The organism is uncultured Winogradskyella sp. (genome assembly GCF_947496485.1).
In the GTDB taxonomy this organism is placed as follows: domain Bacteria; phylum Bacteroidota; class Bacteroidia; order Flavobacteriales; family Flavobacteriaceae; genus Winogradskyella.
Map to the genome: position 1 here is coordinate 1 of NZ_CANMCZ010000003.1, position 230,686 is coordinate 230,686.

At 32.4% G+C, this 230,686-nt stretch carries 225 protein-coding genes, 3 tRNA genes and 1 riboswitch (1 of these 229 cut by a window edge); of the genes, 109 read left to right on the plus strand and 119 right to left on the minus strand.

Annotated features, from left to right (window positions below; all coding sequences use genetic code 11):
- Positions 1-408: 408 nt before the first annotated feature.
- From thrS to rplT, 4 genes are all read left to right on the plus strand, one after another.
- Complete coding sequence (gene thrS, locus Q0822_RS10255) at positions 409-2,349, plus strand: threonine--tRNA ligase (RefSeq protein WP_299123192.1); 1,941 nt, start codon at positions 409-411, stop codon at positions 2,347-2,349.
- A gap of 33 nt (positions 2,350-2,382) precedes the next feature.
- The gene (infC, locus tag Q0822_RS10260; RefSeq protein ID WP_299124165.1) at positions 2,383-2,931 is read left to right on the plus strand and encodes a translation initiation factor IF-3; all 549 of its coding nucleotides are present in this window, start codon (positions 2,383-2,385) and stop codon (positions 2,929-2,931) included.
- A gap of 59 nt (positions 2,932-2,990) precedes the next feature.
- Positions 2,991-3,188, plus strand: coding sequence for a 50S ribosomal protein L35 (rpmI, locus tag Q0822_RS10265; protein WP_299123194.1), 198 nt, complete (start codon positions 2,991-2,993; stop codon positions 3,186-3,188).
- Between the two features lie 102 nt (positions 3,189-3,290).
- Positions 3,291-3,635, plus strand: a complete 345-nt coding sequence (gene rplT, locus Q0822_RS10270; protein ID WP_299123196.1) for a 50S ribosomal protein L20 — start codon at positions 3,291-3,293, stop codon at positions 3,633-3,635.
- Positions 3,636-3,705: 70 nt separating this feature from the next.
- On the opposite strand, the gene Q0822_RS10275 is transcribed toward rplT, so the two are convergent.
- The 11 genes from Q0822_RS10275 to tgt form a co-directional block, all read right to left on the minus strand.
- Positions 3,706-4,128, minus strand: coding sequence for a secondary thiamine-phosphate synthase enzyme YjbQ (locus Q0822_RS10275; protein WP_299123200.1), 423 nt, complete (start codon positions 4,126-4,128; stop codon positions 3,706-3,708).
- 18 nt (positions 4,129-4,146) lie between these two features.
- Complete coding sequence (locus Q0822_RS10280; protein ID WP_299123205.1) at positions 4,147-4,425, minus strand: EF-hand domain-containing protein; 279 nt, start codon at positions 4,423-4,425, stop codon at positions 4,147-4,149.
- 54 nt (positions 4,426-4,479) lie between these two features.
- Complete coding sequence (locus Q0822_RS10285) at positions 4,480-5,745, minus strand: asparagine synthetase B (RefSeq protein ID WP_299123208.1); 1,266 nt, start codon at positions 5,743-5,745, stop codon at positions 4,480-4,482.
- A gap of 64 nt (positions 5,746-5,809) precedes the next feature.
- Positions 5,810-6,526, minus strand: a complete 717-nt coding sequence (locus Q0822_RS10290; protein ID WP_299123213.1) for a sulfotransferase family protein — start codon at positions 6,524-6,526, stop codon at positions 5,810-5,812.
- Position 6,527: 1 nt separating this feature from the next.
- Positions 6,528-7,445 (minus strand): aminotransferase class IV, encoded by a 918-nt coding sequence (locus Q0822_RS10295; protein ID WP_299123216.1) that lies wholly within the window; start codon positions 7,443-7,445, stop codon positions 6,528-6,530.
- 61 nt (positions 7,446-7,506) lie between these two features.
- Entirely contained in the window at positions 7,507-8,541 is a 1,035-nt protein-coding gene (locus Q0822_RS10300; RefSeq protein ID WP_299123218.1) for an AI-2E family transporter, read from the minus strand.
- A gap of 68 nt (positions 8,542-8,609) precedes the next feature.
- Positions 8,610-10,142 carry a replicative DNA helicase gene (gene dnaB / locus Q0822_RS10305; RefSeq protein ID WP_299123221.1) on the minus strand — a complete coding sequence of 511 codons (1,533 nt, stop codon included), beginning with the start codon at positions 10,140-10,142 and terminating at the stop codon, positions 8,610-8,612.
- A gap of 169 nt (positions 10,143-10,311) precedes the next feature.
- Positions 10,312-11,265 carry an acetyl-CoA carboxylase carboxyltransferase subunit alpha gene (locus tag Q0822_RS10310; protein WP_299123224.1) on the minus strand — a complete coding sequence of 318 codons (954 nt, stop codon included), beginning with the start codon at positions 11,263-11,265 and terminating at the stop codon, positions 10,312-10,314.
- Positions 11,266-11,317: 52 nt separating this feature from the next.
- Positions 11,318-12,226, minus strand: a complete 909-nt coding sequence (locus tag Q0822_RS10315) for a DMT family transporter (protein WP_299123227.1) — start codon at positions 12,224-12,226, stop codon at positions 11,318-11,320.
- On the minus strand, positions 12,213-13,289 hold the full coding sequence (locus Q0822_RS10320; RefSeq protein ID WP_299123230.1) for an LptF/LptG family permease: 1,077 nt from the start codon (positions 13,287-13,289) through the stop codon (positions 12,213-12,215). Before Q0822_RS10320 ends, Q0822_RS10315 begins: the two co-directional genes overlap by 14 nt.
- A 3-nt stretch (positions 13,290-13,292) precedes the next feature.
- Positions 13,293-14,423, minus strand: coding sequence for a tRNA guanosine(34) transglycosylase Tgt (tgt, locus tag Q0822_RS10325; RefSeq protein WP_299123233.1), 1,131 nt, complete (start codon positions 14,421-14,423; stop codon positions 13,293-13,295).
- A gap of 166 nt (positions 14,424-14,589) precedes the next feature.
- Between tgt and Q0822_RS10330 the strand changes: the two genes are divergently transcribed.
- The 4 genes from Q0822_RS10330 to Q0822_RS10345 are packed head-to-tail and all read left to right on the plus strand — an operon-like array spanning position 14,590 to position 17,736.
- Positions 14,590-15,435 (plus strand): transketolase, encoded by an 846-nt coding sequence (locus Q0822_RS10330; RefSeq protein WP_299123236.1) that lies wholly within the window; start codon positions 14,590-14,592, stop codon positions 15,433-15,435.
- 37 nt (positions 15,436-15,472) lie between these two features.
- Complete coding sequence (locus Q0822_RS10335; RefSeq protein ID WP_299123239.1) at positions 15,473-16,132, plus strand: hypothetical protein; 660 nt, start codon at positions 15,473-15,475, stop codon at positions 16,130-16,132.
- On the plus strand, positions 16,129-17,082 hold the full coding sequence (locus Q0822_RS10340; protein ID WP_299123248.1) for a transketolase C-terminal domain-containing protein: 954 nt from the start codon (positions 16,129-16,131) through the stop codon (positions 17,080-17,082). Before Q0822_RS10335 ends, Q0822_RS10340 begins: the two co-directional genes overlap by 4 nt.
- Positions 17,083-17,136: 54 nt before the next feature.
- Entirely contained in the window at positions 17,137-17,736 is a 600-nt protein-coding gene (locus Q0822_RS10345) for an outer membrane beta-barrel protein (RefSeq protein WP_299123249.1), read from the plus strand.
- Positions 17,737-17,812: 76 nt separating this feature from the next.
- On the opposite strand, the gene Q0822_RS10350 is transcribed toward Q0822_RS10345, so the two are convergent.
- Positions 17,813-18,853: a hypothetical protein gene (locus tag Q0822_RS10350; protein WP_299123252.1), complete on the minus strand. Its 1,041-nt coding sequence runs from the start codon at positions 18,851-18,853 to the stop codon at positions 17,813-17,815.
- Between the two features lie 132 nt (positions 18,854-18,985).
- Between Q0822_RS10350 and Q0822_RS10355 the strand changes: the two genes are divergently transcribed.
- The 3 genes from Q0822_RS10355 (at position 18,986) to Q0822_RS10365 (ending at position 20,527) form a co-directional block, all read left to right on the plus strand.
- Positions 18,986-19,354, plus strand: coding sequence for a S4 domain-containing protein (locus Q0822_RS10355; protein WP_299123255.1), 369 nt, complete (start codon positions 18,986-18,988; stop codon positions 19,352-19,354).
- A complete protein-coding gene (locus Q0822_RS10360; protein WP_299123259.1) occupies positions 19,341-19,931 on the plus strand; it encodes a methyltransferase domain-containing protein in 591 nt (196 codons plus the stop codon). The genes Q0822_RS10355 and Q0822_RS10360 overlap by 14 nt, the downstream gene beginning before the upstream one ends.
- Before the next feature lie 92 nt (positions 19,932-20,023).
- Positions 20,024-20,527, plus strand: coding sequence for a phosphoribosyltransferase family protein (locus Q0822_RS10365; protein ID WP_299123262.1), 504 nt, complete (start codon positions 20,024-20,026; stop codon positions 20,525-20,527).
- Here the strand turns inward: Q0822_RS10365 and Q0822_RS10370 are convergent.
- Complete coding sequence (locus Q0822_RS10370; RefSeq protein ID WP_299123265.1) at positions 20,519-21,040, minus strand: shikimate kinase; 522 nt, start codon at positions 21,038-21,040, stop codon at positions 20,519-20,521. The two genes, Q0822_RS10365 and Q0822_RS10370, sit on opposite strands and share 9 nt — an antisense overlap.
- Before the next feature lie 129 nt (positions 21,041-21,169).
- Between Q0822_RS10370 and Q0822_RS10375 the strand changes: the two genes are divergently transcribed.
- From Q0822_RS10375 to Q0822_RS10400, 6 genes are all read left to right on the plus strand, one after another.
- Positions 21,170-21,242, plus strand: a tRNA-Lys gene (locus Q0822_RS10375).
- A gap of 54 nt (positions 21,243-21,296) precedes the next feature.
- Positions 21,297-21,380: transfer RNA gene (locus Q0822_RS10380), tRNA-Leu, on the plus strand.
- Between the two features lie 224 nt (positions 21,381-21,604).
- Positions 21,605-22,507, plus strand: a complete 903-nt coding sequence (locus Q0822_RS10385; protein WP_299123268.1) for a MerR family transcriptional regulator — start codon at positions 21,605-21,607, stop codon at positions 22,505-22,507.
- 7 nt (positions 22,508-22,514) lie between these two features.
- A complete protein-coding gene (gene crtI, locus Q0822_RS10390) occupies positions 22,515-23,975 on the plus strand; it encodes a phytoene desaturase family protein (protein WP_299123271.1) in 1,461 nt (486 codons plus the stop codon).
- A 25-nt stretch (positions 23,976-24,000) separates the two neighbouring features.
- Positions 24,001-24,840: a phytoene/squalene synthase family protein gene (locus Q0822_RS10395; RefSeq protein WP_299123281.1), complete on the plus strand. Its 840-nt coding sequence runs from the start codon at positions 24,001-24,003 to the stop codon at positions 24,838-24,840.
- 15 nt (positions 24,841-24,855) lie between these two features.
- Entirely contained in the window at positions 24,856-25,302 is a 447-nt protein-coding gene (locus Q0822_RS10400; protein WP_299123283.1) for a sterol desaturase family protein, read from the plus strand.
- A 1-nt stretch (position 25,303) separates the two neighbouring features.
- Here Q0822_RS10400 and Q0822_RS10405 read toward each other — a convergent pair whose 3' ends face one another.
- From Q0822_RS10405 to Q0822_RS10440, 8 genes are all read right to left on the minus strand, one after another.
- Positions 25,304-25,870 (minus strand): TlpA disulfide reductase family protein, encoded by a 567-nt coding sequence (locus Q0822_RS10405; protein WP_299123286.1) that lies wholly within the window; start codon positions 25,868-25,870, stop codon positions 25,304-25,306.
- A 101-nt stretch (positions 25,871-25,971) separates the two neighbouring features.
- The gene (locus tag Q0822_RS10410) at positions 25,972-27,372 is read right to left on the minus strand and encodes a hypothetical protein (RefSeq protein WP_299123287.1); all 1,401 of its coding nucleotides are present in this window, start codon (positions 27,370-27,372) and stop codon (positions 25,972-25,974) included.
- A 72-nt stretch (positions 27,373-27,444) separates the two neighbouring features.
- A complete protein-coding gene (locus Q0822_RS10415) occupies positions 27,445-28,116 on the minus strand; it encodes a Crp/Fnr family transcriptional regulator (RefSeq protein WP_299123289.1) in 672 nt (223 codons plus the stop codon).
- Between the two features lie 107 nt (positions 28,117-28,223).
- A complete protein-coding gene (locus tag Q0822_RS10420; RefSeq protein WP_299123292.1) occupies positions 28,224-30,494 on the minus strand; it encodes an aconitate hydratase in 2,271 nt (756 codons plus the stop codon).
- 289 nt (positions 30,495-30,783) lie between these two features.
- The gene (locus Q0822_RS10425) at positions 30,784-31,737 is read right to left on the minus strand and encodes a MoxR family ATPase (RefSeq protein WP_299123295.1); all 954 of its coding nucleotides are present in this window, start codon (positions 31,735-31,737) and stop codon (positions 30,784-30,786) included.
- Between the two features lie 3 nt (positions 31,738-31,740).
- Complete coding sequence (locus tag Q0822_RS10430; protein ID WP_366125104.1) at positions 31,741-33,123, minus strand: peptidylprolyl isomerase; 1,383 nt, start codon at positions 33,121-33,123, stop codon at positions 31,741-31,743.
- A 22-nt stretch (positions 33,124-33,145) separates the two neighbouring features.
- Positions 33,146-33,997 (minus strand): peptidyl-prolyl cis-trans isomerase, encoded by an 852-nt coding sequence (locus tag Q0822_RS10435; protein WP_366125105.1) that lies wholly within the window; start codon positions 33,995-33,997, stop codon positions 33,146-33,148.
- A gap of 8 nt (positions 33,998-34,005) precedes the next feature.
- Positions 34,006-36,042, minus strand: a complete 2,037-nt coding sequence (locus tag Q0822_RS10440; protein ID WP_299123301.1) for a peptidylprolyl isomerase — start codon at positions 36,040-36,042, stop codon at positions 34,006-34,008.
- A gap of 144 nt (positions 36,043-36,186) precedes the next feature.
- Here Q0822_RS10440 and Q0822_RS10445 point away from each other — a divergent pair, with 144 nt between their 5' ends.
- Together Q0822_RS10445 and Q0822_RS10450 are read left to right on the plus strand one after the other, a co-directional pair.
- Positions 36,187-36,642, plus strand: a complete 456-nt coding sequence (locus Q0822_RS10445; RefSeq protein WP_299123303.1) for an SRPBCC family protein — start codon at positions 36,187-36,189, stop codon at positions 36,640-36,642.
- Positions 36,635-36,874: a hypothetical protein gene (locus Q0822_RS10450; protein WP_299123321.1), complete on the plus strand. Its 240-nt coding sequence runs from the start codon at positions 36,635-36,637 to the stop codon at positions 36,872-36,874. Before Q0822_RS10445 ends, Q0822_RS10450 begins: the two co-directional genes overlap by 8 nt.
- On the opposite strand, the gene Q0822_RS10455 is transcribed toward Q0822_RS10450, so the two are convergent.
- The 3 genes from Q0822_RS10455 to Q0822_RS10465 all read right to left on the minus strand — a co-directional run bounded on the left by Q0822_RS10455 (position 36,871) and on the right by Q0822_RS10465 (position 41,418).
- Positions 36,871-38,043, minus strand: coding sequence for a lycopene cyclase family protein (locus tag Q0822_RS10455; protein WP_299123323.1), 1,173 nt, complete (start codon positions 38,041-38,043; stop codon positions 36,871-36,873). The genes Q0822_RS10450 and Q0822_RS10455 overlap by 4 nt on opposite strands.
- A gap of 359 nt (positions 38,044-38,402) precedes the next feature.
- Positions 38,403-39,128 (minus strand): energy transducer TonB, encoded by a 726-nt coding sequence (locus Q0822_RS10460; protein ID WP_299123326.1) that lies wholly within the window; start codon positions 39,126-39,128, stop codon positions 38,403-38,405.
- A 91-nt stretch (positions 39,129-39,219) separates the two neighbouring features.
- Positions 39,220-41,418: a TonB-dependent receptor gene (locus tag Q0822_RS10465; protein WP_299123328.1), complete on the minus strand. Its 2,199-nt coding sequence runs from the start codon at positions 41,416-41,418 to the stop codon at positions 39,220-39,222.
- 285 nt (positions 41,419-41,703) lie between these two features.
- On the opposite strand from Q0822_RS10465, the gene Q0822_RS10470 reads away from it, so the two are divergent.
- The 4 genes from Q0822_RS10470 to Q0822_RS10485 are packed head-to-tail and all read left to right on the plus strand — an operon-like array spanning position 41,704 to position 44,614.
- Positions 41,704-42,390: a lysoplasmalogenase gene (locus Q0822_RS10470; protein WP_299123330.1), complete on the plus strand. Its 687-nt coding sequence runs from the start codon at positions 41,704-41,706 to the stop codon at positions 42,388-42,390.
- A 31-nt stretch (positions 42,391-42,421) separates the two neighbouring features.
- Positions 42,422-42,916: an RNA polymerase sigma factor gene (locus Q0822_RS10475; protein WP_299123331.1), complete on the plus strand. Its 495-nt coding sequence runs from the start codon at positions 42,422-42,424 to the stop codon at positions 42,914-42,916.
- A 4-nt stretch (positions 42,917-42,920) separates the two neighbouring features.
- Entirely contained in the window at positions 42,921-43,553 is a 633-nt protein-coding gene (locus Q0822_RS10480; RefSeq protein WP_299123333.1) for a hypothetical protein, read from the plus strand.
- Between the two features lie 35 nt (positions 43,554-43,588).
- Positions 43,589-44,614, plus strand: coding sequence for a hypothetical protein (locus Q0822_RS10485; protein ID WP_299123338.1), 1,026 nt, complete (start codon positions 43,589-43,591; stop codon positions 44,612-44,614).
- Positions 44,615-44,621: 7 nt separating this feature from the next.
- Here the strand turns inward: Q0822_RS10485 and Q0822_RS10490 are convergent, their stop codons facing one another.
- On the minus strand, positions 44,622-45,422 hold the full coding sequence (locus Q0822_RS10490; protein ID WP_299123340.1) for a lysophospholipid acyltransferase family protein: 801 nt from the start codon (positions 45,420-45,422) through the stop codon (positions 44,622-44,624).
- Positions 45,423-45,472: 50 nt separating this feature from the next.
- Positions 45,473-46,114 carry a CoA pyrophosphatase gene (locus Q0822_RS10495; protein ID WP_299123342.1) on the minus strand — a complete coding sequence of 214 codons (642 nt, stop codon included), beginning with the start codon at positions 46,112-46,114 and terminating at the stop codon, positions 45,473-45,475.
- Positions 46,115-46,116: 2 nt separating this feature from the next.
- Between Q0822_RS10495 and Q0822_RS10500 the strand changes: the two genes are divergently transcribed.
- From Q0822_RS10500 to Q0822_RS10520, 5 genes are all read left to right on the plus strand, one after another.
- Positions 46,117-46,815, plus strand: coding sequence for a peptidylprolyl isomerase (locus Q0822_RS10500; protein ID WP_299123344.1), 699 nt, complete (start codon positions 46,117-46,119; stop codon positions 46,813-46,815).
- A gap of 62 nt (positions 46,816-46,877) precedes the next feature.
- Positions 46,878-49,022, plus strand: a complete 2,145-nt coding sequence (locus tag Q0822_RS10505; RefSeq protein WP_299123347.1) for a M3 family metallopeptidase — start codon at positions 46,878-46,880, stop codon at positions 49,020-49,022.
- 29 nt (positions 49,023-49,051) lie between these two features.
- Positions 49,052-49,624: an SRPBCC family protein gene (locus Q0822_RS10510; protein WP_299123349.1), complete on the plus strand. Its 573-nt coding sequence runs from the start codon at positions 49,052-49,054 to the stop codon at positions 49,622-49,624.
- Positions 49,617-50,249 (plus strand): intradiol ring-cleavage dioxygenase, encoded by a 633-nt coding sequence (locus Q0822_RS10515; RefSeq protein ID WP_299123351.1) that lies wholly within the window; start codon positions 49,617-49,619, stop codon positions 50,247-50,249. Before Q0822_RS10510 ends, Q0822_RS10515 begins: the two co-directional genes overlap by 8 nt.
- A complete protein-coding gene (locus tag Q0822_RS10520; RefSeq protein ID WP_299123353.1) occupies positions 50,242-51,735 on the plus strand; it encodes a glycosyltransferase family 39 protein in 1,494 nt (497 codons plus the stop codon). The genes Q0822_RS10515 and Q0822_RS10520 overlap by 8 nt, the downstream gene beginning before the upstream one ends.
- A 45-nt stretch (positions 51,736-51,780) precedes the next feature.
- Here Q0822_RS10520 and Q0822_RS10525 read toward each other — a convergent pair whose 3' ends face one another.
- Positions 51,781-52,395, minus strand: a complete 615-nt coding sequence (locus Q0822_RS10525; protein WP_299123355.1) for a trimeric intracellular cation channel family protein — start codon at positions 52,393-52,395, stop codon at positions 51,781-51,783.
- 105 nt (positions 52,396-52,500) lie between these two features.
- A complete protein-coding gene (locus tag Q0822_RS10530) occupies positions 52,501-53,226 on the minus strand; it encodes an RDD family protein (RefSeq protein WP_299123357.1) in 726 nt (241 codons plus the stop codon).
- A gap of 35 nt (positions 53,227-53,261) precedes the next feature.
- On the opposite strand from Q0822_RS10530, the gene Q0822_RS10535 reads away from it, so the two are divergent.
- From Q0822_RS10535 to Q0822_RS10565, 7 genes are all read left to right on the plus strand, one after another.
- Positions 53,262-54,269, plus strand: a complete 1,008-nt coding sequence (locus tag Q0822_RS10535; RefSeq protein ID WP_299123359.1) for a stage II sporulation protein M — start codon at positions 53,262-53,264, stop codon at positions 54,267-54,269.
- Positions 54,266-55,186 (plus strand): hypothetical protein, encoded by a 921-nt coding sequence (locus Q0822_RS10540; protein WP_299123360.1) that lies wholly within the window; start codon positions 54,266-54,268, stop codon positions 55,184-55,186. The genes Q0822_RS10535 and Q0822_RS10540 overlap by 4 nt, the downstream gene beginning before the upstream one ends.
- Positions 55,179-55,907, plus strand: coding sequence for a hypothetical protein (locus tag Q0822_RS10545; RefSeq protein WP_299123362.1), 729 nt, complete (start codon positions 55,179-55,181; stop codon positions 55,905-55,907). The genes Q0822_RS10540 and Q0822_RS10545 overlap by 8 nt, the downstream gene beginning before the upstream one ends.
- On the plus strand, positions 55,900-57,105 hold the full coding sequence (locus Q0822_RS10550) for a DUF4350 domain-containing protein (RefSeq protein WP_299123364.1): 1,206 nt from the start codon (positions 55,900-55,902) through the stop codon (positions 57,103-57,105). The genes Q0822_RS10545 and Q0822_RS10550 overlap by 8 nt, the downstream gene beginning before the upstream one ends.
- Positions 57,105-58,166: a MoxR family ATPase gene (locus tag Q0822_RS10555; RefSeq protein ID WP_299123366.1), complete on the plus strand. Its 1,062-nt coding sequence runs from the start codon at positions 57,105-57,107 to the stop codon at positions 58,164-58,166. Before Q0822_RS10550 ends, Q0822_RS10555 begins: the two co-directional genes overlap by 1 nt.
- A 53-nt stretch (positions 58,167-58,219) precedes the next feature.
- Positions 58,220-59,497, plus strand: coding sequence for a DUF58 domain-containing protein (locus Q0822_RS10560; protein WP_299124169.1), 1,278 nt, complete (start codon positions 58,220-58,222; stop codon positions 59,495-59,497).
- A 127-nt stretch (positions 59,498-59,624) separates the two neighbouring features.
- Positions 59,625-60,092, plus strand: coding sequence for a DUF2141 domain-containing protein (locus tag Q0822_RS10565; RefSeq protein WP_299123368.1), 468 nt, complete (start codon positions 59,625-59,627; stop codon positions 60,090-60,092).
- Positions 60,093-60,160: 68 nt separating this feature from the next.
- Here the strand turns inward: Q0822_RS10565 and Q0822_RS10570 are convergent, their stop codons facing one another.
- On the minus strand, positions 60,161-60,640 hold the full coding sequence (locus Q0822_RS10570) for a Dps family protein (RefSeq protein WP_299124171.1): 480 nt from the start codon (positions 60,638-60,640) through the stop codon (positions 60,161-60,163).
- Positions 60,641-60,743: 103 nt separating this feature from the next.
- On the opposite strand from Q0822_RS10570, the gene Q0822_RS10575 reads away from it, so the two are divergent.
- A complete protein-coding gene (locus Q0822_RS10575) occupies positions 60,744-61,682 on the plus strand; it encodes a LysR substrate-binding domain-containing protein (RefSeq protein WP_299123370.1) in 939 nt (312 codons plus the stop codon).
- A 27-nt stretch (positions 61,683-61,709) separates the two neighbouring features.
- On the opposite strand, the gene Q0822_RS10580 is transcribed toward Q0822_RS10575, so the two are convergent.
- The 3 genes from Q0822_RS10580 to Q0822_RS10590 all read right to left on the minus strand — a co-directional run bounded on the left by Q0822_RS10580 (position 61,710) and on the right by Q0822_RS10590 (position 63,541).
- Positions 61,710-61,907: a hypothetical protein gene (locus Q0822_RS10580; RefSeq protein WP_299123372.1), complete on the minus strand. Its 198-nt coding sequence runs from the start codon at positions 61,905-61,907 to the stop codon at positions 61,710-61,712.
- 228 nt (positions 61,908-62,135) lie between these two features.
- The gene (locus Q0822_RS10585; protein WP_299123374.1) at positions 62,136-62,960 is read right to left on the minus strand and encodes a TIGR00266 family protein; all 825 of its coding nucleotides are present in this window, start codon (positions 62,958-62,960) and stop codon (positions 62,136-62,138) included.
- A gap of 128 nt (positions 62,961-63,088) precedes the next feature.
- Complete coding sequence (locus Q0822_RS10590; RefSeq protein ID WP_299124173.1) at positions 63,089-63,541, minus strand: DUF4442 domain-containing protein; 453 nt, start codon at positions 63,539-63,541, stop codon at positions 63,089-63,091.
- A gap of 167 nt (positions 63,542-63,708) precedes the next feature.
- Between Q0822_RS10590 and Q0822_RS10595 the strand changes: the two genes are divergently transcribed.
- The 6 genes from Q0822_RS10595 to Q0822_RS10620 all read left to right on the plus strand — a co-directional run bounded on the left by Q0822_RS10595 (position 63,709) and on the right by Q0822_RS10620 (position 68,754).
- Complete coding sequence (locus Q0822_RS10595; protein ID WP_299123377.1) at positions 63,709-64,155, plus strand: DUF4870 domain-containing protein; 447 nt, start codon at positions 63,709-63,711, stop codon at positions 64,153-64,155.
- A gap of 66 nt (positions 64,156-64,221) precedes the next feature.
- Positions 64,222-64,563: a PadR family transcriptional regulator gene (locus Q0822_RS10600; RefSeq protein WP_299123380.1), complete on the plus strand. Its 342-nt coding sequence runs from the start codon at positions 64,222-64,224 to the stop codon at positions 64,561-64,563.
- Positions 64,560-66,365 carry a PspC domain-containing protein gene (locus tag Q0822_RS10605; protein WP_299123383.1) on the plus strand — a complete coding sequence of 602 codons (1,806 nt, stop codon included), beginning with the start codon at positions 64,560-64,562 and terminating at the stop codon, positions 66,363-66,365. Before Q0822_RS10600 ends, Q0822_RS10605 begins: the two co-directional genes overlap by 4 nt.
- A gap of 84 nt (positions 66,366-66,449) precedes the next feature.
- Positions 66,450-66,977, plus strand: a complete 528-nt coding sequence (locus tag Q0822_RS10610; RefSeq protein ID WP_299123384.1) for a DUF4440 domain-containing protein — start codon at positions 66,450-66,452, stop codon at positions 66,975-66,977.
- Between the two features lie 34 nt (positions 66,978-67,011).
- Complete coding sequence (locus Q0822_RS10615) at positions 67,012-67,740, plus strand: head GIN domain-containing protein (protein WP_299123385.1); 729 nt, start codon at positions 67,012-67,014, stop codon at positions 67,738-67,740.
- A 183-nt stretch (positions 67,741-67,923) separates the two neighbouring features.
- A complete protein-coding gene (locus Q0822_RS10620; RefSeq protein ID WP_299123387.1) occupies positions 67,924-68,754 on the plus strand; it encodes a DUF2807 domain-containing protein in 831 nt (276 codons plus the stop codon).
- A 69-nt stretch (positions 68,755-68,823) separates the two neighbouring features.
- Here Q0822_RS10620 and trxB read toward each other — a convergent pair whose 3' ends face one another.
- Complete coding sequence (trxB, locus tag Q0822_RS10625; RefSeq protein ID WP_299123389.1) at positions 68,824-69,807, minus strand: thioredoxin-disulfide reductase; 984 nt, start codon at positions 69,805-69,807, stop codon at positions 68,824-68,826.
- Between the two features lie 215 nt (positions 69,808-70,022).
- Between trxB and Q0822_RS10630 the strand changes: the two genes are divergently transcribed.
- Complete coding sequence (locus tag Q0822_RS10630) at positions 70,023-70,502, plus strand: hypothetical protein (protein WP_299123390.1); 480 nt, start codon at positions 70,023-70,025, stop codon at positions 70,500-70,502.
- A 116-nt stretch (positions 70,503-70,618) separates the two neighbouring features.
- Here Q0822_RS10630 and Q0822_RS10635 read toward each other — a convergent pair whose 3' ends face one another.
- The 6 genes from Q0822_RS10635 to Q0822_RS10660 all read right to left on the minus strand — a co-directional run bounded on the left by Q0822_RS10635 (position 70,619) and on the right by Q0822_RS10660 (position 74,607).
- Positions 70,619-71,230 carry an SIMPL domain-containing protein gene (locus Q0822_RS10635; protein WP_299123392.1) on the minus strand — a complete coding sequence of 204 codons (612 nt, stop codon included), beginning with the start codon at positions 71,228-71,230 and terminating at the stop codon, positions 70,619-70,621.
- Between the two features lie 34 nt (positions 71,231-71,264).
- Positions 71,265-71,690, minus strand: coding sequence for a hypothetical protein (locus tag Q0822_RS10640; RefSeq protein ID WP_299123395.1), 426 nt, complete (start codon positions 71,688-71,690; stop codon positions 71,265-71,267).
- A gap of 109 nt (positions 71,691-71,799) precedes the next feature.
- Positions 71,800-72,447, minus strand: a complete 648-nt coding sequence (locus tag Q0822_RS10645; protein WP_299123396.1) for a response regulator transcription factor — start codon at positions 72,445-72,447, stop codon at positions 71,800-71,802.
- Positions 72,448-72,450: 3 nt separating this feature from the next.
- Positions 72,451-73,446, minus strand: coding sequence for a sensor histidine kinase (locus tag Q0822_RS10650; RefSeq protein ID WP_299123397.1), 996 nt, complete (start codon positions 73,444-73,446; stop codon positions 72,451-72,453).
- A 26-nt stretch (positions 73,447-73,472) separates the two neighbouring features.
- Positions 73,473-74,351 (minus strand): hypothetical protein, encoded by an 879-nt coding sequence (locus Q0822_RS10655; protein ID WP_299123398.1) that lies wholly within the window; start codon positions 74,349-74,351, stop codon positions 73,473-73,475.
- A gap of 181 nt (positions 74,352-74,532) precedes the next feature.
- Positions 74,533-74,607: transfer RNA gene (locus Q0822_RS10660), tRNA-Pro, on the minus strand.
- A 103-nt stretch (positions 74,608-74,710) separates the two neighbouring features.
- Here Q0822_RS10660 and Q0822_RS10665 point away from each other — a divergent pair.
- The 16 genes from Q0822_RS10665 to Q0822_RS10740 all read left to right on the plus strand — a co-directional run bounded on the left by Q0822_RS10665 (position 74,711) and on the right by Q0822_RS10740 (position 88,632).
- Positions 74,711-75,811, plus strand: coding sequence for a PQQ-dependent sugar dehydrogenase (locus Q0822_RS10665; protein ID WP_299123405.1), 1,101 nt, complete (start codon positions 74,711-74,713; stop codon positions 75,809-75,811).
- A complete protein-coding gene (locus Q0822_RS10670) occupies positions 75,808-76,263 on the plus strand; it encodes a cytochrome c (RefSeq protein ID WP_299123407.1) in 456 nt (151 codons plus the stop codon). The genes Q0822_RS10665 and Q0822_RS10670 overlap by 4 nt, the downstream gene beginning before the upstream one ends.
- A gap of 45 nt (positions 76,264-76,308) precedes the next feature.
- The gene (gene udk / locus Q0822_RS10675; RefSeq protein ID WP_299123409.1) at positions 76,309-76,914 is read left to right on the plus strand and encodes a uridine kinase; all 606 of its coding nucleotides are present in this window, start codon (positions 76,309-76,311) and stop codon (positions 76,912-76,914) included.
- A complete protein-coding gene (locus tag Q0822_RS10680) occupies positions 76,914-77,240 on the plus strand; it encodes a septum formation initiator family protein (protein WP_299123411.1) in 327 nt (108 codons plus the stop codon). Before udk ends, Q0822_RS10680 begins: the two co-directional genes overlap by 1 nt.
- Positions 77,233-78,615, plus strand: coding sequence for a methylmalonyl-CoA mutase subunit beta (locus Q0822_RS10685; protein ID WP_299123413.1), 1,383 nt, complete (start codon positions 77,233-77,235; stop codon positions 78,613-78,615). The genes Q0822_RS10680 and Q0822_RS10685 overlap by 8 nt, the downstream gene beginning before the upstream one ends.
- 3 nt (positions 78,616-78,618) lie before the next feature.
- The gene (locus Q0822_RS10690; RefSeq protein ID WP_299123416.1) at positions 78,619-79,263 is read left to right on the plus strand and encodes a hypothetical protein; all 645 of its coding nucleotides are present in this window, start codon (positions 78,619-78,621) and stop codon (positions 79,261-79,263) included.
- A complete protein-coding gene (gene scpA / locus Q0822_RS10695) occupies positions 79,263-81,386 on the plus strand; it encodes a methylmalonyl-CoA mutase (protein WP_299123422.1) in 2,124 nt (707 codons plus the stop codon). The genes Q0822_RS10690 and scpA overlap by 1 nt, the downstream gene beginning before the upstream one ends.
- A gap of 2 nt (positions 81,387-81,388) precedes the next feature.
- Positions 81,389-81,943: a hypothetical protein gene (locus Q0822_RS10700; RefSeq protein ID WP_299123430.1), complete on the plus strand. Its 555-nt coding sequence runs from the start codon at positions 81,389-81,391 to the stop codon at positions 81,941-81,943.
- A gap of 39 nt (positions 81,944-81,982) precedes the next feature.
- Complete coding sequence (locus tag Q0822_RS10705; RefSeq protein WP_299123434.1) at positions 81,983-82,912, plus strand: alpha/beta fold hydrolase; 930 nt, start codon at positions 81,983-81,985, stop codon at positions 82,910-82,912.
- A gap of 139 nt (positions 82,913-83,051) precedes the next feature.
- Positions 83,052-83,819 (plus strand): AAA family ATPase, encoded by a 768-nt coding sequence (locus tag Q0822_RS10710; RefSeq protein WP_299123437.1) that lies wholly within the window; start codon positions 83,052-83,054, stop codon positions 83,817-83,819.
- Positions 83,819-84,721, plus strand: a complete 903-nt coding sequence (locus Q0822_RS10715) for a ParB/RepB/Spo0J family partition protein (protein ID WP_299123440.1) — start codon at positions 83,819-83,821, stop codon at positions 84,719-84,721. Before Q0822_RS10710 ends, Q0822_RS10715 begins: the two co-directional genes overlap by 1 nt.
- Positions 84,711-85,301 carry a DUF5683 domain-containing protein gene (locus tag Q0822_RS10720; RefSeq protein ID WP_299123441.1) on the plus strand — a complete coding sequence of 197 codons (591 nt, stop codon included), beginning with the start codon at positions 84,711-84,713 and terminating at the stop codon, positions 85,299-85,301. Before Q0822_RS10715 ends, Q0822_RS10720 begins: the two co-directional genes overlap by 11 nt.
- A 1-nt stretch (position 85,302) precedes the next feature.
- Positions 85,303-86,004: a 4-hydroxy-tetrahydrodipicolinate reductase gene (dapB, locus tag Q0822_RS10725; protein ID WP_299123443.1), complete on the plus strand. Its 702-nt coding sequence runs from the start codon at positions 85,303-85,305 to the stop codon at positions 86,002-86,004.
- Positions 86,005-86,067: 63 nt separating this feature from the next.
- Positions 86,068-87,684, plus strand: a complete 1,617-nt coding sequence (gene lepB / locus Q0822_RS10730; protein WP_299123444.1) for a signal peptidase I — start codon at positions 86,068-86,070, stop codon at positions 87,682-87,684.
- Positions 87,685-87,707: 23 nt separating this feature from the next.
- The gene (locus Q0822_RS10735) at positions 87,708-88,319 is read left to right on the plus strand and encodes a WbqC family protein (RefSeq protein WP_299123446.1); all 612 of its coding nucleotides are present in this window, start codon (positions 87,708-87,710) and stop codon (positions 88,317-88,319) included.
- Between the two features lie 4 nt (positions 88,320-88,323).
- Positions 88,324-88,632, plus strand: coding sequence for a DUF6122 family protein (locus Q0822_RS10740; protein ID WP_299123447.1), 309 nt, complete (start codon positions 88,324-88,326; stop codon positions 88,630-88,632).
- Here Q0822_RS10740 and Q0822_RS10745 read toward each other — a convergent pair.
- The 7 genes from Q0822_RS10745 to Q0822_RS10775 form a co-directional block, all read right to left on the minus strand.
- Positions 88,624-89,649, minus strand: a complete 1,026-nt coding sequence (locus Q0822_RS10745; protein ID WP_299123449.1) for an endonuclease/exonuclease/phosphatase family protein — start codon at positions 89,647-89,649, stop codon at positions 88,624-88,626. The genes Q0822_RS10740 and Q0822_RS10745 overlap by 9 nt on opposite strands.
- A 41-nt stretch (positions 89,650-89,690) precedes the next feature.
- Positions 89,691-90,557 carry a rhomboid family intramembrane serine protease gene (locus Q0822_RS10750; RefSeq protein WP_299123450.1) on the minus strand — a complete coding sequence of 289 codons (867 nt, stop codon included), beginning with the start codon at positions 90,555-90,557 and terminating at the stop codon, positions 89,691-89,693.
- 2 nt (positions 90,558-90,559) lie between these two features.
- Positions 90,560-91,312, minus strand: a complete 753-nt coding sequence (locus tag Q0822_RS10755) for a rhomboid family intramembrane serine protease (protein ID WP_299123452.1) — start codon at positions 91,310-91,312, stop codon at positions 90,560-90,562.
- Between the two features lie 3 nt (positions 91,313-91,315).
- Positions 91,316-93,175 carry a DNA mismatch repair endonuclease MutL gene (gene mutL, locus Q0822_RS10760; RefSeq protein WP_299123453.1) on the minus strand — a complete coding sequence of 620 codons (1,860 nt, stop codon included), beginning with the start codon at positions 93,173-93,175 and terminating at the stop codon, positions 91,316-91,318.
- Positions 93,175-93,480, minus strand: a complete 306-nt coding sequence (locus Q0822_RS10765; RefSeq protein WP_299123455.1) for a hypothetical protein — start codon at positions 93,478-93,480, stop codon at positions 93,175-93,177. Before Q0822_RS10765 ends, mutL begins: the two co-directional genes overlap by 1 nt.
- A 373-nt stretch (positions 93,481-93,853) precedes the next feature.
- Positions 93,854-94,360, minus strand: a complete 507-nt coding sequence (gene ribH / locus Q0822_RS10770; RefSeq protein WP_299123456.1) for a 6,7-dimethyl-8-ribityllumazine synthase — start codon at positions 94,358-94,360, stop codon at positions 93,854-93,856.
- A 3-nt stretch (positions 94,361-94,363) separates the two neighbouring features.
- Positions 94,364-95,128: a tetratricopeptide repeat protein gene (locus Q0822_RS10775; protein WP_299123458.1), complete on the minus strand. Its 765-nt coding sequence runs from the start codon at positions 95,126-95,128 to the stop codon at positions 94,364-94,366.
- A gap of 139 nt (positions 95,129-95,267) precedes the next feature.
- On the opposite strand from Q0822_RS10775, the gene recF reads away from it, so the two are divergent.
- From recF to Q0822_RS10805, 6 genes are all read left to right on the plus strand, one after another.
- On the plus strand, positions 95,268-96,347 hold the full coding sequence (recF, locus tag Q0822_RS10780; protein ID WP_299123460.1) for a DNA replication and repair protein RecF: 1,080 nt from the start codon (positions 95,268-95,270) through the stop codon (positions 96,345-96,347).
- Positions 96,344-96,763: a lipocalin family protein gene (locus tag Q0822_RS10785; RefSeq protein ID WP_299123462.1), complete on the plus strand. Its 420-nt coding sequence runs from the start codon at positions 96,344-96,346 to the stop codon at positions 96,761-96,763. The genes recF and Q0822_RS10785 overlap by 4 nt, the downstream gene beginning before the upstream one ends.
- Before the next feature lie 32 nt (positions 96,764-96,795).
- The gene (locus Q0822_RS10790; protein ID WP_299123464.1) at positions 96,796-97,092 is read left to right on the plus strand and encodes a DUF721 domain-containing protein; all 297 of its coding nucleotides are present in this window, start codon (positions 96,796-96,798) and stop codon (positions 97,090-97,092) included.
- A 112-nt stretch (positions 97,093-97,204) separates the two neighbouring features.
- The gene (locus Q0822_RS10795) at positions 97,205-97,687 is read left to right on the plus strand and encodes a CIA30 family protein (RefSeq protein ID WP_299123466.1); all 483 of its coding nucleotides are present in this window, start codon (positions 97,205-97,207) and stop codon (positions 97,685-97,687) included.
- Positions 97,688-97,725: 38 nt separating this feature from the next.
- Positions 97,726-100,137: a penicillin acylase family protein gene (locus tag Q0822_RS10800; protein WP_299123468.1), complete on the plus strand. Its 2,412-nt coding sequence runs from the start codon at positions 97,726-97,728 to the stop codon at positions 100,135-100,137.
- On the plus strand, positions 100,137-100,493 hold the full coding sequence (locus Q0822_RS10805) for a hypothetical protein (protein ID WP_299123471.1): 357 nt from the start codon (positions 100,137-100,139) through the stop codon (positions 100,491-100,493). Before Q0822_RS10800 ends, Q0822_RS10805 begins: the two co-directional genes overlap by 1 nt.
- A gap of 1 nt (position 100,494) precedes the next feature.
- Here Q0822_RS10805 and Q0822_RS10810 read toward each other — a convergent pair whose 3' ends face one another.
- The 3 genes from Q0822_RS10810 to Q0822_RS10820 form a co-directional block, all read right to left on the minus strand.
- Positions 100,495-100,932, minus strand: a complete 438-nt coding sequence (locus tag Q0822_RS10810) for a hypothetical protein (RefSeq protein ID WP_299123472.1) — start codon at positions 100,930-100,932, stop codon at positions 100,495-100,497.
- 65 nt (positions 100,933-100,997) lie between these two features.
- Positions 100,998-101,699: a tetratricopeptide repeat protein gene (locus Q0822_RS10815; protein ID WP_299123474.1), complete on the minus strand. Its 702-nt coding sequence runs from the start codon at positions 101,697-101,699 to the stop codon at positions 100,998-101,000.
- Between the two features lie 94 nt (positions 101,700-101,793).
- Entirely contained in the window at positions 101,794-102,729 is a 936-nt protein-coding gene (locus Q0822_RS10820) for a peptidylprolyl isomerase (RefSeq protein WP_299123476.1), read from the minus strand.
- Positions 102,730-103,163: 434 nt separating this feature from the next.
- Here Q0822_RS10820 and Q0822_RS10825 point away from each other — a divergent pair, with 434 nt between their 5' ends.
- The gene (locus Q0822_RS10825) at positions 103,164-111,452 is read left to right on the plus strand and encodes a T9SS type B sorting domain-containing protein (RefSeq protein ID WP_299123478.1); all 8,289 of its coding nucleotides are present in this window, start codon (positions 103,164-103,166) and stop codon (positions 111,450-111,452) included.
- Positions 111,453-111,550: 98 nt separating this feature from the next.
- Entirely contained in the window at positions 111,551-112,000 is a 450-nt protein-coding gene (locus Q0822_RS10830) for a hypothetical protein (RefSeq protein WP_299123480.1), read from the plus strand.
- 12 nt (positions 112,001-112,012) lie between these two features.
- Here Q0822_RS10830 and Q0822_RS10835 read toward each other — a convergent pair whose 3' ends face one another.
- Both Q0822_RS10835 and recQ read right to left on the minus strand, forming a co-directional pair.
- The gene (locus Q0822_RS10835; protein WP_299123484.1) at positions 112,013-112,549 is read right to left on the minus strand and encodes a hypothetical protein; all 537 of its coding nucleotides are present in this window, start codon (positions 112,547-112,549) and stop codon (positions 112,013-112,015) included.
- A gap of 54 nt (positions 112,550-112,603) precedes the next feature.
- Positions 112,604-114,805, minus strand: a complete 2,202-nt coding sequence (gene recQ / locus Q0822_RS10840; RefSeq protein WP_299123487.1) for a DNA helicase RecQ — start codon at positions 114,803-114,805, stop codon at positions 112,604-112,606.
- Between the two features lie 88 nt (positions 114,806-114,893).
- On the opposite strand from recQ, the gene Q0822_RS10845 reads away from it, so the two are divergent.
- The 4 genes from Q0822_RS10845 to lptB all read left to right on the plus strand — a co-directional run bounded on the left by Q0822_RS10845 (position 114,894) and on the right by lptB (position 117,881).
- Entirely contained in the window at positions 114,894-115,859 is a 966-nt protein-coding gene (locus Q0822_RS10845; RefSeq protein ID WP_299123490.1) for a KpsF/GutQ family sugar-phosphate isomerase, read from the plus strand.
- Positions 115,859-116,686, plus strand: coding sequence for a twin-arginine translocase subunit TatC (gene tatC / locus Q0822_RS10850; RefSeq protein WP_299123493.1), 828 nt, complete (start codon positions 115,859-115,861; stop codon positions 116,684-116,686). Before Q0822_RS10845 ends, tatC begins: the two co-directional genes overlap by 1 nt.
- Before the next feature lie 18 nt (positions 116,687-116,704).
- Complete coding sequence (locus Q0822_RS10855) at positions 116,705-117,067, plus strand: carboxymuconolactone decarboxylase family protein (protein ID WP_299123496.1); 363 nt, start codon at positions 116,705-116,707, stop codon at positions 117,065-117,067.
- 73 nt (positions 117,068-117,140) lie between these two features.
- Positions 117,141-117,881 carry an LPS export ABC transporter ATP-binding protein gene (lptB, locus tag Q0822_RS10860; RefSeq protein WP_299123498.1) on the plus strand — a complete coding sequence of 247 codons (741 nt, stop codon included), beginning with the start codon at positions 117,141-117,143 and terminating at the stop codon, positions 117,879-117,881.
- Here the strand turns inward: lptB and Q0822_RS10865 are convergent.
- From Q0822_RS10865 to Q0822_RS10875, 3 genes are read right to left on the minus strand one after another with little or no spacing between them, the layout of a single operon-like run.
- The gene (locus Q0822_RS10865) at positions 117,878-118,474 is read right to left on the minus strand and encodes a hypothetical protein (RefSeq protein WP_299123501.1); all 597 of its coding nucleotides are present in this window, start codon (positions 118,472-118,474) and stop codon (positions 117,878-117,880) included. The genes lptB and Q0822_RS10865 overlap by 4 nt on opposite strands.
- Positions 118,475-118,478: 4 nt before the next feature.
- Entirely contained in the window at positions 118,479-119,291 is an 813-nt protein-coding gene (locus Q0822_RS10870) for a tellurium resistance protein TerC (RefSeq protein WP_299123502.1), read from the minus strand.
- 28 nt (positions 119,292-119,319) lie between these two features.
- Positions 119,320-120,078, minus strand: coding sequence for a CDP-alcohol phosphatidyltransferase family protein (locus tag Q0822_RS10875; RefSeq protein ID WP_299123503.1), 759 nt, complete (start codon positions 120,076-120,078; stop codon positions 119,320-119,322).
- A gap of 143 nt (positions 120,079-120,221) precedes the next feature.
- On the opposite strand from Q0822_RS10875, the gene Q0822_RS10880 reads away from it, so the two are divergent.
- Both Q0822_RS10880 and Q0822_RS10885 read left to right on the plus strand, forming a co-directional pair.
- A complete protein-coding gene (locus tag Q0822_RS10880; RefSeq protein WP_299123505.1) occupies positions 120,222-121,292 on the plus strand; it encodes a PorV/PorQ family protein in 1,071 nt (356 codons plus the stop codon).
- Between the two features lie 8 nt (positions 121,293-121,300).
- Positions 121,301-122,470, plus strand: a complete 1,170-nt coding sequence (locus tag Q0822_RS10885; protein ID WP_299123507.1) for a DUF4105 domain-containing protein — start codon at positions 121,301-121,303, stop codon at positions 122,468-122,470.
- A 1-nt stretch (position 122,471) separates the two neighbouring features.
- Here Q0822_RS10885 and Q0822_RS10890 read toward each other — a convergent pair whose 3' ends face one another.
- The 33 genes from Q0822_RS10890 to Q0822_RS11050 form a co-directional block, all read right to left on the minus strand.
- The gene (locus tag Q0822_RS10890; RefSeq protein ID WP_299123509.1) at positions 122,472-123,866 is read right to left on the minus strand and encodes a sugar transferase; all 1,395 of its coding nucleotides are present in this window, start codon (positions 123,864-123,866) and stop codon (positions 122,472-122,474) included.
- Positions 123,867-123,902: 36 nt separating this feature from the next.
- A complete protein-coding gene (locus Q0822_RS10895) occupies positions 123,903-124,913 on the minus strand; it encodes a glycosyltransferase family 4 protein (protein ID WP_299123511.1) in 1,011 nt (336 codons plus the stop codon).
- Positions 124,876-126,228 carry an O-antigen ligase family protein gene (locus tag Q0822_RS10900; protein ID WP_299123513.1) on the minus strand — a complete coding sequence of 451 codons (1,353 nt, stop codon included), beginning with the start codon at positions 126,226-126,228 and terminating at the stop codon, positions 124,876-124,878. Before Q0822_RS10900 ends, Q0822_RS10895 begins: the two co-directional genes overlap by 38 nt.
- A gap of 59 nt (positions 126,229-126,287) precedes the next feature.
- Positions 126,288-127,100 (minus strand): transglutaminase-like domain-containing protein, encoded by an 813-nt coding sequence (locus Q0822_RS10905; RefSeq protein WP_299123515.1) that lies wholly within the window; start codon positions 127,098-127,100, stop codon positions 126,288-126,290.
- A gap of 143 nt (positions 127,101-127,243) precedes the next feature.
- Positions 127,244-128,371, minus strand: a complete 1,128-nt coding sequence (locus tag Q0822_RS10910; protein WP_299123517.1) for a glycosyltransferase — start codon at positions 128,369-128,371, stop codon at positions 127,244-127,246.
- Positions 128,368-129,471 (minus strand): glycosyltransferase family 4 protein, encoded by a 1,104-nt coding sequence (locus Q0822_RS10915; RefSeq protein WP_299123519.1) that lies wholly within the window; start codon positions 129,469-129,471, stop codon positions 128,368-128,370. Before Q0822_RS10915 ends, Q0822_RS10910 begins: the two co-directional genes overlap by 4 nt.
- Complete coding sequence (locus Q0822_RS10920) at positions 129,471-130,796, minus strand: glycosyltransferase family A protein (protein WP_299123521.1); 1,326 nt, start codon at positions 130,794-130,796, stop codon at positions 129,471-129,473. The genes Q0822_RS10915 and Q0822_RS10920 overlap by 1 nt, the downstream gene beginning before the upstream one ends.
- The gene (locus tag Q0822_RS10925; protein ID WP_299123523.1) at positions 130,796-131,629 is read right to left on the minus strand and encodes an FkbM family methyltransferase; all 834 of its coding nucleotides are present in this window, start codon (positions 131,627-131,629) and stop codon (positions 130,796-130,798) included. Before Q0822_RS10925 ends, Q0822_RS10920 begins: the two co-directional genes overlap by 1 nt.
- A 57-nt stretch (positions 131,630-131,686) precedes the next feature.
- Positions 131,687-132,382, minus strand: a complete 696-nt coding sequence (locus Q0822_RS10930) for a methyltransferase domain-containing protein (RefSeq protein ID WP_299123525.1) — start codon at positions 132,380-132,382, stop codon at positions 131,687-131,689.
- A 138-nt stretch (positions 132,383-132,520) separates the two neighbouring features.
- A complete protein-coding gene (locus Q0822_RS10935; protein ID WP_299123527.1) occupies positions 132,521-133,717 on the minus strand; it encodes a glycosyltransferase family 4 protein in 1,197 nt (398 codons plus the stop codon).
- Positions 133,718-134,881: a glycosyltransferase family 4 protein gene (locus tag Q0822_RS10940; RefSeq protein ID WP_299123529.1), complete on the minus strand. Its 1,164-nt coding sequence runs from the start codon at positions 134,879-134,881 to the stop codon at positions 133,718-133,720.
- 16 nt (positions 134,882-134,897) lie between these two features.
- Positions 134,898-135,791 carry a hypothetical protein gene (locus Q0822_RS10945; RefSeq protein WP_299123530.1) on the minus strand — a complete coding sequence of 298 codons (894 nt, stop codon included), beginning with the start codon at positions 135,789-135,791 and terminating at the stop codon, positions 134,898-134,900.
- 1 nt (position 135,792) lies between these two features.
- Positions 135,793-137,136 (minus strand): MBOAT family O-acyltransferase, encoded by a 1,344-nt coding sequence (locus tag Q0822_RS10950; protein ID WP_366125106.1) that lies wholly within the window; start codon positions 137,134-137,136, stop codon positions 135,793-135,795.
- Between the two features lie 91 nt (positions 137,137-137,227).
- Entirely contained in the window at positions 137,228-138,223 is a 996-nt protein-coding gene (locus Q0822_RS10955; RefSeq protein WP_299123532.1) for a sulfotransferase, read from the minus strand.
- A gap of 5 nt (positions 138,224-138,228) precedes the next feature.
- Positions 138,229-139,332 (minus strand): glycosyltransferase, encoded by a 1,104-nt coding sequence (locus Q0822_RS10960; RefSeq protein ID WP_299123534.1) that lies wholly within the window; start codon positions 139,330-139,332, stop codon positions 138,229-138,231.
- A 13-nt stretch (positions 139,333-139,345) separates the two neighbouring features.
- The gene (locus Q0822_RS10965) at positions 139,346-139,921 is read right to left on the minus strand and encodes a serine acetyltransferase (protein WP_299123537.1); all 576 of its coding nucleotides are present in this window, start codon (positions 139,919-139,921) and stop codon (positions 139,346-139,348) included.
- A 12-nt stretch (positions 139,922-139,933) separates the two neighbouring features.
- Positions 139,934-140,926, minus strand: a complete 993-nt coding sequence (locus Q0822_RS10970; RefSeq protein ID WP_299123538.1) for a glycosyltransferase family 2 protein — start codon at positions 140,924-140,926, stop codon at positions 139,934-139,936.
- A 3-nt stretch (positions 140,927-140,929) separates the two neighbouring features.
- Positions 140,930-142,318, minus strand: coding sequence for an asparagine synthase-related protein (locus tag Q0822_RS10975; protein WP_299123540.1), 1,389 nt, complete (start codon positions 142,316-142,318; stop codon positions 140,930-140,932).
- 132 nt (positions 142,319-142,450) lie between these two features.
- Positions 142,451-143,161 carry a class I SAM-dependent methyltransferase gene (locus tag Q0822_RS10980; protein ID WP_299123542.1) on the minus strand — a complete coding sequence of 237 codons (711 nt, stop codon included), beginning with the start codon at positions 143,159-143,161 and terminating at the stop codon, positions 142,451-142,453.
- Between the two features lie 120 nt (positions 143,162-143,281).
- Positions 143,282-144,289, minus strand: coding sequence for a glycosyltransferase family 2 protein (locus tag Q0822_RS10985; RefSeq protein WP_299123544.1), 1,008 nt, complete (start codon positions 144,287-144,289; stop codon positions 143,282-143,284).
- Positions 144,290-144,319: 30 nt separating this feature from the next.
- Complete coding sequence (locus tag Q0822_RS10990; protein WP_299123546.1) at positions 144,320-145,459, minus strand: glycosyltransferase; 1,140 nt, start codon at positions 145,457-145,459, stop codon at positions 144,320-144,322.
- The gene (locus Q0822_RS10995) at positions 145,456-146,481 is read right to left on the minus strand and encodes a glycosyltransferase family 2 protein (protein WP_299123548.1); all 1,026 of its coding nucleotides are present in this window, start codon (positions 146,479-146,481) and stop codon (positions 145,456-145,458) included. Before Q0822_RS10995 ends, Q0822_RS10990 begins: the two co-directional genes overlap by 4 nt.
- A gap of 49 nt (positions 146,482-146,530) precedes the next feature.
- Entirely contained in the window at positions 146,531-147,235 is a 705-nt protein-coding gene (locus Q0822_RS11000; RefSeq protein WP_299123551.1) for a DUF1796 family putative cysteine peptidase, read from the minus strand.
- 49 nt (positions 147,236-147,284) lie between these two features.
- The gene (locus Q0822_RS11005; RefSeq protein WP_299123552.1) at positions 147,285-148,388 is read right to left on the minus strand and encodes a glycosyltransferase; all 1,104 of its coding nucleotides are present in this window, start codon (positions 148,386-148,388) and stop codon (positions 147,285-147,287) included.
- Positions 148,389-148,391: 3 nt separating this feature from the next.
- A complete protein-coding gene (locus Q0822_RS11010; RefSeq protein ID WP_299123554.1) occupies positions 148,392-149,093 on the minus strand; it encodes a class I SAM-dependent methyltransferase in 702 nt (233 codons plus the stop codon).
- The gene (locus Q0822_RS11015) at positions 149,094-149,840 is read right to left on the minus strand and encodes a TylF/MycF/NovP-related O-methyltransferase (RefSeq protein WP_299123557.1); all 747 of its coding nucleotides are present in this window, start codon (positions 149,838-149,840) and stop codon (positions 149,094-149,096) included. It lies immediately after the preceding gene.
- A 4-nt stretch (positions 149,841-149,844) separates the two neighbouring features.
- Positions 149,845-151,116, minus strand: a complete 1,272-nt coding sequence (locus Q0822_RS11020; RefSeq protein WP_299123559.1) for a polysaccharide ABC transporter ATP-binding protein — start codon at positions 151,114-151,116, stop codon at positions 149,845-149,847.
- 2 nt (positions 151,117-151,118) lie between these two features.
- The gene (locus tag Q0822_RS11025; protein ID WP_299123561.1) at positions 151,119-151,985 is read right to left on the minus strand and encodes an ABC transporter permease; all 867 of its coding nucleotides are present in this window, start codon (positions 151,983-151,985) and stop codon (positions 151,119-151,121) included.
- A 70-nt stretch (positions 151,986-152,055) separates the two neighbouring features.
- A complete protein-coding gene (locus Q0822_RS11030) occupies positions 152,056-153,033 on the minus strand; it encodes an SDR family oxidoreductase (protein WP_299123563.1) in 978 nt (325 codons plus the stop codon).
- Positions 153,033-154,328 carry a nucleotide sugar dehydrogenase gene (locus Q0822_RS11035; RefSeq protein ID WP_299123566.1) on the minus strand — a complete coding sequence of 432 codons (1,296 nt, stop codon included), beginning with the start codon at positions 154,326-154,328 and terminating at the stop codon, positions 153,033-153,035. Before Q0822_RS11035 ends, Q0822_RS11030 begins: the two co-directional genes overlap by 1 nt.
- Entirely contained in the window at positions 154,325-154,915 is a 591-nt protein-coding gene (locus Q0822_RS11040) for a sugar transferase (RefSeq protein ID WP_299123568.1), read from the minus strand. The genes Q0822_RS11035 and Q0822_RS11040 overlap by 4 nt, the downstream gene beginning before the upstream one ends.
- A 19-nt stretch (positions 154,916-154,934) precedes the next feature.
- Complete coding sequence (locus tag Q0822_RS11045) at positions 154,935-157,421, minus strand: tyrosine-protein kinase (protein WP_299123569.1); 2,487 nt, start codon at positions 157,419-157,421, stop codon at positions 154,935-154,937.
- A complete protein-coding gene (locus Q0822_RS11050) occupies positions 157,418-158,212 on the minus strand; it encodes a polysaccharide biosynthesis/export family protein (protein WP_299123571.1) in 795 nt (264 codons plus the stop codon). Before Q0822_RS11050 ends, Q0822_RS11045 begins: the two co-directional genes overlap by 4 nt.
- A gap of 102 nt (positions 158,213-158,314) precedes the next feature.
- Here Q0822_RS11050 and Q0822_RS11055 point away from each other — a divergent pair, with 102 nt between their 5' ends.
- The 10 genes from Q0822_RS11055 to Q0822_RS11100 all read left to right on the plus strand — a co-directional run bounded on the left by Q0822_RS11055 (position 158,315) and on the right by Q0822_RS11100 (position 169,666).
- Positions 158,315-160,177: an ABC-F family ATP-binding cassette domain-containing protein gene (locus tag Q0822_RS11055; protein ID WP_299123573.1), complete on the plus strand. Its 1,863-nt coding sequence runs from the start codon at positions 158,315-158,317 to the stop codon at positions 160,175-160,177.
- 1 nt (position 160,178) lies between these two features.
- Positions 160,179-160,949 carry a class I SAM-dependent methyltransferase gene (locus tag Q0822_RS11060; RefSeq protein ID WP_299123575.1) on the plus strand — a complete coding sequence of 257 codons (771 nt, stop codon included), beginning with the start codon at positions 160,179-160,181 and terminating at the stop codon, positions 160,947-160,949.
- A gap of 90 nt (positions 160,950-161,039) precedes the next feature.
- Positions 161,040-161,729 (plus strand): ABC transporter ATP-binding protein, encoded by a 690-nt coding sequence (locus tag Q0822_RS11065; RefSeq protein WP_299123578.1) that lies wholly within the window; start codon positions 161,040-161,042, stop codon positions 161,727-161,729.
- A gap of 62 nt (positions 161,730-161,791) precedes the next feature.
- Complete coding sequence (locus tag Q0822_RS11070; RefSeq protein WP_299123580.1) at positions 161,792-162,148, plus strand: hypothetical protein; 357 nt, start codon at positions 161,792-161,794, stop codon at positions 162,146-162,148.
- Positions 162,149-162,210: 62 nt separating this feature from the next.
- On the plus strand, positions 162,211-162,786 hold the full coding sequence (locus tag Q0822_RS11075) for a cob(I)yrinic acid a,c-diamide adenosyltransferase (RefSeq protein ID WP_299123582.1): 576 nt from the start codon (positions 162,211-162,213) through the stop codon (positions 162,784-162,786).
- 162 nt (positions 162,787-162,948) lie between these two features.
- Complete coding sequence (locus tag Q0822_RS11080) at positions 162,949-163,170, plus strand: DUF2795 domain-containing protein (RefSeq protein WP_008272287.1); 222 nt, start codon at positions 162,949-162,951, stop codon at positions 163,168-163,170.
- Between the two features lie 182 nt (positions 163,171-163,352).
- On the plus strand, positions 163,353-166,709 hold the full coding sequence (gene secA / locus Q0822_RS11085; protein WP_299123585.1) for a preprotein translocase subunit SecA: 3,357 nt from the start codon (positions 163,353-163,355) through the stop codon (positions 166,707-166,709).
- 199 nt (positions 166,710-166,908) lie between these two features.
- Entirely contained in the window at positions 166,909-167,589 is a 681-nt protein-coding gene (locus Q0822_RS11090; RefSeq protein WP_299123587.1) for a hypothetical protein, read from the plus strand.
- Positions 167,590-167,978: 389 nt separating this feature from the next.
- Complete coding sequence (locus Q0822_RS11095; protein WP_299123589.1) at positions 167,979-168,362, plus strand: T9SS type A sorting domain-containing protein; 384 nt, start codon at positions 167,979-167,981, stop codon at positions 168,360-168,362.
- A gap of 170 nt (positions 168,363-168,532) precedes the next feature.
- A complete protein-coding gene (locus Q0822_RS11100) occupies positions 168,533-169,666 on the plus strand; it encodes a DUF6624 domain-containing protein (protein ID WP_299123591.1) in 1,134 nt (377 codons plus the stop codon).
- Positions 169,667-169,682: 16 nt separating this feature from the next.
- Here Q0822_RS11100 and Q0822_RS11105 read toward each other — a convergent pair whose 3' ends face one another.
- The gene (locus Q0822_RS11105; RefSeq protein WP_299123593.1) at positions 169,683-170,339 is read right to left on the minus strand and encodes a hypothetical protein; all 657 of its coding nucleotides are present in this window, start codon (positions 170,337-170,339) and stop codon (positions 169,683-169,685) included.
- A 153-nt stretch (positions 170,340-170,492) separates the two neighbouring features.
- Between Q0822_RS11105 and Q0822_RS11110 the strand changes: the two genes are divergently transcribed.
- From Q0822_RS11110 to Q0822_RS11130, 5 genes are all read left to right on the plus strand, one after another.
- Positions 170,493-170,990 (plus strand): hypothetical protein, encoded by a 498-nt coding sequence (locus Q0822_RS11110; protein WP_299123595.1) that lies wholly within the window; start codon positions 170,493-170,495, stop codon positions 170,988-170,990.
- A gap of 47 nt (positions 170,991-171,037) precedes the next feature.
- Complete coding sequence (locus Q0822_RS11115) at positions 171,038-171,445, plus strand: hypothetical protein (protein WP_299123597.1); 408 nt, start codon at positions 171,038-171,040, stop codon at positions 171,443-171,445.
- A gap of 159 nt (positions 171,446-171,604) precedes the next feature.
- Positions 171,605-172,150 carry a hypothetical protein gene (locus Q0822_RS11120; RefSeq protein WP_299123600.1) on the plus strand — a complete coding sequence of 182 codons (546 nt, stop codon included), beginning with the start codon at positions 171,605-171,607 and terminating at the stop codon, positions 172,148-172,150.
- Between the two features lie 57 nt (positions 172,151-172,207).
- Positions 172,208-172,615, plus strand: a complete 408-nt coding sequence (locus Q0822_RS11125; protein WP_299123602.1) for a hypothetical protein — start codon at positions 172,208-172,210, stop codon at positions 172,613-172,615.
- 9 nt (positions 172,616-172,624) lie between these two features.
- On the plus strand, positions 172,625-173,149 hold the full coding sequence (locus Q0822_RS11130) for a nuclear transport factor 2 family protein (RefSeq protein ID WP_299123604.1): 525 nt from the start codon (positions 172,625-172,627) through the stop codon (positions 173,147-173,149).
- On the opposite strand, the gene Q0822_RS11135 is transcribed toward Q0822_RS11130, so the two are convergent.
- From Q0822_RS11135 to Q0822_RS11150, 4 genes are all read right to left on the minus strand, one after another.
- Positions 173,146-173,829, minus strand: a complete 684-nt coding sequence (locus tag Q0822_RS11135; RefSeq protein WP_299123606.1) for a peptidoglycan DD-metalloendopeptidase family protein — start codon at positions 173,827-173,829, stop codon at positions 173,146-173,148. The genes Q0822_RS11130 and Q0822_RS11135 overlap by 4 nt on opposite strands.
- A gap of 96 nt (positions 173,830-173,925) precedes the next feature.
- Complete coding sequence (locus Q0822_RS11140; protein ID WP_299123608.1) at positions 173,926-175,515, minus strand: hypothetical protein; 1,590 nt, start codon at positions 175,513-175,515, stop codon at positions 173,926-173,928.
- 45 nt (positions 175,516-175,560) lie between these two features.
- A complete protein-coding gene (locus Q0822_RS11145; protein ID WP_299123610.1) occupies positions 175,561-176,127 on the minus strand; it encodes a hypothetical protein in 567 nt (188 codons plus the stop codon).
- The gene (locus Q0822_RS11150) at positions 176,111-176,668 is read right to left on the minus strand and encodes an RNA polymerase sigma factor (RefSeq protein WP_299124175.1); all 558 of its coding nucleotides are present in this window, start codon (positions 176,666-176,668) and stop codon (positions 176,111-176,113) included. The genes Q0822_RS11145 and Q0822_RS11150 overlap by 17 nt, the downstream gene beginning before the upstream one ends.
- A 210-nt stretch (positions 176,669-176,878) precedes the next feature.
- Here Q0822_RS11150 and Q0822_RS11155 point away from each other — a divergent pair, with 210 nt between their 5' ends.
- The 5 genes from Q0822_RS11155 to Q0822_RS11175 are packed head-to-tail and all read left to right on the plus strand — an operon-like array spanning position 176,879 to position 181,525.
- The gene (locus Q0822_RS11155) at positions 176,879-177,445 is read left to right on the plus strand and encodes a DUF2911 domain-containing protein (protein WP_299123612.1); all 567 of its coding nucleotides are present in this window, start codon (positions 176,879-176,881) and stop codon (positions 177,443-177,445) included.
- Positions 177,446-177,455: 10 nt separating this feature from the next.
- Complete coding sequence (meaB, locus tag Q0822_RS11160) at positions 177,456-178,535, plus strand: methylmalonyl Co-A mutase-associated GTPase MeaB (protein ID WP_299123613.1); 1,080 nt, start codon at positions 177,456-177,458, stop codon at positions 178,533-178,535.
- 41 nt (positions 178,536-178,576) lie between these two features.
- Positions 178,577-179,293 carry a glycosyltransferase gene (locus tag Q0822_RS11165; protein WP_299123614.1) on the plus strand — a complete coding sequence of 239 codons (717 nt, stop codon included), beginning with the start codon at positions 178,577-178,579 and terminating at the stop codon, positions 179,291-179,293.
- A complete protein-coding gene (locus tag Q0822_RS11170; RefSeq protein WP_299123616.1) occupies positions 179,290-179,913 on the plus strand; it encodes a lipid-A-disaccharide synthase N-terminal domain-containing protein in 624 nt (207 codons plus the stop codon). The genes Q0822_RS11165 and Q0822_RS11170 overlap by 4 nt, the downstream gene beginning before the upstream one ends.
- The gene (locus Q0822_RS11175; protein WP_299123617.1) at positions 179,906-181,525 is read left to right on the plus strand and encodes a glycosyltransferase; all 1,620 of its coding nucleotides are present in this window, start codon (positions 179,906-179,908) and stop codon (positions 181,523-181,525) included. Before Q0822_RS11170 ends, Q0822_RS11175 begins: the two co-directional genes overlap by 8 nt.
- Here Q0822_RS11175 and Q0822_RS11180 read toward each other — a convergent pair.
- The 11 genes from Q0822_RS11180 to Q0822_RS11230 form a co-directional block, all read right to left on the minus strand.
- Entirely contained in the window at positions 181,512-182,084 is a 573-nt protein-coding gene (locus tag Q0822_RS11180) for a phosphatase PAP2 family protein (RefSeq protein WP_299123618.1), read from the minus strand. The genes Q0822_RS11175 and Q0822_RS11180 overlap by 14 nt on opposite strands.
- Positions 182,084-182,311 (minus strand): hypothetical protein, encoded by a 228-nt coding sequence (locus tag Q0822_RS11185; protein ID WP_299123620.1) that lies wholly within the window; start codon positions 182,309-182,311, stop codon positions 182,084-182,086. Before Q0822_RS11185 ends, Q0822_RS11180 begins: the two co-directional genes overlap by 1 nt.
- A gap of 83 nt (positions 182,312-182,394) precedes the next feature.
- The gene (locus Q0822_RS11190) at positions 182,395-183,771 is read right to left on the minus strand and encodes an MATE family efflux transporter (protein ID WP_299123621.1); all 1,377 of its coding nucleotides are present in this window, start codon (positions 183,769-183,771) and stop codon (positions 182,395-182,397) included.
- 72 nt (positions 183,772-183,843) lie between these two features.
- A complete protein-coding gene (locus tag Q0822_RS11195) occupies positions 183,844-184,686 on the minus strand; it encodes a hypothetical protein (protein ID WP_299123622.1) in 843 nt (280 codons plus the stop codon).
- Positions 184,687-184,988: 302 nt separating this feature from the next.
- Positions 184,989-185,669, minus strand: coding sequence for a hypothetical protein (locus Q0822_RS11200; RefSeq protein ID WP_299123623.1), 681 nt, complete (start codon positions 185,667-185,669; stop codon positions 184,989-184,991).
- A gap of 485 nt (positions 185,670-186,154) precedes the next feature.
- Positions 186,155-186,979 (minus strand): FkbM family methyltransferase, encoded by an 825-nt coding sequence (locus Q0822_RS11205; protein WP_299123624.1) that lies wholly within the window; start codon positions 186,977-186,979, stop codon positions 186,155-186,157.
- A gap of 243 nt (positions 186,980-187,222) precedes the next feature.
- On the minus strand, positions 187,223-189,850 hold the full coding sequence (locus Q0822_RS11210; protein ID WP_299123626.1) for a T9SS type A sorting domain-containing protein: 2,628 nt from the start codon (positions 189,848-189,850) through the stop codon (positions 187,223-187,225).
- Between the two features lie 164 nt (positions 189,851-190,014).
- Positions 190,015-190,956: a nitronate monooxygenase gene (locus Q0822_RS11215; RefSeq protein WP_299123627.1), complete on the minus strand. Its 942-nt coding sequence runs from the start codon at positions 190,954-190,956 to the stop codon at positions 190,015-190,017.
- A complete protein-coding gene (locus Q0822_RS11220) occupies positions 190,957-192,573 on the minus strand; it encodes a S8 family serine peptidase (RefSeq protein WP_299123628.1) in 1,617 nt (538 codons plus the stop codon).
- Between the two features lie 17 nt (positions 192,574-192,590).
- Positions 192,591-193,778 carry a tRNA 2-thiouridine(34) synthase MnmA gene (mnmA, locus tag Q0822_RS11225; RefSeq protein WP_299123630.1) on the minus strand — a complete coding sequence of 396 codons (1,188 nt, stop codon included), beginning with the start codon at positions 193,776-193,778 and terminating at the stop codon, positions 192,591-192,593.
- Between the two features lie 114 nt (positions 193,779-193,892).
- Positions 193,893-194,603, minus strand: coding sequence for a toxin-antitoxin system YwqK family antitoxin (locus tag Q0822_RS11230; RefSeq protein WP_299123632.1), 711 nt, complete (start codon positions 194,601-194,603; stop codon positions 193,893-193,895).
- A gap of 66 nt (positions 194,604-194,669) precedes the next feature.
- On the opposite strand from Q0822_RS11230, the gene Q0822_RS11235 reads away from it, so the two are divergent.
- The gene (locus Q0822_RS11235; RefSeq protein ID WP_299123634.1) at positions 194,670-196,073 is read left to right on the plus strand and encodes a fasciclin domain-containing protein; all 1,404 of its coding nucleotides are present in this window, start codon (positions 194,670-194,672) and stop codon (positions 196,071-196,073) included.
- Positions 196,074-196,181: 108 nt separating this feature from the next.
- On the opposite strand, the gene yidC is transcribed toward Q0822_RS11235, so the two are convergent.
- Both yidC and Q0822_RS11245 read right to left on the minus strand, forming a co-directional pair.
- A complete protein-coding gene (yidC, locus tag Q0822_RS11240) occupies positions 196,182-198,080 on the minus strand; it encodes a membrane protein insertase YidC (RefSeq protein ID WP_299123635.1) in 1,899 nt (632 codons plus the stop codon).
- Between the two features lie 121 nt (positions 198,081-198,201).
- Positions 198,202-199,818 (minus strand): CTP synthase, encoded by a 1,617-nt coding sequence (locus Q0822_RS11245; RefSeq protein WP_299123636.1) that lies wholly within the window; start codon positions 199,816-199,818, stop codon positions 198,202-198,204.
- 374 nt (positions 199,819-200,192) lie between these two features.
- On the opposite strand from Q0822_RS11245, the gene Q0822_RS11250 reads away from it, so the two are divergent.
- Entirely contained in the window at positions 200,193-202,109 is a 1,917-nt protein-coding gene (locus Q0822_RS11250; protein ID WP_299123637.1) for a DEAD/DEAH box helicase, read from the plus strand.
- 31 nt (positions 202,110-202,140) lie between these two features.
- On the opposite strand, the gene Q0822_RS11255 is transcribed toward Q0822_RS11250, so the two are convergent.
- The gene (locus Q0822_RS11255; RefSeq protein WP_299123638.1) at positions 202,141-204,528 is read right to left on the minus strand and encodes a T9SS type B sorting domain-containing protein; all 2,388 of its coding nucleotides are present in this window, start codon (positions 204,526-204,528) and stop codon (positions 202,141-202,143) included.
- 307 nt (positions 204,529-204,835) lie between these two features.
- Between Q0822_RS11255 and Q0822_RS11260 the strand changes: the two genes are divergently transcribed.
- Positions 204,836-205,645 (plus strand): carboxypeptidase-like regulatory domain-containing protein, encoded by an 810-nt coding sequence (locus Q0822_RS11260; protein ID WP_299123640.1) that lies wholly within the window; start codon positions 204,836-204,838, stop codon positions 205,643-205,645.
- 6 nt (positions 205,646-205,651) lie between these two features.
- Here Q0822_RS11260 and Q0822_RS11265 read toward each other — a convergent pair whose 3' ends face one another.
- From Q0822_RS11265 to Q0822_RS11275, 3 genes are read right to left on the minus strand one after another with little or no spacing between them, the layout of a single operon-like run.
- Positions 205,652-206,014: a VOC family protein gene (locus Q0822_RS11265; protein ID WP_299123641.1), complete on the minus strand. Its 363-nt coding sequence runs from the start codon at positions 206,012-206,014 to the stop codon at positions 205,652-205,654.
- Between the two features lie 17 nt (positions 206,015-206,031).
- A complete protein-coding gene (locus Q0822_RS11270; RefSeq protein ID WP_299123643.1) occupies positions 206,032-206,451 on the minus strand; it encodes a VOC family protein in 420 nt (139 codons plus the stop codon).
- 38 nt (positions 206,452-206,489) lie between these two features.
- Complete coding sequence (locus tag Q0822_RS11275) at positions 206,490-207,146, minus strand: RNA methyltransferase (protein WP_299123645.1); 657 nt, start codon at positions 207,144-207,146, stop codon at positions 206,490-206,492.
- A 25-nt stretch (positions 207,147-207,171) separates the two neighbouring features.
- Here Q0822_RS11275 and Q0822_RS11280 point away from each other — a divergent pair, with 25 nt between their 5' ends.
- On the plus strand, positions 207,172-207,846 hold the full coding sequence (locus Q0822_RS11280; protein ID WP_299123646.1) for a Sir2 family NAD-dependent protein deacetylase: 675 nt from the start codon (positions 207,172-207,174) through the stop codon (positions 207,844-207,846).
- Between the two features lie 23 nt (positions 207,847-207,869).
- Here Q0822_RS11280 and Q0822_RS11285 read toward each other — a convergent pair whose 3' ends face one another.
- Both Q0822_RS11285 and Q0822_RS11290 read right to left on the minus strand, forming a co-directional pair.
- Positions 207,870-208,070 (minus strand): helix-turn-helix transcriptional regulator, encoded by a 201-nt coding sequence (locus tag Q0822_RS11285; protein WP_299123649.1) that lies wholly within the window; start codon positions 208,068-208,070, stop codon positions 207,870-207,872.
- On the minus strand, positions 208,070-208,516 hold the full coding sequence (locus Q0822_RS11290) for a hypothetical protein (RefSeq protein ID WP_299123650.1): 447 nt from the start codon (positions 208,514-208,516) through the stop codon (positions 208,070-208,072). The genes Q0822_RS11285 and Q0822_RS11290 overlap by 1 nt, the downstream gene beginning before the upstream one ends.
- Before the next feature lie 191 nt (positions 208,517-208,707).
- On the opposite strand from Q0822_RS11290, the gene Q0822_RS11295 reads away from it, so the two are divergent.
- The gene (locus Q0822_RS11295; RefSeq protein WP_299123651.1) at positions 208,708-209,403 is read left to right on the plus strand and encodes a hypothetical protein; all 696 of its coding nucleotides are present in this window, start codon (positions 208,708-208,710) and stop codon (positions 209,401-209,403) included.
- A gap of 150 nt (positions 209,404-209,553) precedes the next feature.
- Here the strand turns inward: Q0822_RS11295 and Q0822_RS11300 are convergent, their stop codons facing one another.
- From Q0822_RS11300 to Q0822_RS11310, 3 genes are read right to left on the minus strand one after another with little or no spacing between them, the layout of a single operon-like run.
- The gene (locus Q0822_RS11300) at positions 209,554-210,789 is read right to left on the minus strand and encodes a glycosyltransferase family 4 protein (RefSeq protein ID WP_299123652.1); all 1,236 of its coding nucleotides are present in this window, start codon (positions 210,787-210,789) and stop codon (positions 209,554-209,556) included.
- Between the two features lie 55 nt (positions 210,790-210,844).
- Entirely contained in the window at positions 210,845-211,537 is a 693-nt protein-coding gene (locus Q0822_RS11305; RefSeq protein ID WP_299123654.1) for a helix-hairpin-helix domain-containing protein, read from the minus strand.
- Entirely contained in the window at positions 211,534-211,965 is a 432-nt protein-coding gene (locus Q0822_RS11310; RefSeq protein WP_299123655.1) for a hypothetical protein, read from the minus strand. Before Q0822_RS11310 ends, Q0822_RS11305 begins: the two co-directional genes overlap by 4 nt.
- Positions 211,966-212,144: 179 nt before the next feature.
- Here Q0822_RS11310 and Q0822_RS11315 point away from each other — a divergent pair, with 179 nt between their 5' ends.
- The 3 genes from Q0822_RS11315 (at position 212,145) to Q0822_RS11325 (ending at position 214,372) form a co-directional block, all read left to right on the plus strand.
- Positions 212,145-212,711 carry an adenylosuccinate lyase gene (locus tag Q0822_RS11315; RefSeq protein ID WP_299123657.1) on the plus strand — a complete coding sequence of 189 codons (567 nt, stop codon included), beginning with the start codon at positions 212,145-212,147 and terminating at the stop codon, positions 212,709-212,711.
- 77 nt (positions 212,712-212,788) lie between these two features.
- Positions 212,789-214,132, plus strand: coding sequence for an adenylosuccinate lyase (gene purB, locus Q0822_RS11320; protein WP_299123659.1), 1,344 nt, complete (start codon positions 212,789-212,791; stop codon positions 214,130-214,132).
- Between the two features lie 12 nt (positions 214,133-214,144).
- Positions 214,145-214,372: a hypothetical protein gene (locus Q0822_RS11325; protein ID WP_299123661.1), complete on the plus strand. Its 228-nt coding sequence runs from the start codon at positions 214,145-214,147 to the stop codon at positions 214,370-214,372.
- 21 nt (positions 214,373-214,393) lie between these two features.
- On the opposite strand, the gene Q0822_RS11330 is transcribed toward Q0822_RS11325, so the two are convergent.
- The 4 genes from Q0822_RS11330 to Q0822_RS11345 are packed head-to-tail and all read right to left on the minus strand — an operon-like array spanning position 214,394 to position 216,528.
- Positions 214,394-214,939: a DUF4252 domain-containing protein gene (locus tag Q0822_RS11330; protein ID WP_299123663.1), complete on the minus strand. Its 546-nt coding sequence runs from the start codon at positions 214,937-214,939 to the stop codon at positions 214,394-214,396.
- A gap of 4 nt (positions 214,940-214,943) precedes the next feature.
- A complete protein-coding gene (locus tag Q0822_RS11335) occupies positions 214,944-215,516 on the minus strand; it encodes a DUF4252 domain-containing protein (RefSeq protein WP_299123664.1) in 573 nt (190 codons plus the stop codon).
- Positions 215,517-215,537: 21 nt separating this feature from the next.
- A complete protein-coding gene (locus Q0822_RS11340) occupies positions 215,538-216,032 on the minus strand; it encodes a hypothetical protein (RefSeq protein WP_299123666.1) in 495 nt (164 codons plus the stop codon).
- Positions 216,019-216,528, minus strand: coding sequence for an RNA polymerase sigma factor (locus Q0822_RS11345; protein ID WP_299123668.1), 510 nt, complete (start codon positions 216,526-216,528; stop codon positions 216,019-216,021). The genes Q0822_RS11340 and Q0822_RS11345 overlap by 14 nt, the downstream gene beginning before the upstream one ends.
- Before the next feature lie 160 nt (positions 216,529-216,688).
- Here Q0822_RS11345 and Q0822_RS11350 point away from each other — a divergent pair, with 160 nt between their 5' ends.
- The gene (locus Q0822_RS11350) at positions 216,689-218,113 is read left to right on the plus strand and encodes a S41 family peptidase (protein ID WP_299123670.1); all 1,425 of its coding nucleotides are present in this window, start codon (positions 216,689-216,691) and stop codon (positions 218,111-218,113) included.
- Positions 218,114-218,146: 33 nt separating this feature from the next.
- Here the strand turns inward: Q0822_RS11350 and Q0822_RS11355 are convergent, their stop codons facing one another.
- On the minus strand, positions 218,147-220,075 hold the full coding sequence (locus Q0822_RS11355) for a TonB-dependent receptor plug domain-containing protein (protein WP_299123672.1): 1,929 nt from the start codon (positions 220,073-220,075) through the stop codon (positions 218,147-218,149).
- A 63-nt stretch (positions 220,076-220,138) separates the two neighbouring features.
- A riboswitch (cobalamin riboswitch) is annotated at positions 220,139-220,330 on the minus strand.
- 57 nt (positions 220,331-220,387) lie between these two features.
- Between Q0822_RS11355 and Q0822_RS11360 the strand changes: the two genes are divergently transcribed.
- The 7 genes from Q0822_RS11360 to Q0822_RS11390 form a co-directional block, all read left to right on the plus strand.
- Entirely contained in the window at positions 220,388-221,548 is a 1,161-nt protein-coding gene (locus Q0822_RS11360; protein WP_299123674.1) for an ABC transporter substrate-binding protein, read from the plus strand.
- Positions 221,549-222,577: an iron ABC transporter permease gene (locus Q0822_RS11365; protein WP_299123676.1), complete on the plus strand. Its 1,029-nt coding sequence runs from the start codon at positions 221,549-221,551 to the stop codon at positions 222,575-222,577.
- A 1-nt stretch (position 222,578) separates the two neighbouring features.
- Positions 222,579-223,370 (plus strand): ABC transporter ATP-binding protein, encoded by a 792-nt coding sequence (locus Q0822_RS11370; RefSeq protein WP_299123678.1) that lies wholly within the window; start codon positions 222,579-222,581, stop codon positions 223,368-223,370.
- 122 nt (positions 223,371-223,492) lie between these two features.
- Positions 223,493-227,527 carry a hybrid sensor histidine kinase/response regulator transcription factor gene (locus Q0822_RS11375; protein ID WP_299123680.1) on the plus strand — a complete coding sequence of 1,345 codons (4,035 nt, stop codon included), beginning with the start codon at positions 223,493-223,495 and terminating at the stop codon, positions 227,525-227,527.
- 201 nt (positions 227,528-227,728) lie between these two features.
- Positions 227,729-228,433: a glycine-rich domain-containing protein gene (locus Q0822_RS11380; RefSeq protein ID WP_299123682.1), complete on the plus strand. Its 705-nt coding sequence runs from the start codon at positions 227,729-227,731 to the stop codon at positions 228,431-228,433.
- 96 nt (positions 228,434-228,529) lie between these two features.
- Positions 228,530-230,653, plus strand: a complete 2,124-nt coding sequence (locus Q0822_RS11385; protein ID WP_299123685.1) for a hypothetical protein — start codon at positions 228,530-228,532, stop codon at positions 230,651-230,653.
- A gap of 5 nt (positions 230,654-230,658) precedes the next feature.
- A protein-coding gene (locus Q0822_RS11390) for a hypothetical protein (RefSeq protein ID WP_299123686.1) crosses the window boundary here: on the plus strand, positions 230,659-230,686 show its start. Its footprint extends 1,634 nt past the window's final position; the window shows 28 of its 1,662 coding nt (coding positions 1-28); it begins with the start codon at positions 230,659-230,661; its stop codon lies off the right edge, out of view.

A 230,686-nucleotide genomic window follows, 5' to 3' on the forward strand; every position in this document is an offset into this window, starting at 1 on the left:
ACTACCCTCTTTGACTCTATATCGCCATTAAGAGGGCGCAAATATATAACTCCTTTTTAATCCTACAACAACTTTTTTTACTTTATTTCTAATACCTTTTTAATAAGCTTATTATGAAGGAATTATAACCAAATATTTATTGAAATCGAATCAAATAATATACTACTGTAATTCATTATTGTTTAAATACCTTTATTTCTTGAATACTTTATTTATCACAAGTCTTTAGGTTGGGCTTCGTAGCGCTAGCAGCAGTGTCCTTTCGCATAAAGCAAAAGATATTAGCGGATAGTCCGCAGTTTTGCTCTCTAAAAGCAAAAGTCAAATACCATTAATATTAAATAGAAACTTCACTTTGTCTATTATATATATAGGTATATCTTTGTAGGCTAAAATTTATACTATATAATGATAAAAATTACTCTACCTGACGGTTCGGTTAGATCTTTTAATAAAGATGTGACGCCTTATGAAGTGGCTGTTGATATCAGCGAGGGATTTGCTCGTAATGTTATTTCAGCAAAATTCAATGATAACGTTGTTGAAACTAACACTCTATTGACCACAGATGGGAGTCTTACTTTATATACATTTAGAGATGATGCTGGGAAGAAAGCATTTTGGCATTCTTCTGCTCACGTTTTAGCTCAGGCTCTAGAGGAATTGTATCCTGGTGTTAAGCTTTGGGTTGGTCCAGCAATTGAAAATGGTTTTTATTATGATGTTGATTTAGCTGATGGCACAATTTCTGAAAAAGATTTTAAGCAGATTGAAACTAAAATGATTGAGATTGCACGAGGCAAGCACGACTTTAAAATGCGTGATGTTTCTAAAGCAGAAGCTCTATCTTATTATAAAGGTAAAAACAATTATAAAGTCGATCTGATTGAAAACTTAGAAGATGGCACAATTTCTTTCTGTGACCATTCAACTTTCACAGATTTATGTCGTGGTGGGCATATTCCAAATACAGGTATTATAAAAGCTGTAAAAATAATAAGTGTTGCTGGTGCTTATTATAAAGGTGATGAAAACAATAAACAACTTACCAGAGTTTATGGTATTTCATTCCCTAAGCAAAAGGAACTTACAGAGTATCTTCATTTATTAGAAGAAGCAAAAAAACGTGATCATCGAAAGCTTGGTAAAGAATTAGAATTGTTTACGTTTTCTCAAAAAGTAGGTCAAGGTTTACCTCTTTGGTTACCAAAAGGTGCTGCTTTACGTGAGCGTTTGGAAAACTTTTTAAAATTAGCTCAAAAAAAGGCAGGTTATGAAATGGTAGTCACACCTCATATTGGTCAAAAAGAACTATATGTTACTTCTGGTCATTATGCCAAATATGGTGAAGATAGTTTTCAACCAATAACAACTCCTTCCGATGGTGAAGAATTCTTATTAAAACCTATGAATTGCCCTCACCATTGTGAGATATACAATAGCAAACCTTTTTCATATAAAGAATTACCTAAACGATTTGCTGAATTTGGCACTGTATATCGCTATGAACAGAGCGGGGAATTGCATGGACTGACTCGAGTGAGAGGGTTTACTCAAGATGATGCTCATATTTTCTGTACACCAGATCAGCTAGATTCAGAATTTAAAGAAGTTATTGATTTAGTATTATATGTTTTTGGTTCATTAGGATTCGAGAACTTTACAGCTCAAGTATCTTTAAGAGATCCCGAAAAACCAGAGAAGTACATTGGAAGTGATGAAAATTGGGAAAAAGCAGAGCAAGCTATATTGAATGCAGCTATTGACAAAGGGTTAAATTATGTTGTCGAAACTGGCGAAGCTGCTTTTTATGGCCCTAAATTAGATTTTATGGTTAAAGATGCTCTTGGTCGTCAATGGCAACTAGGAACTATACAGGTAGATTACAACTTACCTGAACGCTTCGATTTAACTTACAAGGGTAGTGATAACGAGATGCACAGACCTGTTATGATTCATCGTGCACCTTTTGGAAGTATGGAACGATTTGTAGCAATTTTATTAGAGCATACAGGTGGAAATTTTCCGTTATGGTTAATGCCAGAACAAGCTATTATTATATCAATTAGTGAGAAATATGAAAAATACGCGGAAAAAGTTTTAAATTTGCTAGAAAATGACGAAATTCGCGCCCTTGCAGACAACAGAAATGAAACTGTAGGTAAGAAAATTCGTGAAGCTGAAATACAGAAGCTTCCGTTTATGATTATTGTTGGTGAGCAAGAAGAAAAAGATAATACAATAACTGTACGTCAACATGGTGGTGAAGACCTTGGCACAATTACTGTAGAAGATTTTGTAAAAATTATAAAAGATAAAGTCAATAAAAGTTTAAAAACTTTTAAATAAATAATGTTTAATTAAAATACAGAAACCATAGCAATACGTAGAAACAGAAAGAATTACAACAGACGTGTAACCCAAGAGGATAAGCACCGTATAAATTCAAAAATTAGATCTGAAGAAGTAAGAATCGTTGGCGACAATGTAGAAGTGGGAGTTTACCCAATAAAAAAAGCATTATCCATTGCTGATGAACAAGGTTTAGATCTTGTAGAGATTTCGCCAAATGCGAACCCTCCTGTTTGTAAGGTAATGGATTATAAAAAGTTTCTTTACGAACAAAAGAAACGAGAAAAGGCGTTAAAGTCTAAAGCAACTAAAGTAGTTGTAAAAGAAATTCGTTTTGGTCCAAATACAGATGACCATGACTACGATTTTAAAAAGAAGCATGCCGAAAAGTTCTTAAAGGACGGTGCAAAACTAAAAGCTTTTGTATTCTTTAAAGGACGTTCAATAGTATTCAAAGAGCAAGGACAAATCTTATTATTAAGATTGGCTCAAGATTTAGAGGAATATGGTAAAGTAGAACAAATGCCTAAGCTTGAAGGTAAGCGTATGATTATGTTCATTGCACCAAAAAAGAAGTAAAAAAGCTGTTGATTCAGCAAAACGATAATAAGCGAAACGTAAATTAAATCTAGGAGAAAATGCCTAAAATGAAAACAAAATCGAGTGCTAAGAAACGTTTCAAACTAACTGGCACTGGTAAGATTAAGAGAAAGCACGCTTTTAAGAGTCATATATTGACGAAAAAATCTAAAAAGCGTAAGCTTAAGTTAACTCATGATACTTTAGTACACAAGAATGATGAGGATAACATTAAAACAATGTTACGGTTAAAGTAATGTTGTTTTAATCGGTTAAAACAATTTATAAACCCTGGAGTTAGGCAAAATTATTTAGCAAGTGTCATTTTTGACCGCCTACTACAAAAAACAATTAAAGAAATGCCAAGATCAGTAAATTCAGTTGCAAAAAGAGCCAGAAGAAAAAAGGTTCTTAAGCAAGCAAAAGGTTACTTCGGAAGACGTAAAAACGTTTGGACAGTAGCAAAGAATGCGGTTGACAAAGCGATGCAATATTCGTATAGAGACCGTAGAAATAAAAAGAGAACATTCCGTTCGTTATGGATTATGCGTATTAATGCAGGTGCAAGACAACATGGAATGAGCTATTCAAAATTTATGGGAGGATTAAAAGCTAATAATATTGACTTGAATCGTAAGGTTCTTGCAGATTTAGCAATGAATCACCCAGAAGCTTTTGAAGCTATAGTAAACAAAATTAAATAAGGCTTTTTGCCAAATTAATAACAACATTTCGCTTAAAAAAATCCGATTCTTATGAATCGGATTTTTTGTTTTAGTTTCCATATGCTGTTAGAACTAGCTGCCTACCATTTGCTCTATTTCTATGCTCGCAGATATATATACCTTGCCATATTCCTAAATTTAAGCGCCCATTTGTTATGGGAATTTGAATAGAATTACCCATCAACGATGCTTTAATATGTGCCGGCATATCGTCAGATCCTTCAAAAGTGTGCTTGTAGTAGTTTTGATTCTCTGGTACCATTTTATTGATATGACTTTCAAAATCTAGTCTTACCGTAGGATCTGCATTTTCATTTATGGTTAAACTAGCCGAAGTATGCTTTATAAATACTTGTAATTGACCTATTTTAATTTCAGAAATATCTGGAATAGCTTTCAATACTTCATTAGTAATTAAATGGAAACCTCTTGAAAATGCTTGTAACCTTATTTCTTTTTGGAAGAATTGCATACTAGTGAAGCTTTTTGATTATTTTGAGTCTTCAGAAATTTCATCAATGGCTAATTTGAATTCTTCCCAATTAATAAGACCATCACTATTTTTATCATAACCTTCAATAAGTTTTGAAGATACAATACCACGAATAAATCCATTAATTTCTGCTTCCTTTAACAATTTAACAATCTCTTTCTTGCTTAATTTGCCATCACCATTCTTATCGAAAAATGCAAAAGCTTCTTCAGGGGTACTATAATGATTTGTTATTAAGATTTGAATTTTATTGAGTATTGCTTCTTTTCTTCCCATGTTAAATTGAATTGATTAAGATTTAAAATACTAAAGAACGACTACAGATAAATATCAGGTTTTCTGCTTCTTCTTTTTGGCTGCAGGAAACAAAACATTATTCAAAATGAGACGATAACCAGGTGAAGTAGGATGCAAATCGAGTTCTGTTTTTGGGTCACCTACTCTATGCGTATAATCTTCGGGGTCATGACCACCATAAAAGGTAAAGAATCCTTTTCCTTTAATACCATGAATATATTTAGCCTCACCATTGGTTCTATTCTCACCCATCACCAAGACATTAGATTTAATTTGTTCTCTAGTGAATGAAGTCGTTTGCCCCATAAAACCTTTTACTAAAGCAGTATGGTTTTGAGTAAGCATTGTTGGAATTGGATCCCATTTAGCGGAATATTCCATCAACGAAAAATAGTCTGTTGTATAAGGTATTTGACGTTTCTGAGTCATATCAATGGATGAAAACTCATAAACATTAGGACTACGTTCTAAGATGTAATCTTTGAAAGCAAAGGTATTAGTAAAATCAATTTTGTTCTGATAACCTGCATCACTTCCATCACCATCAAACATCGGCTCGCAGATATCTACTCCTTCCGCCGAAAGTGCTATATCAAAACTGTCTGTAGCAGAACACATGGCAAACATAAATCCACCACCAACAACATAATCACGTATTTTAAGAGCAACTGCTAATTTAGCATCAGAAACTTTATCATAACCCAACCGTTTTGCTAATTCCTCTGCAGTTTTCTTTTCTTCTATGTACCATGCAGCTGAACGATAGGTTCTATAAAATTTCCCATATTGGCCAGTAAAATCTTCATGATGTAGATGTAACCAATCGTATAATAATAATTCGTCTTTTAATACTTCTTCGTCATAAATGGTTTCATATGGAATCTCGGCATAGGTTAACACCATAGTTACTGCATCATCCCAAGGCTGTTTTCCATAAGGTGTATAAACTGCGATTTTTGGTGCTTTTTCTAAAACTACAGCTTCTTGATTTACTGATGGGCTGGCAATATCTTCTAAGATTTGAGCAGCTTTTGTATCAGAAATCACTTCAAATGAAACACCTCTAATTTGGCATTCGCGTTGAATGATTTCGGCATCTGGCAACAAAAAAGATCCTCCTCTATAATTCAGTAACCATTTTACCTTTAACTCTCTTTCTAATGTCCAATACGTAATACCGTATGCCTTTAAATGGTTTTCTTGAGTTTCAGCATCCATAGGAATAAGTATATAAGACGCATATACATTAACACTTAAGAAAAGCGCAAATAATATGAAAACAATTTTTTTCAAGTTCATAGATTTAGAACGAAATATAACTATTTTTTAGTCTATAGTCATTATTTTATCATTCTTTTAAGACCTAAATAGAATATGAAATAAGTTTTTCGTAATACGGTTGAGACTCATTTAAAAGTGAATTCAAATGAGTTGGAAAAGGATTTTCCCTTGGCTCATATTTTTGAAAACCATTCGATTTATGCACATTATGATACCAATATTTTGCCCAAATACCATCTTCTTGTCTTTGCTTTGGCTGCCAAGCCAACATATTATGATCAAATGGTATATTAGCAAAATCGCATAATTTTTTAAGTGTTTCTTTTGGGTTTAATAATACTTTTTTAGAATCTAAAACAGTGAAAGGTATATTATGTTTTTCAAAATAGTCTAGCAATTCGATATGAAGTGCGTAACCAACATCATCAATAGTAGGATTATAAATCACTTTATCGAAAGAGGGTAACATATCCTTGGGATCTCTAGTAAGAATTACATTGACTGTTTTTTTCATAAAGTCACGATTTAAGTCTAATAAATGGTGCGTCATATGCTTAAAAAACAATACTGGCTTTTCATTGTTAGTAAGCATCAAATTCACAACTTTTTCACCACTATTCTCCATTGTCTTGAGAATATCGTCTGCTCCAGGATGATAAGAATGTGCTTCGGGATGATGTTTTAAATAATATGCATATAGTGGCTCATCAAAAACTTTGGTATCAAAGCGTTGCGCAAATGAATACATCAATGCCGTTGAAATATTTCGTGGTCCAGACCATAAGCAAATGCGTTTCACATTATCCATTTTTTACTGAGTTTTCAATTAAAGCTGTATATAAACTACTAAGTTTCTTCGTCACTTTTCCATAATTACCTTCACCGATTTGTCGTCCATCAATTTTAGTTACTGGTGTTAATCCTCCAAATGTTCCTGTTACAAAAGCTTCATCTGCTCCATAAACATCAAACAATGAAAAATCTTTTTCAAAACATGGGATATCATTTGATGTACAAACTTCAATGACTTTAGCTCTGGTAATTCCATTCATGCAGTATTTACTTGTAGAGGTCCAAACTTCATCATTTTTTATTATGAAAAAATTAGTTGCATTACATGTAGCCACAAAGCCATGAATATCGAGCATCAAGGCTTCATCTGCACCAGCTTGTATGGCTTGAATCAATGCCTGAACTTCATGAAGTTTACTGTGACAATTTAGCCTTGGGTCTAAATAATCTGGAGACCCTCTTCTGATTGTACTTGTAAACAATGTAATCCCCTTTTTCTTTGAGGCTTTTGAGGCTGTTTTATATTCTGGAATAATAACCACATTTGGACCAGAAATGGTTAATCTTGGATCCTGAGAAGGTGTTTTTTTGATACCACGAGTTACCATAATTCTCACATGCACTCCATCACTCATATCATTAGCCTTCAGTGTGTTCCAAACTTTTTTAGCAAGTTCTTCTTTAGTGAAAGGTAAATGCATACCTACTGTTGCAGCAGATTGCCATAAACGATTAAAGTGATCTTCCAAAAACACTAAAACTCCATTATGTAATCGTAAGGCTTCCCATATACCATCACCAACTAAATAACCACTATCAAAAACAGAGATTTTAGCCTCATTTCGAGTAAATAACTGGTCGTTTATAGAAATTAAAATATCATTATTTCTAGAATCTTCTAGAGCATTATGCGTACCATGAACCATAACTATAATTTTAAAGTAGAAAGATACTTAAAATTATAATTTGAAATATTAAAAATCGCCCTTAGTCTATAGTAGTTTCATTGCCAGAAAGTAAACTAGCAATGATTTTTGTATTGGGAAATTGGTCTAGTATAATTTTTATAAAAACAGTTATTGGTATTGCCATTATCAATCCAGGAATTCCCCAAAGGAAACCCCAAAACATGAGCATTACTAATACAGCTATTACATTTATCGAAAATGATTTTCCCATGAAAATAGGCTCTAAGATAGCACCGAAAGTCACTTGAACCATTGAGATTGAAAATACAAAAAAGAACAATGTACTTGTCGGATCTAACTCAACAAAAGCAAAAATAGATAGGCATATTACCGAAATAAATGAGCCTACCATTTGAACAAAATTAATTGCAAAAGCAAATAAACCCCAAAATATTGGAAAGCTTACATCAAAAAACACACACATTAAACCAGTAAACAAACCTGTCAGTGCACTTACCAATACTTTAACTTTTATAAATTTTATGAGATCTTTTTCAATCTTCATGAAGGTTTTAATGGAAGTATGCTTTTGCTTTAAAATAGTATTATTTAATAGTTTATGCACATTGATAGATTCGGCTAACCAAAGCACAACAAAGAAAACAGTCATTAACAAGCTAGTTAAAAAAGAATTTAGGAAGCCTAATGTTGATCCCAAGTTTTCTTTTTGAAATAATTGAGCTACAACATTTTTATCTTGTTGAAATTCAATACCATAATTCTCTAATAAATAACCCTTTAAATCTGCTATTTTTTCTTCTGCCTTTGGAAAAAAATCAGACTTAGTAGCTATAATTTCTTTGCTTGATAATTGAACTAATTCAATACCTAGTTTAAGACCTCCTGCGGCTAACAACAATACAATAATTATACTAATTACTTTAGGAACTTTTCTACGTCCAAGCCACCGCATTAATGGTAAGAACAGTAATGCTATAAACATTGAGAATATCAACGGAATGAAAATGAATGATAGTATTTTAAGAAGATAAAATACTAAGGGAACAACTATAATGAGTAATAAGATATTTGTAGTACGTCTTTGGTCTAGCATGAGGCAAATTCTTTAAATAGGCATGTAAATATAAGTCAAAATTCGTTTTTCGACTTCATAAAAGGCTTTTAAAAAGGAACACCGTCATCCTCAGGTCCATCAAAAGCATCAGATGCAGAAGGGAAATTATCTGGTTTAAAAGTATCGTCATTAGCTGCTGCATTCATTTTGGAATGAAACTCACCAAATGGAGTGTCAAAATCATCCAGGTTGTCAAACTTACCTAAGTGTCCGATAAACTTCAGTCGTATATTCTCTAAACCACCATTTCTATGCTTTGCAACTATAAATTCTCCTTGCCCTTCTGTTGGTGAACGTTCTTCATCATCCCATTCATCAATTTTATAATATTCAGGCCTGTAAATAAATGAAACAATGTCCGCATCCTGTTCTATTGCACCAGATTCACGTAAATCAGATAGCAAAGGACGTTTACTTCCACCACGAGTTTCTACAGCACGAGATAACTGTGATAATGCAATGACTGGAATACTTAATTCTTTGGCTAAAGCCTTTAGGTTACGAGAAATAGTAGATATCTCTTGTTCTCTGTTACCACCTTTTTGACTTCCACCTGCTGTCATCAACTGCAAATAATCAATCATTATCATCTTAATACCATATTGAGATGCTAGACGACGTGCTTTTGCTCTTAAATCGAAAATTGAAAGTGATGGAGTATCATCAATAAATAAAGGAGCTTTTTCTAAAGTTTTTACTTTAACATTGAGCTGTTCCCATTCGTGTTTTTCAAGTTTTCCTGTTCTTAATTTTTCTGAAGATAAGCCAGTTTCACTTGAAATTAAACGGGTTATTAATTGTACTGAGGACATTTCTAAAGAAAAGAACGCTACAGGAATATTACTGTTAACTGCTACATTACGAGCCATAGTTAACGTAAATGCTGTTTTTCCCATACCAGGACGTGCAGCTACAATCACTAAATCGGATGGTTGCCAACCAGAAGTCAACTTATCTAACTTATCAAAGCCCGAGGGAATTCCACTCATTCCCTCTTTATTAGAAATCTCTTCAATCTTCTTTTTGGCTTGGATTACCAAACTCTGAGCTGTCTCTGTTGACTTCTTAACATTACCTTGGGTAACTTCATAAAGTTTAGCTTCTGCATTGTCCAAAAGGTCAAAGACATCTTTAGTTTCGTCATAAGCTTCTTCAATAATTTCACTTGAAATTTTGATTAAACTACGTTGTATATATTTTTGAAGAATAATACGAGCATGAAACTCAATATGTGCTGAAGATGACACACGTTGTGTTAAAGAAATGAGGTAAAAATCGCCTCCAACCAAATCTAACTTTTCGTCTTTCTTTAGCTGACTAGAAACGGTTAATAAGTCAACTGGCTCGCTGTTTTCAAATAATTTAAAAATAGCTTCAAAGATATGTTTATGTGCATCCTTATAAAAAGCCTCTGCACTTAAAATGTCAATAACCTCATCAACACCTTTCTTATCTATCATCATCGCTCCGAGCACAACTTCTTCTAAATCAATAGCTTGAGGTGGAATTTTTCCTTTCTCTAAACTAATGATTGTGCTCTTATCAACTTTATATCCTTGTATTGGGTTGGGTTGTTTCATAAGTAACAAAAGTAGCAAAATTGTATCGACGAACTGCATTATGGACTTTTTACAATCTCAACACTTCGTTAACAATTTAACTGTTAATAACTCTAATATATTGTTAATAGGGATAAAAAAAACCAAAGTCTAAACTTCGGTTTTTTTTAGTTGCCTATGTTTAGTGGATTTAGTCTTTATAGACTCCCATTTCATCATATTTATCCATACGTTGTTTTACTAAATCTTTTGGTGATAAGTTTTTAAGCTCCTCATAAGATTTAACGATGGCATCTCTAACTGCTAAAAAAGCTTTTTCTCTATCTTTATGTGCACCACCAAGTGGTTCTTTAACTATCTGATCAACTAGCTTCATTCGCTTCATGTCCTTAGCTGTAAGTTTTAAAGCTTCTGCTGCTTGTTCTTTGTATTCCCAGCTTCTCCATAAAATTGATGAACACGATTCTGGAGAAATAACAGAATACCATGTATTTTCTAACATTAAAACACGATCTCCTACTCCAATACCTAACGCACCTCCAGAAGCACCTTCACCAATTATCACTGTTATAATTGGTACTTTAAGGCGGGTCATTTCTAAAATATTTCTAGCAATAGCTTCCCCTTGTCCGCGTTCTTCTGCTTCTAAACCTGGATAAGCACCCGGAGTATCAATTAAAGTTACTACTGGTATCCCAAACTTTTCAGCAGATTTCATTAAACGTAATGCTTTACGATAACCTTCAGGATTAGACATTCCGAAATTACGATACTGTCTTGTTTTAGTGTTAAAACCTTTTTGTTGACCAATAAACATATAAGATTGGTCTCCTATTTTTCCTAGGCCACCAATCATGGCCTTATCGTCTTTCACATTTCTATCACCATGCAACTCTAACCAAGAATCTCCGCAAAGTGCTTTTATATGATCTAAGGTATAAGGTCTATCTGGGTGACGTGATAATTGTACACGCTGCCAAGCCGTAAGATTTTTATATATTTCTTTTTTAGTTTCAGCTAATTTTTTTTCAATTTGCTTACAGGTTTCAGTAACATCAACATCACTTTCTTTTCCTATAATCTGGCATTTATCTAGCTGATCTTCTAATTCCTTTATTGGTAATTCAAACTCTAAGTATTCCATACAATTTGAAGTTAGTTTTTTTGTTTAGTTAGTTAATGCAAATATAAAAACTTTAATCGGTAATTTTATGTGTTTTACCTTTTCGTCTTTTATAGTTTTTGAATATGGCATCAAATAATACCGTTACAATTACAAGAATGGCACCTATGTAAAATTGTGGTGACATTTTTTCGCTCTCCGGAAATAAAACTAAAGCTAACGCTATGCCATAAATAGGTTCTAAATTATAACTCAAAATTACTGTAAAAGGACTTATATATCGCATTACTTCGACTGCACCAATAAAGGCATAGGCAGTACAAACTGAGGCTAAAATGAAAAGGTATATCCAGTCTGAATTTGAAAGTGTAAAGAATTCAGCATTAAAATGAGTTCCTGATAAAAGGATAAATACAGTTAAAAACAATACACCACTTATAAACTCATAAAATGAAATGATTGTTGCGTTATAACGCTCTATAAAGCGTCCATTAATAACAGCAAATAATGTTGAAAATAATGCAGATAATAACCCCAAAATAATCCCATTGAGGTAACCCATTTCACTACTAGTTATGAGAAAAACGCCAAATATTACGATAATGCCAAAAAGTATTTCGTAACCTAATATGCGTCGTTTAAAAAAAATAGGTTCTATAAAAGAGGCAAAAAACGCTCCCGAAGAAAACATGGCTAATGCAATAGAAACATTGGCCTGATTGATTGCTTCAAAAAAAGTAATCCAGTGTAAAGCTATAATGACACCTGCAACTGAAAATTTTAAAAATGCTTTTTTACTAATCTTAATATTAAGTTTTATAATCTTAATATATATGAACATTAAAATACCAGCTATCGCCATTCTATACCAAACTAACTCTAGAGATCCTATTGTAATAAGTTCGCCAAGGATTGCTGTAAAGCCTGCAATAAAGACTAAAAAGTGTAAGTGTAAATAATGCTTTAATTTAGCGTTTGGCATTTTGTAGAAGGTATATTGCTAAAATACCAAATATAAAATTAGGAAACCAAACAGCGATTATAGCAGGGAAATTGGACTGCTCAGCCATAACGCCAAAAACCTTATCAAAAAACACAAAGATCATTACAATAGCTATACCGAAAGCTAAATTTACGCCCATACCTCCTCGCCTCTTAACAGATGAAACTGCCACGCCAATTATGGTAAGAATAAATATAGAAACTGGCAAACTCCATTTCTTAAGTTTTACTACTTCGTATCGTCCAATATTTGGCGACCCTCTTCGCTTTTCTGCTTTAATGAATTCTAACAAATCACCATAAGATTTAGTTTCAGCAGCATATTCTACTGGAGTTAAGTCTTCTAATTCAAATGGTAGACTTAAGTTTTTTTTCTTTTCTTTTTCTACGGTTTCTATTCCATTTTCAAAACTACGTTTTACATATGTAGTTAATTGATAAGTTGAATCTTCTTCAACGTATCGAATACTATTCGCAAAAATCTTATACTTAAGCTCATTACCCTCAAAATGCTCGTAAGTGAAGTTCATTCCTACCTGTCTACTAGTGCTAAAGTTGCTTACAAAAATATAATCGTTATCGTTTATCTGTTGGTAAACGTCTCGCGTTTTTTGAACTTGTTTATTTTTCTTCAGATATTTAAACCTAAATTCATTAAAACCTTGACTTGCAATTGGAGCTAAATACATTCCTAGAACTAAAGCGAAAACGGCAACAATAGTTGCCCCAATAAGATAAGGTCTCAAAAATCTAGAAAAAGAAACCCCAGAACTCAGAAAAGCTACAATTTCTGTATTATTAGCTAACTTAGAAGTAAACCAAATTACAGATAAAAATAAAAATAAAGGAAAGAGTAGGTTTGCAAAATAGACTGTAAAATCTAGGTAATAAGCAGTAACATCTCCAAATGGAGCATTGTTTTCTAACATTTTTCCAACCTTCTCAGCTAAATCTACTGTAATTCCTATGGGAATAAACAATAGTAACATCATTAGAAATGTAAGCAAATACCTTTTTAATATGTACCAATCTAATATCTTCACTTACTACAATCTTTTATCCATTTGTTTAACCATTTTATCTTTCCAAGCTCTAAAATCACCTGCAATGATATGTTTCCTAGCTTCTCTTGTCAACCATAAATAGAAACCTAGATTATGTATAGTAGCAATTTGTTTTCCCAACAATTCATTAACAGTAAATAAATGTCTTAAGTAGGCTTTACTATATTCTGTATCTACAAATGTAATCGCCATTTCATCTATTGGAGAAAAATCATCTGCCCATTTTAAGTTCTTAATATTTATAGAACCATGTGCCGTAAACAACATACCATTCCTGGCATTTCGTGTGGGCATTACACAATCAAACATATCTACACCTAACGCGATATTTTCTAATATATTGATTGGTGTACCAACTCCCATTAAATATCTAGGTTTGTCCTCTGGTAATATACTACAAACTACATCTGTCATCGCATACATTTCTTCCGCTGGCTCACCAACTGAGAGTCCCCCAATAGCATTACCTTCCGCTCCAGCATTTGCAATATACTCTGCAGATTGTTGTCTTAAATCTTTATACGTACTTCCTTGAACAATAGGAAAAAACGTTTGCTCATAATCGTATTTAAAAGGAGTCTTTTTTAAATGTGTTAAACAACGCTCTAGCCAACGATGAGTCATATGCATTGAACGTTTTGCATAGTTATAATCGCATGGATAGGGAGTACATTCGTCAAAAGCCATGATAATATCTGCTCCTATACTTCGCTGCACTTCCATAACGTTTTCTGGTGTAAAAACATGGTAACTACCATCAATATGTGACTTAAATTTTACTCCTTCTTCTTTGATTTTTCTATTTGCAGATAAAGAATAAACTTGATACCCACCAGAGTCCGTTAAGATATTCCTGTCCCAATTCATAAACTTATGTAATCCACCAGCTTGTTCTAAAATTGGAGTTTGTGGTCTCAAATACAAATGATATGTATTTCCTAAAATTATATCTGGATTAATATCGTTCTTTAACTCTCTCTGATGCACACCTTTAACGGAACCGACAGTACCAACAGGCATGAAAATTGGAGTCTCAATAGTACCATGATCTGTAGTAATAACTCCTGCTCTGGCTTTAGTTTCCTTATCGTTTGCTAGTCTTTTAAAATTCATTAAATCTAAGTCTATCGGCAAATATAATTAACTCATTTACATTCGTTCTTAATTAAAAATAAAAATTGTTAGCAAATCACTAAAATCGTTAATAAGTGACATCAATCAATCTTTGAAAGGCTCTTGTAAAAACCTATTTTTGTGCCATTAATTTAAGCAACAAAGTATGCCAAATATTCAACAATTAGAAGATTTAACCACGCAAGTTCGTAGAGACATTTTGCGTATGGTACATAAAGTAAATTCTGGTCATCCAGGAGGCTCTTTAGGTTGTGCCGAATTTTTTGTTTCATTGTATAAAGAAATTATGGAACGAAACGAAGGTTTTGATATGGATGGAAAAGGAGAAGATTTATTCTTTCTTTCAAACGGACATATTTCGCCCGTGTTTTATAGTGTTTTAGCTAGGTCTGGTTACTTTCCAGTGAATGAATTAAATACGTTTAGATTAATAGATTCCCGTCTACAAGGACATCCAACAACTCATGAAGGTTTACCAGGTGTAAGAATCGCCTCTGGTTCACTAGGTCAAGGCATGTCGGTTGCCATTGGTGCTGCACAAGCTAAGAAACTAAATAATGATAGTCATATAGTATATAGTCTTCATGGTGATGGAGAATTACAAGAGGGACAAAATTGGGAGGCCATTATGTATGCTTCTGCAAAGAAAGTAGATAATCTTATTTCTACCATTGATTTAAACAAACAACAAATTGATGGCTCTACAGACGATGTTTTACCAATGGGAAGCATTAAAGCGAAGTTTGAAGCTTTTGGCTGGACTGTTTTAGATATTGAAAAAGGAAATAACATAGAAGCAATTCTTAATGGAATGGCTGAAGCTAAGTCTTTAACAGGAAAAGGAAAACCTGTTTGTGTGTTATTGCATACAGTAATGGGTAATGGTGTGGATTTTATGATGCACACACACGCTTGGCACGGAAAAGCGCCTAATGATGATCAACTTGCTGTCGGTTTAGCTCAAAATGCAGAAACCTTAGGAGACTATTAGTATGAAAAATGTTTTAATCATATGTTTTTGTTTACTAATGTGCCAGTCCTATGGTCAAGAAAAATCTATAGAAATAGATTATGTTGTAGATTACGAGATTCCTAGTAAACGTAATTCAACTGTTGACACTATTTCTATTGGTTTCAATAAAGATGGAAAGTATATTTGGACTAACCACAATGCATTAGCTTTAAGTTTGGCTAAATCATTAGTTAAAAATTCTTCACAAGATTATTCTAAAGCTGAAAGTGATTTAATTCTTGATACAGAAGAAGGGATTTTAACACTAATTTTTAAATTAGATAGAAACATTATTTTTTTTAGCTTAAGCCTTGAGACATTCTTGCCAAATTCTAATGAAGAAGATTTAGATTTAATTACAGAAGATTCAGGTGAAATTATAACTGTCCTAGAAAAGGAAATAGCCGTTTACAACATGTTTCCTAGCAATAAACCAGAGGATGTTATATCTATTGCTACTGACAAAGCATTTAATGTAAATAACAATTTGATTTTTAAAAAATTCTTTGAAATTGCATTTAAAAAATCAGGTTTTTCAGATAATAGCGCACCCACTATTCCTAGTGGTTTAATTATGAAAATAATGGAAGACGGCAATACCATGATAGAAGCCGTTAAAGTAGATAATACAAAAAAAACAATAAAAATTAATTACAGTTTCAAAATAACAGAATGAAAACATATACATACACAGAAAAGAAAGATACAAGAAGCGGTTTTGGAGCTGGCTTAGCAGAGTTAGGAAGAACAAATCCTAATGTGGTTGCCTTATGTGCTGATTTAATTGGATCTCTAAAAATGAACGAGTTCATCGACGAAAATCCTGAACGTTTCTTCCAAGTAGGAATTGCTGAAGCAAATATGATGGGAATAGCTGCAGGTTTAACTATAGGCGGAAAAATTCCTTTTACTGGGACTTTTGCTAATTTCTCTACTGGTAGAGTTTATGATCAAATTCGCCAATCTATCGCTTATTCTGGTAAAAATGTAAAAATATGTGCATCTCATGCAGGTTTAACCTTAGGTGAAGATGGTGCAACGCATCAAATATTAGAAGATATAGGTTTAATGAAAATGTTACCAGGTATGGTAGTTATAAATCCTTGCGATTATAACCAAACAAAAGCAGCAACTATTGCTATTGCAGAACACGATGGACCAGTATACTTAAGATTTGGTCGACCTTCAGTTCCGATTTTTACTCCTGCAGATCAGAAATTTGAAATTGGTAAAGCGATTAGATTTACCGAAGGTACAGATGTAACTATTGTAGCAACTGGTCATTTAGTGTGGGAAGCATTAGAAGCTTCAAAAGCTTTAAATGAAGAAGGAATCTCCGCCGAAGTTATTAATATTCACACTATAAAACCTTTAGATGATAAAGCTATTTTAGATTCAGTTTCTAAAACAGGTTGTATAGTAACAGCCGAAGAACATAACTATCTTGGTGGACTAGGAGAAAGTGTAGCAAGAGTTTTAGCACAGCACAGACCTACTCCTCAAGAGTTTGTAGCAACCAATGATACCTTTGGAGAATCAGGTACTCCTGCCCAACTTATGGATAAGTACGGATTAAATAGTGATGCCGTACAAAAAGCAGTAAAAAAAGTATTAAAAAGAAAATAAGTTCGTTTTGGCAACGTTTTTGATATTAGATACCTAATCTTAAAAACGAACATTATGAAAAATTTGAAAAAGTCAGCTTTCTTAGCTGCAATTTTAGCATTTATTAGTTTTAGTTTAAGTGCACAAGACGGAAGTTCCTTTGGTATTAAAGGTGGTCTAAACTACAGTGCCAATGGTGATTATTTTCAGTCTATTGGCGATAATGCCAAAAATCCGGATCGTAATATTGGCTATCATATCGGTGTCTTCGGAAAAATAGGTAAGAAGCTTTATTTTAGACCAGAGTTAGTTTATACAGCTACAAAAAGTGATTATGACAGCGATAACTTCAATGTCAAAAAAATTGATGCGCCTCTTTTAGTTGGAATAAAAGTTTTAGGTCCAATTAGTGTTTTTGGTGGACCATCACTACAATATATTTTGGATACTGAATTCGATGGTATTAGTATTGATAATGTAGAAGATGATTTCTCAGTAGGATTAAATTTTGGCATCGGCCTAAATCTTAATAAAATAGGAATTGACCTTAGGTACGAAAGAGGATTTAATAATAATGAAGCTACTTTTATTGACAATAATATAGGAACTGATGTCACTAGTAGAATTGATACTAGGCCAGATCAGCTGATTTTGAGTTTATCTATTGCATTATAAATATTCGAATTACGAATAGAAAAGCCGCTATATGAGCGGCTTTTTTATTTTTTTTCAATAAGAGATTTATTGCCTTTTAACTACTAGTCTCATTGTAATTAATAGTTACTTCATCATCTAAATAATCTAATACACCATTACCATCTGTATCTAAAGCTTTAACCGTAGTAATTGTGATGATACCAGCGTCAGTACTTCTACTGTATTCATATTCATTATCATCTAATGTAGGTTCAGATTCACCCATATTAGTATCTACTGTATAAATGGTTTGTTCTAACTCATTAAATGTAGAGACATCATCATCATCATCATCTAGATCAATAAAATTAGGAGCTTCATCTTCATCAGAATCATCATCAAATACTGATAAGTTAGCATCTAAATCTTCAGCATATGATGGTATTCCATCACCATCATCATCTACTGTTTCGTATTGTAGCATTTCAAACTTAAATATTAAGTTATCATAAGATGACCCAGTAGTTATTCCCGAAAAATAGGCCAATCCAGATGGAACAAACATTACACCTAAGCCAAAATTATTATAATTAACGACTCCATTATCAATACTAAAACCTGTAGAAGTATTAAATGACGGCATTACAAGTTGCCATGCCCTAATTGTACCAAAAGTATTAAAACCATTGCCTACTAATGTCAAATCCAATGGTGTAATTCTAGAATCAAATACCTCACCATCTTCTACCGAACTTCCCTCATACCTTACGCGCACTAAATCCGTAAATTTTGGAGCTTCACCTGCACCTTGATTTATTCTTAATATATAATATTCATAATCCACTTCTAAAAACTCTGTTGTGTGTGTTTCTACAGCATCCATTAATAAGGTGCTTCCTTCTGGAACATCCTCTCCCGCCTGTAACTCTGTGATAATGATATCTGTATATTTATGATCAGTCCCTGTTTCAAAAAAGCTAGAATTATAATAATGAGTAGATAGATAATCGATTATAGAATCGCTATCCTTCATCTGTTGCTCTGTTCTATCTTCCTCAACAAAAGTAATGGTTGGGAGATCGTCATCTTCGCATGAAATAAAGACCGTCAAAACAGTCAGTATAAAAAGTGAAAGCTTAAAAGTATTAATTTTCATAAATTTTGTATTTCTCATATTAATCTACCACAGATTTAATATGACGTTCATTATTGCTTAATTATAAGCCGCAAGATACAATAATATAATATTTTTGTACAATAAGATTAACGTAGTTTTTAGTTAAAAAATATGCGAATTGATAAATACTTATGGTGCGTACGCTATTACAAAACACGTAATATTGCTACGCAAGCCTGTAAAAAAAGACAAATAAAGGTAAATGGTGTTGTGGTAAAACCATCGCGAGAAGTCTACCCAACTGATAAAATTGAATTGAGAAAAAATCAAATTACCTACCAATTAACAGTTAATGACTTACCACCAAATAGAGTTGGTGCTAAATTAGTTGATATTTATAGAATAGATACTACACCAAAAGAAGCGTTTGAAGCTCAAGAACTTTTGAAGTACAGCAAAGATTATTATCGTAAAAAAGGTACAGGACGACCAACTAAAAAGGACAGAAGAGATATTGATGGTTTTTATGAAGAAGAATAATCTAGATAAAATATATTGGGAAGAACGCTACGCCAATGAAAATATTGGATGGAACATTGGTTATCCTTCTACTCCATTAAAATCGTATATCGATCAACTTAAAGACAAAACAATAAAAATCTTGATTCCTGGAGCAGGTAATGGTTATGAAGCTGAATACTTATGGAAAAAAGGTTTTAAAAATGTTTATATCGCTGATATTGCTAAACTTCCTTTAGAAAATTTCAAAAAACGTGTTAATGACTTTCCAGATACCAACTTATTACACATGGATTTTTTTGAATTAGATGACGATTTTAATTTAATATTAGAACAAACCTTCTTTTGTGCATTACATCCAAAACTAAGAACAACATATGTTGAGAAAATACATCAGCTATTAAAACCAAATGGAAAATTAGTTGGCTTACTATTCGATTTTGAACTAACAGCATCTGGCCCACCATTTGGTGGAAGCATTTCTGAATATAAATCTCTTTTCGAAGAAAAATTTAAAATTAAGATTCTAGAAAACTCAATTAATTCAATAAAAGAAAGACAAGGTAAAGAACTGTTTTTTATATTTGAAAGTCTATAATTTATATTTGGTAAACTTTGATTGTTGCCAATATAAATTAAAAAGCTGCAAAGAAGTAGCTTATTAGAGATTTTAATTTTGTAAAGCGTACTATGGCATTAACAAAAAACACAATTTTAAGTCATAAAGAAATTGAACATAAAATAAAGCGCATTGCTTACCAAATTTATGAGAGCAATGTTGACGAGACCGAACTTATTATTGCTGGTATTGAAAGTAATGGTTATCTCTTTGCAAAAAAAATAAAGAATAACCTTGATAAGATTTCTTCAATAAAATCTATATTGTGTAAAGTTACAATAGACAAAGAAGAGCCAACCAACCCTGTTCTTACTTCAATAAAAAAAGAAGATTACACTAATAAATCTATTGTTTTGATTGATGATGTTTTAAATTCTGGCAGTACACTTATTTATGGCATTAAACACTTTTTAGATGTACCATTAAAGCAATTTAAAACAGCTGTTCTTGTAAATAGAAATCATAAAAAATATCCTGTAAAAGCAGACTTTAAAGGTATATCACTTTCTACCTCGCTTTTTGAACATGTGCATGTTAACCTTTCTAAACAGCCATATGAAGCTTACTTAGATTAATTGCATTAAAACTTCCTCTAGTATATCTTGTTTAGATTTATTATCCGACGCGATAGTAAAATGGGCTTTATTATAATATTGAACACGTTCAAAAATATGCTTACCAATAAATTCTAGTAGATCTTCTTCCGATTTTAAATGACTAATCAACGGTCGTTTTGCACGTTCATTAAATAAACGTTTTGCTAGATTCGGAATTGAAAGTTTTAAATAAAACAATGTAACATTTTGATTGTTCGTTACTATATCCAAATTGTTACCATAACAAGGTGTGCCACCACCTAGCGCGAGTACAAGATTCTCGGAAGATTCTATAAGTTCTTTTAAATATTTAGACTCTTTTTTTCTGAAATAAATTTCTCCTTTAGTTTTAAAAACTTCAGAAATAGAAGCGTTTTCTTTATCAGAAATATAATCATCTAAATCTAAAAATCTAAAATTTAGTAAAGTAGCTAATTCCTTACCAATGGTCGATTTTCCCGATCCCATATAACCCATTAAAACGACTATCATAATGCTTATCTTTTGATTATTAAATCTCTACACTAATAGACAACAAAAAAACGAAAATTTAAATAAAAAAAGTGTTGTTTTATTAATTAAACATTTTATATTTGCACCCTCGTTAGAGAAAAACATTTTGACCAGTTAGCTCAGTTGGTAGAGCATCTCCCTTTTAAGGAGAGGGTCCTGGGTTCGAGCCCCAGACTGGTCACAAAAAGTTAAGCAAAAAAGCTTAACTTTTTTTTTACCTTTACTTCATTATTTTGCGCACGTGGCGGAATTGGTAGACGCGCCAGCTTGAGGGGTTGGTGGACATTAGTCCGTGGAAGTTCGAGTCTTCTCGTGCGCACTATATTTTTATATCTCAAATATCTAAGCGATTATTGACTTAATTATGCTAAAGAAGTTTTCTCAATGGTTTATGGCTTTTGAGAATACTTGTAATTAATAACAAGTATTTTTATTTTATTACTGCTTTAGAACTTCAACTATATATTTTTTACTTAAATAATGTTAATTCTACAGTCATTATAAATATAAAATGTATTTTTGTTTAACTATTTTTACAAAAAAATGAACAACATTAAAAGTCAATTCAGTATTAAAGACCTTGAAAATCTTACTGGCATTAAGGCACATACCATAAGAATCTGGGAAAAGAGATACAATCTTTTAGAACCTAAACGTACTGATACGAATATTAGATATTACGACTTAGCAAATTTTCAAAAATTACTAAATGTTAGTTATTTAAATAATAATGGCTATAAGATTTCAAAGATTACAACTATTGATGAAGATAAAATCCCACAATTAGTTAGAGAAATAGCTTCAAAAAACGATACGGACAATCATGCTGTCAATGCACTTAAATTGGCAATGCTAAATTTTGACCAAGCACTTTTCTACAATACGTACGAATCACTTTTAAAAGAAAAATCATTCAGGAGTATCTTCTATGATGTTTTTATACCAATGCTCACAGATATGGGAATGCTTTGGCAAACAGACACCATTACTCCAGCACATGAGCATTTTATAACAACACTAATAAGACAAAAAATATTAGTTAATACTGAGAAGATTCAATCTAAACACGTCAATAATTCTAAGAAGACCTTCGTTTTATATCTGCCAGATAACGAAATACACGAATTGGGTCTGATGTTTATAAACTATGAAATTGTCAGCAATGGTTATCATTCCATATTTTTAGGACCTAGCGTCCCTTTAAATAGTTTAACAGATATTCAAAATTATTATGATGATATCATATTTGTCTCTTATTTTACGGTTAAGCCAGAAAAAGAAAATTTATCAGACTATATTGACACTTTCAACAAAGTGATATTGAAGAAGTCTAGTAATACAAAATTTTGGGTTTTGGGTAGAATGCTATCGTACTTAAATTTAGAAGATTTGCCTAACAATATGAAAGCCTTTGGCAGCATAAAAGAATTAGTAGAAGAACTTTAATTTACAGATGCAAAAAACTATATCTATAATTGGCTCAGGCTTTTCGGCATTATCGGCATCTTGTTATTTAGCACAAGCCGGTTATAAAGTTTCAATTTTCGAAAAAAATGATACTGCAGGAGGAAGAGCAAGACAACTTATTAAAGACGGTTTCACTTTTGATATAGGTCCAAGTTGGTATTGGATGCCAGATATCTTTGAGAAATTTTTTAATGATTTTGGAAAAAGTACAAGCGATTATTATCAACTAGATAAGTTAAGTCCTGCTTATAAAATCTTCTTTTCGGATGAAATCATAACTATAGGTGATCATATGGATCAAATCTGTGAAGAGTTTGAACGTATTGAAGTCGGAAGCTCTAAACCACTTCGTAAATTTATAGCTAGAGCGCAAGAGCATTATGATATTGCTATAAATAAAGTAGTTTTAAAACCTGGTATCTCACCTTTTGAATTAGTAACCAAAGAAACTATAACACGAGTAGATCGATTTTTTAAAACGATTAGTTCTGAGGTTCGTAAAAATTTTAAGAATCCAAAATTAATTTCAACTTTAGAATTTCCTGTACTGTTCTTGGGAGCAAAACCAAATCAAACCCCTTCGTTTTATAGTTTTATGAATTTTGCTGATTTTGGACTAGGCACTTGGCATCCTAAAGGTGGTATGTACGAAATCATAAAGGCAATGAAAAATTTGGCTGAAAGCTTAGGAGTAAAAATTCACACCAATAGTAATGTTGAGAAAATTAATGTTGACAACGGAAATGCTGTAGGTATCTCAGTAAATGGAGAAGTGCTTCAATCTGATTTTGTATTGAGTGGTGCAGACTATCATCATTCTGAGACTTTATTAGATAAAGCTTACAGACAATACAGTGAATCTTATTGGGATAAACGAACATTTGCACCTTCTTCTCTACTCTTTTATGTAGGTTTTAATAAAAAGTTAAAAAATGTAGAACATCACAACTTATTCTTTGATACAAACTTCGAAACACACGCTGAAGAAATTTATGATGATCCTAAATGGCCAAAAAATCCATTATTTTATGTTAACTTTCCTTCCGTAACTGACAAAAGTATGGCACCTGATGGTTGTGAAACAGGTTTTTTCCTCATTCCCATTGCACCAGGATTAGAAGACACACCAGAATTACGTCAACAATATTTTGATATTATCATTAATAGATTCGAAAAAAGAATCAATCAAAGTGTTCGAGAGAATATTTTATTTAAAGAATCGTTTTGTGTTAATGACTTTATAAGTGAATATAATTCCTATAAAGGAAATGCGTATGGCATGGCTAATACATTAATGCAAACTGCATTTCTAAGACCAAAATTAAAAAGTAAAAAAGTAAATGGGCTTTATTTTACAGGTCAACTTACAGTCCCTGGACCTGGTGTACCACCATCCTTAATTTCAGGAAAGCTCGTTGCAGAACTGATTAAAAAAAATGAAGCTTAATTACTAAAAAATTGTAACTTTAAATATGAAATCCCTTTTTGATAATGTTTCTAAAGAATGTAGTAAACTTGTAACCAATGCTTACAGTACTTCATTTTCTATGGCAACAAAAATGTTGTCTGACGTTATCAGACAAGATATCTACAATATTTATGGATTTGTGAGATTCGCTGATGAAATAGTAGATACATTCCATGAATATGATAAAGAAAAACTTTTCAAAAATTTTGAAGCAGATTTAAGATTAGCTTTAGAAGATAAAATAAGTTTAAACCCTATTCTTAATGCCTTTCAGGAAACATATCATAAGTATAGTATCGATAAGCACTTAGTAGACGCATTTATGAATAGTATGCGCCTAGATCTTCATAAAAAGGATTATTTAACTGAAGAAGAATATAGAGCATATATCTATGGCTCTGCTGATGTTGTTGGCCTAATGTGCTTAAAAGTTTTTGTGAAAGGTGATAATGAAAAGTATGAAGATTTAAAAGAATCTGCTATGAGTCTTGGTTCTGCATTTCAGAAAGTGAATTTTTTACGTGACCTGAAAGCTGACTTTGAGGATTTAAGTAGAACGTATTTCCCAAATACTGATTTAAATCAACTTGATGAAGTGTCAAAACAAGCCATCATCGCAGATATTGAAGACGATTTTTCTAAAGGGCTGAATGGAATTAAACGTTTACCTATAGAAGCTAAATTTGGAGTTTTTATGGCGTATCGTTATTACAATAAACTACTTCAAAAATTAAAGAAAACACCAGCTATTGAAATAAAATCTACACGAATTAGAGTTCCTAATTACAGAAAAGTAGAATTATTGACCAGAAGCTATGTAAAATATCAATTAAATTTACTCTAAAATCGCAAAAGTATTATGCAAACTGTTTTTTGGATATTAATCTTTTTAGGCACATTTTTTATAATGGAATTTAATGCTTGGTTTACACACAAGTACATAATGCATGGTTTTTTATGGAGTTTACATAAAGACCATCATCATAAAGATCACGACAGCTGGTTTGAACGTAATGATGCGTTCTTCATTTTCTATGCTGTTGTTAGTATGACCTGCTTTTATTTATGGAATTATGAAGGCGTATGGTACACTCTACCAATTGGTTTAGGTATTTTGTTTTATGGAATGGCCTATTTTATTGTTCACGATATATTTATACACCAACGTTTTAAATGGCTACGCAATATTGATAATAAATACGCTAGAGGGGTTAGACGTGCTCATAAAATTCATCACAAGCATTTAGGAAAGGAAAAAGGTGAGAATTTTGGGATGCTAATAGTGCCTTTTAAATATTTCAAATAAGTTATTCTGAAAGTAAAACATCAAGCTGACTTCTAACTGTTTCACTATTCCAATCCAAAGCACCAGATTCATCAATTACTATTTTACCAGATTTATTGATGACAAAAGTTCTTGGAATTGAGCGCGTTTCTAGTTCTTTTGGAATTTCGTTCAAAGCTTGTGATACTTCAAAATTAAAATCGTTCTTCGTTTTAAATTTGTTTACTGTTTCAAAATCATCACTGGTTATAAATAGAAAAACTACTTTATCATTATAATCATCATATAAAGATTGGAGGCTAGGCATTTCAACAATGCATGGTGGACACCATGTTGCCCAAAAGTTTATAAATACTACTTGTCCCTTAGCATCATTAAAATCGTAGATATTCTGAGAATCTAACCTTAATTTCCAATCGTAATTATCTAGAGTAATACGCTCAGAGTCTTCTATAAGACTTGTAGAACTAAAATAACTCAATACTTTGTGCAAAGCTATTTGAATAGGCTGACGAGTTTGAGGAATGATCAACAAGGCTATTATTACTAAAAAAATAATATTAGCACGTTTCAATTTTTTGATTTTCATCTTATATAATGTAAAAGCGTAATCCCATAGTCGGAATTACGCTTCTAATCTAACAACAAAAACTCAAATTTTGATGTTCTTTATATATCTTATAAAAAATATTAATTTCTAGTAACTGTAATAGAGTTTGATAAATCAAAGCATCCTGACAAATCATTGGCATTGGCGCCCATTGTTGCACCTTGCAATCCATCTTCAAATCTTAAGTACCAGATTAAACACGTACCTGCTCCAGCACCATCAAAATCTACACCTTCCAATGCTGCTAGTGTTGGTGGCATACCTAATATAACACCAGTATCATCTGTAATAACAAATGTTGAATTTGTCCCTGTAGCGTTTGGGTCTGTAGTAATACCACTGACATTATCAATTGTTCCATCTACGGTAAATGTAAATGGACCACCAGAAAGCGTTCCTGCATTTGGTTCATTTCGAGTCACAGTAATAGAATTTGATAAACTAAAGAATCCTGATAAGCTATTCGCATTCATTCCTACTTCAGCTCCCATTAGACCATCCTCAAAACGTAAGTACCATATTAAACAAACTCCAGCTCCTGCACCATCAAAATCAACACCTTCTAAAGCTGCTATTGTTGGTGGTAGTCCTAAAATATTACCCATATCATCTGTAATTACAAATGTTGAATTTGTACCAACTGCATTTGAATCTGTCGTAATTCCACTAACATTATCTACTGTGCCATCTACACAAAATGTAAAAGGACTACCAGACAAGATACCAGCATCTGGTTCCGGATTTCTAGTAACAGTAATTGAGTTAGACAAATCAAAATCACCTTGAAGGTTATTTGCATTCATTCCCATTTCTGCTCCTGTTAATCCATCCTCATATCTTAAGTACCATATTAAACAAACTCCTGTTCCGGCACCATCAAAATCTACACCTTCTAAAGCTGTTAGCGTTGGTGGTAAACCTAAAATATTACCCATATCGTCAGTAATTACAAATATTGAATTTGTACCAGCTGCATTTGGGTCTGTAGTAATACCACTCACATTATCTACTGTACCATCAACCACAAAATTGAATGGCCCACCAGATAATACTCCCGCATTTGGCTCAGGATTTCTAAATACAGATATTGAATTTGATAGATCGAAACTTCCTTCTAAATCATTAGCATTTAGTCCCATTTCTGCTCCTACTAACCCATTCTCATATCTTAAATACCAAATTAAACATGTACCTACACCTGCACCATCAAAATCTACACCTTCTAAAGCTTCAATTGTTGGTGGCATGCCTAATATGACACCTGTGTTGTCTGTAATCACAAAAGTTCTATTAGTACCTACTGCATTTGGGTCTGTAGTAATACCGCTTACGTTGTCTGTTACCCCATCAACAAGAAATGTAAAAGGTCCGCCAGAAAGCACACCTGCATCTGGTATAATGATGGTGTTATCATCATCGTTGCTGCAAGAAGTGGCAAAAATCCCTAGTGCCAAAACTGCTAAAATCATTTTTTTAATCATTGCTTTTTAATTTTAAAATTTATATTTCAAAATTAAATGATAGCACATTCAAAAAATGTTAGCCAGCTAACATTAAGCTGATTTTTTTAAGATTCTAATCTCTTTTCTGTTAAATTCTAAGTAGTTCTCCTCTTTAAGTTCATTTAGGAGAATGTTTATTGTTGGTCTAGATGTACCAATTAGTGAAGCCATATCTTTTTGGGTATAAGGATGCTTAATAATATGATCTCCCGTTTTATCGCAATCATAGCCATAATCTGTACAAAGCTCTTCTAAGAATTCGACTAAACGTGTTTTTGTATCCTTAAATAACAACAGTTGTAATCTACGTTCTAACTTTTTGAACTTTAAACCAATAAATTTATATACTTTAAAACTAAAGGTTTGATTATTTCGCATCAAATCGTGCATGGTATCCACGCCTATAGGACAAATTGAAGTAGAATTATCAATAGATTGGGCGAACTCATCACGCATATCATCACCTAAAATAGCTTTTTCACCAAATAGTTCTCCTTTGGTTAAAATGGCTTTTATAATTTCATTTCCATCTTCATTGTAATAGCCAATTTTAACCTTACCCTTTTCTATTAGATATACCTTATTAGCAGAATCTGCTTCAAAATATATATAATCTTTCTTTTTATAAGCACAAAAATCATGCTCATTCTTATAAGCTTTAAACTTATGTGGACATAGTACCTTAAAAAGGTTAACATCGTCAAAGAACCACAATGACTGCATTTGAGAAGTTTATTTGTTAGATAAATATATGTCGTAATAAATTTGCAAACCTTACAAAGCAAAAAAGTCCATGATTTCTCATGGACTCTTACTATTCATATTTGTCTTTAAGCTGCATTCTCTTTTTTTATGAGATTTAATGCAGAACCTTCATTATACCAATCAATTTGCGCTTGATTGTATGTGTGATTTAAAGCAATGATATCTTTGCTTCCATCTGCATGTACCACTTCTAAGTGAAGCTGCTTATCTGGTGCAAATTCATTTAGATCAATAAAGTTGAAGGTATCATCTTCTTGAATTAAGTCATAGTCAGATTCATTAGCAAACGTTAAACCTAACATACCTTGCTTTTTAAGATTTGTTTCGTGAATTCGAGCAAAAGACTTCACAATGACAGCAGCAACACCTAAGTGTCTTGGCTGCATTGCAGCATGCTCTCTAGAAGATCCTTCACCATAATTATGATCTCCAACTACTATTGATTTTATACCAGCTTTCTTATATGCTCTCGCTGTATCTGGTACTCCACCAAACTCACCAGTTAATTGGTTTTTAACAAAGTTTGTTTTCTTACCAAAAGCATTCACAGCACCAATTAAAGTGTTATTTGCAATGTTATCTAAGTGACCTCTAAAACGAAGCCATGGTCCGGCCATAGAAATATGATCAGTTGTACATTTACCAAAAGCTTTTATTAATAGTTTTGCTCCCGAAATAGAATTACCAAGAGGTGTAAACGGTTCTAATAATTGTAAACGCTCTGATGTAGGATTCACAGTAACTTCTACTCCGCTTCCATCGGCCACAGGTTCTAGATAACCGTTGTCTTTTACATCAAAACCCTTTGGAGGTAATTCCCACCCTGTTGGCTCATCGAACATTACTTCTTCACCGTTTTCATTTATCAATTTATCTTTTAAAGGGTTGAAGTCTAAACGACCAGCAACAGCAATTGCTGCTGTTAATTCTGGTGATGCTACAAAAGCATGTGTATTAGGATTTCCATCTGCACGTTTAGCAAAGTTTCTATTAAAAGAATGTACAATACTATTCTTAGGTGCATTCTTAGGGTCACTGTATCTAGCCCATTGACCAATACAAGGTCCACAAGCATTGGTAAAAATCTTAGCATCAAGTTCTTCAAAGATTCCTAAAATGCCATCTCGTTCAGCTGTATAGCGCACTTGCTCAGAACCAGGGTTGATACCAAGTTCAGCTTTCATTTTTAAACCTTTATCTAATGCTTGTTGCGCAATAGATGAAGCTCTAGATAAATCTTCGTAAGAAGAATTGGTACAAGAACCAATTAATCCCCATTCTACCTGTATCGGCCAATCATTAGCTTTAGCTTTTTCTGTCATTGAACTGCCAACTTCAGTAGATAAATCTGGTGTGAAAGGGCCATTTAATAAAGGGCCTAGCTCAGACAAATTAATATCAATAACTTGATCAAAATATTGTTCTGGGTTTGCATAAACCTCATCATCTGCAGTTAAATATTCTCTTATTTTATTTGCTTCATCTGCAACATCTGCTCTATCCGTAGCTCGTAAATAACGCTCCATTGAATCATCGTAGCCAAATGTTGAAGTTGTTGCTCCAATCTCAGCTCCCATATTACAAATAGTACCTTTACCTGTACATGACATTGATGTTGCTCCAGGTCCAAAATATTCTACTATTGCACCTGTTCCCCCTTTTACAGTAAGAATTTCAGCTACTTTTAAGATGACATCTTTTGGTGCGGTCCAACCTGATAATTTTCCAGTTAATCTTACACCAATTAATTTAGGAAACTTAAGCTCCCAAGCCATTCCTGCCATAACATCTACAGCATCTGCACCACCTACTCCAATTGCTACCATTCCTAATCCTCCTGCATTTACCGTATGTGAATCTGTTCCAATCATCATTCCACCTGGAAATGCATAATTTTCTAATACAACTTGATGAATTATACCAGCACCAGGTTTCCAAAAACCGATACCATATTTATTAGAAACTGACTCTAAGAAATTAAATACCTCACTGCTTGTACTATTAGCATGTTTTAAATCTGTAGCAGCACCATCTTTGGCCTGTATTAAGTGATCGCAATGCACAGTTGTTGGTACAGCCACTTTTGGTTTACCTGCTTGCATAAATTGCAGTAAAGCCATCTGCGCAGTTGCATCTTGACAAGCCACACGATCAGGTGCAAAATCTACATAATCCTTACCTCTGGTAAAGGCCTTATTTGGTTTTCCATCCCAAAGATGAGAGTATAATATTTTTTCTGAAAGTGTTAATGGTTTACCAACTATTTCTCTAGCAGCATCAACGCGCTCTGTCATGTTAGCGTAAACCTTTTTAATCATATCAATGTCAAAAGCCATAAAGTATATTTAAAGGTTGATAATTCTTATTTTTAAGCGACACAAATTTACGAATTTTAAAGAGGATTTAAAAATATGTAACAGAATTGCTTATTCTTTGAAAATAAATCATAGTGCAAGCCATTCCTTGACAAGATTATGAATAATTAACAGTAAAATAACGATTTAGCTATTAATTTAACAAATTGTCTTATTTAGAATTAATATGAATTTAAATTTTGAAGGAATTCATTTTATTTTAAAACGATTACCACAATCTCAATTCCAATATTGATAAGATTGTATATCGTTAAAATAGACTTTGAATAATTTTCTCGTCCGTGATTCCTTCAGCTTCAGCTTTATAGTTCTTAATGATTCTGTGCCTCAGAATTCCAGTAGCTACAGCTTGTATGTTTTCAATGTCCGGTGAAAATTTTCCTGTAGTAGCGGCATGTGTTTTTGCTGCAAGAATTAAATTTTGTGAAGCTCTTGGTCCAGCTCCCCAATCTACAAATTCTTTTACGATATCTGCCGCTGTGGCTGCTTTTGGTCTTGTTTTACTTACCAATGAAACAGCGTATTCTACAACATTATCAGCTACAGGAATACGACGAATTACATTCTGAAAATCTATAATTTCCTGAGCGGTAAATAAAGAATTAACAGTCAATTGAATGTCTGTAGTGGTTGCTTTTACAACATCTACTTCTTCTTGAAATGAAGGGTATTCTAATTTAATAGCGAACATAAAACGATCTAACTGAGCTTCTGGCAATGGGTAAGTTCCTTCTTGCTCAATAGGGTTTTGTGTTGCTAATACAAAATATGGTAAGCTCAATTTATATTGGTGACCCGCTACTGTAACCGCCCGCTCTTGCATAGCTTCTAACAAAGCTGCTTGTGTTTTTGGTGGAGTCCTGTTAATCTCATCTGCCAAAATAATATTTGCAAATATTGGTCCTTTTATAAATTTAAAATGACGATTCTCATCCAAAATCTCACTACCTAAAATATCACTAGGCATTAAATCTGGTGTAAACTGAATACGTTTAAAATCTAAACCTAAAGCTTGTGCAATTGTATTAACCATTAAGGTTTTTGCTAGACCGGGAACTCCAATCAATAATGAGTGTCCTCCAGAAAAAATAGAAATCAATATCTGATTAACAACATCTTCTTGACCTATGATGACTTTAGCAATTTCTTGTTTTAGTGCATTATATTTTTTGACAAAATTTTCAATTATAGCAACATCAGACATATACTATTGATTTTTTAACCAGTTACTTTGAAAATCACAATCTCGATATTCTCCATTTATTTTTATATAGGTATCTACAATAGTCTTTTTTTGCCACTTCGCAATAGCTTCAACCTGTTTATCTTGTAATGCTAGCGCTTTAATTTTTAGATAGTCTTTTGCAAAGTCTGCCTCATGGTCATCAATTCTATCTGTAACCGTTAGAATTTTAAATTTTATACTGTTGATTCTATCCTCATCTTGAATTACCTTACTAATCTCACCATCCTTTAAATCTTGGATTTGCGTATAAAGCTCAGTATCCATTCTTGTTAATTCAAAATTAAAATCTTGGGTGGTTGGATTTGTCATTTGTCCACCTTCATACTTTGTTTCTTTCTCATCACTAAATTCTCTAGCAGCTTCAGCAAAAGTTAATGTTCCATCTACGATTTTGGCTCTAACTTCATCAATTTCATCTTTAGCTTTTTGGATTGCGTCTTGCGTTAATTCTGGTCGTAATAAAATGTGCCTTACATCGTACTCTTGTCCTCTAATTTTTTCTAATAATATAATATGATAACCAAAATCAGTTTCAAAAGGCTCAGAAATTTCACCTTCTTGCATGGAGAAAGCAACATCTCTAAACTCTTTCACCATTCTTGGTTGTTTTCTGTTTAATGTGTATTTCCCACCGTTTGCCTTAGAGGCTGAATCGTCAGTATAAAACAATACTTTGGTTGTAAAACTCGACCCATTTTCCTCAACGTCTCTTTTAAAGCCTTTTAACTTTTCTATTGTAGCTTTCTTAGATTCTTCAGTAACTTCAGGAATTATTACTATCTGAGCTAATTTTAATTCTGTACCAAATGTTGGTCTTTCATCTTCGGGAATACTATTAAAAAATTGTCTTACTTCCTCTGGAGTTACTTCAATTTCGGCAGTAACTTTATTTTGCATTTCACTAGCGAGATACCCATTTTTATTTATCTCGTACATCTGATCTCTAAGTGCTTGCTCTGAATCCTTTTTATAAAATTTGAGCAAACCCGCCATATCACCTTTAGTCTGAGCTAAAATACCTTGAATCTGTTGCTCTACAAGTCCTTGGATATATAGCTCATTAACCAAAATACTATCTTGGATAGCTTGGTGTGCATATAACTTACTTTCTAACAAGCTTCCGAAAAGCTCGCAACGCGTTACCCCCTCTAAATCGGCTCCTTGAGCTTTTAACTGTTCTATTTCTCTATCTAAGTCTGACTCTAATAAGATAAAATCACCAACAACTGCAGCTACACCATCAGCTTTAATACGTGTTTTGTTAACAACACTATCTTTTGGCTTTTCCACTTGTGGTTTTTCGTCATCAATTATTTCTTGAGCATTGCTAAAACTGAATGACATAAAGCAAATTAGAAGTATTGCTTTAATTATAAATTTGGAATTGATTGTTTTTAATGGCATCTTTTGTAATATCATTTTCGAGTTGCTTGATGAGCTCTAGTTTTCTCTTGTTTATAACAATTTGTTTGATAGATTTATTGACATAATCTAAAGGGGCATAGTCGTTTTGAAGACGTACATCAATAACTTGCATCAAATATAGGTTTAATGAATCTTTGAGTTGTATATAATTAGATTTTTTTAACAGTTGATTTTTATTTTCAACAGTTACTACTGGAATTTTTTCAGCAACTTCACTGAATTTTATCCAAATAGAATCATTTAATGAGTACGTTCTAAACTGTACCGAAATAGAATCTAGGTAACGTTTATCTTTAGCTTTAAAACGTTTAAATCTGGTTTTTATGGTATCTATATCTATGGGATTTAGTGGTAAGCTGATATATCTAAATTGTATTAAATCATCGTTAAGCTTAAAAGATTCTTTATTGGCCTCGTAAAAAACTTCTGCCTCTTCAGAATGCACAATGGTATCCATATTTTTTTTAACTAGCCTTTCTAAATAGGCTTTAGTATATAGGTCATTTTTATACTGATCTACAAGTCTAGAAAATTCATTTTGTTTTTCTTCCGAAAGGTTTACCAAAGCACCATCCATTAAAAGCAATTGTCTTGCCCAACGATTAATGTAAGAATTAACTAATAATGTGCTATCTTCCTTAGATGCACCCTCAGGAACTATACCTTCAATATCTTCCTTGTACAAATAAGCATCATCTACTCTAGCAATAGGTTCGCGATTATCTGTTGATTTAAAAAAATCGCAGCTAGTAATTAGAAAGCAAAAAATAAGTATGTATAATGTGTGTTTCAAAAGAATATTTAATTACCAATTTTTGCTTTAACCGTGTTTAGTACATCTTGGTTTATTTTAACCTTAAAACGCTTGTTTAAATCATCAATCCAGTTGTTTTCTATTACAGCTTGGTAATCGTTTATAACATTACCTTTTGCTTCTTCTAAAGTTTTTGTTCTGGCTGGTAAAACTTCTTTAACATCTATAACATGAAACGCTTCGTTGTGTTGGTATATTTTAGACACACCATCCTTAGTCTTAAAATTGGTAGGCAGTTTACTATCATTTGTATTGTAAGTTCCTTTTGTGAAAATTACATTTTGCTTATCGTTTGTATTTAAAACTTTCTTAATTTCTTCTTCTGTTTTTCCTTTTTTCATCAATTTACGAGCTGTATTTACCACAGATTCATCTGCTGATGACGCCATAACAACTTCTACTCTATTTTGCCACTGGTACTTAGATTTATTCTCTTTATAGAATACCTCTAAACCAACAGTATCCTTCGAAGCTTTATTCCAAATCTCTTTTTCCATCAATTCAAACAACAAAAGTCCGTCTCTATATTCTTTGAGAATATTAGCAAAATCTTTATTCTCATTTTCGAGATTATCTTCTCTGAATTGTAAAATAGACTTTTCAAAAAATGAATCATATTCTTTATCTACAATACCAGAAAACGGTGTTTTCTTACCAGCATAAATACGTTGTGCAGACATTAAATGGCGACCAAACTCATTGTAAGTAAAAGATCTGTTATTTATAGAAAATATTGTTTCATCTTTTGCAAAATCATCTGGCAATCTCCAAGAACGCTGAAAAAAATCAGAATTTAATATAGTTTCAAAATACGCTTTGGCTTTAGGATTTTTAGAAATTCTATATCGTTTCTTAAGCTCCTTTACCATTGCATCGTTTATGAGCTTAGATCTAGAATCTCTTTGCACCTTAGTTTCTAAAGATGATTTTAAGTCTTTTAAAGCATCTACAGGTTTTAAGTTGATACGTTTTATAATATGCCAACCGTATTCAGATTTAAATGGTTTACTAACATCACCATCAGCTTTTATTGCAAAGGCATTATCTTCAAAAATCTGAGAACTCAATTGCCCACTTTTAAAAGGTGATAACTTACCACCATTTGCTGCTGAACTTTTATCATCAGAAAATTGCTTAGCCAAAGCCTCAAAACTTTCACCTTGATTTAATTTTTTATAGATCTCATTAATTCGTTGCTCTGTATCTAAAAGCGAATCCTTTTGGTTAAGACCGACCATAATATGTGCGGCCGTCATTGTACCTCTTGATGCTCGCTTGTCTTTAACCCATACTACATGGTAACCAAACTGAGTTCTAAAAGGCATAGAAATTTCGCCTTTAGGTGTTTTATAAGCAGCAGTTTCAAAATCGTAAACCATCTTAAAGGCTGAAAAATAGCCTAAGTCCTCGAGAAAAATAGTATTACCATTGTGCATTTCGGATTTAACTTTATCAAACCCATCTTTTAGCACGCGTTCTCTCAATGCCAAAACGTCTTTGTAAGCTTTTAAGGTGTCTTTTTCAGTCTCAGCCAAACGAACTAAAATATGTGAGGCATTAATATCTATGTTGCTACGATCATAAGCTTCCTTCACCAAAGCTTCTGTAACCTTATTTTCTGATAAATAATTTTTGGTTAACTGCTTTTTATAATTCATAAATTCACGTAGATACTTCTTATCTTCATGAAGTTTTAAACGTTTTGCTTCTTTGAGTTTTAGCTGATATTCAGTAAATAATTTTAAATAACCCTCAACATCTTTTTGACTTTCATCCTTTACTAAATCTAAATTCTTATTATAAACTCTTAAAAATTCGGAAGCCATCACGGCATCACCATCAACTGTAAGTAACACTTCGTCTTTTTCTTGAGAAAACGAAAAGTTAATTACAAATAGCACTATAAATAAACTTTTTAATTTAATACTCATAATCTCTATCACTTTAATATTGCAATTATTCTTTTTTTGAAGTTCAGCAAAAATAACATAAATAGCTAATTTAACAAGATGAATACTTTTCATTATTTTAGAATAAATTAGTAAAAATCTCACCAAAATAAATACACAGAATATTAAATACTGATTTGAACAATTAAATACGTATTAACGTCGATAAGATTAAACTATTGCTATGACATTTTATACTTTTATGAAAATTCCCTCTCAATGCAGTACAAAACTGAAATTTTGATTAAAAAACCAATTGCTGAAGTCATAAAAAAGATGAATTCTACAGAGAACATGAAACATTGGCAAGAAGGATTAGTAAGTACTGAACATATTTCTGGAGTACCTGGTGAATTTGGTGCCAAAATGAAATTGAACTATAGTTTTGGAAAACGGAAAATGGAAATTTTAGAAACTATTACCAAACAAAATTTTCCTGATGAATTTCATGCTACCTATACAACTAAAGGTGTTCGTAATATTCAGGAAAATCACTTTGAAAGCACCAAGGACGGTTATACAAAATGGATTGCTAAAAATGAGTTTCAACCCACTACATTTGTAATGAGCACTATGCTGTTTTTGATGCCAAGAGCATTTAAAAAACAAACCAAAACTTATATGACAAATTTTAAAAATTTTGTTGAACAAGGAACTTCAGTATCTAATGCGTAAACTTAAATTAATCTGGGATTTTAGAGGACCTGTAAGCCAAAAAACTGCTGAACACCATTTAATTCATCTTAAAGAATACATACAACTTGAAGCTTTAGATATCACAATTACTGGAGTAGAAACTTTTAGCGATATGCATAGTATCGCATATTTAGTTGTAGAAGAAGCAATGATGAAACCTATAAGAGACGCTTTGAAACCTCATAGAGGACAGATTTATTCTAATACCTAAAACAATCGTTTAAAAAATGCTTGAATAAAATGCTTTGGTGGAACAGACAAAATAATCTTTAAGTCTTCGAGCAAACTAGACTCCTCATCGAGGAACTTAAGGATAGTTTTAATGTTAGCCTTTCTAAACATTGAAGAAAATAGAGCAGATCCTTTTTCATTATGATTAGCTAAAACATCTAAAAATATTAAATCATAAAATCTATACTTTGTCTTTTTACAAAACTTTGACAAATCATTTTCTCGCTTTAAAAAGGTTACTAATTCTTTGGTCTTTTTTGATGTATTTTTAAACGTATAGCCTGTACTTGCTTTGGTCCATCCACCAGCTGTACCGATATTTAGAATATGCTTAGAATTTAATTCTGAAAAATTAAACGAAGTCATAGGGATTGACCCCATTTCTTTTTCCACAATCTCATAGTCCGTAATGCCGTGCTGTTCTAAATATTTAACAATTGCCTCTTCGTAGTCTGACCGTTTTAATAAATTTTTAGAAAACAATGTGTATTCAAATAATGCCATTTTCTTATTGATTGGCAATACATACATAAAGCGTGTGTTTCCTTTTTGTGGCAAATCAAAATCCATAAAAGTTGCCGTAGTATCATCAAAAGTATCTTCTGAAGTTTTAATAAACCATCCGAGGAAATGCTGATGAATTAGTGGATACTTGTCATGAAAATTATAGGATTCGAAAGTGGATAAGCTGGTAAAGAGTTTAGACGCACGGAATATTTTTTTTGTTGAAGTAATTTCGTGTTCATTAATCCTTTCTAACGCAATAACCTCAACTCCATTTTCCAACTCTTTAAATGAAGAAACGTGCTCATTTTGAAAACTAAAATTAGGTTTAGAATTAATTGATTTCCAAAGCGATTCATAAAAGGCTTCACTTCTAATCATTTTGTAATTGAATGGTGAAATAGGAATCGTCTTAGAATACGTATCACTACCAAAATAAATGTGAGACCAGCTCTTAGTTAATAAGTGATCCCATTCTCCTACACCATCTTCCCAATAACACCAAGTTCTGTCATTTTTTTTATCATTTAATCGATCTATGATTAAAATGGATTTATCATCAAAAAAAGTATCTTGAGACATTCTATATGCTAAAGTTAATCCTGAAGCTCCTGCTCCTAATATGATGTAATCGTATGTGATCAAAGTGGTATTTTGTATATTTTAAATGTAAAACTAAGTCATTTTCTCTTGATTAGTTAGTAATAATTTTGACTTTCTTAGAGTTGTAGATAATACTATTCAACAAATAGAACATATCCAGTTCCTTTTAAGCATTCTTATGGTTATTATTACCCTAATTCATTGCTACCAGATGTATTAACAAGTCTTTGATTGTGGAACTCATGAAAATGCGAATTTATTCAAGAAGACACAAAAGTTGTATTGCAATTAACATTACTAATTGTCGCGAGATTGACAACTATTAAAAAAACAAAATCCCATTTCTGGGATTTTGCTGTCAATCAAATTAGTTTAAACTAAAATATATGTAATTAGTTAGCTTATTGCTGTCTTAATTTAAAATTTATTGGAATACTATAAGGTACGCCTACACTTTTATTACGCTGTTTGCCAGGAATCATTTTTGGTAACAAACTCATAATACGTTCTGCCTCTGTTTCTAAAAGTTGGTCTGGCCCCCTACTTTTTATCTTAGTTACGTTACCGTGTTTGTCTATTAAGAAGAACACAAATACTCGCCCTTGTATATTTAATTCAGCTGCAGCATCTGGATATCTAAAATTCTTTTGAAGATGCTCTTGCATTTTTGCCTGAAAACAAGCTCTCAACTCATCGTTATTTCCCTTACAACCTGGAAATTGAGGCACTCTTTCAATGACCGCAAAAGGCACCTGTATATCTTCTTCCACTTCTTCTACTTCTACATCCTCTACGCTAACAACCTGATCTTCAATAACATCGTCTTGTCCTATTTCTGTACTTTCAATTACAGTTTCTTCAACATCTACAACATCTTCTACTATTGTAATCGCTTGAGTAACAACTTGCTTAGGCGGAGGTGGTGGAGGAAGATTAATCGTTGTTATTGGTATATCCTCATCAAATTGCTCATCTAACATTAAGAGATCAATCTTAGTACCTTCTGTTTCGTAAGTCTTATGTTCTAATCCTATATATGTTAGGAGTAACATTACGTTTAAGCCAACAGCAAAATATAAACTGCTGTTTCGACCTACATTGGCTTTTGGGTTTTTTTTGAGTTCCATGACGTTTAATTTTATACTATAAAGTTAACTATCATTATTCTCAAAAATTATGACAAAAGTCATGTCTGACTTATTTTCTATATTTTAACATTTATAAGTTATCTAACTGATTATCTGTTCCATCTTCACTAATCGTCCAAAAGAATCCAACGAAAAAGAATTGATCTGCCGCAGGTGTTAGTGCTCTTCTATTGAATTGACCACTAAAATCTGGAGTGTTTGCATACTGATAACCATTAATGTTATTAAAACCTAAAACATTATTAACCGAAAAATATAGGATCTTTTGTGGACTCAATAAATAGGCCCAATTAACACTCAAACTATTAAATGATTTTGTGCGTTCTGATAAAAAGCCATCAGTGTTTGGATTTGTGTATGGTCGACCTGAAGAAAACCCATAACTTATACCTACTTGGCTTTTCCAATCATCTATCCAATATTTACCTACAATAGAAAGGTTATGATCCGTGGCGAAATTAGGTTGTGCTGATGTTTCAAAATTTCTATGATTACGTTCTGTATCTAGATATGAATAGCTTACCCAATAATCAACATTCTTTATACTTGTATTATCTCTCCAGAACAAATCCATACCCTGAGCATAACCATTTCCTGAAGAATTGAAATTAGTATCAAAGCTTTCAAATTCAGTATCAAACTTCACCAAATTTTTGTAATCCTTTCTATAAGCTTCGGCTCTAAATATCTTTCCATCATTAACATATTGATAGTTTAATATATAATGTGATGTTTTTTGCGCTTTTAAATTTTGTTCAAATTTTAAAACTGCACTATTTGGATTCTGAAAAAAGTTTCCATAAGCCAAAGAAAATTGTCCATTTTTTGAACTTTTATAAGCAATAGCAGCTCTTGGCGCAATATCAGTTGCTCCAAAAATAGAACTATAATCTGCCCTCAATCCTAATTTTAAAGCTAACTTTTTAGAGAATATTAAATCTGCCTCTGCAAAACCTGCTGTGATATTATTCTTAAAACCATAAGTTTCATCAATGGAACCGTCTTTAAAATTTTCATCGAAATCAGTGATAAACTGTTCTGCGCCAAGACTGAGCTTAAACCGACTATTGAAGCGCTTTCTTAGTTTCATCTTTGCATGTATCGAATTTTCAATATCTTTAATATCACTGGTTTGTATACCTAAATCTGTTTCTGCATAGGTATAGCTTAATCCTGTTTGAATACTCCAACCATTTCCCATACTTCCTCTATAAGAGGTATTAAGATAGAAGTTATCGTTATTTAGTTTAAAGTCTAAACCTTCTTCAAAGTTAATGTCCTCTTGAGTTAATTCGAATTTAGACGTATCAAACGCTGCATAGAATTTCAACATGCCATTATTAAGACGTTGTCTAAAAACGGTTTCACCTTGCGCTCCTTGGTATGGTGTCTTCCAATCATTTCTATCTTCAAAGACAGCTAAATATGGTGCTAAATTGATATAAGTAGCGTTAAAGCTTAATGAAGACTTCTCCCATTTCTGCGTATTTCCCAGAGCAGCACCAACAGTCATAATTCCGATATCCGTTTTTTCCTGATCTGGTTCATCAATTGTATTTAAAAGTAATACACTAGATAATGCCTGTCCAAATTCTGAGGAATAACCTCCTGTTGAAAACGTGATTCCGTCAAATAAAAAAGGCGAATAGCGTCCACGAGTTGGAATATTGTTTGTTGTTGGTGAGTAAGGTGTAAAAACTCTTATGCCATCAATGAATATTTGAGTTTCATCTGCACCTCCTCCTCTAACAAATAACCTTCCATCTTCTGCAACATTAGAGGTTCCTGGTAAGGTTTGTAAAGCACCCACAAAATCACCTAATGCACTTGCTGTAGTTACAACATCTAGCGGTTTTAAAACCGAAACTTTACTATTATCACTTGCCTCAAAAGTACCTGCACTTAAAATTACAGCATCCAGAGTCTCAACATCTTCGCGTAATTTAATTTGAAGATTTGATAATTTTGAAACATCATCAATAATACTTTTTGTTTCAAAAGACAGAAATGAAATGATTAATGTTTGAGTACCCTTTTCTTCAGTTGTAAAGGAAAACTTACCATCTTCTAAAGTAGTAGCTCCATCGTAAGTGCCATCTAAATAAACATTAGCTCCTATAATAGGCTGATTTTTATTGTCAACTACTTTTCCTGAAATTGTGGTTTGTCCATAGGTTATTGAAAGTACAAATAGTAGAACAATTGTGGTTAGATTTCTACGCGCAATATTTCTATTGTTCTTATTGAGTTTGTGAATCGTTGATTTCATTTTTAGTTGATTGATTAAAAGTTCGTTTCTTGATTGTGATACAAATTTGTAGCTTTAATTAGTCACCTCTAATTCTATTTTACCGAATTGTAATATTTCAATGATGAATTGAATATATTTGGTTTATGAACATTATTAAAAATTTAGCCTTTAGATTTATTATTAGTATTCTTGTTGCAGGTGCTATATCTCGTCAATTTGAAGTTTACGAAGACTATATATTAATATTTGGCACTCTATTAATGTATCTGTTACTAACATATATGTCTAAAAAATTTTAATATAATGTTTACTTATACTGAAAAAAAATTCACCATTCTATTCTTTATCATTGTTCTTTTTGAACTCTTAACAGGAAGTAGAGAATCACTTCAAACAGTTCATTATATAGCTAAGCCAGCAATAGTAATAAGTCTTATTTTTTTGTTTTTAAAAATCTCTGACTCACTTTCAAAACCAATAAAAAACCTAACAATTTCAGCCTTAGTGTTTTCTTTATTAGGTGATGTACTATTGATGTTTACAGAAACATCTGAGCATTTATTTACACTAGGTTTAATTGCGTTTTTAATAGCACATATAATGTATGTACTTATATTCCTTAAACATAAAAACACAAAAATATCTCCTGTTGGTTTTATAACATTACTACTTATATATGCAACTGGTTTGTTCTACCTCTTAAAAGATGGTTTGGGAGCGATGTTAATTCCTGTTGTAGTTTATATGCTTATAATTTTGAGTATGGCAACTTCAGCATTTTTAAGAAAAAATAATGTGAATACATTAAGTTATAATCTTGTTTTTGCAGGTGCAATATTCTTCATGCTTTCTGATAGTATATTAGCAATCAATAAGTTTCACCAACCTATCCCTTGGTCTAACATTAGCATTATGATAACCTATGCCCTAGCACAATATTTAATTATCTTAGGAATTTTAAAAATTAATGTAACAAACTCAAAAGTATAACTACTAACAGATAACTAACCAATTTCATCAATTGAACAAAGAACTAGAACATAGTTTTGTAGAACAGTTGCAAAAGCATCAAAACATTGTACATAAGGTGTGTCGTTTATACACCAACAATGCAGATGCGCATAACGACTTGTTTCAGGAAATAACAATCCAACTGTGGAGAGCTTATCCTAAATTTAGAGGAGACTCAAAATTTAGCACGTGGATGTATCGTGTTGGTTTAAATACTGCTATTACACTATATAGAAAATCGAAACGCAGAATCAATACGCAAGAGTTTGATACAGTTGAGTTTAAAATTAAAGCTGAAGAATATGATGATACTGAGGAACAACAGTTAAAATTACTATACCAAGCAGTACATCAGTTAAACGATATTGAAAAAGCCTTAGTTTTCTTGTATTTAGAAGACAAAGACTATAGAGAAATAAGCGCGACTTTGGGTATTAGCGAAGTCAATGCACGAGTGAAAATGAATCGTGTAAAAAAGAAATTAAAAACAATATTAAATCCGTAAGATTATGGATGAATTAGATTTATTAAAGAAGGATTGGAACAGCGGAAGCACAGAATTTAAAAGTTACTCAGATTCTGATATCTATCCTATGTTGCATAAGAAATCGTCTTCTATTGTAAAGACCTTGTTTTATATCAGTATTGCAGAATTAGTTTTTTGGCTTTTAGCTAGTATTCTTCCATACTTTTTATCTTCAAACTTCAGGGAAAAGTTAGAAACAAGTTACGAAAACCCATTGTTTTTAGGACTTAGTATCTTCAGCTATGTCGTCATATTGATATTTATATATCTCTTGTTCAGATCATACAAATCCATATCTACAACAGATAATGCAAAACGATTAATGGAAAGTATTTTAAAGACCCGAAAAGTTATTAAGTATTATGTAGCTTTTAACTTGTTTATGATTTTTATTTCTATACCACTATCGCTTTATTTTGAATACAATGAAAATCCAGAATTTCATCAGCAAATAGTTGAATTTAGCACCAATCAAATGTTAGTTCTATATGGGTTTGTTGTTGTCGTAGCTGGAGTATTTTTAGTACTACTTTGGCTTTTTTATAGACTGATTTATGGCGTGTTACTAAAACGTCTCAACAGAAACTATGATGAGTTAAAGAAGTTAGAAGTTTAATATAATCAACAATACGTTATATAAATAAATTAAGCATGAATAAAACCTTTAAAGTTCAAAAAAGCTTAATAATTTTTATGCTACCATTGCTGATAATTGCTTCAATGATACTACTAACGCGTTCGTCTCTATTCACAACACATACTCACAAACTAAGCTTAGCAATAACTATAGATTTATTGCTTATAACACCTTTTATCTACTTTTTACTTATAAGAAAAACGACAATAACAAAAACTACAATCGTTCCATTCATTATTCTTGGAGTTGTAGTATGTTCTATTATTATTCCAACAGAAAATCAATATTATCTAACTCTTTTTAAAACTTGGATACTTCCTGTAATAGAGCTTTTTATTTTCTCATTTGTGGTTTATAATATTTTAAAAGCACGAAGACTTTATAAATTAAACAAAGCTAAGAATACTAGAGATTTCTTTACAATCCTAAAGTCTACATGTAATGAGATTCTTCCTAAAGCTGCCGTGATTCCTTTTGTAACCGAAATCGCTGTATTCTATTATGGATTTATCAATTGGAAGAAAACGAAATTAAAACTCAATGAATTCTCATACCATAAGGACAGTGGTACAATCGGATTATTGATTGCTTTGATTTTCTTAATCGCTATCGAGACTGTAGCGTTACATTTGTTATTAGAAAGATGGAATACAACTGCCGCATGGATTTTTACAGGTATTAGTATTTACTCTGGTATACAGATTTTAGGGTTTTTAAAATCGATGACAAAACGACCATTCGTAATTGAAGATGAGCTTGTTTATCTTCGCTATGGTATTATGAATGAAACAACTATTAAGATTCAAGATATTGAATCAATTGAATTATCCACTAAAGACATTGAATTAAATAAAACAACGAGAAAGTTGTCTTTCTTAGGAAATTTAGAGTGTCATAATCTCCTAATTAAATTGAAAAATGAAAACAGCTTGGTTGGACTATATGGTATAAAACGACAATACACTAAACTTGCACTTTATGTAGATAAAAAACAAGATTTCAAAAATCTCATTGAACAATCACAAAAAGGTCATGATTAAAACCATACTACCAATCTCTAAGCTCCTTGTTTAAGCGCTCTTTTTCTTCTATTTCTTCTTGAGGAATCACTTTTAAGAAAGATGGATGTTGCTCAATGGCATATTCTATTTTTTCAACAATATCAGCAATAGATTCATTTTCATAATCTATTTGCAAAGGCTCTTTTACTTCAAAAGATTGATATATATTTTTCTTTTTAATTCGAAGTCCTTTTTTATCAAAAGAACGTCTAAAACCGTCAATTACAATAGGGACTACAAGTGGTTGATAGGTCTTAATAATATGTGCAGTACCTTTTCTTATAGGTTTAAATGGTGTTGTAGTTCCTTGTGGAAATGTAACTACCCAACCATCATCTAAAGCTTTTTTGATTGCAGTAATATCGCTCATTTTTACTTGACGATTTACATCTTTACCTTGTGATCTCCATGTACGTTCTATACTTATAGAACCTGTATAAGCAAATATCTTTGGTATTAAACCAGACTTCATAGTTTCTTTAGCAGCTACGTAATACATATTCAACTTAGGGTTCCACAGGTAGCCAACATTCTTAATATTGTCTAAACGACCACTTAGACTTGCATTAAACACATGAAACATAGCAATAACATCTGCAAAATAAGTCTGGTGGTTAGAAATAAACAATACATTAGTATCAGGAAGGTTTTTAATGATTTCAGAACCCTCAATCTGCAAATCATTGAAACCCCTAAAACGTCTATGCGTCAATAATCCAAGGATTCTAATGAGCCATTTTTTAACCCAAAGTATATGTCCAAAAGGATTTTTTTTGAATAATCCCATAGTTAATTTTTCAAAATTTAGTCAATTACAAAAGTAGTAACAATGATAAGTTATAAAACTTGTTTTAACAAGTCTTTTATTTCTCCAAGCATCATGGCGGTTGCTCCCCAAACTATATGCCCATTTAGTTTAAATGCCGGAACATCCACTTCTACATCAAAAGATGTTGGTACTCGCGCATTTATAGAATTAACTTCATCTAAAAAATCCAATAGCTTTACTTCTATAATAGCCTCCACCTCTTCATCTTGTTTTACAAAATTAGGAGTAGATTCAGAAACTCCTATATAAGGATGCACTATAAAATTACTTGGAGGTATGTATAGTGGAGACATCGTTTTAATAATAGTCATCATGGCTTCAGGTACACCAATCTCTTCTCTAGTTTCACGCATAGCAGTTATCATTAAGTCTTTATCTTCATCTTCATATCTACCGCCAGGGAATCCAACCTGCGCAGAATGCACTCCTTTGTAGGTTTTACGAAGAATCAATACCAAATAGGTTTCACCCTCATTATTAGGATAAAACAAAGCCATGACTCCAGCTTTTTTGGCAGTTTTAGCTTTCTCTTTCATTTTTTCAGCCAACTCTAATCGATAGGGAGGAGACATTTTTGCATGCGATGTTTCGCCCGAAAGACTGAGATGTTTTATTTTTACTACAGATTCTAAAAACGAATTAAAAAGCATTTATGAGATTTCTATTAAGTCTATGTGTTGTAATCTTTTTCTTGAATTGTGAAGATAAGCAAACTTCAAAACAAACTGAAAAGTCTATTGTAAAAGATTCAGTTGTAAAAGAAACCAACTCTACGCCAAAACCAAAAGTTTCAGAATATCCAAAGCTAACGGACAATAATGCCATGGAATTTTTTTTGGAATACGAAAAAGAGCATAAAGAAAACAAGGTCAGGATTACAACGGACTTTGGCAATATAGACATTCAGCTTTATGATAAAACCAAATTTCATCGCGCTAATTTCATTTACCTCACTAAACGCAACTATTTTGATGGTACTCAGTTTTACAGAGTCGTTAAAAACTTTGTGATACAAGGTGGAAGTAGTGATGATTACAACTTAGCTAAACGTCGTCGTAAAATAGGGAAATACCTATTACCTCCTGATACAAAACGTGGTTACACACACAAGCGTGGTGCAGTTTCAATGCCAAGTAGCGAAATTGAAAATGCTTATAAGCTAGCGTCTCCTTTTCAGTTTTTTATCATTCAACGACCAGGTGGTGCAGACTATCTCGATAAGGATTATACTGTTTTTGGTGAAGTTACCAGCGGAATGGATGTTGTAGATAAAATCAATAACGTTAAAACCGATGATGGTGATTGGCCTCTGCAAAACGTATATATCAGAAAGGTAGAAATTATAAAATAATTAAGAATCTTCATTTATAATTTCAGTAACTTGTTTTCATACATATCACAAACTAACAAATCATGAGTTCTAAATCAATTAAAGTTGCCGTTCTAGGCACTATGATTCTATTTGCAAGTTGCAAAGAAGAATCTAAAACAAACGACAAATTAATGAGTGACAATGCACTAATCCAAGAATGGACAGGCCCTTACGAAGGTGTACCTGCTTTTGATAAAATGAATGTTGAAGATGTAAAAGCAGCAATGGAAGAAGGTATGGCACTTAATCTAGCCGAAATTGAAACAATAGCCAATAATACCGAAGCGCCAACTTTTGAAAACACAATTGTTGCTATGGAAAGTGCTGGCAAGGCTTTAAATAGAGTATTTACTTATTATGGTATAATGAGTGCTAACACCTCATCTCCAGAGTTTAGAGCAGTGCAAACAGAATTGGCACCAAAGCTTTCAGAGTTTAGATCTAAAATTTCACAAAATGAAAAATTATTTCAGCGCATTAAAGTCGTTTATGATGCTTCGCAGAAAACACCTTTAGAACCACAAGCACAGCGTGTGGTAGATTTAACCTACAAAAGTTTTGAAATGAATGGTGCTAATCTCGATGCGGAAAAGAAAAAGCGCTATGCAGCTATCAACAAAGAATTGTCTACGCTTTACACCAAGTTTTCTAATAACGTCTTACACGATGAAGAAAACTATGTGACTTATTTGACTAAAGATCAACTTGGTGGTTTATCTGATGGGTTTATAAAGTCGGCTGCAAAAATAGCAACAGATAAAGGAGAAGCAGGTAAATATGCAATAACAAATACAAGATCTTCCATGGACCCTTTCCTTACCTACTCTACAAATCGCGAATTACGCAAACAAGTTTGGGAAAATTACTATTCAAGAGGAGATAACGGTGATGAATATGACAACAATATACTTATCGCTGAAATTTTAAAATTACGTAAAGAACGTGTAGGCTTAATGGATTATGATAATTATGCTGAATGGAGATTACAAGACCGTATGGCAAAAACTCCAGATAACGCAATGGAATTAATGCTTAAAGTTTGGCCTGCAGCAACGGCTAGAGTAAAAGAAGAAGTTGCCGATATGCAAACTGTAGCTAATGAGCTTGGAGATAATATAACCATTGAACCAAGGGATTATCGCTATTATGCTGAGAAAGTGCGTAAAAAGAAATATGATTTAGACAGTGACGAAGTAAAGCAATATCTACAGTTAGACAAACTGACTGATGCGATGTTCTTTACTGCTGGAGAATTGTTTAATTATAAATTCACTCCTGTTGAAGAACGCTCTGTTCCTGTATTTCATGCGGATGTAAAGGTTTGGGAAGTTACCGATAAGGATTCTGGTAAGCATATTGGTTTATGGTATTTAGATCCTTATGCTCGTGAAGGGAAACGTTCTGGAGCTTGGGCTACAACCTATAGAAGTTCGGATTCTTTTGAGGGTGAAAAAAATGTGCTAGCCTCTAACAATTCTAACTTTGTAAAACCAGCACCAGGAGAAGCTGTTTTAGTCTCTTGGGATGATGCCACAACATTTTTTCATGAATTTGGGCATGCTCTCCACTTCTTCTCTGCCGATGTAAAATATCCAACCTTAAATGGAGGAGTTAGAGATTATACAGAGTTTCAGTCACAACTATTGGAGCGTTGGTTATCTACTGACAAAGTCATTAATCAGTTTTTGGTACATTATAAAACAGGAGAACCGATACCTGCTTCTTTAGTTGAAAAAATTAAAAAAGCTTCAACATTCAATCAAGGGTTTGGAACTACTGAATACTTGGCTTCAGCTTTAATAGATATGAAATTGCATTTAGCTGACCCAACAAATATTGACATCGATAAATTTGAGCGTGAAACTTTGGACGAACTAGGAATGCCAAAAGAATTACCAATGCGTCATAGAACACCACATTTTGGCCATGTGTTTTCAGGGGAAGGTTATGCCACTGCTTACTATGGTTATATGTGGGCAGATGTGTTAACAAGTGATGCCTCAGAAGCGTTTAGAGAAGCTGAAGGTGGCTTCTATGATAAAGAAGTTGCTGATAAATTGGTAAAGTATTTATTTGCCCCACGTAATGCTATGGATCCTGCTGAAGCCTATAGAAAATTCAGAGGGCGTGATGCTAAAATTGAAGCGTTAATGCGAGATAGAGGTTTTCCAGTGCCTCAAGACTAATTAAACCTAACTAATAAACACACAGAACCATGAAAGTTTTAAAGTATATCGCCATTATTTTAGTCGTTTTAATCATTGGCTTTTTATTATTGGGCTTATTAAAACCAGAAGTATCCTACGACTGTGAAATTGCAGTAGATAAACCCTTAGCAGAAGTTTGGGCTGTGACTCAAGATGAAGCCAAAATGTCTGAATGGTTGCCAGGATTTCAAAAAGTTGAACATGTCAGCGGCACACCTGGCACAGTTGGAGCAGTATCAAATGTCTATTTTATTACAGATGGACAGGAGATGGTCATTCAAGAAACCATTACTAACATAGTACCAAATGAGTCAATAGAAATGACGTTTACCTCAGACTTTATGGATATGGATTATAAACTGAATATGACACCTGTAGATGGTAAAACAAAAATTACTTCGAGCACTATTGCAAAGGGAAATGGAATACTTTCTAAATCCATTATGGCATTTTCAGGAAGTGCCATCAAAGCACAAGAAGAAACTAATTTAGTAAATCTCAAAAAAACTATTGAGGAAAATACAAAAGATTATTTCCCTGTTGAAGAAAGTATAATTGAAGTTCCTGTAGAAAGTGAATAAGCTAATTAATATAATAATTGTACTAGCGACAATTTTTTCGTGTCAATCACAAATCAACGACAAAACCACTAAAATTGTTGGAGGACCTTGTGAAGATTGCGAAGCTCTTTTGGATTTTGAGAAGCTTAACTTAACGCCAAAATCAACTGACACTTTACCTGGTTTTAGAGAAAATGAACCTAAAATTGAAATAACAGGAACTGTATTTCAAAATGACGGAAAGACACCAGCAGAAAATGTTTTATTATATATCTATCACGTTGATAGAAACGGAATTTATCGACCTAGTGATGAACCCATTGGTTGGGAAAAACGACACGGGCAGTATAGAGGATGGCTAAAGACAGATAAAGATGGAAGTTTTTCGTTTTACACTTTTCGTCCTGTACCTTATCCAGAAGTTCAAGAACCAGCACATATACATATTTATGTAAAAGAACCAAAATCAATACCTTACTATATAGATAGCTATCTGTTTGAAGATGACCCAACTCTAACCGAAGAAATAAAGAGCTCTGAAAAAAATAGAGGTGGATCTGGAATAATCAAACTCGAAATGAAAAATGGAATTTTGACTGCAAACAGAAATTTAATTTTAGGTTTGAATATACCTAATTATGAATAAAAAAAATATTTCCATAATTATTATACTTTCCTCAATTAAATTTATAATTCAATGGCTTGGGAATAGAAACTACGGATTTCATCGCGATGAGTTATTACATTTATCTGTAAGTGAGCATCTAGACTGGGGATTTATGGAATTCCCTCCATTTATAGGTTTTATTGGAAAACTATCTTATTGGTTTTTTGATTATTCTTTACTTGGAGTGAGATTATTTCCCACACTCGCGGGTGTTGGAATCTTGATTTTATGTTGCCTTATTGCCAAAGAACTTGGCGGAAAAACAAAAGCTATTTTTCTAGCAGGAATTTGCATTCTAGCTTTTTTACCATTCTACAGAAATCATACCTTATTTCAACCTGTTGCATTTGACCAATTATTTTGGACTCTAGGATTTTACTTTCTTATAAAGTTTTTCAATTCTCAAAACAAAAAATTCTTGCTACTTTTAGGGCTAACCTTAGGTTTAGGGTTAATGAATAAATATACTATGTTAGTTTGGGCTTTTGGTATTTCTATTGGCTTAGTATTTTACCAGAAAGGAAAGTTATTCAAAAATAAATGGCTTTATATCTCAGCACTCTTAGCACTATTTATTTTTCTTCCAAATATAATTTGGCAAATTCAACAGCATTTCCCACTTCTAACACATCTACAAACTTTAAGCGAAAATCAATTAGAAGACATTAGTCCATTAGCTTTTCTACTAGATCAATTAGAAATGTTACCTACATTCATAATGTTTTTACTTGGCTTATCAGGATTGTTTTTAATGAAGAAGCTTAAAGCATTTAAAACCATTGGTATTGCTAGTATTATTATATTCTTTACCCTGTGGATTCTTAAAGCAAAAACATACTATGTGTTCGCCCTATATCCTTTAGTATTTGCAGCAGGAGCTGTAACGGTTGAAAAATTATTGAATAAAAAACCTAATTGGATATATGCAATTCCAATATCTGCCCTATTACTTATGGTCTATTTTATACCAGACCTTACACCTATCTTATCTATTGACAATTATGTGAAATACGCTAATCTCAAAGAGCAAAATGATGGTCGCATTGAACTAACCGGAGACTATGCAGATATGTTTGGTTGGGAAGAACAAGTAAGATTAGTTGATAGTGTGTACAGAAATCTTAGCACTACAGAACAAAAGAACTGTGTGATTTGGGGCGAAAATTATGGTGAAGCAGGAGCACTTAAAATCATTGGTAAAGAATATAATCTTCCGAATCCTATAAGCAGACATGGTAGCTTTTGGACTTGGGGTTTTGGTAATAAAAACGCAGAAGTTTGGATTAGTTTAGGAAATGAGAAACCTGCAGTTGATTATGCTTTTGATGATGTACAGCTTGTAAAAATAATTACACACAAATATGCTATTGGTGAAGAAAACGGCATTCCTTTATACATATGTAGGAATCCAAAAGTAGATATTGAAGCCTGGTGGCAAGCTTATGAGCCCTATATATTTGATTAAAAGAAAGGTTTTATTTCATATAAGTAATTATGATACTAATTCTATTTAATTATCTCCTTTTTTATACAAACTCGGTAAACTAATCTTAAACCTTACAGCAAGTAATCTAATAAGAATTACTACTAAACCTGCAATTACAAAAAGATAGTTACGATCTTCTAAAAACTCACGAAGTAGAAAGTATGTAAAGCCTCCTAAAATACAGGCCGTTGCATAAATTTCTTTTCTAAAAATAACTGGTATTTCATTACAAAGTATATCTCTTATAACACCACCAAAACAAGCTGTCATTGTTCCAAGAGCTATGCAGATTATTGGATGTAATCCTGCAATAAGTCCGGTTTCAATACCTACAACTGTGTATAAAGCAATTCCAATAGTATCAAATAAAAATAAAGAGCGTCTTAAATGTTTTAATTGATTTCTAAATACAACTGCAAAGATTGTAGAAGCAAAAATAACATATACGAAGGTCATGTTTTGCATCCAGGAAACTGGCTCTATACCAACCATAATATCACGTAACGTTCCACCACCAACTGCAGTAACAAATGCAATAATTAAAACACCGAACGGATCCATACGCTTGTTCATAGCGACCAATACGCCAGAAATGGCGAAAGCGATAGTTCCTAAGATGTCAACTATTTGGAAAAACATTTGTTATTTTCTTATTGGTCGTTCAGCAATCCTGTCTACCGACAGGTAGGTGATTCAGAATCTAATCTATATTAGATAAACACATCAGCCAACTCACTTTTCTGCTTACATATTTTGAGTATAAAAATTATAATCTTTCAAAATAGTATCTATAAACTGAATATCATATAGCTTCGTTTCAATGCCAAGCGTATCACAAATCTTTTTCTTCAGAAGTGTTAAGGTTCTAAAATCATTATTCTTTCTAGAGATAGTATAAGCTTCTTTTATGATCCTGACATCTTTATCCGTTAATTGAGTAACGTTACTAAAAACTGGTTTATAGTCATCGTTAATATCTTCTAGAATTGTACTTGTGATTTTATGCTTTTTCTTTACACTTATTACTACTGTACCAGCTGCTGAATCACCAATGCGTTGCTTTTTGTCTGACAACAAAATACTAAGGATTCCTATAGATGGTGAAAAAATCCATAAATCAACAATTCTAAGCATCCAACGTACAAAGAAATTGTACCATTCTGTAGGCGAACCATCTACGCTTACAACTTTAATCTTCATAATCATTTTCCCAACAGTTTGTCCACCAAAAATGATATGACAGAGTACTGAATAGAAAAATGCTGGTAAAAGAAATAAGCCTGTAAAACCACGTCTTGTCCACCCATCTGAATCAAAAATCTCAGAGAACGCTACAAGGTTCTCCATTATAGTCATATAGGTAAATAAAATAATACCATCAATCAAGAAAGCGACCATACGTTCACCTAAACCAATTAACTTATAATCTAGGTTGACATTTTGTGCTGTGTTAATTGCTAATTTGCTCATTGAAATGTATATTCGTTTTTAAATTGAAATGATTTATGCGCGAAGCGTCTTTCGTGAAGCAAAATAAGGAAAAATGGATTGGTTTTGAAAACGCATTAGATAATAATGTAAAAATAAATCCGGATGACTTAGCTTCTTACTATATTCAACTTACTAACGATTTGTCTTATGCTCAGACCTACTATCCTGGTAGTAAGACCTTGTTATACCTGAATTCTTTAGCGTCGCAAGCCCATCAAAAAATTTATATTACCAAAAAAGAATCAAAAAACAAGATTATTTCATTTTGGCGCGATGAGTTTCCATTGTTCTTTTATCACTATCACAAAACATTGCTTTATGCATTCTTAATTTTTGCATCTGCAGTTTGCATTGGTGTAGTCTCTACTTTAAATGACGATTCTTTCATTAGATTAATCCTTCCCGATCACTATGTAAACATGACCATAGAAAATATAGAAAAAGGGGAACCTATGGCTGTATACAAAAGCGGAAGTAATATAGGATCGTTTTTAGGGATTACTATTAACAATATTAGAGTTGCTATTATTGCTTTTGCTATGGGTGTAATCTTTAGTGTGGGTACCATTTGGGTACTTTTTAGTAATGGTATAATGCTTGGAGCATTTATTACCTTCTTTTATAACTATGGTATATTAGAAAAAACCTCAACAGTTTGGTTGCATGGTACTATTGAAATCTCTGTAATTGTTATTGCTGGTTGTGCAGGTCTAGTAATGGGTAATAGCATTTTGTTTCCAAAGACTTACTCTAGGCGTGTCTCATTTATGAAAGGTGCCAAAGATGGTTTAAAGATTGTGGTTAGTACCATTCCGTTTTTTATCATTGCTGGATTCATTGAAGGTTTCATTACACGTTATGGAGAACAAATGCCTTCGTTTTTAGCCTATGCAATTATATTAATTTCACTTTTTATCATTGTTTATTATTACATAATTTACCCTATAGCTTTACATAAAGCAAACAAAATTAAGCCTTTAGAAGAACATCTAGAATTAATACCCAAATCCCAACTCACGTGAACGAAAAGTATATTGAACTAAGAACAAGAAGTACGTTTGGAGATATTATAAACACTTATTTTTTATTTCTGAAGTATAATTTTAAAACATACACTAACTTATATCTAAGGTATAATGCCATTAGTATTATTCTAACGCTTATTTGCTCCTATTTGTTAGTTACTGGTTTTATGGGTTTGGTGAGCAGAGATTTTAGATTTGGGATGAGTAATAATGTATCAACAGATAGTTATTTAATCGCGGGCTCTATCATACTTCTTTTAATTGCGTTTTTAACCTTTTCGATTAATTACAGTTTTTCTAGTGCCTATATTGCAGACTATGCCAATAATGAAGGCAAGGTAGAATCTAAACGTATTTGGAAAAGCATCATAAGTAATATTGGAACCATCATTATTTTTATACTCATTGGTGGTTTACTATATATTGTTTATTTAGTTGCTGCAGGCATATTGTCATTAATTCCGTTTTTAGGATTTCTGATACAATATGGATTAAACTTTACCATGTCAGCCATTTTTGGATTGACCTTTATGTCTATTTTTTCAACAAAAAAAGGTTTTGGTGAGGCTATTTCTGAAGGTTTTGATTTTACATTTTCAAATTTTTGGCGTCTCATATTATTTGGTTTCGTAGTTGGTATCTTGAGTTTTGTTTTTATGCTTACACTATTTCAGATACCTTCATATCTAATGGGAATTTATGTCTATTTTTCAGTTGAAAGTGGCGTCGATATTACAACCAGTACTTTAGCTACATTATTTTTTACATTATGGTTTGCCATTATAATTATTTCTACAATTTATATTCAAGCACTATCGCAAGTCGCATACGGCATTTTATATTACAATCTATTTGAAGGGAAATACAACGAATTCCTTCAGAAGAAAATCGATCAAATTGGTGTTAATGAGTAGATGTAGACTCAAACATATTTGCACCGTTGTTATTTCGGCTTTTAGTTCCTCTTTATTGTGGTCTCAAGATGTTATTATAAATCAAGATTCCTCTAACCTTGATGTTACTTATTTTAAAGAGAACTTTAAGGACAGTTATTCTGGTGATGACTTTAATTATTCCATAAATGATACAGGAGGTGTTAACCTGATGCAACGTATTCTTCAAAAATTCTTTAATTGGTTAGCAGATGTTTTTGGTTTCGATGTTGACTTCATTGATTATCAAACCATGGAGTATATTGTTTACGGACTCTTAGGCGTTATTGTGCTGTATTTACTCATCAAATTCTTATTACAAAGTCCAATAAACTCTGTATTTAAAACAGAAGATAAAACTATAGATGGCTTTACTTATGTTGAAGAAAACATAGAGCAAATCGATTTTGATAAATTTATCAGTAAAGCTCTAAAAGACAATAACTATAGATTGGCAACACGTTATCTCTACCTAAAATCCTTAAAATCTTTAGCCAATAAAAAAGTAATTGAATGGCACTATGATAAAACGAATTCAGATTATCTTAATGAAATAACTGATAGTAAATTAAAAACATTGTTTAAACGTGTTTCTTATATATACGATTATGTTTGGTATGGTGAGTTTCCTATAGACGAAACTAGTTTTAACAAAAACAAAAGCGATTTTAATCAACTTATAAAAACATCAAAACATGGATAAGCGTTCTAAAATAGCGCTCTATATTATTGGTGCAGTGATTGTTTTTATGATGATTGCTGAAGTGACTAAACCAAAGGCTTTAAATTGGCGCGACTCTTACTCTGCTGCTGATAAAATTCCATTAGGTTGTTACATACTATATAATGAGTTGGAAACTTTTTCTAAAGGGGAGGTTTTGGTTTCAGAACAATCTATATATGAATATTTAAAAAAAGTAGATACTCTAACCTCTAAATCCTTAGTATTTATTAATAATTACATCAACCTAGATGGTGAAGAATCTAAAGCCCTAATGGATTTTGTTGAACGAGGGAATACAGTTTTTATAAGTGGTAACTTTTTTTATGGTAATGTTTTAGATTCTTTAAACATAAGTATAGAGCGTCAATACTCAAATCTTTATACAAAAAAGTCCGAAAGCAAATTTACAAGTCCAAGTCTCCAGAAAAATAATCGGATCTTTAAAGATGTTATTGAGAATAGTCATTTCGTGTCTGTTGATTCTTTAAAAACTACCATTTTAGGAACACTTACCACTAAAGATGAAGATGACAATGAAGAGACCAACACTAATTTTATAAAAGTAGCTGTTGGTGATAATAATGGTCAATTTATTTTACACACCAACCCATTTGCCTTTACTAATTATCATCTCATGGATGATAAAGAGGACTATGCCGCAACTGTTTTATCATACCTACCAAAGCAGCAAATTATTTGGGATAATCATTACAAAAGTGGACGAAAGGTTATTACTAGTCCATTGCGCTATATTTTAAAAAATACAGCTTTAAAATGGGCATTTTATATTAGTCTGTTTGGCTTAATTCTCTTCGTTTTGTTTAGAGGTAAACGTACTCAGCGAATTATTCCTGTTATTAATAAACTTGAAAATTCAACGGTGGATTTCACAAGAACTATTGGTGAGCTTTATTATCAGTATGGAGACTTTACGAATATTATTGATAAAAAGATTCAGTATTTTCTAGAATTTGTGAGAACGAACTATTACCTAGATACTAATCAACTTAATACAACTTTTATAGACAAATTGGCGATAAAATCTAGTAATACCATAGAAACCACGAAGGCGTTAGTAGATTACCTTGTCTTTTTAAAATCTAAAAACAATCATACTGAGCAAGAACTCATAGAACTGAACAAAAAAATAGAACACTTTACAAAATATAAGTTATAATGGAAGATCAAAACACATCATCATCAGAAAACCTTGATGAGACAAACCATAACGAAGAAAATACTACGAACAAAAGTATAGAAAACACTTCAGAAGATTTTATAAGTCGAATAGACCTAAAACCACTTCAAGATAGTGTTGAAGACATTAAGCGAGAGATAGCCAAATTCATAGTAGGGCAAAATGAAATGATTGAGCTTTTAATTATTTCAATCCTAACCAATGGACATTCACTTATTGAAGGAGTTCCTGGTGTCGCCAAAACAGTCACTGCTAAATTATTAGCTAAAACTATGGATGTAGATTTTAGTAGAATTCAATTTACACCAGATTTAATGCCAAGTGATATTTTAGGAACTTCAATTTTTAATGTAAAAACAAGTGAGTTTGAATATAAAAAAGGACCTATCTTTTCAAATATTGTATTAATTGATGAGATAAACAGAGCACCAGCTAAAACGCAAGCTGCTTTATTTGAGGTGATGGCAGAACGTCAAATTACTATGGATGGTACACGTTATGATATGGAATTACCGTTTTTAGTATTTGCTACGCAAAACCCAATTGAGCAAGAAGGAACATATCGTTTACCAGAAGCACAATTAGATCGTTTTCTCTTTAAGATTGAAGTAGATTATCCTTCTTTAGAAGATGAAGTTCAAATCTTAGTTGACAATCATAATAGACAAGATAATATGGACTTTAATGCCATTTCTTCTGTATTATCTGCTGATGCTATTAAAAAATATCAGAATTTAATTAAACAAATTGTAGTTGAAGATAATCTTCTAAACTACATCGCTTCTATTGTAAATAATACACGTAATAATGCTAATTTATATTTAGGAGCTTCACCAAGAGCTTCAATTGCTATTTTAAACGCTGCAAAAGCCAATGCTGCAATTAATGGAAGAGATTTTGTAACACCAGATGACATTAAACGTTGTACCAAAGCGGTTTTAAAACATAGACTGGTATTAACTCCTGAGCGCGAAATGGAAGCTTTTACTGTAGATAAAGTTGTAGATCAAATTCTTGAAACTATTGAGATTCCTAGATAGTGAAGCGTTTTTTTAAACATACCTATTTAACCTTTCGGTTTTTTCTAGTGATAATGGCATTTGTGGCATTATTCATTCTTGCCTACTTATTTCCAGGATTATTAAGTATTGTATCAGCCTTATTTCTTGTCGCGTTAGGTTTGGTGGTAATTGATCTCATCTTACTATTTAAACAAAAAGGGATTTCTGCTTCAAGAATTTTACCGAAAAAATTAAGTAATGGTGATGATAACCCAATCGAAATAAAACTTCAAAATAATTACAATTTCACAGCTGATTTACTGTTAATTGACGAGATGCCTTTTCAGTACCAAAAACGTGATTTTGAGATTTATACACAACTTAATAAACTTGACGAGAAAAAAATCACATACACCTTAAGACCACTAGAACGCGGTGAATATTACTTTGGAAACTTAAATGTCTATGCAAACTCACCTATTGGTCTGGTGACTAGGAGATTTCAATTTGCAAAAGATGCAATGGTACCAAACTATCCGTCATTTTTGCAATTACGTAAATATATGCTCTTAGCATTTTCTAATAAATTGTTTGAATACGGCTTAAAGAAAATAAGACGCATTGGTCATACCATGGAATTTGAGCAGATTAAAGACTATGTTAATGGCGATGATATACGTAACATCAACTGGAAAGCCACAGCAAAGCGCAATCAGTTGATGGTAAATCAATTTCAGGATGAGCGTTCACAGCCCATTTATAGCGTTATCGATAAAGGTAGGGCAATGAAAATGCCTTTTGAAGGGTTGAGCCTCTTGGATTATGCTATTAATGCAACTTTAGTCATTAGTAATGTGGCTTTAAAAAAACAAGATAAAGCAGGTATGTTTACCTTTTCTCGAAAGGTAGAAAACAAAGTCGTTGCAGAACGACGACCTTCTCAAATGAATAAAATTCTTGAAACGCTTTATAATGTCGATACCGATTTTTCAGAATCAGATTTCTCTCGACTTTATATTGATGTAAAGCGAAGTATCACCCAACGTGCTTTATTACTACTTTACACTAATTTTGAAACTTTAGATGCTCTTCATCGTCAGTTACCTTATCTACAAGCAATGGCGAAGAATCACTTATTAGTGGTTATCTTTTTCGAAAATACCGAATTACATAAGCTGACTAATGTTGAGGCACATAATACATTTGAAATATTTCAAAAAACTATTGCTGAAAAGTTTATATATGAAAAGAAGTTGATTGTTAATGAGCTTCAAAAACATGGTATTCAGTCTATCTTAACTGCACCAGAGCATTTAACTATTAATACTATTAATAAGTATTTAGAAATTAAAGCCAGAGGTTTAATATAGCTTTATATCACCTTTCAACAACTCATCCTCATAAAACTACAACTCGGTAATTACAATTATTTCTGCTCAACAGTTTGTTGGATATTTGAATCATCAAACAAAAACAAACCATTAAAACACAATCATCATGAAATCAAAGATTCAAGAACACAGAAAAAACAATAGAAATATTGTGATTAAAAATTTAATTTTAAGTATCACTTTAGTTTTAACCTCTTTATTTAGCTTTTCTCAAGAAGAAAAAGGCATAACTATCACAGTAACCATAGACAATGTAAAAAATGACACGGGAAAAGTATTAATGTCATTACACTCTTCTGAAACATTTATGAAAGGCTCAGGTCTGCTGGACGCAGAAACAGAAATAAAAGACGGTAAAGTAACCATCACTTTTGAAAACGTTCTACCAGGAGAATATGCAATTATGGCTCTACACGATGAAAATGAAAACAAACGTATGGACTTTCAAGAAAACGGAATGCCATTAGAATCATACGGAATGTCCAATAATGTTATGTCTTTTGGACCTCCACAATATGATGATGCAAAATTTACTGTATTAGATAAAGATTTAGAACTCAGTATTCGATTCTAAAAAAACAGGAATCATCAATCAATAAAAAAGCCAGCTAATTAGCTGGCTTTTGACGTATTGTAATAATATTAAACTGTTTCTCCTAGCCAAGCTTTCATCATCCAAACGGTTTTTTCTTGCTCAGTTATAAAATCACTCATCATAGAATTGGTGCCTTCGTCATTAGCTTCATCAGAAGCATTCAATATTTTACGCTCAATCTTTAGAAGTTCAGTCAAAGACTCTACGATTAACTCAACAGCCTTCTCATCCTTAGAAATATTCTTACCAACAGGAACTTTAGCTGCTTTTGTATAATCTTCAAACGTATGCAGTGGTGTTACACCTAATGTTAGAATACGCTCTGCAATTAAATCTACTTTTAGATTAGCGTCAGTATATAGTTCTTCGAACTTAACATGTAAATCGAAGAATGCTCTTCCTTTAATATTCCAATGGATTCCTCTTAAATTCTGGTAATACAATTGAAAATTAGCTAATAATTGATTTAAATCTTCTGCTAATCCTTTTGTTTTTATGGTATCTAAACCTATACTATTTAGTGTCATAATCATTTATTATTTGTTTACTCAAATTTATGCCACAATTAAATCTAATTTACTATAGTTTTTATGAATAGTTTTTATATATTTATAGCCTAAATCAATAGTTATGACAATTACACAATTAAAGTACGCTTTAGCAATAGCAGAACATAAAAATTTTACAAAAGCGGCAGAAAAGTGTTTTGTAACACAACCCACTTTGAGTACACAAATTCAAAAATTAGAAGATGAGTTAGACATTCTTATTTTCGATAGAGGTAAAAAGCCCATTGAGTTAACTGATGTTGGTCGCAAAATCGTTTATCAAGCAAGAAATATTGTTAATGAAGCAGATCGTATACAAGACATTGTTGATCAGCAAAAAGGATTTATAGGTGGTGAGTTTAGACTAGGTATTATTCCAACTGTAATGCCTACACTCTTGCCTATGTTTTTAAATAATTTTATTAAAAAATATCCAAAAGTAAAGCTGAAAATTGAAGAGCTTACTACTGAAGAAATTATAACACGGATAAGTGATGGTCATTTAGATGCTGCTATAGCTTCTACTCCATTAGAAAGCGATAACATAAAAGAACGAGTTTTATATTACGAACCATTTGTAGCGTATATACCAAATAATCATAGATTAAGAGATAAGAAAACTATTGAAGTTGCTGATTTAGACATTGAAGATATGTTACTCCTAGAGGATGGTCATTGTTTTAGAGACGGAGTCATTAATTTATGTAAGGCATTTAAGAATCAAACTGATGATCATTTTCAGTTAGAGAGTGGAAGCATAGAAACCTTAATAAAACTCTCTAACGAAGGTATGGGAATGACGCTTCTACCCTATTTACATACCTTAGATGTAAAGGAGAAATTAAATCCTAATCTTAGGCATTTTAATGAACCGTCACCTGCAAGAGAAGTCAGTATTATTTATCATAAAAGTGAATTGAAAATGCAAATTATAGATGCTATGCACGATTTGATTTCTAGTGTAATTAGAGGAGCAATTGCGTTTCAGAATGTAGAAATAATCAGTCCTTTAGCTAAATAAAAAAAGCGACTCGTAAGTCGCTTTTTTCTATGCTTTTAAATAAATTAGACATTGATTTAATTCTGGGTTTTGATTGATTAGGGACTGAATAAAAATTCTCAAATCTTCAAGTTCGTGAGGCAATAAACGTCTTACCGCTTTTTCCACTTCCTTACAAAATAATGTCGCATCAAAACTCACTTTGTTCAGTACAGTTTTGGTGTACTCATACATTGCTCTCGCCATAGGTAATTTTAAGTTTTAGGTTAAACAAAAATGTAATTTTTTCTATAGGCTATTGTTTCAATTCAATCTCTAAGGTAGAAAAAAAACGCGTGAAAATTAAAAATCATTTAAAGTTTAACAGCTTATTATGTTAAAAGTTAGAAATTACTCGATGAGCCTTATATAATCATAATGACATTTCTTACAATGTAATTGTTTGATCTACTTGCGTTTATGTAAAATTTAATTCTAGAAGCGATTATCTCCATCTAACAAATCACCTAAACCACCAAGTATACTTCCTTCGCCTTTAGACTTTCCTCCTCTAGGAACCGAAGCTAAAACACGATTTGCTAACCTACTAAATGGTAAAGATTGAATATAGACTTTTCCAGGTCCTTCTAACCTAGCAAAGAATAAGCCTTCACCACCAAATATGGAGTTTTTAATACCTCCTACAAACTCAATATCATAATCAATACCTTGAGTAAATCCAATAATACAACCTGTATCAACACGCAAAGTTTCACCGGCTTCTAATGTTTTCACGGCTGTAGTTCCGCCTGCATGAACAAATGCCATACCATCACCTTCTAGCTTTTGCATAATGAAGCCTTCACCACCAAAAAGTCCCCTTCCAAGTTTTTTAGAAAACTCAATACCAACACTAACACCTTTAGCTGCACATAAAAAAGCATCTTTTTGACAGATAAATTTTCCGCCATATTCCATTAAGTCAATCGGAATAATTTTTCCAGGATAAGGCGACGCGAAAGACACATTCCTTTTGCCTGTAAGATTGTTGTAAAACGCTGTCATAAATAAACTCTCACCAGTAAGGATACGTTTTCCTGCTCCCAGAATTTTTCCTAAAAAGCCTTTGTCTTTTTCTGAGCCATCACCAAAAATAGTATCCATTTTAATACCATCATCCATCATCATAAAACTTCCTGATTCTGCAATAACGCCTTCATCTGGATCTAATTCTATTTCTACATATTGCATTTCTTCACCATAAATACGGTAATCTATTTCATGGGCATTTCTCTCGCTAAAATCTGGTAATTTTTCCATAGCAAATTATTTAAATGTTTTTAATTGTTTCTTTTATATGTTGGATAAACCATCAATTTGTTACAACAGTACTTTTCAATTCTAAAAATAGCCATATTATGAGTTCCTCATTCCCAGCAATGACATTGCTATTTCACTTTGAGCGTCCATTCAAAATTAAAAGAGGACACTTGCACTCCATCTTTATTAATTCCATTAGAGTTTAACCAAACGGTTTGCCCTTCGCCTGTTTCAATAGCTTTATTAATGGCTTCATCAATTTTTAAACCTTCTTCGCACTTAAAAGTAATTCTTCCTGTTGCTTTTTTTGTAAACGATGCGTTATTATTAGCAACCAACATGGATATTTTTTCACCACTTTCTCTAATCTTTTTCATCACCAAAGCTCCAGTAGTAAGCTCAGCTGCCATACCTTGCACTGCCCAAAACATAGAATTAAACGGATTTTGATTTATCCAACGATGTTTAACGGTAACAATACAGGTTGTATCATTAAGTTGTTTTGTTCTTACACCTGTAAAGTATGCAGCAGGTAGCTTAAACATTAGAAATTTATTAAGTTTTGATGGAGATATATTCATTGAAATTTGTTTCATTCCCATGTATTTGGAAACTAGTTTACGCTAAAATAATTCAAATATTCAAGCTTAGCTAATGTTAAAAAAATGTTAATTTTTAGTACTATGCGTAACATAATACCTTTTTAAAGACATATATTTGTATAAGCAACTATTATATACTTTTAAAAATGGTAGACAATCATCAAAAAAATTTAGCAACATTTATTCACCTTTCGACCTTTTCGAGATTCATTATTCCATTTGGGAATTTCATTGGCCCAATAGTATTATGGGCAGCAAATAAAGAAAAGTCAGAATTTATAGACCAGCATGGTAAGCAAGCGATTAACTTTCAAATTAGTGTTTTACTATATGCTATTATTATAGGAACGATTACAGTACCGTTTTTCATTTTTAATTTATTCAATGGCATGGATGTTATCGATTTTCATGGGTTTCACGATTTTCATATCAATGTTGGTAAACCTTCTCCTCTATTATATATTGGTGGTGGACTAGGTGCATTAGCGATAATAGGATTTATAGTGGAACTAGCACTAATCGTTAGAGCTAGTTTATCTGCTAGAGATGGACATATTTATAATTATCCTTTGACCATCAATTTTTTAAAGTAAGACATTCATCAACAATCACATCAATCAAAAAATGAACAGTTTATTAAAATTAAATCGAATGACACTATGAAGATAGAAAACACAAAAGCACAAATGCGTAAAGGTGTGCTGGAATATTGCATCTTATCCATCTTAAAGGATGAGGATGCCTATGTTGCAGAAATTCTAGGCACATTAAAAGACGCAAAAATGCTTGTTGTAGAAGGAACAATATATCCACTATTAACAAGATTAAAGAACGCTGGATTACTCAGTTATCGCTGGGAAGAATCCACATCTGGACCACCAAGAAAATATTATGGTCTTACAGAAACAGGAAAACTGTTTCTAAAGGAATTAAACTCCACTTGGAGTGACTTACAAAATGCAGTTAACCTAGTAACAAGTACAAAAACAACAAAAAAATGAATAAAACAGTCAATATAAATTTAGCAGGTGTATTCTTCCACATAGATGAAGATGCATATCTTAAATTACAACGCTATCTTGAGGCTATAAAACGTTCATTTACAGACTCTCAAGGTCGTTCGGAAATAATTTCGGACATAGAAGCACGTATCGCAGAATTATTCTCTGAGCGCATACAAAACGAAAAGCAAGTTGTTGGCATTAAGCTAGTCGATGAGGTTATAACCATTATGGGACAACCCGAAGACTATTTAGTTGATGACGAAATCTTTGAAGACGAACCGCAACCTAGACAAAAACATAGCTCTAGGCCATCGAAAAAATTATATAGAGATACGGATAACTCATATATAGGTGGTGTTGCCGCAGGCTTAGGTCACTATTTAGGAATTGACTCTATTTGGGTGCGCCTAATTTGGTTATTGTTAGCTATAGGCTCTGGTGGAACTTTCATCTTTATCTATCTTATTTTCTGGGCTTTAGTACCAGAAGCTCAAACAACGGCGGAAAAACTTACTATGACTGGAGACGTCGTAAATATTAGTAACATCGAAAAAAAAATTAAAGACGGCATTGATACAGTTTCAGAAAACTTAAAAAATGTTGATTTTAAAAAGCAAGGTGATAAGCTAAAGGAGGGTTTCGATAATGTGTCAGATAATATTTCTGACACGGTAAAAAGCGTCGATTTTCAGAAGCAAGGTAATCGACTAAAATCGAGTTCGCAGACCTTTTTTGATTCTATTGGAAGCATCTTAATGTTCTTCTTAAAGGTATTAGCCAAGTTTATAGGCATTATTTTAATAATTACTGGTATTGCTGCTCTCATCACTTTAATAGTTGCTTTGTTTTCAGTCGGCATCACAGACGCTATTCATTTTCAAGGTATGGAATTTTTAGATGCATCTAATGCTGCGAATATTCCTATTTGGTTAATGTCAATGCTATTGTTCTTCGCAATAAGTATTCCGTTCTTTTTTGTGTTCTATTTAGGTTTAAAAATTTTAGTGAATAACCTTAAATCTATTGGAAATATTGCAAAATTCACACTATTAGGTTTATGGCTAATGGCAATTATTGGTATCGTAATAATTGGAGTAAGACAAGCTACTGAGCATGCCTATGACACTAACATTACACAAGTTGAGGAAACGATAAATATTGCTTCTGGTGATACATTGAAATTAAAAATGAACAGTCATGAAGTCTATAACAAATATATGAACAGGCGTTATCACAACTATAAAATAAGCCGAAACGATAGCGACGATAAAGTAATATCCACAACTGACATAAGGTTAATGGTGAAATCTACAACAGATTCATTGGCAAGTATTAAAATTCAAGGTTTTGCCAGAGGGAGTAGCTACGATTTAGCTAAAGAAAGAGCACAGAACATCAACTACAATTACACTGTTGTTGGGAATGAGCTAAAGCTAGATTCTTATTTAGTAACTGATGTCTCAAACAAATTTAGTGATCAACACATAGAAGTCATTTTATACTTGCCAGAAGGCACAATTTTTTATGCAGATGAGAACACCTACAATTTTCATAAAAACAATAGTTACACAAATGACATTCTAAAAAATGGTATGGAAGAACATTATCTAAAGGTCATTGAAGATGATGTAGAATGTTTAGACTGTATAGAGGAAATTAAGGAGAAAGAAGATTTTATTGAAGAAGAAAACGAAATTATTGAAACCATTATTAATGAAAAATCGTCTGGTGAAGAGAAGCCCGACGTCAGTGTTCAGATCAATGAAGATGGAGTTGATATTGAGGTTAATGACAATTGATACCATTAATTCTACAGTTCAGTAATATTAAATATTAATCAAATAAAAAACTACAGATATTTGTAGTGTAATCATCAATCGAAAATGGATCAATCAATCAAATCACTTTTGCTATGTGGTATCGGATTCCTTCTGGTTTCCGGTATTGCATCAGCACAAGTAAACAAAAACTCTGATCTCTTTAAAACCCTTAAGGCTAAAGACAGTATTCTTTTTAAAATAGGTTTTAACAAATGTGAAGTTGAAAAAAGTGCAGAATTAATGACCGAAGATTTAGAGTTTTATCACGACAAAGGAGGTGTTACAAATACTAAAGATGAATTTGTAAAGACTATGAAGGAAGGGCTCTGTAGACCTCATAATACTGAAAAAATCTATCGCTTCTTAGTCGAAGAAAGTCTAGAAGTTTTTCCAATGTATAACAATGGTGAGCTCTATGGAGCTTTACAAAATGGAAAACATTACTTCTCCCCTGGTGAATCAACCACCTATGAAGATAGTAACAACTATGCACTTTTCTCTCATCTATGGATTATTGATAAGTATGGGGAATGGAGATTAAAACGTGTTATAAGCTTTAATCACACTTCGAAAGAAGTTGGAAAACAATAAAATTAAATTATCAATCAGTAAAAATCAAAAAATCATGAACACATTAGCAAGAATTATCATCACAAGCATAGTAAGCATACTAATGCTATCCTGTAACTTTTCGATGAATTTAGGGCCAGGAGTAGACGGAAACGGAAATGTAGTAAGTGCAGAGCGAAACATTTCAAGTGAATTCAGCTCAATTAAAGTAAGCCAAGGCTTAGACCTTTACATTACACAATCCACAGATGTTGAATTAAGTATTGAAGCCGACGAAAATTTACATGATCTAATTATGACAGAAGTAGAAAATGATGTTTTAAGAATCTATTCTACTGAGAATATTCGAAGAGCAACTTCAAAAAAAGTGATGCTAAACATTACTGATATTTCTGCTATAAAAGCCACAAGTGGTAGTGATGTTTACGCAACAAACACCATTGAAGTAGACGAATTAGAATTAAATACAACAAGTGGAGCAGATATGGAACTCAGCGTAAAAACGCAAACTTTGAATTGTCATTCCACTAGCGGAAGTGATATTAAACTTAGCGGAACAACAGATATGTTAATTGCAGAAGCCACGAGTGGAAGCGATATAAAAGCGTCAGACTTAAAAGCTAAAAATTCCAAAGTAAAAGCAACAAGTGGGGCAGATATATCTGTAAACACATCAAAAGAAATTACTGCCAGAGCAACAAGTGGTGGAGATATTAAGTATTCTGGTAATCCAGAAAAAGTTAACAAATCTGATAGCTCTTCTGGAAGCGTTAGAAAGCAATAATAGTAATCAATCAAAAATTTGATAGTGAATTTCACTCACTATTCACCTTAAAACCAATCAGTTAAAAGCCATTTCAAATTCTTTATGGAGTTTGGGATGGTTTTTGTATATCTTTGTTTAACAGCTTTAAAAGTGACCAATTGAAGGAATTGTGTCTTATTTAAAGTATAACAGATATATTAAATGAAAAAAATATTACTCTTTTTGGTTTTAATGATGGCTGCAGCACCAGCAATTATAGCCCAAGAAAAAATTAAAGGTGATAGAAACGTTACTATTAGGCAAACTTATATAGATGATTTTGAAACTATAGTAGTTGATGGCGATTTTTCTATTGAAATAGTTTACAACAGCAAACCTTCTGTAAACGTTGAAGCAGATGACAATTTGCATGATGTTATTCAGTTCGATGTTGTGGATGGGGTTCTAACATTTGTACAAACGATACGTATTACCTCAAAAAAGAAACTTAATATTACCGTAAATTACGGTGACTTATTGAGAAACATAGAAACAAGAGGGGAAGGTGAAATAAGATCTTTAACGTCTATGGAATTAAGTGATGCCACATTAACTACAGTAGATAATTCTAGAGCGTATTTAAATATTAAGGCTACAAATTTCTTATATAAAAGCTCCGGGAAATCTAAAACAAGATTGAACCTAACTGCAGATTCAACAAAAATAGAACTTAGTGATAATAGTAAATTAGATGCTTTAATAAATAGTAAAATTGCTGATTTTGATTTATATCAACGTTCAGATTTGTCAATTGAAGGTTCTGCAAATAATTCAGTGATTAGGTTAATCAATTCTTCAAACTTTAATGGAGGTAAATTTGATGTTAAGACTACAGATGTAAGTTTAGAAGATAGCAGTGATCTTACGCTATCGGTAAGTGATAGCATAACAATAGCATCTTCTGGCGACAGCGAAATCTATCTTTACGGAAGTCCAGCAATTACGATAACAAAGTTTGATGACACCTCAAAACTTCAGAAGAAAAAACGATAAAATATATAGCAATACCTAAAAAGCCGAAGTGGATAACTTCGGCTTTATGTTTTCTATTCGAATAACAACTTAGTTATACGTAGGAGTAACCACCTCAAAATCTGCATCTTTAGCAGCCAAATAACGTTCGGCATCTAGAGCAGCCATACAACCAGTTCCTGCAGCAGTAATCGCTTGTCTGTAAACATGGTCTGCAGCATCTCCACTAACAAATACACCTTCTACATTGGTTTTACTAGTACCTGGCTGTGCATTGATAATATAGCCTGTTTCATCTAAATCCAAGTAATCCTTAAAAATATCGGTATTAGGTTTGTGGCCTATAGCTACAAAGAAACCAGTTGCAGCAATTTCATGCTTCTCATTGGTTTGGTTGTTAAACACTCTAACACCAGTTACGACCTGTCCATCACCTAAAACTTCATCTGTTTCAGTATTGTATAGTATTTCAATATTCTCAGTGTTCTTAACTCTATTTGCCATAATTTTAGATGCTCTAAATTCATCACGTCTCACCAACATGGTTACCTTTTTACAAAGTTTAGACAGGTAATGAGCTTCTTCACAAGCCGAGTCACCAGCACCTACAATCACAACTTCTTGATTTCTATAAAAGAAACCATCACAAACTGCACAAGCAGATACACCACCTCCAAGTTTTAAATATTTTTGTTCTGATGGTAGACCTAAATATTTTGCTGATGCACCAGTAGAAATAATTATAGTTGAAGCATGGATTTCCTTTTCATCGTTTACCCAAACCTTATGAATATCACCAGAAAAATCAACTTTAGTAATCCAGCCATGACGTACATCAGTTCCAAAACGCTCAGCTTGCTTTTGAAGTTGAATCATCATTTCTGGTCCTGTTATACCATCCGGATAACCTGGAAAATTTTCAACATCATTAGTCGTTGTTAATTGTCCACCTGGTTGTGCTCCTTGATATAACACAGGAAACATATTCGCTCTTGAGGCATAAATAGCAGCTGTATAACCAGCAGGTCCAGAACCTATTATTAAGCATTTTACTTTTTCTATTGTATCAGACATATTTTGAATTTTACGCTTTAAACCTTTATTAACTTTCTTTAATTTTTTTTTAAAGAATTCCGTTTAATATAAGATTTTACAAAAGTAGGATTTTTGCATAAATCCTTACATAGAAGTTATCAACACTAACTATGTAGTTATAAATATCATGAATAACTTCAAATTCTGCTTTTAATTTTGTAATTTATAAGTGTTAATAGTAAATCTAACAAATCATGAAATTTAAACTTTTAATTTTAAGCATGGCTGTTTTACTTGTATACTCCTGTAAAGATCAGCCAAATAGCGATGTTGAAACTTCAGAAGCCGAAACTGAATTGAAGAAAAATAACATTAGCCTTAAAGGCACATGGGAACTTAAAGGATTTTACAATTATAAAGATAATGTGGTTGTAGATTCATTTTCTAATAATACTATTTCTAGACAAATAAAAATGTATTCTGATAGTAAGGTGATGTGGTGCAAGTTGTTAAAATCAGATTCTATTGAATTTTTTGGATATGGTTCTTATAACTACAATGATGGTAAACTAACTGAAGTTTTAGACTTTGGCTCAGCCTTTATGAATCAGGTAATAGAAGAAAATAAAGAGTTTAATTTTCAACTTGAATTGTCTGAAGATCGCTTCGAACAAATTGAATTAGATGAAGATGGCAATAAAATTTATTCTGAAAACTATGTAAGAATAGAGTAAATTATTTAAATCATATAAAGTCTGCGAACACTATTGAAAATAATGTTACGCAGACTTTAACCCTAACTAATAAATCACTTTTCTACTATCATAAAAGTGATGTCTTTGATTAAAAATCAATCTTTTAACGCATAAATAACCGTTAATCTTAAGTAGGATGGTCCTGAGCTTGGCGATCTCCAATAAGAATTACCATCTAAATCATAACTGTTTATAGAATGTATTTTATCAATTTTTTCTCCTGAAACTTCTGCTAATAGTTCGGCATTCTTGCGTGCCTCCTCTATGGCCTCTTTAGCTAATTTCTTAACTTCATCTTTCGAAATAATATTTTTTACTTGCACATAAGATGGCATTACTTGAGCCATTTTTATTTGAACAACACTCAACATTTCCTCTTTGTCTTTAGTTTCAAAATGAAGTGTAGTTCCATCATTTCTATAGCCTGTTGCTGAATATGCCATATCATCTTGAACGAATTTTGTGATATCTACACCTCTATTTTTCACCTCTTTAAAGTATTTCTCCTTCAATTCTTCTAATGTTGTGCATGGATTCTCTGCATAGTAATTATTCTCTAATGATAAGGTAACGTCTGTTTTGTAGAGTAACTCGTTAGACTCTATAACTACAGACCCATAAGTCGTTATTGTTCTTTCTGTTGTTGCATTTTGCGAAATACCAAATGTTGAAATACAAAGCAATACAACTATAATAAAATGTTTCATAATAAATTTTCTTTTGATTGTTGTTTTTAATATTCTAAGCTACCGTATACATGAAAGAGGCAGCAATCATCCAACCACCTACTATGAGTCCTAAAACTCCAAGTTTACCTAGTTTTGGTGCTAGTTTCTCTCTCAATTTAGCTGCCTTTTCTTTTGCTGCATCATTTTTACTTAACAATAATTTGTTAATCATACCAAAGCCCAGCATAAAACCAAGTGTAGCTTCAACAAAACTACCAGCCAATAAAGTTGTCCACCAAATTGGTGCAGATGTTAACCAGCCCATATTTAAGAAAGCTGAAATAATTCCCCAAACACCAAAAACGCAAAAAACAATTCCAATCCAGCCTTGATAGGGCGCAACTTTGTCTAACAACTCCTGTGCGTTAGGCTTTTTAGATAAAATAAGTGAAGGCACTGCGATAATGCTCAAAAGAATCAATGAAATTCCGTAAATCATAAGTTCTATTTTTTTATAGATTAATATGATACAAATTTCAATAAATAAGCAGAGGTGAAATATACCGTAAGTAGTAAAAATGCTTACCCTGTTTTCAGGGATAATAAGATTATTCGAGCATACCTTTTTCTACTGCATATCGTGTAAGGCCAGCCAAATTGCGTACACCTAGCTTAGAGATTAGATTTTTTCGGTAGCTTTCTATAGTGTGCTTACTCAAAAACAATTTGTCAGCAATTTCTTGGGTTGTAAATTCTTGGGCTATTAATTTTAATACTTCTATTTCTCGTTTACTTAATGAAATTTCAGGTTTTGACTTTTTAGAAAACATGGCTTCCATAAGAACTTGTTTAATACGTGGTGAGAAATAATTTTCACCGTTTAATATAGATTTGATTGCTTTAAGTAATTCAGTCTTTTCAGCATTTTTAGAAATATAGCCATTAACGTTTGCTTCGGTCAGTGCTTTTATCTTTTTGGCATCTTCTAGCATGCTAACTACAAGGGTTTTTATTTGAGGAAACTCTGATTTTATAGCTGTATTTAGTTCTACACCATTCATCTCTGGCATATTAATGTCAGTGATAACTAAATCTATTTTTTCTTCTGTATTAATTCTCAAATATTTTAAAACCTGAGCTCCTGTTTTTGCAGTCAGACTAATATGTATTGTCTTTTCTTTAGATAAAATACTAGTTAAACCATCTAAAAACATGGCATGATCGTCTGCAATTATTATAGAAAATGATGTATTCATAAATTATGTTTGTGGTATGCTTATACTTATAACTGTTCCTCTATTTTTAGCTGTATTAATTGATATTGTACCATTAAACTCTGCGACCCTTGTTTCCATATTATTGAGCCCAATACCTTTATTTACTTTTTCTAAATCAAAGCCTATTCCATCATCTTCATAAATCAGTTCAATACCTTTTTCATTAGAAGGAGAGGTTAATTGAATGATTATTTCTTCAGCTTCAGAATGTTTCATAGCATTTGTTACTAATTCCTTAATTATATTCAATAAGCCGACTTGTAACTGAACGTTAATTGTATTTAGAAAATCTTTTGGATAAGCTTCAAAACGCAAATTCAGAGAAGAATCTTCACTAATAGTCTGAATATAATCGCCTAGTAAATCCGTAAATACAGTAGTTTCAAATTCTTCAGGAATTAGACTATGAGAAATCTCACGAACTTGGTTATAAGTCGTATCTAGTTGATTTAGAATTTGTCTAAACTCTGGTTTATTATCACCAAGACTATTCATTTTTAATTTAATACCTGCCAAATTTCCACCAATGCTATCGTGCAATTCTCTTGCAATACGACCTCGCTCTTTAGACTGTACCGAAATAGCATTTTTTGCTAATTCGAGTTCTTGGGTTTGAAGTAAATTTTTAACCTCTTGCTGGTTCATAGCTTCTTGTTGTGTATTAAGTAAACTTTGGGTCTGGAGTTTTTGATAGTATACAACAAGTAATAATATAATTGGGATAAGTAGTACTAAGAATCCAATTAAAAAGGCATATTTTATTGTTTTTTGTCGTTCTATTTCTGCTTCTTGTAGCAACTGATCTTCTTGTAGTTTATCAATCTCTTTTTCCTTTTCCAAGGTCTCATATTTAAGCTCCAAATCTTTTACTAAACGCTGATTCTGTTTATCCGCAATTTCTCTGCTAACAGCTTGATATTGGGTCATTAAATTATAGGCATTTTCGTAATCTCCCTTAGCATTATATAGTTTAACCAAGGCATTTATTACTTTTTTTTGTAACTCTAATCGATTCCATTGTATTGTATTGTATTAACATAAGCTGAACTTAGAGCCATTTCAGACACATCATAGTTTTTTAGCCTGGCATAAGCATAGCCTACTTGTAATGATGCTTCTATATACAGGTCATAAAAACTTTCATTCAAAGCATTGTTTTTAATACTATTAGAGCTTTTAATCAACTCGGAATAATTCTCTTGCCTTAACTGAATTTTAGATAAATTAAGCTCTAATTCTAGCTTTAATTTTGGATAATCTTTTACAAAATTTTCAGATAAAGCTTTGTTTATAATATTCTTTGCTAAATCATAATCATTGTTTTGAATTAAAAACAAGCTTTTTACAACACCATTTTTTAAATAAAAGTCCAGTTGCCTTTTTAGTTGTGGTAATTCTTCTAAAACAGCTTTCGCTTTTTCTAACTCTCCTTTATACAAATAAGTTTCAGCAAGCTGTAGTTTTAAATATTTATGAATAAAATCGTTAGAAGTGGAAGCTTCAATACCTTGTATATAAGATTGTATTGCTTCATCTAACAAACCCATTTTTTGAGCTGCTACACCTTGATAATAAAAAGCTTTTAAATTAAAATTTTCTGTATTTTCGCTATTTAAATCATCTGAGAGTGTTTCTTCTTTTAATAATTTACCATAATGCATTAGCGAATCTGCATGACCAGATCTTAAATAGATAAGTGAAATAGTATCTAAATACTGAAATCGAATTTCTTTGGTTTGAGCATTGTTTAATTTTAAAAAATAATCATTACTAACTACTTTAGGTAAATAACCAAAGGCTGTGAAGTCATAACGTTTCTCTTGAGCAAGACCCGTAAAGAAAAGTAATCCAATAACTATTAGTAATGTTTTTCTGATTTGCATTAAAGACTAAATTATAAAATACAAAAATAATGCTTTGTTATACTAATCTATGGGCTTGATAGAAAACAAAACACTTTAAGTGCATTAGCATGCAATGGTAATAAAATATGAATGGTTGAAACTCACGGTTTTCAGTGAAAACAAAAAAACTCAGCAAAATGCTGAGTTTTATATTAAAAAGTCGGGGTGGCAGGATTCGAACCTGCGGCCTCCACGTCCCAAACGTGGCGCGATAACCGGGCTACGCTACACCCCGAAAATATTGATTATCATTTTTAGGACTGCAAATATAGAGTTTTTCTTCATTATCCAATAACAATTTTCTAACTTTAGAAACTAAACGTTTTTAAATTACAAATATGAAATTTAGACTTCCAATTATTGGATTAATACTCATCAGTATTTTAACTTGTGCTCAAGATAAAAACCCTGTAAATAAAGAAAATAACCACGAGGTAATTGTTTCAGGTTTAAATATACCTTGGGGTTTTACATTTCTTCCTGATGCTTCAATACTTATAAATGAAAAATCAGGAAAGCTTATTCATTTTAAAAACGGCACAAAAACTGAGGTTACAGGGTTACCTGAAGTTTATGTCCGTGGACAAGGTGGTCTTATGGATATCATCTTACATCCTGATTATAAAGAAAATGGCTTAATTTATTTTTCTTATGCATCTTCAGAAGGTGAAGGTGATGGCGGTAATACGACTATAGCAAGAGCAAAACTAAAAGATAATACATTATTAAATTTAGAGATATTATACAAAGCTGAACCTAACTCAAAACGAGGTCAACATTTTGGATCGCGTTTAGTTTTTGATAATGATAGCTATTTATACTTCACTATTGGTGATCGTGGAAATAGAGATGTCAATCCTCAAGATATAACAAGAGATTGCGGTAAAGTTTATAGAATCAATGACGATGGTAGTATACCAAAAGACAACCCATTTATTAAAGAACCAAATGCTAAGAAAGCAATCTTCTCTTATGGACATAGAAATCCACAGGGAATGACATTACACCCAAAAACAGGCAAAATATGGACTCATGAGCATGGCCCAAAAGGTGGTGATGAAATCAATATTATAAATAAAGGTAAAAATTATGGCTGGCCTATTATAAGTTATGGTGTAAATTATAGTGGAACTAAATTCACCGAACTAACAGAGAAAGATGGCATGGAGCAGCCTTTACATTATTGGGACCCATCAATAGCGCCGAGTGGCATGGCTTTTATTAACAGTGATAAATATGGCGATTGGGATGGTAAGCTCTTAGTCGGTTCTTTAAAATTTCAGTACTTAGACATGTGTACTATAAAAAATAATAAAGTTATTAAGGAAGAAAGATTGTTAGATGGATTAGGCAGATTAAGATGTGTAGAACAAGGACCAGATGGTTATATTTACGTCGGAATTGAAAATTTAGGAATTGTAAAATTAATTAGAAAATGAAAAAAGTTTTATTCGCATTACTATTAGTATTTTGTTTATCGTCTTGTGGCTCAGACAAAAAGGAAGAGAAGGCCGTTAGATATCCTGAAAAGACATCACTTAAACAAACCGCCCCAGAATTAAAAGAAAGCATAAATCGCGGTGAATTAGTATATAACGATTTATGTATTACATGTCATATGGCCAATGGTAAAGGAGCACCTAAAGCATTTCCTCCACTTGCGGGTTCAGATTATTTAAAAGAAAATCAAGTTGCGAGTATAAAAGGCATAAAAAATGGAATGTCTGGTGAGATAATTGTCAATGGAGAAACTTATAATAGCGTTATGGCACCATCAGGACTTTCTGATGAGGAAATTGCAGATGTTATGAACTATATTAATAATAGTTGGGGAAATAATTATGGTAAAATGATTACTTCACAAGAAGTGACAAAAGTCATTAAAAAATAGCACGAATTGGCTAACTTTGCCTAATAGAAACTTAATTAAAACATAATGCTCATAATCGGAATTGCTGGTGGAACTGGATGTGGAAAAACAACCGTTGTCAATACCATTCTAAACGAACTACCAGAGGGTGAAGTTGGTGTAATTTCGCAAGACTCATACTACAAAGATACTTCGCACTTAAGTTATGATGAACGCGTAAAAATTAACTTTGACCATCCACGTTCTATTGATTTTGAACTATTAGAAACACATCTTAAAGAGCTCAAAAAAGGAAATTCGATCAGTCAACCTGTATATTCTTTTGTAAAACACAATCGTACAGGCGATACAATTACCACAAAACCAAGAAAGGTAATGATTGTTGAAGGGATTTTAATTCTGTCTCATGCTGAGATTAGAGATCTTTTCGATATCAAAATATTTGTACATGCCGATTCTGATGAGCGATTAATTCGTCGTCTAAAGCGAGATATAACAGAACGTGGTCGTGATATAAATGAAGTCTTAAATAGATATCAAACGACTTTAAAACCAATGCATCAACAATTTATTGAACCAATGAAAGAGTATGCAGATATTATAATTCCCAATAATAAATACAACACTGTTGCTGTAGATATCGTTAAAACAATAATTAACGAACGTTTGTAATGTCAATATTTGATAATAAATATTTAAAACCCTTTAAGAACATTTATCTACTTGTTCTTATCGTTTTTGTGGTTTGGATGTTATTTTTTGATGCACATTCGTGGTTATTTCATCATGAAATGAACACTAATAAAGACAAACTAAATCACCAAAAAGAGCATTACAAAAATGAAATGGCAAAAGACGATAAAGCCATTAAAGAATTAAGTACTGAAGAAGGTCTCGAGCGCACAGCACGCGAAACCTATTATATGAAAAAGCCCAATGAAGACATTTATATTATTGAGTATGAAGATAGTTTAGCTAAACAAAAACAAGATGAATAAGCCATTATTTGATGAGTTTGAAAGCGTATCCTCAAAAGCCTGGAAACAAAAGATACAAGTCGATTTAAAAGGTGCAGACTACAATGATGCATTAATCTGGAAAACCAATCAAGGTATTGATGTAAAGCCATTTTATCATGCAGATGAATTTAAGTCGCTACCAGATGTTTCAAATAGCAAAGCAACAGATTGGAAAATATGTCAATCAATAAATGTTATTGATACTAAAGCAGCTAATTTAAAGGCTATTGACGCTATTAATCGCGGTGCTGAAAGTATTTTATTCCTAATTAAAACTGAAGATATTTCTCTTGAAGATTTACTACAGAATATAGATTTAGAAAGAAATGCGATAGAAATTAAATGCAATTTTCTTTCTGAAGAATTTACTAAAAAACTAAACACCGAAGTTGAGAGTAAAGCCAAGCAATCTCAAGTTTACTTGCACTCAGATATCATAGGAAACTTAGCAAAAACAGGAAATTGGCATAACAATCTCAAAGAAGATCACAATAAGTTCGAATCTATTGTCAAAAAAACTAATCAGACAAGTGTCGATTTAAGTTTATACCAAAATGCAGGAGCAACCATAGTGCAGCAATTAGCTTATGGATTATCGCACGTAAATGAATATTTGAATCATCTAGACAGCGTTATTACAAAAGAATTGAAAGAAACTCTTCTAGTAACCTTTAATATCTCAGTTGGCTCAAACTACTTCTTTGAAATCGCCAAAACAAGAGCTTTACGTCAATTATGGTCAACTTTGGCGTCTGAGTATAGCATAAATACCGAATGTAGAATTACAGCCACACCTAGTAAGCGCAACAAAACCATTTACGACTATAATGTTAACTTACTGCGAACAACTACAGAGTGTATGAGTGCTATTCTTGGTGGAGCAAATACTGTTTGTAATTTACCTTACGATGCTTTGTATCATCAACCAAATGAATTCGGAGATAGAATTGCAAGAAATCAACTCTTAATTCTAAAGCATGAAAGCTATTTCAATAAAGTAAATAATCCAGCAGATGGAGCCTATTATATTGAGAGTTTAACAGAGCAACTTTCAGCAAAAGCGTTACTTCTTTTTAAAAATATTGAAGCAAATGGAGGCTTTTTAAGTCAGTTAAAAGAAGGAACTATTCAACGAAAAATTAAAGAAAGTGCGGTTAATGAACAAGCTGATTTTGAGACTGAAAAAATAGTACTCTTAGGCACAAATAAGCATCCAAATCCTAACGATAAAATGAAAAATGACTTGGAAGTTAGTCCTTTTTTAAAGTTCGAAAAGCGAAAAACTATTATTGAACCAATACTAGAGAAAAGATTATCTGAAAATTTGGAAATCAATAGATTAAATAAAGAATAAAATATGGTATTGAAAAAATCTATAGTACTGCTTTTCGGTGTTTTTTGCTTGCTTTTCTTTTCTTGCTTCGAAGTTGCAAAGGAAATTACAGATTGGACTCAATTAGAGGATATCGAAAACATTGAAGGGAAGACTCATTATCTCGATAAAGATGGTATAAAACTTTTTCTACCCAATACTTTTAAAAAATATTCCTCAGTAGAATATTTAGCTTTAATTGACTCCTTAGTTATTGACAATAAGGAACTAGAAATTGAACGTACAAGATTCAGAAATATCAGAAAAATGGAAGGCAACCATTATATCTTTTTTGATAATTCAATGAATGCCACTTACACTATAAATTCAGTTCCTTACACTCCTATTTCACGACAAGACGCTAAATTTATATTAGGGATTTTAAGACAAAGCCAGGAACAAGTAGCTAGCAATACGGATTTAGATTTTACTAAAATTACAGCAAAACACAATGACAATGGCAAAACACAAATTTTTAAAGCCATTTTTAAGCTCGAAAATCAAAAACTACAACAACAAGCGTTTCAACATGCTTATTTCATTTCTTCAAATAAAAAAACCGTTTTAATCAACCTAATGGCACCTTTTGAAATAAATTTTGATCCGTTTCTCGAAAAAATGATATTGTAATGAGCAGAAAGAATCTTAAACATATCACGTTAAAGCAAGAATTGGGCAGTAAAAAGTTTGAAAAGAATGATGACTTTTTAACAGCTGAAGATATTGTTGTAAAATCAACATATTCAAAAAACGATACAAAAAACCTAGAACACCTAAATTTTGTAGCAGGAATAGCACCAAACCTTCGAGGACCATACTCAACAATGTATGTTCGCAGACCATGGACAATCAGGCAATACGCAGGTTTTTCAACTGCAGAAGAAAGTAACGCCTTTTATAGACGAAATCTTGCTGCAGGACAAAAAGGATTATCTGTTGCATTCGATTTGGCGACGCACAGAGGTTATGATTCCGACCATGAACGTGTAGTTGGAGATGTTGGAAAAGCTGGAGTAGCAATTGATTCGGTAGAAGATATGAAAACCCTTTTCGACCAAATACCTCTCGATAAAATGTCGGTTTCCATGACAATGAATGGTGCAGTTTTACCTATTATGGCTTTTTACATTGTGGCAGCAGAAGAACAGGGAGTGCAACCAGAACAACTTGCGGGAACTATACAGAATGACATTCTCAAAGAGTTTATGGTGAGAAACACATACATTTACCCTCCTACTCCGTCAATGAAAATCATCTCGGATATTTTTGAATTTACAAGCAAGAATATGCCGAAATTTAACAGTATCAGTATTTCGGGTTATCATATGCAAGAAGCTGGCGCAACCTGTGATATCGAGCTCGCGTACACCTTAGCAGATGGCTTAGAATACATTAGAAAAGGACTCGAAGCAGGTATGGATATAGATACTTTTGCTCCTCGCCTATCTTTCTTTTGGGCTATAGGGATGAACCACTTTATGGAAATAGCCAAAATGCGTGCTGCAAGAATGCTTTGGGCCAAATTGGTAAAGCAATTCAATCCAAAAAATCAAAAATCTTTAGCATTAAGAACTCATTGTCAAACATCTGGTTGGAGTTTAACAGAACAAGACCCCTTTAACAATGTAGCACGAACCTGTATTGAAGCATCTGCCGCAGCTTTTGGCGGCACACAGAGCTTACACACCAATGCATTAGACGAAGCCATTGCATTACCAACAGATTTCTCTGCTCGTATTGCAAGAAATACACAAATTTATCTACAGGAAGAAACCCACATTACAAAAACTGTAGATCCATGGGCAGGAAGCTATTATGTTGAAAAACTAACCCACGATATTGCACAAAAAGCCTGGCAATTGATAGAAGAAGTCGAAGAATTAGGCGGAATGACAAAAGCCATTGAAGCTGGAATCCCTAAATTACGTATTGAAGAAGCTGCTGCTCGTAAACAAGCTCGTATAGATTCTAGTCAAGATATTATAGTCGGAGTAAATAAATATCGCTTAGAGCAAGAAGATCCAATCACAACACTTGAAGTTGACAACCAAACGGTTCGCAACCAACAAATACAGAGGCTCAAAAGCATAAAAGCAAATAGAAATAACAATCTCGTATCTGAAGCTTTATCAAAATTAACGCATGCTGCCAAAACAGGTGAAGAAAATTTATTAGCTTTAGCAATAGACGCAGCAAGAAAAAGAGCTACCTTAGGAGAAATAAGCGATGCGTTAGAAGCTGAATTTGGACGACACAAAGCCCAAATAAAATCATTTTCAGGAGTGTATAGCAAAGAAATAAAAGACGATAAAAGCTTTCAAAAAGCAAGAGAGCTGGCCGATAAATTTGCCGAACAAGATGGTAGAAGACCTCGTATTATGATTGCCAAAATGGGACAAGATGGTCATGACAGAGGCGCAAAAGTTGTAGCTACTGGTTATGCTGATGTCGGCTTCGATGTTGATATAGGACCTCTATTCCAAACCCCTCAAGAAGCTGCAAAGCAAGCAGTTGAAAATGATGTTCATATATTAGGTGTATCTTCTTTAGCTGCAGGACACAAAACACTAGTACCTCAAGTAATAGATGAACTAAAAAAATATGGTCGAGATGATATTATGGTTATTGTAGGAGGTGTAATTCCGAAGCAAGATTATCAATATTTATTCGATGCTGGAGCCGTTGCTGTTTTTGGACCTGGCACAAAAATAAGTGAAGCTGCAATTCAAATTTTAGAGATTTTAATTGATTAAATATGAAATATTATTGTCTTTACGTAATCTGTTTTTTATCACTTACATGTATTGCCCAAAAAGAAGGACAAAGTTTTTGTGGCGGCGATAATACTGAAGCCTATTTTCCGTTACTTGAATCCAAGAAAATCATAGTTTGGGGAAATACTTACTACACAGAAAAAAAAACAGGGATAAAGGAATTAAACGATAAAACCTATATTGAATACACTCAAACCTGGGAGAGTGGAGATATTGCCTATTTATATTTAAGAAAAGAAAATGGCATCATTTATCAATATGAAGAAAATACTGAAGATGAGACTATAAGACTTCCTCACAATTTTGATATTGGTGATTCATGGAAAACAGCATCTAAGGAAGGTTCTTATGAAATAATTTCAAAAGAAGGCAAACTTAAAACCCCAATATGTAATTATTCAAATTTATTGGTATTAAAGTCTATATTCAAAAATGGCAATTTTACTTTTTACTACCTAAAAGGCTATGGGTATGTAGCAGCCACTGTTAATGATAATCTTATTTCATTTGTCACACCAAAGCTTAACATAGATTAATCCATTAACTTTTAAAGGGTTTACTTATCACATACAAGAATGCTAAAAAAACGCAAAATCGAAATCATTAAGATCACTTTAGTAGCATTAACAATTATAGGATTTGTGATTATACATTTCATTCTTCCTCGTATTATTGTCCAAAAAAGAAACACTATTAAGATTTCGAGTACAGAAAGTTATCTTAAATATGATTCTATAATAAATGATAGTAGCCAATTCAAAAGAGAGAAACTATCATTTAAGTCATTTGATGGACTTAACCTATCTGCCTTGCTTACACGCGCAACTATAGATAGTATAAAGGGAACTCTTATTTTAGTACCTAATAGCAGTTCTAATAAATACACTTTACTAGATTTCAGTGAATTTTTAGCTAAAAGAGGTTACAATTCAGTCGCTGTAGACTTAAGAGGGTATGGTGAAAGCGAAGGCAAATTTTGCACTTACGGAGTTAAAGAAAAGAAAGATATTCAAAGCCTAATTGATAGACTACACCAATATGAGAATATAGAACCAATAGGGATTTGGGGAAATTCGCTAGGTGCCGCCGTTGCTATACAAGCTATGGGAATTGAAAAACGCATAAAATTTGGGATCGTAGAAAGCACTTTCACAGACTACAAAACAAGTATGGACACTTACTTTACTCGCCTAACAAAAGTAAAACTGAAACCATTGACCAATTACATTGTAGATAGGTCTGGTAGTATAGGAGATTTTGACGTAGATGATGCAAGTCCCATAAAATATGCCGAAAATGTAACACAGCCTATTATAATTGCCCATGGAGAAAAAGATAAAGTGTTTGAGGTTAAATATGGTAAAGAAAACTTTGATAAAATTAAAAGTATCAACAAAAAATTTATAGTCATAGACTCTGCACCACATACTTATCTTTGGGAAGTTGGTGGTGAAGAATATTTCGAAAAAGTGATGTTATTTTTAGATATGCAAGAAATCCAATAATGGGCTTTCTGAATAATTTCAATCATCAAAGACCTTATCGATTTCTGTTTAGGTTTTAATTATATCCATGTTAACAACTTCAATTTTCTATACTCATAAATAATCGTATTTTTAAACCCTCAAAAAACCAAATCATTTAATGGGTAAAATCATTGCTATTGCTAATCAAAAAGGAGGAGTTGGTAAAACCACAACCTCAGTCAATTTAGCCGCTTCTCTTGGCGTACTAGAGAAGAAAGTCCTACTTATAGATGCCGATCCTCAAGCCAATGCCAGTTCTGGTTTAGGTATAGATGTTGATGCTGTTGAAATAGGCTCATATCAGGTATTAGAACATACAATTGATGCAAAAGACGCTATTGTATCATCAAATGCTCCCAACGTTGACATTATACCGGCTCATATAGATCTTGTAGCCATCGAAATTGAACTTGTAGACAAAGATGAACGCGAGTATATGCTGAAGAAAGCAATCTCTGAGTTAAAATCACAATACGATTATATCTTAATTGATTGTGCACCATCTTTAGGATTGCTAACATTGAACGCCTTAACAGCTTCTGATTCAGTAATCATACCTATTCAATGTGAATATTTTGCACTCGAAGGCTTAGGCAAACTGTTAAATACTATTAAAAGTGTACAAAAGATACATAATGAAGCGTTAGATATTGAAGGCTTACTTTTAACTATGTTCGATTCGCGTTTACGCTTATCAAATCAAGTGGTGGAAGAAGTTCAAAAGCATTTTACCGATATGGTTTTTGACACTATCATACAGCGTAACGTGCGTTTAGGAGAAGCTCCAAGTTATGGTGAAAGTATTATTAACTATGATGTAAGCAGCAAAGGTGCAGCCAATTATTTGAGCTTAGCCAAAGAGCTAATTAAGAAAAATGAATTATAATGGCGAAGGCTACTAAAAAACAGGCATTAGGACGAGGACTTTCAGCTTTGTTGAAAGATCCTGAAAACGATATTAAATCTGCTGAAGATAAAAACGCAGATAAAGTAGTTGGTAATATTGTCGAACTCGATATTGAAAGTATTGAAGTCAATCCTTTTCAACCAAGGACCAATTTTAATGAGGAATCATTGAGAGAACTTGCGTCCTCAATTAGAGAACTTGGTGTTATTCAACCTATAACCGTTAGAAAATTAGCCTTTAACAAATATCAGCTAGTCTCAGGTGAGCGTCGTTTTAGAGCTTCTAAGTTAATTGGTTTAGAGGCTATTCCGGCATATATAAGGATCGCTAATGACCAAGAGTCTTTAGAAATGGCGTTGGTTGAAAATATTCAACGCCAAGATTTAGACCCTATAGAAATTGCACTATCCTATCAACGTTTAATCGATGAAATTAATTTAACGCAAGAGCAAATGAGTGAGCGCGTTGGTAAAAAACGTTCTACGATTGCCAATTATTTACGTTTATTAAAATTAGATCCAATTATTCAAACTGGAATGCGAGATGGCTTTATTAGCATGGGTCATGGAAGAGCAATGGTAAATATTGAAAGCCAAATTGACCAATTAGAAGTTTACGAAAAAATCATCAGCAATAAACTATCCGTTAGAGCCACTGAGCAATTGGTAAAAAATCTTAATTCTGATATACCTCCAGAAACAGAGAGTAGTTCTACTGAAATTCCGAAGTACATAAGAAAAGGTGTTAAAGAATTTTCGGAATACTTTGGGCACAAAATAGACGTTAAAGTAGCTAAGAATGGAAGTGGTAAAATTACAATCCCATTTCATTCTGAAGAAGATTTTAACCGAATTAAAAAATTAGTGCAAAGTGCTAAATAAACGTTTTTACAGTCTTTTGCTGTGCTTACTCTCAGTATTATTCTCGTTTTCTCAAGAGGGTAAAGACAGCACAAGTATTGCTGTAGACAAAGAACTTATTCTTGTAGATCAAAAAGCGCTTACTAAAAAAGAGATAGACCCACTTAGACCTTCTAAAGCCGCTTTTCTATCTGCTATTTTACCAGGATTAGGGCAAGCATACAATAAGAAATACTGGAAAATACCATTGGCTGTAGGAGGCGTTGGTGCAGGTATTTACTTCTATGTTAGAAACGATAAACAATTCGATAGATATAGAGGTGCCTACAAAAGACGCTTAGCTGGTTTCAAAGATGATGAGTTTTATAATATAGTATCAGATGATGGACTTATTAGAGCGCAAGAACAGTTTAGAAGAAATAAGGAAGTGTCGCTGTTGGTTACAATTGGTATTTACGCATTAAATATTATCGATGCCAATGTAGATGCACATTTACTTCAATTCAATGTTGATGAGAATTTAAGCTTGAGTCCACATTATCAATATAACGAAATGGAAAACTCTTCAGATTTAGGAGTAACTGTAAATTTTAAATTTTAATATGAATATAGCTTTACTCGGTTATGGTAGAATGGGAAAAAGTATTGAAGCGATAGCTATAAATCGTAATCATACTATTTCATTGAAAATATCGGACACAAAAGAAGATTACAACTTTTCAAATACTGATGTAGCCATAGATTTTAGTATACCGTCAGTTGCTGTTTTCAATATTAAAAAAGCTTTAGATGCTGGAGTTCCTATTATTTCCGGGACAACGGGCTGGTTAAGCCAATATGGCGAAGTTTTAGACTATTGCAAAGAAAAAAATGGCACTTTTTTATATGCTTCAAATTTTAGCTTAGGAGTCAATATTTTTTTTGAAATCAATGAGAGATTAAGTCAGTTAATGGCTGGTCTTCCAGAATATACGACTGAAATAGAAGAAATTCATCATACCCAAAAGCTAGATGCGCCAAGTGGTACAGCGATTACATTAGCAGAGCAAATTGTAGAGCATACTAAATACAATAATTGGACACTAGAAGAAACAAAGTCTGATGAAATTCATATTAAAGCTAAACGTATAGAGGGCGTTCCTGGCACTCATGAAATCACCTATAATTCTGATATCGATTCCATTAGTATTAAGCACACAGCGCATAGCAGACAAGGTTTTGCTATGGGAGCTGTAATTGCAGCTGAATGGATAAAAAATAAAAAAGGCGTATTTAGCATGAAAGATGTGTTAAACATTGGTTAATTTGCCAAAGTTTTGAAACAAATTAAAATAATTTTCAACCTACATTAGACAAAATATAAAGTTATGAACTGGACACAGTGGTTTATCTTTTTACTCATTTTACAGGTTATTCATGGTCTAGGAACATGGAAACTGTACGTTAAAGCTGGCAGAAAAGCTTGGGAAGCTTTTGTTCCTGTTTATAATGCTGTAGTATTAATGAAGATTATATCTCGTCCTTGGTGGTGGGTTATTTTAATGTTTCTTCCAATTGTAAACCTTATTATGATTCCTGCTGCTTGGGTAGAAACCGCAAGAGCTTTTGGTAAGGACTCCAAAATCGATGCACTTTTATGTATTATAACTCTAGGTTTTTACCTTTATTATTTGAATTATATCGCTGAAGTAAACTACGTTGAAAACAGAAAGTTAAAACCAAAAACATCTTCTGGCGAATGGATTACCTCTATATTATTCGCAATTGTTGCCGCAACAATTGTGCATACTTATTTCTTTCAACCGTTTGTAATTCCATCATCATCATTAGAAAAATCATTATTGGTAGGTGATTTTCTTATTGTGAGTAAATTACATTATGGTCCAAGAGCACCAATGACAACTGTTGGAGCACCAATGGTACATGATACTATTCCTGTTTTAAAAACAAAGTCATATTTATATAATGACAACTTTGAGGAGCGAAATACATCTTGGATAAACAAATTACAACTACCATACTTTAGGCTGCCAGGTTTTGAAAATATTGAACGTAATGATATCATAGTATTCAATCAACCAGCTGACACTTTGCTTAATATGAACGATTTTAATCCAGATCGTAACTATTATAAGCCAATTGACAAAAAAACAAATCTAGTGAAGCGTTGTGTTGGTATAGCTGGTGACACGTTAGAGATAAGAAATGGTTATGTATTTATTAATGGAGTACAAAATAAATTACCACCAAGATCACATTTACAGTTTTCGTACCTCTTAACGCTAAAGAAACCAATTAGCACCGCTGGCGATGAACGGACTTTCTATAATATGCTTGACAAAGCTGATATTGATGATGGATTTAGATTCAACCCACAAGATGGAACATTTTATATAGCCGCAGCTTCAACAGAAGCAGTTAATAAATTAAGAGTTCAACCAAATGTAGCAAGTGTTGTCCGAATACAAAGAAATACCAATGAGGGTGATGAACTTTTCCCTAGAAATGGTAATAATAGTTGGAATATAGACAACTTCGGTCCAATATGGATACCTAAAGCTGGCTCTACTATAAACTTGGATATTGACAACATTTCACTTTACAAACGTGCTATTGGTGAATATGAAGGAAATAATGTGGTTACAAGAGACAATCAAATATTTATTAATGATCAACTAGCTACATCTTATACTTTTAAACAAGATTATTATTGGGCCATGGGTGACAACAGACACAATTCTATTGATAGCAGGTATTGGGGGTTTGTACCATATAATCACGTCTTTGGTAAACCTGTATTTATCTGGATGAGTATCGATGGCATTAACGATGGTGTAAAAAATTGGAGCTTTCGTTGGGATAGAATCTTTACAACTGTTAGTGGTAGCGGTAAACGCACATCTTACTTAATACCATTTATTGTACTAGTACTAGGAATCACTTTCTTTAATAAATGGAGAAAGAAAAAGAAGGCTAAAGCTTAAGAGCATTCTTAAATAAAGACATTATGAATTGTCTTATTCATCCAACCTATTTCCCTAATCTGGCGCATTTTGCCGTTATGGTGAACGCTGACGCTGTATATTTTGAAGTTTGTGACAATTACCAAAAACAAACACTTAGAAATCGAACCGAGATCTACGGTGCTAATGGCAAGTTGGCATTAACAGTACCTGTAAGCTATTCACAAAAAAAAAGGCAGCTTTATAAAGATGTAAAAATTGCATATGAAGACAATTGGCAACTACTACATCTAAAATCCTTGCAATCCGCATATAGTATGTCACCTTTTTTCGAATTCTATATAGATGATTTAATGCCTTTATTTGATAAGCAGTATAATTATATACTAGATTTAAATTTGAAATGTTTTGAAGTCTTAAGTAATAGCCTTCAGTTAAGCATTAATACTTTAGAAACATTGATTTTTGAAAAAGAACCTAAAAATAAAACTGACTTTAGAAAAGTAGTAAACCGAAATTATGAAGTAGATTTTCTTAAATCATACACTCAAGTTTTCACTGAGAAGCATGGTTTTATTTCTAATCTCAGTATTTTAGATTTATTGTTTAATGAAGGCCCGAATACAGAGTTATATTTAAAAAATCAGAATCCTTAATTGTATGCTTCAATCTATAGTTCATTATAGCATACACTTCGGTTTACCTTTAGTTGTTGCTCTTATCTTTTTTAAAGACTATTGGTTAAAGGCTTACGGATTAATGATTTTGGGTATGCTGATAGATTTAGATCATTTATTAGCCAACCCAATTTTTAATCCAAATCGTTGTAGCATTAATTTTCATCCACTCCATTCATATTATGCTATGGTAGTATATATACTATTATTACTTCCTAAAAAGACCAGACTTTTAGGTTTGGGCTTGGTTATCCACATTATCGCTGATATAGCAGACTGCAGTTTAATGTAATTTTAGAGTGGCTTTTATGGGATAGTGATCTGATAATCTTTCTTCAAATGTCTTAAAACCATTCACTGTAAAATCTTTATCAGCTAAAATAAAATCAATACGTAAAGGAAAGAATTTAAAATCATAAGTTTTACCGAAGCCATTGCCAGCTTCTTCGAAAGCATCAACTAAATCTTCACCTTTAATCTTCTTGTAGATGTAAGAGTAAGCAGTATTATTAAAATCCCCAGTAACAATTGTTTTGTAGTGAGATTTTGATTTGTGCTCTAAAAACAATTCTACCTGATCTTGCTGTCTTTTAAATGTAGAACCCACTTGTTTAAATAAATCACCTGAAGTTTCTTTCTTAAGCTTTTCGACATCAGTTTCTATGCCTGAAGATTGTAAATGCAACGTATATAATCTTATTGTATCTTTTTGTCTTACAATGTCTACAAAAATTCCATTGTTGTAAGTATTAGGAAATTCTAATGATCCCGAATTTACTATAGGGAACTTTGAATATATAGCTTGACCCCATTTTACTGTACGATCTACTGGTAATGCATTATAATTATAGTAACCATCTAAAACAATTGGATCACCTGTACGATACTCTTGTAAACACAATAAATCTGGCTGCTCGCTCTCAATTAGATTAATAATTTCTTCCTTAACCGTTTTACTTGGTAGCCACTCAAATTTATTAAACAGTCTTACATTAAAAGACATCACAGATATATTATCAGCATGTTCAATATTTTTAGATGAAGAAAACTTATACATAGAACTGATATAATTCCAACCCAAAAGCAATACAACTAAAGATAAAGTCAATTGTTTTTTCACTCTGAGCAACCAATAAACAAAGAAAATTAAATTAAGAATAATGAGAAGTGGTACACCTAAACTTAAAACAGATAAGGTAGCAAAACTCTTTGGAGGAATATAAGGCAATATATATGAAATAAGCAGTAGGAATGCCACCAATGAATTGATGACAAACACAATCTTACTACCGAATTTTAAATTCTTCATATGTGTTTTTTAATACTTCTGAACATGAACAGAAATTCTAATTACTCACCTGCCTTAAAAAGAAACTCTTTCTCCTCAGCTGAGAGACTCTCATAACCACTTTTACTAATTTTATCGAGGATTAAATCTATCTTTTTTTGTTTATTAAGCTTATCAAATTCGTCTTTCGATTTACCAGCGTATTTACCTTTTCCTTTTTTGCGATGTACTGTTTTTAAAGTTGACTTTGGCTGAAACCAGCTTACAACTGTATCCATAATGCGCTCAAATCCTGATCCAATATCTTTACCCTCTCTAAGCCTAATTGCGTAGAAATAGCCTAATAAGGCACCTCCTAAATGGACTACATTCCCACCTTGATTCCAGGTAAATAAGCCTAGTACATCCATAGCGACTAATACGATAGCTATGTACTTTAGCTTCACATTAAACATAAAAATGCGCACTTCAGTTTCTGCCATATATACACCCAGAAAAATCAGCAATGCTCTAATTCCTGCAGATGCACCAACAACACTCGAAGTGGTAATTAAGAATTTACTAGGTACAACATTGTAAACAAATAAGTAAGCTAAACCACCAACTATGATACCTAAGAAATAAATATTGAGTGCCATTTTAGGACGAAACAGATTCAACAACATTCTTGATATATAATATAAAACTAGAAGATTAAAAAGGATATGAAAAAAACCATAATGTGCAAATCCATAGGTTAAAAGTGTCCAAGGCTTTGATAAAAAACTATAGAAATCTGAAGGTAAACTCAAATAAGACAATCCATTACCAGTTCTACCAAAAACATTAATTAGCTTACCTATGATAAAAATAACAATGTTGATGACAATAATTTTTTCAAAAACATTGAACCTATTGAACTTATATTTTAAATCTTGAAAGTTACTCATTGTTAATTCCAGCGGTATTTATCCTTTTCGTTCTTTTTCCAAAAATACATCAGTAAAAATCCTGTGAGCGCTCCACCAACGTGAGCCATATAAGCTGTATTACTTGGACTAAATATAGATTGCCCTGTTAAACCTGAAAATAAATCTAAAGCAATAATCGCTGGTATAAAATATTTTGCCTTTATTGGTATTGGCAAGAAGATTAGCATCAATTTAGATTCTGGGAATAACATTCCAAATGCTACTAGAACACCCATTATTGCACCAGAAGCTCCGACCATCGTAGAATTAAAAGCCCCTAGAAAACTATCAAGATTGTTACCTAGAATAGATTGCCAAGCAGTATTATATTTACCTTCATTTAGAATACTTACTATCTCTGTTTGAGAAATACCAGATTCCATTAAAGTTGTTAAACCAGAATTATATTGAAAATACAAAAATGCAACTTGAATAATTGCTGCACCAAATCCTGAAAGCAAATAAAACGCTAAGAATTTTTTCCAACCAAAAATTTGTTCTACAGCTGTACCGAACATCCATAAGGCAAACATATTGAATAAAATATGTGTTACTCCACCATGCATAAACATGTGTGTTAACACTTGCCAAGGTTGAAACATTAAATTTTTGGGGAAATATAATGCAAACCATTCATAAAAACTTTCACCATTTCCAATAGCCATAGTGCCTATAAACATCAGAACGTTTATAATCAATAAATGCTTTACCGCATCCGTAATTCCTTGTCTCATATTCTACATAAATTTTTTCTCAATGTCATCAACTTTCATCGTAACAAACGTTGGTCTATTGGTTGGTGACACATTGGGTTCCTTACAAGCAAATAAACTATTTACCATATGTTCTTGTTCTGTACTATTTAATGACTGCCCATTTTTAATAGCTAAACTCTTTGCCATAGATTTTGCTAACAAATCTGTGGCACTAAAATTAGCATCTGGCACATCGTTTTCTACATCGCTAATAAGCTGTTCTAAAATAATTGAGACTTCACTTTCTGGAACTCCAACAGGTACACCAGTTATTGTAATTTCGTTTTCACTTAATTCTGAAAACACAAAGCCTGTGTGCTCTAAATCTGATTTTAAATCTCCTATAATTTTAGTTTCATTTGGTGTAAAATGTAATTGCAATGGAAATAATAATTGTTGGCTAGTCGCTTCTTTTATCGTGATATGCTTTAAAAAATTTTCGTACAATATTCGCTGATGCGCTCTATTCTGGTCGATAATAAGCATTCCAGATTTTAATGTACTCACAATATATTTTTGTTGTAATTGAAATGTTGTTTTTGAACTTTCAATGGAAGAATCCTTAAAAATAGGCTCGTTTTTAGAGTCACTTTCAAATGTTACTTGGCTAAAATCCTTCTGAGAATTATTGCCTTTAGATTCTAAACCAACGTATAAACTTTCCCATGATGCCGTAGAAGCAGGTTTAAAACGCGTTCGTTGTACCATAGTTTGTTTTCCTTCAATTTTATCTTCAGAAAACGGATTAAAATGGCTATCTACTTCAATTGCTGGCGTAGAAGCAGTTTTATCTTTATAATTATATGGAGTGTTGAAACTGCTCTGATGTTCAAAATCTAAGACAGGAGCAATATTAAATTGTCCTAGACTATGCTTAACAGCTGAACGTAAAATAGCATATAAAGTATGCTCATCATCAAACTTAATTTCAGTTTTCGTAGGATGAATATTAATATCTATTGTTTTAGGATCTACAGTAAGATTTAGAAAATAACTTGGATGATAACCATCTTTTAGTAAGCCTTCAAAAGCAGCATTAATAGCATGATTTAAATAAGGACTTTTAATAAAACGTTGGTTTACAAAAAAGAATTGTTCTGACTTTGTCTTTTTTGAAAATTCTGGCTTACCAACAAATCCTGAAATCTTTAGCACTTCTGTTTCCTCTTCAACTGGCACTAGCTTTTCATTGGTCTTTGTGCCAAATATATGTACAACACGCTGTCTGTAATTTTCATTTGGCACATTAAATAAATCACTACCATTATGATAAAAAGCAAAAGCAATATTAGGATGCGCCAATGCCACGCGATGAAATTCGTCAGTAATATGACGTAATTCTACAGTATCTGACTTTAAAAAATTTCGTCTTGCAGGAATATTAAAAAATAAGTTCTTTACAGCTACAGAAGTTCCTGTTGGAGTAACTGAAACTTCTTGAGATTTTACTGCACTACCCTCAATCTCAATAGCAGTGCCCAACTCATCTTCTGCTCGCTTTGTTTTTAATTCTACATGAGCGATAGCAGCAATACTAGCCAAAGCTTCACCTCTAAATCCTTTGGTATTTAATTGAAATAAGTCTTCTGCTGATTTTATTTTTGAAGTGGCATGACGCTCAAAACTAAGTCTTGCGTCAGTAATACTCATACCTTTACCGTTATCAATAACCTGTACTAGAGTTTTACCCGCATTTTTAATAATGAGTTTTATTTCGGTAGCATCTGCATCAATAGCATTTTCTAATAATTCTTTAACTACAGAAGCTGGTCGTTGCACTACCTCACCTGCTGCAATTTGGTTAGCAACATGATCTGGTAAAAGTTGAATAATATCTGTCATTAGCTATTTAGAGAGAAAATAGATAGGTCGAAATCTATAATGTAGAGAAAAATTAAAACAAAGATGGCAATTAAAACTAATATCGTTCTATTGAACCCACTATTGCTTCTATTTCTTGAATTGATTCTAGTTTCGTGCCATTGACCAGAAAAATCATTTTTATTATAAGTGTCTGCATAGGCATCAAATTTCGAATTATAATTTGATGCTTTTGTATCTTCTTTACCTTTATAATATCTTGGAGTATAGTTAAACCTTTTGTTTTTAGGTAATCTTTTGATTAATGTGAATTTTATTGGACCCATAATTCTATTATTTAATATATCCGTTAAGGATATAAATTAAAACAAAAAGCGATACTAAAATTATAATTAAAACGGGTAACGACGTAAATATATTTCCTCTACGTTTGGTGTTACTTCTAATCTCATCCCATTTCGCTTCCAAGCCGTCTTTCGACTTTTGTTCTTTAGAATCCTGAAAACGAGACTTATAACTAAAACGTTTATTTTTTCTTTGATTAAACAAGTTGACTTATAAATTTCGCTTGATATATCTCAAAAGTACTGAAAATACTAGAAAATATTACTTAAGGATTCCTTAAAATTATTAACAAAAAGGATGCCATAATAAACTTAGGAGAGCAAAAGGAGGATGCGTGAAGTATGAAGAAGCCAACTATTTTGTTTGCTTTCTCAAATCTGCCATTTTTATAGCAGCAATTGCGGCTTCAGTACCTTTATTACCATGTTTTCCACCAGAACGGTCAATGGATTGCTGCATATTATTATCCGTAAGCACACAGAAAATAATAGGAATATCACCTTTAAGATTTAGGTCTTTAATACCTTGAGTGACACCTTCGCAAACAAAATCGAAATGTTTAGTTTCCCCTTGGATAACACAACCAATCACAATAATAGCATCTAACATACCAGAATCTGCATAAATACTTTTGCTCATTCTGGCAGCTCCGTATGTGAGCTCAAAAGTACCTGGCACATTCCAACGTACTATGTTTTGTTTAATTGCACCGCAATCTATAAGGGCATCAAAAGCACCTTGCCACAAACCTTCTGTAATTTTATCGTTCCATTCTGAAACAACAATCCCAAACCGAAAGTCTTTCGCGTTTGGGATTGTTGCTTTATCGTAATTCGATAAATTATGATTTGCCGTAGCCATAGTCTATAAGCTTGCTTCTACTTGTCCGATTAAAACATCCGTCTGACTTGCTTCAGTCGATGCTGAGAATTCAGATTTAATTCTTTTTAAATATTCTAGAGCTTTATCATTCTGTCCTAAATCAATCGCAACACGTGCAGCTTTCAATAAGTACATTGGAGTTGTAAACTCATTAACGTTGGCTTTAAATGCTTTTTCGTAATACTCTAAACCTTTATCTAATTGTTCTAATTGCACAAATGCATCACCTATGCCACCTTTAGCTATTGGGCCTAACATTTTATCGTCACTAGAAAAATCATCTAAGTACGCAATAGCATTTTCATAATCTTTCAAATTTAAATATGAAATACCTGCATAGTAATTTGCAAGATTAGCAGCAGGAGAACCACTATATTCTCTGGCAATATCTACCATACCATACTTACCTTCTCCTCCATCTATAGCCATTCGGTAAAGTGAATCTGATGAAATACCACTAACAGCATCATCAAAATATTTTTTAGCTGTGTACATTTCGTTCATAGCTTCTTTTTGCTGAGGCTCAGCAATAAACTTATTATATCCTAAATAAGCTAAAACTACTAAAGCAACAGCTCCAACTACACCAAAAATGTATTTCTGGTTTTTAACGACCCATTCTTCAGTTTTAGAGGCTCCTTCATCTAAAGTATTAAATACCTCAGCAGTAGTTGAGTTTTCTTCAACTATTTCTTCCTTCTCCTTTTTCGTTTTTGGTTTGTAGCCTCTTTTCTTATACGTTGCCATAAATTGTCATTTTGTGCGTGCGCAAAAATAAAATTTTTATTGGGATTTAAAAGCCTATTTATTTGTTATTTTTGAATAATTTTTGACCCCTTAAAATGCTTTACCACATCACTAAAATAAGGTAAACCATTAAAATTTTATGAATCTAAACACACTATCTTTAGTTAATTATAAAAATTTTGAAAGTCAGGTTTTCGATTTCGACGCCAAAATCAACTGTTTTGTTGGTGCAAACGGTATCGGAAAAACCAATGCCTTAGATGCTATTTATCATTTAGCTTTTGGTAAAAGTTACTTTAATCCTATTGCGCTGCAAAACATCAACCATAATGCAGAATTTTTTGTTGTTGACGGCAATTTTTCTAAAAATGAGCGTACTGAAAAAATTATAGTCTCATTAAAAAGAGGTCAGAAAAAAATCATAAAGCGTAACGGCAAAGCTTATGAAAAATTTAGTGAGCATATTGGGTTTATTCCATTAGTTATTATTTCGCCAGCAGATCGCGATTTAATTATTGAAGGTAGTGACACACGTAGAAAATTTATTGATAGCGTAATCTCGCAAAGTGATAAAACCTATTTATCAGAACTAATTAACTACAACAAAGCTTTAGCACAACGTAATGCTCTTTTAAAGTATTTTGCATTGAACAATACATTCAACGCAGATACACTCGCGATTTACAATGAACAACTGCATAATTATGGCACAGAAATATTTAAAAAAAGAGATGCTTTTTTAAAGACTTTTATTCCAATTTTCAAAGAACGATACGAAGCCATAAGCCAAAGCAAAGAAGTTATAGATTTAAAATACAAAAGCGATTTATTCGATGGCGAATTGAAAGATTTATTGGATAAAAATGTGAATAAAGATAAGGCATTACAGTATTCTAGCGTTGGTGCACATAAAGATGATTTGGTATTTTTAATTGATGGGTTTCCTATTAAAAAATTTGGAAGTCAAGGACAGCAAAAGTCGTTTTTAATTGCTCTGAAATTGGCGCAATTCGATTTTATAAAACAACAAAGTGGTGTCTCTCCTATTTTACTTCTAGACGATATTTTTGATAAACTAGATGAAAACAGAGTGGCACAGATCATTAGTCTGGTAGATGATGATCATTTTGGACAAATTTTTATTAGTGATACACATGCAGAACGTACTGAAGATGTTATAAAACAAATTCATCAATCGTATAAAATTTTCAAATTATGAAAAACTGCCTTTGGTTATTGTGTCTTTTAATATTGAGTTGTTCGGAAAATCCTGAAACCTATATTCAGCATTTAGAAGGCTATTGGGAAATTACAGAAGTGACTATGCCAGATGGTAAAAAAAAGGAATATCGATTCAACGAAACTATAGATTATATAAGTATTAATGATAGTTTACAAGGCTTTAGAAAAAAACTAAAACCAGGTATTAATGATACCTACTTTACCTCAGACGATGCTGAAACTTTAGAAGTAAAAATTGAAAATGATAGTTTAAACATCTACTATTCTACTCCATACGCTAATTGGAAAGAGACGGTTTTAGAAGCAACACCTGAAAACTTGAAAGTGATAAACGGAAATAAAACCGTATATTTATATAAACGTTATACACCTATCAACTTAGATTTAGAATAATAAAAAAGATCACCTCTTTAGCAGCAATAATAATGGCAAAACGCAACAATGACAATCAACCCATTGAAGACATTCTAAAGGAGTTTGTAAAAACTAACAATTTACAATCTGGTTTAGATAAGGTGAATGTACGCGAAGCTTGGACAAACCTTATGGGAAATGGTGTTAATAATTACACCACGGCCATTGAGCTAAAGCACGAAATACTCTATGTACAATTAAGCAGTAGTGTACTACGAGAAGAATTGAGCTACGGTAACGAAAAAATTGTAAAAATGCTCAATGAGGCTATTGGCAAAGATGTTGTAAAGAAATTAGTACTTCGCTAAACATCTTATTTATTAATATTTTCTAAAAACACTTTCGCTTATTTTGAGTCTGTTGTATCTTTATAACATGACAGTTTCTAAAACCATTTTTCTAATTTTTATCATTCAAAACATGACGATTTTTAACTTTTCCTCAAATAGTGATATTTCTAATTGGAAAATACTAGATGATGTTGTAATGGGAGGTCGTTCAGATGGTGATTTTAAAATCAATTCTGACGGATATGGAGAATTTACCGGTAAGGTTTCTTTAGAAAATAATGGCGGGTTTTCGTCTTTACGTTACTACTTTGAGTCCTTAAAAACTGATAATTATTCAAAATTTGTAATAAAAATTAAAGGTGATGGCAAGTCTTATCAATTTAGAGTAAAGGATAAGCGAAATAATCGTCATTCATACATCTACAAATTTGATACCACAGAAGACTGGCAAATAGTTGAAATTCCATTTTCAGAAATGTATGCTTCATTTAGAGGTTATGAATTAGACATTCCAAATTTTAAGGGAGATCAAATGGAAGAAATCGCTTTCTTAATAGGAAACAAAAAAGCTGAAAGTTTTCAACTTCTTATTGATTACATTTCATTAGAATAATATTTGGTATTTTTAGGATTTGTTTCTAATTCCACTTCATGAAATATTTTAAACTTATCCTATCACTTGTATTAACTATAGGTATATTTTTCGCGCTCAACACCAAATTCGGATCCATTCCACCTATAGGAAAATTTTTAAATCCTTACACAGGAGTTTGGCAAAATGAAACTGATGAATCTATATCTGGAGAAGTTTCCATTCCTGAATTGACAGATAAAGTGACAGTGCATTATGATGCACAACTAATCCCACATGTTTTTGCACAGAACGAACTCGATTTATACCGAGCGCAAGGCTATTTAACGGCAAAGCATAGATTATGGCAAATGGAATTTCAGACCTATGCTGCAGCAGGTCGTTTATCCGAAATCATTGGTGAAGGAGCATTAAATTATGACAGACAAGAACGTAGGCGTGGTATGAATTATGGTGCTGAACAAGCACTTTTAAAAATGAAAGAAGATAAACAGACAACTGCATTTGTTGAAGCTTATGCTCAAGGAGTTAATAGTTATATCAATCAGTTAGATCCACAAGATTATCCTGTTGAATATAAATTACTAGATTATAAACCAGAAGCCTGGACCCCTAAAAAAACTGCTTTACTTTTAATGTACATGACAAAAATGCTGGCTGGTGGAGATGAGGATATGGAAAATACAAATGCGTTACGTCTTTTTGGTAAAGAGCGTTTTGATTTATTATTTCCAGATTTCTTTGATATTACAGAACCTATAATACCTAAAGAAACAGATTGGAGTTATATCGATGTTCCACAAACACCAGCACCAAATAGCCAACCTGTTTTAGATTCAATTGCAGAAACTATTGATAAACCAGATCCAAATTACGGAAGCAATAACTGGGCTGTTTCGCCACAAAAATCATCCACTGGAAATGCTATTTTGGCTAATGATCCGCATTTAGGCCTCAATTTACCTTCTATCTGGTTTGTTATGCAATTAAGTACTCCAATTCATAATGCCTTTGGTGCAACACTTCCTGGTGCATTAGGAGTTATTTCTGGTTTTAATCAACATATTGCTTGGGGAGAAACTAATGCCACAAGAGATGTTATTGATTGGTATAAGATTGAATTTAATGATAATGGGACAAAATACAAATATGATGGTAGCTGGCAAGATGTTACTTACAGAGTGGAAACTATTGAAATAAAAGGCAAAGAAGCATATACTGACTCTATTCGATTTACGCATCATGGTCCTGTAGTTTTTGATAAAAATTTTAAGTCAGACAATCAGAAAACGGGCTATGCAATGAAATGGATTGGACACATTGGAGGCAACAATCAAAAAACATTTTTAGATCTTAATAAAGGTGAAAACTATGTTGATTATGTAAAAGCTATAAGTAATTACACCGCTCCAGCTCAGAATTTTGTTTTTGCATCTACAGATGGAGATATTGCCCTTTGGGTGCAGGGAAAATTACCTAACAAATGGGAAGGTCAGGGAAAATTTATTATGGATGGTAGTAAATCTGAAAACGACTGGCAAAGTTTTATTCCACAAAAATTTAATGCACATACAAAAAATCCTGAACGTGGTTTTGTAAGTTCTGCAAATCAGCATCCTGTAGATGAAGCCTATCCCTATTTTGTATTTAATGATGGTTATGAAACCTATCGTAATCGCGTCATTAATAAGTTTTTTAATTCTAAGGACAAATTTGGTGTTAAGGATTTTAAAGATTTACATAATAACACCCATAACCTTAAAGCTTCAGAACTAATGCCATATATGTTAGAGACTATGGATGTTTCTAACTTATCAACAGAAGAGAAAGAAATATATGATATCGCTAAGGCATGGCAATATAACAACGATATGGATGAGATTGGTCCAAGTATTTGGAGTGCTTGGTATGGTATTTTATATGATATGGTTTGGGATGAGTTTGATACCAAAGATACAGCACTAGATGCACCATATACATACCAAACTATTCACCTTCTAAAGACCAAAGGTGATGATGCTTTTATGGACATATTAGACACACCTGAAAAAGAAACGGCCAAAGATTTGTTTAAATTGAGCTTTAGCAAAGCTGTGCTTAAACTTAGTGATTGGCGTACTAAAAACGGAGACCTAAAATGGGTAAACTACAAAGGCACCTTTGCTGGTCACTTATTACAAGCTTTACCCGCATTTTCAAGGTTCGATATTCCTATAGGAGGTGGAAAAAATATTGTAAATGCTACATCCAAGAATTGGGGACCTTCTTGGCGTATGATAGTAGAAATGACCTCACCACCAACAGCTCTAGGTATTTATCCTGGTGGACAATCTGGCAATCCCGGTAGTAAATATTACGATAATTTTATAGATGATTGGGCAGCTGGTAAATATCACGACCTTAACTTTTTGCAAAATGATACAGCAACAGACGTTATCATTAGCACACAAACTTTAACACCAAAAAACTAATGAGTAAAAATTTAGTCAACCTAATAGTCACAATTATATTAGCATATTTACTTTCTTTTTTTATGCCTTGGTGGTCGGTAATGACAGCTGCTTTTGCTGTAGCTTTGTTTGTTCCACTAAAAAAAGCTGCAGTTTTCTTTGTGCCGTTTTTAGCCATCCTATTATTTTGGTTTGTCTATACTTATGTGATGAGTAGTAATAACGACTTTACACTCGCTAAACGTGTTGCTATTCTCTTACCTTTAAATGGCAATCCGTATATGTTAATGCTGGTCAGTGGTATTGTAGGTGGTTTGGCTGCTGGTATTGCAGCAATTTTTGGTAAGCAATTGAGTTTGCTTTTAAAAGCTAAGTAAACTAGTCATTATTATTCTCAACCTCAACTAACTCAAAGCTTTTAGCCCAATCTACTGCAGAATCTATGCTATTAAAACGTCTAATTTTCTTTTTAAAGAACAAGTTTTCAATAACAGTATTTACAAAGCTAACACTAGAATATCCAACGATACCATAACCCTTTAAATCGAAACTATTCCTGAAGAATTTAAGCCAATCTGTTGGTACAACAGAATATGAGTTTATTCTATGGGATATATACACTAAATCGTTTCCATCGCATTTGGTAAAGTCGGTAACATCTTTTACTATTGGTTGCGCATGGTATTCCCAAGAAAAACTAACACCTTCATTTATTTCAGAAACAACAAAGCCATCAAAAATAAAGACATTACCAAATTTGTAGTTCATTTCCTTAAGAACTTCGGTATATAGGTTGGTTTGTTTTATACTTTGCATTGTTCCAATTTAGGAATTTTCTTTCTAAAAAAGAAAACTAGTCTAGAAAACTTATAATCTTTTAACTATTGTACTTTAGATTTATAAGCATCAACATACGCTTTTGCACGTTTATTTGCAGAATAAATCTCAAGTGTTTTCTCATAGTTTTGATAAGCTTCTAAACTATCACCATTTAATAAATAAGCTTCAGCTAAACTATCATAAACATTAGCACTATTAGGATGCAATGCAGCGTTTAATTTTAAAACACCAAGTGCTTTTTTATATTCATGCTTTCTTATATGCTTGTAACCCATACTATTAAAATCCCACTCCCTTATAAATATGCTCGTTGAGTCTTGCTTCTTTATTTCTAAATAACCAGCAAGTGCTTTTTCGTAGTTACCTTCCCTTAAATGTAAACTAGGTGTTTTATAATCTTTTGGTGCTTTTAAATAATCATAGGTAATTTTACCATTATCATCCTCTGGAAGTACAGATAAATAACGCTCTTTAGTTTCTGGATGTTGAACAAACCAAAATTTCTTATACATGTCTGCTACAAAAAATTCATTTTCGGCTATGGCTACAGGTTCAATTTTCCCTCCTCTCCAATTTAGAAAGAGTTTATCATTCTCATAATAAACTTCAATTAAATCATCCTGATTGTAAAGATAACTCCCAGCCGTTTCTTTTTTAAATGCTTCAGAGTATTCAACATTATTAGAACAACTAAAAATCGTTAAAGATAATGTTAGTGCGAAAAGATATGTTTTTAGTTTCATTTTGATAAAGGATTGGTTCGGTTATGAGCAAAAAAAAGTCTCACTATAAGTGAGACGATTTTATTTAAAATTTGTTACTTATATTTTAAAAACCTTAGGAATTCACATCCATCAATTCCACATCGAATACTAATGTTGCATTAGGTGGAATTACACCTCCTGCGCCAGCGGCACCATATCCCAAATCACTAGGAATAACTAATCGTGCTTTATCGCCTACATTCAATAAACAAATACCTTCATCCCATCCTGGAATTACTTGACCTACTCCAACTTGAAAATCTAAAGGTGAATTTCTTTTGTAAGATGAATCGAAAACTGTTCCGTCAGCCAATTGACCTTTATAATGTACGGAAACTGTATTTCCTTTTTCAGCTTTTTTACCATTCCCTTTTTGAAGGATTTGGTAACGCAAACCTGTTTCGGTTTCTTCGAATCCAGCAGCTAATTTATCTAACTCTGCTCTTGCAGCTTCACGTTCTGCCGCGATGCGCTTTTCGCGAGAACCTTCAAAAGTTCTAAAAGCCTCAATAGCATTAAAGTTTTCGGCAGCACCTCCCTGTCTTATAATTTCTAAACTTTCAATAGTATCGCCTTGAGCAACAGCATCAACAACATCTTGTCCTTCAATTACATTACCAAAAACAGTATGTTTACCATCTAACCAATCTGTTGCAATATGTGTAATGTAAAACTGACTACCATTAGTACCAGGACCAGCATTTGCCATCGCTAATACACCAGGACCGTCATGTTTTAAATCTGGATGAAATTCATCATCAAACTTATAACCTGGATTACCAGTACCTGTACCTTGTGGGCAACCGCCTTGAATCATAAAATCTGGAATGACTCTATGGAATTGTAATCCATCATAATAAGGAGTTCCTTGTGGTTTCACAGAATTCTCTAAATTCCCTTCTGCTAATGCCACAAAATTACCTACTGTTCCTGGAGTTTTTTCAAACTCTAAATTCACTAATATCTCACCTTTCGATGTGTTGAACTTTGCGTATAAACCGTCTTGCATTGTTTTATCTTTTGTTTAAGGCTGCAAAGATAGTGAACTGAGTTGGAAGTTTGAAGTATGAAGTTTGAAGATTGACCCAATACCGAAGACTTGAAGTTTTTATACCGAATTTCAGAGAGAAGTCAAGAATTTTCATGGATATAAAAGTAAATAGTATTGAAAACTGAGACTTAAATAAAACCATTGGATTAGGATTTTAGTGATTGGAATTTATTTTATGTATATCCCTTAGTTAGCTAATCGATAAATATTCAGAGTAAAAACTCAAATAAACTATTTTCTGCATAAAACTATGTGAAATATAATTTGAATAAAAGTAAGTAAAAAGCTACTTTATAATATAAAATAATGTATTTCATCGAAAATTATTAGCGTTTTGTCGATATAATTTTATATTTGCGCTAGGAGATTGACCAATTTTAAACATAAGACTATTGATTAATCTTTTTGAACGTGCTCGAAAAATGGCACAACTATTTAAGCTATTGACCATGCAAACGATCAACTATAAAAAAGGGATAATACTTACAGTTTTTCTTTTACTATTAAGTATTCTGGGCTACGCCCAAACATACGAGCCTTTTACTATTAGAAAACAAATAGAAACAAAAGGCAGTATGATGGTTATTGGAAATAATATTCTTGGGAAAGACAATCTGCCCGGAAATGATAATTCCATAGATAACCAAGATATTTCAATGCAATATATAGATATTGATGGTGATCCTACTACATTTAACTCAAGTAGTGCAGATATCGTATTACCGTTACATGATGACGGTAGCTCAACCACTTGTTACGGAGTAGCATATGCAGGCTTATATTGGGGATCTATACTACAAGATGGTGATCGAACAGGTATTAGTAATGTAAAATTTAAATTACCGAGTAGTACTTCTTATTTAGATATAACGGGTGAATTAATTTATGACGCTATTGCTAACCCGATAATTTCTGAAAATGGAGAACCAGGAAATACACCTTATGCAGCATACGCTGATGTAACGGACTTATTAAATGGATTAACCGATATAGAAGGTACTTATAGCGTTGCAAATGTTATTTCGAGCCAAGGCACCAATTTTTCCACTGGGCTATCTGCAGGATGGACTTTAATTGTTATTTACGAAGATCAGGCTCTACATATGAAGTCGTTCACTACTTTTGATGGATTTAGTCATATTTATAACGATCATTATGAAGAGATTCCTGTTTCCGGATTTACAACACCTCCTGCTGGACATATTGATTTACAGTTTGCTTATGCTGTATTGGATGGAGATAAAAATAATAGAGCCACAAAACTCGAAATAAATAATAAAGAAGTTACAACACCTTTACGGCCCGCAAATAAGTTTTTTGGAGCCGTAATTGAAAATAATAATGGAATCGTGCTCCCAAGAAACCCTTTAGGAACTAACACCTTGGGCTATGACACAGGTTATTTAGAAGTTTTAAATTCTGAACCTGAATATGTAAGACATAGCGACACTTCTGCGTCTTTCACCCTTCAAGTTGCACGTGGTCAAGCAGATCCTCTATTCTCATTCTTTAGTGCCTTTGCAGTGGATATTATCTCCCCTGAAATTACGCTTGTCAAAATTGTTGAAGATGAATTTGGGAATGAAATAAATGGTGATACTGTAATACTAGGACAAAATTTATTTTATGAAATAAGTTATCAAAATACAGGCAATGAAGACGTCACAAACTTTACTATAACGGATGTTTTACCGGATAATGTAATTTTTGATCCAGCAACAGATTTCGATTTAAGTAATTCAGGAGGTGCGACTTTACAATCTTATGATCCCGCAACTAATACGATAGTATTTTCGATACCTGATGAATCCGTTGAATTTGGAGATCCTGAATTTGTCATTAGAATTGCTGTGCAAGTCGTATTGAACTGTTACGACTTAAGTCAAGCTTGTTCTAACGAAATTTCTAACCAAGCTTTTGGCGATTACGAAGGTGCTCTTAGTGGTATTGCGATTAATGATGAAGGCAGTTATACCAAAGAGGAGTGCTTTGGGGTGCCTCAACCAACAAATTTTCTGGTAGATATTTCAAACTGTAATTTTGAACGGGATGAAGTACTATGCGGAACAAGTATCGATATAGAAGCAGCTGATGGTTATGATTCTTATTCTTGGTCAAACAGTCCAACGGGATCTCCCATCATTGGGACAAATCAAATTTATACTGCCACCGAACCTGGAACCTATTATGTTACAAATACTACTGATACCAATTGTATCTCTATCGAAGAAATCATAAATGTTGTCTTATATGGCGAAACACAAACCAACCCAATTATTCCTTTTGCAGATGAAGTTGTGATTTGCCCTAACGATGGCAAGCCATTACCAAATATATTTTTATGTGGCGCTAATGATACGAGAACTATTTTAACTGGGATTAGTGATGCAGCTTCCATTATTTGGGAACAACTAGACGAAAATAGCTGTCCGGCAGTTTCAAATTCAGAATGTGCTAATGAAAATGATACCTGTAACTGGAATCAAATAGCTACTGGACCAGATTATATAGCCAATACCGCAGGTCAATTTAGACTAGTTATCAATTATCCTGGAGGATGTTTCAGTATCTTTTACTTTAATGTTTATCAAAATTTGTTAAACCCTACTGCAGTTGCTCAAGATATCATTTGTGATACTTCTGGTCAAATAACAGTAAATGGAGTACCAAGTGGATATGAGTACAGTATTGATGGTACCAATTATCAACCAAGCCCTATTTTTGCTGTAAATAGCGCTGGATATTACATAATTTATATTCGACAAATCGGCGTAGACACCAATCCTTGTATTTTTGAAACTCCAAATGTTCATGTTCAAGAGCGGAATTTTACCGTAACTACAACTATTACCCAACCCGATTGTCATGGCGAATTTGGAAGCATAAATTTAGCAGTTAATAATGCACTTCCTCAGTACTATTTTAGCATATATCAAGGAAGTACACTGGTGAATAACGTCGGACCTACAAACAGTAGTAATTACGAATTTAATGCTTTGAATGCAGGTATTTATACAATTAATGCTAGTACAGATGATGGCTGTATTTACACAGAGACCATTGAAATTATAGAGCCTCCATTACTTAGTGTAACAGCTGCAATTACAGTACCTCTAACATGTGATAATGGTGAAATTACCATTTATCCAGAAGGAGGAACACCACCTTACTTCTATTATATAAATAGTACCTCAGATTTTCAGACTTTTCCTGAATATGAAGTGACAGCAGCAGGAACTTATAATATAACGGTTGTAGATACCAACAACTGTAGCGCAAGTACTTCTATTATCGTAGATGGCATACCAGAACCTGAGTTTACTATTTCAACAAATACTATTCTGTGCGGAGAGCCAGGAGATACAGGAACATTAACGGTCAATGTTACGAATGCTTATGGTTCTAGTATTCAATATAGTATTGATAACGGCGCTACATTTTTAAATTCAAACGTATTTAATGGACTTACGGCTGGCGACTACACTGTAATACTTCAATATAGCATAGGTAACTCTGTTTGTTTGACAGATCCACAAACAGACACCATTACAGCAAATGCTGCGATATCAGGAACTGCTGAATTAACGACACCCTATTCATGTTTAAACTTAGGTACTATTACAGTAACCTCTGTATCTGGTGGCGATGCTCCTTATGATTATAGTATTGATGGCATTAACTTTCAAACAAGTAACACCTTTAGTGATCTAGATCAAGGCTCTTATACCATTATAATTAGAGATGATAACGATTGTACCTCAATAACCAATGACATTGTAATCGATGTCTTAGATCCACCAACAGATTTAGAATTCGACAGCTCAACGGTTACATGTCCAACGAATACTGCTAATATCACAATTACATCAACAACTGGTGGTACTGGTAATTTAGAATATCAAATCATTGCTCCAAGTACAGCTGTAACGTCTTATCAATTTTCGACATTGTTTTCAGGTTTAGAACCAGGCACCTATACGTTTCAAGTTAAAGATGAAAATGACTGTACCTATAGCGAATCTTATACTATCGATCCAATTCCAACACCTACATTAAATGTAGTTTTAACCGAAATTTTGGATTGTTCAGCATCACCAGATGCTATTTTTACAGGAACTATTACAGGAACTGCACCATATACGTATGCTGTCTCTTTTAACGGTGGATCCTATACCGATTTAGGAACAACAGGCACACCTTTTACGTATACCACCTCCAACAATGGAACGTATCAATTTCAAATCACAGATGCCAATGGCTGTATTGCAGAATCATCTGAACTTATCCTACAGCCGTTATCACCTCCCGCTTTAAGTTTAGTAGCAGAAAGTCAATCTATACTTTGTAATGGAGATAGCAACGGAGCTATAGAAATCACAATTGATACGTCTGTTGGAACACCTCCATTTGAAATTAATGTAACTAACGACACTACAAGTACAGATTTTGGCATGCAAACCTCAGGACTACCAGCCGGAACATATACTGTGACGCTAACAGATTCAAAATCATGTACAGCTACTGAAACTATAACAATTAATGAACCGAATCCAATTATAGTCGATTACGATGCCGTCGATATTACCTGTGATTCAGGTGGTGCTTCCCAAGGTTCTGTGATTGTAAATTCTGTTGCAGGTGGTACTGCACCATATAATTATTTTGTTACAGGAACTAATGGATACTCTAATTCTGAGCTCAATACAACAGGTTCGACTTCTGTAAGTTTTGATGTTGTTGATTTTGGATTATATCAAATAAATATTGTAGATGCTAATGGCTGTTCTCTCCTAATACAGGATGTGCTTGTCGCATCACCTCCAACCGATTTAGACATAGACGTTTCATCAATCGTAGATTGTGTTACTGGCGGCGAAGCTGTTGTAAGCATTGGATCTACATTGGTGAGTACTGGTCCATTCTTCTTTAGCATTTATCAAGGTCCAACTTCGATATATCCTAACCCATTAGGATCTTGGATACCAGAAGATTCTCCAGGGAGTCAATCGGCAACCTTTACTGGTCTAACACCTGGCGTAATTTATACGTTTATTGTCTATGATCAATCTACTAATTGTAGCTATTATGAACCAGCAACAACACCAATACCAACAAACTCTACTTTAACTGCGACCGCTTTAACCTCAAACAACATCACCTGTACTGGAAGTGCCGATGGAAATGTTTCATTCGTGATAAATAATGGTTCTAGCAATTCTATAGATGTGAGTTACGAAATTTTTGATTCTTTAAGCTTTACTTCCACAGGAATAATAGGTACTGGAACTATACCTGCTAACGGTACATTAAATGTGTCTGATTTGGGTCCATTAGCATTCGGAAACTATTTTGTAAATATTATCGAGACCTTTGGAGCTAATGCTGGCTGTGGTATTATTACAGAAACATTCAATATTACTGAATCAGCGATACCTCTAGATTTATTTGTCTCAGTTGATCAAAGTGCTAATTGTAGTCCAACTTCCGGCGTCGTTAGCGCTATTGCACAGAACGGTACAGCACCATATCAGTATCAAATTTCAACTAGCGCTACTGCTCCAACGGCTTCAGATACAAATTGGACATTTGATAGTGTATTTAATGTTGATGCTGGTGACTATTATGTATATACTATTGATGCTTATGGATGTATTATTTCTAGTCCATTAACTATCGTTCCTACGGATCCAATACCCGTAATCTCTGCAGTTGTAAATAATCAGTGTACAGCAACAGAGGGCAATTATGAAATTGATGTGACTTTAGATACTGCAGGAGTTCCTCCATACAGCTATAGTATTGATGGAGGTGTATTACAGATCATGACAGCACCATTTACAATTCCAAATTTATTTTCAGGAGTGCATACCATAGAAATACAAGATGCTAGTGGTTGTGGAAACCTCATCTCTGTGGATATCGTCGCTCCCCTTTTTACGACACCTGAGGCCACAGTAATACCAACATGTAATAATGATGATGGTGAAATAACACTAACAACAACAGGTGGTTCTGGAACATTCAATTATAGTATCTCACCAAATCCAGCGTCCATTAGTCTTAGTAGCAATGTATTTTCTGGAGTACCTTCAGGACTGTATAATATTACAGTTACCGACATAGTTACGTCTTGTACTAAAGAAGTGACAATATCATTGCCCGAAGCTACGATTCCGAGTTTTATATTAACTCCTACAGAGGTGACTTGTTTTGGTGATAACTCAGGTTCGTTAGATATTGATATCACAAATTATACAGGAACTTATACCTATGAAGTCTTTGATAGCTCTAACACATCAGTTACGGGCTTAGTAAATGCAATTACGTCTTCAAACCCACAAACTGTTACAGGTATTGAAGCAGGAACTTTTACAGTGGTTATTACCGAAACTGAAATACCTTTTTGTAGTAACACATCAGATGTTGTTATTGCTTCACCTATCGAGGCATTAGCACTTACAATTTCTGAAACTTCAAACGTAACTTGTAATGATAATGAAGGTACTATTTCGGCTGTTGCTTCAGGTGGCTGGGGAAGTTTTGAATACGAATTAACTGGTGATGCCATTGTTGGGTACTCTTCAGAAAACACATTCACAGGCTTATCTGCTGGATCTTATACTGTCAATGTAAGAGATGCTGGTGGGTGTATTGTTTCAGAAACTATAACTCTTGATGCACCAACACCTATTAATGCAACATTTGCAGCTAATATGACTACACTGGCCTGTTTTGGAGATCAAAACGCAAATATTACAGTAAGTAATGTTACTGGTGGACAAGGAAGCAACTATAGCTATACTTTAAATACAATTTCACCAATTGCAAGTTCTTCTGGACCTCAGCTATCTAATGTTTTTCAAAACTTGGGAGCTGGGACATATTCGGTTATCATCAAAGATGGTTATGATTGTGAATTTTTATCTTTAGATATTATCATTAGTGAACCAACACCAATAGAAGTGAGTTTAGTAAAAGCAACAGCTCAAACCTGCTTAAACGAATCTACATTAACACTTAGTGCAACTGGTGGAACCGGTTCCTATACCTATAGTGACGATCCTAGTTTTTCAAATATACTAGGTACATTTTCATCCTCTACTACATTCTCTGTTCCAAATGGTACTTACTCTTATTATGTCAGAGATACCAATGGTTGTATAACTAATGCTTCTAACGAAATAACCATAGAGCCATTACCAGAATTAACAGTGACTCTTGAGACTTCAAATCTTTATATCAATTGTTCTGGAGATAACAATGGTTCTATATCCGCATCAGCATTAGGTGGACTGGGAGACTATATTTACACCTTACAGGATGGATCTGGCAGCACTATTACTGCAACGCAAGATAGTCCTGGATATTTTACAGAATTATTCGCTGGTGACTATATTGTACTTGTAGAAAGTGGAGATTGTAGTATTACCTCAGCACCAATTAGTATTACGGAGCCATCGGCACCTTTAGATGCTGCAATAGTAGTTAACAACGTCACATGTAGTAGTCAAAATAACGGTTCTGTTGAAATTACCACAACAGGCGGAACAGGGAATATAAGATATGCGATATCACCACAGTTAAATCAATTCTTTGAAACTAATGTTTTTGAAAATTTAGCACCTGGTAACTATGAGTTAATTGTTCAGGATGAACTCGGGTGTTTTTTAACTTTCGATTTCATCGTTTCTGAACCAGAGCTTGTTATTATTAGTATTATTTCAGATTCAATTTTTCCAGAGGTATGTGCAGGTGATCAGAATGGTGAATTTAGTATTGCTATTTCAGGCGGTACCCTCCCGTATAGTGTAAGTTTAGATGACTACAATGGTATTTACACTACAGGAACTGCAACACAAACAGAATTTGATTTCACAAATTTAGCAGGTGGTGACCATATTGTCTATATAAGGGACGCTGAAGGTTGTGAATCTGAATGGAATATTACATTCCCTGAATCTGTTAGTATCAATCCTGAAGTTATAGTTGAAACAGCTTGTGATGATAACAATAGCATAAGTATTGTGACTGTGAGTGTAGATGATTCTATTACAGATCTTTCTGATTTAGATTATTCACTTGATGGCGGACCATACCAAGCTAGTAATGTGTTCAATAATATTCCTATTGGTACAGATCATTATATAGAAGTAAGACATACTAATGGCTGTATTCAAATTACCGACTTCTTTGATATTGGAAGTTATGATACTGTAACACTTTCTCTTGCAAATGGCGATCTTAATGAAATTATAGCCAATGCTTCTGGTGGAACAGGTGATTATAAGTACACAATGGATGGAGAGGATTACGGCAATGAAAATAATTTTATTATAACTGAATCTGGTATTCATACAGTCACAGTAACAGATAGTAGTGGCTGTTTTGCTACGGCTCAAATTGAGTTGGAGTTTATAGATATCTGTATTCCTAATTGGTTTACTCCAAATGGAGATGGCGAATACGACACGTGGGCACCAGGATGTACTGAAAACTATCCTAACCTTACATTCGATATTTTTGATAGATACGGTCGCAAAGTCGCCAGTTATCGTGTTGGTGGAACTTGGGATGGCAGATATAACGGTCAAGAATTACCTACTGGAGATTACTGGTACGTTGTTAAAACCAATGACACCATAGACAGGGAATTTGTCGGACACTTTACTTTATACAGATAAGGTTAGAAGTCTATTTAATCATAAAACTTTAAAGAAAGGCAAAAGAAGTTTTTTCAGAATTGATTTATTAAAGCTAATTTTACCAAAATTAAAATTTCATGGCATTTTCTTTATCAAAACTTCTTGGGTCTAAAACACCTGAAGTCAAATCACAATCTGGTGATACAGTTGAAGCAATTATCAGAGATGTTGAAAACAGACCTTATGGAGTAGCTGAAAATAATGTCCTGTTTGCCGGATTGAATGAATTAGGTGGTTATTTCTTTTTTCAGACTGTTATTGTTGGTCAATTACATGTGAAATCTAAGACTGGCGCATCACTCTTTTTTATAGGTAATGACCTTGAAATGAAGCTAGACTCAGATACATTAGAATTTGAATCTGAATATTCTGATATCAAAGGGAGAAGTGTTACAAAAATTGATTTTCAGATTGAAGAAAGTGATATTAAACAATTGGAAAATAGAAAACCTAATAGTGTTGAACTAAAACTTAAGAAACAAAATATTTTATTTACAAAATATGTGGTTTCTGATGGAGAAGAATAATGCATTATAGTATTAAACAATGTATTGATTATTGGCAAACTTCGATTTCAGATAATTTAGCCTTCCTGTTAAAAAATCCCTTTCAGCTCTTGAGAGTTGATCCATCATTATCTTTATATTCAACTGATTAGAAAATACCATCACAACATAGTTAAACCCTCCAGCTGCAGAATCGCTAGAACCAGGATCATTATATTCTACCTTTACGTGACTAAAATTTTTTGTTTTACGCTTTCTAGTATATGGCAACCAACCATATCTTATTCTTACATATTCCTCTGAAAATTGAATTTTAGTTTTGGTATGAAATACTATAGTGAGAATTATGGTGATAATAAGGAAAACGATTAAGAGAACAATAGGAACTATTTCAGATGCTCTGCTTAATAAAAACCCTATAATTGCAATTGAACCTCCAAATAACAAAAAACGAAAAAAAGTACTTATACTCCAGCTACTTCGATAGCCTGGAACTAATAAAAGATATTCATTAGAAGCAGATTGAATAAGTTCTATGCTAGAATCTTTTAGTTTATTAGGACTAACCATCTAAACAAAAATATTTCATTAAAATTTTAGAATTATAAGGAGCAATTACATTATTTAATTAGCCACTTCACTCATAAACTTAATACGATACAAACGTAATTCTTCATCATCATACTCACCATCAAATTCTTCAATAGCGTCGTCTATTTTATCGCTTTCAGTTTCCATAAAATAGTCATGAATTTCTTCCTGTTGATCTTCGTCTAAAATTTCATCAATCCAATAATTGATATTTAACTTAGTTCCAGAAAATACTATAGATTCCATTTCCTTTATAAAAGCAGGCATTTCCATACCTTTAGCTGAAGCTAGCTCGTCTAACCTTAGTTTTCTATCTACATTTTGAATAATATAGAGCTTTAATGCAGAATTAGACCCTGTAGATTTTACAACCATATCATCTGGTCGCATAATATCATTTTCTTCAACATAATCAGCAATTAAAGCAACAAAATCTTTTCCATATTTTTTTGCTTTGCTCTCACCTACACCATGTACATTAGATAACTCTTCAATATTTACAGGATATTTTAATGCCATGTCTTCTAATGAAGGATCTTGAAAAATTACAAATGGTGGCACACCTAAACTTTTCGCATTACGTTTTCGCAAGTCTTTGAGCATTACCATTAATTTTTCGTCTGCAGCCACACCTCCACCCTTAGTATTGGTCACAATACCATCATTAGACTCTTCATCAAACACATGGTCTTCTGCCATCATAAATGATTGCGGATTTTTAATGAATTGTTTACCACTAGGACTTAGACGTAAAACACCATATGTTTCAATATCTTTCTTTAAATAACCAGCAACTAATACCTGACGAATTAATGCCATCCAATAGCGTTTGTCTTTATCTTTACCTACTCCAAAGAACTTTTGTGTATCTGTTTTGTGTGAAGAAATTAAAGCATTAGAATTACCAATAAGAACTTGGACTAAATCCTTAGCTTTATATTTTTCGTTGGTTTTATCTACTGTATCTAAAAGTGTTTTTACATCGTCCTTAGCTTCAACTTGCTTTTTAGGATTACGAACATTATCGTCCATATCACCTCCCTCACCAGTTTCATTATCGAATTCTTCTCCAAAATAATGAAGTATAAACTTACGTCTTGAGACAGAAGTCTCTGCAAAAGCTACTACTTCTTGTAGCAATGCATGCCCAATTTCTTGCTCAGCGACAGGTTTACCAGACATAAATTTTTCTAGCTTTTCAATATCTTTATAAGCATAATATGCCAAACAATGTCCTTCACCTCCATCACGACCAGCACGACCTGTTTCTTGATAATAACTTTCTATACTTTTTGGAATATCGTGATGAATTACAAAACGCACATCTGGTTTGTCAATTCCCATTCCAAAGGCAATTGTTGCCACCACAACATCTGTGTCTTCCATTAAGAACATATCTTGATGTTTCACTCTTGTTTTTGCATCTAAACCTGCATGATAAGGCACTGCTTTAATTCCATTGACTTGAAGTGCTTGCGCTAACTCTTCAACACGTTTACGACTTAAACAGTATACAATACCAGATTTCCCTTCATTCTGTTTTATAAAACGAATAATATCAGCATCTACATTCTTTGTTTTTGGTCGTACCTCGTAATATAAGTTTGGCCTGTTAAATGAAGCTTTAAAAGTCACCGCATCAGGCATTCCTAAACTCTTCAAAATATCTTCTTGCACCTTTGGTGTTGCCGTAGCCGTTAATCCGACGATAGGTATATCGTCGCCAATGCGTTTAATAATCGTTTTAAGATTTCTGTATTCTGGTCTAAAATCGTGTCCCCATTCACTAATACAGTGCGCTTCATCAACAGCCATAAAAGAAATTTTGACCGTTCTTAGAAACTCTACATATTCTTCTTTGGTCAACGATTCTGGAGCTACATATAGTAATTTAGTAATCCCATTGGTAATATCATCTTTAACACGCTTTACTTCGGTTTTATTCAATGACGAATTTAAAACGTGGGCCACACCTTCGTGTTCGGATACGGCTCTTATGGCATCCACTTGATTTTTCATTAAGGCTATAAGTGGAGACACCACAATAGCTGTACCTTCTTTAATTAAAGCTGGTAGTTGATAACATAATGATTTTCCACCTCCAGTGGGCATAATAACAAACGTGTTATTTCCTTCAACAACGTTTTCTATAACTTCTTCTTGGAGACCTTTAAATCCTGAAAATCCAAAGTATTTTTTTAGTGAAGCGTGTAAGTCAATTTCTGCAATACTCATTAATCCCTATTACTATTTTATATACATTTGCAACAAGTTTAAAGATAACAAATTCTTTATATCTAAAAAACTCAATAAAAAATAAGTTTTGAACACTACGCAATCCATTTTAAACACTGCGAAAAGCACCATAAAACTAGAGAGTAAAGCCATAAATCATTTATCAGATTTATTAACTGAAGATTTTGCCAAAGCCGTAGAATTGATCTACAACTCTAAAGGGCGCGTTATTATTACTGGTATTGGTAAAAGTGCCATTATTGCTAATAAAATAGTAGCGACCTTAAACTCTACTGGTACACCTGCTATTTTTATGCATGCTGCAGATGCTATTCATGGTGATCTTGGATTAATTCTTAAAGATGATGTTGTAATCTGTATATCTAAAAGCGGAAATACTCCAGAAATAAAAGTATTAGTACCTCTAATTAAAAATGCTAACAATAAAATGATTGCTATTACTGGCAATATTGAATCATTTTTAGGTCAGCAAGCCGATTTTATTTTGAATACTTATGTAGAACAAGAAGCATGTCCGAATAATTTAGCTCCTACAACAAGTACAACTGCACAATTGGTTATAGGAGATGCATTAGCTATTTGCTTATTGGAATTACGAGGGTTTTCAAGTAAGGATTTTGCCAAATATCATCCTGGAGGTGCACTTGGTAAACGCCTATATTTACGAGTGAATGATTTATCCTCTCAAAATCAAAAACCACAAGTAAGTCTTGAAACCACATTAAAAGAAGTCATTGTAGAAATAACAGAAAAAATGCTTGGTGTAACTGCGGTAGTTGATAATAATAAAATTATAGGTATTATTACAGACGGTGATTTGAGGCGTATGCTGAGTAAAAGCGATGATATTACTGGTTTAAAAGCTAAAGACATAATGAGTAAGAATCCAAGACGAATTGCTGAAGATGCTATGGCCGTTGATGCTAAAGAGGTCATGGAAGAGTTTGGTATTTCTCAATTGTTGGTAGAAAATGATGGTAAATATTCTGGAGTGGTTCATCTTCATGATTTAATAAAAGAAGGCATTATATAATGGCAAAAAAGAATATTGATGAGATGTCCTTTTTAGATCATCTAGAAGATTTAAGATGGCATTTAATACGATCTGTAGTTAGTATAGTCATAGCAGCTACTTTAGCTTTTATTTTTAAAGATTTTATCGTTGGCATTATAATGGCGCCAAAGCACATGGACTTTCCAACTTATGTTGGGCTTTGCAAAGTATCTAAGTTCTTTGGTATGGATATGTCGTTTTGTGCCAGTGAGTTACCATTTGTAATTGAAGTTAGGTCAGTTGGTGGTCAATTTTCTGCACATATTTGGACATCTATTTATGCAGGCTTAGTCATTGCTTTCCCCTATGTACTATATCAATTGTGGAGTTTTATAAGTCCTGGTTTACAAGATAATGAGCGTAAGAGTTCAAGAGGGTTTATTTTTATTGCATCCTTGCTTTTCTTTTTGGGTGTTGCTTTTGGGTATTATGTGATAACCCCATTATCCTTAAACTTTTTAACTAATTATACCTTTGCAGAAGAAGTCTCAAATGCTTTCGATTTAAGTTCTTATAATTCAATTGTTAGATCATCTTCTTTGGCTTCTGGTTTTGTGTTTGAGCTACCTATCATTGTCTACTTTTTAACCAAGATAGGTTTAGTAACACCAAAATTTTTGAGAAAATATAGAAAATATGCCCTTGTTATAGTTCTCATTTTATCTGCAGTGATTACTCCACCAGATATTACAAGTCAGATTATTGTAGCTATTCCAATATTATTATTATATCAAGTAAGTATTTTTATTTCGGGTGTCGTAGTAAGAAATCAAAATCGAAAATCTTCAAGAAAAAGTAAAAAATAAAAAGTTAAGTCTTAATCTATGTCAGATACAGTACAAGAATTCAATGATTACCGTGCTAAAATGAATGATAAAATTTTAGCTGATAATAATAAAATTATAAAGCGCATTTTTAATCTAGACACGAATGCTTTTAAAGAAGGAGAGGGAGTTTTAGATAAAAAAACTAAAGAGCTATTAGGTTTGGTGGCTTCGACTGTATTACGTTGCGATGATTGCGTAAAATATCATTTAGAATCTTCTTATAAAGAAGGCTTATCTAAAGAAGAAGTTAGCGAAGCTTTATGCATAGCTACCTTAGTTGGTGGTACTATCGTAATTCCGCATTTAAGACGCGCTCACGAATATTGGGAAGCTTTAGAGGAACACTATTCGCAAGGTTAAACTTTTAATAAATGACCGCCAAAGCGAATAGAATCTATATGATTTTATTAAATTGAGCGTTCTTAGAAAAAATATGAAGTTACGAGCAGAACATTTAATGAAGGCCTATAGTGGTCGAAAAGTAGTAAAGGATGTTTCCTTAGAAGTTAACCAAGGAGAAATTGTTGGTTTACTTGGACCTAATGGTGCTGGTAAAACCACATCGTTTTATATGATTGTTGGCATTATTAAACCTAACGGTGGAAATATCTTTTTAGACGACACCAACATCACTAAATATCCTATGTACAAACGTGCTCAAAACGGTATTGGTTATTTGGCACAAGAAGCCTCTGTATTTAGAAAATTGAGTATTGAAGATAATATTCTGAGTGTTTTACAACTCACCAAATTAAGTAAAAAAGAACAGGAAGACAAAATGGAGTCTCTTATTGAAGAATTTGGTTTAGGGCATATCAGAACCAATAGAGGTGATTTATTATCTGGTGGAGAACGACGACGAACCGAAATTGCTCGTGCTTTAGCAACAGACCCTAATTTTATACTTTTAGATGAACCATTTGCAGGTGTTGATCCTGTGGCTGTAGAAGACATTCAGCGAATTATTGCTAAACTCACTAAAAAGAATATTGGTATTTTAATTACTGACCATAACGTACAAGAAACTTTAGCGATTACGGATAGAACCTATTTAATGTTTGAAGGTAACATTCTTAAAGCTGGGAAACCTGAAGAATTAGCTAGTGACGCAATGGTTCGTAAGGTTTATTTAGGTCAGAATTTTGAGCTTCGTAAGAAGAAATTGGAGTTTTAACCTCGTCTTCTTTCTAACAGAACCATCATCATAAACCCAAGAATTATCCTTTCTTTATCATCTAAGTCAATGGGCTTTAGCTCGTTTAGCACAAACTTTCTGCCAAAGAATGAAGGTTCTTTTTTCATTCTTACAATATTTTGATTTTTTAAGTCCGTAATGATGTAAGAAGGGTTAAATAAATAACCTGTAAATCCCCCTAAAATTGGAATTTGACCCAAAACAGAATCTAATACTTTAACCCAAGCATTTTCTTCTCTAATATGATATTGTAGTTTTTGATGCTGATCTATGATCTCGTAATGAGCTTTCCATATAGAAGCCCATCCTTTTCTGGCAATTTTTCCGATTTCTTTTCCCTCAGAATCTTTAAAACTATATGCTGCAGAAAAATCTATCCATTTGTCTGCATTAATCTTGTACTCCAGATTTGTTTTATGTTGATTATCAAAAATGCTGATGTCTTCTTTTAGTTTAAACATCTTTTGTTTTACAAATGCAACTGTCTTTCCTGAAGCATCAGTAGCTGTAAAATCGTTAGACAGAGTGGTAATATTAAAACTAAATTTTATTGGGAACTTAATATCTTTCATATAATCAATGGGAATTATTGTCGCTAATTTGTTCTTTTATTAATTTTTTTTGATAACGACCTTGAACGATATCTACAATGACCAATACTACAATAACAAAATAAAAAGTTGTTTTACTCATTGGTACAATCTCGTTTCCAAAGATTTTAAGATGCGCTAAGTGACCTCCTTCAGTCACTAGCATTATACCAACTATAAATAAAATAAATAAACCTAATACTTCATACATTCTATTTTTGGCTAAGAATACAGAAATCTTATCAGCCATTAACAACATCAATAAACCACTAGCCACAATGGCAACTGCCATAACTATAAATGCCGTGGTTGCGTTTTCTATTTCATTGGTTAAGCCTATAGCTGCTAAAATAGAATCAAAAGAGAAAACCAAATTCATAATCACAATACTTGTAATTACAGCATTAGCAGATTTATTACGCTTTGAATCCCCTTCAACATCATGATTCAGATCTGACGTAGATATCATATGCCATATTTCTTTTATCGCAGTATAAATAATAAAACCACCACCAACTAACACAATGATGCTATGTCCATTAAAAGCAAACTTGAAGACATTTTCAATTTCACCTGTTAAGAACGAAAAAGGTTCCTGAAAATAGTCTATAACGGATACCAAAACAAATAGAAGGACAATCCTAAGCACAATAGCAATTAGAATACCTATTTTTCTAACTCGTTTTTGTTGATCTAAAGGTGCTTTTTTTGATTCTAAGGAAATGTAAAGCAGATTGTCAAAACCTAGAACCGCTTGCAGTATAACAAGCATCAATAATGTAAAAAGAACTTGAGCCATAGTTTAGTAAGTTGTTAGTAATTGAATTTTAATGAATATTCTTTCTATCTAATAACGATAGAATAATGTATAATGCAACAACTAACGGAATTGCTGCAAAATGAAAGATTATAAGCATCACCACACTTATTATTAAAAATATATAACGTGTTGCATTAGTCCTAAAACTCCAATCTTTAAATTTTAGTGCAAATAGCTTTATGCTAGAATTTAATAAATAACAGCTTAGAAGGGTTAGGCCAATTAAAAACCATTTATTAATAATTATAGCGTTCATTATATCATTATTCTGATACTCCAAAATTAAGGGCAAGGACAGAATCACTAATGTATTTGCTGGTACCGGTAATCCCTTAAAGTAGGTTTGTTGATCTTCGTCTAAATTAAATTTTGCCAAGCGATATGCAGATGCTAAAGGAATAAATAAGCCTATTAACGGTAATATAGATAACTTAAAACCTTGCCAATGGAAAATAGAATTCCAACTATCATTATATGCAGAATAATCTGGTGCATCTACAGTTAAGGAAATAAGCTTAAACATTATAATCCCAGGTACTACTCCACTTGTTACTAAATCAGCCAATGAATCTAACTGAATACCGAGTGGGCTCTGAACATTAAGTTTTCTTGCCAATAAACCATCAAAAAAATCGAAAAATATACCTAAAAAAACAAATACAGTAGCTACAACAAAATTGCCATAGACCGCAAAAATAACTGCAATACAACCTGAAAATAAATTTAAAAGGGTTACAATATTAGGAATATGTCGTTTTAGACTCATAAACTTAATTTTTGTAAAAATAGAAAAGTATTTGAGTCTATACTTATTATTTTTTGAAATTGCCATAAAAGAAAACAATAAGAACCCACTTTTACAGTTAAATAGATAGAAAAATATTGTGCATCTTTGTAAAAATTTTGCTGTTGAAAAATTACTATGTAATTCTCTTAACACTTACTACGCTTATCGCCTCGGCTCAAACCACAAGAAAATATTCTAACGAATTTATGAATATTGGTGTTGATGCTGCTGCTTTGGGCATGAGTAACGCTGTTGTGTCACAAACTGCTGACGTAAATTCTGGATATTGGAATCCAGCAGGGTTAGTACACCTTGAAGATAATCAGCTCGCTTTAATGCACAGCAGCTATTTTGCCAATATTGCCAACTACAATTACATCGCTTATGGTATGCCTTTAGATGAAAAAAGTGCTGTTGGGATTTCGCTTATTCGATTTGGTGTAGATGATATTTTAGATACAACACAATTAATAGATGACCAAGGTAATATCAATTACGATAGAATAAGTACCTTCTCTACAGCAGATTATGGCTTAACCTTTTCTTATGCGAGAAAATTACCTTTAGATGGTCTTAATTTTGGCGTCAACGCAAAAATCATAAGGCGAATTATTGGTGATTTTGCGTCTTCTTGGGGTTTTGGGCTCGATGCAGGAATTCAGTTTGAAGGCAAAAACAATTGGAAATTTGGTTTAATGGCCAGAGACATTACAACGACATTTAATGCTTGGTCTATTGACGAAGAAAAATTTGAACAAATTAGTGGTGCCGTTGATGGTGAAAACCAAGAATTGCCAGAGACCACAGAGATAACTATACCAAAACTACAATTAGGCATGTCTAAAAAGTGGATTTTTAATTATGATTATTCACTTTTAGCTGCCGCAAATCTAAATGTGAGATTTGCCGAAAATAATGATATCATCTCAACATCTTTTGCGAGTATTAATCCGGCTTTAGGTTTTGAGTTTGGTTATACTGATTTGGTTTTTTTGAGAGCAGGAGCTGGTAATTTTCAGAATGAAATTCAGATTGATAATTCTGAACAAGTTTCTTTTCAACCCAATTTTGGCGTAGGTTTTAAATATAAAGGTATTCAGATAGATTATGCATTTACCGATATTGGTGACCAAAGTGCTGCTTTATATTCGAATGTGTTTTCATTAAAAATAGACTTTAGTGTCTTTAGATAGCGATGTTTATGAAACTAAAATTAATCTCTTTTGTTTTCTTTCTTACTATTGCTACATCATCAGCTCAGCAATTTCAACTATCACCAAAATCAAAAGTATCAATACTAACTGTTGGACCTGGAGAATCTTTAAATGATGCTTTCGGGCATAATGCGTTTAGAATACAAGACACAAGTTTAGGAATCGATGTAACTTATGGTTATGGTGGATATGATTTCGAAGCTCCTAATTTCTATTTAAAATTTGCTCAAGGAAAGTTGAATTATTTGATTAGCAGATACAACTTTTCTGATTTTCAGTTTCATTATAAAAGTTACAATAGAACAATAGCCGAACAAGTATTAAATCTTTCTATAGAGGAAAAACAAAGCTTGTTTGACTATTTAGAAAATAATTATAAGCCAGAAAACAGAAAGTATTTGTACGATTTCTTTTATGATAATTGTGCAACTCGAATTAGAGATGTAGCAAAAGTTGCTAAAAAAAATGATGTAGAATTTACCTTACCAGAAAAATTCGAATCCAAAACGTTTAGAGAACTTATCCATGAGCATGTAGGGCTAAATACTTGGGGAAGTTTCGGAATTGATATAGCACTAGGTTCTGTCATTGATAGAAAGGCTACTGCAACTGAACATATGTTTTTACCTAAATATATTTATACTTTTTTTGAAAATGCAAAAACTAATTCCTCAGAAAATTTAGTGAAAAGTTCATCTCTAATTTTTCAAGGAAAGAAAAGAGATTTTTCTTCAAGTTTTATATTCAGTCCACTTATGATAATGGGATTGTTAGCGGCATTAATGCTGTTTATAACCTTCAAAGATTACAAAAATAATACAAGAAGTACATGGTTAGACATTATATTATTTGGCGCAACTGGTCTTGTTGGTATATTGCTTATATTACTATGGTTTGCAACTAATCATACCGCTACAGCATATAATTATAACCTGCTTTGGGCTTTTCCTTTAAACATAATAGTTATTAGTCAGCTAATCAGACCTCAAATAAAAAACTGGTTTAGAGGTTATTTAAAGTTTTTGATTATTATAATCTGCTTATTAACATTACACTGGATCATTGGCGTACAGATATACGCAATAGGATTGATACCTTTTCTAATTGCTTTGCTCATGAGATACTTATACCTTTTAAGGTATTATAAAGCGGTATAATTTACTGACCTCTATAGTACAAAATAGTACTAAAGGTCTTTATAAAAACATTAATATCTAAAAATATACTTCTGTGCTTAATATAGAATAAATCGTACTGAAGTTTTGTTAGACTATCATCAATTGAGGATCCATATCTGGTCTTCACCTGAGCCCAACCTGTGAGTCCTGGTTTTATAATATGGCGTGTTTCATAAAAAGGGATGATTCGAGATAATTCATTCACAAAGAAAGGACGCTCTGGTCTAGGTCCTATAATACTCATATCGCCTTTTAAAACATTATAAAATTGTGGAATTTCATCTAGTCTGGAACGTCTTAAAAACTTACCAAAAGCTGTAATTCTTTTATCATTTTTTTTTGCCCATTTTACTCCATCTTTCTCAGCATTAACAATCATGGTTCTGAGTTTTATAATTCTAAACGGCTTACTGTTTTTTCCAACACGTTCTTGAGAATAAAATAAAGGACCTTTATTCCCAAATAAATTACCAAGTATTATAAAAGGCAGTAGTAATACCCCAAATACTAAACCAACAACTGAAATAACAATATCAGAAGCACGTTGAAAGAATATGTATAGTTTATTTTCATTACTTCTACTGAAAGGGAAATATTTATAAAAATCTTTACCTACAAATTGAATTGGTACTTTATGCAGTTGTTCTTCGTAAACTTGACTATAATCTCTTATTTTAAAACCTCGCTCTAACAAAAGCATCAAATTATGATAAACCTCTACCATAATAGCTTCAGTATTAAAACTTGCTACTAATACTTCTGATATTTTCTCTTTTTCAATTGTATCTAAAAACTCATGAGCCCCAAATTCTTTTAATCCCTTATACTTAACTGATTCAGAAGTTGAAGTTTCGCTGTTTATAAAGCCAACTATTTTATAATTTGGATCAGATGGACCGAGCGCATTCAACAAACCATCAATATTAGAAACTTCTCCAACTAAAAGCACTCTTTTATAGAAACGCGGTGACTCAATGAGATTGATATAAATTACTCTCCATAAAAGAATAGATATAATAATAGTCATATAGAAATAGACTATTTGAATTCGCTCAACAGGCAAATACGGAGACAGCACTGGTGTTAAAAGATAAAATAATACAACTGTAGAGGTGGTAATAACAATATTCCTAAAAGAAGTATCAAACTTACTTGCTTTTTGAAGATCGTAGAGCTCGAAAATAGTACCAAAAATTGTTATGTATATAGCCAAAAGAATCAGTGCAACAATATTATCTGTATTGACCTGAAGATATTCGAAATCAAAAAAAAGTCCTAAGCTGTAAACACCAAGAAAAACCATTAATAAGTCGACAATTCTAAGTAGAATCTTGCGTTCAGAAACTTCGAAATGGATACCTTTTTTTTTAGTCATTGTGAGGGAAAGCTGTGCTGTAAATATAATTTATTTTTAAGATAGTAGTTCAATCCAGTTTTGCTTAACTATGCTCCAATCAAAATTTTCAGCTTTATAGCGTGCATTTTTAATTAACTTTTTTCTAAGGCCTTCATCATTCTGTAATTTCATAATTGCCTTTGTCATCGCTTCTTCATTTTCCTTTGGTACTAGGAGACCTTCTTCTTCATCAATTATCAAATATGGGATACCACCTACGTTTGTTGACACTATAGGCAATCCTAAGGCCATAGCCTCCATTACACTGACTGGCGTGTTATCGTAATTTGTTGTATTGATAAAAATATTATATGATCTAGAAAGTTCTATCCACTCTGATTTTTTTAACTTACCTGTAAACCTAATATTTAAGTTTAATTGATTGGCTAAGCCTTGTACCTCAGAAAGTGAACCATCTGAGTCAGGTCCTACCATACAAAGTTCAGAATTAGGATAGTATTCTATTAAACTTTGCATAACATTCACTGCTAATTTTGGGTTATAGATTTCTGAGAACGAACGCACCCATAATAATTTTGGTACGTCATAGTCTCGGTGCGAAAACGGATACTCATCTATGTTTAAAGCGTTTGGAATATATTTTACGTTTTTATAACCAAACTCACTAAATTTTTCTTTGAGATATAAAGATGGAGATATACTTACATAGGCATTATTGAAAATCATATGTGACATTCTTCTGTTGCTCTTTAATCTTCTTGGTAAGTTACCTCCGTTAAGTCTTGTTATATAATTGACTCCTAATAATCTGCACAACTGACTAACACTTAGAGCAAAATAAAAGTTCAAAGTACTATAGGTATCAATGATAACATAATCTACCTTTTTTCTATACTTAACACATGCATACAGCATATCCATTAGTCTAACAATTTTATTGTTATAGCTAGACGCATAGTACAATTTATAGCCTTCTTTCTCTAATAAAGTACCAATTATGCTTATTGCGGCCAGATTGCTTTTACTATTATTTAATTTGTTTCCTATATAAAGGAGGTTTTTCATAATATACGTTTAAAAGTGCTAAAGCATAAATAAAAGCTGGTGCTGCTAATCGCATGGAGGAGTGATTTATAGTTGCAAACCAGAAGCAAAGGAATGCAAAAAAATAATAGTTCTTTCTGTTTTTTGACCTAATGTCAAGTGGCTTAAAAATTAATATTAAAAGGATAATTACTCCGAAAATCCCATGTTCTGCTAATACTCTGCTGACCTCACTATGTGATGTTACCCCTTGGCCTTCAATTTCAATACGCTGGTCCTTGGCTCTACTCGAACCAATACCTAAAAACGGATTGGATATAAAACCATCAATCTCCTTTTCAAAAAGCTCACCTCTGCCTGTAGTTATATCCTGTTTTTCCCTTCCTAAATGATCCTTATTAGCATACCTTAAATCAATATAGCCTTCCGTTAGGCTAGAGCTAATAACCCATGTGCCAGCAAAAACCATACTAAAAATAAAGAACCATACGAGAAGACCACTCTTTTTTCTTGATGAAATTTTAGTATAATAGAAAAAGACAAATACCATAATTGTAGCAATAGCTGTTATAACACCACCTCTACTAAAAGTTACAACAGCTCGATATGTAATAGCTGAAAAAATAATGAGATTTAATACTTTTAAACCCACACTTGAAGATTTAGCAAACAATCGAACTGCCATAACAAACATACCTAGACCTAATATTGTTGCAACTTGGTTAGCTCCCCATCCACCTGAAGATGCTCTATTAGAGCCAGTTCCTGAAAGAACTTCTTTTACACTTGGATTATAGAAATATATGTACACGGTATGGGCTATGATAGGTAGTAAAATAAAAAGCAACAGAGTAGTCATTTGCTTTTTAGATATTCTTTTTTCATAACAAAACAATGCACTTATACCAAGGCAAACAGGACCACTTAGCACGAAGGCAATGTTGGTTCTGAAATTTGCATCAAAACTCAAGGTTGTTGATGCAACAAATATTGAGGGTACAAGCAATAATATATATAGAAAATAAGGATATGCATTACCAGATATACCTTTGTAAAACATACCCAAAGTCATAAACCCTATTACTAAATACTTACCTGCTTCATATGAAAAAGCTCCCTTGGTCATCCTCAGAAGTACTTCTGCTCCTACAAAGTAAGCACAAGCTTTTAATACTTCAAATGTCTTTAAATGCGTCGGTGATATGACAATTCTATATAAAAAAAATGAAAAAGCAACTAAGAAATAAACCTTAGCTAAATCTTCATTGAGATAAACTATAAACCCAATAAATAAGTGTAATACTACTGCAGAAATATATGTTATATTGATTTTCAATTTATAAATGCTTAAAAATTATAACCTTATAATTTTATTAGGGTTTCTAGTAAATAATTTTAATTCTTGATAAAAATATTCTTATAATTATCTAATGGAAAATTATAATAATAACTTCTCCCTAAAAAATAGATTATAAAATGCACTACAAATACAGGAATATATTTATTTCTATAACTCAAAAACTTGTCATAAACTTTATTAGAATAATTAGATATTAAGAAAGGTGTGGTGTCTTTATTAAAATAATTTTTTTTAATATTTTTTTCCCTTATTCCTATAGAATTATTGAATGACTTATAAACAACATACTGATGAGATCGTACAAGCTGATACAATTCTATTACCGATAAAGCTGTATCAGTTTTCCCATAAAACATTATGCAACATGATGAATCTAACAATACCCATTTGTTTAAGAGGTTACAGTATACTTCATTGAAAGAGTGGCCACCATAATTGGTGTTAAAGGGTGTCCTTGTTATTCCCCATTCTCTTACTTCTATATCGTTTATAACACAAAAATTGTTAAATATCTGTGCAACATCACTACATACTCCACCTTTACCGTCTAGCATTCTTTTTAAGGCCTTAGCTGAGGACTCACTTAAACCTGGTCCGCCTTTAATATTTTCAAATAACCAAATACTAATCTGTTTAGCTTGTTCTAAATGTGAGTGAGGCTTTTCTTGGTCAAATATTTTTTTATTTATATCATAAAAAATTTCAGGAATATCTTTTTTTGAATTCAGCTTATTATAGGAATGATTTTCTATATCACCAATGGTTGAGTTTTTGGATAACAACCTAAATCTTGTTAAATACAAAAATGGATGTCGTTTTAAGAACCACGAAATATTCCTTAAATTCATTTAGAACTAGTTATTTAGCCTATGCCAAATGTAATTTTTTTTTTTTTTATGGGCTAATAAAATTATTCTTGAACCAGCTAGGTAATTAATACTAAAAAAACATATGAAGCTTAAAGTAGCTTAATAGACACCTACAATAGGTATTACAGTATTTCAGTTTGAATTCGAGAGTTATAATGATCGTAACTAAACTTGTGGATATCAATTAAATTTCTCTTAATCATTTTATGAAATTCCAAAGCTTCTAAATTTAATATTTGTCTTATCATCAATACAATATTTTCTTTAGAAACAGTATTTAATAAAAACCCATTTTCGCCATTCTGGATATAATTATTTATAGAAGAAATATTTGATACAATTGGCAGGCAACCATAATTCATGGCTTCTGAAATCACTTTAGGAAAACCTTCTGAAACAGAGGGTAAAATAATAGTATGTGAATCTTTGTAAATATTATGGACATTGTTCCTCGATAAATGTCCATGAAAAATAAAATCCAATCCACAATTTGCTGTAGAATTTACATAAGCCGTTTTATCATTGCTATAACCTACAATATGTATTTTATTAACTTGCGATTTTTCGTTAGTATTTAAACTTTTAAAGGCCTCTATAAGGACTTCAATTCCTTTCTCTTTCTCTAATCTTCCCACAAAACAAAATGTAAGCTTCGAACTTAAAAAGTCTTTCTTATATATAACATCAGCACCCTTTTTTATTTCATCTTCTGTAAGACAAGGGTTCTCAAACGTAATACATTGCTTTGCTTGATTTGACCAAGCGCCATTTATAGTTACTTTACGCTTTTGATGCTTCAGTAACCAACGTTGGAAACCATACGCAATTGGAGCATTTTTTTGATTCCAATTTCCTGCGTATTTAAACCAGCCTTTTCTTTTGCTAAATAAAACTATATAGGGAATAACGTATACTCCGATTCCGGTTGGTGCTCTAAACTGAAAATAATCTGCTTGATTAATTGCTTTATTAACTATTTTTAAAACTTTAGGTCCTTGAATTACTAAGTTTAATTTATCCTTTAATTTCTTTCCACCAAGAGCTGACAATGGCACAAAAGTAATTCTATCTGAAATGTAAGGTAAAGCACTTAAGGGAGCAGCTTCATTTTGTAACATCGCAACGTGCTGAATTTTATCAAAAATTTGTAACAAATGATTAATCTCAGTAACGGTAGGTCCGAAACCTAAAATAGAACCGTCCGCACTTATATAATGGTTAGTATGAGAGATAATTGTTAATGTACTCATTCGATTAATCTGATATACTGTTTTACAATATTTGACCAATTATGTCTTTTTGCCCAATCTTGTGCTCCACTCTTAAAGTCATTTTTATCTTTCAGTATTGCAGTCGTTGCATTTTCAAACTGAATTGTATTATTTGTATCAATTAAAATACCTGAATGATTTGGGTTAATAGCATCCTCAATACCACAATTTATAGATCCAATAGCTGGTACACCAAGCGCATTGGCTTCTAAAATTGCAATACCAAAACCTTCTACATCTCCTGTTTTGCTTTCAGAACTTAACATTACAAAAATATCTGATTTGGATAGAATTTCCTTCATATGCTCGTGGTCTAGACTACCATGAAAAGTGATATGAGAGTCAACCTTTAAATCTTTTGCGACTTGTGTGAATGCCTCCTCCTGAGATGGAATACCAATACAATGGTAATGAAGCTCTGGAAATTTTTTCAAAAGCACAGGCAATTTTTTTATAACATTGAGTTGTCCTTTGCGTTCACTGATCCTTCCGACTGTAGTTATTGAAGGATTCCCTGGAATTGATTTTTTAGAAATGTTACTTATTTCCCAGTCTTTTAAATTAATTCCATTTGGGATAACGTAAACTTCTCTATTCAAATGAGCTACTAGTTTCTTAGTATATGTAGACACAGCAATAACTATATCCATTCTTTTTAATGCTATATCAATGGACTTTTTCAAAGAAGCTGACTTAAAATTTACTTCACTACCATGAATTACAGCTAAAGTCTGAACTCTACAAAAGAAACTTAAGAACGACACATTCCAAAGTGAAAATTTTCCTGTTGCAATTACTGAAGAAGTGTTTTTCAGAAACCTATAAGTTTTAAATATGCGCTTTAAGTACATTATAAAACGTAAATTATATCGTTTAATTCTGACGATACTAAATGGTAATTTTTGATCAAAACTTGTTTCCTCCTCACCATCTTCAGAACGTTGATCTGCAATAACAGTTACTATATATTTTTGTTTAGATAAATATAATGCTAGATTGTATGCATGATTGCCTATTCCGCCTGGTTGAGGAGGAAACTCTGAACTAACAATTAGTATTCGCTTTCTTTCTTGACCCATTATAATCTTTCTATTAATGGTCCTTCTTTTAGTTTTTTACTAGACAATCTCCAAGATCTAAAAACCTGATAACATACAATTGGGAGTATTAAAACAGACAGTAATGCACCTAAAACCAATAACGGTTTATTCTTTTTAAATTGATATGGAAAAATAGATAGAGGAACAGTACGTAAAAGTGCTAATTTTGAAGCTTTTGCACCAAAATAATTTCTAAAATAATAGAGTACACTGGGTATTGGTCTTGGCGAAAAGAAATAAGAAGGTCTAAAAGCGTCCCAGCTTCCCATTTCGCGTAAACCTCCTGTTCCTGCTTTAACATCGATACATGATCCAAATGGGTTGGAAATACTTCTCATATTTTCTAAATAAACTCGCATACCAAACTCACCATCACCCATACGTTGCTTTTCAAATTGTCTATCAAACAAGCCCACTTTGTTAAAAACAGTTTTAAACAGCATAGCATTACCTGTTGCAAATTGAGATGCTATTGCAAAATAAGAACGCTCTTTTGGTATACCTTTTCCTTCTGTATAAAAAACACCTGCAGAAACTTTTGCATCAAAAAAATCCAAGCATTTTAAATGTGATGAAATCCAATCTGATTTTATCCGTACATCATCCTCTGATAGTGCAATAAATTTTCCTTTAGACTCTTTAATCGCCGTATTTCTAGCCAACCAAAGCGCCTTTTCTTCTTGTCTTATTAGGTTTATATCTAGATTAAAATCAGAATAAAATATCTTATTAAAAGGTTCTGATTGATCGACAATTATAACTTCAAAATTGGTGTAATCTTGTTGCTCAAAATCTTTTAAAACATCATTTAAATATTCATAACGATTTAAGGTAGGAATTACTACACTGACTTTTAAATTTTCCTTAATTAATTCTGAATCATAGTTGTCCCAATTTGAGTACTTAACAGGCTTTTTACCAACAGTTAGTCTACGTATATCTCTTGTTTTTGACCATGCCTTTATTTCTTTAACAGGATTATGAAATGAGAGTAAACGAATCATTAAAACATATAAAACCCATAAACTGTGAAAGTATTTGCGTATAAAGTGGTAATTGTCTTGCAGAGAAAGTTTCTCAAATTTGGTATAAGTTAGTGCATTGCTAATATATCCATTTTTAATTGCTTGCCAGGATAGGTCATAATCTTTGGCAGTTTCCGATTGATAAGCGGTGTCAACTTTTAAGTTTTCTAAAATAGATTCTGGTAAGTTCTTAACAATAGGAAAAACAGAAGATTGAGTATTTGATAGTCTTTGGAAGTAATGTGTTGGTTGTAAGTATTTTAAAAAATCAAATATCATCAAACAGATTTTGGTAAAGGTGCATTTTGTTTTATCCCTTTTAAATAATTAGGATATCCTTTTTCTTGAGGTAGTAATAATAAGTGGCACTTGCCTCTATTTTTAATTTCTTCAGCGTTTTGCAATAATTCACCAGTTTTTAAATACCACGCTCTATAGCTCATTTCGTTACACCAATCTATCATCTGTTGACCAGCAGCTTCCATACCAAGATTTTCTACATTATGCATCTCTATAAAGAAACTACATTTAGATGTATCTGCAGTTTTTTTTGCGGCTTGCATAACATATGTTTCTGCACCTTCTACATCAATTTTAACTAAGTCTGGCTTTATACCGTAATATTCAGAAATATAATCTAACGTCACTGTTCTTACTTCCATAAATGAATTCATAGAAGCTGCAGTTTCTGCATGTGATGCATGCATACTGCCAGCTGCACCAGAACCAACTGTATAAAATTTTATAGTATCATCCAAAGTGTCGCTTACAAAAGCGGCCATAAAATGTGCCTTATTACCTAAACCGTTTTGTATTAAATTGGCAGCAGCTTTTTGTAAAGCTTTAGGATTTGGGTCGACCAAAAGTATTTGCTTATTTGGATTTTGAATTAGTGTTAACAAAGCCGTATAACCAATATTACACCCTATATCAATAATAGTACTATGATGTTTTGCTAAATAAAACCACCATGCATCGTCTTGATCTTCTTGTTCTCTAACTGTACCTTTATATACTTGCAGAGGAACACCACATAAATTGGCACTTACAAAACTCGTATTTGAAGATATTATATTAGAATACAAACCTTTTAAAACTCTTTTTATTTGCATTATAGTTGTTATTTTGACATACCTCTTTATTCTTAAATTACTGAGTAATAAGACTTTTTATTTATAACCTATAGCTATTAAATGCGCTGTTTCTTGCGATAAGTTTGCAACACCTTTAGACTGAAATCTATTAACAATATTAGAAAACATCGTCGTAATTATACCTAACGGATTTCCTAATTTATAACTTTTTAGACCCTTAACTCTATATTTCCCTGTTTTTACTGCATAATGTACATCTACTCTATCAAAATATTTTTCTAAAAGCGTTTTCAATTCAAGTCTTGTGTAATGTCTTACGTGATCTGGGTTTTTATTTGGTCCTTCATTTTTTATATAATCACCATTTGGTGTTGTAAAATAAGCCCAGCCATCTTTGCTAATTACCTTAGAAATATTTTTCACAAACACATCATCTTCTACGACATGCTCTATAACTTCGACACATACAACAGCATTATAAGATCCATCCAGCAATGTTGATTTTGTCATATCCTGAATAACTATATCTTTTATGTTACTTCTCTCCTTTTTAATATTTGCTAGTATTTCTTCAGTAAATCCTAAATTCAACTCTTCTCTTGTTCCTTCTTCTTGAGGGACATCTAAAAGCGTAATTTCTGCTGGTAAATTAATGGTATATGGTGATTTACGACCACCAACATCTAAAATTGAGGTTTTGTTCGATACTTGTTTACTTGATTTTAATAATCTCTTTATATCATTGCGAACAGTTACTAAATGGGTAGTCATTATAGGAAATGTTAACCACCGCATAAACTCATATTTTGTCATTAGTTCTTATTGATTTTATTGTAGCAATTGCAATAACAGATATTACACATCAGAAACCAAGTAGTTAAAACAAAACTTATTAAAGATTTATTCATTTTAATTTTGATAAAAATGTACAAATTTTTCTTGTTGCTTTTCTAGGTTAAACTCGCTCAGAACTCTTGAAATTGCAACATTTCGCATTTTTTGTTTTAAATCCTCAGACACGTTTATAATCTCTACTATTTTTTCTGTTAACAATTTTGGTTTTCTTTTTGTTACAACCCAACCTGTTTCGCCATCTAACACATTCTCACTTAAGCCTTCAGCATTTGAAACTACACACATTAAACCTAAAACTTGAGCTTCTAATACTGCATTACAAAATCCTTCTTGAATACTATATTGAATATAAATATTTGCTTTTTCTAACTTTGTTTTAACTTCATTCTGAGATAGTTTTCCTGTAAATGTCACTTGATCTAGAATACCTAATTGATGCGCAGCAAATATGAGACGTTCTCGTTCAGCACCATCACCAATAACAGTATAATGAAACGCAATGCCTTTGTTTTTTAAATGTGCTAATGCTTCCAATGTATATTCAATACCTTTTTTCCAATGTAATCGAGCAACAGTAATTAATTGTATTTTTTCGGTAAAAACAGCCTGTCTTTCAGATTTAAAAAATTGAGTGTTAATTGCTGGTGTTATAACTTTAATATTTTTACTATTGATGTTATAATTTAATAAATCTTCCTTCATTTCTTGAGAAAGCACATGATATTTAATATCTTTTTTAAATAATAAGTCATAACATTTTGGATGCTTTAAAGGAGATAAATACAAATCAAAACCTCTAAAACTAATCGCCATTTTAGCTTGCATCGCTTCTGCAACGTTTTCTCTATGTACTGCCAACATACCAAAACCAAAATGTAACCAGTCTACATTTTGTGCAAGAAAAAATTGATTGAGAATAACCTGTTTAAAATTTTCTTTAAATGAAATCCCATCTATTTTATTTAATCGGTATAACGTTAAACTTTTACTTGGGTGTAGAAAAAAAGATTTTAGTAAGGCTAAAAAACTGTACCATGTATTTTTTAAAACACCTGCATTAAAATTTTTAGCAACTACAACTTCACAACCTAAGTCAGCCTCATCTTCATTTATATAATCAACGAATAAAATGACTTTAAAACCATGTCGCTGCAAACCTTTTATTTTACTTCTAAAAAAGGTTTCGGAATATCCAGGTACAGATGATAAAACAAGGCCTATAGTGATTATATCTGATTTACTCACTGACATCTATATATTTTTGTATAATGCTAACATACCATCCGCCATATGCTGTTCACTATGATTATCTACTATGGTTTTTAAGGCCTTTTCACGAATCTCTTTTTTTTCTGTAGTTTGTAAATCTGAAATCATAATAATTTTATTCGCCATCGCTTCAGGGTCTCGTATTGGCACAATAAAACCATTCTTACCATCTTTTATGACCTCTGTAATTCCCCCACAATCTGTGCTCAATACTAATGTATTTAGAGACATCGCTTCCAAAACAACATTTGCTATACCTTCTTTGACACTTGGCAATAACAATAAATCGGAGTTAGCTATATTCTCTTGTACTTTAGAATAAGGCAAAGTATCTAGTAAAATGACCTCATTCTCTAAGTTAAGATCATGGACTTGATATGCTAATTCAATTTCTTCTTTTCCACCAACAATGGTATATTGAAATTCTAAACCTTTTTCTTTAAGTAATTTACAAGAATCTAACGCAGATGAATAGCCTTTAACCCAGTGAGGTCTGCCAATAGAGATTATTTTAAAAAACGAATTTTGTTTCGGTTTGATCAAGGTTTCGACTCTTTTTGGGACACCACTATAAACAACTATAACTTTATCCTTCGATGCACCATATTTCCCAGCCTCCTTCCCTATTGCTTTAGATACTGCATGAAAAGCATCTACTTTAGGAAATTGTTCCTTGTACATATTCGCTAAGGCTTGGTCTGCAATCGGAGAATAATTAATATGTGCACCTCTTAAACTAAGTACGAGTTTTATACCAAACTCTTTTACCCAAACCCAGTCACCAATGCCTTTTGCCCATTGTACATGAAAAATATCTGGTTTGTGCCACAATACAGGGTAGCACTTTACTTTATCCAATAATAAATTTTTAGATTTCTTTTTTAAAATGTTATCGAGTTTCCTCTTTTTTTTATTCTTAAATAAAAATAATAACGAACTATATTTTAACAAGTAAATTGCTTTATGAAATTTAGTGTTTTTATAGGCAAATACAGAAATTGATTTGTTGTAACTTACTTTATGTTTAATAAATCCAAAAAGAAAAATATGACAATTTCTACCAGATAAGCCAACAATAAGTCTTTCAATAAAAGTTGTACTAGGTATATCGCCTGAGTAGATTGCTATTTTTAAGTTTTTATTCATGACATAGATATTGAAATCATTTTATCATTAGTTTAAAATCATTAGCAAAAGCCTCACTAGAAATCTGTCTTCCCTTATAATTAACATGAATATCATCATAAAAAAAAGATGTATTCTTTAATAAATCACTATGATTTAAAATAGTGTAGTCATCAGTCTCTGTAACTACCTTTTTCGCATTTATTGGCGAAAAATAACAAATCAGTTTAATATTATTTAATTTACATAAATCACTTATTTTCTCCAAATAGATATTTTGAAAGGAAATTGGTAATTCTTTAAACTCAGTAATAGATCTAGATTTTGCATTTTTATTTGGATAGCCATAATTTCCTTTTTCATCAAATCTATTTCTCTTTTTTGGATTTATTAAAGCTAATAATGAAGGGTAAAATATTTCAGTATTATAATATGAAACCCCTAAAATTGGTAACCACTTTGAACCGTATAATAACTTAGCTGATTGACTAGAATATCGATTATAATGATTTGACACATAACTAGTATTGATATACGGTAAAAATCTATAATCATTTCCACTTAATACATTACTTTTTACATCATAATCATTAATGCTCGGTGCTACAACACAAAATTTTACGATTTTGCCTTGTGCCAAAAAATGCTCTAGCATTAAATGCTGACTTGATAAAGCAGTATCATCCATTGAAAGGTTAAGTCCGTTTGTGTGCAAAACAGAATCAATCACCCTAGTGTTTAATGTTGTCAAGCCAGTGCTAGCGCCTAATATAATATAGTCAAACTCTTTTTCTAAAACGTTATTTACTAAAAAAGAAGGTTTATAAAAAGAAGATTGACGTAATGACCATAAACTTCCGAAAGAAATGATAGTTGAAATACTAATGAAAACTAGTAAAATAAAACCTGCCTTTTTTATAAATAATAGCATCTTAAAATTGAAAATATATAAACTCTGATGGATTCTTAAAGACTCCCATAAAACAAATAAGAATTACTATGAAAATAGCTGTAAAAGTTGATAGTTCTACCTCCTTTTTGTTCTTTTGAACAGCTATAAACTCAAACAATAGCAATATAAGAATACTAAACCCAATTATACTGCTAAATAATAGCATTTTAGAAGACTTATAGAACACACGCGCTCCACTATGACTAAAATTACACATATCAACTATATATTGATAGGCATGCGCAAGGTTATCAGCTCTAAAAAAAATCCAAGCGATGGTAACCAAAACTAATGTTATTAATAAGCTAGGTACTTGATGTAAATAAACTTTTGTGGATTTTAGGTGATTTCTATTTGATTTTAGAAGCATCAGAGGCAAAAATAATGCCGCATGCAATCCTCCCCAAACTATAAATGTCCAATTGGCACCATGCCAGAAGCCACTAACTAAAAATACTATGAAAACATTATGTATACTTTGCCATTTAGTACCCTTAGAACCTCCTAAGGGAATGTATACATAATCTCTAAACCAAGTAGATAATGAAATATGCCAACGTCTCCAAAATTCAGCAATATCTCTAGAGAAATAGGGAAATGAAAAATTAGTCATTAACGAAAATCCAAACAAACGCGCAACGCCAATTGCTATATCGGAATAACCCGAAAAATCACCATAAATTTGAAAACCAAAAAGTAATGCGCCTAAGCATAACTCTATTGAAGAATAACCGGCCGAACCATCAAATATTTGGTTTACAAAAAAGGCACAATTATCAGCAACTACAACTTTTTTAAACAATCCCCAAATGATGAGATAAAATCCACTGATAGCAAATTTACTATTAAAAATACGTTTGGTATTAAATTGAGGTAATAAGTGAGATGCTCTTTCTATAGGGCCAGCAACCAACTGAGGGAAAAAAGACACAAAAGCTGCAAATTGTATAATATTAGATGTTGGTTCTATTTTCTTCTTATATACATCAATTGTATAGCTTAGTGTTTGAAATGTATAAAACGAAATTCCTACAGGTAGAATTATTTTCAGAGTAGAAACATTCATATTAACACCAAATACCTGCCATGCATCAGTCCAGCTTTCAATAAAAAAATTGAAATATTTAAAAAAGGCTAGCATGCCTAAATTAAAAAATAAACTAATAAAAAGAAGCCATTTTCTTTGCCGTTTCCTCTCTTCTTTCTTTAATTGATTAGCAACTAAGAAATCTATAACAGTACTTAATAATATTAATGCTAAAAATCTATAATCCCACCATGCATAAAACAAATAACTTGCTCCAACTATTAACAAATTTTGCATAGAAAGAGAACGCTTGGTGACAAACCAATACAATACAAAAAAGAGAGGTAAAAAGATTGCAAAATCAATAGAGTTGAATAGCATGCTAAAATTAGTTGTTTTTAAACCATTTAGAATAAACTTCTTTTTTCACAATGGCATCAAAATCCTCGAATTCCGTCATAAAATACTCATCCAAAAATTGAATAGTTGCTTTAGAAGCTTTAAAATTAATATTGCTTTTTAAGGGATTTATCTTTTTATGTAATTTATCTATAATACGATAGTGTATTGGCATTTTACTCTGAAAATCCGGTTGTATGGGCAAAAATTTAGAATATCTAAAATTTCTACTTTTTCTCAACAACCGGTTTCTAAAAATCTGTAAATTGATATACTTTGGTATTTTTGTTTTGTTAGAATGTGTATTAAAAACTGCTTTATCAAACTTATTAAAATCTACTTCTAAAAAGTTACAAACATCTTTAATACAATTTTCTTTATCTTCAATAAAATCTTCGAATAAAACAACTTTGATTCTTTCAAATGGAATATGCTTATAGTAGTGCTCTAATTGCTCTTTATACAAACTTCTTCGAATGATGCTATTAGGAGCATAACGCAAGGTGTCTTCAAGAGAATAAAATGCACGACCAGATTTTAAATGATGTAGATAATTCGATATTGTTCTTTTAGTCGGATGCCTTAATATAAATATTAGCTTTATAGGCTTAGCTTGCAACGCTATGCGTTTTGCCGCAGTTTCTGAACTTAAGTATGTGGTTGAGTCTTCTCCAATAATCTGAGCCTTCTTTTCTATTTTCTGAAACTGCGAATGATACCAACTCCACAAAAGTCCTGGTTCTTCGTGCATGGACTGACTAGACCATGTTTTTTTCTCTCTGTTATAAAAATTAAAGTCAATATGCTGTAATATATTATCTATATCAAAAAAACCTAATTCATTATGGGCGATAGCTATATCTGGATGACTATTTAAAATAGCATGTAAACTGGTTGTGCCAGATTTCATAGCGCCACCAATAATAAAATCTGGCAGGTGCTCTGGTTGTTTAGATTTCCAAACGATATTAGCAGTGTTTGTCATATATTTCAATTAACAATGCTTAAATATAATTTTTCATGATTTCTTAGAAATTCATTAATAGAAAATTCTTTTATTACTTGATTTCTCATCGCTTTAGCTAAGGTATCATTTTCTTCTTCGGAAAGATTTTTTATATATAAGATTTTTTCTGTCAATTCGTCTATATTACTGGCTTGAAACAAACAATTTGGAAACTCTTTTAAAATATCTTTTACTCCAGAAACATTAGACCCTAAAACTATACAATTCATAGCCATAGCCTCTAGTGGTGCATTAGGTATACCCTCTCTGCGTCCTTCATCTTTAGTTGGTATAACAAATAAATCTGCCAATGCTAAGTAGGGTTTAACTTTTAATTGTTTTCCTGCAAAAACAATGTTGGCATTATTACTATATCTTGCTTTTAAATCTTGAGCATATTCGTTTTTGTCATTACCCACAATTAATATCTTTATCCTATCATCGTTTAATCTAAGAACAGCATCAAAAAGAATTTCAATACCTTTTACAGCTACCAAATTAGCGATAGATAAAATAACAAAATCATCTTTGTCAAAATATGATTCTTTAGTGATATCATATTTTATATGATCTGGTTTATAATAGTCTGTATCTATTGCTAAAGGAAACCGCACTACTTTATTTTGGAGTTCAGAAAAATATTGGTCTATCATATCCTCATTTACCGCTATGACTCTAGTACTTAGTTTAGATCTCCAATTCCAAAATCTATTTCCCCAGCCCATTGCTTTTTTAGTATAAACATAAGGTATTCCTGCAAGTCGTGCCGCTAATGGTTCAGAAATATCAGAGCTCCAATGCCAAGAGTGTATAACATCAAAAGAGTTTGCTTTAAAAAATTTAGCAATCTTAAAAACTCTAAAAATAAAAGTTAACCAAGGTCTGTAATTTGTAGTAAACGGAAAGAGGTGAATCTTTACATTAAGTTTTTCTACCTCTTTGTAAAAGTCTCCTTTACTGTGAAAACAACATATTTCTGGTTCAAAAACTGTTCTATCCAAGCCCTTTACCAAATCATAAACAGATTTTCCACTTCCTGCCGTATTAAAGTTTGGAATCGTATATAGAACTCTAATTTTTTTTGACATAAAAAGCTTTTCTTTATTTAATCACTTTAGCAGGGTTTCCTGCAATTACACAATTTGATGGAATATCTTTAACAACCACCGAACCAGCTCCAATAACAACATCATTCCCAATAGTAATATCTCCAATTATAACAACATTAGCACCAACTATTACATTGTTACCAATGGTAGGAATTAAAGAATTGTCATTACTTTTATTTCCAATAGTTAAGCCATTTCTAAATTGAAAATTGGACCCAATAGATTTGGCATTAATTACGGTTGCAAAAGGATGATAACACATCATACCTCCTGAAATTTCTGTGCTTCTAAAAATTTTACAAGGAAGCTCATTTGTAAACCATTTTTTCCATCTGTAATTGTTACGTTTAATTCTCCAAAAGAAAATAAATGCAAAATCTGGGTAATAAATCATTAAATGCTGAAATTTCCTTTTTATCGTATCTGGTGCCACTTTGCAACCTCTAACCTTAATAGTTTGATTTATATCCTCTTGAATAACTTTATTATTAGAAACATAATTGATAAACAATCTTCTTATCACTAGTATTTTAATAGCATGCTTAGTAAGAAAGAAAACCTTTTTCATTTTGAAAAACAATTAAAGTATTTTTATATGGTTTTTAATAAAGTACGGTACAAGGTAATAAAGATAGAATTTAAGAATAATTGAAAATGGCAAAAATGTCATAATAAATAAAAAGAATCGTAATAAAACAGGAAATCTAACAGGTTTTATTTCTGTTCTTATTTCTTTTAGCAAATCAGTTCTTTGACCAAAGCTTTTAGTTTTACATAATCTTTTTGCTGTAGTTTTATATAAGTAACCATATAATAACTCTTTATAAAGCAACGGCACTTCATTTTCTATATAAAATGGTAAATGCGAATTTACAAACCTAGTCCAATGCATAGCCACTACATTTTCTTTCTTTTTTGCAATTTCTATAGTTGAAGACGAATGTTTAAAATATAAATAAACATAAGTATCTATAAATGCAACATTAGATGTCATACCTAGTTTAATATCAAAAGCAGTGTCTTCTGTGTTTTTTATACTTTCATTGTATGCCCCTATTTTCGAAAATATATTTCTTCTATATAAAAATGCAGGTGGCCCAACAACATCTTTGAGGTTAGAAAACCAAAATAATCCCCAATAAGGCTTTTCTTTTAGAATAACTTTATCTGTCTCATCATTAGGCTTAATGGTTTCCAAAATTCCTTTATGAGATTTTACCATTTTTCCAAACACTGCATCCACTTCTTCATGCGAGTCTAAAACAAAAATCATTTTGTTCAATGCCTCTGGATAAATTTCATCATCAACATCAAAAATATATACATAATCCCCTTTTGCATTTTCAATACCTAAATTCCTAGCAGGAGCAGCACCTTGTTTTGGTTGCCTAAGCAACCTCACTCTTTCATCTTTTCTAACAATGTCTTCGATATGTTCAGCAGAAGCATCTTTAGAATTATTATCTACATATAGTATTTCATAATCTTCTAATTGTTGATTTAAAATAGAATCATAAGATTTCTCGATAAAATCCGCGCCGTTATAAACAGGAATAATTACAGATAATTTCATATTTTAATTATTGCGGAAGTGTTTATTCCAAAGGGACAACGTTAATAACATACTGACTGGTGGTGAATAATATACTGTATCTACTTCTTTAAATTTGTGATAAAACTTATTTACCACCTCTTTTGGAACAAATTCAAGGAATGAAGAGTCAAAAATATACTTTTGAAATTGCTCGTCATTTTCCGTCCCTAATAATTGTAACTCAAAGTTACGTTGAATATAAGGATTTCCTACCATTGCATTAAATTCTCGCTTCAGTTTATGAATTATTCTATACGGCAAATTAAATGGCGATTTATTATAGTGGTAATTATTCAAATTAAAAGGTTTGTGCTCATGCCATGTAATTTTAGATAATGCTTTGTTCTGTTTCAAATGTGCAATTTGTAATCGCCTATCTGTGAGATATTCTTCAGGTATTGTGCATATAAACTCAAGCATTCGGTCATCATAATATGGTAGGTTGATAGGACGCGCTGCCTCGAAAACACATAAATTAGTTGTTGTCCATCTATGTGCCCATTGTGAAGTCTTAAACGCTCTAACTTTTGCGCTTATATTATCTATTTTTATTTCAGACAATGAGCTTTCTATTCTTGAAGTGAAATAGGTGTCAAATTCCCCATCTAAATGCCAAGCATTCCAAAGTGATTGCGCAAACTCTAATCCTCCAGGTTTCAGCATCTTTTTCTTTAGTAACGGAACTATATCTTTTTCTTCAATAGTATCGGGCGCACCTTTATCGAAAAGAACATCTCCCCAATGACCAAGTGAAAAAACACCTTTCATCTGTTTTAATTCTTCTAAAACAGCCATTTGTCTAGGGTGTGTAAATTCTGAATAACAGCCATTTAAAAGTGCCAAATCATCAATACAATTCCATAAATAACTTTGAGGTATTTTATAAGAATTGAAACTGAAATTGCACACTTTTGCTATTCTCTTACTTATTTTATGTTCTGGGTAACCGCCAGGAAAAGAATAACTGTATGCATTCACAGGATTACCTAAATCCTTAAAAATAAGTGCTTGGCTCCTACTATCTAAACCTCCTGATAATGGCAAAATAACAGGTTCATCACCAACTTGTTCTTTTGTTATGGTTGTTAATAGTTGTATATATTCTTTTAATGCTTGATCAAAAGATATATCTCTAGGTGAATAGTGCCAATGAAACCAAGGTTCGCTTTTTACTAAAAAATCATTTTTATCAAAAAAATGATTATGACTTGGTCTTAAGCAAACTTCGTCTTTAAAATAAGTGTCATCGTCTAGAAAAAAACCTGTCGCAGCAAATATGCAAATGGCTTTATAATTTACCTCATGTACACCTTTCTTTTTAGCAAACTCTTGCTTATAAGGTAGTATAGGTGTTTTAACGGATCGACTCATACTAATGAAGCTAATTCATAAAAATGAATACTCAAAATGTAATTAAATTTTAATATTATTAATATTATTAATATCGAGGCTATTTAATAAAATGATTGTATATAGAACCAACTCTTATATTTACCACAACAATTAGACAACTTTTTTGGCAAGAATACATTGATGTAACCCATATCCGCATTTAGAAAGTATAATTTCACGTAAACCTTTAATGCCTAATCTATTAGTTGCACCTATTATATATCTATTATTTATTATTTTAAAATATCCCATAAGACCAAAATTAAAAATAATTGAATCATAAGAAATAATTTTAAAATTATTTTTAACCAAAGCTTTAAAAGCTCTCGGTATCATAATTTTTTCAATTGGTTGGTGTGACCAACTTCCTCCTTCCAAATGATCAAAAACTTTTTTATTAGGTGTGGTAATTATTAAATATCCTCCTTTTTTTAATACTTGATAACATATTTTTATATAAGCTTCTTGATCCTCAATGTGCTCTATAACCTCTTGGGAAACAACCAAATCATAATGATTTAATTTAAAATCGTACTCCATGGCATTTCCTTGAAAAAAATTAACATGTGGATGCTTTTCTTTCGCAATACGTATAGCCTCTTTAGACAATTCAACACCATCTGTATCGGCAAACTCGCCTAAGAAAGCAGTTAATCTACCATCACCACAGCCAAGATCTAATATTTTGGGGTTCTTAAATTTTCGTTTAACTGTTATAAAATAGCTTAGTATTTTAACAGAACGCATTAATTTAAGGGTATTCAATCTTTTGCGCTTAGCCCAAAGTTTATCGTAATAATCGACTTGTTGATTTATTTCCAAAATAATTAGTATGTTTTTATATTCTTCTAATTCGAAAAGTTTAATAACCGTTACAATATAGGAAGAATCTATTCTATAGTTTAATTGATTTTTTATACTAAACTAATTATAGTCTGTCTTTTATATTGCATTGTTCAATAAACTTTTAAATCTATCTCTTACCATATAAGGCTTTCCGTTATGAATAATAATGTTATAAAAAAAGAGGATAGCTTTAATTCTAATATAGCTTTTTCTATTTATAAATTGAACGTCTAACATTTTAGTAATTAATCTTAAAAGTGGTTTTTTATACCCAAAATCTAAACTTAGAAAAAAGAAACTTTTAAGGAAACTAAATACATCCTGTCTAATACGAGGCAATTTGTTAAATTCATTTAAGTAGTAATCTAAAAGCAAGATTTTATCTCCGTAAATCTTACCATTATTTTTATTTTTTTTAGTCGTGTTGTTTTCGTGTAACCTCATGTTGTTGAGGGGTTGTGAAAAATAAAATAAATCAAAATTTAAGGCAATACCAACGTATGTAAAAATATCTCCAGTATTCTTGAATTCTTTTAAAAGTTGAAAATTTATAGATTCTAGAGCCTTTTTTCTAAATAGAACACTGCTTGCATTTACAATTATTAAATGAGTTAAAAGATATTTTGCAAAATTAGATTTAGAAATAACTACATCATTATTTGCGGTAGATGCAAGTATCTTTTTATTCTTTGAAACTAAACCTAAGCTCATACCCTTTTCGTCTATTTTGTTAGAATCTGTAAACACTAACCCAAGTTTTGTATTAGTATTTAATACATTCACAGTTGTTTCTAAAAATGAATTTTCTGCAAAATCATCGCTTTCAGCAATCCAAACAAAATCGCCTTTTGCAAATTGTACCCCTTTAACCCATTGCTTAAAAACTGAGCCAGAATTATTATTATTAAACTCAACATGCGAAACTTTAGGATGATTCACATATTCTTTAATTAGTTCTTGGCTACCATCACTTGAGGCATCGTCTAAAATAATAATTTCAAAGTCTTGATAGGTTTGATTGAGAATAGATATTATTCGTTGTTCCAAAAACCTTTTATGGTTGTAATTAGGTATTATTATCGAAACTTTTATCGAGTCACTCATATTAGTATTGGGTAATGGATGGAGCTAATTTTAATTAAATGGTGCATCAATTAAACCTTTTATTATTTTATACAATTTTGCACCTTGTTTTTCTGGAGTAAACTCTAAAAATATCTGTTTAATTTTCATTCCATCATTATGCCGTAAATCTTTATCATTAAAATACTGTACTACCATTTCACTCATTTTTGCAATATCTAAGTATGGAATCACTGCATTCTCTACAGGCATTAGAACCTCTTGAGTACCTGTTGCATCCTTAAAGCATATAATAGGTTTTCCCATCATTCCAACCTCTACACATACCAAAGGAAAAGGATCTTCTTTTGACGTCATTAAAAAAATATCAAAATTAGAAAAATAGTCATGTGGATTATCCTTAGCACCAACAAACTTCAATTTATCTCTTAGTCCTAACCTTTCAATATCCTGATTGTAAATAAATTGATTCAATTTTGAAATCTTACCAACCCACTGAAATTTTATAGGCAAATCAGGAAATTTATTAAACACATATTGTGCAACTAATACAAAAAAGTCTGGTCCTTTACGCCAACCCACTACACCAGAGCCACCAACTATAAACTGTTTATCTACTTTCTTATTTAAATCGTCTACCTTGGAATGCGCATATACTATTTTAATTTTATTGTCATTAAATCCCCAATTAGTAATTAAATTCTGCTTAACTTTATTAGAAACGGCTATCGTAAAATCTATACTTGGTTCATAAGCGTTAAGTTCAGAACAATATTGGTTGATAGTTAAATTCAATTCGTGTATATGTACTAACAACTTAGCTTTAGTACCACTATTTTTTTTAATGAAATGAGCTGCAGGAATACTAATTATACTATTTGCGTAAATTAAATCATAATTATTTTTCGCAATAGATTTTAATGCATTTTGAGGATATAATAATCTCCCCTTTACTGATCCCTTCTGTTTACTTTTTATGTAACGATCAATTTTATTTAAAACAAAATCCTTTTTCAGTTTGTAATAATGCTTTTCACTTACTTCAGAAAACGCTTCTAACAAACTACCATTTTGTAGACTTAAAACATCAAAACTTAAATCTTTATTTTGCTTCAGCCACTTTAAAAAATGTAATAAAACAATTGGTGCTCCAGTTTTTGCTGCAGAATGGTTAATAAATAAGATTTTCATAAATCATTAATAGTAAATTTTAAATAATTGCTCTTTAGCTTAACAAAATCCTGCTGTTTTATATAGCTCTTATTTAAAACCTTTGTTTTTAGTGTATTGCTTTTTGCTAATAACTCAATAATATAACATTTCAAAAATAAAAAACGATTCGCTCCTTTAAAAAAAGGCATTTTTAATAATGATTTTAAAGGAAAAAATAAAAATCCTTTCTTTATAGGAAAGGTGATAAGCATTTTACATAGTAATTTTTCATAGTCCACTTTAACCATTTCAAAGACGTCTTTATTCTTTTTCAATAACTCATCAAGTGATAAAAAGGAATTAAAAACAGACCTCATATAGGTCTGAGATTTTACAGTTTCCCCAATACTATCATGACGCGAAATCCTAAAATAATTATCTGGCTTATTAATAATGTAATGCAACTTAGGCTTAAAAAAAAGACTTCTACAATGAATCTCCCAATCTTGCCAAGCACTTAACCTTTCATTCCATCCACCAATTTTGTTAAAGAAATGCGCGTTCCAAGTGACACCACTTGTATGCCAAGGCATATCCATATTAATATAGCGATTAATCAATTCTATATGACTATCTGTAGAGTTAACTTTATTCCAAATTTTATTTGAATCACCTATTTCCCTTTTAAATGTACCTGTAATACTTATCTGCATATCAAATACTGCATTAGGATTCATTCGATCCAACAACGTGCTTTTAGTTAACAAGTCATCTGAATCTAAAAAAATTAACCAATCACCTTTGCTTTTTTTAGCACCATAATTTCTTGCGCCATTACCACCAGAAGCATAAGTATTTGGCCGATCATAGTATTTAAAACGGCTGTCCTTTTTTATATAAGCATCAACCTTTGGCTTCGTATCGTCAATAGAGCCATCATCTACAATTAAACATTCCCAATTAGTGTAAGTTTGAGATTTTACACTATTGAGTGTTTCTTCAATGAGGTGAGACCGATTGAATGTGGGTATGATAATGGATATTAATTCTGATTCTGACATAATTGATTATTTTCTTTCCTTGTATTATTTAAACAACTTGTTTCATAAATCATTTTATCTCTTTTATCATTTGTTTTAATAAGTCATCGTCTTTTCTCGCCCAAAATAAATCATGGTCATCACCTGCCCAATTTTCTAAAGTATTTAAAACATAGCCCCTTATATGTCTAGAGTCATAGATCTTCATCAGACTTCTTTCTTTTTTATTTGAAATAATGTTTTGGGTAAAAAATACAAATTCACATTTTATTCCTTTTTGCTGATAGAAGCTTAGAAATTCGGCGGCTTTGCTGATTATTAACTTCAAATTAATATTATCATTATTTCGATAATGATATACAAACTTTAATTTGTTGCCTTTATTAAGAGATTGCATTCTCAAAATTTTTCTTTCGTAGCTTGTTCTTGCCAATTCATTCTCAATGACATCATGATGCGTAAATTCAAAACCATTCTGATGTATTTCGTTATATATATTTTCAGATTCTGAATAATATTTATTTCTAACTACTTTGGTTTCACCGACAAAATCATAGTATAGATATTCTGATTTCAAAAGATTTTTATAATTATCTCTTTCCAACTTTATGGCATAATCTAAGTTACTTCTACCATGAGAATAAGGCGTGCTAAAACTTTTTACATTGTGCCTATCTAAAACATTATCCGTCAAACAATTCTCACCAATAGAGATGTAGTATGTACTAGATAATTTCTTTTTAATATTGAAATATTCTTTTAATAATTTTTTCAATATTTTTTTAGATATAGTAATCATATAAAATTAAACTCTAAGACAGATTTTAAGTATTAATTGAATTTTCAAGTACATTCTGTAATACCTCAATGTGCCTCTTTATACTAAAAGATTTTATAATATGTTTATTTCCTTCACTTCCCAAACGTTGAGCAAAATCATTGTCTTGTAAAAGTTTTAGCATATTCTGCGCCATAGCCGCAACATCGTGTTCGTCACTTAACAATCCTGTTTTCCCATCCATTATAACATCAGGAATACCTGCATGTCTTGTAGAGATAACTGGTAAACCTGCAACGCTAGCCTCTAAAATAGCTAAAGGTGTACCTTCCATGTCACCATTTGCTGAAGTAATAGAATGCTGCACAAAAGCCAGTGATTCTCTTAAAAACGCTCTATATTCATCAGGTGTAATTACTCCTAAAAACTTTACCTGATTTTCAAGCCCATATTGTTTAGCTAAGTTCTGACACACATTTAATAAAGCTCCATCACCAGCCAAAAGCAAACGCGCATCTCTATATTTGACAGCAACCTCTTTAAAAGCCATAATTGTATAGTATGGTGCTTTTTTATCGGTAAAGCGACCAATCCCTATAAATTGTTTTTTAGAGAAGGTAGGTCTAACAGTTTCAAATTCAGGTTGAGGTCCATACACATTGTAAACAAGTTTATCTTTAGGACAACCTAAACTTAATAACATCTGCTCCATTTTTAAGGAAACAGCAATAATTTTTTCGGCTAAATTGAAGACAGCCTTATAATTATTACATTTTTTTACCGTCTTATAAGCACTAGCATCATAACCATGAAAATGAACTACCACAGGTAAGTTGCTATCTTTTAAAAGTGATATTAAATTGTAAGCATGATTACCATACTCAACTAATATCACATCGATAGCATTCTTTTTTAGTGATGTAAGAATTGATTGTTCGTTAATATAATACGATTCGTACTTATTTATTTTTTGAACTATTCGAAATCGGAATAATTTTGTTTTAGAAACCAAATTCTCCCGCCCTTCTAATTTAATTCTTCCTGCAGGTCCGAAATAATAAAATACTTGATCTTTAAGGTAATTTTTATGAGCCTGTATAAAGGTCTCAGAATATGGGTTTTGACTAGGTGAGAAAATGGCAATATTCATAATCTATTTTCTAACATGTCCGTATAAACCTGTAATCATTTGTCCTTCAATAAATTTAACGGTTTCTGGATTATCTAATTTAATTAAATATTTAATCATAGGCTTTAAAAAATAAGACAAAATCTTTCGTTTATTAGATGATAGAGGACTACGTCTAACCCATAGACCCATCATTTGTGCCATCGACGCATGCCAACCTCCGGTCGCTATTATACTAACATTTAAAAAACCACACTTATTTAGATGGCGTTCTAATGAAAATGGTGTATACCGATACTCATCGTTTGGCACTTCGTGTAAATTCCATAAAAATGGTACTGTAAAAAAGAAAATACCTCCTGGTTTTAAAATGCGATAAACTTCACTCAAAACCACTTCTGGTTCCGCACAATGCTCTAACACTTCAGTCCCAAAAGCACAATCAAAGCTCTCATCATCAAATGGCATCGTAACACCATCCCAAGTGCAGTCTGGCTTAACCTTTTTATCATATATTAAAGCAGTTTCAATATCGAGGCCTACATACTTTGAAATCTTTGAATTCTCTAAAATATAATCTCTGTAAGGCATTTTCCCACAACCAATATCCAACATAGTGCCATTGAAATCGCCTAGATATTTTGAAAGTCCAACAAGAATTGACTTTCGAATATAATACGTATCCAGATTTTTTAAACTTAGTTTAATATTGACAAAATCTTTCATTTACAATTTAATTCCAATCCGACCTGTATAATCTATTCTATTGAGTAATAATTTTACGTTATTATCATTGATGTATTCATCAATAGCTTTTCTACATCCTTTCCAATGTCCGTAATCATCGATAATTATCACGCCACCAGCAACTAACCTTGGAAATAAGTGTATCATTTCGTGCATCGTAGATTCATACCAATCTGTATCTAATCTTAATATTGCTATTTTTTCTGGTATAATATTTGGAATCGTATCTTCAACCTTTCCTTGAATAAATTTTATTTTATTTTTAGGATAGTCAATACTATAGATATTATTTTTAACTTCATCTAAGGTAGAAAAACATTCTATCCTTTTCCAGTATTCATCTTTATTTATATATGCTTTCTTAGCCGACTCATCCTTGTATGATTTATCTTGATCAGTTGGTTCACTCATCCCCTCAAAGGTATCATATAGGTAAACGTCTCTGTTTTTTTCTTTTAAAGCTAATAGCGCTGCCATAATACTTCCTCCCTTCCAAACTCCGCATTCAATTATACTACCTCCTATATTATTTAGTTCAATATAATTAACAGCTCTAATCAAACTAACAACTCGTTCTGCAGAAGTCATCGTAAACCCTTTAACCTTACCAATGATATCTAACTCATCTCTAGTAAAATCAGTATAATTATTCTCGTTTTTTATTTGATATTCTGTAAAAAACTTTTTGAAAATTTTATCTTTTATTTCTTTCTTAACCTTTTTCAATCTTTTAGATTTTTGATGATTGCCATTTCACTTCCTCTATGTACTTACAAGTATTCTTTTGCCAATGATATTCTGATCTTACCGTTTTCATCATTACTATACTAAAATAACACACTGAATCCAAAAAATCATACTTTTCTTTAGTCCGAGAGTTAGACAGATGTACTACTAATGAATAATAGCCCATATATAATTTAGGTTTTGGATAACTGCCTATAAAATGATAAGTACCTTTATTTCGTTTAATTTGTTTATCAGCATCAAAAATCCAAGAATGTGTTATTGGCACACTAAATTCATCCACAATTTGAAATGATAAAGCTAAATTCTCAACGTCAAATGGTAAATAAATTTTAAATTGAAATTGAATTTCTTTTCCAAATTCATGAATGTTATTCGGTAAGCTTGTGTTTACTTTAACTTCTGTAATTTTTGGAATACCATCTGCATAGTTGCCTTCATATTGGTATATCATTCTTTTGTTTTCCCCCTTCAAATATTCTTTTATCCCTTCATTTGTATCTCCGTCATAATTCACTATACCATTTTGCAAAACGATAACTCTGTTTGTTAAAACTGAAATAGCATTCATATCATGACTTACAAAGATTACAGTTCTCCCCTCACCCTTACTAATATCCTGCATTTTCCCAATAGCCTTTTTCTGAAACTCAGCATCACCTACAGCAAGCACCTCATCGATAACCAAAATATCGGGCTCTAAAAATGCAGCTACTGCAAAAGCCAAACGTACGCGCATCCCAGAGCTATAACGCTTTACTGGTGTGTCTACATAACGTTCACACCCGGAAAATTCTATAATCTCTTGTTCTTTAGCTCTTATTTCGGCTTTGGTCATACCTAATATAGCACCATTTAGGTAAATATTCTCTCGTCCTGTTAGTTCTGGATGAAATCCTGTACCTACTTCCAATAAAGACGCAATACGTCCTTTTGTTTTTATTTCGCCTGTAGTTGGACTAGTGACTCGAGAAAGTATCTTTAAAAGGGTTGATTTTCCCGCACCATTTTTACCTATAATTCCTAATACTTCTCCTTGTTGTACTTCAAAATTAATGTCTTTTAAAGCCCATACGTAATCACTATCGCTTTTGGTGCTTCTATCATTTACAGCTCCTACTTTTAAGTAAGGGTCTTCCTTACCACGAATATTGGCCCACCAACGATTAAGATCATGACTTATGGTACCTGTACCAACAAGACCTAATCGGTATTGTTTGCTAATATTTTCAGCCTTTAGTATAATATTAGACATAACTATACAGTATCAATGAATGTTTTTTCTGTCCTGTTAAATATAATTAAACCAATTAAGAATAATGCAATACTCACAAAAAGCGTATAAAGAAACCTACCTAGATTAAAATCACCTGTATTAAGTAACATATATCTAAACCCTTCAATAATTTGGGTTAATGGATTATACTCAACAAATTTTGCCACTAATGGGGGAAATTTAGCATTAGCTTCAGACATAGGGTAAGGCACAGCAGAAACATACATTAAAAGCTGAACTGCAAAAGATAACAATACGGTTAAATCTCTATACTTCGTAGTTAGAGACGATAAAATCATACCTAATCCTAAACCAAGCATTCCCATTATAAGTACATAAACTGGAAATAAAGCTAAATTTTTATTGAAGCTAAACTCATACCCTAAAAACTTAAAATAACAATAAAATCCAATAAATATCAGCAATTGAATACCAAACTTAAGCAAGTTTGATACTGTAACGGACATGGGCAAGATTACTCGAGGAAAATATACCTTTCCAAAGATATTCTGATTTTTAGTAAATGTATTCGATGTATTTGTTAGACAATCTTTGAAATAATTCCAAGCAGTAATACCAGCAAGATTAAATAGAAATGGGGGAATCCCACCTGTTTTAATACTACCTAGGTTATTAAATACTAATGTGAAAATTAAAGCCGTAAATAATGGCTGAATTAAGTACCATAATGGTCCTAGCACAGTTTGCTTATATAAAGTAACTATGTCTCGTTTTACAAATAAAAACAACAAGTCCTTATAACGCCAAATCTCTTTAAAGTTGAAGTCGATGAGCTTTCTCTTACTAGAGATTGTATATAGCCACTCATCTTCTTTTTTAGCACTCAAATTAATTAAATTTTAAAGACGTGCTAATATACCAAGTAATTGGCAATTCGACTAAAAAAAAAGTGCTGTATTAATTAAAACTATCCCAAGTAATTTTTAAACCTTCTCGCACTGTATATTGTGGCTTATAGTCTAAAAGTTTTTCAGCTTTAGAAATATCTGCTAAGGAATCTCTTACATCACCTTGTCTATTAGGTCCGTAAATAGCTTTCAAATCAGAGTCAGCTGCAATTCGTAATGATTCCCAAAGATAGTTGATGGTAATACGCTCTCCACAAGCCACATTAAAAACTTCATTTTTTGCATCTTTAGATGCAAAAAATCCTTTTACATTAGCTTGCACTACATTATCAATAAATGTAAAATCTCGAGTCTGTTCACCATCTCCATTAATCTTAGAAGGCTCATTATCCTTAAGCGCTTGCATAAATAATGGGATTACTGCAGCATAAGCACCACTTGGACTTTGTTTTGGTCCAAATACGTTAAAATATCTTAAACCAATAACATCAGTTTTGTAAGTTGTACCAAAAACATCAGCGTACAATTCGTTTACATATTTAGTAACCGCATAAGGCGACAATGGTTTACCAATAGTATCTTCAACTTTTGGCAATGCCTTACTATCTCCATAAGTTGAGCTAGAGGCTGCATAAACCATACGTTTTACTGTAGGGCTATCCTTTAAAGCTATCATCATATTTAAAAATCCAGTAATATTGACTTCGTTAGTCGTTGCTGGATCATTGATAGAACGAGGTACAGAACCTAAAGCTGCTTGATGAGAGACGTAATCAATCCCTTCCATAGCTTTTTTACAAGTTTCTAAGTCTCTGATATCACCTTCTATTAACTCAAAGGCTGGGTTATTATTAAACTCTGTGAGGTTCTCGCGATGACCATTAGAAAAGTTGTCTAAAACTCTTACTTTTTTAGCATTATACTTTAATAAGTATTCAGTAAGGTTGGAGCCAATGAAACCTCCACCTCCTGTAATTAAAAAACTTAGCTTGGATAGGTCTGTAGTGTGATGTGGATTTGAGTACATTATAATCTTGCGTCTACGGTGTCTATAGGAAGTAATGACTTTACATCAAAAACAACACCCGTTTGTGATTTTAATTTTGTGATATCTAATTTTAAGAATTCGTTATGAGAAACTGCCAAAATAACCGCATCATAATCTGAACTTAAATCTCCAAAATCACTGATTAAGTCTAGTTTGTACTCGTGCTTTACTTCTTCTTTTGAAGCCCAAGGATCATAAACATCTACATTAACGTGATACGTTTCCAATTCTTCAATAATATCAATAACTCTAGAATTTCTAATATCAGGACAATTTTCTTTAAAAGTAATACCTAATACTAATGCGCTTGAGCCCTTTATAGTCGCTCCTTTATTAATCATCATTTTAACAGTCTCAGTAGCAACATAACTACCCATACTATCATTCATTTTACGACCTGCTAAAATAATTTCAGGATTATAACCAGATTCTATAGCTTTTTGTGCTAAATAATATGGATCAACACCAATACAATGCCCACCAACTAAACCAGGAGAAAATTTCAAGAAGTTCCATTTTGTGCCTGCAGCTTCTAGTACAGCTTTAGTATCTATATCTAATAATCTAAATATTTTAGATAGTTCATTAACAAAAGCAATATTGATATCGCGTTGCGAATTTTCAATAACTTTTGCAGCTTCAGCAACTTTTATCGAAGGTGCTAAATGTGTACCAGCCGTAATAACTTTTAAATATAAATCATTTACTTTTTTAGCAATTTCTGGTGTAGAACCAGATGTAACTTTTAATATCTTAGTAACTGTATGGTGCTTATCACCTGGATTGATTCGTTCCGGTGAATAACCTGCAAAAAAGTCTTTATTATATGTCATGCCAGATGTTTCTGCCAAAATAGGCACACATATATCTTCTGTTGCCCCAGGATAAACAGTTGATTCGTATATAACAATATCATTTTTAGACATTGCTCTACCTACAGTTTCACTCGCTTTAATTAATGGAGTGAACACAGGCTTGTTTAAAGCATCTGTTGGTGTTGGCACCGTAATAATATAAACGTTAGTCGTCGCTAACGCTTCTGAGTTGTCAGTAATATAAAGTCCTCTACTGGCATTTAAGTCTGTAGTTAATACAGATTTCAAATTGTTGTTATCAACTTCTAATGTCTTATCTATACCATTGTTTAACTCGTTGATTCGCTGCTTATTAATATCGAAACCAACTACAAAGAATTGTTTTGCAAATTCTACGGCAAGGGGCAAACCGACATAACCTAATCCTATGATTGCAATTTTGTCTTCTGAATGTGTCATTTGTTTAAAGTAGATTTTAAAATGAGTGTCAAATCTAAGTAAAAACTGTAATTCTGAACATACTTTTTATTTATTTTCACTTTATCTACCCAAATAATCGTTCTGTTGTAGTGTTCTGGGTCTTTTTGTCGTTCTAATACACGTTCTTCGTTTCTATATTTAATAGTTGCTGGTCCAGTAATACCTGGTTTAACAATTAAAATAATACGATCGTCACCAACTAATTCGTCAGCAAAACCTTGTAAATCAGGCCTTGGACCAACAAAACTCATATCACCAATAAGTACATTGTATAATTGCGGCAGCTCATTGAGTTTGGTGCGCCTTAAGTACTTACCAAGAGAGGTAGCACTTTTTTCTAAATGACCCAATTGGTGTACACCTTCTCTGAGAGTTCTAATTTTATATATTTTAAATAATTTCCCATGCTGACCAACGCGCAATTGAGAAAAGACGCCATAAGTACCTGTATCAATAGTAGTTATAATGATTAAAACAATAATTGGAACAATCAATAGAGGTAAGAGTAAAATAACTAATATAAAATCAAAAAATCGCTTAAATCTAAGTTGAGTTTTAGTTATCACATTTTAGAGTTAAAGCTTGTTATATTCTTCTTAAGAAAATTTTAATTCTTTCTAACAGCGTATAATTATCTCTTTCGTGATAAGCATTGCCATAGACACCATAACCATAGCCATAACCATAGCCATAACCATAGCCATAGCCATAATTATGATTGTTCTTATGTCGATAGAAATTAAGTACAAAACTTATGTTTTTGAGTTCACCAGTTCTATGTTTAGCATTAACCAACTGAAGCATACCCTTTTTGGTGTAATCCAATCTTACCATAAATATCGTGGCATCGGCATATTGCACTAACTCCAAGGCATCCGTAACTAAGCCTAATGGTGGAGTATCTAATATAATGATGTCGTACTCTTGTTTGAGCTTGGCAATTAGTTCTCTTAACTTTTCACCCATTAAAAGCTCCGAAGGATTTGGAGGAATCGGACCAGATGGAATGACATCCAAATTCTCGATATGTGTATGTGTTGTAATTTCATCAATGGTACTTTCATCTATAAGATAATTGACCATACCTTTTTCATTAGTAATACCAAAATCATCAAAGATTTTTGGTTTTCGTAAATCTAGTCCTAATAAAATGGTCTTTTTCCCTGAGAGCGCATAAACAGTTGCTATATTAATAGAGGTGAACGTTTTCCCCTCACCACTAACAGATGAGGTTACCATTAAAGTATCAGCCCTAACATCTTTATTTTTGTTTTTAAAAATAAATTGCAAACTCGATCTAATTGCCCTGAAGGACTCTGCAACGGCAGATTTTGGCTTCTCATAAGACACCAAATTATTTTTATAATTGTATTTACCCACTAATCCTAAAATCGGAATGTTAGATAATTGCTCTATCTCATCTGAACCATGAAGGGTGTTATCTAACAGATATAAAATAAAAATTAAGAATAATGGCACAAAGAACCCAAGCATCACAGCCATCATATAATTCAAAGATTTATTGGGTCCTATTGGCCCATTGCCTATATCCTTAGCCTCATCAATTACCGTAATATCTGAGATATTAGCAGCTTTAACAATGGCGGCTTCACTTCGTTTTAACATGTAAACATCATAGGCCTCCTGACTAATATCCAACTTCCTCTGAATTTTAAAATATTGTTGCTGATCTTCAGGCAAACCAGACAACTTTGTTTCTAATTGCGCAACACTACGATTGATATTAGAAAGCTGTATTCTCGTAATTTTTTTAGTAGCATCAATCGTTTCTAGAAGCACATTCTTTTCTGATTCGATTCTTCTATCTATATCCTTAAATAAACCTGACCCTTCTTTTGTTGTATATTCTAAATTCTGTCTTTCGGTTGCTAATGCTATAATTTTAGAAATACTATTTACTATATTAAGTTCTGTAATTCCGAAAGCGGTTGGAGCAGTAATCTCAGTATAATTAGTTTTTGTATTTAAATAATTTTCTAGATTCTCTAAATAATTTAATTTTTGTTCTTCAGCTTGCTTATTTAATGCGTATTCTCTTAGTTGATTCGACGTCTGTGCTATTTCTTCCGTAACATCAAAAACCTTGTTTTTACGTCTAAACTCGTTCATTTCCTTAGTGAAATCCTCCAGATTATTGTTTACTCCAGCTAAACTACTATCAATGAACTTTATCGTTTTTGTAGCGTATAAATTCTTTCGTTCTAATTCTGTCTTACTTAAAATTTCCGTTGTTGCATTAAGGTAATCGACAATTTTCGCTTTATTGTTCCCTGCTAATTCTAATGTTAAAACAGGGGAGTTAGCCGAATAAGGCGAAATCATTATTCCAGACTTATATCTATTAACAACACCATCAAAATTTAAGAATTTTATAAAATACTCTTTTCCTGAAATTATTTGCGATGGACTAACTGTAGTTATCTTACCATTTAAAAATGGTAATTCTATTAGCTGGCCCACTTTATATTTTTTTGAAAAGGGTCCAACAGGCAAAGCAACACGTTTAAACGACTTATTTCCATAAACTTGCCCTAGTCTTTTTGCTCCTTCGAATTCTGTAAATACCTCAAATTCGTTTGCATTAATAAACCGAATACCAATTGGAGATCCAAGAACTTGTGGAGCTTCTTTGTTGATTTCAAATCGAAACGGAGCATTCATATAAATATCTTCCTTCCTATACTTAGCCTCAACCAAATATTCCATGTAATATTGTAAGGAATCTACGACCTTTTCATTGTGGCTTCTCGTTTTTATAGCAGTAATAATAGTGCTCATTTTACCAGAGACTCCTCCCCAATTAAATGAAATACTCGTGTTAGCCGTAAAAAATGGATTTTGGTCGTTTTCTATAGATATTAGGGAACCTAACTTATAAACATTCTGCTTTCTTACATTTATAAAATAAGCGACAATTATAGCTGTACCAATGCACAGCATCATAAATTTCCAGAGGTTTAATACTTTAAAAAAGTAACCTCTAAAGTCGAAGGCCATTCTGCCCGATTCCCCTTGATCAAAATCGTTGTGATTATAGTCCCCTTTATTCATAGCCTCGTAAACAATAATACAGATGTGGTTACAAGAGATAAAATTGTAGCAATTGTTCCTATAGTTTGAACCGCCGTCTCACCCGTACCTATGGACTTTTGTCTTAGTGGTTCAACATAAATAATATCATTTGGTTGAATATAATAGTAAGGAGATTTCATCACATTTATATCTGTTAAATCTATAGAATGTATTTCTTGACCATGCGGAAATTGACGAATAATCTTAACTGCTTTTTTGTTTCCAGTTACCGGGATTTCGCCGACGTTGGCTATAGCTTCAAATATGTTAACTCTATCCTGAAAAAGAACATTTGTACCAGGAGATCCAACTTCTCCATTAGCTGTATATTTTAATCCAGCCAATTTCACAGTAACAAAAATATTTGCTGTTTGTTTAAATTGATCTTCAAGAAGCATTTCTTTAATGAGACCTTCAATCTCTTCATAAGTATAACCTAGAACGTTAATTTCACCTAATTCAGGAATTCTTATATTTCCATGAAGGTTCACAGTAAATCCGTCAAAATAGGCACGTTCTTGACTTGATGCATTAAGAGTTCCTTCGCCAACCGGATTAAAAATGGTGACATTTTCTTGATCAAGTACTTTTATGCGTATCGTCAATATATCATTAATTTGAACTCGATATGGCTTTGGTGTTTCTGTTAAAACCATTGTCGAATCCACAGCCGTGTTTTTGTTTTGCAGATATATAGTGTCTTTATATGGTATACAAGAAGAGACAATTACAGTACTCAATAAAATTACTAAAAGCTTGATGCGCTTCATATGTGCAATGGATCTTTACAGACAAATATAAGGCATCAATAGGAATAACAAAACTATTGCTATTATTTTTGGTTTATTTCCGTTCTTTGTAAAAATTTTAGTTTGAATTACCTCAATGTAGAAAATATATCTAAGTCTTATGGAGAGCTAGTGCTTTTTAAAGGTTTATCCTTTAGTATTCATAAAGATCAAAAGATTGCTTTTGTTGCTAAAAATGGAAGTGGAAAGACCTCTATACTTAATATTTTGTCAGGAAAAGATTCACCAGACGAAGGACAAATTGTAGTCAGGAAAGGACTGCGACTAGCCTTTTTAGATCAAGAGCCAAATTTGGATGCAAACCTTACAATAGAAAAAATTATTTTCGCATCAGATATCCCTATTTTAAAAACTATTGAAGCTTATGAAAACGCTTTAAAAAATCCTGAGGATACTGAAGCTTACCAAGAAGCTTTTGAAGCCATGGACAGGGATAATGCATGGGAATTTGAAACGCAATACCAACAAACTTTATCTCAACTAAAATTAGATGACCTTACAATGAAAGTGAGTACACTTTCTGGTGGGCAAAAAAAGCGTTTAGCTCTAGCCAAAGCCCTATTAAGTAAACCTGATATTTTGATTTTAGATGAGCCTACCAATCATCTCGATTTAGAAATGATTGAATGGCTTGAAGAGTATTTTGCTAAGACACAACAAACACTTTTTATGGTAACACACGATCGCTATTTTTTAGAACGTGTGTGCAATGAGATTATAGAATTAGACCAAGGGCAACTATATACTTATAAAGGCAATTATTCTTACTACTTAGAGAAAAAAGAAGCACGAATAGAAAATGAAACTACTGAAGTAGGAAAAGCCAAACAACTTTATAAAAAAGAACTCGACTGGATGCGGCGTCAACCCAAAGCGCGTACGACTAAATCTAAAAGTAGGATTGATGATTTCTCTGAGATAAAATCTAAGGCACACAAACGTCGTAACGATCATCAAATTCAATTGGAGATTAATATGGAGCGCTTAGGAAGCAAGATTATTGAGTTTCATAATGTTTCTAAATCATTTAAAGACAAAACCATTTTAGATGGCTTTGATTATACTTTCAAAAAAGGAGAACGCATCGGTGTTATCGGCAAAAACGGAACAGGGAAATCTACTTTTCTAAACTTATTAACCCAAAATATTCAACCAGATGGTGGTAAAGTCGTCATTGGAGAAACTGTAAAAATAGGTTATTACACACAAGGTGGAATTAAAGCAAAACCGAATCAAAAAGTAATTGATGTTATCAAAGAGTTTGGTGATTATATTCCATTGGCAAAAGGCAGACAAATCAGCGCGCAACAATTATTAGAACGCTTTCTATTTGATCGCAAAAAACAATGGGATTTTGTAGAAAAATTAAGTGGAGGCGAACAAAAGCGACTCTATCTATGCACTGTTTTAATTCAGAACCCTAATGTATTAATCCTAGATGAACCAACTAACGATTTGGACATTGTGACCTTAAACGTATTAGAAGATTTCTTAATGGATTTCCCTGGAGTACTCCTTGTAGTATCTCACGACCGCTATTTTATGGATAAAATTGTTGACCATATGTTTGTGTTTAGAGGAGATGGAGTCGTTGATGATTTTCCTGGAAACTATTCAGATTTTAGAGCTTATGATAGCAGTCAGCCTAAGCAAATCGAAGAATCAAAAAAAACAGACAATACTAAGACTATAAAACAAAACGAAGCTAATAAGCTAGATTATAACGAGCAAAAAGAATACAAAAATTTAGAATCCAAAATACGGTCTTTAGAACTTGATAAAACAGCTCTAGAAACTAAATTTAATGATCCAGATTTATCACAAGACAAAATTAAAGAACTATCAAACCAACTTCAGAAAATCATTGATACAATTGAAGAAAAAGAAATACGATGGTTTGAACTGTCTGAAAAAATAGAAGGGTAGAATGTATCAGGTCATTTCTTACATAAAATTTCTTTTTAAAGCGACCAATCAACACGGTGTGCATTCACCATTTATGTATGATTTTGTTACAAAATGCCTTTATGACAAAAAAAGATATGATGCTTATGAAAAATTAAAAAACTATCGTTTTGAATTAAAAAACTCAACCACAACATTACAAGTTACAGATTTAGGTGAAGGCTCTAAGGTTTTACACTCTAAAGTACGACGTGTACGCAAAATGATTAAAGCTTCAAGCAGTTCAAAAAAAGAGTCTAGAATTCTTTTTAGAATTGTCAACTACTTCAACATAAAATCAGTATTAGAATTAGGCACCTCTTTGGGCATGGGAACTTATGCCTTGGCATTAGCTAAAAAAAATTCTAAAATTATAACAATAGAAGGCTGTCCCAATACCTCAAACTTTTCTAAAGCTCAATTTGAAGCTTTAGATATTAAAAACACAACCTTTATAACAGGGGATTTTACCATAATAATACCAAGATTAAAGGACAAAACCTATGACCTTGTATTCTTTGACGGTCATCATAACAAAGCTGCAACTATAAAATATTTTGAATCTCTTTTACCAAAAGCGCATAATGAAACTATTTTTATTTTTGATGACATCTACTGGTCTAAAGGCATGACGAAAGCTTGGGAATATATAAAGACTCATAATGACGTTACTGTAACTTTAGATTGCTTCCATCTTGGTTTTGTGTTTTTTAGAAAAGAGCAAGCCAAAGAACATTTTAGAATTAGGCTGTAACAACCTAGCAACTTTAACGTCTTATTAAACAAATTAGTTCAAATTCCTGTATCTTGCAGGAACATTTCAAGCAACCAAGACTATTTAATTATGAGTGACAACGTCATCGAAATTAGAAACATCATTAGAGATTTTAAATTAGGACAAGAAACTGTCCACGTATTAAAAGGCATCGATTTAGATATAAAACGTGGTGAGTATGTTGCAATTATGGGACCATCTGGTTCTGGTAAATCTACTTTAATGAACTTATTAGGTTGTTTAGATACACCAACTGCAGGCTCGTATAATTTGAATGGAAAAGATGTTAGTCAGATGAGTGATGATGAGCTTGCTGAAATTAGAAATACAGAAATCGGTTTCGTTTTCCAAACCTTTAATTTATTACCAAGAACTACAGCCTTAGAAAATGTAGCATTACCAATGATTTATGCAGGATCATCTAAAAAACAACGTCAAGACAGAGCAACTGAAGTACTAACTGATGTTGGTTTATCGGATCGTATGGATCATAAACCCAACCAACTTTCGGGTGGACAAAGACAACGTGTGGCTGTTGGTAGAGCTTTAGTAAATAAACCATCGATCATACTAGCAGATGAGCCAACAGGTAACCTCGATTCTAAAACCTCTTTAGAAATAATGCAGCTATTTGATGAAATCCATGCTAAGGGAAATACCGTAATCATGGTAACACATGAAGAAGAAGTTGCTGAGCACGCCAAACGTGTTATTCGCTTACGCGATGGAATGATTGAGAGTGATACTTTTAATGACTAATGATTATTTTTTTCGTAAGGCCTAATTATATATTTTTAATAATAATCATAATTAGTATTTACATGGTATATAAACAAGGTTCAAAAAAATATTCTATTTCCTTTTACAAGAACTTATCAGATCAACAATTGTATAGTGAACTTATTGGGCTTTTAAATTCGATCCTTGAAAGGCAAAACGAAGAATCAGATTATTTACATTCTAACTTCAATAATCATGAAGAATTCTTAACTTATATCAATAAAATAAAAAGTAAGCTTAAGAGCAACAATAAAACTACACTTGAAAATCTAGAATTAGATTTCTTACCAACTAGTACATTTCAAGAATTGTCCATTAGCAATGATTGGTCGAAAGATTACTTAAAATTATCAAAGCGTTTTGATTTAATTCATCAAGTTTTAACAAATCGAGCATAAAACGCTCTCAAAATTCGTTTTCCTCAATTTGCCTTACAACTTTTAACTCGTAACTTTGTTACATGAAAGTATATACAAAAACAGGAGACAAAGGTACCACTGCGTTATTTGGAGGTACAAGAGTCCCAAAACATCATATAAGAATTGATAGCTACGGCACAATTGATGAACTTAACTCTTATATTGGACTCATCAGAGATCAAGATATTGACCAGTTATACAAAAACACCTTAATGGAAATTCAAGATCGCTTATTCACGGTTGGAGCTATTTTGGCTACAGATCCTGAAAAAGCAACATTAAAAAGTGGCAAAGCTAGATTAAATATTCCTAAGATATCAAATGAAGATATTGAGAAGTTAGAAAAAGAAATGGATAACATGGAGGCCAGCCTTCCACCTATGACACACTTTGTTTTACCCGGAGGTCATCAAACCGTGTCATTCTGTCACATAGCACGTACTGTATGCCGTAGAGCCGAGCGTTTAGCTTCACACCTTAACGATATAGAACCGTTTCAGCCCGAAACTTTAATGTATATAAATCGACTTTCTGACTACCTTTTTGTATTGGCACGGAAGTTGTCACATGATTTACAAGCTGAAGAGATAAAGTGGATTCCTAAAAAAGAATCATAACATATATTATCAATATCAGAACAGGATTATCAATTGCAATAGTTAGTCCGAAACAAAAGTTGACGATTACACGTTCTTTATATTAATGATTAATTAATTTAATTTTTTCTTGAATTGTTCAACTAAAAAATTATTTTTGCAAAAATTAAATTTACAACGCAAATGTATTGGACATTAGAATTAGCATCTTATTTAAGTGATGCACCTTGGCCGGCAACTAAAGACGAACTCATTGACTACGCTATTAGAACAGGAGCTCCATTAGAAGTTGTTGAAAACTTACAAGCTATAGAAGACGAAGGTGATTCTTACGACTCTATTGAAGAAATTTGGCCAGACTATCCAACTGATGAAGATTACCTCTGGAATGAGGATGAATATTAACATATAAAATTATCACAAAAAAGTCTCTTGCGTTATTATAACTTAGAGACTTTTTTTATTTTCGGATGCTCGCAATTCGAGAATAAAATTCACTTCAATTGTCACCATCATGGTGACTTTCGAAGTATTTAAAAAACAAAAATAAGGATTGAAACCAATCAATCTGTTACAAAATATTAAATATGACATTTTTAGATAAAGTACTTAAAGTTTTTGTTGGAGATAAATCCAAACAAGATGTAAGTGCTATAACACCAATCGTAGATAAAATAAAAACTTTTGAATCAGCTCTTGAAGCTTTGTCTCATGACGAACTAAGAGCTAAGACTATTGAGTTTAAGGAAAAAATTGCTGAAGCGAGACGTCCACTTCAAACACAAAAAGAAGAACTTTTAGCAAAAGCAGAAGTTACTGAAGACATTGATGAGCGTGAAGATATATATCTCGAAGTCGATAAAATCGATGACGATATCTACGATGTTACAGAAGGTGTTTTAAACGATATTCTTCCAGAAGCCTTCGCAGTCGTTAAAGAGACGGCGAAACGTTTTGTACATAACACTCAAATCCCTGTAACAGCAAATGCTTTTGACCGTGAAATTTCTGGTGAACACGATTACGTTACATTAGAAGGAGATCAAGCCATTTGGGCAAATTCTTGGGATGCAGCTGGTAAGCCAATTACATGGGACATGATTCACTATGATGTTCAGCTAATAGGTGGTGTTGCTATGCACCAAGGTAAAATTGCAGAGATGCAAACTGGTGAGGGAAAAACATTGGTTGCAACGCTTCCTGTGTACTTAAATGCACTTGCTGGAAAAGGTGTTCACTTAGTAACCGTAAATGATTACTTGGCAAAACGTGATAGCGCTTGGATGGCTCCAATATTTCAGTTTCATGGTATGAGTATCGATTGTATCGATTACCACACACCAAACTCAGATGCACGTCGTAAAGCTTATAATGCAGATATTACATACGGAACTAATAACGAATTTGGTTTCGATTACTTACGAGATAACATGGCACATTCGCCAGACGATTTAGTACAGCGTCCGCATCACTACGCCATTGTCGATGAGGTCGATTCTGTATTAGTTGATGATGCACGTACTCCATTAATTATTTCTGGTCCTGTACCAAAAGGTGACGAGCACGAGTTTGATGCTCTTAAACCAAAGGTTCAGCAAATTGAAGACGTACAACGTAAATATCTAGTAGGTGTTTTAGCTGAAGCGAAAAAATTAATCGCAGCTGGTGATACTAAGGAAGGTGGTTTCCAATTATTGAGAGCGTACAGAGGTATTCCAAAGAATAAGGCCTTAATAAAGTTTTTATCTGAAGAAGGTATTAAGCAATTACTTCAGAAAACTGAAAACTTCTACATGCAAGACAACAATAGAGAAATGCCTAAGGTAGATGCAGAACTCTATTATGTAATCGACGAAAAAAATAATCAAGTAGAATTATCTGACAAAGGTGTAGAATTCTTGTCTGGTGAGGATGATCCTGATTTCTTCGTCATGCCAGAAATGGGAACTGAAATTGCCAAGATTGAAGCACAAGGCTTATCCTCTGAAGAAGAAGCGAATCTTAAAGAAGATTTGTTTAGAGACTTTGGGATTAAATCAGAGCGTATTCATACACTTAACCAATTATTAAAAGCTTACGCTTTATTCGAAAAAGACAATCAGTATGTTGTTATGGACAACAAAGTAATGATTGTAGATGAGCAAACAGGTCGTATTATGGACGGTCGTCGTTATTCTGATGGATTGCACCAAGCCATTGAAGCTAAAGAAAATGTAAAGATAGAAGCCGCTACACAAACTTTCGCCACAGTAACGCTTCAGAATTACTTTAGAATGTACCGCAAACTATCTGGTATGACAGGTACTGCGGTAACAGAAGCAGGTGAATTTTGGGAAATCTACAAATTAGATGTGGTTGAAATTCCAACCAATAGACCTATTGCCAGAGATGATAGAGACGACTTAGTTTATAAAACAAAACGCGAAAAATACAACGCTGTTATCGATGAAGTTACAGAACTCTCGCAAGCGGGACGACCAGTACTTATTGGTACAACCAATGTAGAAATTTCAGAGCTTCTGGGTAAGATGTTGAGTATTCGTAAAATCGATCACAACGTCTTAAATGCAAAACAGCACAAAAGAGAAGCAGATATCGTAGCACAAGCAGGTAATGCAGGCCAAGTAACTATTGCCACAAACATGGCAGGTCGTGGTACAGATATTAAGTTGAGTGATGAAGTTAAAGCTGCAGGTGGATTAGCTATTGTCGGTACAGAGCGTCACGATTCTCGTCGTGTAGACAGACAGTTACGTGGTAGAGCTGGTCGACAAGGAGATCCAGGAAGTTCGCAATTCTATGTATCGCTAGAAGATAACTTAATGCGTTTATTTGGTTCTGAGCGTATTGCCAAAATGATGGACAGAATGGGACTGAAAGAAGGTGAAGTAATTCAACATTCTATGATTTCTAAGTCTATTGAACGTGCGCAGAAAAAAGTTGAGGAAAATAACTTTGGTGTTCGTAAACGTTTATTAGAATATGATGATGTAATGAACGCACAGCGTGAAGTGGTGTACAAACGTCGTCGTAATGCATTGCATGGTGAACGTCTTAGAGTAGATTTAGCAAATATGATCTACGATACCTCTGAAGGTATTGCTATGAATAACAAGGATGCTAACGATTACAAAAACTTTGAGTTTGAATTAATCCGTTATTTCTCAATGTCTTCTCCAATTTCTGAAGAAGAGTTTGCAAAAATGGACGCACAGAAAATTGCAGGTGTAATTTACAAGGAAGCATTTAAGCATTATCGTGAAAAAATGCAGCGTGCAGCAGATTTAGCCTTCCCAGTGATTGAGAATGTGTATAATACTCAGCGTGATAAGTTTAAGCGTATTGTAGTGCCATTTACCGATGGTGTTAAGAATCTACAGGTGGTAACCGATTTAGAAAAAGCCTACGAAACCAAAGGTACACAACTGATTAATGATTTTGAAAAGAACATTACACTAGCCATTGTTGATGACGCTTGGAAAACACATTTACGTAAAATGGATGAATTAAAGCAATCAGTACAGTTGGCAGTACATGAGCAAAAAGATCCATTATTAATTTATAAGTTTGAATCTTTCGAGCTGTTCAAGGCTATGATTGACCAAGTAAATAAAGATGTAATTTCATTCTTATTTAAAGGTGAAATTCCACAAGAAACAGCTAACACTATACAAGAAGCTAAACGTCGTAAGCAAGAAAAATTACAAACGCAAAAAGACGAGATTCCTAATATGGATGAACGCGCAGCACAAAACAGAGCTGCAGGGGAAGGAGCTTCTCGCCAACAGCAAGTCGTAGAAACGATTGTTAGAGAACAACCAAAAATTGGTCGTAACGATAGAGTTACTATCAAGCATGTGATGAGTGGTGAAAATAAAACCGTAAAATATAAGCAAGCCATTCCTTTGATTGATAAAGGAGAATGGGTTTTGGTTAATGAGTAAGCCAAATACAAATAGTGTCATTCTGAAAGAAGTTCAGAATCTAAAATTTAAAATCCTGATGCAACCCATCAGGATTTTTTCATATATCAATGCGAACAAAAGTGAAGCAGTTCCACCAGTCAAAGAAAGATTAGTAGTATTACATATTTATAAGTGCATGTATTTTAGTAACTTTAGAAATAACAAACGATTATCTACCATGAAACATATTATTACAGTATTTGTATTAGCAGGAATTTTAATGTCTTGTAATACATCAGACAAAACAAAAACGGTGCAACAACAATCCAATACAACGGAAACCGCAACAGAAAGCACATCAGATAATAGCAATGCACAATTAAAGATTATTGATAGTGATGAAGCCTTAATTGCGACCGCGTTAATGGCTGCGCCAAAAGCAAGCAGAGCAGGATGTAAAGTTATTGGCTATAATATGGCTGGCGAATTTGTGACGCTAAGAGAAGGAAATAATGAATTTATTGTACTTGCAGACGACCCAAAAAAAGAGGGATTTAATGCCGCATGTTATCACAAAGATTTAGACCCTTTTATGGCACGAGGAAGAGCCTTAAAAGCTGAAGGAAAAAAACATCAAGAAATATTTGATATTCGTGAAGAAGAGGTGAAATCAGGTAAACTTAAAATACCAATGGGATTAACCTTACACATTTACTTTGGCCCAAAAACAATGTATAACCCAGAAACCTCAGAAGTAGATGGAGCGCGACTGCGCTATGTGGTTTACATGCCTTATGCTACATCTGCGTCTACAGGTTTACCAGAAGTACCACCTGCTTCAAATCATCCTTGGATTATGAATCCTGGAACACATAGAGCACATATTATGATTTCGCCTTTGCCAGATGAAAAGAATTGAAGATTAAAAACATAAACCTCTTTTTTAAATCCCGATGTGAACTATTGGGATTTTTTTATGACATTAAAAGCCTGCCAAGGGACTTACAAAGGCAAAGGATTTATTAATGCTCTGATATTGCACACCAGTTCTTTAACACTATGATTTCCCACCCTATTTATTTGAAATATACTTCGATATCTTCAATAATTTTGTTAGCTTTTAGTAATTGTAAAACATATTCTTTGAAATCACTTCTCTAAGGCTTGAAAACACAAAATATCATTTATATTACAATAAATAAACGATAAAATACATTTATTTGTAAGAATTTTATACATAAATTATGCATTAGTCATTTAATTTTATATGTTTACAGTTAAATTTTAACAAATCTTAACCTACAAATTATGAAATTAAAATTACTATTAGTATTCACCATATGTGCTATGGTGTCTACAGCACAATCGAAATCGGGAAGTAACACTACTGACAACCCGAACTTAACTGTAGCAACAGACAACAATTTTGCTGTTACAACTCTAAATGAAACCATTAACTTTGACGATGAAATAAAATTGTATCCAACGGTTACGGAAGATCTTATTTATTTTGGAATTAAAGATGATAAGAGTTATAAGTTTACCATTACAGTTTATGATATTTATGGTAAAAAACAGAATGTAGAAATACATGAAGGGACTATTAATATTAATGATTTAGAGCCTGGTATTTACATTGTCCGGTTTACTTGTAAAAAATTCAGCGTTACAAAGAACGTCGTTAGAAAGTAAATCTTTATCTGAGAATTTGAGCCATAATTTTAATTGGCTTTATAATAAGCTTAAAACCACCTTTGTTCTACTTGGTGGTTTTTTGTTTTCAGACTGAATGTGCGTAAGTTTATCACTCTAGTTTTCTTTCACTACTTTAGTCCTAGGCTATTGTTAACAATCATAAACCTATGACAAATCAAATACGAATCGTCAGAATTACACTAATCTTTGTATTAACGCTAATTTTATCTTGTTCAGGGAAAGACAAATCGAAAAAAGCTGTTCAAAAACCTAAAAACTTAATCGCCATTTTAGATACCATTTGGCAAAAAGAACAAACACCACTTCGTTTAAGGGATTCTGTAATGGCTATTTATGGTGCTGAGTCTAAAGAAGCCGATATCTACCAAAAAACATACAGAAAAAATCACGCTGCCAATATTATAAAAGTAAAAGACATCTTAGAAACCTATGGATGGCCAGATTCAACACAAATAGGTACACAACACAATCTAACGATTTGCAATGTGCTACAACATGCAGACCAAGCCACTAGAGAACATTACATTCCTTTAATGAAACAAGCGGTTTTAGATAAAAAGCTAGAACCAAGATTTTTAGTACGTGCTGAGGATAGAATTGCCACAGACAAAGGCGAGTTGCAAATCTATGGTGGACAAATGAAATACTATCCTGAAACAAAAAGTTTTAATGTTTGGCCAGTTTATGATCCTGTTAATATAGACAAAAGACGAGCAGAAATCGGACTTGATTCCATAGCTATATTTCTAAAAAATAGATTTGACTTTAATTGGAATCTTGAAGAACAGATAAAACGATCTCAAGAATTTGAGCTTCTTAGACTACAGGATAATAACATCACTTGTACAGATAAAAGTTGTGAAGGCACCTATGAAGGCAAAGAATTTATTAATGGCTCTGATATTGCACATCAGTTCTCTAACACTATGTCTGCAAAAGTTGGAGATCAATTAAAAGGGCTCTATAATTCTGGCAATTACAGCAAAGTAGATTTTGAAAATATTACTATGACCACAGAAGGTATGGGTTCTGGTAAGGTGAATTATAGTCTATCTATTCCTTTTATGGCTGTCAACCAAAAATGTGAAGCCTATACTGCTTTTGACCATGTTGGTGGCTGGAATCATGCTCCTGCCCTTTCCCAGCGCAAAGAACAGTTAAAAGATGTTCTATTATCAGGACAAAAATTAGACATTAGCAACTTAAAGACCACATCAGAGGGTTTACAAGAGTATTGGATACAATGGAAACATAAAGTTGTTCAAGCTGAGTGTGAGTGATTGAAATCAGGTAACTTTAAAAGCTTCCAACGTTTTTTAAATAAGTATCCATAGCTTCATTTGGCACATCTTTAAAAATAATAGTTCTCTTAAACAACAACCATTTTTCGGTTCTAAGTACATAAGGGCTGAATCCTGAACGGTGAATACCTTTTAGTGATGGAATATTATTAATTTCTACAAATGTTATTACCCATCTTCTATCAGGTCGCTTTTCGTTTTCAATAATTCTTGTGATTGCTGCTGGCATAATTCCTTTTCGTCGCATTGATGAAATAGTAAAACCACCTTCTAATAACATTTCGTCTGCTTCTAAAACAGGAAATGATTCTCCCCAAAATTCTTGAATTTTGTCTTTATACTCCGATGCAATGAGCCACTGTCTAAAGCATGGTTTATTATCTTTAGTAATCGCTACATAGCAAGACGGAATATCTTTTTCTATTAGACCATCATTTTGTAAATCTTGGGTAAAATATCTATCATCTTCTTGTCTAAAAAGCCGTATATCGAGATCAATTTGTGCATCAGGATTTTTAAACTCTATATTTAAATCGCGTTTCAAGCCAAAGGCTTCTGTAGTTGAAAAGACACGTTTAGAAATGCCTTTTATAACAAAGGTGATTTCCCCTTTTTTAATTAATTCGAAAATCCGAAGGATGGTGTTTTTCATTTTAAAGGCGTCTCTAACATTGCTAAATTAGGCTTTTTTTGCATAATGCTAAATCCATCATTTTAAACCGTTTAGATGCTTTTCTAAAATATTTTAATTGCATTGTCAGGATTTTCCTAGTTGCAATTGTTATATAATAAAACTCAAAAGATTATGAAAAAATTAGCATTACTATTAGTTATGGCGCTCGCATTTATGGGCTGCGAAAAAGACGAATTAAACGAAAACCAAGAAAATCTTGCAGAAACAGAGGTGCTTGGTACATGGGAACTGTATCGCGATGAAAATTTAGAATCCATACCAGATGAATGGACAGGAACAGAATGGACAACTGTAGATAAGTGGTTTCAAAACACAAGAGAAAATTCTGAAATTATTCTAGAATTTAAGGAAGATAACACTTTTATTGATCGCTATGCAGACGTGGAAGTTGCTAACGGAATTTGGGGACTTTTAAATGACGGCCGTATCTATTTTGATTATATCCAGGGGGAAACTACAAATGAACAACTTACACAGAGACGTTTTCTTACTATTCATTGTGATAACACTTACTCTATTGAAATAGAAGGTAATGATAGAGCTGTATATTATTATAGAAAAATGGGCACTACAGAATGTGCAGATTTAATAAACTATAATGTGGAATAAGGTGGTTTAAGTGGTTATAATGAACAGTTAAAAAAAAGCAATACACTATGGAAACGATATTTAAAATAAAAAGATTATACATATTACTATTACTGCCGCTAATAGTAGCTACACAATGTGACGATGATGATTTGAGCTCTGGCTTTGAAACCGAATATATTATACAAAACGACACCAGTTTAGACCTTATTCTATTTACTGAGGGAGGAGGACAATTGCCTGTAGCAAGCCAATCTGATTTATCTGTTGCAAGTGACCTTAATCAAACAACAGATCCGATTTCACCCTCAGAATCATTCATTTTTAGCAATATAAAGCTATATAAGATGGAGAATGACAACTTTATATTAGCTTACCAGCAAAATCCTATTGATGATAATTTATGGGTTTTAAGTGAACCTTCTGAAAACAGATTTCAGTATAAGCTAATAATTACAGACGCTTTGATAGATTGATATAAGTATATTTGAAAAAGAACCCTGAAACCCAATGTCTTAAAGATGTTGGGTTTTTTGATGATTTATACTTAAAACTATAGTCAATATTTGTAAAACTTAATGCAAATAGATTTTTTATTATATATTTACTAAGCCCACTTATAAAAATCTATAATTATGAAATCTAAATTAACCTACGTTTTCACAGTACTTGTTGCATTAGTTTTATTCGCCTGTTCACCAGAGAATACAAATAGTATTCCAGAAGAAGAAACTAAAGAATTTGTGTTTAATGGAGTAACCTATAATCTAGTTTCTGCTATCATAACTAACCAAAATACATCGACTAATGATCCAAGTAATATAAGTATTAGGTTATTCAACAAGTCGAGTTCTGAGATTACAGGTAACGGAGATCTAAGTGATGTTACATATATCTATTTCAACTTTGAAGCCGTTAACATTGAGAATAGGACTTATAACGAAATTGAAGATTACGATATTTCTATTAATGGATCTATAATAGATAGTGAGTTCAATCCAGGAACAATATTACTCTCTGATGATCATTCAGAATCTGATGTTTACGCGCAATCCGGTTCTATAACTGTGACCAATTTCACGGAATTCAATATCGTTTTCGCATTTACGTTTACTAGAAATGATGGACAGGTTATTTCTGGTAGTTATGACGGTAATTATTTAGCGCAAAGTATTAATTAAAACTAGTTGATAATAAGATTTTTAGTATCTTAAACCCACTAACTAATCTTTATTATCATGAAAAATGTACTAGCAACTATCGTTGGCTTTATTGTGGCTGCAGCTACAGTTTACATCTTTGAAACGCTTATTGGTCATAGTGTATTTCCATTACCTGAAGGTGCAAAACCTATGGATATGGAATGGATAAAAGACAATATGGATAAAATACCAGTAGGCTCAAAAGTATTTGTGGTTATTGCTCATTTTCTAGGTATAATTGCTGGTATGTTTGTAGCAGCTAAAATTTCTAAAATAAGTTTGATTCCTTCTTATATTGTAGGAGCGCTTATGATTGCCGCAACCTTTTTTAATATTTTTGTATTACCAAAAGAGCTATGGTTTTCATTATCTGATGGCATACTCGCATTTATTGGCTTTATTATAGGCACTTCATTAGCTAATAAACAAATAACTAAATCTTAAAATTTTGGTATGCTTAAGAAAGTCACTCTAACTATTCTGTTTTTTGCACTTAGTATTAATTTAAGCTCTGCACAAAGCTTAGACAACCTAAAAGCTATTAATTCTGTTTGGTCTAAGTTCTACAAGGCTTTTGAAACTTTGGATTATACATTGATGGCAGAAATTCATTCTAAGGACCTCGTTCGTATTTCTGGTGGTAAGCGTATTATAAATTACACGACTTACATTAATAATTATAAAGCTGGTTTTAAACGTGATAAAGAATCAAATCAGTCGCAATCTATCTCTCTTCGATTTTTTGAGCGTATTAATAACGATTCTGCTGCTAGCGAACGTGGTATCTATAAACTAGTAAGAAATAAAGGTACTGAAAATGAACAGGCTTATTATGGACAGTTTCATGTGCTATTCAAAAAAACTAATGGTGAATGGAAAATTACTATGGATTACGATTCTTCTGAAGGAGAAACAATTGGTGAAGAAGATTATAAGAAAGCCTTTGCCATTGATGATTTTGATAAATTTTTAAACTAAAAACCTAAGAGCAAATTAGGATTAGGACAATTGACTTTATAAAATTCTAAGTCCAATTGATTACTCACTCCAGGATAATCACCTATATAATCCTGGATATCTTTTATAATCTGAAAATGCAAATGCGGAGGATAATCACCATTAACCTCAGCAGTTCCTAAAGTAGCTATTCGCTCTCCTTGCTTCAATTCTACTCCAATTTTCAAATCCTCTATTGATACTACACTTAAATGGCCATAAAGTGTATAAAACTCAAAATTTTCGATGCTATGTTTTAAAACTATAGTTGGTCCATAATCGCCATGATTGGTATTATTTTTAAAACTATGTATGCTGCCTGTTAAAGGTGCATAAATCGGCGTATTAGCTTCTATCCAAATATCTAGACCCAAATGAATATTGCGCTCCGTGTCAGGATTTAATTCATTAAAATAATTGCTGCGTTCATATATACCGCGTTTCTCTAGATAACCACCATAGGCGGCTTTAGTATTGTGATTTTTAATATGATTCCAAATGAAATACTCTAAAGCATCCGAAGAGGAAATATCAACTGCTTTTAATTCTGAATTATTAATGGATAAATCTAACGGCACATAATCACATTTTGAAATTGAAGGATCAATTAGTGGATGTGTTTTAATGGATTTTAAAAAGGTTTCAAAATTAGAAACAGACATAAAAATAAAATTTCCATAAAAATAAGAATCTATTTTATGGAAAACAGGAAGAAATACTAGAATTGACCCTCTAAATTATTACATAACTCAAAGGGTTTAATTCATAATAACATTACTAAACTTAGCATTTACGACAATATTTCGGCTAGAACTTTGTCCATCAGAATAATTACGAATGGTCTTGTGGTTTATTGGTTTGTTATTATATTTTGAACGATTGCCTTTAAAATAAAGGGTGTAATCTATATTGCTTGGTAAGTTTACCAAAGCATCACTATTCTCTAGTACTAAATTAAGATTCTTAAAAGATGACGTAAGATTAGAAATTGTTAAATCCCCAAAGCTTCCGTCGATTATTGCGGTATCTGTTAAATTTTCAATATTAACATTAGAAGATTTTGAGTTCAATACTAAGTTACTAGCATTTTTAATCTGAGCTTTATCTACAAAATTAAGATTGAGCGTTCCTAGATTCCATGCGCTTATCACCACTGGAGAATAAGACACATTGATGGAAGTGTCACTTCCATCAATGTTATCAGCTACTAAAAATGAATGTGATATATCTCCTTTCATGTTATAAATAACTGAAGATAACTTTAACTCACCATGTCTTATATTGGTTTTTAGCTTCGCTTTTTTAGGGATTTTAATTTTAATCACTTTTTTTACTTTGCTATTACTACCAGATTCTAAATATCTAGATAAAATCGATTCTTCATAATCTTCATTCCTTTCTCCTAATCGTTCTTGCAAACGTTTCAATCTTTCGCTATCTTTTTTATAGAAATCTGCTTCTTTTTCGAGAGCTTTAGCGCGTTCCTCTATAAGTTGCGCTTTTACATCCATTTTATTCTCAAAACGCTCGCCCCAAGCTTCCATTTTCTCTTCCCATTCTTTACCAAACTTTTCTCCGAACTCTTCTCCCCATTTCTCCATATCTTTTCCAAAGCTCTCGCCAAACTTCTCTCCCCATTTTTCCATATCCTTAGCCCATTTACCTTCAAAACGCTTTCCATACTCTTCTCCCCATTTTGCCATCTTTTCTTGGTAACCAGATTCACCAAACTTACGCGCCCACTCTTCCATACTTTTCTGAAGCGCTTTACCACCTTTCTTTTCATATTTCTTACTCCACTCTGCTAAATAAGCTTCTCCTTCTTTTTGATACTTGTCATAATCAAATGAAATTGATTTTACACCTTCTGGTAATTCTGGTAACTCAGGCATTTCTGGCATTTCAGGCATTTCTGGCATCTCAGGCATTTCTACCATTTCGGGTAAGTTTGGCATTCTAGGCATTCTTGGCATCTCTGGCAAGTCTGCTAAATTTACCTCTAAATCTCTTAATAAATTGCTATAATCTCCATCGCCAAATAAGCCCACACTTCTCCCACCTGTTGATGAGATTATCACTTTATCGGTAGAGCCATCTACTTTAAGATTCCATGCTTTAAGTGCGCGTTCTAATTCTTCTTGAGATAACTTTGAGCTTTCAATATAAGCCTCAACTTCTACGACATCCTTATTCCAGGTTTCAAGTTGTATTTCTACATAACTGGTATTTAAGTCAACTACTACATCCTTATTGACTTTGATAGATTGTGAAGTTTTGCTTAGCGTTTTTTGCGCATAACCAAAAGTGGTTATTAAACATAGCATTAAAATTTTGATTGTTTTCTTCATGATTTTTTTGATTTAACTGTTCGTTTTTTGATTTATTGATTGTGATTATATACTCTCTTGCATAAATGAATCATCATTATATTCTGCAAGTTTCTCTTTAAGACGCATAACAAGATTTAATCTATATTTTAGATTATTGATAAGAGCATCTAGGGTTTCTTCATTAGGTCCATTTTCGTTTAGCTCTATAGTTAACCTATCGTATTCATCATTCAGTTCCTTAAGACGTTGAACATATCCATCAAACAATTCTTTGTTTTGTGGAGTTAATTGCACTTTAGATAATTCTAAATTTATACTCGCCAAATAATAATCTTCAACTTTCTTAAAATCTGGTGATATGTCGCCTAAGGTTTTTATATCAGTATCTGCAACTTCAATTGGTTCTTCAGGATTAACTGGTGAATGAAAAAACTGGTATGCTCCATAACTCAGACCTAATAACACAACAACACTTGCTGCAATACTTAAAAAGTTAAAGCGACTTGTTTTATGTTGCTTAGGCAATTCTTTGTTTAGCTTTTGTAAAAACCGTGCATCGTGCCCTTTAGACATTTTCACATCCTGCTCCTTAGTGTCTTCTTTAAATAAATCTCTAAGATCTTGTGCCATTTTTCTCTAATTTTAATGCGTTTTGCAATTTTTGTTTACCTCTCGATAGTTGTGTTCTCGATGCCACTTCAGAAATATTCAAAATCTCCGATATTTCCTGATGATCATAGCCTTCTACCAAATACAACATCACTACACATTTATATTTTTCTGGGAGACCTTCAATAGCTACTTTCACGTCCTCTATTGTAATCTCATCATCGACCAACCATTCATTTTTGTAATCCGTATCTACTACATTCAAATGATGTTCTTCTAACTCTATTAAACGTTGCTTTTTAGACTTTAAAACATCAATACATCTATTAATCACAATACGTTTTAACCAAGCTCCAAAACTAACTTCAGCTTTATATTGTTCTAATTTTGAAAATGCTTTTATAAATGCTTCTTGCACAATATCCTCTGCCTCCATTGTATCTTTTACAAATCGAAGTGCCACGATTAACATGCCATTACAATACTGATTGTACAATTGCATTTGCGCTTGTCTATCATTCTGTTTGCATTTTTCAACAATATGAATTTGAAACGTACTAATTTTGGTTTTGGTTTTTGATTGATTGCACTTTAAAGACGATACTAAATTTTAAGTGTGACAAAAAAGTTTAATTTTTTTCACAATTATAAGAATTACTTAAAATTCAACGTTTGTATTCTATAAATTTAGGGATTTGAATTATCTTTAAATCCTAAATGTCAATGTTTGGCATTTCTTTAATAAAACTAAATTACTTTAAGATTAACAATTATGCTAAAACGCCTCCTTATCGTCCTGTCAATTCTGGCTTTGGGCTTACTTTTATATTCCGTTTTTGTCGAAAATATTTTCTCTCCACGTTTAAGTCCGAAAGATTCTGCGGAAATCGCACTCAACGATTTAAATTTAAAAGTAGAATACAACAGACCTTCTAAACGCGAACGTGATATTTTTGGCGCTTTAGTTCCTTTTGATAAAGTATGGCGAACTGGTGCCAATGAAGCTACAACTTTTAAGACCAATAAAGACCTTACTATTAACGGTATGCCTCTAAAGAAAGGTAAATACACTATCTGGACCGTACCTATGAAAGATAGTTGGAAAGTGATGTTTAATTCTAGACAATATGAATGGGGAGTTGATGAAAAAATGGAGCCTATGTGGGATCCAAATTATGATGTGATTGAAATTGAAGTTCCTACAAAAGAAATAGATGAAACTGTTGAAGAATTTACTATTGCTTTTGATAATACCACAGGGAATTTAAAATTAACCATGGCTTGGGATAGTACAAAAATCGAAGTCCCAATTGAAGAACAAAGCTCTGAAAAACCTTAACAAATGCTAGTTGGCTAAGAAAGACCAAACATATAAATCTGCTCTAAATGAGCAGGATGGTGTTACACCGCCTGAATCACTAAGTCCTGATTCTGCAAAAACAATAAAGGCAAATCGAAAAAAACAACCCTCTATTGAAGACTTGGTATCTGGAATTACATCTGGAGATATTTCTGCTTTGAGTCGTGCTATTACAATGGTAGAAAGTACAAATTTGACTCATACAAAAAAAGCTAACGACATTATTACAGCTTGTTTACCTTATGCTAACAAATCTATTAGAATAGGTATAACTGGTGTTCCTGGCGTTGGAAAAAGTACCTTTATTGAAGCTTTTGGCAAACATTTAACGAGCTTAGGTAAAAAAGTAGCAGTGCTGGCAGTAGATCCAAGTAGTAGCTTAAGTAAAGGAAGTATTCTTGGAGATAAAACAAGGATGGAGGATTTGGTAAAAGACAAGAATGCTTTTATTAGACCTTCTGCTTCTGGTGATTCACTTGGCGGTGTTGCCAGAAAAACAAGAGAAACTATTATTCTATGTGAGGCAGCTAGTTTCGATACTATCATTATAGAAACCGTTGGTGTGGGCCAAAGTGAAACTGCTGTACATAGCATGGTTGATTTCTTTCTACTTTTAAAATTAGCTGGTGCTGGTGATGAGCTTCAAGGTATTAAACGAGGTATTATAGAAATGGCGGATGCCATTGTAATTAACAAAGCCGATGGTGATAATATCAAAGCGGCACAATCTGCTAAGCTCGAATTTAATAGAGCCTTACATTTATATCCTGAAAAAGACTCTAAATGGTCACCAAGAGTATCGCTTTGTAGTGCTTTAAAACAAGAAGGTATTTCTGAGGTATGGGAAATGATTAAAGACTATGAATCAACTACAAAAGCGAATCATTATTTTGAAACCAACAGAAATAATCAAAATAAGTTTTGGTTATTGCAAACTATTGAAGAACGTTTGAAGTCTAATTTTTATAATTCGGCCAAAGTAAAGGATGAGCTAAAATCACAAATTGATTTAGTTGAAGCAGGAAAAACAACACCTTTTGCTGCAGCTGAATATTTACTTTCACTGTAACAAAAAAACAATACTTTTGCACAGACTAAGCCATCAAATGCATGACATATAAGTTTACCATAATAGTTCCTGTATACAATGAAGAAGATAATTTAGAACGCGTAGAAACTGAACTTTCCCGCTACCTTGAAATTGCTTCTGTTCCTACTTCAATTTTGTTTGTCAATGATGGTTCTGAAGATAATAGCCAAGCACTGATTGAAGCTATATGCGAAAGAAATGAAGCTTTTGAATATATCTTATTTAAAGACAATCGAGGCTTAAGTGCTGCTATAAAAGCAGGTTTTGATTATGTTGATTCTGAACTAGTTGGTTATATAGATTCTGACTTACAAACGGCACCAGAAGATTTTAATATCCTTTTAAAACATATAGATAATCACGAATTAGTAACCGGAGTACGCTCTAACCGAAAAGATTCTTTTGTAAAGAATATGTCTTCTAAAATTGCGAATGGTATTAGACGTGCTTTTACACATGATGGTATGGATGATACTGGTTGTCCACTCAAAGTCATTAGAACGGATTATGCCAAACGTATCCCTATGTTTAGAGGTTTGCATCGCTTTTTACCAGCAATGATTATGTTGCAAAATGGTAGAGTGATTCAAGTACCTGTTAGACACTTTCCACGTATAGCTGGCACAGCAAAATTTGGACTATGGAATCGTCTTCTTGGACCATTAATGGACTGTTTTGCTTATCTCTGGATGAAGAAAAAGTATATTAATTACGAGGTTTCTAAAACCAGCAAATGAAGGATTGGATAATTTACAGTATCGGATTTTTAGCTCAGATTTTGTTTTCTTCTCGGCTAATTATTCAATGGATTACTTCAGAAAAGCAACGTAAAGTTATTACACCAACCACGTTTTGGACATTGAGTTTAATTGCCTCATTCTTACTTTTCATTTATGGCTATTTACGATTAGACTTTGCTATTATGCTCGGACAAAGTTTAACTTACTTCATTTATATCAGAAATTTGCAACTGCAAGGACAATGGCAGAGGTATCCTAAAATAGTTCGTTATTTATTATTCATAGTCCCTGTACTGATTGTCATTTTTTACTACAATAACAACAAAATTGATATTGAATTACTCTTTAAAAATGAAGCTATACCGACTTGGTTACTCATTTTAGGAGTTGTAGCCCAAGTGATTTTTACGTTGCGCTTTGTGTACCAATGGATTCATGCTGAACGTAATAAAGAATCATCATTACCAATGGGGTTTTGGGTGTTAAGCTTAATTGGTGCAGGTTTAATATTATCTTATGCAATCATTAGAGAAGATCCTGTATTATTTGTAGGTCATTTATTTGGCTTAGTGATTTACGCTAGAAATGCTTATTTAATAAGACAAACCAATGATTAAGGTTATAGAAAAATATCCTATTCTTAGTCTGTTACTTTTTGTAATAGTAATGCTTGGTTTTACTATAGACTCAATTCCTGTTACCATAATGGAAGCTCGAAATTTTATTTCGGCCAGAGAAATGTTAACTGATGACAATTGGATTTTAACTACCATGAATGGAGAGGCTCGTTACCAAAAACCACCTTTACCAACTTGGATCACGGCTGTTTTTGGTTACTTGTTTGGGATGAAATCAGTCTTAGCATTACGTTGGCCAGCGTTACTATTTTTAGCCAGCATTGGCATTTCAACTTATCTATTATCTAAAAAATTAGAGCTCACTAAATCCCATAGTTTAATTAATGGTTTTATTGTGCTTACCTCATTCTACGTTATTGGAATCACTATAGAAGCTCCTTGGGATATTTATACGCATGGTTTTATGCTTATGGCGTTGTATCAGTTATTCTTGATGTTTCAAGATGGTAAAACGCCAATTACACACAGTCTGCTATTTGTATTATTTCTAGCTGGCTCAGTATTATCAAAAGGACCAATTTCATTATATGCATTGTTTTTACCATTTATAATTGCTTATGGTATTGCATTTAAATTTAAAGGAGGTGCACTTCATAATTTAAAATTATTTAGCCTTTTAATCTTTGGTATTGTATTAGGGGGTTGGTGGTATTTTCATGTAAGAGTTGCGGACCCTGAAACATTTACTGCTATTACAGAACGTGAAACCTCTAACTGGAGTAGTTATAATGTGAGGCCTTTCTATTATTACTGGAGTTTCTTTGTACAGAGTGGTATTTGGACCATACCTGCATTTATTAGCTTACTTTATCCTTACTTAAAATCTAGGGTTTCAAATTTAAAAGCTTACAGGTTCAGTTTTTATTGGACAATTTTTGCGGTTGTTTTACTATCAATTATCCCAGAAAAGAAATCACGCTATCTCATGCCAGTCTTAATTCCTTTAGCCATTAATATTGGATTTTATATTGAGTATTTGATTCGTGAATTTAAAAATCTAAAGGCTAAGAAAGAGACCATTCCTGTTTATTTTCAATTTGGTTTAATTGCATCAATAGCCTCTTTATTTTGGGCAGTTTGGTTTTTTTCTAGTTCTATCTTAACAGGTGAAGCATTAATCAGGTTTATAATTACAGCCATAGTATTGTTAATTAATGGACTTTTAATTTTCAAAAATCTAAAAAACAAGAATATTAAAAATGTATTCTATTTGGTTGTAGGATTTATGCTTACTATGGGTTTAATTGGGCTTCCTATTTCAAAAGTGCATATACAAGAAGATTATAAAGATTTTTCAGGATTCGAAACGATCAATAGTCCTTTATATCGAATAGAAGGTATTGAACCTGAAACTATTTATAACTATGGAGATAAAATTACTAATATAAAAACAGAAGAAGGGTTTCTTATTCCTAATGAACTAGAATTCTACATACTAACAAAAGGAACCGATCCTAAAACTATTGATGAATTATCGGCATACTATAATATTGAATTTATTGCAACTTACGATTTAAATACCGCATCAAAAGATTCTAGATCTTACAGAACACGTTTGGTAAATCAACTTTATAGACTTACTCGGAAGTAGAACGCTTCAAAAGATATTTGTTCAATTTATAAAATGCAAAACCAGATAAAGCACCAAATGTCATTCCACATAATATATCTATTGGGTAATGTACACCAACATATATACGACTATAAGCAACAATAAAACTCCAAAACAGAAGTATAAAAATTAGTTTTTTATAATATGGTCTTAACACCAAACCACCAAAGACTGCCGCAGCCATAGAGTTAGCTGCATGGCCAGAGAAAAAACTTCTATTTGTACTACAACGCTCTGCAATATATCGTATCGTATCCATTATATCTTCGCAAGCGCATGGCCTAAACCTATTGACAGAACGTTTTACTAAATTTGTCGTCTGGTCTGTAAACGTAATCATTGCTGCAATGACCAAAACCATAATTAACAAGGACTTTAAGCCATATTTTTTATAAATAAGAAATAGAAGAATGGCATATAAAGGTGCAAAAGTGAATTCATCTGTAATTACCAGCCATAGACCATCCCAAGTTGTAGACCCAAGTGAGTTTAGGAATATAAAAAGTTCTGTATCTAGTTCTAAAAGTTGTTCTAACATTAATCGTCGTAACGCGCTATTTCTCTATCGTAAAAATTTGTAGCTTGTTGAATGTAGTTTTCCGTTTCTGTCTCTAATTCCTTTTCATCATGTTGGTCAAACTCCTCAAACCATTCTACTTCGTCGTTTTCGAGATTAATAATGAATCTAGGAAATTCGGTATGAATAATAAAGATCGCATTTGGATGATCTGTATTGTCGCCTAAGATGAATTTTGGTAATTCCATTCTATAAGTTAAAAAGTTATGAGTATTTAAAGTTCTAGTTACTCTTTGAGCAAAAATAGTAAATCCAATTGAGTTAAAAAGTTTTAAGTTTGCTCTCTAATTAACTTTTTAGTTAGATAATTAAATCGAATGTAAAGCAGAATTGAAGCACTTGTTAATCCTGCTAGTAAGCCTAACCAAATACCAAAACTACCATAAGCATCTTCTTTACCTAAAAACCAACTTACAGGAAAACCAATTAACCAATACGCTATAAAAGTAATTAACGTTGGAATTTTCACATCTTGTAGTCCACGCAATGCACCTAAAACTACCACTTGAATACTATCACTAATTTGAAAAATAGCAGCAGCCAATAATAAATTTGAAGCAATTTTCACTACTTCCATATTGTCGTCATAGTTTATGACATCATCAAAATCTACATATATACGCGGTAAATACTCGTGAAAAACAAAAAATATCAATCCAAAAACAATAGCAAATATAGTACCTAGTAAGAATAACGAAAACGCGATACGTCGTAACTCAAAATATTGCTTTAATCCTTTTTGATTACCCACTCTAATCATTGAGGCAACACTAATTCCCATAGCAACCATAAAGGTCATAGAGCTCAAATTTAGTGCAATCTGGTTTGCCGCTTGTGGATTTTTACCAAGCAAACCACTTAACCATATCGCTGCTGTGAAAATAGCAACTTCAAAAAACATTTGCATAGCACTTGGTGCTCCTAGATTAATGATTTTTCGAAGCATTAATTTATCTAAAACAAAGAACTTAATATTAGTAACGAAGGCTTTAGATTTTTCTTTCCCTCTTAATAAATACCAGAGATACCATAACATTATAAAACGTGATGCCAGCGTCCCATAAGCAGCACCAACTATACCTAACTGTGGAAAACCAAACTTACCAAAGATGAGCACATAATTTAGTAATACGTTAACCACATTAGCTAAAATGGTAGCATACATCGGATATCTAGTCATTGATAAACCATCACTAAATTGCTTAAATCCCTGAAATATAATTAACGGAATTAATGAAAATGCGACCAAATCTAAATACGGAATCGCCAACTCTACAACAGCAGCAGGCTGTTTCATAAAGTACATGAGTGGCTTGGCAAAAAAGACCAAAATGAACAACAGAATCCCTAAAACCGTACATAAAAATAAACCATGTTTAAATGCTGATTTACCACCAGTAAAATCTTTTGCTCCATCTGCCTCAGCTACCAAAGGAGTAATGGCTGTACTAAAACCAATACCTAAAGACATGGCAATAAACATAAAACTGTTCCCTAAAGATACTGCCGCTAATTCTGCAGTACCTAATTGCCCAACCATAATGTTATCAACAAAGCTAACAAAGGTATGACCAAGCATACCTAACATTACTGGTGCTGCTAGTTGCCAATTGTATTTAAATTCTTTGGTGTAGTTACTTAAAACCATATGGCAAAAATATGTGTTTTGGTCTTAGTAATTTTAATAAAACGGATGAAGTTTTATATAAGCTGTATAAACCTAAAACTTATGGTAAAGACCAAAATTCAGAGCTGCTTGTTTAGCAACATTATTACCAAAAAAAGCACCTCCAAAACCAGCTGTAACACCAAACCTGTCTGTAATCTCACCAATACCTTTTAGACCGTAAGCACCATACTCTTGGTCATTCACATAAAGTGCATTAAAACGATTTAGAGATGGTAATAGAATATCCCCGTTTTCAAGAGACTTTACAACATCTAGAAAGCCTATGAGCCAAATATGGCTAGTGATTTTATATCCTACTTCTCCTCCAATCTTAAAATTAGAACTATAACCATTAGTTCTAATATTAGCACCTATAAAACTTTGAATATACGTTTTTTCAAAACTTCGACCTGCTAAAAAAAGTGGAGTAAGAGTATAGGCATCATAACCTGTTCTAATTCCTGAAGTTTCGTCATATGCACCTGTATTTGCCTCGACAGAAAATTGGCTAGACAATATCCAATCTTTTTTATAGAAATTATGCTTTATACCTATCTCTAGATTACCTAATGCGTTTTCATTAAAATCTTTGGAGCAGTCGCCTGTACAATCAATAAAAGGGCTTTCAAAATTAGTAATTGAAATTAGCTTTAAAGGAAGGTTAACAATTAAACTTGTCTTATCTGAGATACCATACTCACCGTAAAACTGAATGGTATTATCTGAAATTTCTCCAAATGAGTTATAATCCGGATCACCGAATAACTCTGTATAATTTGGTATGGTTGTATATGAAAGTTGCGTGTAAAACTTGCCTTTTTCTTGAGTCCAAGGACTTTGTGAAAATGAAGAAAAGCTGATACACAAGATTAAAACTATAATATAATTTTTCATGAGTTGGTTTTTAATGTCCATTTAGTCGTGAAAAATTATAAATCTTTCTTTAAAATACTAAGCTAGCTATATAAAGCTATTGTCTAAAGAAACTCGTACCAATTCAAATTGTCCAACAATGTCTTATCTACAAAGCTAAAAAACGTGCGCTAGGCATTCTTAATCTTACTTGTGTTGCCAGAGTTATATTAAAATTCTTTGATATAGTTATTTAAACCATGACGCAAAAGCAGCGGTTTTAGTTGATGTTAAGCAAACTCGATATGATTATTTAATTGTAGTAATTTAACTACAAAAAATTTCTATTCAGTAATGCTACTTGTCTTCTCAGCTTTACTTTTACAAGTTTTACAAAGTTCTGAAATACCACGTTGTTCAAAAGACAACTTTACACTACCATTAGTGACATTAGTTTTTCCATCTATATGATAACAGTCTTCGAAAATATGGTATTTATTTCCCGCGCTTGTCCAGTATACATTATCGCTATTAACGTTTAAATCTTTAAGCGTAGCATTTTGCTCGTTAATTTCTTTAGTGTATTTCTCTACCGAAGGAGGATTAAAATCTACACCAGATATACCTGCTACTAGCATCGCTACAACAGCAATAGAACCTGCTATTCCTTTAGTTTTACCATCTAAATCTTTATTAGTAAAAATTAAAATCACCAAAGGTAAAAACGCTAAAACACCCATAATAGCTCCCAATTGATTTTGAATAAAGAATTTCACTTTATCCTTTTCTGATGCTGGATCTAATCGGTTGGCTTTTTTCCATAAGTAAGAGCCAGTTACTGCTAGGATTAAAATCACTACAATAGCGACAATAAGCCAAACCATAGTCTCATTACTAATCAGCTTTATAATAGCATAGATTTGAGCTCCAATAGCTATAATCCATGCGAGCATAGCAAATATGCGTAGTTGTTTTGCTTTTGATTTACTTTCTGGGCTTGCCTCAAATACTTGTTGATCTGACATGATTATTTTTTTTAGTTAGTAGTTAGTTATATAATTACTAAGATAAAAAAATAAAGCAATTGCTCAACCAGAACAATTTTACAGTAGTTTGAGACCATAACATATAAAGTTGTAGGTGATATTATACAAATTATTTTTAAGGATGAATCTTGGAATTGCACTTAACACTTAGATATGGTCAGTCACAATTGGACTATATCGTTTGTTAAGCGGAGTTAGCTTTAAAAAAACATAAAATCAATACTTAGAACCACGCATTTTGTATCTAAAATGAAGTTATATTGTGTTTAGCTTCCTCAAACTCTGCGACCATATTTTTGTACAATCTCTGCTACAGGTTTTATGGTCAATTTAAGGGTTATAATTAATTTACAATATGAGTTTATAAATGACCCATATCCAAGATGATATTAAAAGCTGATGAGTTAGATTCTATTTCCTAATGAATAAAAATAAATTTGATAATAGCCAAAGTGCTCATTTAGCTATAGGTCAATTTTAAGTTTCTGAAATATTTCATTTTTAGATTTATGAATACAAAACACATTAAAGAATTCTCCAAAATAATCAGTCATTAATTTATCATCTCTTATTATTTCTTTATGAGGATTGATTAAGACATAATTAAAATCACGTAGTAATTTTAGAACTTCGGGTATCTTATCAGAAATTTCAACCATTATAGTAGGCGCATGTAGTTCAAGGATGTTTTTCATTCCTTGGAGAGCAAATAATTCTGCCCCTTCGACATCTATTTTAATGAAATCCGGTTTTTCATCTGGGTACTCTTGTTCCATGAAGCTATCAAGAGTAATCGTTTCAACCTCAATAACTGTTTTTGTAGCGGTTAACCCAGAGTTTTCCAACACTTCATCAAAAACTTTGTAGTCGCTCAACAAGGAATTATTTTGTCCAGATAAGTTTTCGACATAAAAATTTGCCGTACCATTTTCAAAGGATACAGCTTTTTCAATTATCCGAATACTATCATAGCAATCAATATTTCTTTTTAAATACACTAAGTTATTATGCTCAGGCTCAAAAACTATTAATTTCTTAGAGTCGTTCATCAAATGACAAAAATACTGACTAAAATAGCCAATATTTGCACCAATATCTATTGCAAAACTACAGTCAGGAAGGATTTCAGCGAATAGATCAATAGTTTCTCGTTCTCTTCTTATCCCATAATACCAATAGCCTTTATGTAAGAATGCATCCAGATAAAAAGGCTTTTTTGTTAAATGATGTCGGATTTTAATTGTACCTGGATTGAACCATCTCAAAAGTTTAATTACTAACTTTCTCATATTACTTTTATTTATGCCAACAGACCCTAAGCAAAGTTAGTATTTAATTTTGTAAAATTAAGTTGAGTGATTTTGGTTCAACTATTGTGGCATTAAGACTAGCTAATTTTAGTTTTTACATTGAAATTATATTTTGCTTGGCTTCATCAAACTCACTGACCATATCCTTTACAATCTCAGCCACAGGTTTATATTGGATCAATCCAGCGATTTAGGCAATCTCAAGTTCTCAGTCTTCTAAAACTAATCAACTATTAATCTTTTGATTACATTAATTGAATTATTCTTTTGCTTTATATTGACTAAGTAAATACCCGACGGAAGGTCTCCAACATAAAGCTGTTGCTCATTTTCGTCGTAGGTTCTTAATCGATTTCCTGCTATACCATATATAGTGATTGATTCTAGAGGCATTTTAGAATAAACTCTAAAATATTGTTTAGCTGGATTAGGATTTATAGAGATCTCATTTAAGTCACTATTAAAATCATTTACTCCAAGAACGGCATTATCTATACTAAAAGAAAAGACTAATTCAATTCTTTCATTAAGAGTACTGTTTCTATTTTGAGTGTCTACACTATCACCAGTTGTTGTAGAAACAGTTCTTATTGCGTTAATAATTAAATCGTTAAAATCTGTTTCTATGTAATCCTCATATTCTCTAGCTAAATAGAGCTCGTTATTAACAATAACAAAATCTTCATTAACAACCTGATTTCCATCATCATCAACAAAATAATACTGAATATTTAAATCGTCACTATCACTAATAAATGTACCAATCAATGTATTTGGAGCAGGTAGTATAACAATCGTATCTACAGGAGAGAATATTACGTCAGTAATTGTCAAGCAAGTCGTACTAATATCTAAGTTTGAATTATTTCTTATGTAGTAATACGATTCATTATCATCTACTTGTTGAATTTGAATTAAATTACAAACATTAAATGCAGTTAATGACTCATTTCCTGAAACGTATAAGTAATTCGCTATCGTTGTCAAAGCTGGTGCATTAACAACTTCTAAACTAAGATTTCTATCAAAATAAATATGACTACCAGTATTTTCTAACATTGGAAAATCCACTTCAACTAAATTTACATTTTGATAAAAATAAATAGAACCATTAACAGAAGTTAAATTTGTAAAAACCAGTTTTGTAGGCGTAATAAAACTATTATCCTTATGATAATAAATATTATCAAGGGTTGTATCTGTAATCTCTATAGTAGTTATAGTTTCATTTATTATATCTTCAACGTTGATAGTGAACTCACTTTCTAATTTTTCGCCTAAATGATTTCTCACACCAATTTCTATTACATATTCATTTCTTCCTTCAAAATCTAAAGGGGTATTTGTGACTAATTCATTTCCTATTATTAAAAAGTTCTCATTATCATCAAATTCATATTCAGTTAAATAATATATTAAATCTTCATTAGAGCCATTACTATCTGCTGACAAAGTGCCAATAATGGTATTTAAATCTTGATTCTCACTAATTATAGAATTACTTATAATTAGATTATTTGGAGCACCAATACTAAAACATTGAGGCTCCGCATCTATGATACTATTATTATTTGAAACATTATAATAAGGTAATGAAGAGTCGTCTTGTACTATTTCTGTAAGATTACAAATATTTAATTCTAATAATGATTCATTACCAGAAACAGATAAATACCTAGTTACTGATGTTAAATTAGGCGCGTTAATAATCTCTAAACTAAGGTTTCCATTAAAATAAAAATAGCTACCTGTGCTCTCTAATAATGGAAAATCAACTTCAACCAGGCTTAAATTTTGATGAAAATAAATAGAACTTCCAGCATTTTGTAATAAAGGAAAATCGACTTCAACTAAATTTACATTTTGATGAAAATAAATAGAACCACTAACAGAAGTTAGATTGGTAAACACAAGTTTTGTAGGTTCTGTAAAACTATTTTGATGGTAATAAACATTATCTAGTGTTGTATCTGTGATTTCAATTGTAGTAACATTCTCATTTATTACATCTTCTACATTTATAGTAAACTGAATTTCTAACTTTTCACCTAAAAGATTTCTCACTCCTACTTCTACTACATACTCGTTCTTTGTTTCGTAGTCAAAAGATGAATTTGTAATTAATTGATTTCCATCTATTGAAAAGTCTTCATTGTCAAATTCATATTCTGTTAAATAATATATTAAGTCTTCATTAGGACCATTACTATCAGCTGATAACGTTCCTACTAAACTATTGACATCTTCATTCTCACTAATTATCACATTACTTATTACAAGATTATTAGGAGCACCAATACTGAAACATTGTGGAACTGCATCAATAACACTATTATTATTAGAAATATTATAATAAGGTAATGAAGAAGAGAATTCTTCTGGTAATATTTCTGTAAGACTACATATATTTAATTCTGTTAAAGACACATTACCTGAAATAGATAAATATCTGGTTACAGATGTTAAACTAGGTGCATTAATAATCTCCAAATTAAGGTTTCCATTAAAATAAAAATAACTACCAATGCTTTCTAATAATGGAAATTCAACTTTAACTAAATCATTATTTTGATGAAAATAAATAGAGCTTTCAACATTTTGTAGTAATGGAAATTCTACTTCAACTAAATTTACATTTTGATGAAAATAAATAGAACCACTAACAGAAGTTAAATTTGTAAACACTAGCTTTGTTGGCTCTGTAAAACTATTTTGATGATAATAAACACTATTAAGTGATGTATCAGTAATTTCAATAACTACAGGATCAGTAAAATCATTATCTGAGGAGATTAAAGCATAGGTAAAATTACTTACAACAATTAATATTAACGTGATTATTCTTTTCATTTATTTAAATTTTATAATAAGATTAAGGTTTTAAAAATCATAAAACCAAAGTATTAAAGCATGTAGTATAATACTTATAAGTTTCAAATCTATAAGATAATTTTTAGAAATCTGTAATTTCACTCAATAGTTTCGTTATAATACTTTTATTTACTGACGAGAAATTATAATTGGCTAGTAATCTGCTTAGCTTCCTCGAACTCACTCACCATCTCCTTTACAATCTCAGCTACAGGTTTTATATTATGTATGAGTCCAGCGATTTGTCCAATCTCTAATTCACCATCTTCTAAATCGCCTTCAAACATGCCACGTTTGGCTCTTGCTCTTCCTAACAATTCTTTGAGTTGCTCTTGTGTTGGCCCTGTCTTATAGAGTTCTTGTAATTCGTTGTAGAATTTATTTTTAATAAGTCGTACTGGTGCTAATTCTTTTAAAGTGAGTTGTGTGTCTCCTTCTTTAGCATCAATCACAACTTGCTTAAAGGCTTGGTGTGCTGAAGATTCTTCACTAGCTACAAATCGGCTACCTACTTGTACTCCATCAGCTCCCAAAACCATACAGGCTAACATAGCTTTTCCTGTGGCAATACCTCCTGCTGCTATGAGTGGAATATGTAATTGTTCTTTTACCATAGGAATCAATGTTAGCGTTGTCGTCTCATCTCTTCCGTTGTGTCCTCCTGCTTCAAAACCTTCGGCTACAATTGCATCGACTCCTGCATCTTGTGCCTTTAGGGCAAACTTTACACTACTTACAACATGCACTACAGTTATCCCCTTATCTTGTAACCATTCGGTCCAAGTCTTTGGATTTCCGGCAGAAGTGAATACAATTTTCACACCTTCTTCTACAATTATATCCATTATCTCTTCAATATTTGGATATAACATGGGCACGTTAACACCGAATGGTTTATCAGTGGCTGCATTACATTTTTGAATATGTTCTCGCAGCACATCTGGATACATTGAGCCTGCACCAATTAAACCTAAAATTCCCGAGTTACTTGCTGCTGAAGCTAGTCTCCAACCACTGTTCCAAATCATTCCAGCTTGGATGATTGGGTATTTTATATTAAAAAGCGTTGTGATTCTGTTTGCCATTTATTGCTTTATGAATTTATAGGTTTTTGATGTTGTTTCAGATGATAATTTCATCAAATAAATCCCAACTGAAAATTTAGAAACATCAATTAAAGACAATTCATCTTTAAGATTAGTTTGATAAACTTTTTGACCTAATTGATTATAAATTGACAATTCTATAGTATTTAAAATTGATGGTAATCTCAGATTTAATACATCTTTAACAGGATTTGGATAAAAGCTAAAATCTTCAAGCAACGCTTCATCAACAGATAATGCCATGTTTCTCGCTAAATCTAAATCTGGAATACCATAACCTAAAAAATCATCTGGAGAATTAAACTGCGATGCAGATTGCCTTACATAATTCATAACTTCTGTTGGAGATGCATCTGGAATGGCTTGCCACAAAGATGCTATACCACCACACAGTATTGGTCCACTAAATGAGGTTCCGTTATTTTGAGTAATCGTATTGTTTTGGTCTACAACATAAGCCGATCCACCTCTAGCTACAACATCTGGTTTCTGGTATCCTACTTGTGCTGTACTACCTTGAGAACTAAAGGACACATAATTTCCATCAGCATTAACAGCTCCTATTGATAAAACATCTGGTGAATCTGCTGGCGCACCAACCGTTTGCCATGCAGTTGCACCAGCATTACCTGCACTAACTACGACTAAAATTCCTTTTTCGGAAGCAATGGATGCTCCTCTGGTTATATAAGTTGTTTGGCCATTCATATCTGCTGGTGTGTAATCATAGTTTGCATTATCAAATACACGATAACCAAGCGATGTATTAATCATATCTACACCCAAACTATCTGCACGTTCTGCAGCTTCCACCCAATAGCTTTCCTCTACTGGTGTTTCGCTACCAGTTTCTTCCGTTATAAACAAATAATATTTAGCATCTGGCGCTGTACCAACAAATTGATCTTGTATAAAACCTGCCATAGTACTTAATACTCGTGTACCATGACTACTTCCTGAAAAAGCATATACATCTGAAGTTTTATTTACAAAATCATAACCATCTAACAAATCTCCATTATCTCTTAAACGCTGAAAAGCTCCCATAGTATTCACATTCGGAAAACCAGAGTCCATAACTGCAATCGTAATACCTTCACCTGTAAAATCTGCAACATGCAAATTATCTACATTAATCATTTCTATCTGATTCTGAGTATCACCATAAGTAAACACAATATTCTCATCTTCTATATCTGTTTTATCTTGAATAACTTCTGAACGTGAAGCTACGTCTAAATTATTATTTGCAAAATCAATACTGTCTACATATGTCAACGTACTTAAAGCGTTAATGTCAGTTTCAATCCCTCTAACATGAACAGCATTAAACCATTTAGATTTAGCTAGAACTGTGATTCCTGCTTGGGTTTTTAAATTTGATATGTACGCTTCATTAACGGGTACATCGCGTTCATCTATTGCTATATTATGATTTTGTTTTCTATCAATGGATTTCTGAGTAAGTATTGAGATAGGATTGGCCAAAGCAGCTGCAACATTTGGCTTATCTGCAAGATAAATCCAAGCATCTTCTTGAGCGTAGCTATTTATTTTAAATAAGAGCAATAAAAGCATGGTTAGCTTTCTTAACATGGCTTTTTCTTTGCAATTTAAGAAATTACTCCTGAACCTAACAATTCGTCTTCTATGTACCAAGCTACAAATTGACCTTCGGTAATTGCAGATTGTTTGTTTTCAAATTCCACGTATAGACCAGTCTCAACTTTATGTAAAGTCGCTTTTTCTAATGCTTGTCTGTATCTAATTCTTGCTAAAACAGGTAAAGTTTCACCTTCGGTTAAAGCTAAATCTTCTCTTACCCAATGTAGCTCATCATTAGTTACAAACAACGTATTTCTATATAAACCAGGATGGTTTTTTCCCTGACCAGTGTAAATAATGTTTTCTTCAACATCTGTGTCAATAACAAAAAGTGGTTCTACAGTTCCACCAACAGCCAAACCTTTTCGTTGTCCTTTAGTAAAATAATGTGCACCTTGATGCTTGCCAACAACTTTTCCATCAGTAACTGAATATTCTGGTTTTCTAGATAAATATTCCAATTCACTTTCTTTAGAATTGAATATTGGAACTGCCTCATTATAAATTTCAAAAGAATCTGCAACCTCAACAATGACTCCTTCTTTAGGCTTTAATTGTTGTTGTAAAAAGTCTGGTAATCTAACTTTACCAATAAAACATAGGCCTTGGGAATCTTTCTTTTCAGCCGTTATTAAGTCTTGTGCTTTTGCTATTTCTCTAACTTCAGGTTTTGTTAATTCACCTAATGGAAATAGAGCTTTGCTTAATTGCGCTTGAGATAACTGACATAAAAAATAGGATTGATCTTTGTTAGTATCTACGCCAGCTAAAAGTCGATGAATCTCTTTTCCATCTTTTATAATGGTTCCTTTTCTGCAATAATGACCTGTAGCGACGTAATCTGCTCCTAATTCTAATGCGATATCCATAAAGACATCAAACTTTATTTCGCGATTACATAAAACATCAGGATTTGGTGTTCGTCCTTTTTCGTATTCATTAAACATATAATCCACAATACGCTCTTTGTATTGTACACTTAAATCTACAGTTTGAAAAGGAATACCAAGCTTTTCCGCTACTAACATGGCATCATTGCTATCCTCTAACCAAGGGCATTCATCTGAAATGGTTACAGAATCATCGTGCCAATTTTTCATAAATAAACCTATAACCTCATAGCCTTGCGCTTTTAAAAGATAAGCAGCAACGCTAGAATCCACACCTCCAGAAAGTCCTACTATGACTCGTTTCATTTGTACAAATTTATTTTCTTTTTTGTTCGAAAAACTTCGGCAAAATTACAAAATAAAAAAGGTAATCTTATTAAGATTACCATTTCTAAATTCTATTAATGTAATAGCTAAAAACTATTCGTATTTCTTAATGACCTTGTTATTTGTGTGATCAATTTCTTTAGCTATTTTTCCATCTTTATAATACTTCCAAACACCTTTTTTTTGATTAGCAATATAATTGCCTTCAGAATCTTTCTTACCAGAAGCATCATAATTAATGGTTTTACCCTCTAATTTATCATTCTTATACTGAGATGATTTAATTAAAACTTCATTTTCTAAAAACCATTTAGCTTCACCATTTAGTTGACCATTTTTATAAGATGCTTGCTCTGCAACTAAACCATTATCATAATAAACATAGCGTTCACCTTCTAGCGTTCCTTCATCATTAAAATTTTCTACAATCATTTTTTTAGTAGAATCCTTATGATAATATATCCACTGACCGACAAAACGCTTGCCATCCATTTTACCTTTACTAATTATTTTCTTATTTGAAGCATAAAAGGTAATATCGGCTATACTATCCTTTTCATTGAACACCTTTATGGCACTTAAAACACTTTTCCCTTTCGATAATGTATAAAACTTAAATGAGTCAACTTCCTTGCCATGAACAAATGTGCCTTCATATCGTTTTTGATCTGTTTGATGATAGTTTTTTGTCCACAAACCGTGACGTTTACCCGCTTTATCGAACTGATTAACCGATTTTTGGGCGTATATGGTTGTTAAAGTTATTGTAAAAAATAAGCACAAAAACACTTTTTGTTTAATCATTTTGTAATTTCGTTAAACAAACTAATTAAAGTTTGAAATGTTGAACAATTTTAAAAACTCAAAAAAATGAAAATTATTTCAAAAACATTCAAATTACTCACAGTATTTTTATTAGTCATAGGAATCACTGGATGTAGTGATGACGATGACAACGGTGGACCAAGCGGTCCAGAAACGAATACTATTGTTGATTTAGCAGTGGCTACTCCAGATTTAAGCTCGTTAGTAGATGCGTTAGTCAGAGCAGATGGTAATCTTGTTGCTACTCTAAGTGGTAATGGTCCTTTTACAGTTTTAGCACCAACAAATACTGCATTTAGTAACTTTCTATCTGCAAATGGTTTTGCTTCATTAGAAGAAGTTCCTACTGATTTGTTATCTCAGATATTATTAAATCACGTTATCTCTGGTGAGGTCACTTCAACAATGTTAGTTAACATGGGTTCTGGTTATACAAGTACAAGTGCTACTGGTGCAGGTGGAAATAACTTAAGTCTATTATTTGACACATCTAGTGGTGTTACTTTTAATAATGTAGCTACTGTGGTCGACGGATTAGCTGATGTAGATGCAGATAATGGTATTGTTCATGTAATTGATGCTGTAATTGGCTTGCCAGATGTCGTTGATCATGCCTTAAATAATAGCAATTTCACATCCCTTACTGGTGCTTTAACTTCTGAAGATTTAGTAACTACACTTCAAGGTGATGGTCCTTTCACTGTATTAGCACCGACAAATGATGCTTTTGGTAATTTTGCTAATCCAAATAGTAACGCTTTATCTAGCATACTTCTAAACCATGTACTTGGTGGTGTTATATTATCAACTGATTTAGTAGCTTCAGGTTCTGGATATGCTTACACTTCAGCAGTTGGACCTAATGATACTGATTTAAGTATTTATTTTGACACATCTGATGGAGTTGTATTTAATGGACTATCTACAGTTGGAACAGCTGACATAGTTGGTACAAATGGTATAATTCATGTTGTGGATGAAGTTATCGATTTACCGACAATAGCTACATTCGCTACATCAAACCCAGCCTTATCAAGTCTGGTAGCTGCGCTACAATTAGCAGACACTGGAACACCAACTGTTCCTTACATAGCAACAGTTTCTGACGCCACAGCTGGGCCTTTTACAGTATTTGCACCAACCAATGATGCATTTGCAGATTTATTATTGGAATTAGATCCTTCAGGAAATACCGCTCTAGGTGATTTAGATCCTGCGACGGTTGATAGTGTATTAACTTACCACATTGTAGGGGCTAATGTACAATCTTCAGGACTTCCTAACGGTGCTGTTGCAACACTAGGTGGTGAAATAACAGCAGATAATACAGCATTTACACTAACAGATCCTAATGGTCGTGTTAGTAATATAATAACAACTTTAGTAGATATACAATCTACAAATGGTGTAGTACATGTTATAGATAAAGTAATATTACCACCACAATAAAAGAAAAAGTGAGGAGTGATTACCTCGTTTTATATTGATTGATTTAGTTAGTAAAAAGCCCTTTGAAATTTTTCAAAGGGCTTTTCTATATATAAAAATCAATTTCTGTTACTTTTTACGCTTTTGGGCTTGCTTCTGTTGTTCAGCCTGTTCCATCATCTCAGCCATTTTCTTTTGAAACTTATTTTGTTTCTTAGGTTTTGTTTTACTGACTTCAATTTTAGCCAATACTTTATCTTCATCAATAATGTAGTTTTTAATGACTAACATAATACCAATACTAATTAAGTTAGATATAAAGTAATATAAACTTAAACCAGACGCATAGTTATTAAAGAATACTAACATTAAAAGTGGTGAGAAGTAGATCATATACTTCATCATTTTACCCATATCTGGCATACCTTCTTGTGTTGGCTGTGTAGCCACTTGCTGACCAGTGGTCATTTTCATGTAAAAGAAAATTGCAACTGCTGCTAATATTGGAAATAAAGCAACATGGTCTCCATAAAACGGTATTGGAAATGGTAGTTCTGCAATAGAATCATAAGAACTTAAATCATCTGCCCAAAGGAAACTTTTCTGTCTTAGTTCGAAAGCAGTTGGGAAGAACATAAACAAGGCATAAAACACAGGAATTTGCATTAAACCTGGTAAACATCCACTAAGAGGGCTAGCACCAGCTTTGTTCTGCAATGCCATCGTTTCTTGCTGAGCTTTTAATTTGTTGTCTTTATACTTTGCTCTTATAGCTTCTAACTCTGGCTTTAAAATTTTCATTTTTGCTTGAGATAAGAATTGCTTGTATTGTACAAAAGACAACATTATTTTCACCAAAATAGTCATTACTATAATGGCTATACCATACGGTAAAAATCCACTTAAGAAACCAAATAGAGGGATAAAAAGTGCTTTGTTAATCCATCCAAAAATTCCCCAACCAAAAGGAATACTTTCTTCTAGACCTTTATCATAAGACTTTAACGTTTTAGCATCTGTTGGCCCATAGTATAAGCCTAAACTCTTATTTATTTCACCTCCATTATATGCCAGCGGAAATTTAGAGGTGTATAATTTTGTAAATAAAGTATCAACCTCTTCATCTTCAACTAAATCCTTGGAAGTTAACGCTACATTTTTTAACGTACTTTCATTAGAAACTAATATTGTACTAAAGAAATGCTGCCTATAAGATAACCACTCAACATCCTCAACAGTTTCGTCATCATCACTCATTTGCGATAATTTATCAACCTTTCCATCATCATGCATATAGGTTAATCTTGTATAACGATTTTCGTAACTTATACTTTTGGAATGGCGAATCTGTTTCTGTTTCCAATCTAGAGCAATAGGCTGCGATGTGTTAAATACACCACTTAAACCCTGAGACTTGATTGAAAAATCAATCATATAGTCATTTGGCTTTAACTCATAACGGTATTCTAAATATTCAGATTCTGAAAATTTAAGCTTCATCGATACAACAGTATTCTCACCGCTTTTAGTCACACTAGGCTGAAAAGGATGGTCTTGTGTATTTTGCGTACGGCTGTCTGAAGTGCTAAATGTAAGATTGAAAGCACTATTATTATCCTTTACCAAATAAATTGGCACTGAATCATAATCTACAAAGTTTTTTAGTTTTACCTGTGCTAAATGCCCACCTTTTCTATTAAACTTTAATTCAAAAACATCAGTTTCTACAGTTGTTATATCTTCACCTTCTAACGTGTAAGCATACGAGATTGCACCAACCTTATTTTTAAGAGCAACTTGCTCAGATGAATCTGTAACTTTGACATTAGGATAATCTTTGGATGTTGTAACAACCGCTTCATTTTGTTTGCTTTCTTTCTTCTCTGCTTCAACCTGTTCTTGTTCGGCTTTCTTTTTCGCTTCAACTTCTTCAGGTGTTGGACTATTTTGATACATCATAAATATCAAAATACCGAATATGAGGACAAAACCTATTATAGAGTTAATGTCAAATTTCTTTTCTTCCATTGATTTTTCAGTTTTAGACCTGTCAGGCTATAGGAACCAAACAGGTCTTAAGTGGTATTAATTGGTTAACTCAAATTGTTATCCAAATTTTATTTTGCGCCAAAGTGGCACACTATTTTTGCTATTTCTTATTTTTAAATTTTAAAGCAGCACCAACAAAAGCCACGAAAAGTGGATGTGGGTTAGCTACTGTACTCTTATATTCTGGATGGTATTGTACACCAACAAACCAGTTATGGTTTGGTATTTCTATAATCTCAACTAAACCTGTTTCTGGGTTTAGACCAGTCGCTTTCATACCAGCAGCTTCAATTTCAGTTTTATAATCGTCATTAAACTCAAAACGATGTCTGTGACGTTCTTTTATACCTATGTCATCATAAACTTTATAAGCAATACTATTTTTACTAATCTTACAATCCCAAGCTCCCAAACGCATGGTTCCACCTTTGTTAACAACATTTTTTTGGGATTCCATTAAATTAATGACAGGATGTTTAGTGTTTTCATCCATTTCAATAGAGTTAGCATCTTTTAGTTTTAGTACATTTCTTGCGTATTCAATTACTGCCATTTGCATACCCAAACAAATACCTAAAAACGGAATGTTATGTTCTCTAACATATTTTACAGCATCAATTTTTCCTTCAATTCCTCTCTCACCGAATCCTGGAGCAACCAATACACCATCTAAATGCTTTAATTTGAATTCTATATTGTCTTCATTCAAATATTCAGAATGAATGGGCTCTACTTTAACTCTAACTTCATTCTCGGCACCAGCATGAATGAAGGCTTCAAGAATTGATTTATAAGAATCCTGAAGTTCTACATACTTCCCAATTAAACCTATTGTGACTTCGCTTTTCGGATTTTTATGACGCTTTAAAAATTCATTCCATTGCTTTAAGTCAGGCACATCGCTTTTTAGATTTAATTTATCTAAAACAACCTTATCCAACCCTTCATCTAACATTAGGTTAGGAACATCATATATTGTAGATGCATCAATGGATTGAATAACAGCCTCCTTTTTCACATTACAGAAACGTGCAAGTTTACTTTTTAAACCATCATGCAGCTCGTGTTCCGTTCTACATACTAGAACATCAGCATGAACTCCACTTTCCATCAATGTTTTTACGCTATGTTGTGTTGGTTTTGTCTTTAATTCACCAGCAGCAGATAAATAAGGTATTAAGGTTAAATGAATAACCAAAGCATTGTGCTCTCCAAGGTCCCATTGTAATTGACGAACCGCTTCTATATATGGCAAAGACTCAATATCACCAACAGTTCCTCCAATTTCGGTTAGAATAATATCATAATCCCCAGAATTACCCAAAATCTGAATTCTATGCTTTATCTCGTCTGTAATATGTGGTATCACTTGTACTGTCTTCCCTAAAAACTCACCACGTCGTTCTTTGTCAATAACGCTCTGGTAAATTCTACCAGTAGTCACGTTATTGGCTTGAGAAGTTGGTACATTTAAAAAACGCTCGTAATGTCCCAAATCTAAATCGGTCTCTGCTCCATCATCCGTGACATAGCATTCGCCATGCTCATAAGGATTTAGAGTTCCTGGATCTATATTGATGTATGGATCTAATTTTTGAATTGTCGTTCTGTAACCTTGTGCTTGCAAGAGTTTAGCCAATGATGCTGCTATGATGCCTTTTCCAAGAGAAGAAGACACTCCGCCTGTTACAAAAATATATTTAGGGTTTGTGGTCATGTTGCGCTGTTAAACGCAGGCAAATTTACGAAATAAAACGAGTTATTCAGAAATTGTTTATGGTTTGTTGATATGTTATGATTTAACTTTGTTTAGCTATATATAACACATGCTATTCTGAGCTTGGGTATCCAAATTTTTCAGTTAGTTATTTGGTATATATCATTAAAACAGGCTTTTATCAATTAAGATAAGTACAACCAAAAATTGATTATCCAATTAAAAGACTATATTTGCACCTTCAAAAATCCACGGGCTGGATTATATAAATTCCTCAGAGTGAGGATGTGTTACCTAGAAGTTTAAGTGTTTAGTATGTCGATTCGCTTCTTTTGTAACACCAAAAGTACATAATCGAATACATAAACTCAAGAATGAGCACATTCCAAGAACTCGGTCTTAATGAAGACCTTTTACGCGCTATTACGGATTTAGGTTTTAAAACACCTAGTGAAGTCCAAGAAAAAGCAATTCCACTTTTATTAGAAGAGGACAAAGACTTAGTGGCTTTGGCACAAACTGGTACAGGTAAAACTGCAGCTTTCGGGTTTCCGATGTTGCAAAAAATAGATATTGATAGCAGAACCACACAAGGTTTAATCTTATCTCCTACTCGCGAACTTTGTTTACAAATTACAAACGAATTAAAACTTTATGGTAAATACTGTAAAGGTTTAAACGTTACTGCCATTTATGGTGGAGCTAGTATCTCTGACCAAGCACGTTCAGTAAAACGCGGCGCACAAATTATTGTAGCAACACCTGGTCGTATGAAAGATATGATTAGTCGTAACATGGTTGATATTTCTAAAATACAATACAGTGTTTTAGATGAAGCTGATGAAATGCTAAATATGGGATTCAAAGAAGATATTACTGATATCCTTTCACATACGCCTGATGATAAGAGTACATGGTTATTCTCGGCAACAATGCCAAGAGAAGTGGCTACAATAGCTAAGAAATTCATGTACGATCCTATCGAAATTACCGTAGGAAACAAAAATGAGAGTACAAATCAGGTCTCTCACGAATACTATCTAGTAAACGCAAGAGACCGTTACCAAGCCTTAAAACGTTTGTCAGATGCTAATCCAGAGATATTCTCTGTAGTATTCTGTAGAACAAAACGCGACACTCAAAAAGTAGCCGAAAATTTAATTGAGGATGGATATAATGCAGGTGCTTTACATGGTGATTTAAGTCAGAATCAACGTGATTTAGTAATGAAATCCTTTAGAAATAGACAAATACAAACATTGGTTGCAACAGATGTTGCAGCTCGTGGTATTGATGTCGATGATATTACACATGTTATACATTACCAATTGCCAGATGAACCAGAAATATATACACACAGATCTGGTCGTACAGGTCGTGCTGGTAAAACTGGTATTTCAATGGCTATTGTTTCTAAAAGTGAAGTTAGAAGGATAAAAAGCATCGAGCGTATTATAAAAAAACAATTCGAGCAAAAAGAAATTCCGTCTGGAAGTGACATCGTTGAAGTACAATTAATGGCTCTAGCCAATAAAATACATACCACAGAAACTAATCACGAAATTGATAAGCACCTTGAAAGTATCAATGAATTATTTGCAGATACTGATAAAGATGAACTTATCAAAAAATTCTTTTCAGTAGAATTTAACCGTTTCTATAATTATTATCAAAAATCTAAAGATTTAACGGTTTCAGATTCTTCTAGAGGATCAGATAGAGATGGTGGAGGTCGTGATTACGGAAAGTCATCTAATGATTCACGTTACTTTATCAATGTTGGTCGCAAAGATGGTTTTGATTGGATGAAATTGAAAGATTTCTTAAAAGAACAGTTAGAACTGGGTCGTGATGATGTCTTTAAAGTTGATGTTAAAGAAAGTTTCTCATTCTTTAACACCGAAAAAGAATTACAAGAAAAGGTTTTAGCTTTTTTCACAGATTTTAAACATGATGGTCGTTTTGTTAATGTAGAAGTTAGCGAAAATAAAGGTCGTAGTGGTGGCGGAAGACGCGACAGAGGACGTGGAAGAGATGACAGACGCTCTGGAGGTGGAGGTCGCAGACGCGATGACAAACCAAGAGGAGACAGACGTTCTAGCGATAGAGGTGACAGAAGATCATCTGGTTCTGGAAACAGAAGTGACAGAAGACGCTCAGACAACAATAGAAGCGACAGACGTTCTGGCGAAAGACGAGAAAGAAGTTATGATGATTCTAAAGGTGACAGAAAACCAGAATCTAGTGGATCTACTTCAGAGAGACCAAGACGTTCTCGAAGACGTGATTAATTATAAAGCAAGCCTCTAATTGAGGCTTTTTTTATCGCTTTAGCGTAAAATGGCCTGAATAGCTTTTATTTTTACTTGGACGTTTTAATATAAACCAATAGTCTGAAGCTGGCATTAATTTACCATTGTAAGTACCGTCCCAACCTATAGATTCGGGACCTAATGACGCTAGTTGTTTCCCGTACCTATCATATATAAGTATTTCAAAGTCTCTTTCTGAACTTGGAAACTTTATTTTCCAGTAAGGGTTATAGCTATCGTTATTTGGTGTGAAAAATTTAGGATAATCGAGTACAAAAACAGATTTTGATATTATACCGCATCCATTTTTATCCCTTACATAAACTATATAATCACCTTGAGTTAGATCAGAAAAAGTACCACTGTCTTGATAAACTATATTATCTAAAGAAAACTCATAATCACCAAGTCCATCTGCAACAACAGAAATACTATTTCTAGCTCGCCATTCTTCAATTTCAATATCAGAAATAGTTGCCGTATTGGAAGTTATTACTGTAAATATCTTAGTTCTAGAACATGATATTTCAGGTATAGTATTATAATCTTTAATAATATCTACTGTATATGTCCCTGCAGAATTTACTACAATCGATTCTGTAGTCTGTCCTGTGAACCAGTTATAGTTATCAAAACCTTCTTCTGCATTTAGTTCTAAAGATTCATTCTCGCATATATATAGTGTAACATTTTCAACAATATCTGGGCTCTCTAAAATATTTAAGTCAAAGGAAGTGATATCAAAACAACTTGAATTATAATTATTGTTCAAGCGAGCAAATATGGTCTGCGAACTTGACGCATTGTAACTTACATCTAATGGATTAATACCACTAAGTGCATCGCTTTCAGAATTAAAGAATAATACAGAAAAATCTTGACTACTTTGACTACCAATCACTTCACTTATTTTTGTATTTAAGTTAAATAAAGTAAACCCGTCATTTTCAAGATCTTCGCAAAGCATGTAATCTAAAGGCGTATTAGCCACTGGTATTTCATAAATTATAATCTCCTCTGATAGTGTTACAGATTGACCTACAACCGTCGCATTTACTGTTACAGTATATGTACCAGGATTCGCGTATATATGTGTTGGACTTAAAAGATTCGATGTTGTACCATCGTCAAAATCCCATAAAGCAGATGTTACATTGACCCCAGAATATAATTCAAAAAAAGTTTCACTGCCTAAGCAAGTATTACTTGTATTAAATGTAGCATTAAAAAGTGATTGTACAAATGGAGGCAGTCCTAATTTTGCAATTCTTCCACCAAGGTCTACAGCACCTATTTGATAATTTGCATCTACACCTAAAGTATTGGGATTTTCTATAACATCTAAAGCTGTTTTATCTGCATTACTAACATATATCTTACCATCAACAGCAAGTTGTAATGCTCCTAGTACATTGTTACCATTATATAAGATAGTATCAGAATTAATTATATCTTGAGCGTTCGCAAATGTAATATCAAATTGATGTAATATGGAACTGGGTGTATTAGTATCGAAATTAAAATCTTTATCAGTTACATATAGTAGCGTGCCATCAGATGAAAACTCTACACCATAAGCTCCAGAAGTAGATGAAGCTTCGTAAAAATAATCCCCTATTAAAATAGGATTAGATACTATACCAGTGTTATCATTAAAATCAAAGATTTCAATATTACTATTTTCGCCACCGAACTTTGCGCTTGCTATACGTTTTCCATCTGGAGATATCTTCAAATAACCTATGGTATTTGCAATATTAGAGTTAAGTACGCTAGGATTCAAATCTCCATGAATTGTTCCAACAGAAGAGACTACTGGATTCTCATTAATACCAGAGGATGTAATATGATATGCTAAAAAGTTATTATTTCCCCATTCGTGAGTTAAAATCCAAAAATCTGTTCCGTTAGCGTGTTGAACTGCAGAAATTTTTTCAACGGTAGGTGTTCTGAGCTCTATATTTTTAACTGAAGTCACATCACCATTACCATTATTAAGACTCATATCTACAATTGAATATCTAAAACCATCATCACCTGCAGAACTATCTACTGTAAATACAAAATAGATTGTAGATGATCCTGGTTGTGGTATAATTATGCCCGACTGCGTACTTGATGGATCTCCTAAAAGCCCAAATCCATTAGGCATTTGGTTATGATTTCTATCCCAAACTGAAATCCCATCGGTATAGAAAAGTAATTGACCATTTGCATCAGAGATAGTGCCACAGCCTTCATTAGTTATGAGTTCACCATTTAAGTCTAGTATGGGTTCTCCAGTGCTAAAATCAAGACCGGCATTAACGCCAAAATACCAATATGTAGCTTCACCTTGAGCAATTATTTTCGCATGACAAAGTCCTGCGATAAAAAGTAAAACCAAAATTCTTTTCAAAACGTTTTTTAATGTATAGCAACCTTTTTCAATCAAGAGTTAATCTTGATTATAAGAAATACTGTATTTATATAGTCGTAATTTTTCTCTTTTTTACTAAAATACAAAACATTTTCATATTATGTATTTCACCACATTCACGTAGTTTTCTTATTCTAAATCATATTAATTCATAGTCTTTATGATAAAAAAACAGTGTTAGTATTGAAATTTGACCTTGAAAAACCTTGTTAATATTCTGTCAAATTACAACAGGTATATCTTAAAATCCGTTTTGTTTATTACCTTTACATCGTAACATTATTACATGCGCTACTTATTCATTCTATTTTTATGTCTAACTACAGTTAATGGCTTTGGTCAAGACAGCACTGCTACAAAAACACCAACTACAGTAAAAGGAACGATAATTAGTTCTTCTACAGATGAACCTCTAAGCGAAGTAAATATTGTCAATATTAATCAAGTAAAAGGTGTTGCAACAGATGATACTGGTGCCTTTGAAATATCGGCAAAAGCCAATGATACCTTACACTTATCTTACATTGGTTATAAATCTATAAAAGTTAGAGTAACAAATGACTGGCTAAAATTTGGCAATACAGAAATTGTAATGACCGAATTAGCTTTGGCATTAGAAGAAGTTACTGTAAAATCATTAGAACTTACTGGGTATTTAGAAGTAGATATGAAGCAAGTTCCTATTCGATCTAACAATCAATATAGAATTTCTGGTTTGTATGGTACAGGCTATGAAGGTGGTAAAACTAATATTGCAACCAAAGTACTTGGTGCGATTTTTAATCCTGCAGATTTCTTATATAATATGTTTGGTAAAAAGCCGAACGAGATGCATAAGTTAAAGAAGATGAAGGAGGACGATGAAATAAGAAATCAATTAGCTACACGCTTTGATCGAGAAATGCTTTTGGTATTACTACAAGTGACAAAGTTTGATTTGGACGAAATTGTCAACCAATGTAACTATTCTAAAGACTTTATAAATACCGCTAATGACCTTCAAATATTAGATGCTATAAGCGAATGTTACGAAGAATATAAAGTGATTAAAAAAAGTAAAGAGCGAAAAAGCAAAAAGAAAAAAGGAAAAGCTTAATTGTTTCTATTTGTTAGAATGCAATGCAATCCTATTCCCTTCAGAATCTATAAATACTCCCATACAACCATGCTCTTCTGAGATTTTGGTCTTCTCTTGGTAGATTTTTCCACCAGCCGCTTCTGCTCTATCGAGTTCAATTTGAACATCCTTTGACATAAAATAAACTAACGTTCCTTCTTTACTAGGAATGTAAGACTCTTGTTTTATTAAAGTGCCTGTGGCTCCATAAGCACCATCATTATCAGGAAACCAACCCATTTTTAGTCCACCGAAATCTACATCTCTAATGCTTATGTTAAAAACAGCTTCATAGAACTTTTTAGCGCGTTCCATATCATTTACAGGAATTTCGAACCAACCTACCATAATCTAATTCTATTTTTTTATGAAACAGCTTCATCACCTGGAGCACTCACCATCCATTGTACACCAAATTTATCAATAACACTACCAAATTTACCGCCCCAAAACATCTCTTCAAAAGGCATTGTTGCTTTACCGCCTTCCAGTAAACCAGAATATATAGAATGTCCTTGTGCTTCATCATCGGCTGCAATACTTACATGAAAGTTGTTTCCTTTGTTTAAAGGCATATTAAAATCATCTGATGCTTTTAACTCACAACCATTACCAAATGCAATAGTAGTATGCATTATTTTATTTTCAATTTCAGGTTTACTGTACTCTGGTGGTCCATCTTTGTAACGCATCACCATAAGAAATTCACCATCAAAAACATTTTTATAAAAGTTCATTGCTTCCTCGCAATTACCATCAAAAGAAAGGTAGACATCACATTTCATATCTATTGATTTTAAGTTAGAATAGTAAGTTACAAAATTTATGGTGTATCGTAAAAGCGCTCTACGATTTCATCGTAGCTTTTTATTGTTTTCTTTATCCAATCTAATAATTTTTCATTTCGTTCTTCTTCAGTGAGTTGCCAATTAATAGTAGATTTTCGTAATTGTGCTGTAACGTGTTGAAGTATAATAGCTGCAGACACAGAAATATTTAAACTTTCGGTAAACCCAACCATTGGGATTTTTAGAAAACAATCTGCTTTATCAATAACCTGCTGCGATAAGCCTTCGGTTTCCCTTCCGAAGAAAAAACACGACTTATTAGTGATATCAAAATCTATTAAATCAGAGTCTTGTGCATGAGGACTTGTAGCTACAATTTGATAGCCTTTTTGTTTCAAGTCTTCAATGCAAGCTTTCGTAGTGTGATAGCGATTTAAGTCTACCCATTTCTGAGCTCCCATGGCTATTTCTCTATCAATACGTTTTGAATTAACTTCTTCAACAATATTGACTTCTTGTATACCAAATACATCGCAAGATCTCATCACAGCACTTGTGTTGTGTAGTTGATATACATCTTCTGTTGCAACCGTAAAATGTTTGGTGCGTTGTGTCAATACGTTTTGAAACCGTTCTCTGCGATTATCTGTGAGGTAAGTTTGTAAATATTCTAAAAGTTTTAAATCTGGCATGACTCAAAATTAGTAAATTTATAACATGAAACACATCGTCGTATTAACTGGAGCTGGTATGAGTGCTGAAAGTGGAGTAAAAACCTTTAGAGACCATAATGGTTTATGGGAAGGACATGATGTTATGAGAGTAGCTTCACCAGAAGGTTTTAGGCAAAACCCTGAATTGGTTTTAGATTTTTACAACCAAAGACGAAAACAATTAAAAACAGTTCAACCCAACCAAGCACATAAAGACTTAGCCAATCTTGAGCAAGATTTTAAAGTAACTATTATCACCCAAAATGTTGATGATTTGCACGAACGTGCTGGAAGTAGTGATGTTGTACATCTACATGGTGAACTTCTAAAAATAAGAAGTACTGGCAATCCATCTGATATTAAGACTTGGACAGAAGACCTTAATCTTGGCGATAATTGCGACAAAGGTTACCAATTAAGACCACATATTGTTTGGTTTGGTGAAGATGTACCGATGATTGAAACCGCGGTTAAAATCTGCTACGCAGCTGACATTTTAGTTATTATTGGTACAAGTATGCAGGTGTATCCTGCTGCAGGTTTAATTAATTATGTACAACCAGACACAGCTATTTTTTATATAGATCCAAAACCAGCGATACAAGGCCGTGGCAATATAACCGTTATTGCGAAATCGGCTACGGAAGGCATGAAAGATCTTATAGACAAACTAATATAAGATGCACGCATATTATAACTAAACTAATCATCTGCACTCAATTTAAAAAACTCATTTACAGGCTTACCAAAAACATCAGATAATTTAAGCGCCAATACAGTAGAAGGCACATAACGATTAGCTTCAATAGAATTTATAGTCTGGCGAGACACACCTATTTTTTTCGCTAAATCATCTTGAGTTAAATTTAAAATAGCGCGTTCTACTTTTATAGTATTTTCCATTACCTGTAACGTTTTAAAGTCTGATAGAATCCTATCTGAATTAAGAACATAAAACTCAACAATTGAAAATCTCCAAGCTCTTTATATGCTTGAGTTTCATCAGCCACAATATTAGATACACCAAACTCAACATAAGGCATAACAATAGCATAAAGTACGCCAACAATAAAAGCTATAGCATAAGATTGTGCTCTTAAGGAGATAGTCATTTCATCTTCTTCCTTATCTCTTGCCAAGGATATACATAATAAACCGATAATGAAGATTGTTCTACCAATACTTCTAATTAATTCGGTATATTCTGGGAATTGCTTTCTTATAAAGAACAGCATAAATGCTGAAACCAATAAAACCATGCCTAACCACTTAAATGATGTTGGCAATCTAAAATCTAATATTTTCTGTATGCGATTGCGTTCACAATCTATATAACTTTTCTTATCCATAATTGACAAATATATTTTATATTAAGTAAAATTATTTTTACTATATGACAAATATACTTTACATTTTAAAATTAACCAAATGATTTAATTAAAAATTGACTTTGCAAAAATTTTCTACTAACTTCGTTAACGTCTGATATAAGTCATTCAAATGGGATCATATCACTAAGTTGTGCGTAATTTGAAAGAATATGAAGTTTTATTATATTTTTATTTTAATTGTATTCGTTAGTTCATTAGCTAATCAAGAAAGATTTTCCGATTTAAAAGAACGGAATTTCAAAGGTCCTGTTAAATCCATAACCCAATATAGATATAATCCAATCCAAAATAATGGAAACTGGGAAATAGACACAACAAATATTATAGCAATAACTAAATATTATGTAAATAGTTATGGTAATTTTACTAAAATAACCAAGCAATTCTTAAATAAGAAAACAAAGTCAAATCAAACTACTGTGTTCAAATTTGAGGATAGCAAAAAAAAATCATTTGTTAAAACTGATTCCACGGGTATAATAGAAAAAGGGACTTATGTTTGGACTTCTGACTATAATTATAATATGACAGTTTATGGGCAAGATAACATTCGAACTGAGACATCAACACAATTTGATAAAAGTTACAGAGATAAAAGCGGAAGTATTAGAGAATTTGTGAATGATTCTTTAACATCATATTATACTTATAATAATACATTAAATGATAATGGAGAGATAATGAAAACTGATTATAATTATGTGCATATCCATGCTTCAGGTTCGACTACATATGTAAATAAAGAATATGACGAAAACAATAATTTAACTCTATTAACCGCTATGAATCAAACATCAGGAGTTTTGTACTTCTCTATAATTCGTGAATTCGAATATTATCAATAAAGAACTACGCACAACAACGTGTATAATTCATTGCTACTACTCGCCTACTTACGAAAATCCTCGCGGATTTTCTATTTGGTGTGTATTTGCTAATTTAGTTGCTGAAACACGCAACGAACCATACACAAGACCGTTAACGAACCTTAAAAATTATAAATTCTTAGCCGCAATCCATTTACTCATATATTTAGTACTTTGCAGTGTTTGATGCTGTAATAAATTACCAATAAAGTTATTTTGACGATGTGTTTTTAAATTTGAACTCAGCTCAGTAACTCGTTCAGAAAAAAGAGTTTCAAAATCAGTTTTAATAAAGCGTTGATTCAAAATATTAAAACCGAGATTTTGCTTTCTATTCCAAGTTTCAGAAGTGTTATAAAGCTCTACTGCTTTTCTAGTAAACTCTTCAGGGCTACATGCTACAAAACCATTCGGTTCTAATTCACCAAACATGCCTTCTGAAGCAATACCAGACATTACACAAGGGGTTCCGTTTTGCATGGCATCGATTAGTTTACCTTTTAATCCTGCACCGAAACGCAAAGGTGCCAAACAGACTTTTGCATTTTGCATTACCTCATTAATATTATCAACAAACCCTTTTATTAAAAAACCTTCCTTGGTATTATTTAGTTGAGTTACTTTTTGGGATTCATAAGCTCCGTAAATATGTAATTCGGCATGTGGTAATTGCTTTCTAATTAATGGCCAAATCGTTTGCTTTAAATGTAAAACAGCATCATAATTAGGTGCATGTAAAAAATTACCAATAGTGATGAAATGTTCTCTGACTTCAAAATTTGGTAGTTGTGTTATTTCAGGTTTAGAGATTGGCTCTAATAAAAACGGTAAATAACAGAGTAAACTTTTATCTATTTTAAATTGATTCGTTAAAATATCTATTTCAGCTTCAGAAATTATTAAGCTTAGATCGCATCGATAAATGCTAGCTATTTCGCGTTTGGTAATATCGTTGTGCAAATGTTCTACAGAAACGTCTGCATTATCCTTTAAAGCCATTTCCCTTGCCTTTCTTAAGCCATGAAAATCTTCAGTATCTAAAATTCGTAATGCATTTGAGCATTGCTCAGCAACGCGCCAACCATATTGCTCTTCAGTCATAAAACGATCAAAGAGCACTACATCTGGATTTAATTCAGAAATAAAAACATCAAAAGATGAATCGTTTAAAAGGATAGATTTGGTTTCAACCGAAATACTATTTAAATCAAATGTATTATATGAAGTATTTGCTGCAGAAGCAAAAATCACCTCATAACCTTGATTTTGAAATTGATCTATCAACTGAAGCATTCTACTACCAGCCGCAGAACTTTTAGGTTCTGGCCATACAAAGCCAATAATTAAAAGGTTGCTACGAGACATAACAACCTTTTATTTGAAACTTACTAATACCTAAAAACCATCTAAGATGCATTTTTTAATTCTTTAAATAGACAAAACGCTCTAAACGCTTAAGCTCTTTATCATCTACATATTTACCTATTTCTTTTCTAAATTGCGCAAGATTTACGTATGGTCTGTATTCTTCAAATTCGTGCGCCATTTTTTTTCCAACACCTGGTAATGCCTTAATATCTTCATCAGATGCTGTATTTAGTTCTACAGGAACAAAAACGTAATTTAAATACCGTTCTACTTCGCTTTCATCTACATACTTGCCAATTTCTTTTTTAAATTGTTTTACACTGATATAAGGTCTATATTCTTCAAATTCGTGTGCCATTCGGTCACCAACTCCAGGAATCATCTTAAAATCAGCCTCAGCAGTAGTATTTAAATTAAATGGGACGAACACTTTTTTGTAAAGTTCCTCTTTATTTACACCTTCTAATAAGACATCCAACTTTTTCATATCTAGGAACGGTCTTTTTTCTAAAATCTGAGAAACTATTTCTGCAGAAAGCCCTAATGTATTTAAATCGGCCTCTGTAGCTAGATTAGCATTTAAAATGACATTAACTGCAGCATCTGATTCTACAGATTTGACTTCTGTCTCTTTCGCTTCAACGGTCTCGTTCTTTTCTTTTTCTACTTCAGTAGTATTTTTACAAGAAATAAATCCCGTACCTATTAAAACGAACACGACTAGTAACTTTGTTGTAATTTTCATTGTTTTTGATTTATGAGTTTTAAATATGAGTAACCTATTAATGCTAAAATTATCATACTAAAAGGAGCTAGTGCTGGCAAGGCTCCTGATAAGCTTTCACTAAATAAATCCCAATTATTTGCAGTTGGTGTCATCTCTATTTCGAACTCATAATTAGCAACAAGGTGCAAATAAACACCGTAAAAACCACTTAGTGCCGAAATAACAAGTATCACCTTAAATATTACTCTAATTAGTTTGGTTCTTATAAAAAACAAAATAATCAAAATTAACATAAGCGAACCTATACAAAGTATAGGAATGAGCTGTAATGCAGTTTCATAGTGATTTATTAGATATAGTTCTAATACTGTACCTAACATCATTATGATTAAAGTAAATAGAATAACTTTCTTTAAACTCAAATGCCTTACTTTATCTTTTCTCAATTAATATGAAGTTGTAAAATTACATACGAAACCTTAGAAATAAAAATTATTTAGATGAATTCTAAATAAAAATATAGTAGCTGATTTAATGAGTCACTTTCAAAATAATATTTTTCTTATTTTAGACCCTTAAACTCATATTATAACTGCTATAAATCTTAATAAAAGTACATTTCCTTTTGACAAAAGATGAACTATATAATAAATTAAACTATGTTAATCATTCTAGAGATAATCGAAGTTATTTTGCTGCTTTATTATTAGAGAATCCAGATTATATTCAGCATTTTTTGGACATTATGTTCATGGTAGACGATAAATCGTCGCATAGAGCAGCTTGGGTCTTTGAGTTTATGTGTGGGAAAAACTTAGAAGCTGCTTTACCACATTTAGATTATTTCACAAAAAATATGCATCGCGTTCATCATCATTCTGCAGTGCGTCCAGTAGCTAAAATTTGTGAATACTTGGCAAAAGCATTTTATTCCAAAACGGATACTTTAGATAAAGTAGTTCTTAAACCTATTTATCAAGAGCGCATCATTGAAGTTTGTTTTGACTACATGATTGGTCCTCAACACAAAATTGCACCCAAAGCATATTCCATGAATACTTTATTTTTATTTGGAAGAGATCACAAATGGATTCATCCAGAATTAGCTATTATTTTAGAACGCGATTTTCAGCTACAAAGTTCAGGTTTTAAAGCCAGAGCGAGACATATTTTGAAGAAGATTAAAAATTGATCAAAGACAGTTATCATTAGACTTTATACTTCTGACTTAGTTCACTATCTTTGGGGCTTCAAAATTTAAGTAAACAAATGGCACTTTCCGCACTAAACGCAATTTCTCCAATAGATGGTAGATATAGATCTAAAGTTGACGCTTTAGGAAATTATTTTTCTGAAGAAGCATTGATTAAATATCGGGTTTTAGTAGAGATTGAATATTTTATAGCCTTGTGCGAGTTACCATTACCTCAATTAGAGCCTGTTTCTAATTCGATTTTTGAGGATTTAAGAGCTATCTATAAAAACTTTACTGCTATTGATGCCTCTGCGATTAAAGATATAGAAAAGGTTACTAATCACGATGTTAAGGCTGTTGAGTATTTTATTAAAGAAAAGTTTGATGCTTTAGGCTTATCAGATTATAAAGAATTTATCCATTTTGGATTAACCTCTCAAGACATTAATAACACAGCAATTCCCTTAAGTATTAAGGATGCTATGAATGATGTTTATGTACCAGAATACTTTGCTTTACTAGAAAAAATTGAAGGATTAGCTAAGGATTGGGCAGACATTCCAATGTTAGCCAGAACACATGGACAACCAGCTTCTCCTACGCGACTAGGAAAAGAAATAGAAGTATTTGCAGTACGTTTAAAAGAACAATTTAATTTACTTAACGATGTGCCAAGTGCAGCCAAATTTGGTGGTGCAACAGGAAATTTTAATGCACACAAAGTAGCTTATCCTAATATTGACTGGAAAGCTTTTGGAACTCAATTTGTACAAGTAAAATTGGGATTACAGCACTCTTTCCCTACCACTCAGATAGAGCATTATGACCATGCGGCAGCTTTATTTGATGCTTTAAAGCGTATCAATACCATTATCATAGATTTTGATAGAGACATTTGGACTTATGTGTCTATGGATTATTTTAAACAAAAAATCAAAAAAGGCGAAGTAGGCAGTTCTGCGATGCCTCACAAAGTAAATCCTATTGATTTTGAAAATAGTGAAGGTAACCTTGGTATTGCCAATGCTATTTTTGAGCATCTATCTGCAAAGCTACCAATCTCTAGATTACAGCGCGATTTAACTGATAGTACAGTATTGAGAAATGTTGGTGTTCCTTTTGCGCATACTATCATAGCCTTTAAATCTTCTGTAAAAGGCTTAGGTAAATTATTACTGAACGAAGCTAAATTTGCACAAGACTTAGAAAATAATTGGGCTGTAGTGGCTGAAGCGATTCAGACAATATTAAGACGTGAGAGTTATCCTAATCCTTATGAAGCTCTAAAAGGATTAACAAGAACTAATGAAGCGATTACTCAAAGCTCTATTTCAAATTTTATTGATACTTTAGAAGTTTCGGATGCTATAAAATCGGAATTAAAAGCCATTTCTCCAAGTAATTATACTGGCATATAAACATTTGAATACATGAAATTTATTCCAACAACCAAAGATAGTATTGCTTTGACCTTAGCCACTATAATAGTACTCGGTCTGTTTACTGCAGGTTTGTTTGAAGTTCTTAATTACTTTATTGTAAAAGTAGTATTACTCCTAAGTTTTAGTGTTTTATTCATTATGGCTTTTGGATATGCCATTAAAAATGAGACAAAAAAAAATCGCCCTGAAGATATACTTCAAGACGATTCTCATTAACATTTAAATAAAATTGTCAGTTTATTTAAAAAAGTCCGTTAGACCATTAAGGTTTGTATCTTCAAATTTCGCATCCTTTAATACAGATTGTAACGACATTAATTTACCTGCATTCATATCATCACCTAAAATTCTAGCGATCATAAAGCCTCTATTTTTTGCATTGCCGAAAACAATAAGTTCATCGATGCTATCTACATCACCCAAAAACTTTACTACAAATTTTCCGTCTTTAGAATTTCCTCCTCGCATTAACTCTTCATATTTAGGATCTTTAAGTATCTGCTTTACATTCTCTAATTCTAATTTGTAGTCTTCAGCATCAGTGTCATCTTTAATATAGGTCAATACATTTAACTTATCTACAGAATTATATGCTTCGCGCTGTTCATCTGTCATTTCAACCTCTTCAACATTTATAAAACTTGTTGGTACATCAAATGATGCAAAACCTGGTTTTAGTTCATTGTCTACATAGTAAGTTTGTAATGTTGGTCCTTGGTTACAACTAGTAAAAGCTGCAACCAAAAACAACATCACGATTGATTTTTTGATTGATTGTATCATAGTTTTAATTTTTATTTTCGCCTGCTTTCTTCAATTGCTCACCTCCTGGAATATCCATAGAGTTTGTGATTTTAGATATTTGTCTTAAATCAATATCACCTGTTAATGATAATAAGACAGTTTCAAATTCACGTTTTTCACCATTAATTTCAATGTTTTGTCCTTTGGTCATTTCCTTAAGTCCACTTACAAACATTAATAATTCTTTTACATGATTTTCGTCTTTACCTTCTTTTACGTAAAACTTAACGGTTTGCTCTCCATCCTTAATACGCATTAATTCTTCAAGGTCAGATGATTTTAAATATTTATTTACAGTTGCTTTCATCTCTGCTGACACTTTATCATCACCTGTTGTAAATACTTTAAGACCTGTTATTTTCTTAACCATGTCCATATATTCTTGAGCCTCGGGATCGTCCATATCTATGTCAATACTAGCTATCATGCTAAACATTTTCTGATTTACTATCACAGAAGCTACTTCTGGCATATCTTCGAATTTATCGAAAATACTCTGAGCTCCAGATAACATTGGTGCTACAATTAGCGCGATTATTACTATTACTTTTTTCATAATTTCTTTACTTTTTGTGTGTTACTTGTTTTTAAAAATTTTATTTGTTGTTTTAGAAAATTCACTTAATCTAACAGCTCCTTCAATACCTTGATTAAAATTATCAGATACGAGCGCTAATGAATTAAGCTGTTGCTTACCTTCATTCATTCCTATTGAAACAAGCTTAAAAGCTTCCATTGTTTTAGTATAAGCTTCTTGTTCTTGTGGACTAAGGCTAGCAAATGTTTTACTTTCACCTTGCCAATTTGGAATAAAAATGCTAAGCATAAGAACGGCAACAGCTGCGACAGAAATCCACTGATATAATCTAGTTTTCTTAGTGTTTAATGGAACGTCTTTGGTGTACTGCTCTTGTTGTGATACAGAAAAGTATTGAAACATTGGTTTGTAATGCTCTAAATGAGGCGCTACATTATCGCTAGCGAAATAAGCCTTTAATTGTGCTTCTTCTTTTAACGTTGTTTCTGCGTTATTGTACTTTTCTATTAATTTTTCAATACTATTTAATACCATATCGATGTGTATTAGTCAATTTTTCTCTTATTGTTTTTCGTGCTCTAGATAAGGCTACTCTGATAGCTGTTTCATTCATGTCTAGCATTTTAGAAATTTCAGCAAAATCGTATTCTTCAATATCTCTTAATTGCACTATTATTTTTTGTTGTTCTGGAAGGTCTTCCATTATTTTAGAAACCCAGTCCATACTATCTCTAGCTTCAACTTGTTTTTGCAATGACGAACTGTTATCAGTATAGTTACTGTGAACAATTTTCAAATTCTGAGCTTGTTTCGATTTTAATCGGTCCAAGCAAAAATTCTTTGTCATTGTCATAGAAAAGGCTTCAACATTTTTGTATTCACCAATTTTCTGTTTATTCTTCCACAATTTCAGTAATATTTCTTGTGTAGCATCTTCAGCTTCTTCACGAGAAACGAGTAATCGTTTTGCTAAACGAAATACTTTATCCTTAAACGGCATTACTAAGCTTACAAAATCTGCCTGCTTCATTACTTTTGGTTGATTGGTAAAATCGGTTTTTAGTCGCTTTCAATATTACGACGATACACATTACAATTTGTTACAAAGTTTTTTTATTTATAATAATGTAAGTAAATTTAGAGTTTTACAGACAGATGTAAAAAGATTGCTATTTATAAAAGAAAAAGAAATGAAAAAGATTAAAACATTGTTATTGGCTTGTGTTCTACTATTATCAGTTACAAGCTGTTTTGAAGATTTTGATGATAATTTTATTGTTGCTTCCACATCAGAAATTAATGATTTTGTATGGAAAGGCATGAACGTTAATTATTTGTATAAATCTGAAATTCCGAATTTAGCAAATGACAGATTTACTTCTAATGAAGAGTACACCGAATATTTAAATGATTTTGACGCGCCAGAAGATTTATTTGAGTCTTTAAAGTATTTACCAGAATCAGTAGATCTATTTAGTAGAATTTATAGCAACTATTTTGATTTACTTAATGCGCAGCAAGGAACAAGTTTAAGCAATGGTATTGAATTTAATTTATATTTTGTACCAGGAAGTGAGACTGAAGTATTTGGGGCTATTACCTTAGTATTGAATAATAGTGTTGCTGATAATTTAGGACTAGAGAGAGGCCAAATTTTTAGAGCTGTTAACAATGAAGAACTTACTACAGATAATATTACTGATTTATTGACTACTGACTCTTATACTTTAAATTTTGCTGATTATAATAATAATGGCACATCAGAACCTGAGGATGATACCATCACTTTAAATGGCGAAAGTGCAGAACTTACCAAAGTAACTTACACAGAAAACCCAGTTCATAAAGTAGAAGTTATTAATTTAACTCCTTCTATTAAAATAGGATATTTAATGTATAACCGGTTTAACAGCAGTTTTAACAGTGAGCTAAATGCTGCATTTGGTGAGTTCAACGCTGCTGGTATAAGTGACTTGGTTATAGATTTGAGATATAATGGTGGTGGCTCAATACAAACAGCTGCTTATTTAGGAAGTATGATTACAGGGCAATTTACTGGTGAAGTATATTCAAAAACATTCTACAATGAAGACTTACAAAATTTAAATACAGATTATCTTTTTACAAATACAATTGAAGGCGGTGGAGCTATCAACAGTCTTAATCTCTCTAAGGTTTATGTTTTAACCACCAATAGAAGAACGGCCTCAGCGAGCGAATTATTAATTAATAGCTTAAAACCTTACATAGAGGTTATTGTCGTTGGAGAAAATACAGTTGGTAAAACACAAGCGTCCCTCACAAGGTATGATTCACCAAATTTTGCATTTGAGAATGTAAATCCTAGTCACACATACGCTTTGCAACCTTTAGTAGCAAATTCTACAAATGTTAATGACCAACTTGTTCCTAATAGTGGATTAATTCCAGATATACAAATAACCGAATCACCTAGTACTTTTGGAACTCTCGGAGATTTAAATGAACCTCTTTTAGCCACAGCTATAGTAGATATTCTATCAGCAGATCGTCCTCTTAATCGATTTAATCAGAATTTCACTCTTTTTAAAATAAATAAAACGCAGCCCTTAGAGCAAGATATGTATATAGATTAAAGAAAAAGCCGCTAAAAGCGGCTTTTTCAATATTTACAACATAAGATTAAACCCTAAACTAAATCCCCTTCCTCGTGTTGCAAAACCAAATAATTCTTGGTACTCTTCATTGAAAATATTTGTAACATTAGCAAAAAATGTCATTTTATTATTAATGATTTTATGACTTATATAAAAATCTAGTAATCCATAAGATTGTAAAGTGACAGGATCATTTTCAAACGTTGTATTATTAAATACTACATCTTCTCTCTCATCATTAAACTGATAAGACAAACTTATTACTGTAACATTGCATAACTGATAATCTATACGCGTATTTACTTTTATTTCAGGAATTCTAAGGCTTAAATCTTCATCTAACTTTGTATAAGAAGCATTAAAGTTAATATTTAAGGTATTTGTAAGCTTAGCTTGTGTAACTAACTCAAATCCACTAGCCGTAAACGATTCTTCAATATTTTGATATTGAAATACAAAACCACCTGTGTCTATAAAATCGATAAAACTATCTTCATTTCTATTAAAATACACTAAACTAAATGTCGCTTTGTCTTTAATAGAAACTTCTGCACCTACTTCAATGGTTTGATTTTCTTCTGGTTGTAAATCTACATTTCCGTAACTAGGCTCAAACAATTGAAATAATGACGGAGTAATAAATGCAGTACTGTAACTTGCTAATCCTTTAATATAACCAAAATCTAAATCTACTTTATATGAAGGATTTAAGCTATAAACTAAATGACTACCATATTCACTATGATTATTTATACGGAGACCAGCATTTAGATTCAATCCAAAATCCGAAACATAAACCACATTAGCATACGGATCTGTTATTTTAAATTGCGCTTTTTCTGGATCAATCGCTTGACTAAATTCCGTTTCACCAAAAGGAATTGAGAAGCTCTCCATTTGATTATCTTGATAATTAACACCTATAACAGTGTAAAACTCATTACTAAAGTTATAGCGATTAAAAGCGTCGACAACAATATTCTGAGCATTAAACATAGACGGAAAACTCGATTCTATCTCGCGTTCTACATCACTATAAGCTGCATTTATAGTAAAACTACCCTTGTTATATTTAAACTCTGGTGATACACCAATTCTATATTGTTTAGAATATGATACATTATCCGCATCCATCATTCCAAAACTATCATCAAACTCAACTTTAAACCTATCAAAACTAGCATAGGTATTGAGCTTAAAAGTGTTATTAAACTTATAGCCTAACTTTATATTTCCATTGTAACTATTAAAAGCATCAGACTCTGTTCCACCTTTAATGGCAGATAAACCATCGGTAAATTGGTGACCGAAACTTGCTAAATAATTGAATTCTCCCATACTACCATTAACAGAAATACTATTTCTAAAATCTTCAATGGCATAATTGTTTTCATCTGAAGATTGATTGGTACCAAGTGCACTTCTTAAATTTAAGTTAAAAGCCTTTTTGGAAGCCTCTTTCAACTTGATATTGATAACAGCCGTTGCTGCACCAGTTCCATAAAGCGTACTCGATGCGCCTTTAAGAATTTCGATGGATTCTACCTGGTCAGCATTTAATAAGCGTAAATCATAATCATTAGCAATTTGAGATGCATCAGTGACCTGAATACCATCGATAAGCACTAAAACTTGTCGATTTCGTCCACCACGAATAAAATAACTAAGGTTTTGACCTGCATTACTGCGAACGCCATTAACCTCCACCCCTACAGTTCTTCCTATAATTTCTGCAATAGATTGCCCTTGTAATTTTTCTAAATCTTCTGATGTAATTTTGGTAATCACCTTGCCAGAATTTTCGCGTTTTAGCACAAATCTAGAATCAGTTACAACAACTTCATCTAACTTTTCAACGCTTATTGAATCCGTCTTTGTTTGTGCAATACCAGTTGTAAGCATACCTAATCCTAGCATGCAAAACAATTTTGTTTTGTTCATTTAAATTTTTAATTGCTCGAGAACATACAGCGAACCATACGTAAACTTTTATCCCGAAAGTTTGACTTCTATGTTGAAATTGGCAGGTCTCCTGACTTGCGTCTTGTTATTGGTCTTCCCAGATAAACATCCAGTGACATTGAAGGTAATAACAAGCTTTACAGCTTACAGTTGCGGGAACAGTTTTGGATTTTAACCAAATTCCCTTTTAATCCATTCGGTGTAACGAATAGAACCTAATTTCAGGACGAAATTAAACATTATGTTTAATGTTTCACTCAAAACTTTAAATAATATTACTTTTGAAATAAAATGAAGGCTTTGAGAAAAACATTTTATCTTTTTTTTACTATTTCAATACTTTTTATCAATTGTAAAGAGGGACCGGATTATGTTCGGGAAATTCCACCTTTAATAGAAAAAACAAATACATTAAAGTATGCAAAAGGGTTTACTATAAATGATAATGGTAATTATAAAGTCTTAACAATTTTAAATCCATGGCCAGAAGCTCATAAAGATTATAAATATTTAATAGCATCAAGAGAACTGTTATCTAAGATGACGTTTCCAAAAGACTTATATGACGGTGTAATTACTAACGACATCAAAAAAATAGTTGTAACATCTACTACTCACATTCCTGCTTTAGAACTCTTAGGTGTTGAACAAACCTTAGTTGGTTTTCCTGGAACAGATTATATTTCTTCAGAAAAAACCAGAAAACGTATTAATGATGGTGAAGTAAGAGAGCTTGGTAAAAATGAAGGTATTAATACTGAAGTCTTGCTAGAACTAAATCCAGATGTGGTTATAGGTTTTGGTGTAGATGGTGTCAATAAGACCTTTGAAACCATTAAAAAAGCTAGAATTCCAGTAATCTACAATGGAGATTGGGTCGAATCTTCTGCGTTAGCAAAAGCCGAATGGATTAAGTTTTTTGGTATACTTTTTAATAAAGAAAAAGAAGCTGATTCAATTTTTAATACTATTGAAAAAGAGTATTTATCTGCTAAAGATATTGCTAAACAGGCAAAAAATCATCCAACGGTTTTGAGTGGCGCAATGCACAAAGATGTGTGGTATTTACCAAATGGATCTAGTGCTGAAGCACAATTTTTAAAAGATGCTAATGTTGATTATCTCTGGAGTAAAACTACCGGAAATGGAAGTTTGGCACTGAGCTTCGAAGTCGTTTTAGACAAGGCCAAAGATGCAGATCTATGGTTAAGCCCATCATATTATAGTAGTTTTGAACAATTGAAAGATGTCAATTCTCTTTACACTAATTTTGAAGCTTTCAAAAACAAGAATATATACACGTTTTCTAATACAACAGGTGAAACAGGTGGTGTTTTATATTACGAACTAGGCACAGCACGACCAGACTTGGTATTAAAAGATTTAATAAAAATTTGTCATCCAGAATTATTAAAAGATTATTCACCTTATTTCTTTAAACGTCTTAATTAATTGAATAATCAAAAGACATATCAACTTCAGTTTATACTCTTAATCGTAGTTTTATTACTTTGCTTTTTTGTAAATATAAGTTTAGGTTCAATAAGCATTCCAACAAAAAGTATTTTTGGTAGTCTTTTCGGAACTATTGAAAATAATACGCATCAGATTATAATTACAGATTTTAGATTACCTAAAGCCATTACTGCAATTTTAGTTGGCTCTGGATTGGGTATTTCTGGATTATTAATGCAAACCTTATTTAGAAACCCGCTAGCAGGTCCTTTTGTTTTGGGAATCAGTTCTGGCGCGAGTTTAGGTGTCGCACTTGTTATTCTAGGCTCAGGGTTGTTTGGTGGATTATTTGCTACTGCTTTAATTTCTAAATGGAGTATTGTAGTTGCAGCAAGTTTGGGAAGTTTCTTAGTATTACTGGCAGTTCTCGCAGTTTCGAGTAAAGTAAGAGACACTATGGCAATTCTCATTATAGGCTTAATGTTTGGGAGTATTACGGCTGCTGTAGTAAGCGTCCTCTCCTATTTTAGCTCTGCTGAACAATTACAACAATATATATTTTGGGGATTTGGAAGCCTCAGTAATTTATCGTGGAATGAACTTCTAATTTTCTTTGGAATTTATGCTTTAGGAATTGTGCTGAGTATAGCATCAATCAAAGGATTGAATAGTTTACTTCTTGGAGATAATTACGCAAAAAGCTTGGGTTTAAATCTAAAACAAAGCAGACTGATTATTATACTAGCGACAAGTTTAATTGCAGGCACTGTAACGGCCTTTGCTGGTCCTATTGCATTTATAGGTTTAGCGATTCCACATTTAACGCGGCAAATATTTAAAACCTCTAATCATAAAGTTTTATTACCAGCAGTTTTTTTATTTGGTGCCATAGTTATGTTAATTTGTGATAGCATTGCTCAAATTCCTGGAAGTGATTATACCTTACCAATTAATGCCATTACAGCTTTAGTCGGTGCTCCAGTAGTAATTTGGTTACTGGTGAGACAACGTAAAATGATGTTTTAAAATGAAGAAAGAAACATCACACATCATCCTTAAAACAGAACAACTTTCTATTGGCTACAAAACCAAGAAAGTAGAAACGGCTATTTCATCAAACATAAATTTTGAATTGCAAAGAGGTCAGCTCATTGGTTTAGTTGGAGCCAATGGTATTGGAAAATCTACATTGATACGAACATTAATTAAAGTTCAACCTCCTTTATCTGGTTCAGTTTTACTCAATAATAAAGATCTAAGAATTACTTCTAATCTTGAACTTGCCAAACAACTTAGTATTGTCCTAACCGAACCTTTAACCTCAAAAAATCTATCTGTTTTTGAGTTAGTAGCTTTAGGAAGACACCCTTACACTAATTGGATTGGAAACCTATCAACGGAAGATGTTAAGATTGTGAATGAATCAATGAAACTTGTCAATATTTCAGAATTAAAAGATAAAAAATGTTATGAACTTAGTGATGGTCAACTACAAAAGGTTATGATTGCTCGTGCTTTGGCTCAAGATACAGATGTCATCGTTTTGGATGAACCTACTACTCATCTCGATATGTACCATAAAGCATATATTTTAAAGCTACTTCAAAAGTTGAGCACAGAAACAGGAAAAACTATTCTATTCTCTTCTCATGAAATTGATTTAGCAATCCAACTCTGTGACGCTATGATTGTTATGACGAAAAATTCAATAATTTGTGATCAACCTTGTAATTTAATCACTAAAGGGGTTTTTGAATCTCTTTTCCCTAAGGATTTAATTGCATTTGATAATGCAACGGGCAGTTTTAGGGTAACATAAAGTCTAAAGAAGAGTTACTTAATCCACTTCTAATAAACTGGTTGTCAAAAACCTATGAGATATGCATTAAAACAACTAACTTACTTCATTTATTATTTAGGCGTAACCAATCTTTCTTAAAAATGAAGTTTAAACATTGTTTTTATATTGTATTACAACTTTCATTCTTCTCATGTTTTTTTGGTTATACTCAAGAGAATCAACCAAACATAAAATATTTTTCGTTAGAGGAAGGCCTCTCACAAGTTACTATTAATGATATACTTCAGGACAAAAATGGGTATGTCTGGATAGCTACACAAGATGGGTTGAATAGATTTGATGGTGAAAACTTTAAGCATTATAAGCATAATGAAATAGATTCTACAAGTATTTCCGGAAACTTAACAAATGTGCTTCTTGAAGATAAAAAAACAAACATTTGGGTTGGAACTATTGGTAATGGCCTTTCTTATTACAATCAAAATAAAGAGCGCTTTTATAAGGTAAACTTGCAATATGCGTTAAATGAAAATGAAACCATATCAGATTTCGCTTTAGATAATGACGGAAATATATGGGTTGCATCAAGACTTTCAGGACTACATAAACTCAAACATTTAAATAATAATACGTTTTCGCAAAAAAAATATTTACCCAACAAATCATTGAGTGCTTTACTTTACAATACCAATAATAATCTTTGGATTGGCGATTTTGATGGCAATGTTTATAATTTAAATACATCAAAAAATGATACGACTATAAAGCCCAAATTCAAAATTAACAGCCGTGTACGTACATTTTATGATACTGGAGAACATTTATTAATCGGATGTGATTATGGATTATATGTTTATACTTTAAAAACGAAAAAACTACAACTATTCGATTTTAATATTACTTCCGATTTTTCCATAAAATTTATTAGTTCTTTTCTAAAAGAAAGTGATTCTGCTGTATGGATTGGGACAGGAAACGGGTTATTTCTGTTAGACTGGAAACAAATGAAAATAATTCACAAAATTGAAAAATCAAAAAATAATAAGGATGGATTGAGTAATAATACTGTTACTGCACTACTCAAAATTGATGAAGAAGTAATATTAGTAGGTACTGCCAATAACCTAAATTTATTGAATTTTAAGTCACCCTTCTTTCAGAATATATCTAAGGATAAACGTGGCAGTCATTTACTTAATGACAATGTAATTTTTTCAATTTTAAAAGACAAAACTGACCTTTGGGTCGGCACCTCTGATGGTGGGCTTAACTTAATTAGAAAAGGTATGCCCTACTATTTTGAAAAAGTTGAAAACGATTCAACAAGCACTTTTGGTACAGTAAGAGAAATTGTTAAAGATCATAAAAATCAGAGACTTTGGATTGCAACTACTAGAGGTTTAAGAATGTTAGACTTAAAATCGTTTGATCCTGAACAACCCAAATTTAAGGTCTTTAGGTATAATCCAAATGACCCAAATTCTATAAGTGGTGATTTTCTTAAAGGAATGACTTTAGATAAAAATAACCATGTTTGGGGCGCAACTTATGGCTATGGTGTTTTTAGATTAGAATTAAATGATAATGGAAAAGCTGAAATAACACGGTATTCGCATAATCCCAATAATGAAAACTCTATACAAAGCAATGTTACTATGTGCGTGCGTACTGACAAACAACATAATATATGGATAGGAACACAAGGAGGTTTAACCAAATTACAATTTCAAAAAAACAACTATACTAAGCCTATTTTCACTAATTATAATAAAGACTCTAAGCAAAATAAAAGTCTGTCTAATAACTCTGTATATGATATATTAATTGATAAAAATGATAGTATTTGGGTAGGTACTCGCCAAGGATTAAACTTGTTTTTGGGTGATAATTCTTTTATGTCATGGAAAGAGCAAAACCAATTTACCAATGCAGCAGTTTATACCATACAAGATGATGATAGTGGTAATCTGTGGTTAGGCACAAATGATGGTTTAGTAAAGTTTAATACCAAAAAAAGAAAGTTTACGCAATTTAAAACCGAAGATGGTATACAGAGTAATGAATTTGATATTCATGCAAAATATAAGGATAGTCTGGGAACAATCTATTTAGGTGGTATTAGTGGAGTAACTTATTTCAATCCACAAAAAATAGAAACAATTGATCAACCTTCGATACTGTATTTTTCAGAATTAAAGATTAAAGATTCAATTATTAAACCAAGCGATGCAAAAGGTACATTATTAACAAAATCTATTATAAAATCAAATCATATCGAATTTAAGCACAACCAATTTCCATTTTATTTACAATTTTCATCGATAGATTTTCGTGATTTTAAAAGCGTCAAATATGGCTACAAACTTTTACCCACAGACGAAGATTGGAATATGCTTACCGATTCAAAAATTCAATTTCTAAATTTACCTTCTGGCGATTATACACTGCAGATTAATGGTTTTTCGAGAGGTAAAGAATGGAATCAAAAGCCTTTAGAAATGCAATTAAGTATCTTACCGCCATGGTATAAAACTTGGTTAGCCTATCTATTTTATTTAGGAATTACTGTTTTTATTATAAATAGATTTTACCGCTTTAAAGTCGCTAAAAAATTAGCCAAAGCAGAAAGTATAAAGCTCAAAGAAATTGATAATTTAAAAACACAGATGTATGCCAATATCTCACACGAATTCAGAACACCTCTAACATTAATAAATGGTCTCTCTAAAATATTAATCGAAGAAAATATTAGCAATAACAATACTGAAAAATTAAAAGGAATTCACCGAAATGGGAACCAGTTGCTAAAACTCGTTAATCAAATATTGGGCTTAGTATCCTTTGATGCCAAAAAAGTAAAAGCTAATTATAAAAATGGAGATGTCGTCTCTTTTATTAAACAATGTATATCTTATTATAAGTTTCACTCAGACTCCAAACAACAACAGCTGACGTTCTCATCAAAAATTAAGTCACTAAATATGGACTTTGATGATGATAAACTTCAAAAAATAATTAACAATGTCTTATCCAATGCTATAAAATTTACGCCAATAAAAGGCAAAATAAGTGTCGAGGTTACAAACGAAAATCAAAATTTAATAATTACCATATCAGATTCAGGAAAAGGTATTGAAACAAAGCATTTACCTCATATTTTTGATCGTTATTATAAAATATCTGAAAACAATCTTGATGTAGGTAACGGAATAGGAATGGCACTTACAAAAGAACTTGTTACTCTTCTAAATGGTGAAATCACAGTTGCAAGTGTAGTCGATAAAGGAACAATATTTACAATATACTTACCTATTGAAAATACAGTTAAAAGCACATCAGAGCTAGAATATCATATTCCATTCACAAACAGTGCAAATACTTCGGAAATAATTGAAACTTCTACAATCAACAAAAAAGCTGAACAAACACTATTACTCGTTGAAGACAATAAGGAAATAAGAGATTATATTATGCTATTATTAGGTAAGCTCTATAATATTACCATAGCTAAAAATGGAGTTGAAGGTTTAAAAATTGCCAAAAATAAAACTATTGATTTTATCATTAGTGATGTGATGATGCCAAAAATGGATGGCTTTGAGTTTTGCAAATACATTAAAAATGATATAAAAACCTCTCATATACCATTTATAATTATAAGTGCAAAAACTGCAAAAGAAGACAAATTGAAAGGCTATCAGTTAGGTATTGACGCATATTTATTTAAACCTTTTGACAAAGACGAACTGTTACTTATAATTAAAAATCTACTTCAGAAAAGGCAAGAGCAAATGAGCTATTTCACCAAGCTTTTACATCTCAAAGAAGGTTTTGACCATTTAATCACAAATCAATTAGATATAGATTTAATTCGCAACCTACAAGAATATGCGTTAAATAATGACAATAAACTTTCAATAGATCAACTAGCAAAAACACTCGGTACAAGTCGTACTCAATTACACAGAAAAATTAAAGTATTAACCAATATGTCTGTAACGAATTATATAAATCATATTCGCATAGAAAAAGCGAAGCACTTATTGGTAAATACTAAACTAAACAGTAATGAAATCGGATTTGAAGTTGGGTTTGAATCTTCAACTTATTTCTCTAGAATCTTCAAAAAAGAATTAGGAATATCTCCTGTTCTATACCGCAAACAACACACATAACCTCTGTATTTAGTAGCTTAGAACAATGCTTCTATCTTTTGAAACAATTGTTTTACTCGTTTTTTTATAATGAGTATAGTTTTACATAACACAAAATAGAAGTGCTGTTTAACCTATTAAAAGGTAGCTCATATTCACATCTGTAATATTAGGTTTTACGACACTGCTTATTCATTTCATAATGCTTTAAACTGATTAACTATGAAAACTAAAATCACAAACATTATTGTTCTTCTTACCATACTAATGATGCTTGGATGTTCTAAAGATGATAATGACCCAAAAGAAGAAGTTTCTGGTACATTCGAATTTTTAGACGCAGGCACTCACGAATTCTCAATAGACGCTAGTGATATAGTAGCAACAATTACAATAGTTGGTTCAGGTGGCGGTGGTGGTGGTGGCGTAAATTATACTTCTGGTTCTTCTTCAACAGGAGGTGGTGGTGGCGGAGGTGCTGGAGAATTTAAGCTACTTGCAAATGAAGACTTGCAAGGAAATGTTACTTATACGGTAATTGTAGGAGTTGCTGGCAATGGAGGATCTGCTAGCCAAAGTGGAACAAATGGACAAACTTCCGAAATAATACTTCAAGGAGCGAATATATATACAGCAATTGCTGGTTCTGGTGGATTGAGTAACAATATTAACGCAGAAAATGGTGGTTCTGGCGGAATTGGTTTCCCGGCTGGTAACTCTGGAACTAACGGAGAAGAACGCAGTATATTCTCTTTAAGCGCATCACCGGGTCTTGGAGGTCTTGGCGGAGAAAATGAATCCATATTTGGTTTTGGTGGTAATGGTGGGATTGGAGCAGAAATCGATTTCTCAAATATAATTAATGCTGAAAATGGCAATGTTGGCGGAAATGGTTATGTGAAAATTGAATGGACAGGACTTAGATAATCTTGTTTATTCATTAGTCTCAATATCTGTTAAACATAGTAAAAACTGAAATACACTTATAAATATAGTTCTAGTAGGCATTTAAATACAAATAACATGAAAACGATAAAAAAAATTAAGTTCGGTAAAATTGTTTCTATCCTATTAATAGGATTTTTAATAGCTAATTACACAGAATCTGTTAATGCACAAGTAAAACGACAAACAGTCGGTGTCAATGATAGTAAAGATTATAAATCTTTAGTCCATTATTGGAGTAATACAAGGAAAGATAATTTTTTAACAGCATCTACCAATGGAAAAAAAGCAGCAGAGGATGCTAATTATAGATTTGTAAGACAAGATGGTTATGTGCTCACAAAAGCATCTAATTCGGAAGGCAATGCTGTCCCTCTATATTTATATTATAATAAAACACGTAAAGATTACTTAACAGTAGCTTCACCAGCAGGTATTAAATCTGCGAATTCTGCTGGCTACGTAAAAATTGGTATAGAAGGTTACGTTCTACAAACCGTCAATGCAGCATACCGAAAACTATACAAACCACTCTGGTTATATTATAACGATTCTCGCAAAGATAATTTCACAATAGCATCTTCTACTGGCATGCAAACAGCACAATCTGGTGGTTATAGTAAAGTAAGAATTGAAGGTTATGTACGTATTAACAATAAAATACAAAACACTAAGGTAATTGCAAAAATGTCTGGTCCTTTTGAAAGATTAAAAAAACAAGCACAAAAATCAGTGGTAATAAAGTCTAAAATAAATCCAGTTTCAATTGAAGCAAGTAACAGAAACTGGAAATTAACGCGTAACAAAGCTAGCATCGAATTTATTCCATTTACATTAAATGATAAAGATGGAAATCCTATTCCACCAAATAAAAGAGTCATTCTACAAGATGGTACAGAGACTACAGCTCAAGAGTATATAAATGAAATTAATATTGTAGAAGAAAAACTCAATGCTCTAGGTCATAGTCTCAGACTTAATGATGAACAAGTCGTTTCTAGGATGGTAACTGAAAGTAAATTTTTAGATGGAAAAATATCCACAGCTCCTAATTCTATAGGAGTTTTCAAAAATGATTTACAAGTTAAAAAATTTATGAGTTTAGTACATAAGGTTAAAGTAGAAGATCCTTCAAAAAATGGTAGATTTCAACAAGTTACGCTAAAACCATATAGCAGTTATACAAAAAACGAGAGAGATAATATAAATCAATATAATTTTACAACTAAATCTGGAGTTGTCGTAGCAGAAAAAAAGACAAAAAAAAATAGACCATTTAAAGATCTAAGACCTAAAAAAGTAGGTAATCTGTCTTCACTCTTTGAAGTTAATGAAACCAATAGTAAAAATTGGAATTTTGGAAATCCAGAAATCTTTCAGGCAAGTATAGATGGTTCTATTAACTATTTTACAAAAATATACCCCTTTGAAGTAGAAAAAAAAGATAGTAATAAATCAGAATTTAGAGTAAAAGCAATCAGTAAAGTTAAAGGCTCACTCTTAGGTAATAGTATAGATATTCTTAATGCAAGCGGTGAATTTTACGCACCTTCAGACCTATCAAAAAACATGTATGTCAAAGTTCAAATTAAGGCTTTCGAAACTAGTCTTTATAATCTAAATAAATCATATCCACAGAAAAAGTCGATTTCAGAAACATATGCTAGAACTTTTGATAAATCATTTCCTATAAGAATTCCTCTTTTACCTGGTATAGATTTTAAAGGACTTATTGGATCAATAGGAGAAGTCGGCTGTGAATTTTCTGGAGATATTGAAAGAACTGTTGCTGCCGTGCACGCAAAACCATTAATCGATTTAAAAGTTTATGGAGAAGGAGGATTAAGCCTTTTAGGAGTCGTTGGTGGTGGTGTTGAGGCTAAGTTAACTTTAATCAAAGGCGAATTAGATCTAAACGCCTACACAGGCATATTCAACCAAAACTCTGAAGAAATAGTCGCTGGAGTTAACTATTACTTTGGTTATAATATAGAAATTTTAAGTGGCTCATTAAGTGCCTTTGGCGAAATTTGTTCTCCTATAGACCTTCCTCTAGTTGACGATTGCTATCGCAAAACACATGTACTTTTTGAGTGGACTGGTTTTAAAGATTCGGGTACTATAATACAAGGTGGTTTTACTCCAATACATTTAGCAAATATTGCAAGATATGATGAAGAGCCTGTTTTTACCCAAGATTGAAAATAATGAAAACCATAAGAAATTTAAGTATCA

What these genes read in the sequence shown, in the direction of transcription:
- thrS (WP_299123192.1), top strand. Translation starts at nt 409, where the DNA reads ATGATAAAAATTACTCTACCTGACGGTTCGGTTAGATCTTTTAATAAA.
- rpmI (WP_299123194.1), top strand. Translation starts at nt 2,991, where the DNA reads ATGCCTAAAATGAAAACAAAATCGAGTGCTAAGAAACGTTTCAAACTA.
- rplT (WP_299123196.1), top strand. Translation starts at nt 3,291, where the DNA reads ATGCCAAGATCAGTAAATTCAGTTGCAAAAAGAGCCAGAAGAAAAAAG.
- Q0822_RS10275 (WP_299123200.1), bottom strand. Translation starts at nt 4,128, where the DNA reads ATGCAATTCTTCCAAAAAGAAATAAGGTTACAAGCATTTTCAAGAGGT.
- Q0822_RS10280 (WP_299123205.1), bottom strand. Translation starts at nt 4,425, where the DNA reads ATGGGAAGAAAAGAAGCAATACTCAATAAAATTCAAATCTTAATAACA.
- Q0822_RS10285 (WP_299123208.1), bottom strand. Translation starts at nt 5,745, where the DNA reads ATGAACTTGAAAAAAATTGTTTTCATATTATTTGCGCTTTTCTTAAGT.
- Q0822_RS10295 (WP_299123216.1), bottom strand. Translation starts at nt 7,445, where the DNA reads ATGGTTCATGGTACGCATAATGCTCTAGAAGATTCTAGAAATAATGAT.
- Q0822_RS10300 (WP_299123218.1), bottom strand. Translation starts at nt 8,541, where the DNA reads ATGCTAGACCAAAGACGTACTACAAATATCTTATTACTCATTATAGTT.
- dnaB (WP_299123221.1), bottom strand. Translation starts at nt 10,142, where the DNA reads ATGAAACAACCCAACCCAATACAAGGATATAAAGTTGATAAGAGCACA.
- Q0822_RS10310 (WP_299123224.1), bottom strand. Translation starts at nt 11,265, where the DNA reads ATGGAATACTTAGAGTTTGAATTACCAATAAAGGAATTAGAAGATCAG.
- Q0822_RS10315 (WP_299123227.1), bottom strand. Translation starts at nt 12,226, where the DNA reads ATGCCAAACGCTAAATTAAAGCATTATTTACACTTACACTTTTTAGTC.
- tgt (WP_299123233.1), bottom strand. Translation starts at nt 14,423, where the DNA reads ATGAATTTTAAAAGACTAGCAAACGATAAGGAAACTAAAGCCAGAGCA.
- Q0822_RS10330 (WP_299123236.1), top strand. Translation starts at nt 14,590, where the DNA reads ATGCCAAATATTCAACAATTAGAAGATTTAACCACGCAAGTTCGTAGA.
- Q0822_RS10335 (WP_299123239.1), top strand. Translation starts at nt 15,473, where the DNA reads ATGTGCCAGTCCTATGGTCAAGAAAAATCTATAGAAATAGATTATGTT.
- Q0822_RS10340 (WP_299123248.1), top strand. Translation starts at nt 16,129, where the DNA reads ATGAAAACATATACATACACAGAAAAGAAAGATACAAGAAGCGGTTTT.
- Q0822_RS10345 (WP_299123249.1), top strand. Translation starts at nt 17,137, where the DNA reads ATGAAAAATTTGAAAAAGTCAGCTTTCTTAGCTGCAATTTTAGCATTT.
- Q0822_RS10350 (WP_299123252.1), bottom strand. Translation starts at nt 18,853, where the DNA reads ATGAAAATTAATACTTTTAAGCTTTCACTTTTTATACTGACTGTTTTG.
- Q0822_RS10355 (WP_299123255.1), top strand. Translation starts at nt 18,986, where the DNA reads ATGCGAATTGATAAATACTTATGGTGCGTACGCTATTACAAAACACGT.
- Q0822_RS10360 (WP_299123259.1), top strand. Translation starts at nt 19,341, where the DNA reads ATGAAGAAGAATAATCTAGATAAAATATATTGGGAAGAACGCTACGCC.
- Q0822_RS10365 (WP_299123262.1), top strand. Translation starts at nt 20,024, where the DNA reads ATGGCATTAACAAAAAACACAATTTTAAGTCATAAAGAAATTGAACAT.
- Q0822_RS10370 (WP_299123265.1), bottom strand. Translation starts at nt 21,040, where the DNA reads ATGATAGTCGTTTTAATGGGTTATATGGGATCGGGAAAATCGACCATT.
- Q0822_RS10385 (WP_299123268.1), top strand. Translation starts at nt 21,605, where the DNA reads ATGAACAACATTAAAAGTCAATTCAGTATTAAAGACCTTGAAAATCTT.
- crtI (WP_299123271.1), top strand. Translation starts at nt 22,515, where the DNA reads ATGCAAAAAACTATATCTATAATTGGCTCAGGCTTTTCGGCATTATCG.
- Q0822_RS10395 (WP_299123281.1), top strand. Translation starts at nt 24,001, where the DNA reads ATGAAATCCCTTTTTGATAATGTTTCTAAAGAATGTAGTAAACTTGTA.
- Q0822_RS10400 (WP_299123283.1), top strand. Translation starts at nt 24,856, where the DNA reads ATGCAAACTGTTTTTTGGATATTAATCTTTTTAGGCACATTTTTTATA.
- Q0822_RS10405 (WP_299123286.1), bottom strand. Translation starts at nt 25,870, where the DNA reads ATGAAAATCAAAAAATTGAAACGTGCTAATATTATTTTTTTAGTAATA.
- Q0822_RS10410 (WP_299123287.1), bottom strand. Translation starts at nt 27,372, where the DNA reads ATGATTAAAAAAATGATTTTAGCAGTTTTGGCACTAGGGATTTTTGCC.
- Q0822_RS10415 (WP_299123289.1), bottom strand. Translation starts at nt 28,116, where the DNA reads ATGCAGTCATTGTGGTTCTTTGACGATGTTAACCTTTTTAAGGTACTA.
- Q0822_RS10420 (WP_299123292.1), bottom strand. Translation starts at nt 30,494, where the DNA reads ATGGCTTTTGACATTGATATGATTAAAAAGGTTTACGCTAACATGACA.
- Q0822_RS10425 (WP_299123295.1), bottom strand. Translation starts at nt 31,737, where the DNA reads ATGTCTGATGTTGCTATAATTGAAAATTTTGTCAAAAAATATAATGCA.
- Q0822_RS10430 (WP_366125104.1), bottom strand. Translation starts at nt 33,123, where the DNA reads ATGTCATTCAGTTTTAGCAATGCTCAAGAAATAATTGATGACGAAAAA.
- Q0822_RS10440 (WP_299123301.1), bottom strand. Translation starts at nt 36,042, where the DNA reads ATGAAAAGTATTCATCTTGTTAAATTAGCTATTTATGTTATTTTTGCT.
- Q0822_RS10445 (WP_299123303.1), top strand. Translation starts at nt 36,187, where the DNA reads ATGCAGTACAAAACTGAAATTTTGATTAAAAAACCAATTGCTGAAGTC.
- Q0822_RS10450 (WP_299123321.1), top strand. Translation starts at nt 36,635, where the DNA reads ATGCGTAAACTTAAATTAATCTGGGATTTTAGAGGACCTGTAAGCCAA.
- Q0822_RS10460 (WP_299123326.1), bottom strand. Translation starts at nt 39,128, where the DNA reads ATGGAACTCAAAAAAAACCCAAAAGCCAATGTAGGTCGAAACAGCAGT.
- Q0822_RS10465 (WP_299123328.1), bottom strand. Translation starts at nt 41,418, where the DNA reads ATGAAATCAACGATTCACAAACTCAATAAGAACAATAGAAATATTGCG.
- Q0822_RS10470 (WP_299123330.1), top strand. Translation starts at nt 41,704, where the DNA reads ATGTTTACTTATACTGAAAAAAAATTCACCATTCTATTCTTTATCATT.
- Q0822_RS10480 (WP_299123333.1), top strand. Translation starts at nt 42,921, where the DNA reads ATGGATGAATTAGATTTATTAAAGAAGGATTGGAACAGCGGAAGCACA.
- Q0822_RS10485 (WP_299123338.1), top strand. Translation starts at nt 43,589, where the DNA reads ATGAATAAAACCTTTAAAGTTCAAAAAAGCTTAATAATTTTTATGCTA.
- Q0822_RS10490 (WP_299123340.1), bottom strand. Translation starts at nt 45,422, where the DNA reads ATGGGATTATTCAAAAAAAATCCTTTTGGACATATACTTTGGGTTAAA.
- Q0822_RS10495 (WP_299123342.1), bottom strand. Translation starts at nt 46,114, where the DNA reads ATGCTTTTTAATTCGTTTTTAGAATCTGTAGTAAAAATAAAACATCTC.
- Q0822_RS10500 (WP_299123344.1), top strand. Translation starts at nt 46,117, where the DNA reads ATGAGATTTCTATTAAGTCTATGTGTTGTAATCTTTTTCTTGAATTGT.
- Q0822_RS10505 (WP_299123347.1), top strand. Translation starts at nt 46,878, where the DNA reads ATGAGTTCTAAATCAATTAAAGTTGCCGTTCTAGGCACTATGATTCTA.
- Q0822_RS10510 (WP_299123349.1), top strand. Translation starts at nt 49,052, where the DNA reads ATGAAAGTTTTAAAGTATATCGCCATTATTTTAGTCGTTTTAATCATT.
- Q0822_RS10520 (WP_299123353.1), top strand. Translation starts at nt 50,242, where the DNA reads ATGAATAAAAAAAATATTTCCATAATTATTATACTTTCCTCAATTAAA.
- Q0822_RS10525 (WP_299123355.1), bottom strand. Translation starts at nt 52,395, where the DNA reads ATGTTTTTCCAAATAGTTGACATCTTAGGAACTATCGCTTTCGCCATT.
- Q0822_RS10530 (WP_299123357.1), bottom strand. Translation starts at nt 53,226, where the DNA reads ATGAGCAAATTAGCAATTAACACAGCACAAAATGTCAACCTAGATTAT.
- Q0822_RS10535 (WP_299123359.1), top strand. Translation starts at nt 53,262, where the DNA reads ATGCGCGAAGCGTCTTTCGTGAAGCAAAATAAGGAAAAATGGATTGGT.
- Q0822_RS10545 (WP_299123362.1), top strand. Translation starts at nt 55,179, where the DNA reads ATGAGTAGATGTAGACTCAAACATATTTGCACCGTTGTTATTTCGGCT.
- Q0822_RS10550 (WP_299123364.1), top strand. Translation starts at nt 55,900, where the DNA reads ATGGATAAGCGTTCTAAAATAGCGCTCTATATTATTGGTGCAGTGATT.
- Q0822_RS10555 (WP_299123366.1), top strand. Translation starts at nt 57,105, where the DNA reads ATGGAAGATCAAAACACATCATCATCAGAAAACCTTGATGAGACAAAC.
- Q0822_RS10560 (WP_299124169.1), top strand. Translation starts at nt 58,220, where the DNA reads ATGGCATTTGTGGCATTATTCATTCTTGCCTACTTATTTCCAGGATTA.
- Q0822_RS10565 (WP_299123368.1), top strand. Translation starts at nt 59,625, where the DNA reads ATGAAATCAAAGATTCAAGAACACAGAAAAAACAATAGAAATATTGTG.
- Q0822_RS10570 (WP_299124171.1), bottom strand. Translation starts at nt 60,640, where the DNA reads ATGACACTAAATAGTATAGGTTTAGATACCATAAAAACAAAAGGATTA.
- Q0822_RS10575 (WP_299123370.1), top strand. Translation starts at nt 60,744, where the DNA reads ATGACAATTACACAATTAAAGTACGCTTTAGCAATAGCAGAACATAAA.
- Q0822_RS10580 (WP_299123372.1), bottom strand. Translation starts at nt 61,907, where the DNA reads ATGGCGAGAGCAATGTATGAGTACACCAAAACTGTACTGAACAAAGTG.
- Q0822_RS10585 (WP_299123374.1), bottom strand. Translation starts at nt 62,960, where the DNA reads ATGGAAAAATTACCAGATTTTAGCGAGAGAAATGCCCATGAAATAGAT.
- Q0822_RS10590 (WP_299124173.1), bottom strand. Translation starts at nt 63,541, where the DNA reads ATGAATATATCTCCATCAAAACTTAATAAATTTCTAATGTTTAAGCTA.
- Q0822_RS10595 (WP_299123377.1), top strand. Translation starts at nt 63,709, where the DNA reads ATGGTAGACAATCATCAAAAAAATTTAGCAACATTTATTCACCTTTCG.
- Q0822_RS10600 (WP_299123380.1), top strand. Translation starts at nt 64,222, where the DNA reads ATGAAGATAGAAAACACAAAAGCACAAATGCGTAAAGGTGTGCTGGAA.
- Q0822_RS10605 (WP_299123383.1), top strand. Translation starts at nt 64,560, where the DNA reads ATGAATAAAACAGTCAATATAAATTTAGCAGGTGTATTCTTCCACATA.
- Q0822_RS10610 (WP_299123384.1), top strand. Translation starts at nt 66,450, where the DNA reads ATGGATCAATCAATCAAATCACTTTTGCTATGTGGTATCGGATTCCTT.
- Q0822_RS10615 (WP_299123385.1), top strand. Translation starts at nt 67,012, where the DNA reads ATGAACACATTAGCAAGAATTATCATCACAAGCATAGTAAGCATACTA.
- Q0822_RS10620 (WP_299123387.1), top strand. Translation starts at nt 67,924, where the DNA reads ATGAAAAAAATATTACTCTTTTTGGTTTTAATGATGGCTGCAGCACCA.
- trxB (WP_299123389.1), bottom strand. Translation starts at nt 69,807, where the DNA reads ATGTCTGATACAATAGAAAAAGTAAAATGCTTAATAATAGGTTCTGGA.
- Q0822_RS10630 (WP_299123390.1), top strand. Translation starts at nt 70,023, where the DNA reads ATGAAATTTAAACTTTTAATTTTAAGCATGGCTGTTTTACTTGTATAC.
- Q0822_RS10635 (WP_299123392.1), bottom strand. Translation starts at nt 71,230, where the DNA reads ATGAAACATTTTATTATAGTTGTATTGCTTTGTATTTCAACATTTGGT.
- Q0822_RS10640 (WP_299123395.1), bottom strand. Translation starts at nt 71,690, where the DNA reads ATGATTTACGGAATTTCATTGATTCTTTTGAGCATTATCGCAGTGCCT.
- Q0822_RS10645 (WP_299123396.1), bottom strand. Translation starts at nt 72,447, where the DNA reads ATGAATACATCATTTTCTATAATAATTGCAGACGATCATGCCATGTTT.
- Q0822_RS10655 (WP_299123398.1), bottom strand. Translation starts at nt 74,351, where the DNA reads ATGCAAATCAGAAAAACATTACTAATAGTTATTGGATTACTTTTCTTT.
- Q0822_RS10665 (WP_299123405.1), top strand. Translation starts at nt 74,711, where the DNA reads ATGAAATTTAGACTTCCAATTATTGGATTAATACTCATCAGTATTTTA.
- Q0822_RS10670 (WP_299123407.1), top strand. Translation starts at nt 75,808, where the DNA reads ATGAAAAAAGTTTTATTCGCATTACTATTAGTATTTTGTTTATCGTCT.
- udk (WP_299123409.1), top strand. Translation starts at nt 76,309, where the DNA reads ATGCTCATAATCGGAATTGCTGGTGGAACTGGATGTGGAAAAACAACC.
- Q0822_RS10680 (WP_299123411.1), top strand. Translation starts at nt 76,914, where the DNA reads ATGTCAATATTTGATAATAAATATTTAAAACCCTTTAAGAACATTTAT.
- Q0822_RS10685 (WP_299123413.1), top strand. Translation starts at nt 77,233, where the DNA reads ATGAATAAGCCATTATTTGATGAGTTTGAAAGCGTATCCTCAAAAGCC.
- Q0822_RS10690 (WP_299123416.1), top strand. Translation starts at nt 78,619, where the DNA reads ATGGTATTGAAAAAATCTATAGTACTGCTTTTCGGTGTTTTTTGCTTG.
- scpA (WP_299123422.1), top strand. Translation starts at nt 79,263, where the DNA reads ATGAGCAGAAAGAATCTTAAACATATCACGTTAAAGCAAGAATTGGGC.
- Q0822_RS10700 (WP_299123430.1), top strand. Translation starts at nt 81,389, where the DNA reads ATGAAATATTATTGTCTTTACGTAATCTGTTTTTTATCACTTACATGT.
- Q0822_RS10705 (WP_299123434.1), top strand. Translation starts at nt 81,983, where the DNA reads ATGCTAAAAAAACGCAAAATCGAAATCATTAAGATCACTTTAGTAGCA.
- Q0822_RS10710 (WP_299123437.1), top strand. Translation starts at nt 83,052, where the DNA reads ATGGGTAAAATCATTGCTATTGCTAATCAAAAAGGAGGAGTTGGTAAA.
- Q0822_RS10715 (WP_299123440.1), top strand. Translation starts at nt 83,819, where the DNA reads ATGGCGAAGGCTACTAAAAAACAGGCATTAGGACGAGGACTTTCAGCT.
- dapB (WP_299123443.1), top strand. Translation starts at nt 85,303, where the DNA reads ATGAATATAGCTTTACTCGGTTATGGTAGAATGGGAAAAAGTATTGAA.
- lepB (WP_299123444.1), top strand. Translation starts at nt 86,068, where the DNA reads ATGAACTGGACACAGTGGTTTATCTTTTTACTCATTTTACAGGTTATT.
- Q0822_RS10735 (WP_299123446.1), top strand. Translation starts at nt 87,708, where the DNA reads ATGAATTGTCTTATTCATCCAACCTATTTCCCTAATCTGGCGCATTTT.
- Q0822_RS10740 (WP_299123447.1), top strand. Translation starts at nt 88,324, where the DNA reads ATGCTTCAATCTATAGTTCATTATAGCATACACTTCGGTTTACCTTTA.
- Q0822_RS10745 (WP_299123449.1), bottom strand. Translation starts at nt 89,649, where the DNA reads ATGAAGAATTTAAAATTCGGTAGTAAGATTGTGTTTGTCATCAATTCA.
- Q0822_RS10750 (WP_299123450.1), bottom strand. Translation starts at nt 90,557, where the DNA reads ATGAGTAACTTTCAAGATTTAAAATATAAGTTCAATAGGTTCAATGTT.
- Q0822_RS10755 (WP_299123452.1), bottom strand. Translation starts at nt 91,312, where the DNA reads ATGAGACAAGGAATTACGGATGCGGTAAAGCATTTATTGATTATAAAC.
- mutL (WP_299123453.1), bottom strand. Translation starts at nt 93,175, where the DNA reads ATGACAGATATTATTCAACTTTTACCAGATCATGTTGCTAACCAAATT.
- Q0822_RS10765 (WP_299123455.1), bottom strand. Translation starts at nt 93,480, where the DNA reads ATGGGTCCAATAAAATTCACATTAATCAAAAGATTACCTAAAAACAAA.
- ribH (WP_299123456.1), bottom strand. Translation starts at nt 94,360, where the DNA reads ATGGCTACGGCAAATCATAATTTATCGAATTACGATAAAGCAACAATC.
- Q0822_RS10775 (WP_299123458.1), bottom strand. Translation starts at nt 95,128, where the DNA reads ATGGCAACGTATAAGAAAAGAGGCTACAAACCAAAAACGAAAAAGGAG.
- recF (WP_299123460.1), top strand. Translation starts at nt 95,268, where the DNA reads ATGAATCTAAACACACTATCTTTAGTTAATTATAAAAATTTTGAAAGT.
- Q0822_RS10785 (WP_299123462.1), top strand. Translation starts at nt 96,344, where the DNA reads ATGAAAAACTGCCTTTGGTTATTGTGTCTTTTAATATTGAGTTGTTCG.
- Q0822_RS10790 (WP_299123464.1), top strand. Translation starts at nt 96,796, where the DNA reads ATGGCAAAACGCAACAATGACAATCAACCCATTGAAGACATTCTAAAG.
- Q0822_RS10795 (WP_299123466.1), top strand. Translation starts at nt 97,205, where the DNA reads ATGACGATTTTTAACTTTTCCTCAAATAGTGATATTTCTAATTGGAAA.
- Q0822_RS10800 (WP_299123468.1), top strand. Translation starts at nt 97,726, where the DNA reads ATGAAATATTTTAAACTTATCCTATCACTTGTATTAACTATAGGTATA.
- Q0822_RS10805 (WP_299123471.1), top strand. Translation starts at nt 100,137, where the DNA reads ATGAGTAAAAATTTAGTCAACCTAATAGTCACAATTATATTAGCATAT.
- Q0822_RS10810 (WP_299123472.1), bottom strand. Translation starts at nt 100,932, where the DNA reads ATGCAAAGTATAAAACAAACCAACCTATATACCGAAGTTCTTAAGGAA.
- Q0822_RS10815 (WP_299123474.1), bottom strand. Translation starts at nt 101,699, where the DNA reads ATGAAACTAAAAACATATCTTTTCGCACTAACATTATCTTTAACGATT.
- Q0822_RS10820 (WP_299123476.1), bottom strand. Translation starts at nt 102,729, where the DNA reads ATGCAAGACGGTTTATACGCAAAGTTCAACACATCGAAAGGTGAGATA.
- Q0822_RS10830 (WP_299123480.1), top strand. Translation starts at nt 111,551, where the DNA reads ATGGCATTTTCTTTATCAAAACTTCTTGGGTCTAAAACACCTGAAGTC.
- Q0822_RS10835 (WP_299123484.1), bottom strand. Translation starts at nt 112,549, where the DNA reads ATGGTTAGTCCTAATAAACTAAAAGATTCTAGCATAGAACTTATTCAA.
- recQ (WP_299123487.1), bottom strand. Translation starts at nt 114,805, where the DNA reads ATGAGTATTGCAGAAATTGACTTACACGCTTCACTAAAAAAATACTTT.
- tatC (WP_299123493.1), top strand. Translation starts at nt 115,859, where the DNA reads ATGGCAAAAAAGAATATTGATGAGATGTCCTTTTTAGATCATCTAGAA.
- Q0822_RS10855 (WP_299123496.1), top strand. Translation starts at nt 116,705, where the DNA reads ATGTCAGATACAGTACAAGAATTCAATGATTACCGTGCTAAAATGAAT.
- lptB (WP_299123498.1), top strand. Translation starts at nt 117,141, where the DNA reads ATGAAGTTACGAGCAGAACATTTAATGAAGGCCTATAGTGGTCGAAAA.
- Q0822_RS10865 (WP_299123501.1), bottom strand. Translation starts at nt 118,474, where the DNA reads ATGAAAGATATTAAGTTCCCAATAAAATTTAGTTTTAATATTACCACT.
- Q0822_RS10870 (WP_299123502.1), bottom strand. Translation starts at nt 119,291, where the DNA reads ATGGCTCAAGTTCTTTTTACATTATTGATGCTTGTTATACTGCAAGCG.
- Q0822_RS10875 (WP_299123503.1), bottom strand. Translation starts at nt 120,078, where the DNA reads ATGAGTCTAAAACGACATATTCCTAATATTGTAACCCTTTTAAATTTA.
- Q0822_RS10885 (WP_299123507.1), top strand. Translation starts at nt 121,301, where the DNA reads ATGAAACTAAAATTAATCTCTTTTGTTTTCTTTCTTACTATTGCTACA.
- Q0822_RS10890 (WP_299123509.1), bottom strand. Translation starts at nt 123,866, where the DNA reads ATGACTAAAAAAAAAGGTATCCATTTCGAAGTTTCTGAACGCAAGATT.
- Q0822_RS10895 (WP_299123511.1), bottom strand. Translation starts at nt 124,913, where the DNA reads ATGAAAAACCTCCTTTATATAGGAAACAAATTAAATAATAGTAAAAGC.
- Q0822_RS10905 (WP_299123515.1), bottom strand. Translation starts at nt 127,100, where the DNA reads ATGAATTTAAGGAATATTTCGTGGTTCTTAAAACGACATCCATTTTTG.
- Q0822_RS10910 (WP_299123517.1), bottom strand. Translation starts at nt 128,371, where the DNA reads ATGAGTACATTAACAATTATCTCTCATACTAACCATTATATAAGTGCG.
- Q0822_RS10915 (WP_299123519.1), bottom strand. Translation starts at nt 129,471, where the DNA reads ATGGGTCAAGAAAGAAAGCGAATACTAATTGTTAGTTCAGAGTTTCCT.
- Q0822_RS10920 (WP_299123521.1), bottom strand. Translation starts at nt 130,796, where the DNA reads ATGATATTTGATTTTTTAAAATACTTACAACCAACACATTACTTCCAA.
- Q0822_RS10925 (WP_299123523.1), bottom strand. Translation starts at nt 131,629, where the DNA reads ATGCAAATAAAAAGAGTTTTAAAAGGTTTGTATTCTAATATAATATCT.
- Q0822_RS10930 (WP_299123525.1), bottom strand. Translation starts at nt 132,382, where the DNA reads ATGACTACCCATTTAGTAACTGTTCGCAATGATATAAAGAGATTATTA.
- Q0822_RS10935 (WP_299123527.1), bottom strand. Translation starts at nt 133,717, where the DNA reads ATGTCAGTGAGTAAATCAGATATAATCACTATAGGCCTTGTTTTATCA.
- Q0822_RS10940 (WP_299123529.1), bottom strand. Translation starts at nt 134,881, where the DNA reads ATGAATAAAAACTTAAAAATAGCAATCTACTCAGGCGATATACCTAGT.
- Q0822_RS10945 (WP_299123530.1), bottom strand. Translation starts at nt 135,791, where the DNA reads ATGCTATTATTTATAAAAAAGGCAGGTTTTATTTTACTAGTTTTCATT.
- Q0822_RS10950 (WP_366125106.1), bottom strand. Translation starts at nt 137,136, where the DNA reads ATGCAAAATTTGTTAATAGTTGGAGCAAGTTATTTGTTTTATGCATGG.
- Q0822_RS10955 (WP_299123532.1), bottom strand. Translation starts at nt 138,223, where the DNA reads ATGACAAACACTGCTAATATCGTTTGGAAATCTAAACAACCAGAGCAC.
- Q0822_RS10960 (WP_299123534.1), bottom strand. Translation starts at nt 139,332, where the DNA reads ATGTCAAAAAAAATTAGAGTTCTATATACGATTCCAAACTTTAATACG.
- Q0822_RS10965 (WP_299123537.1), bottom strand. Translation starts at nt 139,921, where the DNA reads ATGAAAAAGGTTTTCTTTCTTACTAAGCATGCTATTAAAATACTAGTG.
- Q0822_RS10970 (WP_299123538.1), bottom strand. Translation starts at nt 140,926, where the DNA reads ATGAAATTATCTGTAATTATTCCTGTTTATAACGGCGCGGATTTTATC.
- Q0822_RS10975 (WP_299123540.1), bottom strand. Translation starts at nt 142,318, where the DNA reads ATGAGTCGATCCGTTAAAACACCTATACTACCTTATAAGCAAGAGTTT.
- Q0822_RS10985 (WP_299123544.1), bottom strand. Translation starts at nt 144,289, where the DNA reads ATGAGTGACTCGATAAAAGTTTCGATAATAATACCTAATTACAACCAT.
- Q0822_RS10990 (WP_299123546.1), bottom strand. Translation starts at nt 145,459, where the DNA reads ATGAAAATCTTATTTATTAACCATTCTGCAGCAAAAACTGGAGCACCA.
- Q0822_RS10995 (WP_299123548.1), bottom strand. Translation starts at nt 146,481, where the DNA reads ATGTCAGAATCAGAATTAATATCCATTATCATACCCACATTCAATCGG.
- Q0822_RS11005 (WP_299123552.1), bottom strand. Translation starts at nt 148,388, where the DNA reads ATGAATATTGCCATTTTCTCACCTAGTCAAAACCCATATTCTGAGACC.
- Q0822_RS11010 (WP_299123554.1), bottom strand. Translation starts at nt 149,093, where the DNA reads ATGAAAGATTTTGTCAATATTAAACTAAGTTTAAAAAATCTGGATACG.
- Q0822_RS11020 (WP_299123559.1), bottom strand. Translation starts at nt 151,116, where the DNA reads ATGTCTAATATTATACTAAAGGCTGAAAATATTAGCAAACAATACCGA.
- Q0822_RS11030 (WP_299123563.1), bottom strand. Translation starts at nt 153,033, where the DNA reads ATGTACTCAAATCCACATCACACTACAGACCTATCCAAGCTAAGTTTT.
- Q0822_RS11035 (WP_299123566.1), bottom strand. Translation starts at nt 154,328, where the DNA reads ATGACACATTCAGAAGACAAAATTGCAATCATAGGATTAGGTTATGTC.
- Q0822_RS11045 (WP_299123569.1), bottom strand. Translation starts at nt 157,421, where the DNA reads ATGAATAAAGGGGACTATAATCACAACGATTTTGATCAAGGGGAATCG.
- Q0822_RS11050 (WP_299123571.1), bottom strand. Translation starts at nt 158,212, where the DNA reads ATGAAGCGCATCAAGCTTTTAGTAATTTTATTGAGTACTGTAATTGTC.
- Q0822_RS11060 (WP_299123575.1), top strand. Translation starts at nt 160,179, where the DNA reads ATGTATCAGGTCATTTCTTACATAAAATTTCTTTTTAAAGCGACCAAT.
- Q0822_RS11065 (WP_299123578.1), top strand. Translation starts at nt 161,040, where the DNA reads ATGAGTGACAACGTCATCGAAATTAGAAACATCATTAGAGATTTTAAA.
- Q0822_RS11070 (WP_299123580.1), top strand. Translation starts at nt 161,792, where the DNA reads ATGGTATATAAACAAGGTTCAAAAAAATATTCTATTTCCTTTTACAAG.
- Q0822_RS11075 (WP_299123582.1), top strand. Translation starts at nt 162,211, where the DNA reads ATGAAAGTATATACAAAAACAGGAGACAAAGGTACCACTGCGTTATTT.
- Q0822_RS11080 (WP_008272287.1), top strand. Translation starts at nt 162,949, where the DNA reads ATGTATTGGACATTAGAATTAGCATCTTATTTAAGTGATGCACCTTGG.
- secA (WP_299123585.1), top strand. Translation starts at nt 163,353, where the DNA reads ATGACATTTTTAGATAAAGTACTTAAAGTTTTTGTTGGAGATAAATCC.
- Q0822_RS11090 (WP_299123587.1), top strand. Translation starts at nt 166,909, where the DNA reads ATGAAACATATTATTACAGTATTTGTATTAGCAGGAATTTTAATGTCT.
- Q0822_RS11095 (WP_299123589.1), top strand. Translation starts at nt 167,979, where the DNA reads ATGAAATTAAAATTACTATTAGTATTCACCATATGTGCTATGGTGTCT.
- Q0822_RS11100 (WP_299123591.1), top strand. Translation starts at nt 168,533, where the DNA reads ATGACAAATCAAATACGAATCGTCAGAATTACACTAATCTTTGTATTA.
- Q0822_RS11105 (WP_299123593.1), bottom strand. Translation starts at nt 170,339, where the DNA reads ATGAAAAACACCATCCTTCGGATTTTCGAATTAATTAAAAAAGGGGAA.
- Q0822_RS11110 (WP_299123595.1), top strand. Translation starts at nt 170,493, where the DNA reads ATGAAAAAATTAGCATTACTATTAGTTATGGCGCTCGCATTTATGGGC.
- Q0822_RS11115 (WP_299123597.1), top strand. Translation starts at nt 171,038, where the DNA reads ATGGAAACGATATTTAAAATAAAAAGATTATACATATTACTATTACTG.
- Q0822_RS11120 (WP_299123600.1), top strand. Translation starts at nt 171,605, where the DNA reads ATGAAATCTAAATTAACCTACGTTTTCACAGTACTTGTTGCATTAGTT.
- Q0822_RS11125 (WP_299123602.1), top strand. Translation starts at nt 172,208, where the DNA reads ATGAAAAATGTACTAGCAACTATCGTTGGCTTTATTGTGGCTGCAGCT.
- Q0822_RS11130 (WP_299123604.1), top strand. Translation starts at nt 172,625, where the DNA reads ATGCTTAAGAAAGTCACTCTAACTATTCTGTTTTTTGCACTTAGTATT.
- Q0822_RS11135 (WP_299123606.1), bottom strand. Translation starts at nt 173,829, where the DNA reads ATGTCTGTTTCTAATTTTGAAACCTTTTTAAAATCCATTAAAACACAT.
- Q0822_RS11140 (WP_299123608.1), bottom strand. Translation starts at nt 175,515, where the DNA reads ATGAAGAAAACAATCAAAATTTTAATGCTATGTTTAATAACCACTTTT.
- Q0822_RS11145 (WP_299123610.1), bottom strand. Translation starts at nt 176,127, where the DNA reads ATGGCACAAGATCTTAGAGATTTATTTAAAGAAGACACTAAGGAGCAG.
- Q0822_RS11155 (WP_299123612.1), top strand. Translation starts at nt 176,879, where the DNA reads ATGCTAAAACGCCTCCTTATCGTCCTGTCAATTCTGGCTTTGGGCTTA.
- Q0822_RS11165 (WP_299123614.1), top strand. Translation starts at nt 178,577, where the DNA reads ATGACATATAAGTTTACCATAATAGTTCCTGTATACAATGAAGAAGAT.
- Q0822_RS11170 (WP_299123616.1), top strand. Translation starts at nt 179,290, where the DNA reads ATGAAGGATTGGATAATTTACAGTATCGGATTTTTAGCTCAGATTTTG.
- Q0822_RS11175 (WP_299123617.1), top strand. Translation starts at nt 179,906, where the DNA reads ATGATTAAGGTTATAGAAAAATATCCTATTCTTAGTCTGTTACTTTTT.
- Q0822_RS11180 (WP_299123618.1), bottom strand. Translation starts at nt 182,084, where the DNA reads ATGTTAGAACAACTTTTAGAACTAGATACAGAACTTTTTATATTCCTA.
- Q0822_RS11185 (WP_299123620.1), bottom strand. Translation starts at nt 182,311, where the DNA reads ATGGAATTACCAAAATTCATCTTAGGCGACAATACAGATCATCCAAAT.
- Q0822_RS11190 (WP_299123621.1), bottom strand. Translation starts at nt 183,771, where the DNA reads ATGGTTTTAAGTAACTACACCAAAGAATTTAAATACAATTGGCAACTA.
- Q0822_RS11195 (WP_299123622.1), bottom strand. Translation starts at nt 184,686, where the DNA reads ATGAAAAATTATATTATAGTTTTAATCTTGTGTATCAGCTTTTCTTCA.
- Q0822_RS11200 (WP_299123623.1), bottom strand. Translation starts at nt 185,669, where the DNA reads ATGTCAGATCAACAAGTATTTGAGGCAAGCCCAGAAAGTAAATCAAAA.
- Q0822_RS11205 (WP_299123624.1), bottom strand. Translation starts at nt 186,979, where the DNA reads ATGAGAAAGTTAGTAATTAAACTTTTGAGATGGTTCAATCCAGGTACA.
- Q0822_RS11210 (WP_299123626.1), bottom strand. Translation starts at nt 189,850, where the DNA reads ATGAAAAGAATAATCACGTTAATATTAATTGTTGTAAGTAATTTTACC.
- Q0822_RS11215 (WP_299123627.1), bottom strand. Translation starts at nt 190,956, where the DNA reads ATGGCAAACAGAATCACAACGCTTTTTAATATAAAATACCCAATCATC.
- Q0822_RS11220 (WP_299123628.1), bottom strand. Translation starts at nt 192,573, where the DNA reads ATGTTAAGAAAGCTAACCATGCTTTTATTGCTCTTATTTAAAATAAAT.
- mnmA (WP_299123630.1), bottom strand. Translation starts at nt 193,778, where the DNA reads ATGAAACGAGTCATAGTAGGACTTTCTGGAGGTGTGGATTCTAGCGTT.
- Q0822_RS11230 (WP_299123632.1), bottom strand. Translation starts at nt 194,603, where the DNA reads ATGATTAAACAAAAAGTGTTTTTGTGCTTATTTTTTACAATAACTTTA.
- Q0822_RS11235 (WP_299123634.1), top strand. Translation starts at nt 194,670, where the DNA reads ATGAAAATTATTTCAAAAACATTCAAATTACTCACAGTATTTTTATTA.
- yidC (WP_299123635.1), bottom strand. Translation starts at nt 198,080, where the DNA reads ATGGAAGAAAAGAAATTTGACATTAACTCTATAATAGGTTTTGTCCTC.
- Q0822_RS11245 (WP_299123636.1), bottom strand. Translation starts at nt 199,818, where the DNA reads ATGACCACAAACCCTAAATATATTTTTGTAACAGGCGGAGTGTCTTCT.
- Q0822_RS11250 (WP_299123637.1), top strand. Translation starts at nt 200,193, where the DNA reads ATGAGCACATTCCAAGAACTCGGTCTTAATGAAGACCTTTTACGCGCT.
- Q0822_RS11260 (WP_299123640.1), top strand. Translation starts at nt 204,836, where the DNA reads ATGCGCTACTTATTCATTCTATTTTTATGTCTAACTACAGTTAATGGC.
- Q0822_RS11265 (WP_299123641.1), bottom strand. Translation starts at nt 206,014, where the DNA reads ATGGTAGGTTGGTTCGAAATTCCTGTAAATGATATGGAACGCGCTAAA.
- Q0822_RS11270 (WP_299123643.1), bottom strand. Translation starts at nt 206,451, where the DNA reads ATGAAATGTGATGTCTACCTTTCTTTTGATGGTAATTGCGAGGAAGCA.
- Q0822_RS11275 (WP_299123645.1), bottom strand. Translation starts at nt 207,146, where the DNA reads ATGCCAGATTTAAAACTTTTAGAATATTTACAAACTTACCTCACAGAT.
- Q0822_RS11280 (WP_299123646.1), top strand. Translation starts at nt 207,172, where the DNA reads ATGAAACACATCGTCGTATTAACTGGAGCTGGTATGAGTGCTGAAAGT.
- Q0822_RS11285 (WP_299123649.1), bottom strand. Translation starts at nt 208,070, where the DNA reads ATGGAAAATACTATAAAAGTAGAACGCGCTATTTTAAATTTAACTCAA.
- Q0822_RS11290 (WP_299123650.1), bottom strand. Translation starts at nt 208,516, where the DNA reads ATGGATAAGAAAAGTTATATAGATTGTGAACGCAATCGCATACAGAAA.
- Q0822_RS11295 (WP_299123651.1), top strand. Translation starts at nt 208,708, where the DNA reads ATGAAGTTTTATTATATTTTTATTTTAATTGTATTCGTTAGTTCATTA.
- Q0822_RS11300 (WP_299123652.1), bottom strand. Translation starts at nt 210,789, where the DNA reads ATGTCTCGTAGCAACCTTTTAATTATTGGCTTTGTATGGCCAGAACCT.
- Q0822_RS11305 (WP_299123654.1), bottom strand. Translation starts at nt 211,537, where the DNA reads ATGAAAATTACAACAAAGTTACTAGTCGTGTTCGTTTTAATAGGTACG.
- purB (WP_299123659.1), top strand. Translation starts at nt 212,789, where the DNA reads ATGGCACTTTCCGCACTAAACGCAATTTCTCCAATAGATGGTAGATAT.
- Q0822_RS11325 (WP_299123661.1), top strand. Translation starts at nt 214,145, where the DNA reads ATGAAATTTATTCCAACAACCAAAGATAGTATTGCTTTGACCTTAGCC.
- Q0822_RS11330 (WP_299123663.1), bottom strand. Translation starts at nt 214,939, where the DNA reads ATGATACAATCAATCAAAAAATCAATCGTGATGTTGTTTTTGGTTGCA.
- Q0822_RS11335 (WP_299123664.1), bottom strand. Translation starts at nt 215,516, where the DNA reads ATGAAAAAAGTAATAGTAATAATCGCGCTAATTGTAGCACCAATGTTA.
- Q0822_RS11340 (WP_299123666.1), bottom strand. Translation starts at nt 216,032, where the DNA reads ATGGTATTAAATAGTATTGAAAAATTAATAGAAAAGTACAATAACGCA.
- Q0822_RS11345 (WP_299123668.1), bottom strand. Translation starts at nt 216,528, where the DNA reads ATGAAGCAGGCAGATTTTGTAAGCTTAGTAATGCCGTTTAAGGATAAA.
- Q0822_RS11350 (WP_299123670.1), top strand. Translation starts at nt 216,689, where the DNA reads ATGAAAAAGATTAAAACATTGTTATTGGCTTGTGTTCTACTATTATCA.
- Q0822_RS11355 (WP_299123672.1), bottom strand. Translation starts at nt 220,075, where the DNA reads ATGAACAAAACAAAATTGTTTTGCATGCTAGGATTAGGTATGCTTACA.
- Q0822_RS11360 (WP_299123674.1), top strand. Translation starts at nt 220,388, where the DNA reads ATGAAGGCTTTGAGAAAAACATTTTATCTTTTTTTTACTATTTCAATA.
- Q0822_RS11370 (WP_299123678.1), top strand. Translation starts at nt 222,579, where the DNA reads ATGAAGAAAGAAACATCACACATCATCCTTAAAACAGAACAACTTTCT.
- Q0822_RS11375 (WP_299123680.1), top strand. Translation starts at nt 223,493, where the DNA reads ATGAAGTTTAAACATTGTTTTTATATTGTATTACAACTTTCATTCTTC.
- Q0822_RS11380 (WP_299123682.1), top strand. Translation starts at nt 227,729, where the DNA reads ATGAAAACTAAAATCACAAACATTATTGTTCTTCTTACCATACTAATG.
- Q0822_RS11385 (WP_299123685.1), top strand. Translation starts at nt 228,530, where the DNA reads ATGAAAACGATAAAAAAAATTAAGTTCGGTAAAATTGTTTCTATCCTA.